Genomic DNA, 174,756 nt, shown 5'->3' with positions numbered 1-174,756 from the left:
GCAATCATTGTTGCCAATTTATGTGGCAGCTTATTCGTAATGTGAAAATTTTTTTGAAAAGGGCTTCGTTAACGGATTGGAAAGAAATGAGAAATATAAGAGTCTCACCATTATGACAAACTATTTAGATGCCAGGAGTGATTAGGATGTCCTAACATGATTCCATCAAAATTATCGTGATCTTTAAATTCGATTAGTATAGTGAAATCTAAGCCTTTACAGTACATATCTGAAATTTCAACAAGATTGTCTGTTGGTCTGGCAATTCTAAGTATAGTTGATTTTTTCATTTTTTTATTAAGTAAGCTAAATTGGTAAACGTATCCTATATAAAATTATTTTTGTTTTATTAGGAAAAAGTGCTGGTACTCTATCAGCACTTTTCATGTTTATTACTTTTAATGTGACTAATTAATTATGGATAAAAATATGAATGCCACTAAAAAACATTATTTAATATCAGCATCAATAACTTGATAGAAAGCATTATTGGTGTCTGCAATTGTCCATGTACCGAGAATGACATGGTATCCTGAACGTTCTGGTACATCACAAGTTAAAGAGACATTCTGAGATGGTTTTTTTCCATCATCAAAACGTTCACAGAAAGGATTTAAATCAAATTGTGCACGGGTGAGAGGCTTATTTGGATCCCAATCAGGTTTGGTAATAAAAAATTGCCATGAAGTAGTGCTATGCAGGGCTGTTAATGTCCATGAAAAAGTGTTAGTGCCTTTATTAATTGCAACATGATGCCAGCGATCTGCGCTCTGTTCGTTGAGTTGATTGAATTGACTAACTCCACCACTGGCAATGTTCCCATCAGGTGGCCCACTTTGTGGAAAACCTTTAGAGCCTTCAACAGATTGTGGCTCATACATAACAGGCCCACAATTTTTGTTAGTAAGCTTAGCACATAAAAGTGCTCTGCTTGGTGGGGAATCGATATATCCGTGGAGAGTAGTTGCTTCAGCAGTACCAGATAGTGGGATTGAACCAAAAGTAGTCAATCCCACTAAAAGTAATGACTTTTTAATGTTCATGATGAATTTCCTATTTTCCATGCTTGACTGTAAAATAAGTAAAGTTACTTATTTTTATTATATTAGTTGGTATATATGAAATTTAATTCATTTTTTATGGAAGTGCATAGAGATATTTATAACAAAATTAGCCAATTATAAATGCTTAATTTATGATAGGGGTATGCTAGGAAGATTTGCTTAAGTTAAATGATTCTTGTTTAAGATAATTAATAAAATTTGATATTATTCGGAGTTGATATTGCTTCTACATAAGAAAAATCCCTCCCTGAGTATAGGGAGGGGAAGAGCGAAATAAGAAGCAAATGAGGGTGTACTAAAAGTAGAGCATTCGAGTACACATAGATAAAATAGACCAAAATGGCAGATTATACAATTAACTAATCTTAAACAAAAATTTTATAATGAAAAAATGTAAGTTATTTATTAAAAATCAATACACTATGCTTTTGTTGGACTTTTTAATAAAAAAAATTAAAAAGATCAGGTGGATTCGAGCCAGTAAACAATGGTTTTTTCGTCGATTTATAATTTATTATCCTTTCTAAGGAGGTATTCAAAAAATTATAGATGGTGTATATATAATAGAGCTAGTAGTTTTAACCCTTTTAACCCACTTGAATAGTTTATTGCATACTCTTAATCGTATCAAGATACAGATTTGTTTTACTTGAGTCACATAGTTTTATGCTCTTGGCTTAGAGAACTATTTTCTTGCTGCCATGCTGTATCTCGAAATCAATTGGATATATACAATAAAGATAAAAATTTATTTATTAAAAGTTATGACAAGAATAAATGTTATTCCTCCGAATGAACTATGTGATCAGCATTTGCTTGCAGAACATAGAGAGCTGACTAGAATCCCCAATGATATAATCAAAAGAAACGGTAAAGTTACACTGACAACACTGGAGGCATATACATTAGGCAACGGTCATGTGATCTTTTTTAGAGATAAGCTCTTATTTTTAAAGAAAAGATACGAGGTTATTTATCAGGAATGTTTGAATAGGGGGTTTTCTGTAGTAAATAGATGGTCTGATGAAGTTAGTATTTATACCAATCTAACTTGAAGATGCAGGTTTTAAAATCTGAAAGTTGTCAGTCAGTCGAGTCGTGAGTTCTTTCGCTTTTTCTGGCAAAGTGGTATGAAAAAAGTGGCGAAGGGTTTCACGGAATGTCTTCGCATCCGGAAAATAAACATTGTTACGTACTGTGATTGGTCAGAGTTACATGTGTGTTCACGCCGACTAACTGACCAAAAGGTTTAAACTTATCATGCTAAAACATGAAGATATGACAACAACAACCGCCTGTGTTCTGGAAACTGTTCCTCTGTATGACTGAGCATCTATTTCCGATATATCTACCCTGACGGGGCTATCCGCGCTACGTTGCCAATTACTGTTAACTCAATTTTGTCTGGCTGGATTGATGAAAAGCCGGGACAGCGACACGTTTTTTAAACGTTACCCTTAACACATACGTCAGCTTACTGAACATTAGAGGGTGGGCTGATCCAACGGGGGTACATTCATGCAGCCGCTGGTTTGTTACACCTGATGGTAACGCTGGTATTAGCTACGCCTTATATCATGGTGAGGATGAATATTATTATAACAATGTTGATTTATGGGGCACGAGAAATACCACCGTGGTTGATGGTTATCTCAAATCTGCATCCCCCATTATCAAAATTTGGAGTAATGGAACATTCGAAACCAACGAGGAATCAGTGGGCGCAACGGTTGAGCGTCTGTTTGAGGGCGTATACTTCATTAAAAACGTTTTAGGATTTAACGCCGATGTTGCATGGGGCGGAGTCGATGGTGGGGTTGAAATTCTGATGTGCAAAAATAAATTACCGCTGATTTGGGTCAACTATGAAGTATTGCCTGATGGCGCGATAAAAATCATGACCTATCACAGAGAACACCCAAACGCACCGGAGTTCGCTAAAAATATACGTCAGGGTTATTCTGACGGGGATTTGATTGATATTCCGGCTGGCAGGTCTATTTCGGTCCGTGTCCAGATGCCGGCAGATTCGGTGTGGAATGTGAGGCAGGCAACTCAGGATTCAGGTTAGTTTAAACCCGCAGAAAGTTGCGGGTTATTAATGGGCTATCAATTTCACTGAGAAGCAGCAAAAGGCTAATGTATACTAAAGTGATGCATGAAAATTAACTCTCCTAAATTTGTTATCAGGGAGTAGTACGTGCCTAATATAAGGTTCCAATGAGTATCTTTGCTCAGGTGGAGGGAGGTAATGCCCGCTAGCATTTGTCCAACTCATTAGCTCACCTTTACAAAACGTTAACACTCCCGCAAAAATCACTGGCTCCCTGTAACTTATTGAGGTATGCCCTTGAACTACATCATTCCCATGATAACTGGAATCACGAACAGTTTTAGCGCAGCGTACATTACAAGGATCTTCCCGAGTAATAACAAAAAGATAGATTCCATTCGCTTCATTCGTTTTATACGCATCATTCGTTTTATCCGCGTAGTGTTTTTCAATTGCATTATTGAGTAAGTAATATTTACCATCTAATTTTATCAAAAAATAAACAGAACCATTTCCAGCAGGAGCTTGTGGTTTTTTATTTTCCCGGACTGAAAGTGAGTTTTCTATCATTCTTAATCTATTAAATAGAAGAGTATTAAGTTTCTTATGAGGATCGTTTTCTTCCTCGCGTTCTTTAAATCCTTTTAGTTTGTCAGCCACCCATTGATCACCATATAGCCTCCCTTCACTCTCCCTTTTTCTAGTCCGCTCTACCCTTTTAGCTAGCCATTCATCAAGCTTCATAATAAGTCACCCCTTATGGTTAGGCTGTGTAGTGGTCTCACATTCATAACAGAAAATAAAATAACACTGGTAATATTTTCATTTTGTGATTAGGTTCAACTAGTGGTAATTCCAAAGTGATGGAGATGGCTCAAATTTGAGTTATCATAAAATTCAAATAGATAAAGCGGAGTATCACATAACGCTTTGATTTTATTAATCTCTGGCACAGTGATGGAATTACGTAAAATCAACTGTGGTGGAAATCCCCATGGTTGCATTGGTCACGGATAGACTGACCTATGGTAAGTGGTACAGATGGTACAGTTATTTTGCGATTTTTTCGTTAAGGCGTGATTTTTTGGATAAATACATCAAGTCTCTATTGTGGAAATCACAACATAGGACGGCTTGAAATTACGCGCTCATCCAAAGTGTGATATCCCACTTTGGGCGTGATGATTTCTATCTCAATAAAGATGGCGTTTTGGGATAGGGATTTACACCCATTTTACACCAGTTTTACACCAAGCAAATTTCAGGCATAAAAAAACCAACCTTAACAGGTTGGTTTTTCTGGGGAAATTTGGTCGGCATGATAGGATTTGAACCTACGACCCCCGACACCCCATGACGGTGCGCTACCAGGCTGCGCTACATGCCGATGACTTTTCTTATACTACCGTTTTTTATTTTCAAAGCAAGCCCCTAACTTAATGAGTGCTTGATTTTTAAACGATTAATTCGCTAAAAAACGTTTTACTTCAGTTAATATCTGTAATAGTTGAGCTAGGTTTGGTTTGGTAGACTGAATTTCATTGCCATCCAAATCATATAAATGATATTCCCCATCCTTAGAAAGATAGATTGTGTTTGTAGCGGTTGTAACTATTAATGAGCCGTCATTACCAGTAATCAGCCATGGATTTTCTCTCTGAGCGTTGAAGAGATCTTCGCCTTGTGAATAATCTTCTGGAGAATTACTTACGTGCAGTAAGCGCTGCATTAGCGTTGTCATGATGTCCTGATGATTGGTTAGTTTATTTACTACTTGCGCTGGTGTGTTTGGCCAGTGAATTATCAGGGGAACATGGATTTTTTCGCGGTTGAATTTATCACCGGTAAACCATGATGCTGAGTGGTTTGTTGTTTCTTTGTTCTGCTTGGCTGTAATCACGATGATAGTTTTATCCAGGATGCCTTTATTGACCAAAGTTTCTAAAACAGTATTGATTTCAGCATCCAACGCTTTTTTATCAAAGTTACTTGATGGATATGTGAGACCATTAATATCCAGGAATGAGAACCACGGTGTTGAATTATTACGTAGATCCAACCAATTACGCCATTGGGTCACAGTTAAGTTATCGTTCTGTTTATTGGTATTTGGCAATGAGTAATCGGTTAAAATAGCTTGACGGTAAAGTGGGGTTTCAAATCCATCTGAAGAAAAAAGACCAAATTGATACCTCTGATGCGTCAGTGCATCAATAAGTGCGGATGATTTTCTTGCATTGAGTATACCGTCCAGATAACCCGATGATATGCCATAGAATAAACCAAATAATGCAGTATCGTTCTTAACACCAGTACTGAAGTGTTGAGTAAACTGGATATTTTTCTTCGCAAAGTGTTTCAAAGTTGGCATATCCGTGAGGATATCTTGATTATCCAGCCCATCTACGACGAGCAAGAGCAAGTTATAGCCGCGTCCGGTATCATGGTAGGAGAGGTTATTCAGTGGATAATTGACGCTTAGTGCCGCCGGATTTCCTTGTTGGTTAATACGGCGTTGATATTCTTGTTGATCCAGTAGGCCATGCTTTTCAAGGAACTTACGGGCAGTCATTGGATAAGAAAGCGGTAAGTTTGAGCGCTGCATGGTAATTGGACGATAGAAATTAGCATCTGCCCAAATATACATAAGATGGGAAGCTACAAAAGTGGTAATAAATACGGCTGCCAATGGCTTGCCAAATCGTTGTCGGCTCAGGCTGCGTAGTTTTTGCCAGCTCCATGTACCAAAGAGCATCTGTATCAGAAAAATAATAGGTATACAGATGAACATTAGTTGCCATTCCCTTGCTAATTCGCCTTGTTCTGGATTAATCACTAAATCCCAAACCAGTGGGGTTAAGTGTAAATGAAAGCGAACATAGATGGAGGAATCGAAGATTAACAGCGTTAATCCTGCTGTTGCGAATGCAGCTGAAAGAAACCTTAATAACCGCTGAGACATAACGATAAATGTTAGCGGGAATAAGAGAAGTAAGTAAATGGCAAAGACGATAAAGCTGAAGTGGCCGAGCCAACTGACCAGCGCATAGACGCGCCCAAACAGTGAACCCGGCCAGTCAGATGCAAATAAATAGCGACTGCCCAGCACAAGACTGAACACGATGTTGAACAGTGCGAACCAGTGCCCCCAACTGATCATTTGAGAAACTTTTTCGCGATAATGCTGACGGCTAGTCACCATATTTTCTTTACGTCAAGGTTTTAAGTAAATTAATGCGCTTTGTCTTCGTTAACTGAAGACTGTAACGCGCGTGCAAATGAGTCTGCGATGTGCTTGCGCTGCGCAGGAGCAATGCTCGTATTAATTAAATTCGTTACCATATTGCCCAAAACCATCAAGGTGAGGTCAGTCGGCGTATGGTTTTTCTCGAAAACATTTACTAATTCAGTTAATAAATGTTCAACTTTTTCATCGCTATAGCGAGATGACTGTGGCATAAATCAAATATCCTGAATGTACAAAGCCCCATATCTTACCGTATAGAAGGGTGATTTTCTGCTTTTTTATAACAAATTAATTTCCTATTGTGGAAGTTGTTGCCATTCTTGAATCTGTTGCATCATTTTAGTCTTTGATATGTTGAATGTTGATAATTAATTTGTGAACGTTTTTCCATCATTTGGGTTTTTGGTTGCAGCAGAAAGATAACGATGTTTGAATACGTCGCTAATCGCAAGAGCCTATACGGTCAAAGCTGCAAAAGGAGTATAAATAATGAGTCTGGAAATTACCCAGATCGCGTTACACCGGTTGATTAAACGTGACGAACAAACGTTAGAAGTAATTTTGCGCGATTCTCTTCTGGATGCCAATCAAGTTGTCGAAGAGATGATGGCGGAATTACATCGTGTATATAGCGCGAAAAGCAAAGCTTACGGTTTGTTCAATGAAGAGAGTGAACTGGCAGAATCCCTTCGTCATTTGCGTAAAGGAGATGAGGATTTTCTTGGTTTTAGCCGAGCAGCAACCGTGCGTCTGAAAGATGAGTTGGCAAAGTATCCGTTTGCAGAAGGTGGAACGGTGTTGTTTTGTCAATATAGATACCTGACGGTGGAATATTTGCTCATAGCAACCCTTAATAGCTGTAACAGTATGTCCGTTAATGATGAACTTGATGTGAACACGACGCAGTATCTTGATATTCCTCATGCTGACATTGTTGCGAGAATCGATTTGACTGAGTGGGAAACTAATCCTGAATCCAGCCGTTATTTGACTTTCCTCAAAGGTAGGGTAGGGCGAAAAGTTTCTGATTTTTTTATGGACTTTCTGGCTGCCAGTGAAGGAATGAATGCGAAAGTACAGAATAAGGGACTGTTGCAGGCTGTGGATGATTATTGTGAATCGGTACAGTTGGATAAAAATGAACGTCAGGCTTATCGCCAGCAAGTTTATGGTTACTGTAATGAGCAATTGCAGGCAGGCGAAGAGATTAAGTTACAAGAACTATCCCAAGAATTACCAGCTCTGGGTGAGCAAAGTTTCCAGCAGTTTTCACAGGAACAGGGATATGAATTGGAAGAAAGTTTCCCTGCTGATCGTGGGACATTGCGCCAATTGACGAAATTCGCAGGGAGCGGCGGAGGGCTGACCATAAATTTTGATGCAATGTTAATGGGAGAACGGATTTTTTGGGACCCGGTCACGGATACGTTGACAATTAAAGGTACTCCACCGAATCTACGTGACCAATTACAACGTCGTGGCAGTGGTAATCGCTAATTTTGATAGTCAATGCGAATAATTAAATATTTTAAGCTGTAGAAATAAATAACGCCGCAAATGCGGCGTTATTTACTCGGCGTCCCGATAAAAGCTCGACTGTGGCTAATTAAGCACGCAGGAAATCGATGTGCGTCAGTTTAGGTTTAAACGGATGACGCTGTACTGCCTGCACTTTAACTTTAGTTTCTTTACCATCAACAACCAGAGTCATAACTTCGTAGAATTCTGGTTTGCTTTCGTGGTTGATAACTGCATCGTGATCCAGTTCGATAGAAACTGGCTCTTGGTTACCGCCATAGATGATCGCTGGAAACTTGTTAGCTCTACGCAGGCGGCGGCTCGCACCCTTACCCTGCTCTTGACGTACTTTCGCATTAATAGTTAACATCATTTTTCTCTATAAAAGAAGAAAATAAATCCTGCTACAGGCGACCCAGCAGCAGGCTCGATACTTGGCTTAACATTATGTATTACGCTAAGCGGACGGCATTCTAACGAAAATCCGATATGACAGCAAATAGAAATGTATTTTACGGCGGGTATTGGATGTCCTTAATACAGAGCATCAGCTCGTCTAAATCGTCCTTTATAGTCAAAAATTTTTTCCCGAATTTGCCAAAACTGGCCTTTTTTGCGGGCGACAATAAAATCAGGATGACGTAATAAAGAGAGTTGATGAATGATATCTGTCGCTGTTTTCCACAGAAACGTTGTACCGGGTGCGCGTTGATGCTGGCGGAGGAACTGGAGTTCAAATACCTTCTTTTGGGCTGGAGTGGATAAACGGAACAGTTCTGATACATTTGCACCATCTTCGTCGTAATACGTAATTTTCAGCCATTCTCCTTTATTATCATGGCCCGGTGTCAATTGCATTCCACCACAGCGAAGAACCAGAGCATCTTTGAGTTTCAGGGCGGCTTTGAGCATATCATCAGGATCGACCAGTACTTCTTCGCAGCGGTGGCAACGTCGGGCCGCTATATCGTTTTCTTCGCCACAATGTGGACATGATTTGAAACGAAAACGGAAGTCACATTGCAGTCGTTTTCCATTTTCATCTTCTTCCCATCCTTGGCAGCGCCGTCCAAAGTGTTCAATGATCTTTCCCTCTACGGTATAAGTTCCCCAAAAAGTATTGGCGAACTGACAGATGGGGCAAAAAACCTGTACCGGTTGACTTTGTGAGTTAGGCTTACTGCTGCCAACTTCTGGCGTATAAAGATCATGGGGATTACCTGCGTAGTCCAGAATTAAACACTCTTTTTTATCAGGAGACAGACGTAATCCACGCCCGATGATCTGTTGGTAGAGGCTGACAGATTCTGTTGGCCGTAATATGGCAATTAAATCTACATGGGGAGCATCAAAACCGGTTGTGAGTACGGCAACATTGACCATATAGCGTAGTCGTTGTTCCTTGAACGCAGTAATTAAAAGATCTCGTTCTGATGCAGGAGTATCTGCGCTCACCAAAGCGGCTTGATCGGCAGGTAATAATTGGGAAATTTCTTTGGCGTGTTCGACCGTAGCAGCAAAAATCATCACTCCTTTCCGGTCTTGGGCATATTCAATGATCTGTTTGATGATATGCGGTGTAATACGTTTTTGGCGTTTTAACTCACGGTTTAGCTCAGCTTCGTTGAAAATACCTTGTTGACGGGTACGAACCTGACTGAAGTCATATTGTATTACCGGCATATCTAGTCTTTCTGGAGGAACCAGAAAGTGGTGTTTAATCATATAGCGCAGGGGAAGTTCATAAATACAATCACGGAAAAAACATCGTTCATCACCGCGCATCATGCCATGATAATGGTATTGGTATATCCAGCCAGAACCCAGACGGTAAGGTGTTGCAGTTAAACCTAAGATACGTATTTGAGGATTGTTTTTTTGTAGCTGCTGAATAATTTGTTGATATTGGCTATTTTCATCACCACTAATACGATGGCATTCATCAATGATTAGTAATGAAAAGTGGTGGTCAAAACAACCCAGATTGCGGACAATGGACTGAATACTGCCAAAAACCACTTTTCCCGCGCTTTGTTTTTGATTGAGTCCGGCTGAAAAAATATCTGCATTTAATCCATAAGTACAATATTTACTGTGATTCTGGGCCACAAGTTCTTTGACATGTGCCAGTACTAAAACACGGCCGTGAGCGAGTTTTGCCAATTCAGCGATGACAAGGCTTTTACCTGCTCCTGTTGGCAAAACAATAACAGCAGGATCTTCATGTTGGCGAAAATAACGGATGGTAGCATCTACCGCTTCTTGTTGATAAGGGCGTAAAGTAAAAGCCATTTTGTGTTACTGTCATGGTATCAGGTGAAAGATTATTGATGCAGATAATAACATTTTTCATTTAGCCTTGCTGACGAGAAAGCATTTGTTACTTCGTTTTCGTAGGGATTAGACGAGTGATGGCAATTGATTTATTATTGTTATAGTTTTATGGGTTATGATTATTCTAAAAATTATCTATGTAATCTAATATCCTAATAGTAGCCTTGAAGTTATTTGTAGTATCAAAGGCGTGTTCATGTTTTTATCAGGTAGATCTATTTCATGCGATTGGATAAATTTTTATCACAACAGTTAGGTATTAGTCGTAATGATGTGGGACGTGAGTTACGGGCAGAATTAGTTACCGTCGATAATGAAGTTATCAAGACAGGTGCCTATAAATTGAAGCCCGATCAGCAAGTTGCTTATGATGGAACGATATTGCAACAATTAAATGGCCCCCGTTATTTTATGTTGAATAAACCTCAGGGATATGTGTGTTCAACAGATGATCCCTCAAACCCGACTATTTTATATTTTATTGATGAACCCATTGCACATAAATTACATTCCGCAGGACGATTGGATATTGATACCACAGGGTTAGTTCTACTGACTGATGATGGCCAGTGGTCACACCGTATTACATCTCCCAAACATCATTGTGAAAAAACGTACCTTGTTACATTGGAACAGCCGATATCGGGAGATATTGAGGAGAAATTCTTTGCCGGAATCCAGTTGAATGGTGAAAAAACACTAACAAAACCAGCAAAATTAGAAATTATTGAACCTCAGATTGTACGTTTAACTATCAGTGAAGGGCGCTATCACCAAGTAAAACGCATGTTTGCGGCAGTAGGTAATTATGTTGTTGAACTCCATAGGGAACGAATTGGGGAAATTAATCTCGATCCAGCATTGGGAACGGGGGAATACCGAGCGCTGACTGATAGTGAAATAAATAGCATACAGATGCCAAGATTATAATTTTTTAACCTTCAATTTTTAGGAGTACCTACGTGCAACAACAGAGATTATCCTATTTGGGATTAGTCTTGATCCTTGGCTTGCTCTCTATGTTAATGCCATTGGCGATTGATATGTATTTACCGAGTATGCCAACGATCGCTGAAGATTTTGGTGTTAGTGATGGCTTGGTGCAAATGACGCAGAATAGCTATATTCTGGGGTTCGCCATTGGGCAAATAATATATGGGCCAATGTCAGATAGCTTAGGACGCAAACCTGTTATCTTAGGCGGTGTCATTGTTTTTGCCATATCTTCTGCGGCATGTGCTTTGGCACAAGATATTCATACTTTTATCTCTATGCGTTTCTTGCATGGTTTTTCTGCTGCTGCGGCTGGTGTTGTAATTAACGCATTGATGCGTGATATGTTCACGAAAGAGGAATTTTCCCGCAGTATGTCTTTTGTGACATTGGTGATGGTCATCGCACCACTATTGGCTCCCATGTTGGGTGGAATAGTGATGATATGGTTTAATTGGCATGCTATTTTCTGGTCAATCGCTATTGTTGCGGTAATTGCTGTTGCTTTGGTCGCTTTTTTCATCAGGGAAACGCTACCAAAAGAGAAAAGGCAGAGATTCCACTTAAGAACCACATTGAAACAGTTTGTTATGCTGTTTAGGCAGCGTCAGGTATTGTGCTATATATTAGCCAGCGGTTTTTCCTTTGCAGGAATGTTTTCTTTCCTTACAGTCGGCGCCTTTGTTTACATCAAATTAAATGGCGTGTCTGCGCAGGATTTTGGTTACTATTTTGGATTGAACATTATTTTCCTAACCATCATGGCGACTATTAATAGCCAGTGTGTTCGCAAATATGGCCCATTGAAAATGCTGCACGTGGGGCTATTTGTGCAGTTCATTATGGGATTATGGTTATTTTTTAGCACAATGTTCGATTTAGGGTTTATTTCGCTGGTAATTGGTGTTGCCATTTATATCAGCGGGATCTCCATGATCACATCGAATACCATGGCTGTTATATTGGATGATTATCCCCATATGGCGGGAACTGTTTCTTCATTAGCTGGGACTATCCGCTTTAGTATTGCTGCTTTAGTGGGAGCTATTTTGTCTTTATTGCCAGAGGAAAATGCTTGGCCAATGGTAGGATCAATGGTGTTATGTGTGATATTAGCGGTATCACTTATTATCTATGCACGTAAGGTGCAAAAATAAAATTCTCTGAAGGCTATCCTTTAATATTGGATAGCCTTGTTGTTTGCTCTATATCCTCCGTTGTTTTTGGGATTCGTTCCCTTTGCCACCCTACTGCATCTTGAAATCCATTGAGTATAGTTTTTAAAAATCCTCTTCTCAGCCCGATAGTGGTTAAGTGAGTATTGCTTCCTAAAGTATCTTGAATACGCAAAGAAGCGATTAATTGTCTTAATAGACAGGAAATAGCGAATGATCATTGGACAAATGTGGAAATTTGTTAACTTATTTGTACTGGAAAGTACCGTATTATTTGTTTTTTTGTTAACTTCTTGTTGCTCTTTAAGTGGGTGTAGATAATAATGGAACCATTATTGACTAATTGGTTGTAACTAAAGAAGATTATTCTTTTATTTGTATATGATAAAGCTTGAAAAAAACAAATATGTAAATAAGTATTGAATGAAAGGTTATTGCCTTGCATAAAAATAAGTTGAATTTTCTACCTAAACAGTATAAACATATATAAAATGCGAGGTTGATCGCATTTTTTTAAGGTGGAAAATGAAAGTAAGGGCGATAGTTTTATTTTTATTTTAACTTTTTATTTACTTTTTTGTTGGGTAGTTATTCGGTTTTGACGAATCGATAACTTACAGCTGGTGGTTAGATGTATTAATGTTATTTCTAATAGGAATGATACGTGGATAATATCCAACTTTCGGTAGTACACAGACTGCCGCAAAGTTATCGGTGGTCATCTGGTTTTGTTGGTTCGAAAGTTGAAATTTTGCCAACAGAAGGTACAGATATGAAAAATAGCCTGACAGGGCTGAAATTGTTAAGCCATGAAGGCGAAAAAGCACGGGATATAATGCATGTTATAAATCAGTCTATTGCTGATATGCAGATATTAAGTGCTGTGATTGAGTGGGAAGAAGAACCATGTTTATTTTTTGCGAAAGAAGATGAGAGCGCTGTGATGTGTCGTCTCAAGACATTAGGTGCTGCAATAGCCGAAAATATAACTGCTTTGTACCCGCTATAATTTTTACTCATCAATAAAAAACGCTTCCATTCAGTAAGCGTTTTTTATTGTCTGCAAGGGAGTGTTCTGAGTAATGAGTGACTGTATTCGTTGGTAGTGGTTATATTGAAACTTTCGTATTCTTTGCTAATACTCGCCTTGCTCCATAGTAACGTTTACTCCAATAAGCATCTGTCAGCTTGGATACAATCACGCCACTACTGGTTGAAGCGTGCACGAACTGATTATTACCAAGGTAAATGCCGACATGACGCATCCGAATCCCTGTTTTGAACAGCACCAAGTCACCTACGCGTAATTTAGAACGACTAACGGTTTGACCAATATTTTGTTGTTCTAACGTGGAACGAGGCAATGCCATGCCAAACTGATCATGAAATGTACGCTGGACAAAAGCTGAACAGTCAATACCACGCTTTGTGTTTCCACCAAGACGATAGGCAACACCTTTCCAGTCTGCATATTGGTTAAGTAGCTTAGATTTGGTATCTAAATTATTAACCAAAGTTTCAAATTCATCCTGAGATGATTGCAGTAAGAAATGCTTTTGAGAGTTTACTGCATGCATCTCAGTTTGTTTATTGCGGAGCTTGGAATCTGGTGAACTACATGCAGTTAGTACTACTGCCGCTAGAATTGCGGGGATCAGCCGCAATATGTATCTCAGTATTGATTGAGACTTGACCATCGTATTGATTTTCCCCTGCAGTCCTTAACGTGACTTATCGTCATCATAAAAAGCCAAACATTCTAAAGCCTAGTCATAATATGGCGAATTAACAAATTTTCTGTTCCTAAAGTGTGCGAAACAACACATTTTATTATTATCTTTACAAAACGTATTATTTTAATAAAAAGGACGTAGAAAAGAGTACTGAAATCATTAATAAAAAGCGAGATATGAATGGAGTTATTTACAAAAAATTAGATTAGTAACTAAGGAGTTAGAGAGGATTATTGTGGTTTTATACTGATTTGATAAATACTTTATAATATCGGGCAGATATCTGCTATCTGCCCGATATTGCAGTATCAACTAGCTCGTCTAATGTGCGGTAATTTCTTATCTAGCCATTTTGCTATAATGTCACTTAATGGAGTCAATAATACCCAGCTCATGCCAATCAGTGTCAGGGATAAGGAGCCGACAGCAATGTCTGTAAACCAGTGAGCACCGGCCATAATGCGGGGGAGGGCGAAGGCAACCATAATCAACAGAGCAACAAAGAATGCGCTGCGAGAGACATAACGAAGGATAAAGCTACTGAAAATTAAAAGCATTAACCCGTGATCGCCAGGGAAGCTATCTTTGGAGGCATCTTTAGTATGCCAACTTGTCATTTCTCCTATGCGATTAACATTTTCAAATGTCAATGTTGGACTAGGGCGGCTGACAGGAATTTGGTGACCAATTTGGTTAATGATTACAGCTGAGATCAGCATCACTAGGCCAAGCATGAAAAGCCCACGCTTACCCGCATAATCCTGTTTGCGAAACGCGCTGTAATAAAGCAGTCCCATACATAAAAGTGAGATAACATCAAATGCTCTTACATTAGCGATAGCTACAAATAGGGAAAATTTAGAATTTGGCAGCAGTTTCTCATTAAAAAAATAAAAAATGCTGGAATCAATATGAAACCAAAAACCGTGGTTCTCTGGTAGGTACCATGAGAGAAACAAGGCGATACCAAGGATATTAAGCACAAGTATGGCTAGTGGGTGACTGCGAGTCATGGAATACCTATTTTAACGCGAAAATGGACTTTGGTAGTCAAATTAACAGGGATGGCACTATAACAAAATTTATAGGAAAGCGTAATAACTAAGGAGAGAGTATCGTTAAGGTGTGATTATATCAGTATATTTGGACATTTCATCGATGAATTATTTTATTGTTAATATAAAAATGATTTCCTGATATCAGAAAAATAGCTCAATCCACATGTCAGTACCGATAATATATATTTAGCGTAACATTGATGTCTGACTATTATTAAATAACTATATATGAATAACCTTATATCCAGATTTATTAGAATATTATGTTGAGTTGTGGTCGGGATAAATAAAAAGTATAAAGAAATTGTTTCATTTTCCGTTATATAGATAGAAGAGCGTTATACCATTATCTGATTTTCAGATTAGTGCGGTGCCAAAATAGATAATAGTGCTTGTTTTGGAGATTGAATACTTATGTTACGAAAAATGGCGATTTTTTTGTTTATGTCTTTCTCTTACCTGCAATGGCGTATTCTTCGCCCAATCTTATGTTCTGTTATGTTCACTTTTATGATGCTATTGTTGACCTTCTATGACTATTTAATTGGGATGCCGGATATGCTGATGAGGGTGGGGGAAAGTAAAAATTTAGGTGTAATTACTATAAATTATCACTAGGTTTTATGGAGGGATTTGCCTAATTATTCTGTTTTTTTTATTTAATATACATAAATTATAATTATAACTTTCATTTGTGATTTGGTTCAAACAATGAGTGTTAATGGCAATGATTAAAATTATTTAATAAAAGTATTGTCATTATTTTTAGAAAAAAATCCACATTTGATATTTATCAATAAAAAGTGTTGCTGTCGTATTTTTTCTACATGAAATAGTTATTATGGAAATGAAGGATAAAAGGTAACTGAGTTTTAGTTAATGGAAAAACGAAAGTGAGGTGACCATGCAAAATTATCTTAAATTATTCATTGGCGGTTTATTGATTTCATGGCTTTCTTATGGATATGCCGAATCAACAGGAGGAATAATTCGGTTTTCAGGTGCTATTGTTGACCCAGGATGTCAGGTTATCATATCAAACACTCAGGCCAATATTTCTTGCTATCGGTTGGGAAAAAATCTCACAGTTAGGCAAATCATTTCAATTCATAAAACAACAGGTAGAGTCATACTTCCTGGTAACATAGGTGTTTCCAGTGTGAAGTGGACAGATAACCAGAAACGTGTGGCAATTGTTAATGTTGATTATTTTTGACTTAATAGATAATGGGTTGCTCTTTTGATTGGATTTTATTTTCGTCAAAAGAGCAACCCATATTCAAGAATACGGAATTAATCACAACGTCCCATATAGCGACGCTCTGTAATATGAATGCGGATTTTTTCGCCGGAACTGAGATATTCGGGAACTTGGATAGTTAATCCTGTACTCATTTTAGCGGGTTTAGTGCGCGCGCTGGCAGAGGCTCCTTTAATGCCCGGTGATGTTTCGTCAATGACCATATCAACAGTCTGTGGCAATTCAAGAGCCAGTAATTGACCATCCATTGTCAGAACCTGCATTCCTGGTAAACCCTCTTCTGGAATAAACAGCAGTTCTTCTTCAATTTGATCTTTTTTGAAATGATAAGGGGTGAAGTCTTCATCATCCATGAAAATATATTCATCACCGTCAATATAAGAAAAACTGACACTTCGGCGAGTCAATGTAATGGTTTCGATAATATCATCACCTTTGAAGCGCTCTTCCACCTTTTGGCCGGTACGAATATCAGTAAAACGCATTTTGTACAGAGTGCTGGCACCACGAGCGCTGGGTGACTGAATATCAATATCTTTCACTAACAGTAACTTTCCATTATGGTTGATTGCAGCACCGCGTTTAATTTCATTGGCTTTAGCCATAGATACCTTCCGTAAGAACAAGAAAATAGTGGAATGAAGATTCAAGTGGCGACAAAATTACTCGCAGTCAACTTATTAGGCAAGAAATGAATGAATACCCCAGTTAAAAGACTGGGGCGAAGGGAAAACATTAACGATAAGTTGGTAACAAATTAAACAAGGAGAGGATATGCGCTATTGCATTTACCAAACCGAACAGGATAACAAAGGCTATCAAGAAATTCCCTCCCGGAGCACGGTAGTTAGATTCCGGATAACGCTGACGGCTGGCACGAACCATTAGTGCAGGAATAATAACTGCCCACATTGTTGCGGCAAGACCCGCAAAACCAATTGCATACAGGAAGCCGTTTGGAAAGAGCAATGCCAGTACAGTAGGTGGAGCAAATGTTATCAGTGCGGTTTTAAAACGTCCTTTTCCGCTGTCATCGAATTTAAAAAAGTCTGCCAGATAATCAAATAATCCCAGTGATACCCCTAAAAATGAACTTGATAATGCCATATATGAAAAGGCATTTAAAAAGCGGGCCACGGCTGGATTGTCGGATGTATTATCCATCTGTTGCAGTAAGTTACCAATATTACCCCCATCGGCAATAATTTGCTTGAAAGCTTCACGGGGAATATTTCCCTGAATCGCGTACTGCCACAAAATATAGATGACCAAAGTTATTAATGCACCGTATAGCAAACTGCGAGTAACAGCTTTACTGTCTTTGTGATAATACTTAACCAGCCCAGGGACATTGCCGTGATAGCCAAATGATGTCAGCAGGTAAGGTAAAGCACCCAAAGCGTAAGGTAAATAACTTGTATCGGTGTTGTTCAAATCGAACAAAATGGTTGTTTTGACATCCGTAAACATACCCCCGACAGACATGATAAAGGTGATTACCATCCCGCCGATTAATATTGTGCTTAAACGATCGACTGCTTTAGTGGATATCCAAACAATAAAGGCAACGATAAAGGCGAATATCAAGCCAGCTACTGACTGTTTTATCGGAAGAATATGCTCAATATTGTGGAGGATGATTGAGCTTCCCGCTGAGATATAAGCATAGGTCAGGATATACAAAACGAAGGTGATGGATAAACCGGTCAGAATGCTCCAACCTTTACCTAGTAAGTCTTTGGTAACAGTATGGAAGCTGGAACCAATAGGATAATTCAGATTAGATTCAAGAATCATCAGACTGGAAAAATAAAGGCATACGCAGGTATACACCAGTAAAATAATTGATCCTGTAAACCATACGCCTGAGGTGACAATCGGAATGGAAAACATACCAGCGCCGATAGCAGTACCGGCAATGATCATAGCGCCACCGAATATGGAGGGGCGTTTCAAATTCTGCGTTACCTCAATGGTCATATAGACTCCCTGATGAATGGTGTTACCTTGTACTAGCGCAACGATACAGTAATGAGTAATATGTGTAAATAAATATTTATGGAAGTTAATTAAGTAGTTTTTGTCGTATTGTTCATACAAGGACAGGGGAGGAAAATTCTTTCGTGGAATATTTTTTACTTTCAGATAGTGATAATACAATGATCAATCTAGTAGTAATTTTAACTGAAACGATTCAATTTTGATGTTATAAATAACGGAGAAATCTTATATTTTACTTATGACTGTTTATTCAGGAGAAACTGGGCAAGATGAGCCGTCGAGTTGCCACAATTACTTTAAATCCAGCTTATGATTTAGTTGGCTTATGTCCAGATATTGTCAAGGGAACCGTTAACCGTGTACAGACAGCAGGGCTGCATGCTGCTGGTAAAGGGAATAATGTTGCGAAGGTTTTGTGTGACTTGGGTATCGATGTCACCGTCAGTGGTTTTCTGGGGCAGGATAATCAGGAAGGGTTTCAGCAATTTTTCAGCGAAAATAACATGATGAATCGTTTCCATTTGGTCTCAGGACGAACGCGTATTAATGTGAAACTGACGGAAAAGTACGGTGAAGTGACGGATTTTAATTTTTCCGGTTTTTACGTGACAGAGGATGAGTGGAACAAATTTGTCAGTGATTCTCTTATGTGGATGAATCAATTTGATATGGTTGTGGTCAGTGGCAGTTTGCCAGAGGGGATCTCGCCAGAATTATTTGCGGATTGGATGATTCAATTACGCCACCATTGTCCTTGTATTATTTTTGATAGCAGCCGAGAAGCACTTGTTGCTGGCCTCAGGGCATCACCGTGGCTGGTAAAACCTAACCGTCATGAATTGGAAATTTGGGCGGGTAAGCCACTACCGGATTTAGACAGCATTATTGATGTAGCTCATGAATTGCGCAATAGGGGGATTGCCCATGTTGTTATTTCATTAGCGGAACAGGGTGCATTGTGGGTTAATGCCTCTGGTACATGGTTGGCAAAACCGCCACATTGTGAGGTTATCAGTACAGTTGGTGCAGGGGATTCCATGGTCGGTGGATTGGTTTATGGTTTGCTGATGCGTGAATCCAGCGAACATACATTACGTCTGGCAACCGCAGTTTCCGCACTTACGGTTAGCCAGCCGAATGTTGGGATTAGAAGCCGTACTGAACTTGCTTCAATGATGTCAAGGATCGAACTGACTGCGGTTAGATGATTAATTTTGCTGAGATTTCAGCCAAGCAATTTCTTGATCCCAAATATCTGGATTGATCGTTTCAAGAACCAAAGGAATACCATTGAAGCGATCATCTTTCATAATATAACTGAAAGGTGTTTTACCGATATTACCTTCACCAAGGCTATGGTGTCGGTCAACTCGACTTGAGAATTCGCTTTTGGCATCGTTTAGGTGCATAGCTTTCAAGTAATTGAATCCAACAATTTCATCGAAAACTTTGAAGGTTTCGTCGCAGTCTTTTACAGTCCGTAAGTCGTAACCTGCTGCGAAAGCGTGACAGGTATCAATACAGACACCAACGCGAGTTTTGTCTTCAACACCGTCAATAATCGCAGCCAGCTGTTCAAATTTAAAACCTAGGTTAGTTCCTTGTCCAGCCGTATTTTCGATGACTGCGATGACATTCTGTGTCTTATCCAAAGTCATATTAATGGATTCTGCGATACGGGCTAGGCACTTATCAATATCGATTTTATTGAGATGACTTCCGGGATGAAAATTCAGTAAATCAATGCCTAACTGCTCACAACGCTGCATTTCATCAATAAACGCAGCGCGAGATTTTTCCAGGGCTTCTGTTTCAGGGTGACCAAGATTAATCAGATAGCTGTCATGGGGAAGAATTTGTCGACTGCCATAGCCGTAACGCTCACAATTCGCCTTGAATTTATCGATGACTTCTGTCGATAATGGTGGGGCATGCCACTGTCGTTGATTTTTTGTGAACAGGGCAAATGCCGTTGCATTTAATTCATGGGCGCGGATCACTGCCTGATCTACACCACCTGAAGCGCTTACATGTGCTCCTACAAGTTTCATATTTTTTCTCCTGTTTTTTATTATTATGGCATTGTTCGCCTCGCCAATAAAATTCAGCTAAAAACAGTCAATTCAATTCAGTGTTAAATTTTCTAGCCTAATAAATGTTGAATAACTTGATTGACGATTAATCCTCCTGCCATCAACCAGATAAACACAATAAGTGCCAATAGTATCGGTTTAACACCAGCTTGGCGAATGGCGCTAACGTGGGTGTTTAAACCTAAAGCAACCATTGCCATTGCTAACATGACAGTATCAGTGGTAATGATAAAGTGAACAAAGGATTCCGGTAATAGATGAAAGGAATTGAAGCCTGCCGTGATAATGAAAAATACGGCAAACCAGGGAATAGTTATCTGAGATTTTGCTTGGTTGTTACTGCTATTTTTTGCTTCCATGCGGTTAATATAACCTGAAAGCAAGAGCAAAAATGGTGCCAGCATCATAACACGGAGCATCTTGCTGATAACGGCTGCATTTTCTGCATCACTGCCTAATGTATGTCCAATGGCGACGACTTGAGCAACTTCATGAACGGTTGAACCAGAGAAAATACCAAATGTTTCTTGGGAGAAATTTAGCCATTGGTAATGGGTATTGAGTTGATAAAACCAAGGATAGATAAAGATTGAGATCGTGCCAAAAATCACCACCGTGGAAATAGCAATAGCAACTTTATTGGCTGGTGCTTTAACCACGGGTTCTGTTGCCATAACCGCAGCCGCTCCACAAATGCTGCTTCCTGCTCCGATTAAGATGACAGTTTGGCTATCTAGCTTAAAAAAAGTGCGCCCTACCCATAATGTAATAAAAAAAGTTGAAGAAAGCATAATGGCATCAATCAACATCCCAGTAGCGCCAATATCTGTAATTTGCTGAAATGTTAGCCGAAAACCATAAAAAATGATACCAGCTCTCAGTAAGTAGTGTTTGGAAAAATGGATACCCTTATCACAAATGGTTTTTAAAAAAGGATACAGCGTGTTACCTACAATGATCCCTAATAAAATGGCCAATGTCAGAACACCCAATCCCATATCAATAAACCACTGAATACTGCTGATATAAATAGCTAGTGTTGTCAGGAGAACGACTAAAATAAAACCAGGCACTAATTTTAAGGCGCTATTTGTGGTGGTTTTTGTCAATTCTTCCAGTTGATTTTCAGACATTACGGCGACTCTACACTTATACATTTTAGGAATAAGCATATAGAAGATTTTAAAATCAATAAAATTGATAAAATAAATATATATAACCAGAAAAACAAATCAAAAAAGTGTGACTTTTGTTAAGTTGCATAATACTGTCTAAAATCAAGACTACCTTTCTCTTTTATTTTGCTTCCCGTGAGGCCATATGCGTATCACTCTGAGACAACTGGAGATTTTTGCAGAAGTTCTGAAAAGTGGTTCAACGACACAGGCTTCCCTACAGCTGGCGTTATCACAGTCCGCAGTAAGTGCTTCTCTGACAGACCTTGAAGGGCAATTAGGTGTACAGCTGTTCGATAGGGTCGGAAAACGACTCGTGACCAACGAACATGGGCGTTTGCTTTATCCCAAGGCATTGGCATTGCTTGAGCAGGCTGGTGAAGTCGAGCAACTTTTCAAACTTGAGTTGGGGGCATTGCGATTGGCAGCCAGCAGTACGATTGGCAATTATATGTTGCCTGGAATGTTATCTAAATATCGTCAGGATTATCCTGACACACCCTTAGAATTAAATATCAGTAACACTGAAGATGTAATAAAGGCAGTTGTGGAATTTCGCGTCGATTTGGGGTTGATTGAAGGCTTGTGTCATAACCCTGAATTGATCACGCAACCATGGATGAAAGATGAATTGATTGTTTTTTCCTCTCCAGAAAGCACACTATTGCAGCGCAAGCTTACTATAGAAGATTTGATTAATGGACCTTGGATATTAAGAGAAAAAGGTTCAGGAACAAGGGAGGTACTGGATCATCTACTGTTTTCGCAAATGCCACGATTCAATATTGCTATGGAATTAGGCAATTCGGAGGCTATCAAACATGCTGTTCAATATGGAATGGGAATCAGTTGCCTTTCACGGCGGGTTGTCCAAGAACAGTTGAATAATGGGACATTAACTGAACTGGTGCTCCCCGGATTGCATCTCAACCGAACTTTGTACCTGATTTATCATCGTCAGAAACATATGTCCAATGCATTAAAAAAATTACTAAGTTATTGTAACTAGTATCTAAGTATCTAGTATTAAAGAGCTAATCGTATAGCTAATAATTGGCCGTAGATTATGAAGGTATCTTATAACCACGAATTCGCCGCTATTCTAGGGACGAGGATTTGTTACAATTCCGTATTAAGGTTATTTTCATAATATAGGAATAGAATGTCTCAAGAACAATGTACGTCACGGGATCAGGCTCCTAAAACTCTACGCCGGGAATTAAAAGCACGGCATATGGCAATGATTGCTATTGGTGGATCGATTGGTACGGGGTTATTTGTTGCTTCTGGTGCAACGATTTCCCAAGCGGGTCCCGGTGGAGCCTTACTTTCCTATGCACTAATTGGCTTAATGGTGTATTTCTTGATGACCAGTTTAGGCGAATTGGCGGCGTACATGCCGGTTTCGGGATCATTTTCAACCTATGGTTCTAAATATGTTGATGATGGCTTCGGTTTCGCATTGGGATGGAACTACTGGTATAACTGGGCTGTGACCATTGCCGTTGATCTCGTGGCTGCACAGTTAGTCATGGGGTATTGGTTTAATGATGTTCCAGGTTGGGTATGGAGTGCATTGTTTCTTGGTCTGATCTTTTTGCTGAATTTTATCTCAGTTAAAGGCTTTGGCGAAGCAGAATATTGGTTTTCCTTGATCAAGGTTTCTACGGTAATCGTCTTCATTATTATCGGTATTCTAATGATAGCCGGTATTATGAAAGGTGCTGAAGGCGCAGGCTGGCATAACTGGGAAATTGGTGATGCGCCATTTGCCGGAGGCTTCGCTGCAATGATTGGGGTGGCAATGATTGTTGGTTTCTCTTTTCAGGGAACAGAACTGATCGGTATTACTGCTGGGGAATCTAAAGATCCGGCAAAAAATATCCCTCGCGCCGTGCGTAAGGTGTTTTGGCGGATTCTGTTGTTCTATGTGTTTGCAATTTTGATTATCAGCCTGATTATTCCGTATACTGATCCTAGCTTGTTGCGTAATGATGTGAAGGATATCAGTGTTAGCCCATTTACTCTGGTATTTGAAAATGCAGGGCTGTTATCCGCGGCTGCGATAATGAATGCAGTGATATTGACCGCTGTGCTATCAGCCGGAAATTCGGGAATGTATGCTTCTACTCGTATGCTATTCACCTTGGCAAGGGAAGGTAAAGCTCCGAAAATTTTTGGTCACTTGTCGAAAGGCGGCGTTCCACGCAATGCACTTTATGTGACAACTGTGGTAGCGGGATTGTGTTTCCTCAGTTCCATGTTTGGAAATCAAACAGTATATCTGTGGTTATTGAACACGTCTGGTATGACTGGTTTTATCGCATGGCTGGGGATTGCAATTAGCCACTATCGCTTCCGTAAGGGTTATATTGCGCAAGGCTTGGATCTGAATAATCTTCCATATCGTTCAGGTTTCTTCCCAATCGGGCCTATTTTTGCCTTTATTTTGTGTTTGGTGATCACATTGGGGCAAAATTATCAGGCCTTTTTACAAGATACAATCGACTGGTACGGCGTTATCGCAACTTATATTGGTATTCCGTTATTCCTAATTATCTGGTTTGGTTACAAACTGAAAAAGAAAACCCACTTTGTGAGATACCATGAGATGGAATTCCCAGCATTTAAATATACTGATAAAGAATAACTTGTTAATAAATGCCCAATGAAATGATGCCTATTGAGTAACGTATTACTACTTTTATATAACAAGAAACTGCCCGTTTTGTGATGGAATTGGCAGTTTTTATTTTTTATAAAGATTAAAGAAAAAATATAGGTCGTAAATTTCGGATATACTCAACTAATCGCATTGATAATTATTCTTATTTGCTTTATTGTTATCGCCACAATTGTTGCATTAAGAGGCTAACTAAAGTGAAGTTTGTATTTCGAGCAGTCGTGAAAAGTATGAGTATCGGTCTAATGGCAGGCTCCGCCCTGATGGTGAGTTTTGCTTCCTGGGCTGAAACAGTCACTGATGTTGCTGGACGTACTGTTGAGGTGCCTGAGAAAGTCAATCGTATTTTGTTAGGTGAAGGTCGTCTGTTCCACTCTATAGCATTATTAGAAGGGGACAAACCTCTGGCTCGTATCGCCGGCTGGCAGGGTGACTTCCGTAAACTGGATCCACAAACTTACTCTATCTATAAAGCTAAATTTCCTGAAATTGATGATATTCCCCTGATTGGTAATACGAGTGCTGATAGTGTCAGTTCTGAAAAAGTGCTTACATTAAATCCTGATATTGCTATTTTTGGCCTGTCTGGGCACGGCCCGGGAAAAAATAGTGAGCTGGTGAAGCAGTTGGAAAAAGCTGGTGTTCCTGTTGTTTTTGTCGATTTCCGCAACGACCCTTTGAAAAACACATTACCTAGCATTCGTATGCTGGGTAAAGTCCTGCACCGCGAAGAGCAGGCTAATGCTTATGCTGATTTTTATGAAAAAAATCAGAAAGTAGTGACTGACATTACTGACCGTATACCAGATGCACAGAAACCTTCCGTGTTTATTGAGCTAAAAGCCGGCTCCATCGAAGATTGCTGTGGTACTGCGGGTAACGGCAACATGGGGAATTTTATTGACTTGGCTGGAGGCAAAAACATCGCCAAAGATGTGCTTCCTTCTCCGTTGGGAACAATGAATCTGGAAAAAGTCATTGCTGACGATCCTTATATCTACATTGCAAGTGGTGCACAAGATCCGGGTGATAAAGGTATGGGGATTCAGATGGGAGCCAAAACTTCAGCTGATATTTCCCGCACTGGTTTGAAAGCTATCACTGAGCGTAAAGGTATCAATAACTTAACTGCTGTGAAGGAAGGGCGCAGCCACGCTATTTGGCATCACTACTACAATTCGCCTTACAACGTTGTTGTTACGCAAGTTTTCGCAAAATGGTTCTACCCTGAAAAATTTGCTGATTTAGATCCGCAACAAACATTGAAAGAGCTCCACAATAAATTCTTGGCTGTTGGAACAGCAGGTACGTATTGGGTCAGTGAGAAATAAGCAGTAACGGGTAATAAGAATGAGTGTCACTACCGAGCCTATGCCAATGGCGAAACAACAATTGAATGAGTGTGATATAAAAGCACATTATCGTCAGATCCTGCGCCGACGTATTGCATGGATATTGTTCATCGTTTTGGTGATTGGCACCTCTGTTGTACTGGATTTTACAATGGGACCATCAGGGTTATCGCTACAAACCCTCTGGCAAACACTGGTTTCACCAGAAAGCGTTAATGTAGCAACAAGGGTGATTGTTTGGGATATTCGATTGCCCTATGCCTTGATGGCGGTAGTGATCGGCCTGTCACTTGGGCTGGCCGGCGCTGAAATGCAGACAATCCTGAATAACCCGCTAGCCAGCCCATTTACTTTGGGTGTATCTAATGCCGCTTCTTTTGGTGCGGCATTGGCGATTGTGCTGGGAATCGGTATTCCAGGAATCCCAGAACAATGGTTTATTTCGGCAAACGCTTTTCTTTTTGCATTTCTAACCGCTTTGATGCTTGATGGCATCACCCGTTGGACAAGAGTGGCAACCACTGGTGTTGTGTTATTCGGTATTGCGATGGTGTTTACCTTCGAAGCTCTGGTTTCTATGATGCAATTTATCGCCACGGAAGACACCTTACAGGGGCTGGTTTTCTGGACGATGGGTAGCCTCTCCAGAGCGACATGGGAAAAACTGGGCATTATGATGTCAGTTTTTTCCATTATTATGCCTATCTCAATGAGCAACTCCTGGAAACTGACCGCATTGCGTCTGGGGGAAGATCGTGCAACTAGTTTTGGAATTAATATCGGTCGTCTTCGTTTGGGGACATTGCTGCGTATTAGTATCCTGACAGCATTAGCGGTTGCATTTGTTGGCCCAATTGCCTTTATTGGATTGATGGCTCCTCATATCGCCAGAATGATTTTTGGTGAAGATCACCGTTTCTATTTGCCAGCGAGTGCGTTGATTGGCGCATTGGTTTTATCAATGGCTTCCATTGCCTCCAAAAATTTAATTCCAGGTGTCATCATACCGGTGGGGATTGTGACATCCTTGGTCGGTGTGCCTTTCTTCCTTAGCATAGTTTTACGCCATAGGGGGAACATATGAGTCAGGGATTAAAAATAAATCGTTTAACGACGGGATATCCGAAGTGTCCTGTGATTCAAAATTTGGATGTAAAGGCATTGCCGTGTGGTCAAATCACCGTATTGCTGGGGCCGAATGGTTGCGGAAAATCCACACTTCTGCGTTCGCTGGCGGGTTTGAATAAAGCCAGTGGTGAAGTCCTGTTGGATGGACTGGATTTGATGCAAATGAATTTTGTCCAGCGCGCTCAGAACGTGGTTTATTTGCCTCAGTCATTACCGGCAGGTGTTCATCTTCATGTACTGGAGTCTGTGATTGTTGCTCAGCGAGCATCAGGCGACGTGAATAGTAGACAGTGTGAGCAAGAAGTCATGGAGCTGTTGCGTCAGCTTGGTATTGATCATTTGGCTCTCAGCTATCTGGATCAATTATCAGGTGGACAAAAACAGTTAGTTGGGTTGGCTCAATCATTAATCAGGCATCCAACTTTATTATTATTAGATGAACCATTAAGTGCATTGGATTTAAATTACCAGTACCACGTCATGGATTTGGTTGCACGTGAAACGCGCCGTCGTAATATTATTACGATTGTTGTTGTTCACGATATTAATATTGCATTGCGTCATGGCAATCATGTATTAATGCTCAAAAAAGGTGAGTTAATCTCCGAAGGTACACCAGAACAGGTGATTACGTCGGACAGTTTGGCTAAAGTTTATGGTATTAAAGGCCGAATTGAGCGTTGTTCTCAGGGTATACCGCAATTATTGATCGATGGTTTAGTGACGGAATTAGCGAGTTAGAATAATAAAATTAAAGTGTAATTTAATAAAAATAATATTAGCAGGGGTAAATCATTATCCCTGCATTATGAGCATATGTCGATTATCCATATTAATTTAAGTTATTTTATTTTTTGGAGAATCGGGAATGGTTGTTTTTGCAAAGAAAAAAATTGTATTAGGTATTATTGCTGCTGTTTCAGCCAGTGCTGTTTTGTCTGCTAACGCTGCCAATAATCGCGAAGATAAAATTATCGTGACTACCGCCGCGGGCTTTCAGCAAAAGATTGAAGACGCGCCTGCGTCTATTTCGGTTATCAGCCGTGAACAGTTAGAAACTAAAGCTTACCGTGATGTCACTGATGCCTTGAAAGATGTGCCGGGCGTGGTCGTTACGGGTGGTGGTAGTAGCAGTGATATCAGTATTCGTGGTATGTCTTCAAAATATACCATGATTCTAGTTGATGGCAGACGTATTGATACGCGTAACACTCGCCCGAATAGTGATGGTTCAGGAATTGAGCAAGGGTGGTTACCGCCGTTGGCTGCAATTGAGCGTATTGAAGTAGTAAGGGGACCAATGTCTTCTCTATATGGCTCCGATGCTATGGGCGGCGTGATTAATGTCATTACCCGTAAGGCTCAGAAAAACTGGCATGTAAGCGTGAGTGCAGATGCTACTCTGATTGAAAGTAAAAAGTCTGGTAATAGCCACCAGAACAGTATTTATGCGGCAGGGCCGATAATTGATGGATTATTGGGATTGAGGATAAATGGCCTATATTCGCATCGTAATGAGGATAAATTCTTTGGTGGATTTAGAAAACAGGAAATGCGCAATGGTGCGATGGCTCTTTCTTTAACTCCAGATGAGAAAAATGCTTTTATTTTCGAAGCCGGTCGCTATGAGCAAGATCGTGACTCAACTATCGGTAAGAGTCGAGATTGTCAGCCAAAATCTTGTAAAGATGATATAAGTCGTTATAAACGTAATAATTATGCTATTACGCATCAAGGTGTCTATGATTTTGGCACGATGACTTCATATATTCAAAGAGATGAAGCTCGTAACCCAGAACGTGAAATGACAAACAATGATACGGTATTTAATAATCATACAACGCTTGTATTTGATGACCATACCGTAAGTTTCGGTGGTCAATATCGTTATGAAGATTTACGAGATAATGGCAATAAACTACCTTCAGCTAAAGATGTGAATAAATTAACTCGCTGGAGTTGGGCATTGGTTATGGAAGATGAATGGCAACTGACTAATGATTTTGCCCTGACCAGTGGAGTTCGGTTAGATAAAGATCAAAATTTTGGAATGCATTGGACACCTCGTTTATATGGGGTTTGGCATGCGGATGAACAATGGACTGTTAAGGGTGGTGTTTCTACTGGTTATCGTTCTCCTGATATAAGACAAGCGTCTCCTAATTGGGGACAAGCAACAGGTGGACGGTTCAGTAGTGGTATGATTTTAGGAAGTCCAGATCTTAAGCCAGAGAAAAGTATTAACGAAGAAATTAGTATTATCTGGAATAATCAAGATAACTTGAATATCGGTGTAACTATTTTTAATACTAATTTTAAAGATAAAATCACAGAATTTAGAGATTGTGACAAAAATTGCTCACTCGGTGGTAAAATTTATGACTTTATCAGCAAGCGAATGAATGTTGATAAAGCTAATATTCGAGGTATCGAAACCACCATGAATTGGAATATTGTTGAAAGCTTATCATTGGCAGCAAACTATACTTATACCGATTCTGAACAAAAAAGTGGTAAATTTAAAGGTCAACCATTGAATAAAATGCCAACACATATGGCAAATGCAACTTTGAACTGGCAGGCGTTATCTGAATTGGATACATGGACTCGTATCAACTTCCGTGGTAAAACAAAAAATTATCAGTATCGCACTAGTATGAGGGACGGAACTCCTTCTTATACTTTTGTCGATCTAGGAATGAGTTATAATTTGACTAAAGATTTACGTCTATTAGGTGGTATTTATAACATTTTTGACAAACGAGTAACTGAGGAGTCTCATGACGCAGTTCTCGATGGTCGCCGTTACAATATCGGCCTTAATTATGATTTTTAATTAATATTTTGCTTTCTTATTAATATTAACGATTATCTTTAACATTTAAATACATATAAAACCATCTCTCTACCCATTTTATGATGAAGAGATGGTTTTTTTGATACCAAAGTGATCATAATTAAATGGCAAATAGTTTCCCTCTCTGCTAAAAATTTATACAGGCCAATCAATGGATATGAGGGCGTCAGGTTTCAGTACTGACTCAGTAAGAAAGCCTATTTTATAAGGCTTTATAGTGCCGTAAAAAATAATAAATTTTTTGATGTTATAGCACTTGCTATTTCAAAACTTGAAAGGCAAAATGCGTGCACTAAAAATAACTGGTGCGTAAATATGCACCAGTTATTTTTTTGCGTTGAGTTATTTTTTACAACACCAAGAGGCCGGATTTTGTTCCGGATCGATACTGACCATAAGCAACCATAATTGAGACGGGGTTGCTGTACTGAGGAATGCAAATATGGAGCAATTATTCTCTTTTGCACTTGTGCCAATTGGCGCTCGTTGCTGCAATGATGACTATGGGGCATGGTCCTCTGTCAATTCACTATCCTCTAAGTTTTCTTTCTTTTCTGTCTATAGACAGATGCGAAGTCTGCCCAGTAACTATCGATTAAGTAGTTGTATCAGTACTCAGATCGAAGTTACGGGAGATTTCGCTCATGTCGCATAATACTACTACAACCACACTTGGTATTAATCAAGCCACTGCTGACAAGCGTGTTCAACTGAGAAGAACACTGACTCTATTTCAAGTAGTCATGATGGGGCTTGCCTACATGCAGCCAATGACTATTTTTGATACGTTTGGTATTGTCTCTGGTTTGACCGGTGGACATGTTGCGACCTCTTATGCTATTGCGCTGACCGCAATTTTATTTACGGCTTTGAGCTACGGAAAACTGATAAAACGATTTCCATCGGCGGGTTCTGCCTATACCTACGTACAAAAATCAATGAATCCCCACCTTGGATTTATGGTCGGCTGGTCGTCTCTACTGGACTATATGTTGATGCCGATGATCAATGTTTTATTGGCAAAGATTTATCTACAGGCCCTGTTCCCTGGTATTGATCCGTGGATCTTTGTGGTCATGTTGGCTGTAATTACGACAGTCATCAATTTGTGTGGCATCAATGTTGTTGCAAATATCAATAGCATCGTTGTGATTGTTCAGATTGCTGTGATGGTGATACTCGTTGGACTGATGATCCATGGCGTCTATAATGGAGAAGGTGCAGGAACATTACTGAGTATTCAGCCATTTACCTCGGAAGAAGCGCAATTAATTCCTATGATTACTGGCGCTACGATACTTTGCTTCTCATTTCTTGGGTTTGATGGCATTAGCTCTCTGGCTGAAGAAACACCAAATGCAGGTAAGGTTGTCCCTAAAGCGATTTTTCTGACTGCATTAATTGGTGGTGTTATCTTCATTGCAGTATCGTATTTTTTACAACTCTATTTCCCAGATATTTCTCGGTTTAAAAACCCGGATGCTTCTCAGCCAGAAATTATGTTGTATGTTGCTGGCGCGTTATTCCAGTACGTTATTCTCATATTTTCTAGTGTCACGGTAATGGCTTCCGGTATGGCAGCACATGCAGGGGTATCCCGTCTGCTTTATGTGATGGGGCGCGATGGCGTACTACCTGAGAAAGTATTTGCTTATGTTCACCCAAAATGGCGTACTCCGGCAATCAACGTCATATTGGTTGGGATTATTGTTCTTTTGGCGGGTTGGTTGAACCTGGTGACAGCAACCGCATTGATCAATTTTGGTGCGTTAGTTGCGTTTACTTTCGTTAACTTGTCGGTAATCTCGCAATTCTATATTCGTGAACGTCGCAACACTACACTGAAAGACACTTTGAATTTCTTGCTCCTGCCACTTCTTGGAGCGGCGACAGTAGGTGTATTGTGGATTAATTTGGAAGCAGAATCCATGGAATTAGGTCTATTTTGGGGAGGAATTGGTCTTATTTACATGTTTTTCCTGACTCGTAGCTTCCGTCAACCAATGCCACAGTTCAGTGAGTCATAATAAAAGATAAATTTCACGTTGTGGCTAATAAAGCCGCCATATGAAAATAAAAAATGCACTGATACTTTTTTCGAAACAGCACCTTCGGGTGCTGTTTTTATGTATATCCCTTTGATGGAAAGGTTTTTACTTGAAGTGAAAAAAGTGTAGAAATCATACAAAAATCATTAAAAAGCATCATATAATAAACAGTCATTTTGCTATACCTGATTTCATTAAGAGCACGTTTGCTTGGCTCTCATAAGGTAAGAAAATTATTATGAATGATGCTAAAAACCCTCAAAATCAGCAATTTATTGCTATTCTCACGAATATCGTTGGGTCTTCTCATATTCTCACCGAACCCAAAAAAACAGAATGTCATCGCAAAGGTTTTCGTTCTGGGCAAGGAGATGCCCTTGCTGTTGTATTTCCGGGTTCATTACTGGAACAGTGGAAAGTGTTCAAGGCCTGTGTTGATGCCGGCAAAATTATTTTGATGCAGGCCGCCAATACTGGACTAACGGAAGGTTCTACGCCGAATGGGAATGACTATGACCGTGATATTGTCATTATCAATACCTTACGAATGGATAAAATTCAATTTCTTCAATCAACCAATCAGGTTATTGCATTTCCCGGCAGTACATTATGGAAATTGGAAAAAACCTTGAAGCCACTGGGACGTGAACCTCATTCAGTCATTGGTTCATCCTGTATTGGTGCATCTGTTATTGGCGGGATCTGCAATAATTCCGGTGGTTCTTTAGTTCAGCGGGGACCGGCTTATAGTGAAATGGCACTATATGGCCGAGTTAATGAAAAAGGTGAAGCTGAACTTATTAACCATCTGGGGATCTTGTTGGGTGAAACCCCCGAAGATATTCTGGTCTGTTTGGAAGAACAGCGTTATCGTGCTGAAGATATTCAACATGGAGAGAGAGTTGCTTCTGATCATGAGTATTCACAGCGCATCCGGGATGTTGATGCAGGTACTCCATCACGGTTTAATGCTGATGAACGCAGGTTGTTTGAAGCCTCTGGCTGTGCAGGAAAATTGGTCGTTTTTGCAGTCCGCCTCGATACTTTTCCGGCAGAACTTTCTTCGCAGGTTTTTTATATTGGCACTAACCAACCCCACGTACTGACAAATTTACGTCGCCACATTCTGTCTACTTTCCAGCAATTGCCTGTTGCGGGTGAATATATGCATCGGGATATTTTTGATATCGCTGAAATATATGGAAAAGATACTTTTGTTATGATTGATAAACTGGGCACGGATAAAATGCCGATGTTTTTCAATCTGAAAGGGCGGATGGATGCCATTTTTAGCAAAGTGCCATTTTTGCCATCGCATCTGACAGACTGTGTTATGCAAGGTTTAAGTCGTCTATTACCCTCCCATTTACCTCCTCGTATGAAAGAGTATCGAAATCGTTTCGAACATCACTTAATGTTGAAAATGTCCGGTGAAGGCATACATGAGGCGAGTAAGTGGCTGGCTAGTTATTTTAAACCAGCAGATGGAGAATATTTTGTTTGTACGCCAGAAGAGGGGGCAAAAGCATTCTTGCACCGTTTTGCAGCAGCAGGGGCAGCGATTCGTTATCAGGCTGTTCATAGTAATGAAGTAGAAGATATTCTGGCACTGGATATTGCTTTACGACGCAATGACCGTGAATGGTTTGAATCCTTGCCTACGGAAATTAATGAAACACTGGTACACCGTTTATATTACGGGCATTTTATGTGTCATGTATTCCATCAGGACTATATTGTCAAAAAAGGCACAGACATTCATTTACTGAAAGCAAAAATGCTGGAAATTTTGAACCAGCGAGGAGCGGAATATCCGGCAGAACATAACGTTGGTCATTTATATCAAGCTAAACCACAGCTTAAGCAATTTTACCAAATGACAGATCCTACTAATACCTTAAATCCGGGAATAGGTAAAACTTCCAAACTGAAAAACTGGGGCAGGAAATGTGGTTGTCAAGATACAGACTATTAGTATGATGAGTCTGTTTTCATGGCAAGATAAAAAAGGAAAAGACAAAACATGGGTGTTTGTCCTTTCTTTTTTAACATAGCGGATATTATACGTAAAGTTTATCCGGCTAGTTGAATTGCATATTCAATTAATGCTTTTAATTGACGACATTTTTCTTCATCGGACTGATATTCAACAAAAAGATTTTCAATAGTCGCAAGATATTGACTGATACGCTCCTGAGTTAAAATATCCTGACGATGGCGCAACCAACGTTGTTGTTCGTCATAATTCAGTGTTGCAGGATAGTTTCTGGCACGATAGCGGAATAGTAGAGCTTTAATGCGTGCATCCTGAAATGTTAAATCCAAGGCAGGCAAGTTCTGGGGTGCTGTTTCTCGAATAATCTCCATGGCGGTTTTATCGGCGTCGCTGAAAAAGCCGCTATACAGTTTGGCATCAACGTTATCAGATTCTGGAAACTCTTCGGAATTAGAAAATAACTCAACGATTTTTTCCCTGATTTGCGGATTATTGCGCAAAATAGCCAGATTATGTTCACATTGTTTGAGATCCAATCCGACTCTCTCTGCATCTTCTGGCCGTAATGTATTTTCTGGTGCAATGATTGGACATTTATTGATATGTACTAATTTAATCGGCACCGGACTTTGATCTGGCTGCAATTTATCTCGTCGGGTATACAGGCGTTCACGTAATTCATCCACAGTAAGTTCCAGCAGTGGAGAGATATCTCCTGCCAAATCACACATGATGACAGCATTTCGGTTTGTCGAATGCCATGCCAAGGGTGCAATAAGGCTGATATTACTGCGCAGAGTTCCAAACATACCAGATACATGAACCAGCGGTTTCATTTGTGGGATGTCTATCTGATGACTGATTTTCTGCTTATTTCTTAATTGGAAAAAGTAATCAAACAAGCGGGGTTGGGCTTTTTTCACCAATTTTGCCATTGCTATAGTGGCATAAACATCAGACATAGCATCATGGGCATGGGTGTGTTCAATACCATTGGCCTTAGTCAGATGTTCTAGTTTGAAGCTAGGTAATCCATTATTATTTTCTGGCCAAATAATGCCTTCTGGGCGTAAGGCATAGCAGGCACGTAATACATCAAGCAAATCCCAGCGGGAATTACCTTTTTGCCAACTGTAGGCGTAAGGATCGTAAAAATTACGATAAAAAATGTTACGGCTTACTTCGTCATCGAAACGAATATTATTATATCCAAGAATACATGTGTTGGGTTTACTGAATGCTTTATGGATTTGGCGAGCAAATTCAGCTTCATTGACCCCTTTTTTTAAGGCCAATTGTGGTGTGATTCCCGTGATCATAACAGCTTCAGGTTCTGGAAGGTAATCGTCAGCAGGAGTGCAATACACCACTAAAGGTTCTTCAATGATATTGAAATCGCTATCGGTGCGAACTCCTGCAAACTGGGCAGGGCGATCTAAAGCTGGGTGCTTACCAAAAGTTTCATAATCATGAAAGTAGAAACTTTGTTGTTCTTTACTGGTGTTCAAAATTATGAGTTCTCCATCATAGCCAGTTAAATTTATCTCTAAAGTGCATCCCAAAAACGATGATTCTTAGTGACACTAGAATCTGTTGTACATGGTAAACCATATTCTGGTTAATCTGAATTAACAGATTTGAGTGATTGTGGTGCGGAATAAGTGAATTGCTACAATAAAAGTAGGGAAATAACTCTTTGCCTGCTAAGAAAGGATGACCTCACTCACTGTTTGTAAATCCTAAAAATTGTCAAAACTAACTTGTCTATGTATTGCTTGAAATTGTATTGTGTAGTTAGCATAAGAAATTATCAGTCTGATTAAAAAGGTGTAAAAAATGGACAACACAAATAAACCAACATTCCACAATGTACTGGAGTTTGTGCGTATATTTCGTCGTAAAAACAAATTACAGCGTGAAATCGTAGACAACGAGAAAAAGATCCGGGATAACCAAAAACGTGTATTACTGCTCGACAACTTGAGTGATTACATTAAGCCGGGAATGTCGGTTGATGATATTCAAGGAATTATTGCTCATATGCGCAGTGATTATGAAGAACGTGTTGATGAATATATCATCAAAAATGCTGAGCTATCTAAAGAACGTCGTGAATTATCTAAAAAACTGAAAGCGATGGATGGCGGAGTCAAATAAATTTTCGATTGCCAGGATTTGAATTGGCAAAGTTAAACCACGCCATTGTGCGTGGTTATCTTTTCATCTATACACTTCGTCTTTCAAACTGCCTCTTTGTTGGCTGTGCTCGCTCACCCCGGTCACATAGTTATCTATGCTCCCGGGGATTTGCTCTCTTGCCGTCGCGATGCAACTTGAAATCCATTGTGTATATGGAAAAATCAGTTCCAATTAGGTTTGAGTTCAGGATCGACCAAGGCATAAAATTGATTTGTTTTTATGGTATGCCGGATAAAAAAGGCTCCTAATGAGAAGGAGCCTTCGGATTTTGCAAGAAATTACAGCATTTGATTATTCAAATAATTGTGGTTTAGACATAGCTGAGGTTGCGATACTCGTTGCAGAGTGTCCACCTGCACCACCTTTTCCTTTGAATGGGGGAGTAGGACGCTGCCATTCACTGATAACGACAGATTTTGTTACCATATCTGGTGCTGGTGCTTTTGTCATTGGGGAATAAGCGTGGTGATTTTTTTCCACAACAATCGAAGACTCAGTAACTTTTGTCTCTTCCGTTTTAACTTCCTCTGCCTTAGTGCATGTTTCCGCTGCGGCAGTTGGTTGTTCTTCATGATGTTCCTGTTCAACGATAGGTGCCACAATGATAGGTTCTGCCGCGTGACGTGTTTCTTCAGAATCATGTGATACTGCTTCATGTAGTACTTTATCACCCAAATTGTCATTTAAAACTTCTGACTGATGTTTTTCATCATGATTGATAGCAGATTCCACTTCTACATTTTCTCGCTCTGTAGGTGCCGTAATGGAAGAGTTATCGGTAGCAGATATAGCATTATCAGCGGATTTAGTATCGTTATGGATGGTAATATTTTGTTGTTCTGCAATTTCAATCTCTTTCACCGATAAGGTAGGTGCAGATTCAGTCGTTGTTGGTATCAAAAACACATCTTTTTTCAGTGTTGAGGCTGTCTCTGCAACGGTATCAACAACAGCCGGAATTTCAAGTTCAATTGTTGTCGGTGGTGTAACAGGATAACTAACCCAGACTTTTCCTGATGCCAACTCCGGCGAGACTACTGCCATTGTCAGCGGTACTGGTGATTGAGTGAGATTACGCTCATCACGATAACGACGACGACGCTGACCACTGACACGTAAATGACGTGGTGAACGACGAGAGCGGCGTGGCATTGTACCATCTTGCTGCTCAGTGTTTTGTATGTTCTGTGAAACAGCACTTTGTACAGCAACACTTTGTGCAACAGCATGCTGCGGCATTTCTTGTTGGCTGGCTGTTTCAACATTTGTGTCAATAATGGCAGGTACGGAGATTTTTTTCTCTTCTTCTGCATTGGTTGGCACAGTATCAGGCAACACCACTGGCAAGGCTGTAATACTAGCTTCTTTTTTCACTTCATCAGTTATGCGAACTTTTTGCCCAAGCTGGCGACGTTGACGACGAGGCATGACAGGTTGACGCTCTTCAGCTTCTTCCTCGATAAGATCTGGTTTATTCGCAGTCTGCTGGGCTTTAACTTCCAGTTGTTGCTGGCGCTTTTCTTCCTGACGGCGACGCTGACGCTCGGCTCTTTGTTCGCGACGTTGCTGTTGTTGCGCTTCACGAGCTTCATTATCTATCGCAATATTGTCTTGGACATTAGCATTACTTTTCTGCTGAGCGTTACGTCCCTTACGTTGTTCATCACGTTCACGATTATTGCGAACTTCATTTTCGCTGCGTTCACGGCGCTGATTTTGGCGACGTGGGTTGCGACGTTCTGATGAACGGCGATTATCATTGCCAGACGATTTTTTGTTCTTTTCTTGTGTTTGTTTTTCTTCTTCGCTACTGAACATTTTTTTCAGGGCACTGAAGAAACGGCTGAACATCCCAGGTTTTACAGTTTGTTTTTGATTATTGACTACTACTTTTTTCTCTTTCTCTTTTGCTGACACAGAAGATTCAACAGGGAGATCAAAAGTGGAAATAGCCGGTTGTTCTGGACGTTTGCGCTCATGCTGGCTGTCATCCTGAACATTTGCCATTTCTGCTTCATGTAATTGTGGAAGCTGATAACTCAAAGCAGAAATTTCTTCACCTTTACGTACGCGTAAGACAGAGAAATGAGGGGTCTGCATTTGATCATTTGGAACGATAACAACACCCACACCGCCTTGGCGGTGTTCAATGGCACTAACGGCCTTACGTTTTTCGTTCAGGAGATAAGAAGCAATCTGTACAGGCACAATGGCATGAACTTGATATGTGTTTTCTTTCAGTGCTTCTTCTTCGATAAGGCGCAGAATTGATAAAGAAAGTGATTCATTGTCACGGATAGTCCCTGTACCACTGCAACGAGGGCAGACATGATGACTGGATTCACCCAGAGACGGACTTAAACGCTGACGTGACATCTCCAGCAAACCAAAACGAGAGATACGACCGATTTGAATACGGGCACGATCTTGGCGCACGGAATCACGCAAGCGGTTTTCAACTTCGCGCTGATGGCGTACCGGTGTCATATCAATAAAATCGATGACAATAAGACCACCAAGGTCACGCAGACGCAATTGGCGCGCAATTTCATCAGCAGCTTCTAAATTTGTATTAAAGGCTGTTTCCTCAATATCACCACCACGGGTTGAACGGGATGAGTTGATATCGATCGCAGTTAAGGCTTCAGTGGTATCAATAACCACTGAACCACCAGAAGGTAATCTAACTTCACGTTGGAAAGCTGATTCAATCTGTGATTCTATTTGATAATGGCTGAATAGGGGGACTTCGCCGCTGTACAATTTGATTTTACTGGCAAAATCAGGACGTCCCAGCGCAGTAATGTGCTGGCGTGCTAAATCAAGAATCTTCGGGTTGTCAATCAAGATTTCCCCAATGTCAGGGCGCAGGTAATCACGGAAAGCGCGCACAATAACATTACTTTCCTGATGAATCAGGAATGGTGCTGGGTGACTGTCTGCAGCTTTCTTGATTGCTTCCCAATGCCTCAGACGGAAATTTAAATCCCCCTGCAAAGCTTCTGCTGACTTGCCTACACCTGCTGTACGAACGATAAGTCCCATGCCTTCAGGGACTTCAAGAGAGGAGAGCGCTTCTTTTAATTCGATGCGGTCATCACCTTCAATGCGACGAGAAATACCACCTGCTCTTGGGTTATTTGGCATCAGAACCAGATAGCTGCCAGCCAGACTAATAAAGGTTGTTAAAGCTGCACCTTTATTGCCTCGTTCTTCTTTATCAACCTGAACGATGACTTCTTGGCCTTCTTTAAGGATATCCTTGATATTAGGGCGGCCATGAGGATGATAATTACTTGGAAAGTATTCGCGAGCAATTTCTTTAATGGGCAGGAAACCATGCCGTTCTGCACCATAATCAACAAAAGCAGCTTCCAGGCTAGGTTCAACCCGTGTAATTTTACCTTTATATATATTTGCCTTTTTCTGCTCGTGTCCTGGGCTTTCAATATCCAAATCATAAAGACGTTGCCCATCAACAAGGGCGACACGCAACTCTTCCTGTTGAGTTGCGTTGATTAGCATTCTTTTCATTCTAACTTACTCATTATTTTTTACATTGGTATAGAGCTACGAGTAAAAAAGAGGTGAGCTACTGGTTACCGATGACCTCGTGTCTTTTACAAAGCCGTCAGCCTCACGGCTATCGTTTGTATAGAGGTGCCTATTTTGTCGGCGAGTCTGAATTTCATTTAAATACAGCACTCTTTATTGGAGAATTCTGTAATAAATCTGTACAGATTTTACCCAATCCAGTAAGCTGCAACTCGCAGCCCATAAATTGTTTGATTAAACATTGCGTCTTACGCCATTGCTGCACTTTTGTTTGATCAAACAGATAACAAACAATTTCAATCTTGCCATTCATAGTTTAGTGAACTGTGGCCAGAAAGCATTATTCCATTGCTATTGGGGTGATAGCAAGGTGACTTTATCGCTTTAGGGGTTTTTTATCAGGAAATAGTGATAACTTGTTAATCTTGGGTCTTTATCCTAGGGCATTTATAATAATAAAGCAGGAAAGCATGGATATTATTTAGACATATTTAAAAATGTGTAGCGCTCTGTTTGTTGGATAATTAGAATCTCGTCCATGAAAACAAATAATCAAATTGTACAATTTGTCACGATTGATGACGATGAGGCTGGTCAGCGAATTGATAATTTTTTGTTGGCTCGTTTAAAAGGTGTGCCTAAAAGCATGATCTACCGGATCTTGCGCAAAGGTGAAGTTCGCGTTAATAAGGGAAGAGTCAAGCCCGAATATAAATTGGCGGCAGGTGATACAGTCAGAATTCCACCGGTTAGAGTGTCAGAAAAACAGGAAACTCCTGTATCTGCAAAATTGGATAAGGTCGCAGCTCTGGCTGAATGTATTTTATATGAAGATGACCATATTCTGGTCATTAATAAACCATCAGGAACGGCAGTACACGGTGGAAGCGGACTGAGTTTTGGTGTTATTGAAGGATTACGTGCATTACGTCCTGAAGCACGTTTTCTTGAATTGGTTCATCGTCTCGACCGTGATACATCGGGTATTCTGTTAATTGCGAAAAAGCGTTCTGCGTTACGGGCATTGCATGAACAGTTACGCCTGAAGCAAATGCAAAAAGACTATCTGGCGTTAGTGCGCGGACAATGGCAATCGCATTGTAAAGTAGTAGAAGCTCCCCTATTGAAAAATATCCAGCAAAGCGGGGAAAGGATGGTAAAAGTCAGCAGTGATGGCAAACCATCAGAAACGCGTTTTAAAGTTGAAGAACGATATGCGTTTGCCACGTTGGTACGGGCAAGCCCAGTTACAGGGCGAACCCATCAGATCCGTGTGCACACCTTACATGCAGGTCATCCTATTGCTTTTGATGATCGCTATGGTGATCGGGCATTTGATGCACAGCTTGCAGAAACGAATCTTAACCGATTGTTCCTGCATGCCAGTTCATTAAAGTTCACCCATCCATCGACGGGAGAAACTCTGCGTTTCGAAGCTCCAATCGATGATAGGTTACAAAGTTGTTTAAAAATTCTCCGGCAAAATAAACATTAAGAACATACCGTCAGAGGGTTTATCCCCTGGCGGATCAGCATTTCTGTCAGAGTAATTAATGGTAAGCCTACTAGTGTGTTTGGGTCTCTGCCATTAAGCTTTTTGAATAACGTAATTCCCAATCCTTCACTTTTAAAACTACCCGCACAATTAAAAGGTTTTTCTTTGTTTAAGTAGCTGATGATTTCTGTTTCAGAGAGATCTCTAAAGTAGACATCAAATAGCTCACAACGGGTATCTATGTTTCCAGTTTTGCTATTGAATAATGTAATTCCAGTATAAAAAGTGACACATTTTCCACTCGCTTTTTTAAGTTGTGAGAAAGCATTCTCAAAACTATGTGGTTTACCGGTAATTTTGCTATCTAAAACACAAACTTGATCTGAACCTATAATTAGGTGATTGGAGTAATCCCTATGCAATGCGGTAGCTTTGGCATGTGATAACCGCGTTACTAATTTTTCTGGATTCTCATTCTCTCGTGGTCTTTCATCAATATCGGGGGAAGCACAAGTAAAAGGTAATCCTATTTTTTCCAATAATTGGCGTCGATATACAGAAGTTGACGATAAAACAATCGGAAGCATCATTTTTTCCATAAAATACGTAGAGAAATATTTGCAGGCATTTTAAACTAGGCAGCGCTTAATAAGCGAATATTTGGCGGAAAGGTGCAGATGTGTGGCCTTTTTCTTTGACTATATCTCATTACAAAGATAATATGCGCGCCTTATGCAGAAGGTAAAATTACCCCTGACCATTGATGCGCTTCGAGCGGCTCAGAAAAGATTGGACTACTATGGTAGCTATTCTGCTGAGCAAGTTTCTCGTATTGCAGAATCCGTGGTCAGTGTGGATGGTGATGTAGATAGCTCACTATCATTTGAAATTGATAATCAGCGTCTGACAGTTGTAAAAGGGCATTCTGATGTGGATGTCACGCTTGCCTGTCAGCGTTGTGGCAGTAATTTCAGTCATCATGTTCACACAACGTATTGTTTTAGTCCAGTCATCAATGATGAACGGGCTGAGGCATTACCGGAAGAGTATGAGCCAATTTACGTTAATGAATTTGGCGAAATAGATTTGCTGGCAATGATTGAAGATGAAATAATTCTGTCTCTGCCAGTGGTTCCGGTACATGATTCTGAACACTGTGAAGTGTCCGACGCGGACATGGTATTTGGTGTACTGCCTCCTGAAGCAGAAAAACCAAACCCATTTGCCGTATTAGCCAGTTTAAAGAAAAGTACTTAAGGAGTAAGGTCAATGGCCGTACAACAGAATAAACCAACTCGTTCTAAACGTGGTATGCGTCGTTCCCATGACGCACTGACTGCAACCCATGTCTCTGTAGACAAAACTTCTGGTGAAACTCACCTGCGTCACCATGTGACTGCTGATGGCTACTACCGTGGCCGCAAGGTAATCAACAAGTAATTTAAGCTAATTATTAGCAAGTTGATATCTTGACTAATCTAACCTTAGCGTTAGATGCTATGGGCGGGGACTTTGGTCCTCGCGTCACGGTGCCTGCTGCATTGCAGGCACTGGCATCTAATCCGCAATTAAAGCTATTGTTGGTCGGCAATCCCGAAACCATCTCTCCATTGCTTGCAAATAAAAATGCTGAGCTGCTCAGCCGTCTGCAAATTATCACTGCGGAACATGTTGTTTCCAACGACGTAAGGCCTTCTCAGGCTATTCGTTCCAGTCATGGTACCTCAATGCGTGTTGCTCTAAACCTGGTTAAATCAGGTGAAGCACAGGCGTGTGTCAGTGCGGGAAATACTGGAGCTTTGATGGGGCTAGCCAAAGTGATGTTAAAATCCATAAAAGGAATTGAGCGGCCTGCGCTGATGACAGTGATACCTAATCTAAAGCAACAGAAGACCGTTGTATTAGATTTAGGCGCTAATATTAATTGTAATAGCGATATGTTAGTTCAGTTTGCGATTATGGGTGCCGTAATGGCGGAGCATGTTGTAGGTGTGGATAACCCACGTGTCGCATTACTCAATATCGGGGAAGAGGAATCCAAAGGGCTGGATAATATCCGCGAAGCTGCTATGACCCTACGAAATACTGGATTAATCAATTACATAGGGTATTTGGAAGGAAATGAGTTACTGACGGGAAAAACAGATGTACTCGTATGTGACGGCTTCGCAGGTAATGTTACGCTGAAGACGATGGAAGGTGCGATCAGAGTCATTCTATCTCTGGTAAAATCGCCGGATGGTCAGCAGAAAAAATCATCTTGGTTAATGAAAATATTCAAGATGAAGATATTCAAGAAATGGTTGCTAAAACAGGTAACGAAGCGGTTTGGTCATCTAAACCCTGACCAGTATAACGGAGCAACGTTATTAGGGCTGCGCGGTATCGTCATTAAAAGCCATGGTGCCGCTAATGAACATGCGTTCAAGGCTGCTATTGATCAAGCTGTTCAGGCTGTAGAGAAGCAGGTTCCTGACAGAATTGCTGCCCGGCTGGATGCAGTATTACCCAAGAGTGAACAAGCATAAATGTATACAAAAATCTTAGGTACGGGCAGTTACTTGCCTGCACAGGTGCGTACTAACGCAGATTTGGAAAAATTGGTGGATACATCTGACGAGTGGATTGTGACTCGCACAGGCATTCGCGAACGCCGCATTGCTGCTGAAGATGAAAATGTTGCAGTTTTGGGTTTCAAGGCGGCTGAAAAAGCCATTGAGATGGCTGGCATCGACAAAACTCAAATTGATTTAATTGTTGTTGCAACCACAAGTTCAACTCACGCTTTTCCAAGCGCAGCTTGTCAGATTCAGCAATTATTAGGAATTCCGGGGATTGCAGCTTTTGATGTGGCTGCAGCATGTGCTGGTTTTACTTACGCGTTAAGTGTTGTAGATAAATTTATTAAAACTGGTGCGGCTAAACATGCATTGGTGATTGGTTCTGACATTATTTCAAGAGTTGTGGATCCTGAAGATCGCGGTACAATTATTCTCTTTGGTGATGCTGCGGGAGCAATGATAGTCGGAGCTTCTGAGGAACCAGGCATCCTGTCTACCCATCTGCATGCCGATGGCCGTTATGGTGATCTGTTATCCCTACCTCATCAAAGCCGAGTAAAGCTTGATACACCAGAATATGTCACGATGGCTGGCAATGAAGTCTTTAAGGTTGCCGTGCGTGAATTAGCCAATATCGTTGATGAAACTTTGGAAGCTAATAATTTGGCTCATTCCCAGCTAGATTGGCTGGTACCTCATCAGGCGAATTTGCGTATTATTGCGGCGACAGCCAAGAAATTGGATATGACAATGGATAAAGTTGTCGTGACGCTGGATCGTCATGGCAACACCTCGGCAGCATCTGTTCCGACAGCGTTTGATGAAGCGGTTCGTGATGGAAGAATCCAACGCGGTCAACTTGTCTTACTTGAAGCATTCGGCGGTGGCTTTACCTGGGGCTCAGCGCTAGTACGTTTTTAATTTAACAGGAAAATAGACATGTCTGATTTTGCAATGGTGTTTCCCGGTCAGGGTTCTCAATCGCTGGGAATGTTGGCCGATTTAGCCACAGAATTTCCTCTGGTTGAACAGACTTTCGCAGAGGCTTCTGCGGTTTTGGGATATGATTTATGGACATTAGTTCAGCAGGGGCCTCTAGAAGAACTGAACAAAACGTGGAAAACCCAACCTGCTTTACTGGCAGCTTCAGTCGCTATTTGGCGTATATGGCAAGAAAAAGGTGGTAAAGCACCTTCCATGATGGCTGGTCATAGTCTTGGTGAATACTCGGCACTGGTTTGTGCTGGAGTGATTGAATACCAAGAGGCCATCAAGCTTGTTGAGTTGCGTGGTAAGTTGATGCAGGATGCTGTACCAGAGGGGCAAGGAGCGATGTATGCCATTATCGGCTTAGATAATGAATCCATTGCAAAGGCATGTGAAGAATCCGCACAGGGTCAGGTTGTTTCACCAGTTAATTTTAACTCACCTGGACAAGTTGTCATCGCAGGTGAAAAAGATGCTGTAGAACGTGCAGGGGCAGCATGTAAGGCTGCTGGAGCAAAGCGTGCGTTACCTTTGGCTGTCAGTGTACCATCGCACTGTGCACTTATGAAATCTGCTGCTGAGCAACTGGCGGCAGCGTTGCAAGAAGTTGCCTTTAATCAGCCGCAGTTCCCTGTCATCAATAATGCTGATGTCAAAGTAGAAATATCTGCTGATGCTATTCGCGATGCTTTGGTTCGTCAGTTGTATAATCCTGTGCGCTGGGCAGAATCAGTTGAGTTTATTGCTGGGCAGGGTATAGAACAGCTGTTAGAAATTGGGCCAGGTAAGGTATTAACTGGGTTAACTAAGCGAATTGTTGATACTTTAAGTGCTACAGCAGTAAATGATGTATCATCACTCACAGTTGCTCTGAACAAATGACTGAGGAAAACATGAGTTTTGATGGAAAAATTGCACTAGTCACAGGCGCTAGCCGTGGCATAGGTCGCGCGATTGCAAAATTATTGGCTGAACGTGGTGCATGTGTTGTTGGTACTGCAACCAGCGAAAAAGGAGCCGAAGCAATCAGTGCCTATCTTGGTGATAAAGGCAAAGGTTTTGTACTTAATGTCACAGATTCAGAATCCATTGAAAATGTACTATCGAATATTCGGGCTGAATTTGGTGAAATAGACATTCTGGTTAATAATGCAGGCATCACTCGTGATAACTTGTTGATGCGCATGAAAGATGATGAGTGGCAAGACATTGTTGACACTAATCTTTCTTCGATTTTTCGTCTGTCAAAAGCAGTTATGCGCTCTATGATGAAAAAACGTTATGGACGTATTATTTCCATTGGTTCTGTTGTTGGAACGATGGGAAATGCAGGGCAGGCGAATTATACGGCTGCGAAAGCAGGAGTTATTGGTTTTAGTAAATCACTGGCTCGTGAAGTCGCTTCTCGTGGCATCACCGTCAACGTTGTTGCACCTGGTTTTATCGAAACAGATATGACCAAAGCGTTGACTGACGAACAACGTGCAAGTATTTCCGCTGGAATTCCTGCCAATCGTCTTGGTGATGTAAAAGAAATTGCCAGTGCTGTAGCGTTTCTTGCTTCTGACGAGGCCGCTTACATTACGGGTGAAACATTGCATGTCAATGGTGGCATGTACATGATCTAAAAATGAGCGAACCCTCTGTTTTTGATGTATTTTTTGTACAAAAGAAGCAGATTGTGGTTCGACCAGCCGGGATTTGGTTGCATCTTTTCCTGTATTTTATAAACTACGAAAACCATCGCAAAAGCGAGTTTTGATAGGAAATTTAATAGTATGAGCACTATCGACGAACGCGTTAAGAAAATCATCGTTGAACAACTGGGTGTTAAAGAGGAAGAAGTTGTAAATTCAGCTTCATTTGTTGATGACTTGGGCGCTGATTCTCTTGACACAGTTGAACTGGTAATGGCTCTGGAAGAAGAGTTCGATATCGAGATCCCAGACGAAGAAGCTGAGAAAATCACTACAGTTCAGGCTGCTATTGACTACGTTGAAAACGCAGGTAAATAAGCACACATACCTAGGCGGTCATTCGACCGCCTATGTTTCTAGTCCTAAATTTTTTCCCTCCCTGGAGGATAACCGTGTCTAAGCGTCGAGTAGTCGTGACCGGACTAGGCATGTTATCTCCTGTCGGCAATACAGTAGAATCATCTTGGAATGCTGTTTGTGCCGGACAGAGTGGTATCGGCCTTATCGAACATTTTGACACCGCTAACCATGCAACTAAGTTTGCTGGTGTGGTGAAAAATTTTAATCATGAAGATGTCAATATTTCGCGCAAAGAAGCACGGAAAATGGATCTCTTCATTCAGTATGGAATTGCTGCAGGCATACAAGCCTTTAAAGATGCAGGAATCGAAGTAACAGAAGCCAATGCTAGCCGCTTTGGTACTGCTATTGGTTCTGGTATTGGTGGTTTGGGCCTGATTGAAGAAAACCACAGTACATTGCTTTCGGCAGGGCCTCGCAAGGTCAGCCCATTCTTTGTACCTTCAACCATCATCAATATGGCGGCAGGCCATTTAAGTATCCTGTATGGTCTTCGTGGGCCCAGTATTTCGATTGCAACTGCTTGTACTTCTGGCGTACATAATATAGGTCATGCCGCGCGCATTATTGCTTATAATGATGCTGATATTATGTTGGCCGGTGGTGCAGAGAAAGCTAGCACAGAATTTGGTGTTGCCGGATTTGGTGCTGCACGTGCATTGTCAACCCGTAACGATGATCCTAAGAAGGCAAGCCGCCCTTGGGATAAAGATCGTGATGGTTTTGTTCTGGGTGATGGGGCGGGTGTTGTCGTTCTTGAAGAATATGAACATGCCAAAAAGCGTGGTGCAAAAATCTATGCTGAAATTGTTGGTTTTGGCATGAGTAGCGATGCTTATCACATGACATCTCCTCCTGAAGATGGAACGGGTGCTGCTTTGGCAATGGAAAATGCCCTGAAAGATGCAGGTATTTCACCAGAGCAAGTGGGCTACATTAATGCTCATGGCACCTCAACATCAGTGGGTGATCTTGCAGAAGTTCGTGCAGTTGAGTCTGTTTTTGGTAAAGGCACTAAGGTATTAGTGAGTTCAACTAAATCAATGACAGGCCACTTGTTGGGTGCAGCAGGGGCAGTTGAATCTATTTTCACTATCCTTTCTCTGCGTGATCAGCTGGTTCCTCCAACTATTAACCTGGAAAACCAGGATGAAAACTGTCACTTGGATTTTGTTCCAGGTGAAGCACGTAAAGTTGAAGGAATGGAGTACGCATTGTGTAACTCTTTCGGTTTTGGTGGCACAAACGGGTCATTGATTTTCCGTAAGATCTAAAACGCTCTGTGTTTATAAAGAGCCTCAACATTTGTTGGGGCTTTTTATCGAAGTGAAGAAATTAAAATGACGTATTGGATTAATGGTAAGCAGTGTAACCACTTACCTGTAGGCGATCGTGCGGTGCAATTTGGAGATGGTTGTTTTACCACAATCAGAATCGAACAAGGGCAACCAGCCTTATTGCCTTTACACATAAAACGGCTGCAAAAAGGTGTTGAAAAACTGTTTATGCCAGCACTGGATTGGGCGCAACTTGAGAACCATATTAAGCAGGCAGTGCAAGGATGCAAGTCAGGTGTTTTGAAAGTTATTCTCTCCAGAGGGATGGGAGGCCGAGGTTATAGCTTTGATGACGCTATTGAACCCACTAAGATCCTCTCTTTGAATCCATATCCTGAACACTATATCACTCAGCGCCAGAAAGGAGTCTCATTGACCCTTAGTCCTATTTCTATGGGAATTAATCCTTACTTGGCCGGTATCAAACACTTGAACCGCTTGGAACAAGTTTTGATTAAGCAATTTATTGATAAATCCACATCGGATGAGGCATTGGTGCTTGATAGTGATGGTTTATTGGTCGAATGTTGTGCCGCCAATATATTTTGGCGAAAAGGAAAAAATGTTTATACACCTGATCTCAACCAGTGTGGTGTGGAAGGGATAATGAGGCAAAAAATAATCGAATTGTTGACGGAAAGTGATTATACCCTGTCATGTGTTATCCGCTATCCTGAGGCATTAGCCTATGCTGATGAAGTGATTATCTGCAATTCCCTGATGCCAGTTATTCCGGTAACGCAAATACAAGCACACAAAAATCAGCCATCGTGGAAGTATCAATCAAGAGAATTGCATGAGTATTTATTACCCGAATGCTTAGTGCTTTAATACTTTATTATTTAAGGCATTAGCCGTTTAGTGTTCATCATTGAAGCACAAATAAAAGTGATTACAGAATGAAACTAAAAAAGTGCATTCTTGTTCTGCCCGGATTGATTATTGTGGTTGCAGCGATCATCTTTTTTTTCTTTGTAAAGAAAATAGAAAACTTTGCTGATCAGGATATTAATCTCAATCAAGAACTCATCTTTACTGTACCGGCAGGGACTGGGCGTGTCGGATTGGAAACCTTACTGATTCGGCATAAATTAATTGAAGATAATCAACTATTGCAGTGGTTATTCCGATTAAAACCCGAACTCGCCAAGTTTAAGGCCGGCACTTATCGCTTGCAAACAGGAATATCTTTGAAAGCTGTTTTGCAATTGTTCGCCAGTGGTAAAGAAACTCAATTTGCCATCCGCTTTGTGGAAGGAAGCCGCCTCTCTGATTGGTCAAAAACATTACAGAATGCGCCATACTTAAAGCACGAATCGGAGAATAAAACACCGCAAGAGCTGACTGAAATCTTGGATATAAAAACGGGAGAATCCTTGGAGGGCTGGTTTTATCCTGATACCTATCTCTATAATGCTGGCACGAGTGATGTGGAATTACTCAAGCGTGCCCATAATAAAATGAAAATGATTCTTGAGCAGGAATGGAAAACGCGCAAAAAAAACCTTCCGTATAAGGATGTGTATGAGATGTTGATCATGGCATCTATCATTGAGAAAGAGACCGCGATTGAATCTGAACGTACCAAAGTTGCCTCTGTATTCGTAAATCGTCTGCGGTTAAAGATGCGGTTGCAAACAGATCCGACAATCATTTACGGATTGGGAGATAAATACACGGGGACAATTTTTCGCAGTAATCTCACCACATTTACACCCTATAATACTTATATGATTGATGGGTTACCGCCAACCCCCATTGCCATGCCAGGTCAGGCTTCGATTAAGGCAGCAGCACATCCAGCCGCCACAGAATACTTATATTTTGTAGCGAATGGCGATGGCGGTCATACATTCACCACTAATTTAGTCGCACATAATAAAGCAGTAAGTCTTTATCGTCAGAGGTTGAAGCAGTATAAATGAACAGCAAATTTATTGTTATTGAAGGTCTTGAGGGCGCAGGAAAAACGACAGCAATCCAAACAGTGTCTGAAACATTGAAACAGTATGGTATTTCTGATCTGATTTTTACCCGTGAACCGGGTGGAACACCATTGGCAGAAAAGTTACGCGAGCTGATTAAACAGGGTGTTAAAGGAGAAGTACTGACAGATAAAGCAGAAGTATTGATGATATATGCTGCCAGAGTTCAATTGGTGGAAAATGTTATAAAACCTGCTTTATTAAAAGGGACATGGGTGGTCGGAGATCGTCATGATCTCTCTTCTCAGGCATATCAGGGCGGGGGCCGTGGCATTGATCAAAATCTGATGGAGTCACTAAGTAATGCAGCATTGGGTGAGTTCTGCCCAGATTTGACCCTCTATCTTGATTTACCTCCCGACGTGGGCTTAGAACGTGCTCGTGAGCGTGGTGAATTGGATCGCATTGAAAAAGAATCTTTGGATTTCTTTCATCGTACTCGCGCAAGATATCTTGAATTGGTGGCGGAAAATGACAACATCAGAAAGATTGACGCGACACAATCACTAGAAAAAGTTCAGGCGGCTATTCGTCATACTTTGCTACAGTGGCTGCAAGAACAATAGGAAACACAAGTATGAATTGGTATCCGTGGCTCAATCATGCGTATCGCCAGTTAGTTGAAACCCATCAACAAGGGCGCGGGCATCACGCTGTTTTATTTCATGCCCATGAAGGGACTGGTGCCGGAGCCTTACTATACGGATTGAGTCGCTGGTTGATGTGTCAGGATAAACAGGGTATAAAAAGCTGTGGTAAATGCCATGGTTGCCACTTGATGCTGGCAGAAACCCACTCTGATTGGCATGTCCTTGCCCCTGAAAAAGGAAAAAATACCATTGGCGTGGATGCTGTTCGCCAGCTCAGCGAAAAACTCTATGAATACTCTCAGCAAGGAGGGGCTAAAATTGTCTGGCTGCCATCAACTGAGTTGCTGACTGATGCCGCTTCCAATGCCTTGTTGAAAACATTAGAAGAACCGCCTAAAAACACTTATTTTTTGCTGCAATGTCAACAAACTGCAAATTTGCTGGCAACATTACGTAGCCGTTGTTTCTACTATTTTCTCCCTGTACCTGAAAATGCCATCGGGCTGTATTGGTTGCAAAGCCAGCTTCCGGCCATATCATCATTGGATGCACAGACTGCATTAAAACTTTCTCAGGGAGCGCCATTGGCAGCAGAGCGATTGCTTCAGACTGAGAAATGGCAACAAAGAAACCTGCTTTGTCAGGCGATCGCACAGGTATTGGATAAATGTGATACCCTGTCGCTTTTACCATTGTTAAACCGTGATGATGTACAACAGTCTTTGCATTGGTTGATAAGTTTATTATCCGATGCGGTGAAATGGCAACAACAGGCACAAAATTACTGTGTTAACCAAGATCAGAAGGCTTTGATTCATCGCCTTGCCTCCACACAAAATGTGGGGAACTTATTAAGTACAGTTGATGATTGGATACACTGTCGTCATCAATTATTATCTGTGGTGGCTATCAATCGAGAATTGTTGCTGACAGCGCAATTACTCAATTGGGAAAAACAACTTTGTTCCACACAGTAACTTATTCAGATATGAGAATATTATGTTTTTAGTTGATTCGCATTGTCATCTTGATTGCCTGGATTATGAAGCACTGCACAAAAGTGTAGATGATGTTGTAGCAAAAGCGGCAGAACGAGATGTGAAGTATATGTTGGCTGTTGCTACAACATTGCCTGGCTTCCAACAAATGAAAAACCTGATTGGTAAACGGGAAAATGTAGCATATTCTTGTGGGATTCATCCGTTGAATCTTGATGAAGGTTACAATTTTGAAGAATTAGCCCGGTTGGCTGCTGATGAGGATGTAGTCGCAATGGGTGAAACAGGACTGGATTATTATTATCAGAAAGAAAATGCTGAACTCCAGCGAACTTCATTTCGTGAACATATCCGAATTGGTCGTGAATTAAATAAACCAGTGATCGTACATACCCGCGATGCAAGGGATGACACGCTGTTGGTTTTGCGGGAAGAAAAAGTGCAAGAGTGTGGTGGAGTTTTGCACTGTTTCACAGAAGATAAAGAAACAGCAAGAGCTTTGTTAGATTTGGGTTTTTATATTTCTTTTTCTGGTATCGTCACCTTCCGCAATGCGGAGCAAATTCGTGAAGCGGCCAGGTTTGTACCACTCGATCGAATTTTAGTAGAAACTGATTCACCGTATTTGGCACCTGTGCCTCATCGTGGCAAACAGAATCAGCCTGCTTATGTTCGTGATGTTGCTGAATATATGGCAGTCTTGAAAGGTGTTAGTATTGAAGAATTAGCAGCAGTGACCACAAAAAACTTTTGTGAACTGTTTCATATCAATATTTAATAACATTAAAAGGAAAATTGAGATGGCAGAAGAAACTATTTTTAGCAAAATCGTTCGTCGGGAAATCCCTACTGATATTATTTATCAGGATGATTTGGTAACGGCATTCCGTGATATTTCTCCTCAAGCACCGACTCATATTCTGATTATACCTAATGTACTGATTCCAACTGTTAACGATGTCACTACTGAGCATGAGCTTGCATTGGGTCGTTTGTTCACTGTTGCCGCAAAAATTGCAAAAGAAGAAGGTATTGCAGAAGATGGCTACCGTTTAATTGTGAACTGTAATCGTAATTCAGGGCAAGTCGTGTTCCATATCCATATGCATTTGGTGGGTGGACGTCCATTGGGCCCCTTGCTGGCAAAGTAAAAATTGATAAAAGGTAACGATGTAACTGGAGTAGATTAATGAAAAGAATTCTCTTTGTTATATTATCAACGATGCTGCTGGCAAGTTGTGTATTACCAGAAGCAACGCAACAGCCTGCTCCTGTTACGCCAATAGAACCAAAGAAAAAAGAGGAAACGCCGGTAGAACCATCGGAAAAAGTTCCTCAGCCTCCCAGGATACAATCTATTAGTTGGAATAGTATCGTTCAGCCATTGGTTGAAGAAATGGTTAAGGTTCATGGAGTGGAAGCGGGAAAAGTATTACTTGTTGACTCTGTAAAAAATAACACTAACGGTTCATTGCGAACCTTGAAAGCAACAGATGCGATTATTGATGCAGTCAGTAATAAGCAGGTTTTTCAGGTGGTACCCAAATCCCAAGTACATATTGCTCAGCAAGCTCTGGGATTATCATCAGAAGATAGTTTAGGCTTGCGCAGTAAATCCATTGGATTGGCACGTTATTTGAATGCTGACTATGTTCTCTATTCCTCGGTCTCTGGCAATAATGGTCAGCGCGATTTAGAGATGCAGCTGATGCTGGTTAAAACGGGTGAGATACTCTGGTCGGGTCGTGGCGACATTAACGAAAGATAACTCTTTATTGGATATGCTGTGTCAGCAATGGCCTGACATTCCAAAGGAGTCTTGGGAAATTAGGTCATTAACAGGGCTGACTCAGGGAAGTTACTATGTTACGGACGGTGTGCGCCAGATGGTTGGGCGCGCACAAACATCACACAAAGAAATACTGGGAGTAGATCGCCAGCGAGAAAATCATATTTTACGCAGGTTATCTTCTACAAATATTGCGCCTAAAGTGATCGCGGTGAATGAAGATTGGCTACTGTTGGAGTGGCTGGCGGGTACAAACATAGCATCCGATGCATTTAACCGACCATCATTACAGCGTTCATTGGCTAAGACACTTGCTATTCTTCACCAACATCCTCCATTGGGATATCCTCTAAAACTCAAACAGCAAATTGCGTCTCAGTGGCAGCAGATTGACCGAAAACGTCTCTCTCCCCGTTGGTTACGGTTACATAAATTTTTTATGGCGACCAGAATGCCGACAGCTTTGAAAATTGCCCCTGACCACATGGATATTCATTCTGATAATCTACTGATGACCGAAGAGGGGTTAAAATTGATTGATTGGGAATATGCTGCTGATGTTGATATTGGTTTTTCATTGGCTGTACTGCTTAAGGGGAATCAATGGAATGAGATACAGCAGCAAACTTTTTTGGATTATTATTGTATGCAGGCACCGGGGTACTCAAATATCTCATTATTACGGCAACAGATTAAGCGCTGGGAGCCGTGTGTCAGCTATATGATGTTAATGTGGTATGAAGTACGCTGGCAGCAGACAAAAGAGCAACAATTTTTATCACTGGCGTATCCTCTGCGTCGGGCTTTTGCACTGACGTAATGTGCTGATGATAACGAATTTCAATTAATGATAATTAAATTATATACCCAATGGATTTCAAGATGCAGTGCGACGGCAAGGGAATGAACCCCCAGAAGCATAGCTAACTATGTGACTGGGGTGAGTGAGCGCAGCCAACAAAGCTGCAACTCGAAAGACGACGGGTATAGATGACAACCAATAAAAAGAAGTAAGGAATACTATGGGTCCAGTAATGTTAGATGTTGTTGGCTATGAATTGGATAGTGAAGAACGAGAAATTCTGCAACATCCATTAGTGGGCGGTTTAATTCTGTTTACCCTCAATTTCAACGATACAAAACAATTACGTGAGTTAGTTCGCCAAATTCGTGAAGCTTCCCGCCATCGTCTTGTTATTGCTGTTGATCAGGAAGGAGGACGTGTTCAGCGTTTTCACGAAGGTTTTACTCGTTTACCTGCTGCACAATCTTTTGCTTACGTGAATGACCAGCTTTTGGGAGCACATCTGGCAGAAGAATCGGGTTGGTTGATGGCATCAGAAATGATTGCAATGGACATTGATATCAGTTTTGCACCAGTGCTGGATTTGGGACATAAATGTACGGCTATTGGTGAACGCTCATTTCATGAAGAGCCTGAGCCAGCGATGATCATGGCTGAAAAGTTTATCAATGGCATGCATTCTGCGGGAATGAGATCAACAGGTAAACATTTTCCGGGTCATGGTGCAGTGACGGCCGATTCCCATAAAGAAACACCTCAGGATGACCGCCCAATGGATACTATCAATTGCCATGATATGGTTATTTTCCGTGATTTTATCCAGCGTAATTTATTGGATGCGATTATGCCTGCCCATGTTATTTATCCTCAGGTAGATCATCGTCCTGCCAGTGGCTCACCATATTGGCTGAAATCTATATTGCGTGAACAATTGGGTTTTGAAGGCGTCATTTTTTCTGATGATTTATCAATGGAAGGGGCTGCTGTAATGGGAAGTTATGCCGAACGTGCAAAATCTTCACTGGACGCTGGTTGTGACATGATTTTGGTGTGCAATAATCGAGAAGGGGCTATCAGTGTGCTGGATAAGCTTCCAATGATCAATTCTGGTAAAGTTTCTCGCTTATATCATCAGGGTAAACAATTCAGTCTGGAAGAATTGCATAAATCTGAACGTTGGCGGCAGGCTAATAAGGCTTTGCATGGTTTGTGTGAAAAATGGTTAAGGTGTGAATAACTATTCTGTAATGTAAATTTTTTTCGATAAAAGTAAGGAATAAGTTCATGATGATCGATCCTATTCCTTTTTTATTTCAACATATTTCCTTGCCGTATTTATCCTGATTGTGTGATCTATCAATTCTCCAAAACTCCATATTCACATTATATTTACACTGTAAACAGTAATTATTTATAAACCTGATTAAACTCCAATTAATTGAAAATAGGCCTGCAAATTCTGTGATTGATGTCTAAATAATCAAAAGAATTTGAATGTGATTATTTTTGGTATGACCAACTGACCTACCATGATATTCTGAATATATTTTCAGTATGAAATTTATCTAGCCTGATGTTATTTAAGGTTTTCATTCAAAAAATCAGTCTGGCACTTTACATAACATTAGTTGTATTTTCAGTGGGGTAGTCATGACAACGCCAAAGACAAGAATTGTCATCATTGGTGGGGGCGCTGGTGGTTTAGAGCTGGCAACGCGTTTGGGACATAAATTAGGGCGTAAGCAAAAAGCCGAAATTACTTTGGTGGATCGCAATAATAGCCATTTATGGAAGCCATTATTACATGAAGTAGCAACGGGTTCTCTTGATGATGGTGTTGATGCGCTGAGTTACTTAGCGCATGCCAGCAACCATTGTTTTAATTTTCAGCTGGGTTCCCTCACGAATATTAATCGTGAGGATAAGAAAATTACTTTGGCTGAGATCCGTGATGAAGGCAGTGATTTGTTAGTACCAGAACGTGAGCTGGCTTACGATATTCTTGTCATGGCATTGGGTAGTCAATCCAATGATTTTGGTACGCCTGGCGTGAAGGAAAACTGCATTTTCCTTGATAATCCACATCAGGCACATCGTTTTCATAATGAAATGCTGAATCTGTTCCTGAAATATTCTGCAAATCAGTGTACAGAAGAAAAGGTGAATATTGCGATTGTTGGCGGTGGAGCGACGGGTGTAGAGCTTTCAGCAGAGCTGTATAACGCAGTTAAGCAGTTTAACAGATATGGCTTTGAAAGTTTGAATTCAGACGTTTTGAATGTGACTTTGGTTGAAGCAGGTGAGCGTATCCTGCCTGCATTGCCAACGCGTATTTCCAGCGCGGCTCATCAAGAATTAACTAAACTTGGTGTTAAGGTATTAACTAAGACCATGGTAACCAGCGCCGATGAGCATGGCTTGAATACCAAAGATGGAGAGCAGATTAAAGCTTCTCTGATGGTTTGGGCAGCAGGGATTAAAGCTCCTGACTTTATGAAAGACATCGGTGGGCTGGAAACAAATCGTATTAACCAGTTAGTTGTGAAGCCAACGTTGCAGACCACATTGGATGATCAGATATTTGCTATTGGTGATTGTGCATCATGCCCGAAAAAAGAGGGTGGTTTTGTTCCTCCTCGAGCTCAGTCTGCTCACCAAATGGCAAGTCGCTGTTATGACAATATTCTGGCATTGCTGAATGAAAAACCATTGAAAGAATATGTCTATAAAGATCATGGTTCATTGGTATCATTATCTAAATTCAGTACAGTTGGTAGCCTGATGGGGAACTTGATGCGTGGTTCAATGATGGTAGAAGGCCGTATTGCACGTATAGTTTATATTTCCTTGTATCGTATGCATCAGGTAGCCCTGCATGGATATATTAAGACAGGTTTGATGATGTTAGTTGGTGGAATTAACCGTGTGATTCGACCACGTTTGAAATTACATTAATTAGCTGAGAAACCTAGTTTTAAAATGGCTTATCTTGAATAGAAACTGACTCAGATAGGCCATGGATTCCTTCCATTATATTAATTGTTATGCATGTCATAATTATTCTTATCTAAATTTATCGAGCTTATTTATTATAATTAATAAGCTGTATTTGGATTAAATTCAACTATCCAATTGAATTAACTCATTATTGTTATTTGTGAGGATTGTTAAATAATGGAGGGGTATTATATTTATATGATGGAAAAGATAAACTTGAATGCCTCTATCGTGTATAAATACCTTATAGGCAAACGACATGATTTATTAATACATTTAATTAATCGTTGTAATAAAGACAGTTTTAGTTAGGTTACTGTAGTATTACAAACTTGATCTAATTGTTAGGATTAGCGATTATCTTACGATGCTTTTTTATTTTCCATTTTGAATCAGGGCGTATTCAGATAAAAGTAATAGATATTGAACGCACTAAACCTCTACTAGGATGATTAATCAATGGTTTTATTATATTAGGTTAATGGAATAGGACTTTTCTTAAATAATTAATTGAGCGCATTTTTGGCCCCCATCTAATATAGGGGAAATATTTTCTAATTAAAATGTGTAGAAAGTTATTAATATATCAAGGTGCTATGTGGTTAAACTAAAGATAAGACAGTATGTAATTGGTTTTATAATTACTATTATTGCCACCATTGGTGCAGCAACGTTTTTTCTGAAATCTCCATATCCTAACGTCGCACAAGTATTATCTTCAAACCCGATCAGATCAAAGATTTCTGTTCATCAATCTTATTGCCATATCACGGTATTCCCTATTCCTAATATGGTTAAAGACATTGCAGCTAATCATTTTCTTGAGTATGAATATCGTGTATTAACTCTTCTTGATCATCTTAAAGTAAAGAAAGAATACCCTGCTTTGAACCATTCAACATTAAAAAACTGCACATCAATTGTTTTTAATCAGGTACGTATTGTTGGATATGATGTAAGGTATTTGATTGGTGAAAAGCCCGGATTACCGGGAAAAATTAGAATGCCATATGATCCGGAGAAAACGATTCCTTTAAATGAAAAAGGTCAATTAATCATTGAACCACTCTTAGACCAGTAATTTTTCGTCGTTCAAAGGTAAAAATTTGGGTACTGATTTCCTTGGTTTTTTGCATGCAGTTCGCATAAGGCAACAGTTACGAACTGCATTAGCACAGGAGTAAATTAACCTTTCATTTTTTTATCATAGCGTTAAGTCCATTAGCTATCCTTTTGATTTTGTTCAAAAGTTTCCAATAGTTGCTGGATAAAAGATAATCGAGCAGCCCGTTCAGTTAATTCAGTAATGAATTTCAGTTTAGAAGGTCCATCCAGTCGGTAAACATTGGGCTGTGTCTGTAATAATCCAATCAGATAATGAGTATCGATTTTATTATTATTACCAAATTCGATGAAACCACCTTTTTCATGAGCCTCAATACGCTTGATACCCAATTCCTGAGCTAACAGGCGAATGGAAGCTGATTGTAACAAGTGACGCCCGGGATCGGGTAGTAGACCAAATCGGTCAATGAGTTCTATCTTTAGTTCATCTAGTTGATTATTATCCTGCGCACTGGCAATACGCTTATAGAAAGACAGTCGCATGTTCACATCGGGGATATAGTCATCAGGTAGTAGAACCGGCATGCGCAGCTCTATATCAGTCTGATTGTTGTTTAAATCTTCAAGTGAAGGCTCACGGCCATTCTTGAGCGCGTCTACAGCACTTTCCAGTAATTCCATGTAGAGGGTGAAGCCGATACTGGCCATTTGTCCACTTTGGTCTTCACCCAATAATTCACCTGCTCCCCTGATTTCCAGATCGTGAGTAGCCAGTGCAAAACCGGCACCTAAATCTTCAAGGGATGCAATAGCTTCCAGCCGTTTTTGGGCATCTTTGGTCATCGCTTTTGGATGAGGGGTCAGTAAATAAGCATAGGCTTGATGGTGTGAACGCCCGACCCGCCCTCGTAGCTGATGCAACTGAGCTAGTCCAAAATGGTCAGCTCGTTCAATAATAATCGTGTTGGCGCTGGGAATATCGATCCCTGTTTCAATAATGGTAGTACACACCAGCACATTAAAACGTTGGTGATGGAAATCCGTCATAACGCGTTCCAAGTCACGTTCACGCATCTGTCCATGACCTACAACGATTCTGGCTTCAGGAACTAACTCTTCCAGCCGGGATTTGGCTTTCTCAATATTTTCGACATCGTTATACAGATAATAAACCTGCCCACCACGCAAGATTTCCCGCAGAATAGATTCACGTACGACGAGGCTGTCATATTCACGCACAAAAGTTTTTACTGCCAGCCGACGTGCCGGGGGCGTGGCAATAATCGACAAGTCACGCATACCACTCATTGCCATATTGAGAGTACGAGGGATCGGGGTTGCGGTCAGGGTCAGGACATCAACATCCGCACGCATGGCTTTAATACGTTCTTTATGGCGAACCCCGAAGCGATGTTCCTCATCAACGATTAACAAACCAAGATCTTTCCAATGCAGGTCGCTTTGCAGAAGTTTATGGGTGCCGATAACGATATCTACTTTTCCTTCAGCAGCCATATCAATGACCTGTTGCTGCTCTTTTGCACTGCGGAAACGCGACATCACTTCAATATGTACTGGCCAATTAGCAAAGCGATCCCGGAAATTATCGTAATGCTGCTGTGCCAATAGCGTTGTCGGCACAAGCACCGCAACTTGTTTGTTATTGGTAATAGATAAAAATGCAGCACGCATTGCGACTTCTGTTTTGCCAAACCCGACATCTCCACATACCAGTCTATCCATAGCAATAGGTTGACACATATCATCAAGTACAGCTTCAATGGTTTGTTCTTGATCGGGGGTCGTTTCGAATGGGAAACTTTGACAGAACTGTTGATATTGTTCACGATCGTTCGTGAAAGCAAAACCCGACCTGACAGCACGCTGTGCGTAAACATCCAGTAATTCCGCCGCAACATCCCGCACTTTCTCAGCCGCTTTTTGGCGAGCTTTACTCCATGCTTCTCCACCCAGTTTATGCAGTGGCGCACTTTCTTCCGACCCACCAGCGTAACGACTGATGAGATGAAGGGAGGAGACTGGTACATAAAGTTTATCTTCTCCGGCATAAGTCAGGATAAGATATTCCGCTTTAATACCACCTGCTTCCAGCGTTGTTAATCCTTGATAGCGACCAACACCATGATCAAGATGAACAACAGGTTGACCGTGCCGTAGTTCAGCAAGATTACGAATGAGCGTATCGGTATTGATGGTACGTCGATTATCCTGACGGCGACGACTGATACGTTCTCCAAGCATGTCACTTTCACAGATAAGGGCGAGTTTGTTGTCTTCATCAACGAAACCGTGTTCTGCGGCCCCAATCATTAAGAAATAGCCAGGTTTATCGGCATTTATCAACTGACTTATCTTTACCGGACTGATTTTAATGCGTGACAGTAACTCTTGCACGGATTCTCGGCGTCCTTCACTTTCCACCGAGAATACAATTTTGCCGCTAAATTGCTCCATGAAATGGCGTAGTTTATCCAATGACGCTTTTTGCTGCGCCGAAATAGATAAATCAGGCAGAACCTGATAAGCAAGATTAGTTGTTCCTGCTTTTTGGGAAAATGTTTCGCTGCTGACTAGAATACGAGGCCAGTTTTTCAACTCTGAAAATAGCTTATTGACAGGTAGCCAGATTTGTTCGGGAGCCAACAATGGGCGCATAGGATCAACTTTGCGATTGTCAAAGCGTTGTTCCGTATCCTGCCAGAAGCGTTCTGCGGCGCTGAGTAAATCCTGCGTAATAAACAGGGTATTTTCAGGGATATAATTAAAGATCGAAGGCAAGGGTTGTTCAAAGAATAACGGTTGCCAATATTCGATTCCCGCCGGAAGTATTTTTTTGCTGACTTGTTGATAAATATGCTCAGCATCGCGACGCACTTCAAACTGCTCGCGCCATTGGCTGCGAAATAGCTCAATGGCATCTTGGTCGGTTGGAAATTCATGAGCTGGCAATAAGCTGATTTTTTCCACTTCTGCCAATGTTCGTTGTGTATCTACATCAAAGGTACGCAGGCTATCTATCTCGTCGTCAAAAAAATCAATGCGATAAGGATGTTCGCTACCCATTGGAAATAAATCAAACAAGGCCCCCCGTGTTGCAAATTCGCCATGTTCAAGTACCTGTTCAACACTACGGTAACCGGCCTGCTCCAGTTCTGTCCGCAGTTTGTCGCGGGAAAGACGCTGTCCTTTGTGCATGACCAAAGCATGGCTTTTAAGATACTCATGCGGACAGACACGCTGCATCAACGTATTGACGGGCAGGATTAACGCGCCTTTTACCATTGATGGTAAGTGATAGAGGGTGGATAAACGGTTGGAAATAATTTCTTGATGCGGTGAAAAACTATCGTAAGGCAATGTCTCCCAGTCTGACATCATATTTATTGGGGAGTGGGTGAATTGTTGAATTTCATCGCGTAATCGCAGGGCATTCTGCATATCTCTTGTCACCAGCACTATTGGCCCTGAGTGACGTTCAATGATTTCGGCGCATTCAACAGCACAAGCGGCACCTGTTAAGTGACCTAATTTGCGGATATCACCGCGACGTTCAGGAAGTTGATAACGATATTTTGCTGACATAAGCGTTTGATGTGTTCTCTAAGATTCAGTCCATTCCCAACACATTTTTTACCCAGTAGCCTTACAATAAATACGCTGGCAGGTTGAGAGAAAGTAAAAAAAACCGCAGAACCGGGATTCGGGTGGTTCCATAAAGTATTGCTACCCTTTATTATCCTCGAACACTTTGCTTTGGCAACAGGGGCGTAACAGATTTCATGTTCCAATCTGTCTCATTATTTATAGGATTGCGCTATATGCGCGGGCGGGCGGTCGATAAATTTGGCCGTTTTGTTTCATGGCTGTCGGCTATTGGCATCACGCTGGGCGTGGCGGCATTGATTACTGTATTGTCAGTGATGAATGGCTTTGAACGCACACTGGAAGGTAGCATTTTAGGTTTTATGCCTCAGGCTATCATCACATCGGAAAAAGGCTCTATCAACCCGATTGAACATCCGGTCGGACAACTTTCGGGATTAAAAGGTGTTAACCGCATAACTCCGCTTGTGCAAGGAGATGTGGTGTTACAGAGTCCCAGCAATGTTGGCGTTGGTGTCATGTTGGGTACTACGGCGAATGAATATGCGCCACTGGCGGAATATATTGTCGATGTTGATCGCAGCCAGCTACAACCCGGACGCTATTTTGTCATCTTGGGAGAAAAGCTGGCCGCAAAATTGGGTGTTAAACGTGGTGATCAAATTCGCGTTATCGTGCCGAGTGCAAGCCAATTGACACCGATGGGGAGAATTCCCAGCCAGCGATTATTCACCGTAGCGGGCACATTTTTCGCCAATAGTGAGGTTGATGACACAGAAATGTTGGTTAATCAGCAGGATGCAGCACGATTGTTACGTTATCCCCTCGGTAACATTACGGGATGGCGCTTGTATCTCAATAAACCACTATCGGTTGATGTACTGAGTCAGCAAAAATTACCGGAAGGGCTGGTTTGGAAAGACTGGCGCGAGCGCAAGGGGGAATTTTTTCAGGCGGTTCGCATGGAGAAAAATATGATGGGATTGTTGCTTAGCCTGATTATCGCTGTAGCTGCCTTTAACATTATTACCTCTCTTTCTTTGTTGGTAATGGAAAAACAGGGTGAAATTGCCATCTTGCAAACGCAGGGGCTAACTCGTCGCCAAATACTGGCAATTTTCATGATCCAAGGTGCAGGAGCGGGCATCATTGGTGCGTTACTGGGAACGGGATTAGGTCTGCTCCTTTCCAGTCAATTAAATAGTTTAATGCCATTGATCGGTTTGCTGACTGAGGGTATTCAATTACCTGTTGCGATTGATACTCCGCAAGTGGTGGTGATTGCCATCAGCACTATGCTAATTTCCCTGTTATCAACTTTATATCCTTCTTGGCGCGCGGCTGCCACTCAACCTGCTGAGGCTTTACGTTATGAGTAATCAACCCTTATTGCTGTGCCATCACTTGTGTAAAAAATACCAGGAAGGAAAAATTTCCACAGAAGTGTTGAAAAATGTCACTTTTTCCATGCAACAAAGAGAAATGATGGCGATTGTCGGCAGTTCGGGGTCGGGTAAAAGTACGCTTTTGCACTTGCTTGGTGGTTTGGATTCACCCAGCGTAGGTGAAGTAATTTTTAAAGGGCAGTCCCTTAATCAGATGTCTTCTTCTGCCCGGGCAAAATTACGTAATAATGAAATTGGTTTTATTTATCAGTTTCACCATCTATTGCCTGATTTTAATGCTTTGGAAAATGTTGCCATGCCGCTACTGATTGGAGGTAAAAAGCGTCAACAGGCTCAGGAAAAGGCACGGCAGATGCTGGCCGCCGTTGGCTTGGAAAATCGGGCACAACATAGGCCCTCTGAGCTGTCAGGAGGAGAACGTCAGCGTGTTGCAATTGCCCGGGCACTGGTAAATGAACCTTCATTGGTATTGGCGGATGAACCGACAGGTAATCTTGACCAGCGTAATGCAGACAGTGTATTTCTGCTTTTGCAAGAATTGAATCAACAGCATGGCACGGCATTTCTGGTTGTGACACATGATTTAAAATTAGCCAGCCGGCTGGCTCGTCAGGTAGAAATGCGAGATGGGTACCTACAGGAAGAATTAGCCCTGACGGGGGAGATGTGATGGCGAATCTGCCTCTTGCATTATTTACTGCATTGCGATTCAGCAGAGGTCGCCGCCGTTCTGGCATGGTTTCTTTGATTTCTGTTATTTCAACACTGGGAATTATGCTGGGTGTTGCGGTATTGATTATCGGCCTGAGTGCCATGAACGGGTTTGAACGGGAACTGAATAACCGGATACTTTCTGTCGTGCCACATGGACAAATTTATGCGGTGAATCAGCCTTTTCAGGATTGGGAACCAGCAATTGAACGGGTAAGGAAGACTCCGGGTATTGTGGGAGCTTCTCCTTATATTGAGTTTACGGGCTTGATGGAACGGGGCGAGAAACTTCATGCTGTACAGGTGCGTGGTGTGGATCTCAACTCAGAATCCACTGTTAGTGCTCTGCCTCTGTTTGTGCGTGACGGGGCATGGAAAAGATTCAGTGCAGGAAAAAATGAGGTAATTTTAGGGCAGGGTGTGGCCCATTCGCTGCATGTAAAACAAGGTGATTGGCTGACTGTCATGATCCCGAACAGTGATCTGAACTTGAAGTTGTTGCAGCCAAAACGCATTCGTTTACAAGTAGCAGGCATTTTCCAGTTGAGTGGTATGTTGGATCACAGTTTAGCTCTGGTTCCTCTACCTGATGCTCAAAAATATATGGAGTATGGAAATGCCATTACCGGTATTGCTATCAAAACGGATGATGTTTTTGCAGCAGAACAGCGTGTTTGGGATGCAGGTAATGCCACAGGGAAATATGTGTACATCAGCACATGGATAAAAGATTATGGCTATATGTACAATGATATTCAAATGGTGCGCAGTATCATGTACCTGGCTATGGTTCTGGTGATTGGTGTTGCCTGCTTTAATATTATTTCAACGTTAATTATGGCGGTGAAAGATAAAAGCAGTGATATCGCGATCTTACGTACCTTAGGTGCCAAAGATGGCCATATCAGAGCGATTTTTTTATGGTATGGATCTTTGACAGGGATGACTGGTAGCATCATTGGTGTTGTTGTCGGAATTTTCATATCATTAAATTTGACAACTATCATTAAAGGGGTGGAAAGGATGGTCGGGCATCAATTTCTTTCTGGGGATATCTATTTTATTGATTTCCTGCCATCAGAATTACATGCCATGGATGTTTTTTATGTTCTGCTAACAGCATTGATATTAAGTTTGTTAGCCAGTTGGTATCCTGCTCGTCGGGCCAGTAAACTTGATCCAGCACGTATTTTGAGTGGTCAATAGTATGCCAGAATATCAACATCTCTTTAAGCGGGCTATCGTATCACCTTGAATTGGCGAAAGTGAATCGATAAAAATGAATCAGCAGAAACAGCGCTCTTAGGTAGTGTCCTGAGTGGAGCAGATATCCGACGAAGGGTATTTAAAGGAAACCTTCTTTTTAAGGAAACAACCATATGCGGGTTCGTTATCGGCACATCAAATTCTGCCGGATTAAACGGCTACGGCGTCAACGATTACATAGACTAAATTTTTACAGGGATATTCGATTGGCAAATAAAATAGAAAAACCTCATGTGGTGGTGCTGACAGGTGCGGGGATCTCTGCTGAGTCAGGTATTCGAACATTTCGCTCTTCCGATGGTCTTTGGGAAGAACATCGAGTCGAAGATGTCGCTACACCGGAAGGTTTCCAGCGTGATCCTGATATGGTTCAGGCATTTTACAATGCGCGTCGAAAACAGCTCCAGCAACCCGAAATCAAACCTAATGCCGCGCATTATGCTCTGGCAGAACTCGAACAGATACTTGGTGACAATTTTCTGTTAGTGACACAGAATATTGATAATTTGCATGAACGAGCAGGGAGTCAACGTATTTTGCATATGCACGGTGAGCTGTTGAAAGTTCGTTGTTGCCAGTCTGATCAAGTGATTGAATGGGGAATAGAATTAACAACGGAAGATCGTTGCCATTGTTGCCAGTTTCCGTCTCAATTACGTCCGCATGTCGTATGGTTTGGGGAAATGCCATTGGGTATGGAGCAGATTTATTCTGCTTTGAGTGAGGCTGATATATTTATTGCTATCGGAACTTCTGGTCATGTGTATCCCGCAGCTGGTTTCGTGCGTGAAGCCAAATTATCAGGGGCGCATACGGTTGAGCTGAATTTAGAACCTAGCCAAGTCGAAAGCTTATTTGATGAGAAACACTATGGTCACGCCAGTAAAATTGTGACTGAATATGTTCAGTCCTTAATTCATCAATTCAAGGCAGATAAAAGCTGATTTGACGCAATATTTGCTCTATTTATCTTCTCCATAAAAAGCACCCAAAAGTTGAAGTATAGCGTCCAACTTTTGGGGTGCAGATCAGTGTTGCCCCTTTCCCTTTACGCGTGAATCCTCACGAATCAATCATTAAAATACCAGTATCCGCTATTGACTAAGGCTGTAAGCAGACTGATAAAACGAACATCGTCAATGGCATCACCCAGAAGTTGGGCATCGACCTTATTGTGCTGACAAAGTGCATCAGTGGCGTGGATATGAGAAGTATCCATCAACTCGCCGTTGACGAAACATTGGTCACCGATGCGCAGGACGCGCAATCCATTCAATCGATTGAGTTCTTCACCTTGTTTCAGTAACTCATAAATTTCGTCGCTTTCATAAGGTGGTTCAGGTGGAGCAAGATCCAGCTCATGGCGAGATTGAGAAATGAATTCACCAAACCAATCCTGAAAAGTTTCTGGTTGCTCCAGTAATTCACGCATCATTGAACGCAATGTGGTTAATTCATTTGCCTGAATCAAAGCCGGGTTATCACGAAAAGTCAGTTCGGGATCGCTGTAGCGATAACTTCCTAACTCATTAGCCAGAACGTAATCAGCAAACCCGCTGAATAATTCACGGGCATTGGGGGCCCGAAATCCGACAGAGTAGTTCAGTGAATCTTCAAGAGCGTAGCCTTCATGTGGAAAACCCGGTGGAATATAAAGGATATCGCCCGGCATCATTTCCTCATCAATGATTGCCTCGAAAGGATCAACCTGTAATAAATCAGGATGTGGGCAATGTTGTTTCATCGGCATTTTTTCGCCTACACGCCAGTGCCGACGACCTTTCCCTTGAATGATAAAGACATCGTATTGATCAAGATGAGGGCCGACACCGCCGCCGGGTACAGAAAACGAGATCATCAAGTCATCCATGCGCCAATCAGACAGCACACGAAATGGTTTCATTAGTGCGGAGGAGGGAAGGTGCCAATGGTCAACGGCCTGTACGAGTAATGACCAATCTTTCGCACCTAAATGGTCGTAGGTTTCAAATGGCCCATGAGAAACTTCCCAGCGCCCATTTTTCTGACTGACCAAACGACTATCAATTTCATTTTCCATTGCCAGTCCCGCCAGCTCATCAGGAGATAGGGGGTCAATAAACTGACGAAAACCTTGTTTAATCAGCAATGGTCGTTTTTGCCAGTGGTTTTGCAAAAACGCCTGCCAGTCCAGATTTAGCTGATAATCCATGGTGACATCCTGAAGTGAGAAGTGAATTTCGCGCTATTATAACGAATAGTCAATGACGATATCAGATTTGGTTGAAATATTTCGCGATTGAGCTAGCAATCATCTTATTATCATGTTGTTGAATTATTGTTCTCGAAATACCACTTTCACTTGTGCTCCTCCCAATGGGCTATCCCCAATACTGATATTGCCATTGTATTGCTCGACAATTTCAGCCGCTATCGACAGACCCAGCCCTTGTCCTGACCGCAATGTATCAGCCCGTAAACCGCGTTGAAAAATTATTTCGCGTTTATCTGGAGGCACGCTCGGCCCATCATCATCGACAATGATAGTGACAGAATTTTCTCCCATTGTGGCGGTGACTTCAACAAACTCCAGACAATATTTACAAGCGTTATCCAGAACGTTTCCCATGACTTCCAAGAAATCATTTTTTTCACCCAACCACGTAACTTCGGGAGATACATCCAACATCACATTAATGCCCTTATGTTGATATACCTTTATCAGGGCACTGATTAGGCTATCGAGTAAGGTTGGAACGGAAGAAATTTGCCTTAACAGCAGATTATGATCGCTGCGCATATTGGCCCGATGCAGGTAGTAGCCAATTTGCTGGGAAATGCGATCAATTTGCTCAAGCATGATAGGTTCAGCTTGTTCAATGGTTGTTTTTTGAGGAGGTCGCAATGAGCGTAGGGTTGATTGTAACACGGCTAAAGGTGTTTTTAGGCTATGTGTTAAATCAGAAAGTGTCGTATGATATTTTGCATAACGTTCTCGCTCATTGTTTAATAAGGCATTTAAGTTTCTGACCAGCGCTTTTAATTCTGAAGGAGGATTTTCATCAAGTTTTTTCCTCTCTCCTTTTTCCAAAGAACTTATTTGGGTAATTAACGATTTAATCGGCCTGAGGCTCCAATCAGCAGCCAGCCAAATTAATGGGATAACCAGAAGTAAATTGGCTATCAATAAATATCCAAACCACTTCCAAACCTTTGCTGATTCCTGCACGTCCTGTGGAATAATATCAATAATAACGATTGTCATTGCAGGAAGAGTTTCAGTTGCAGAATAAATATTTACGGCGACAGAATATGTTAACAGTATATTATCATCATCGCCTGTCTTTTTCGTATCATTTTGATTTGATGTTTGATTATAAATAATCCCCTTTCTCTCTGTGATATAGGTTTCTAATTCATATAAGCCATTTCTTTTCAGCCAGTTAGGATTAAGTTTTGTTTCCAATTCAGGAATATTATTTTGGCGCCAAAGAACATTTCCTTGATGATCATAAATTAGTACTAAGGAGCGGGACTTCATGAGAATTTTTTTTGGAATAATAACTTCCAGTTTATTATTGTCCCACTTAGAAAGCATAAAAAATAAATCACTTTGGCTACGGAGTATAGAATAGTTAGTTTTATCAAAACTGACTAAATACCCAGCAATCGCGACAATTCCATATGATAGGGTCAAGGCAAGGATAATAGCCGCCGTTGCCATAAGGAACCGAGTTCTCAGAGAAAAATGGTTTTTTAAAAATTTAAACATTATTCTCTTTCACATCAAAGCGATATCCTTGGCCACGAACAGTGACAATGACCTCTTCAGGCCATTCATGTAATATTTTTTTTCTCAATCGCCCCATCAACACATCAATTGTATGACTTTCGCGTAATTCAGCATCTGGGTATAACTGGCGCATTAGTGATTCTTTACTGACAACTTTACCGTTATTGCGCATCAAGGTTTCGATAATGGTATATTCAAAAGCAGTCAATTTGATATTGGTGTTATTGATTGAAAACTCTTTCCGAGAAAGATCAATGAGAAAAGGAGAAAGGGCAACAACTTGTGAAGCCAATCCACTATTACGCCGCATTAATGCTTGTATACGAGCGTTAATCTCTTCTAAATGAAAAGGTTTGGTTACATAGTCATCTGCTCCTGCATTTAGCACAGTGACTTTCTCTTGCCAGCTTTCACGTGCAGTAAGTACAAGGATAGGTAAATTAATCTGTTCATTACGCCAGCGACGTAACATACTAAGGCCATCTTCTCCCGGCAACCCTAAATCGACGATAGCAATATCAGGATGACTTTCTTTAAGATAATAATCAGCCTCTTTGGCATTCTCCGCAGCATCAACTTGATGCCCTATATCCCGTAATTGTACGGTTAAGTGATGGCGAAGTAATGCGTTATCTTCAACGATCAATATCCGCATAGTGATTCCTTATGCTAATCAATAATGTTTACTAAATAAATTTAAAATAGCTAATTAGTCAGTTTCGTCAATAAAGATTAAATGAGATCATAAATATATTATTGGCTAGACTAAGTATAGTCACAATTTGCCCTTTATTGGTATGTTAATGAACGGAGCATTTAAAAACAAACATTTAGATTAAAATAGCCAATGCATTTACAATTTATTTATATTTTATATAGAATTGCATTCTTGCCAGGTTAGAGCTTTACTATCTTTCAGACCTCAGTTTTATTGGCTTTGTAGACAAGTTTTCACTATATATATCCAATAGAATTTCGAATTGTATTACGACGATAAGGGAGTGAGTACAACACAGTTAAAACTTGAAAAACGACGGGTATAGTTATCAATGTCTTAACTAACATTGCGAGTTATCTGTTTGAATAAATGATTGAGTGATATTTAAAACAGTAAGCTGAAGAGGTTATTGACTTATCGTTGAACGGTAAATTGAAGTGTGCCTGTAAATGAAAATTCTTGTGTTGGGTATGAACGAAACAGATTTCGCCCATACCCAGAAGGATAATTTTCTAGCTTCAAGTTACAGCTTGGTTGCGACTTGAAATCTATTGAATAGCAACATTATTTTAATTTGTCGACCAATAAGGCCGCATAACCAATGTAGTTTGCTGGCGTCATAGCTTTAAGGCGTTCTTTTTCCTCTTCAGGAAGTTCAAGACCTTCAATGAAGGTTTTCATGCCTTCTGAGTCAACACGCTTACCACGAGTCAGTTCTTTCAATTTTTCATATGGTTTTTCAATACCATAACGACGCATGACGGTTTGAATGGGTTCTGCCAATACTTCCCAGTTGTTATCGAGCTCGTCTAGCAAACGCTGTTCATTCACTTCTAATTTATTCAATCCCTTCATGGTGGATTGATAAGCAATCAACGCATAGCCCAGACCTACACCCAGATTACGTAGCACAGTAGAATCTGTCAGATCACGCTGCCAGCGTGAAACAGGGAGTTTGCTGGCAAGATGTCCCAGAACAGCATTTGCTAACCCTAGATTTCCTTCAGAGTTTTCGAAATCGATTGGATTAACTTTATGTGGCATGGTGGAAGAACCAATTTCACCTGCAACGGTTTTCTGTTTGAAGTGATTCAGTGCAATATAACCCCATATATCGCGATCAAAATCGAGCAGAATGGTATTGAAACGAGCTAAGCAATCAAACAGCTCTGCAATGTAATCATGGGGTTCAATCTGAGTAGTATATGGGTTCCATTGGATGCCCAGAGATGTTACAAATGACTCGCTGAACTGATGCCACTCAACCTGTGGATAGGCAGAAAGATGAGCATTGTAGTTACCGACTGCACCATTGATTTTACCCAGAATTTCTACCTGCCCAAGCTGGCGGAATTGGCGTTCCATACGATAAACTACATTAGCCAGCTCCTTCCCAATGGTGGAAGGTGTGGCGGGCTGCCCGTGTGTACGTGACAACAGAGGCAGATCACGGTAGTCATGTGCCATGCGCGTGATAGTGTCGATTATTTGTCGCCATTGAGGCAGCAAAATTTCTTCACGGGCAGTTTTGAGCATCAGAGCATATGACAGGTTATTGATATCTTCTGATGTGCAGGCGAAGTGAATAAATTCAGCAACTTGATGAAGAGCAGGAACATGCTCGACCTTTTCTTTCAGAAAATATTCAACTGCCTTAACATCATGATTAGTTGTACGCTCAATTTCTTTGATGCGTAATGCGTCTTGTTCATTGAAATTTGTAATAATTTCATCAAGGTAAGCGTTTGCGTCTGCACCAAAAGCAGGAACTTCTTTGATCTCTGCTGTAGCGGCCAGTTTTTGCAGCCAACGTACTTCAACCTGCACACGAAATTTCAGTAAGCCAAACTCACTAAAAATAGCGCGTAGTGCGCTGACTTTATCGCCGTAACGGCCATCAATCGGAGAAACAGCGGTCAGTGAGGATAATTCCATTGGTAGCAACTCCCGGATTTTAATTAACAGTTTTTGTTTAACAATCTTTACTTAACAATGAGCAAGAATATCTTTTGCCTGTCGGCTCAGGCGTTGACGAGAAAACATAATTTGTAAGCGGCTGCCGCCGACTTGTTTCCATAAAACAACACAGCGAATACCCGCCAATAAAGCGGTTCTGACTTTTGCCTGAATTAATGGATTACGCAATACGTCAGGTGAGCCTGTAACCTGGATGCGAGGTCCTAATGGGCTGATAACATCAACATAAATTCCAGCAAGGGCGTTGAATATACCCTCTGACATAGGTTCGAAGTAGGTTTGCTGACGTTCTAACTGGCTGATGCGATTTGCCAGTTCATTGGCGGCAGACTGATTTTTGCTTAGATAGCGTTCCAGCGCCATCAAGCTCAGTACATAACGAGTCAGATCAGCTGAAACACCACTGTGCGATGTGTTGAACATGCCCAGCATGGCATCAAGACCAATTCGCAGATTACAGGCACTGTTGCCAAAAACATCCTGAGTAGATGTAGGGTTCATATTCAAGATACTGTTGACCATCATTTCAAAAGAATCAGTATCACACTGACCTTCATGGGCAAGTGTTTGTACCAGACGGCCTGATTGGCAGATCCCTGCCAATGCCAGTGTAATATCATAATAATTTTTAGCCACAATTACTCCTGTATACGTTGTTCGATCACACCACCGCCAAGACAGGTTTCACCTTGATAAAATACGGCTGATTGGCCGGGGGTGACAGCGGCAACAGGGCTATCAAAACGAACTTCAATTTTATCTTCGCTCAGGGGAACGACAGTGCAGGGGATATCATGCTGACGATAACGTGTTTTCACTACACAACGAATCTCTGTTTTTAGTGGTTGACGATCAATCCAATGAAGTTGTTGAGCAATCAGACCGATAGACATCAGGCTAGGATGTTCATGGCCTTGGGCGACAATTAGCGTATTGTTTTCGACATTCTTATCAACAACATACCATGGTTCTTCACCACCATCTTTGGTTCCTCCGATCCCCAGCCCTTTACGTTGACCAAGTGTATGATACATCAAGCCAGAATGCTGACCGATAGTCTCTCCATCCACTGTAACAATTGAACCCGGCTGGGCGGGGAGATAGCGCCCAAGAAAATCACGGAATTTACGCTCACCAATAAAGCAGATACCGGTTGAATCTTTTTTCTTTGCTGTGATCAGACCGATTTCTTCGGCAATGCGGCGTACTTCGGGTTTTTCCAATTCTCCAATTGGAAATAGACTCTTGGCAACTTGCTGATGACTTAAAGTATATAGAAAATAACTTTGATCTTTATTGCCATCCAGGCCACGGAGCAATTGACTAATGCCCTTTACATCCCGACGGCGGACATAATGACCTGTTGCGATGTAGTCAGCCCCCAAATCTTCAGCCGCGAATTCTAGAAATGCTTTGAATTTAATTTCTTTATTGCAAAGAATGTCTGGGTTTGGCGTTCTGCCTGCTTTATATTCAGCAAGAAAATGTTCGAATACATTGTCCCAATATTCGGCTGCAAAATTGATGGTATGCAGTTCAATGCCCAATTTGTCACAAACTGCTTGGGCATCAGCAAGATCGACAGCAGCCGAGCAATACTCTTCACCATCGTCTTCTTCCCAGTTTTTCATGAACAGCCCAGCTACCTGATAGCCCTGCTGTTGCAGAAGGTAGGCGGAAACTGATGAATCAACACCGCCGGACATTCCGACAATGACTTTTTTCTGGCTGTTATCTGACATGGATATATCTCACTGCGGAAAAAAACAAACGCAATACTCTAACACGTTGGCAGTTTAGGTGCATCAAACGTCTTCATGCTCTTTTCAATCGATTCTTATTCATACCAATTATCTGGCAAAAGGTGAGCCATAACTGTCCAGTATTGATAGCGGGTAAATACAGTGTTCTGAGTGGCAGCGGATACTTTCCGCAACCAGTGGTGAGCGTAACTTCGGACTATGAAGAATTTCTTCTGCACTTAACCAGTGGCAACAATGGATATCCTGATCTTGTGGATTTGTTTCCAGGATAGTTTCCATTTCAATCAAGAACAGGAAACGGATAAAGGGTGTCCCATCAGGCGCGATCCATTGGTGTAGTTTCAAAAATGCCTGCGGTTTGGCACGAATGCCGGTTTCTTCCCACAATTCCCGCTCAGCGGCTTCCAACAGCGTTTCATTAGCCTCAAGATGACCAGCAGGCTGATTCCATAGCGGCTTATTATTGATTATTTCTTCTACAATCAAGAATTTGTTTTCTGCATATACAATACAGGCAACGGTAACGTGTGGACTAAACAAAATTAATTTCTCTCCATTCTCCTGGGGATAATGTTCCCAATTGTATTGAATCCATACTGAAACGAATTAAGCGTAATGTAGGAAAGCCGACATGGGCTGTCATTCTGCGCACTTGACGGTTACGTCCTTCATGCAGGGTGATTTTGAGCCAGCTTACAGGGATGCTTTTCCGTTCCCTGATGGGAGGTGTTCGCTCCCAGAGCCATTCTGGTTCTTCTACCAACTCAGCACCGGCAGGCAGAGTCGGGCCATCTTTTAACGTGATGCCACAGCGTAATTTATTCAGGGCAGATTCATCAGGAATACCTTCAACCTGAACATAATAAATTTTAGCTGTTTTTTTATGTGGTTGCGTCAATTTAGCCTGTAATTTGCCATCATTGGTCAATACTAGCAGCCCTTCACTATCACGATCCAGACGACCTGCGGCATAAACATCAGTAAACGGAATAAAATCTTTTAATGTTGTTCTTCCCATTTCATCGGTGAATTGGGGCAAAACATCATAAGGTTTGTTAAATACTAACACCCGTTTAGGGACTATTAATTTTTTTGCAGTATTGTTATTTTTTCTTTGGCTGAATCGGTTAAGTTGTCGTTTTTTAAAAGAGATATTTGTCATGATAAGCCATCGCGAAAAATTAGGGTGCGTATTATACCTTAAAACTGTGACCATTGGCGTTTGCAGAATATTCAAGTAGTATTGACACGTCCCTTACAAAAATTTAACAAGGCATTGCGCTTATTTGAAAGGAGAGGTTAATGGAAAGCAAAGTAGTTGTTCCGGCGGAAGGTAAAAAAATTACTATTGATGCCAAAGGTAAATTAAATGTTCCGAATAACCCTGTAATCCCTTATATCGAGGGGGATGGCATTGGTGTTGATGTTACGCCGGTCATGCTTAAAGTTGTTGATGCTGCAGTTCAGAAAGCTTATAGCGATGAGCGCAAAATTTCTTGGATGGAAATCTACACGGGTGAAAAATCCACCCATGTATATGGCAAAGATGTCTGGTTACCGGATGAAACTTTGGATCTGATCCGTGAATATCGCGTTGCCATCAAAGGTCCGCTGACAACGCCAGTTGGTGGCGGTATCCGCTCACTGAACGTTGCACTGCGTCAGCAATTGGATCTATATGTCTGCCTGCGCCCAGTCCGTTACTATCAAGGCACGCCAAGCCCTGTTAAGCAGCCTGAATTGACTGATATGGTCATTTTCCGCGAAAATGCGGAAGATATTTATGCGGGTATTGAGTGGAAAGCAGGTTCAGCAGAAGCGGATAAAGTTATTAAATTCTTACAGGATGAAATGGGTGTTAATAAGATCCGTTTCCCTCAACAATGTGGTATTGGCGTGAAACCTTGTTCAGAAGAAGGTACTAAGCGTTTGGTACGTGCAGCGATTGAATACGCCATTGATAATGATCGTGAGTCGGTGACTTTGGTTCACAAAGGCAATATCATGAAATTTACTGAAGGTGCCTTTAAAGACTGGGGTTATGAGCTGGCTCGCACTGATTTCGGTGGAGAGCTGCTGGATGGTGGTCCATGGGTTAAAATCAAGAATCCTAAGAACGGTAAAGACATTATCATTAAAGATGTCATTGCAGATGCTTTCTTGCAGCAAATTCTCCTGCGTCCAGCGGAATATGATGTTATCGCATGTATGAACCTGAACGGTGATTACATTTCTGACGCATTAGCAGCTCAAGTTGGTGGTATCGGTATTGCTCCAGGCGCAAACATTGGTGATGAGTGTGCATTGTTCGAAGCAACACATGGTACTGCGCCTAAGTATGCTGGTCAGGATAAAGTAAACCCTGGCTCAGTTATCCTTTCCGCAGAAATGATGCTGCGCCATATGGGATGGTTCGAAGCCGCAGACTTAATCGTTAAGGGAATGGAAGGATCAATTGCTGCCAAGACCGTGACTTACGATTTTGAACGCCTGATGGATGACGCTAAGCTACTGAAATGTAGCGAGTTCGGTGATGCAATCATTTCTCATATGTAATTGATTTCTTAACTGAATTGATAACGGGGGCTTAATGGTTCCCGTTGTTTTTAACAATGTAAAAATTCTTCTGCAAAGCTGGTCATAATTTGACCGTCACTTCATCGCCAAAACAGTCCAATCTTTACCTCTATCATCATGGTATTTATCTGTCATTGACTGGTTCTTATGGCCTAGCAATGTTTGATGTGGCAGACTAATTTTGGTCACCGCCATAGAGGTGATATTCTCACTTCAACAATCAAACAGGTGACATAATGCAAAGACGTTTCAGCTCCAAATTCAAATTGGAATCAGCCCAGCTCGTCCTTGACCAAAATTACTCCGTTAGTCAAGCGACTAAGGCTATGAATGTCAGTAAATCTGCGATGGATAGCTGGGTTCGCTAGTTAAGGCTGGAGCGGCAAGGAAAAAGGCCGGTGGCTGGCCGGCAAGTTAATGGCTGAGCTAGGGCTAGTCAGTCGCCAACAACTGAAACATCGCTATTCACGAAAAAAACAGGAACATGTAGATATTCCAAACCACCTTGACCGTCAATTTGCGGTTACCGCGCCTAATCTGGTTTGGTGCGGTGATGTGACCTATATCTGGACAGGCAAATGTTGGGCCTATCTGGCCGTGGTACTCGACCTTTTTGCGCGTAAACCTATTGGTTGGGTAATGTCTTTGTCCCCCGATGCTGAATTGACGCAAAAAGCGCTGGTAATGGCTTTTGAATCAAGAGGAAAGCCACAAGGTGTGATGTTTCATAGTGATCAAGGCAGTCACTATACCAGCAAGGTATTCAGGCAGTTGCTATGGCGTTATCGTATCAAGTAAAGCCTGAGCCGCCGAGGAAATTGTTGGGATAATAGCCCAATGGAGCGTTTTTTCAGGCGGTTAAAAAGTGAATGGGTTCCTCGGAAAGGATATTCGAATTTTAGGGAGGCGTTTCACTCGGTAATCCCCCCTAAATACCACAAAGCTGGTCTCCCAAATTTTTTATGGGAGATCCAGCTTATCCAAATGAGAAACTAAATTAGGATTCGGATTCGGCAGTTAATGAGGATACAGATGCAGAATAGAGAAAAGCAGCCCAATCACTATACCGACAAACAAATATAGAAACAGGTTTTGAGGATAATGGGCTTGCTAACTTTTTAACTTTGTCCCTGATCTCTGCCGCAGAATTTGACGAGAGTCCAACGTAAGATCCGGTAGGTAAGGCCATTAATTCTCCGGTGTTGTATCTAATTGTGTTCCTAAAATCAATTATTCCCATTGATTCATTCAGGTAACTGTATTCTTTTAAAGTTGCACCAAAGATTTCAACACGAACCATGTAATTAAACATATATAGCCCTCTCTTTTATTTAAGAAAAATTAGATTATGTATTTTGTCGACTACAGAAATTAGAAGCACATTTCCATCTGTTTTTTGGAGTGCGTAATGAATATAGCAGATGTTAATTTTATCATGCTATATCAATAAACCACAGTAATTTGAGGAAACAGGAATTAAAATGAGAATTAATAGTAACTGATAATATAAAAAAGACGACAGGTTAAGAGTAAATAAATATAATTTCAAGGTTTTGTATTCATAAAATATTTTGATTTAAAATTCATTATTTTTTAATGACCTAAATAAATATATGGACGCCGACTAAATTATAGTTGGTATCCATATAAGACATTTAGATATTCTTTATATGCCCATCTTCTAGCTTAACTACCCTGTCTGCCATTCCAAAGTAAGAGTCATCATGAGTAATAACAATAACGGTTTTACCACACGCCTTTAATTCAGGTAATAATTCCGTATAAAATACTCTTTTAAAAACTGGATCTTGATCTGCCGCCCATTCATCAAAAATATAAATAGGACGATCCTCTAGATAAGCAGAGACTAAAGCTAGTCTTTTACGTTGGCCAGTAGATATATTTATGGTAGAGAATTTTCCATCTACTATTTTTACTTTATTATCCATGTCTAATTTCTGAATGTAGTGAGTAGCTTTATCAGTAATATTTGAATCTACAGTGAGCAGTTCTTCAAACAAGTGAAAATCAGAAAAAACAGCGGAGAAAAACTGCCGATAATACTCATTGTTAGAAGCGTTCATTTCTACACCATTTAGCACAATGGATCCAGAATCACATTGAAACAAACCAACCAATAACATTGCCAAAGTGGTTTTACCACTGCCATTACCTCCTATAATAAAAACAATCTCTTCATGGTGTATTTTAAGATTTAATGGCCCAAGAACGAATTGGCTATCTTCCTTATCGCTTGAGTAATGATGGACAACATCTTGTAACTCAAGTAATACTTTGTTTTTCTTCTCTTCTAAGAAAGGGTTAGGCTTATCAGAGTATACAAGCTGAGATTCCTGCAATTCCTTATCCAGTTGCCGCATTTTTTTCAAGGATACACCCGCCGTACGCAATTCGGGTATAGCTCCCATAACTTCACCAATAGGGCCAACTAAAAAGAGCATAATCAAGACTACTGTAACAAGAACACCTGGTTCAGGTTGCCACCAGTTTGGTACCACAAAAACCATAAAACCAATTATTATGTAAAACATGGTATCTGCTGAATTTACTACCCATGCGAATCTTACATGGCCCTTGATAAATATTTTTCTCAAATGTTCGGCACCATGCATAATAACTTGATTAATAAATAATTCCCCACGATTAGAATTTAACTGCAGTTCCTTGCTACCATTTATAAGATTTTGAAAATTAAGATAAATGCTATCAACCTGATCTCTAATCTTGTCCAGCATTTGGGAGGGTTTTTTCTCTAAGATGTGGAATCCATACATCAGTGTGCCAAAACAAACAGTCAGGATTAAAAATAGCACCCAAGATACCCACGCCAAATAACTAAGACAAGCCACAATAAGAATGGTATTACCAAATACCATTGGCGCTAACGTACATGAATTTGAAAACACATCAACATCTTTGGTTAAAACAGCTAACAATCTATGACGTCCAAGCTCTTGCTGCTTTTTAAATGGTGTTCGCAGTAGTTTATTACTAAGATTGATACGTAGTGACAATATTGCAGATTGAGTTAAATGTAGCAACGCAATCTCTGCGGCTGCTTTACTAAAAAAATAGACTAAACATAATATAAAGAAAATATATGAAACAGAGTAACCAGGAGACTCTATTGCTTTGCTCACTATACCAACTAGTGAAGCAGCAGAACCTCCAGCTACTAATGCGTTTATCATAGAAAAACATAGCAACTTCCAAGAGTGAGCATAAAGATATCTAATTAAATTCATAATAATCCATTTTTATTTTTAGCACGTTATCAATAATTACATTTGGATTCGAACTAATAAGAACCACAAGTAATCATGATGCGATATGACTATTTTAAATAGACAGTCTAATATTTCAATGAAAATAACATTTAACAAAATAACTGACAATAAGCATTAGAGAAAATTCATCAATGAAATTATCTTACATATAAAACTAATTCATGAAAAATAGTCACTCATTTAACTTCATGGAAAATAAAAAATTCAAAATATAATTTCAAAAAAAGAACAACTGCTAGACTGGTTCTTTCTCCATTAAGTCGTTATCTAAGATCAATGTGAAGGTTTCGGCATGACAACCCGCTTTCGCTGCCATGATTTTAGCCATTTTTTCATCATATTTAGGGTCAGGCTGTTTTACCGTTGTGCCGCTATGCTCGAGACAATATCTACCTGAGAAAGGTAATTATATAGAGCACATAATAGGCATCACTCAGCCCGTATTGGGATTTTTGATGATTGATCAGATCGCAAAAATCGGACTGAGTTTCCTCTAAGTAATCTACTATTTTGAAAAGTTATCTAGCCGAGTCAATTTGAAGTTAATATGTAATTATAGGTTATACTATTTGTTAATAACTCATCTAACTATGGTGTGCTTATGTGGAATAGCTATCCTCAAAGAGGAAATATGCAGTTACTGGAAAATTTTCTGTCACCGATCGATGCTCACATTATCCTAGGTAGAATGTTATCAGAAGGTATCTATGCGGTCGTGATAGATGAAGACATTATATGGAATAACTATATGTGTTCTCAGGCGCTTGGAGGAGTTAAGCTTCTTGTTCATCAAGCCGATATAGAACGTGCGAAATCGATACTTCGCCAAATTGAAGATAACAAGTTTATGTTGGATAACCCTGAGCCTAATTTAGAGAATGCGAAATCATCAACATTTCAATGTTGTTCTAATTCGTTGATGAATACTTTTTTAGTTATTTTATTGTTTTTAACAATAGGAATAGCATTGCCGTTAAAAACTAACTTTCATTCTTCTCCTTAATGCCATAAAAAATAAGCTAACATTTAAATTAATAACAAAATGTAATTAAAAATTTCAAATAAAATACTGGCAATGGTCATGAAACTTGAAGTATACGTGCCCTGCACTGCAAAGTGCAGCTATTCATAAAACCGCACTAATGACTGAAAAGGAAGAATTCATGATGACGGCAATAAATATTATTCTTTTCAGGCCAGCTTATAGCTAATTACTAACTCACATTAGAGTTGATTATATTCAATGGATTTAGAGATGCAGTCAACAAAGTTGCAGTTTGCAAGACGGAAGAAATAGCTCAACAAAATAGAGCGACGATGTGAGTCAGTCGCTCTATAAGCATTTATTTGATATTTTGGGATAAAGCATGTCTTGTTTGTTCTTTACATGCTTTGACGGATTTATCCAGTGATTCGTCAAAATTCTGGTTGTTTGGAAATGTCCGTTTATTTTTTCTGACTTCTGTGACAGTTTGTTTGATAGAAGCAATAAACTCATCCTTGTTGCTATGGATTTCTTTAAGATCAAATCCCTTATGATTCAACTTACTGAAAACTCTCTGGGCTATTACATCTGGTGAATCGTTAGTTTTGAATGCATCTACGGAGGCTTTTCCAAATAAATCACAGTAAGTTTCTGCTGTTTTATTGATATTCGCATGAGCGGCATAAGAGAAAAATGGGATAAGGAAAAGTGGCAGTAAAAGACGTTTCATAATTTCCTCTTGATCGACTATGACCATGATAGTGTTGACAATATAAACAATAGTACATTATTAACTGTTTGTGCTGGATCTCAGTGAAAAATTGAACTTATTGAGAATACGTTTATTAGTTTTCCTTTTCCACACATTCGCCTCTTTTACATAGGGCACGGAGTGATTTTATAGGATCATTTTTACCATTGATGTTAATGCGGACGAGAAGTTTGACATTTTTGTCAGTAATTTTGAGAGCATCAACTTCAAGATAATTTCCAGAACCCGCTGAGAGTTTGGATACAACCAATTCTTTGGAACCATCTCCGTCAATATCAGCAAAGGTAATTCTTGGCTTATTGCTGTCATCGAACACTGAACCATCCCGGGAAAAGATCCCTCCGGTTTCAAAATCTATAAGTTCTTTATCTCTGAAAACGGCGATGGAATAGCTACCAACTGAGGCATTTTCCAGATCACCCACTGACAGGACTGCAAATCGTGTATCAGGCAAGTGAATCAATGTTCCATTTTTTGCGATTACTGGTGTTGATAACGATAGGGTGATTAGAGAGAAAATGGCAATGTTTTTCATGATGTTACTTATACGCATAAGCAATACTCCATTGTCTACCCATATTCATGGGCTAAGATTTATATCGTAGCACGAATTTTGGAAAACTATATTCCTCATGAAAAATGCCACTCAAAATCTATTTGATATCGGTGGTATTTTGTTCAGTTACGAAACAATTATTAATTAATTTTATGATTTATGTGTGTTTTATAATAGTGTTCTTGACGATAACGAGATAAATAATAGAGAAATATTTTGTAATGGAGGAGGTTTTTGGTGTGATGATTGAATTTTATTTCATTGAGAAGATATCAGTAGAATCAGCGGGAGTGGTGACTCCCGCTCCTTTTGTTAACTTCAACATATATTAAGCTCTATGTGCTGTTTTTTTCTATTTTTTCGACAATTTTATTGTACTCTTTCCAAACAACCGATACTGGTGAGCTTAAACAACAGATAGAGATTGAACCACCTGTGGCAGGATGGTACTCATACTTTGATTTTCCTCTATAAACTCTTTTTGGCAGTATGTTGTCTGCGGGATTTTTTCTTTTTCGCTCTAACATCAACTATAACCTCGCTTGCAGATTATCTGATAGCCAGATAGTGGAATATTAACATGCTATTAACTTGTTATTGTTGTTTCCTGCTGCAAAAATAACAATCAAAAATTTTAATACGGTATGGTGGCTTTTTCCAATTATCACAGTATTAAAATTTAATAATCTCATTTTGAGAAAAATATTGCTATATGTTTTCAGAAATATCAGAGAGTTCAACATTAAATTTTGTAATTATTTTTATGTTTTTAATTGATGAGGTTATTACAACTCAGGTGATTTAATAGTACATAACTATCTAAATTTGTTTAATGCACTCATATGATATAGCGCTAATAACTTTAGATTAATACCTATTTTTTATAGGGTTATTGTATTGGGATTGTTTTGCATTGGTTGTATTTCGGTTATCAGTTAGTTTCCACTTTAAGTTTGGTTGTTAATTGATTCATATTGTTTTCTTATATTTAGCAGAGGAATGGGTTCGTGCTAATTACTCATAATATACGATTAATAGGCTTGAAATAGGGAATGATGCATTTATGAGTATTAATGTAAATGTTCACGAACGCTAAACTAAATGTAAAAATTTCATTAAAAGTTACCCATTGAAATAGATATTGTGTTACATTCTTTCCGTTTTACTGACTTAGTATCTCTGTGTTTCTTGTATACAGCCTTATGTTACTTGTTAATTATAAAGGAAATTAAACACAATAAAATTTCGGCGGATACTGCATTATGGTCAGCTAATGTTTGCTAATTAGTAAGGGGAAAATATCTTGACGGATCTGATTAACTTCATTAACAACGTTCTTTGGGACTACGTACTAATATACTTGCTCCTCGGGGTTGGCCTTTACTTCACATTGCGTTCTGGTTTTATACAGCTTCGTCATTTTGGTCACATGTTTTCAGTTCTGAAAAATAGTAATAAATCAGATAGTTCTGGTATTTCATCTTTTCAGGCTTTATGTACCAGCCTTGCTGCTCGTGTAGGAACCGGTAACTTAGCAGGAGTCGCTATTGCAATTACTGCTGGTGGGCCAGGGGCTATTTTTTGGATGTGGGTAGTGGCATTTATTGGTATGGCGACTGCCTTTGTTGAAAGCACGCTTGCTCAGTTGTACAAGACGAAAGACGATCAAGGAAATTATCGCGGTGGCCCTGCTTACTATATGGAAAAAGGGTTGAAGAAGCGATGGATGGGGATTCTGTTTTCATTCTTTCTTATTATCGCGTTTGGTCTTGTATTTAATGCTGTTCAGGCAAGTTCAATTGCGGAAGCGGCTTCTTTTGCTTTTAATATCAAACCATTTTATGTTGGTATTGTATTAGTCATTTCTAGCGGTGTAATTATATTCGGCGGGTTGCGTTCCATCGCCAGAGTTGCGGAATTTGTTGTACCGTTTATGGCGATTGCCTATTTCATACTGGCACTTTGGGTTGTTGGCCACAATATTGAACGTATTCCAGAAGTATTTGCATTAATTATTAAGAGTGCTTTTGGTCTTCAGGAAGCAATAGCCGGAACATTAGGTTATGGCATTTCTCAGGCAATGTTGCAGGGTGTTCAACGTGGATTGTTTTCGAATGAAGCGGGAATGGGTTCTGCTCCAAACGCTGCGGCATCGGCTTCTCCATACCCACCGCATCCGGCTTCGCAGGGCTATGTGCAGATGTTAGGGGTGTTTATGGATACCATCGTTATCTGTAGCGCCACCGCAGTCATCATCCTCTCTTCTGGTGTTCTTAACGAAAATGTTACTGCCATCAGCGGAATCGAATTGACTCAGCGGGCACTGTCATCGGCTGTTGGACATTGGGGAACGACATTCATTGCTATTGCTATTTTCTTCTTCGCCTTTACATCTATCATTGCTAATTACGCTTATGCTGAAAGTAATATGATATTCCTTGAGCGTAACCACACTGCAGGCTTATTTATCCTGCGCTTGGCATCACTGGGAATGGTTATGTTCGGCACATTAGCGGATGTTCCTTTGGTTTGGAATATGGCTAATGTATCAATGGCATGTATGGCTATTGTTAACTTGATTGCCATACTCTTGTTGTCAGGTATCGCAATGAAGCTTGTCAAAGATTATAACCAGCAGAGAAAATCGGGACAATTACCAACATTCAATATCAAGGATTATCCAGAAATTCAGCAGCAAGTTGAAAAGGGTATTTGGGATAATGATATGTTGAATAATAATCAGAAGACGTAATTGCTGGATATTGGAATTTAGAGGTTTATATCCAACAGATTTCAGATTATCGCGTAACCAATAAAGCAATCATTTGAAAGGCAATTGGAATATGAATAACAGAATGTTATTCATATAAGATAACCATAAAAGCTGGACATTCGACTATTCCTTGAATGTCCGGCTTTTATTTGTACGTTAGATCCTGTTTGAAACTAAAAAAACATCATATCTGCTTTAGTTTTATCTATTATATAGATATCCGAACATAGTTATTTTAACGTTATCTTTTCTTTTTAAATAGCAGCTAGAACATGATAAAAAAATTAATGGCATGTGCATTTATTACTCTGTTAGTTGGTTGTTCTTATTCTCCTGAGCGAGAAGAGAGAAATGGTTATATTGTCGACTATTCTTATCCTTATTCGACCAATCAGGATATTGATTCGATTAGATTCCTTGTTTTGCATTATACTGTTTTGAATGATAGAAAATCTTTACAGGCATTAACGGGAGGTAATGTTAGTACGCATTACCTCATTCCATCTCAGACAACGTATGAAAATAAAGAGCCGATTATTTTTCAATTAGTTCCAGAAAAGCAAAGAGCATGGCATGCAGGAAAAAGTGAATGGAATGGATATCAAAGTCTAAACCGTTACTCTATTGGTATTGAAATTGTTAATTGTGGTTTTAAGCAACAGTTTATTAAAAAAGAGTGGTGTTTATATCATTTATCACAAATCGATGCAGTGATTAGATTGGCCAAAGATATTATTCAGCGATATCAAATTAAGGCGGTCAATGTTGTTGGCCACAGTGATATAGCTCCACTTAGAAAAAAAGATCCCGGTCCGGTTTTCCCATGGCAGTTACTTTATGAGCAAGGGGTTGGTGCTTGGCCTGATCACGGGACTGTTAATAAATATTTGGCTGGAAGAAGTCCTGATATGCCTGCATCAGTGATTTCAATACAGAAGGCACTGTTTCGGTATGGTTATAAAATTCCTCAAACAGGGGTATTGGATGATGAAACGCATAAAACGATTCAGGCATTTCAGATGCATTTTCGTCCATCCGATATTAATGGTACACCTGATGCTGAAACTGAAGCGATTGCTTTGGCTTTGGTCGAAAAATATCAAGAATAATTTATGCTTAATTCTATTGAAATAGATGCATGAATTTCAAAATGCAGCACTTATCTCTTGAGAAGGCCTCTGAGGAACATAGGTAACCGTATGTTTATAAAAAACGGAGGGATGAGTTAGATAGCCAACAAAGCTGCAACTTGAAAAATGATGGGTATAGAGCGCAACCATTTGTTGGGGTAGAAGAGATATTAACAGTGGAAAGTAAGTAGGGCGGCCGAGATAAGTGGCCGCTGATGATACTTACCTCATGATTCACAGTCACAGGTCAGATGCAATGGGAGCTTCACTTCAAGTTCCATATCTATGCTCTGACGAAAATCATAAGGTGTAATGCCATATTCTTTACGGAACATATATGTGAAATGAGATTGAGATCCGAAGCCGAAATCCAAGGCTATATCAAAAATAGGTAAAGAACTGTTTCTCAGCAGAGAAACTGCGCCAGCCAAGCGCCGTTGTCTTATGTACTTTCCAAGCGATATCCCTGTGACTTCTTTGAATATTTTCTGCATGTGCCAAAGGGAATAGCCAGAGTAAGCAGCAAGCTCTTCAAGATGAATGACACGGCCAAGATGGTTTTCTATCCATTTACTCAGTGCGTATACAAGTGCTAAGTGATTATCTTGTGTCATTACAATTTTAAATTGGTTAAAGGTGGGGAGAAGTATACACAACTTCTTTTCAAGATGACAAAACCCATCATTGTGGGCAGTGGCAATAATAAAACCAAGTGCTTCCGCGAGTAAAAACTTTTTATCCTATTTCACTAGGATGTTAACTACAATGAAATTAATCCAAGGTGGTTGAATTGAAAAATAAAAAAGTGGTTTTAACATTGTGCCTAATAGTAGTGTGTCTGTTTTTGTATTTGTTGGCATTGGATGTACCTTGTGAACGAGGCAAAGGAGAATTTGAATTAGGTGTTTGTTCTATTACCCGCTACATACCTTTTTGATCTCTATCTCAATCATTATCCTGAATGTATGTGTGTTAACATACATACATGGTATTCATTCTTTGTAAATGATGTTTTAATACCTATCTGATTCTAATTATAGACTAAATATCGAGTTAAATCAGCACATAACTAAAATCCATGATAGTTGAGACAATTTAAGCTCGACAAATTTTATGAAAATTGGGAGAGTGAGGTGATTCCTTGCTCTTTTCAGACTCAAAAAATACTCAGGTTCAAAAAAACAAATAGAATAGCTTTCAATGAGACGGATTCTAAGCACCGCAAAAAGAGGACTAAATGGCAGGACAACAAGAACAAACCACGCTTAAGCGTGGCTTAAAGAACAGGCATATTCAACTTATTGCTCTCGGTGGTGCAGTAGGTACAGGGTTATTTTTAGGTATAGCTCAAACCATCAAAATGGCAGGGCCTTCAGTACTACTTGGGTATGCAATTGGCGGATTTATTGCATTCTTGATTATGCGCCAATTGGGTGAGATGGTCGTAGAGGAGCCAGTTGCAGGGTCATTTAGCCACTTTGCTTATAAATACTGGGGCGATTTTGCGGGTTTTTTATCGGGTTGGAATTATTGGGCAATGTTCATTCTGGTCGGAATGGCAGAACTGACGGCCGTAGGCATTTATATCCAATATTGGTGGCCGGAAATTCCGACATGGGTTTCCGCAGCAATATTTTTTGTGCTGATAAATCTTATTAATTTGATTAATGTTCGATTATACGGTGAAACTGAATTCTGGTTCTCTATCATTAAAGTTACTGCGATTATCGGCATGATTTTCTTTGGAAGCTATTTGCTGATCAGCGGTAGTGGTGGCCCACAGGCAAGTGTCACCAATTTATGGCAGCAGGGCGGTTTTATGCCTAATGGGGTTTCCGGCTTGATCATGGCGATGGCGGTAATCATGTTTTCGTTTGGTGGATTAGAAACGGTAGGGATCACTGCGGCAGAGGCGGAAAATCCTGAGGAAAATATTCCAAAAGCAACCAATCAAGTCGTTTATCGAATCCTACTGTTTTACATCGGCTCACTGGCTATTCTGCTTTCACTTTATCCTTGGGGGAATGTAGTCGAAGGTGGTAGCCCATTTGTTTTGATTTTCCATGATCTGGATAGCTTTTGGGTGGCGAATGTCCTGAATATAGTTGTATTAACGGCAGCATTATCTGTTTATAACAGTGGCGTATATTGTAATAGTCGGATGCTTTATGGTTTGGCTAAACAAGGCAACGCGCCTCGCATTCTGACAAAAGTGAATAAACGTAGTGTACCTGTTTTATCTATTGGGTTATCAGCGTTGGCAACATCAATGGGTGTACTGATTAACTATGTTATACCGGGTAAAGCGTTTGAGTTGTTGATGGCATTGGTGGTAACAACGCTGGTTATTAACTGGATTATGATTTGTCTTGCCCATCTGAAATTCCGCGCAGCTAAGAATAAGGAAGGCACTAAGACAAAATTCCGGGCATTGTGGTACCCGTTTGGAAACTACCTGTGTTTAGCGTTTCTGGCGTTCATTCTTGTTATTATTCTGATGATGCCATCAATTAGTATTTCAGTTATTTTAATGCCATTCTGGATTGGTGTATTATGGCTGGGTTACTTAGTAGCCAAAGCAAAGAAAAAGGCTGCTTAATTCTTAATCTATTTCAGCGTATTTTCAGCCGGGTATTATGCCCGGCTGATTATTCTTATCAGTATTCCTCCATTTTTAACCTAATCCTAAAGGTATTATACGTTTTATCATAGCTTAGTGACTCATAAGTAAGAGATTTGTCATATTATTAAGGATAAATTAAAACCACTTGATATGAATTATTTCATAGAAATAGTGTCATTAGTAGAACATATGGAGTGGCCAAATGACAAACTTCAGACTTTATAAATCTTATAAAGTCGTTTATCCATATATAGAGTAAAGACAAAAACATTATTATTTAATAATATTTAATAAATGATAAACAAAAAAGTAGTCTGGTTATATGCAAGATGATTATATTTTATGTTAATCAAGAGTTGAATAGAATTAGTGATAACTTTATAGTTATCGAAAATGGATTCTGGACCGTGATAACTCTCTGTTCTACTCTGCAATAGGCGCAAAAAACAGCATTATATATTAGGTTAATTAAAGTTGTTTCTTTAGGTTAAAATTTTATTTTTGTATATATTCATATGGTTAGGTTGATTAAAAATTGTTGGATAATTTCAAATAAGAATAGATGTTAATATTTTCAAATATGTGCGTTGGCTCCAGCACCTGAAAAAAATGGCTTGCGATTATATAAAGAGTATGTGATAAAACACATGGGTAAACGGAGTACAGTTCTGTTAATAAATAACAGCAACGAATACTAGTTTGTTTATTTTCATGTCAATCGGCGAATTAAGTGATTCAAAGGAAATTTTTGAAATGGCAAAAATCACTGGTACTGTGAAGTGGTTCAACGAGTCTAAAGGTTTTGGTTTTATTACTCCAGCTGATGGTAGCAAAGATGTATTTGTACATTTTTCTGCAATTATGAAAGATGGATTTAAAACTTTATCTGAAGGCCAGCAAGTTGAGTTTGAAATACAGGATGGTCCTAAAGGCCCTGCTGCCGCAAACGTCACAACTTTATAGTAATAAATTTATTTTGGTTGGTGTTTAACTTCTGACTAAATATATTTATCGTTATTTTAGTTTCATTATCTGACGATAATCTATTGCAAATATCACTCTATTGGGATACTAATAGAGTGATTTTTATTTTGGCTCGGGGCGTTCTTGATTGAACTGAGAAGTACCCGTATTACCTGATCTGGATAATGCCAGCGTAGGGAAGTCATGGTATCTTTTATTTTGATACCCACTTTTCTTTTGCTGGTGAATAGGAGTCACCATCATGAGAATTAACTCACTAACTATCGCAGGGACTGATCCCAGCGGTGGTGCCGGCATTCAAGCTGATTTAAAAACCTTTTCCGCACTTGGCGCTTACGGTACAACGGTCATAACCGCATTGGTTGCCCAAAATACAAGAGGAGTCCAATCGGTTTATGATATTGATCCTCTCTTTGTTTCTGCCCAGTTAGAATCCGTATTTTCAGATGTTAAAATAGACAGTGCTAAAATTGGCATGTTATCCAATGCGGCCAATATCGCTGTAGTTGCAGAATCATTACGCCGTTACCCAGTTTCCCATATTGTATTGGATACTGTCATGGTGGCAAAGAGTGGTGATCCTTTGCTATTACCAGAAGCCATTGCGGCAATGATAGAGCAACTACTACCAATCGTTTCTTTGATCACTCCTAATTTGCCCGAAGCAGCAGCCATACTGAAATGCAATCCTGCGGAGACAGAAAAGGAGATGCTACAGCAGGGAAGAGAATTACTTTCAATGGGATGTCAAGCGGTTTTACTGAAAGGCGGCCATTTGAACAATGAAGAAAGCCCGGATTGGCTTTTTACCCGTGAAGGAGAGTGGCGTTTTACCGCGCCCAGAGTGAATACCCGACATACTCATGGTACCGGTTGTACACTTTCTGCGGCACTTGCTGCATTACGCCCACGTTATTCCGATTGGCAAAGCACTTTACCTTCTGCAAAAGCATACTTGCAAAATGCGCTGGCACAAGCAGATACTCTTGACGTTGGTCAGGGGATTGGTCCTGTGCATCATTTTCATCAATGGTGGTGAATTAGAGAGATAGGATTGTCATTGAATAATGGGGATACTGGTATCCCCATTGTGAAATATACCTATCTCCTGAAATCCATTGGGTACCAAAAGTTTGATTAGGCGATAGTAATATTCGTATCGAGATAGACATCCTGAACGGAGTGAATTAACTCAACACCTTCTTTCATTGATTTCTTGAACGCTTTGCGGCCAAGGATCAATCCCATTCCTCCAGCCCGTTTATTGATAACTGCTGTGCGAACTGAATCACTCAGATCGTTATCTCCGGAAGCACCACCAGAGTTGATTAATCCAGCACGCCCCATGTAACAGTTAGCCAGTTGATAGCGAACCAGATCAATCGGATGCTCAGTAGTCAAATTGCTATAGACACGTTTATCAGTATGCCCAAACCCAATGGCTGTATAACCACCGTTGGTTTCTGCCATTTTTTGTTTAACGATATCGGCACCTATTGTTGCTGCCAGATGATTCGCCTGACCCGTTAAATCGGCACTGGTATGATAATCAACGCCATCCTTCTTGAACGCTGAATTACGTAGATAGGCCCATAACACGGTAACCATGCCTAACTCGTGAGCACGTTCGAAAGCAGCTGAAATTTCTTCTATTTGGCGACGTGATTCGGGAGAGCCATAATAAATAGTTGCCCCGACTGCGACTGCACCCATGTTAAATGCTTGCTCGACACTGGCATATAAAGTTTGGTCATATTGGGTTGGATAGGTCAATGCCTCGTTATGATTGAGCTTTACCAGAAACGGGATTTTATGGGCATAACGTCGAGAAACAGATGCGAGGACACCATAAGTTGAAGCAACACAGTTACAACCTGCCTCAATTGCCAATTCAACAATATTTTTAGGATCAAAATAAAGTGGATTGGCGGCAAAAGATGCACTGGCAGAATGCTCGACTCCTTGATCTACCGGTAAAATTGAGAGATAGCCTGTTCCGGCCAGACGACCATGATTTAGCAAGGTTTGCATGGAACGCAGGACAGTATTAGGTCGATTATTTTCAATCATTACTCGATCGACGAAATCTGTGCCCGGGAGATAGAGATTTTCTTGTGGAATGGTATTGCATTTGTGTTGCAATAAACTCTCTGCGTCTTTTCCTAATAACTTAGCGATATCAGTCATGATTAACTCCAGTTTGCAAAAGGCGCTACTGATTGTTGTTGATATTCAGATTAATAACAAGGCAAGTAGAAAGGGAAACAGCAGTGGATCGCTTCAGTTAATATAATAATTGCTAAAATCTGACCATTTTGCATCAAGGGAAAGTGAAATAATTTTTATCTGACAGAGTGAAAAATAAACCTTAACCTATTCTATAACTGAATAATTTGAGAGGTGCTTTCTTAAAATTTCCTTCATTAAACTGAATAAATATTAATGATATTTATTGTGATATGATTCCTTTGTTTATAATAAATAACGTTACTAAAAAATAATCAAAAAATAGCCAATGGCAGAGAGGATAATCATTAAATTAATTTATTTTTATGGGGCAGTGTTGGATTTTAACTTTTTGAAAGTTAAATATTTTATTTTTTATCGAATAAAAGAAAAGGCCAGCCCAAGGGAGATTGAGCTAGCCAAGGAGGTGGTTCCTAGTCTTACAGTAACACTTTTTTAGTTCTTCATTTTTCAGGGCTGATAATACGAGAAATAAAATAACATTGATGTGATCTGTTTCTAAAAAAGCAGAACAATTTCTTTAAAATCTTATTTCGAATTATTTCACTTGTAATTCTTATGAATAAGGTGTTCTGGTATTGCCACTTATCAATTTTCGAATAAGTAAGGCATATTTCAGTTCGATTTCTTCAGGAAAAGGGAGATAAACGATATGTCCGTCACCTGGAGCAATGTCTATTACCTGACCTTTCTTATTTATCATGGATTTTAACGTAAAGTTAATATTGCCCGATGGTGTCATAAGCTCCAGAGAATCGCCAACCAGAAACTTATTTTTCACGATAACTTCAGCTAATCCATTGACGCGGTTGCCAGTAAATTCTCCGACAAATTGCTGGGTGTCTGACACAGAATAACCGTATTCATAAGTTTGGTACGCATCGTGAGTATGGCGGCGTAGAAAACCTTCTGTATAGCCACGGTGTGCCAGACCTTCTAATGTGGTCATCAACGTTGGATCGAAAGGTTTTCCGGCAACGGCATCATCAATGGCCCGACGATATACCTGAGCAGTTCGGGCACAATAATAGAAAGATTTTGTGCGACCTTCGATTTTCAGTGAATGGACACCCATTTCTGTCAATCTTTCTACATGCTCAATAGCGCGTAAATCCTTGGAGTTCATGATGTAAGTACCATGTTCATCTTCAAAGGCAGACATATATTCACCAGGGCGTTTGGCTTCTTCGATCATGAATACTTTGTCAGTTGGTGCACCCTGACCTAATGTTGGCCCGATATTTTTGACAGGAACAGGGTCGTGCACATGTACAATGTTACCGACTGTATCTTCCTTACCTTCCTGCACATTGTATTCCCAGCGGCAGGCATTAGTGCATGTTCCCTGATTGGGATCGCGTTTGTTGATGTAACCTGATAACAAACAGCGACCAGAATAAGCCATACAAAGTGCGCCGTGGACAAAAACCTCAAGTTCCATATCAGGCACTTGTTGGCGAATTTCTGTAATTTCTTCCAGAGAAAGCTCGCGGGAGAGAATGACACGAGTCAGTCCCATTTGCTTCCAGAATTTGACGGTGGCCCAGTTAACCGCATTGGCTTGAACGGAAAGATGAATATCTATTTCAGGAAACGCTTCGCGCACCATCATAATCAGACCGGGATCGGACATAATTAGGGCATCTGGTTCCATTTCTACGACCGGTTTCAAATCACGGATAAATGTTTTTAATTTTGCATTGTGTGGTGCAATATTAACAACCACATAAAAACGTTTGCCCAATGAATGCGCTTCTTTAATGCCTTGAGCCAGCGTTTCATGGTTAAATTCATTGTTACGGACACGCAGACTATAGCGGGGCTGCCCGGCATAAATAGCATCTGCGCCGTAGGCGAACGCGTAACGCATGTTTTTCAAGGAGCCGGCAGGAGAAAGTAATTCTGGAGTAAACATAATATTAACGTTCTCGGTCTGAGTTCAAGTCAGTCCTTACCCTGTTATTATCATTACTAAGGATAAGGTTAAAGGGACAGGGATTTTAGCGCCTATTCCTGCATTAGCACAAATATATTCTTGTCACCTGATGGGAGAGGAAAGGTGTTTTCTTTTTGTATTGAATGTCCTTTTTCAGACTGGTTTCATTGGCATAAGATGCACTGACACCAATAACCTGATGATTATGTGCTTATATTTTGCAAAATGCGCTTGCTATTTTTTGAATCCTCTTTAATTACAATCGCCGGAATTGGATTCTATACGGTGTTATTGCAATGACGTATTATTCAGAAATAAATGCACGTTGTTTCAATCTCATAATAATCTGACCCATATTTTCTTCATTAGGAGTTCCATCATGCCAGCAGCCATTTGGGTTTTAGCCATAGCAACTTTTGGAATTGCAACAACGGAATTTATTGTTGCTGGCTTACTGCCTGAAATTGCAACTGAATTTAGTATTACCATACCAACCGCGGGATATATGGTGACCAGTTATGCGCTTGGCGTATTTGTTGGCGCGCCTGTTTTGATTATCTTGGGAGGGCATATAGAAAGAAAAAAAATGCTTTCTCTGCTAATGGTATTGTTCATTATCGGAAATGCACTGACCACGTTATCCCCGACATTTTATCTGGCAATTGTTGGTCGTATAGTTGCTTCTCTTACCCATGGGGCTTTTATGGGGATAGGCGCTATTATTGCTTCGGAACTGGTAGCAAAAAATAAAAAAACAATGGCAATCGCATTTATGTTCAGTGGCATGACTCTGGCCAATTTAGTCGGAGTACCTCTTGGAACATGGATAGGGAAGGTGGTTTCTTGGCGTGTGACTTTTGCAATCATTACGGCTATTGGTGTTATCTCATTACTGGGTATTTTAACGTTATTACCTAAGTTTAATCAGGAAAAACCCGCCAGTATCAAAAAGGAATTACTGGCTTTTACTCATATCCGCGTCTTGCTCGCCATGGGGATCACTATTCTGGGCCCAGCTGCATTTTTTACCACGGTGACTTATATCGCCCCTTTGATGGTCAATATTGCTGGATTCTCTGAAGGTGCAATTACATGGCTTCTTGTGGTATTAGGGTCAGGGTTCTTCGTTGGCAACATTGTTGGTGGCAGACTTGCTGATAAGGCAATGATGCCTTTGTTGTATTGGACTTTGGGATTACAAGCCCTCGTCTTGTTTATTTTTTGGTTGTATGGTGATAGTCAGTTCATTGCTTGTTTGAGTCTGTTTCTCATGGCTGCATTTGGCTTTGCCACAGTATCTCCTATTCAGCGTTTGGTGATGGAAAAAGCACAGGAAGTCAGCGCTGCTAATCTTGTTTCCTCAGTTAATATTGGCTTTTTTAATTTGGGGAATGCCGTCGGCGCATGGTTGGGAGGTGTCATTATTGCATCCAATTATGGTTATACCACCCTCAATTTGGCGGGTGGGCTGTTAGCTTCCATGGCGCTGATACTGGCTGTTATTTCTGGCTTCCTTGAGCGTAGGTGAAACTGAACCCGCGTGCTAAAGAAGGTGTGAATATTGTCACATCAAACGGCATATCTCGGCTTCCCAACGATAACCCAGTCCATAAATTGATCGGATAAAAGATTTATCCTCATCTAATTGTTCTAGTTTTCGTCGTAAGTTCTTAATATGGCTATCAATAGTTCGGTCATTCACGATACGGTGGTCATTATAAAGATTATTCAGCAACTGATCGCGGGAAAAAACACGCCCTGGTTGGCTGGACATTATCTTGAGCAAACGAAATTCGACGGGTGTCAGTTCAAGAACCCGTTCAAGATAGCGTGCCTGAAAGTGGCTTTCATCAATAGTCAAAGCCCCTTGTTCGCTAATAATATCCTGTGGACGGTAGCAACGCCGCAAAATGGCCTTTACTCTGGCTACCATTTCCCGTGGGCTATAAGGCTTACAAATATAATCATCCGCACCAATTTCCAAACCGAGCAGCCGATCAATTTCTTCTGTTTTGGCAGTCATTATCACAATCGGAACATCAGAAAATTTACGAATTTCCCGACAGACCGATAATCCATCAAGACCGGGTAGCATTAGGTCAAGTAAGATAATATCGGGCTGGTTTTTTTGAACATAGTCAATAACTTCATCACCACGTTTAAGCCATTGGGTTTGATAATCAGCTGATTGCAGATAATCGACCAGTAGTCGCCCTAACTTTGGTTCATCTTCAACTATTAGAACGGTATATTGCGTGAAATACGTGCTCATGGTGTTTCAATTTTAGAGGATTTAATCAGTGGTAATTCTACGCGGATTTGAATACCACCTAAAGGCGATCTGGCCGCGCGGATAGTACCATCATGCGCTTCAACGATATTGTAACAGATCGCCAACCCGAGCCCCGAACCGCCGCTTGAACGATTACGGGAGGATTCGCAGCGGTAAAAACGCTCAAAAACATGGTGGCATTGCTCAGTAGTCAGGCCGGGAGCGCTATCCTGCAAATCGAGTATCCATTTTTGTTGATCTGAATAACTTTGAATCATCACTTTTCCCTGCTCAGCGGTATAGCATAGGCTATTTTCCAATAAATTTTGGAATAGTTGTGCTAATCGATCGGGATCTGCAAACAGTGTCACATTTTCTTTGCAGCTCAATGCCAATGTGATTTGCTTATCAGCAAAACGGCTCTGATAATTTGCGATGGAGATTTGCAATAATTGATTGATGTTTATCGGCTCTTTCCGATAAGACAGAGAACCTCTATCGGAAAGGGACAGTAAATGTAGATCGTTTACCAATTTTGTCAGGATGGTGACTTCCGCGAGTAAAGAATGGATGGTTTCCTGTGTCGGATGGCGTACACCATCCTGCAAGGCTTCTAACTCACCACGCAGAACAGAAAGTGGGGTGCGTAGTTCATGGGAGATATCCGCCATGTAGTCACGGCGCATTTGTTCATTTTTTTCCAGTGTACTTGCAAGCTGATTAAAGTCTGACGCTAATTTACCGATCTCATCTTTGCTGGATGGAATGACCCGAACACTAAAGTCACCCGCTGCGAGTTTATGTGTTCCTTCTACCAGCCGTTTAACAGGGCGCAAGAGACTCCGGGAAAGGATAAAAGTAGCAATCAGTGCCAGTAAAGTTGAAAAACAGACGATAACCCAACTTGTAAATTGCTGCTGGTGGGCAAAACTGATATCAGCCTGACTGGTAATTTTGTCAGATTCGCTGACAATCACCCAACCGACAACCTTATCCTGATAAGTGACGGGCTTGCGATAGCTTTCTGCGGGGATATTTCCAGAGTGACCCACCAGACGGTTCATCTGAGCATCTACAACCCAGAATTGGGTACGCCAGCCCCGAGGCTGAGGCCCCTGATGGCTGCCGCTATTTTGTTCAATGGTACGAATAATTTGAAAAATTACTCGATTGTTTTGAGTCAGAAAATCCCAAGTACCGTATTGCTGATATTGTTCTGTTAGCGCTTCTGCCAGCGTTCCTGCCCGCATTTGACTATTTTGTTTTATATAGCCGATAAAACCGTGCTGGAAACTGAGGCGAATGCCCCAGTGCATTGTCACTAATACCAGCATACAGGTGGCAAAAATTGCCAGAAACAACTTACTGCTAATACCTATTTTCATCATAAATTTCATGATGTCTTAGTGAGTTGAGTTTTTGCTGCCCGATGATTGCGCTTTTTTTCACGTAACTTATCAAAGAATAAATACACAACAGGAGTGGTATATAGCGTGAGAAGTTGACTCATTACCAATCCTCCGACAATAGTAATACCCAATGGGAAGCGTAACTCAGCACCATCCCCATTACTCAATACCAAAGGCAAGGCACCAAACAAAGCAGAAAGAGTCGTCATCATTATCGGCCGGAAACGCAATAAACAGGCCTGAAATATTGCCTCTTGAGCACTGAGTTTACCGTTTCTCTGTGCTTGAAGGGCAAAATCTACCATAATAATGGCGTTTTTCTTGACAATACCTATCAGCAGCATAATTCCAATCATCGCAATTAGGCTAAATGGTGTATTGAACAACTCCAGTGCCACTAAAGCTCCCACCCCGGCAGAAGGTAAGGTGGAAAGGATTGTCAGCGGATGAATATAACTCTCATACAGTACTCCCAAAACCAGATAAACCGTCACGATAGTTGCGAGGATCACCAGCAATTGGGAACGTTCACTATCCTGAAAATCTTGTGCAGTACCTGCAAAAGAGCTGCGCACTGCTGAAGGTACACTCAATTCTGTCATTGTTCTTTCTATCGCACTGATTGCATCGGACAGCGTGTACCCTGGTGCAACATCAAAAGCAATGGTAGAGGAAGCTGAAAGCCCTTGGTGGTATACGTCCAGCGGTGCATTGTCAGGACGCCAGCTAGCAAAGTAGGAAAGCGGAATACGTTCTCCTTTAGCATTGATAATAAACATTTTTTCCAGTGTGCTGGGATCTTGGGTATATTGCGGAGCAACTTCCATTACCACCTTGTACTGATTTAATGGTTGATAAATTGTGGAGATAGGTTGCTGCCCAAAAGCATTACTGAGTAACTTATTGGCATCAGAGACATTGATCCCCAAACGCGCCATGACATCACGATCATAAGTAATCGCTATCTCAGCACCTTTATCATCTTCGTCTTCGTCTGAGTTAACGTCCACCAACTGAGGCAGTTTTTCCAACGCTCTCTTGATTATAGGACTCCATTTACGTAATTCACCAAAATCATCGGACAACAAACTAAATTGATAAGTAGATTTAGCCCCGCGTCCCCCGGATCTGAGATCTTGAACAGGAACTAAATATAAACGGACTCCAGCCTCATTGGTGAGTTTGCCTCTTAAACGAGTGATGACTTGTTGGATGCTTTCAGTGCGCTCTTCAAGCGGTTTCAGAGCAATAAACATAAAACCTGTGTTGATACTGTCACCTCCGGTAAATCCCACAACATTGTCCACGGTCGGATCGGCATCGACTATCTGCATAAAGCTTTTTACTTTTTCGCGCATAGATTGGAATGAAATGCTTTGATCAGCAACGATAAAACCCAGCATCCTCCCGGTATCCTGTTGAGGAAAAAAGGTTTTGGGAATACTGATATAAAGCCAGATATTCAGGGCGATAATGCCGACCAGTGTCAGTAGTACCCAACGCGTATGATTGAGTACCCATTTCAGTGAGCGTCCATAAGCTTGTTGAAGTTTCAACAAGACCTTACCGAATCCCTGCTTCTGTTTCTGCGATTTTATTGGTGATGATTTGAGTAAATGAGCACACATCATTGGGGTTAACGTCAGAGAAACCAACAATGAAATGCCAATCGCGGTGGCGAGTGTAACCGCGAAATCCCGAAACAATCGACCAAGCAGTTCATCGATCAATACAAGAGGTATGAACACGGCAATGAGAGACAGACTCATGGCAAGTACTGTAAATCCGACTTCTCTGACCCCTTTGAGGGCGGCTTGCATTGGTTTTAGTCCGGCATCGAGATGACGGGATATATTCTCCAGTACAACAATGGCGTCATCAACGACAAATCCTGTGGCGATGGTCAATGCCATCAATGAAAGATTATTCAGGCTAAAACCGCACAAATACATGGCGGTAAAGGTGCCAATAAGTGATACCGGAACCGCAATCGCGGGGATCAGGGTAGCGCGGCCTGAACGTAAGAACAGGAATACCACCAGAATGACCAAAGCAACGGCAATGGCAAGAGCGCGCTCGACTTCTTGCAGGGAAGCACGAATAGTTGGCGAGCGATCTTGCGCAATATTCAACTGAATACTGGCAGGCAGAGATTCTTTCAGGATGGGAAGTTGCTCTCGGATACGCTGAATAGTTGCGATGATGTTCGCACCTGCTTCACGGCGGATAACAATGGCAATCGCAGATTTATTGCCGGACATACCGGCTGCCCGAATATCCTCAACGGAGTTCTTAACATTTGCGACATCCTGCAAACGAACAGGAGCGCCATTATTATAATGCACAATAATGGAGCGATAGCTGTCTGCTGTTTTCAGCTCGTCATTGGTGTGCAATTGCCAGCTTTGTTTATCTGAATCAATATAACCCGTCGGACTCCTGACATTGGCATTGCTGATAGCGTTGCTGACATCGTTAAGAGAAACGCCTTGATTGAAGAGGGCATTGGGGTTCAATTCAACACGTATTGCCGGTAATGAACTTCCACTGACTCTGACTTTACTGACGCCTTCTACTTGGGAAAGCTTCTGTGCCAGTCTGGTGGTAGCAAGATCATATAACTGCCCTTCGCTATAGCTGTCCGAAGTGAGGGTCAGGAGCATGATCGGAGCATCTGACAGGTTAGCTTTATAATATCTCGGTTTGTCTCGCATACCAGAAGGTAACAAACTTTGCGCCGCATTAATGGCTGCCTGAACATCCCGAGCAGCACCATTAATATCCCGGTTCAGTTCAAATTCCAGATAAATGAAAGAGGTTCCCAGCGAACTGGTGGACGACATCTCTTTTACCCCTGCAATTCTACCTAATGCTTGTTCTAACGGCATTGTTACAGAAGATGCCATAGTTTCGGGTGATGCACCGGGCAGAGAGGCGTTAACTGTAATTACAGGAAAATCGACTTTCGGCAGTGGTGATACGGGCAACAAGATAAAGCTGAGTGCACCACACAGGGTGATGGCTAAACTCAGCAATGTTGTAGCAACCGGTCGCTGGATAAATAGTGCAAAAAATTTCACAGCGACTCCCGATGATTGGCAGAGGATTTATCCAGACTTATTGGATTGGACGGAGTTTCCTGATCATTTTGCTTATTTTTTCGGAAATGGTTCGCTAACTGATCAAACAGCAGATAAATAACGGGAGTTGTGAATAACGTTAAGATCTGGCTCATGATCAGACCTCCCACCATACTGGCCCCTAATGGACGGCGCAATTCTGCGCCAATACCGGTACTGAGCATCAGCGGCAAAGCACCCAATAGTGCAGCCATGGTTGTCATCAGTATGGGTCTGAAACGTAACAAGCAAGCTTGATAAATGGCCTCATAAGGAGGCATACCTTGCTCACGTTCTGCTGCCAATGCGAAATCTATCATCATGATGGCATTTTTCTTCACAATACCGATCAGAAGAATAATCCCTATGATGGCGATAATATCTAATTCATATCCGCCAATCATTAAGGTCAGTAAGGCACCAACACCCGCTGTAGGTAAAGTAGACAATATTGTGACGGGATGAATAAAACTTTCATACAATATGCCAAGGACGATATACATCGCAACGACAGCAGCCAAAATCAGCCAAAGAGTATTACTGAGCGCATCTTGGAATGCCAGTGTTGCCCCTTGGAATTGTGTGATTATGCTTTTTGGCATCTTAATCGCCCGTTCTGTTTCCTGAACTGCATTAACCGCTTGTTCAAGGGACGAATTCTTCGCAACATTGAACGAAAAAGTGACAGAAGGGAACTGTTGCAGATGGTTGATAGACAAATGTCCCAGTCGCTGTTCGATGGTGGCAATGGTATTAAATGGTACCATTTTGCCATCACTTCCCGTCAGATAGAGATTATTGAGTGCGTCCAGCCCTGAATTTTTTTTCGTATCCTGCTCAAGAATGATTCGATACTGATTTGATTGAGTATAAATGGTTGAAATCAAACGCTGACCGAATGCGTTATACAACGCACTATCCACTGTTGCCATGGAGATCCCAAACCGACTGGCCAAATCACGATTCACATTAAGATAAGCCACTAACCCCTGATCCTGCCAATTATTGCCGATATCTGCCAGTTCAGATCGCTGTTTCAGGGCGTTTTGCAATCTAGGTACCCAGACACTGAGTTCATCAAGGGAGGTTGCCTGCAATGTAAATTGGTATTGCGTGCGGGATACTTGTGTATCAATAGTTAAATCCTGTGTCGGTTGCAAATACAATGTAACGTTAGGTACGTTGGTAACGCGGGCCTGTAAACGTGGAATAACTTCATTAATGCGCTCATCACGTTGACTGAGAGGCTTCAGCGTAATTTGGATACGAGTGTTATTCAGGGTTGGGTTGTTACCGTCAACACCGATAAATGTTGTAACATTATCCACGGCAGGATCTTGCAATAGCAGGCTTGTAACCTGCCTCTGCTTATCCGTTATTGCGTTGAATGAAATAGACTGCGGTGCTTCCAGTGTCCCCTGAATCAGCCCATTGTCTTGCAAGGGAAAAAATCCTTTGGGGATCATGACATAGAGCAGAGCGGTCAAAACCATCGTCCCGAATGCGACACCGAGCGTCATCCAAGGATGATTCAGCACACGTTTCAGAAAAACGGCATATATCTCGATCATGCGTTCAAAGAAACGTTCACAGGCTTGTTCGAAGCGATTATGTTTAATTTCAGCTTCGGCTTTTAACATTCTTGCGCACATCATTGGTGTTAACGTTAGTGACACAACGGCAGAAATTAAAATTGCCACAGCCAGAGTGATAGCGAATTCCCGGAATAGACGACCGACAATATCCCCCATAAACAGTAATGGAATCAGTACAGCGATTAATGAAAAAGTCAGAGAGATAATCGTAAAGCCAATTTCTCCCGCCCCTTTTAGCGCAGCCGCAAGAGGTTTTTCTCCCCGTTCAATATAGCGGGAGATATTTTCTATAACGACGATGGCATCATCCACCACAAAGCCTGTTGCGATAGTCAATGCCATTAGTGTGAGGTTATTGACGGAAAAACCGAAAAAATACATAACAGCGAAAGTACCCATCAAAGAAAGGGGTACAGCAACACTCGGGATTAAAGTTGCAGTGGTATTGCGCAAAAACAGGTAAATCACCATGATAACCAGCGCGATGGCCAGCAACAGTTCAAATTGAACATCCTTGACCGAATTACGGATTGTGACAGTGCGGTCGGTCAGTACTTCAACATTGACTGATTTGGGCAGGCTGCTGATCAATTCTGGCAGCATGTTACGGATATTATCTGTTGTCTCAATAACATTTGCGCCGGGCTGGCGTTGAACGTTGATGACAATGGCGGGTTTTTCATTGGCCCATGCGCCCAATTTGTTATTTTCAGCACCCAGCTCGATAGTGGCAACATCACGCAAACGAATCGGGGCATCATTCTTATATGCCACAATTAAATTTCGGTAATCATCAATAGATTTCATCTGATCGTTGGATGAAATGGTAATTGAGCGTGTCGGCCCATCAAAACTACCTTTTGCTGAATTCACATTGGCCTTCATGATGGCGGAGCGAATCATATCACTGTCTAAGCCTTGAGAAGCGATGGCCTGAGCATTCAATTTCACGCGCACAGCGGGGCGTTGCCCTCCAGCCAGTGTCACCAAACCAACACCACTGACCTGAGAAATACGCTGGGCTACGCGGGTTTCCACCATATCTTGCACCTGCGTCATGGACAGGGCATCAGAGGTTACGGCCAGCGTCAAGATAGGGGGATCAGCCGGGTTAACCTTGCTGTAGATTGGCGGATAGGGTAAATCGTCAGGCAATAGATTACTGGCGGAGTTAATCGCCGCCTGTACATCCTGCTCTGCGACATCCAATGGCAATGAAAGCTGGAATACCAATGTAATAACCGAAGCACCACCAGAACTTCGGGATGACATTTGTTTTAAGCCGGACATTTGCCCGAACTGGCGCTCCAGCGGAGCTGTAACGATAGACGTCATTACATCTGGGTTAGCGCCGGGATAGAGTGTTACCACCTGAATGGTCGGATAATCCACCTCTGGCAAAGCAGAAACGGGCAGCATCCGATACCCGATGAACCCTGCCAATAATATCGCAATCATAAATAGCGTCGTGGCGACGGGCCGCAGTATAAACAGGCGGGATGGCCCCCCGCCTGTTATCGGAGAATCAGGTTGCATTACGGATTCTCCACTTCGTCGTTTTGTTGATTATTTGATTTTGCTGAATTGGTCTTATCGTTTGTGGCCTCAAGTGAGTTAGCTGCCAGCGGTTTTACAATCTCGACCTTTGCACCTTCGGTCAATTGGTCAATCCCGTCGGTGACAACACGGTCACCTGCCGACAAACCGCCGCTGATAACTACAAATTGACTATTTTGCAACCCGGGAACGACCTTGTGTTTGCTGACTTTATTTTCTTTATCGACTTTCCAGACAAAATGACCAATACTCCCGATTTGCAACCCAGCACTGGGGATCACAACAGCATTTTCAAGTGTGTTAATTTTCATCTGAATATTGACGAATTGATTAGGAAATAGCACGTTTTCTTGATTATTGAACTGCGCTTTCATCTTGATTGTGCCAGTGGTGACATCAATTTGGTTATCAATACTGAGCAACTTACCTTGTGCCAATTGTAGTTGATTATTGCGATCCCACGCGATGACATTGACATTTTCACAGTCTTTCTGAGCCTTCAGGACAGCGCTGATATCATTTTCAGGCAGGGAAAATATCACATCAATGGGATCGACTTGCGTAATGACTACAATCGGAGTTCCGCCAGCAGCAGATACATAATTACCGATATCAATGCGTTTTAATCCGACACGACCAGAAATAGGCGCAGTGATGCGGCTGTAAGCCAATTGCAATTCTGCTTCGTCCTGATCTGACTGGCTAGCTTTCAGACTGGCTTCGCTCTGACGAACCAACGAAATTTGTTTATCCAGATCTTGCTGAGATATCAGTTTACTTTTTGCTAATTGCTGATAGCGAATTAAATCCTGTTTAGCATTGGTCAATGTTGCCTGATCTTTAGCATATTGCCCCTGTGCCCTCGTCAACTTAACTTGAAAAGGGCGAGGATCGATCTCCGCCAGCAAATTCCCTTTTTTGACGTATTGCCCTTCATTAAAATGCAGGCTTATTAACTGGCCTTCTACAAGACTGGTCACAGTCACTGTATTTGTCGCTTGAACTGTTCCCAATCCTCCCAAGTAATGGGGCACAGATTTTATTTCAGTTGTTGCTACTTGTACGGGGGGCAGTGCTGGATTGTGTGCACTCTGTTGTGATTCTGAATCCTCGTTTTTATCTGATGTTGTAGGCGTGTTGAAATGTTTCCACGCAAAGAAAACTGCCACGACGATCACGGCTAACGCCGCAGCGAGTCGGAAAAAATAGGAACGGCTTTTGTTATTCATTTGCTCGACATTCTCTCAATGTTGTGGCGGTAATCGGTCATGCCGCATCTTATGCCAAAATAGATGCAAGAATATATTATTAGTGTAACTAGAGAGATTTAGTCAATAATGAAGAAAATATGGAGGTTATGTCAAAAAGGTTATGTTTCTGGTAGGAGTTTTTCATGAATTTTGTGATAGGGAGTGCGATGAGTTATGAAAAAGTGTGTTATGGGGAATCTGGGGGGTTATGGTGTTGTGTTTTAACTGAGCGTAAAATGTACTATGTTTATAATCCTGTTTGAGGTTTTGAACGTGGATATATCAATCAGATATGCTGATATAAATGAGAGAGAATAAAAGCATCTTAAAGTACGCTGGGTATAGCGTCTGGGACGATAGAGTGTATTGATAATTGAAAAAATGCCGATGATTGAATCGACATTTTCTTCCATTGATTGCTTCATGCCACATTACGGTATCTATCCACTCGTTATCTGTAATAAACCATCAGATAAGCTAGTTAGGTTAAAAGTAGTTAGACCAAAAACAGTTAGCAATTTCGCCGTAAACCCTCGCCCGATGAGGGCGGGGATATAAGGCGTAAGACGCGATAGCGGCTTAATCTGGGGTAGCCTGACTCTCCACATAAGCCTTTAACGTTTCAATTGTTGCACCGCCAGCAGTGCAAGCGAAGTATGAACGTGACCACAAGGCGGAGCTTTTACTCTGTCTTGTAAGGTGTGTGTTTTGTAGTCGCAACATGCGAGATGAAACAGCTTTCAAATTATTAACTATTACGCTGATTGAAAGTTTGGGTGGATATGAGATCAGCAAATGAACATGATCTTGTTCGCCGTCCATTTCAATAAGCTGACACTCCAATTTTACGCAAGCAGATTCAAACGCCTCTTTCAACTGCTCAATCATTACACCCGTAAAAATCTTTCTTCGATATTTCGTTGTGAACACCAGATGTACAACTAGTTTGCTCACACTATGCCTTTTTCTGAGGTAGTCTTGAAGCAGTTCTTTATTGTGCGCGCTCACTTTACAAAACCTGTTTAAGTCAATAATATAAATCCATTATACAGGTGAGCACTGAAATGTTAAGAGCAACAAAAGTACGCATTTATCCAACACAAGAACAAGCTGACTTTTTAATGGCTCAGTTTGGTGCTGTGCGTTTTGCGTATAACAAAGCTTTACATTTAAAGTCCCATATGTACCGCAAGCATGGTGTCACACTGAACCCTAAGAAAGACATAAAACCACTACTTGCGGCTGCCAAGAAATCACGGAAATATCAATGGTTGAAGCAATACGATTCAATTGCTTTACAACAGTCCGTAATCAATCTTCACCAAGCTTTTGATAACTTTTTTAACCCAAAGTTGAAAGCCAAGTACCCACAATTCAAACGTAGACACGGCAAGCAATCGAGTTACCACTGTGTGGGCATAAAGGTGTTTGATAGTGCAATCAAACTCCCGAAGATGCAGCCTGTTAAGGCAAATATTCACCGTGAGATCAGTGGCGTAGTAAAAAGCATCACAGTCAGTTTGAGTAAAACAGGTAAATTTTACGCATCAATTCTTGTTGATGATGGAGTAGAAGCGCCTGATTTACCTCACACTGTAAGCAAGGTAACAGGTATCGATCTCGGTCTGTCCCACTTTGCCATTGAATCTAATGGCAGAAAGACAGCCAATCCAAGATTTGTAAAACGTGCTGAGAAAAACCTCAGACGTAAGCAGCGTCAGCTATCTAGAAAAGCAAAAGGCAGTGCTAATCGGGCGAAAGCTAGATTGCTGGTCGCCAAATGCCATGAAAAAGTAGCGAACGCTCGCGCTGATTTTCAGCACAAACTCTCTCGAACTCTCGTTGACGAAAACCAAGCGGTGATAGTCGAGACACTGAAATCAGCCAATATGATGAAAAACCGCAAACTGGCTAAACACATAGCAGATGCCTCATGGCATGGCTTTGTTGTAAAGCTGGAGTACAAAGCCAAAGAGCAAGGTAAGCACCTAGTAAAACTCGATCAGTGGTACGCCAGCTCTAAAACTTGTCATTGTTGCGGTCATAAAACGGAAGATATGCCTTTGTCGGTTCGTCAGTGGGATTGTCCATCTTGTGGCACTACGGATATAGACCGCGACTTAAACGCGGCTCTCAATATCCGTGATAAAGGCATTCTGGAATTAAAGGCGGCTGGACGGTCGTCTCTGCTTATGGAAGCTGCGTAAGTCTCGATACTATCGAGCAACGGCTAACGAAATAAGAAGCATCGCCCGATAGGGCGGTGAGAAGTCACACCAAAAACAGTGTTGCCAGTCCCAAAAAGATAAAGAATCCGCCAGTATCCGTAATGGCAGTAATCATCACGCTAGAACCAATCGCAGGATCTCTCCCCAGTTTCATCATAATAAACGGGATAAACACCCCCATCAGCGCTGCCATCAGCAGGTTCAGTATCATCGCCATTGTCATAACACACCCCATAGCAAAATCACTATAAAGCAGATAGGTAACAACACCCATTATTCCACCCCAAATGATGCCGTTAATCAGGGCGACCCCAAACTCTCTCAATATCAGATAAGAAAAGCTGCCTGTTTGAATCTGGTGAAGCGCCAGTGCACGAACGATCATAGTGATGGTCTGGTTGCCAGTATTACCACCGATGCCTGCTACGATAGGCATCAAAGTTGCAAGGGCGACAAGCTGAGAAATAGTATGTTCAAACAGGCCGATGACTCTGGAAGCCACAAAAGCGGTACACAAGTTTATTGCGAGCCATGTCCAGCGGGTTTTGACTGCTTGCCCAACGGGAGCGAAAACATCTTCTTCGCGGCTTAATCCCCCCATCCGGCGTATATTGTTGTCGGTTTCTTCATTTAAGGTATCAACAATGTCTTCAACTGTCAGGCGTCCCATCAAACGCCCGTTGTTATCCACCACAGCGGCAGAGATTAAGTCGTAACGTTCGAATGCACTGGCGGCATCTTCGCCTTTTTGCTCCGGCGAAAAAGTCACGGTATCCGTATGCATGACTTCGGCAACTAATTTATCCGGCACGTTGATCAGCAATGTGGTGAGGGGGAGTTCTCCCTGAAGACGATTTTTACGATCAATAACAAAGATCTTATCTGTTGTTTCGGGGATGGAGCCACGTGAGCGTAAAAAACGTTGAACTGTACTGAGTGTAACGTTTCCCCGTACTGTCACGAACTCAAAATCCATCATCTGCCCGATACTGTCTTTGTGGTATTGCAATACTTCGCGGATGCGGTTGCGCTGGCTCGGCTCCAGATAGGTCAGTAAGCGGCGTGAAGTCTCTCTGGGAAGATGTTCCGCTATGTACGCTTGTTCATCCACATGCAAAGTGCCGATGGCGCGCAATAATTCAACATCAGACATGTCTTTGATCAGGTTGTCCCAGATAGGAATGGAGGCTTCCACCAAAACTTCACCGCGCTGATTGTTATCGATAAGCTTCCATAAAGCGAGACGTTCGTCATAGGGCAAGGCTTCCAGAATATCCGCAATATCAGCAGTATGCAGGTCGAGCAGTAATGTACTGACTTCCTCTATTTTCTCTAATAACTGTTCATCGCTGATGGCGGAAGATTCATCAGCTTGGCCTAATAACGTGTCAACAAATAGCTCATCATTAATGAACAGTGAGAACAGGTGTTGGCGAGCATATGCCAATTTTTGCGAATGTTGATTGGCAACAGTCGCATTATTATTAGGTGTAAAGGTCGGTTGTAACATAGTGTACCTTTAAAACAGAAAATAGGCTAAAACAAGGGCGTTCACAATAACATAACCATAACATAATCTGGTATATTGCTCTTGAAAGCCCCTGTAACAACTATTCTGTTTTCGGGCTACTGAGTAATTCCACCGATTGCTGTTGGGTTTGCTGGTGATGCTCTAAAGCTGCCATGAATGAATAGATAAGACGCCCAAATAAAATCAGAAAGCTGATAAGCAAGATCAATTTTGTAATTTGAACAGATTTCTTTTTCTTCTTCATAACGTGAGATCGTTAAGTCGATTCCTCTTTAATGTGTAAGTTCCAGCCAGTTACGTCACTCCAGTAATCCTGTTCTTTCTCCAGATCAAGTTGCACCAGAGCATTTTGCGTTAAGTAATTTTTGGGCAGGTAGAGTGTCCAATGACTATGATCAGTTCCTAACCTTAGTGTATCTGGCGTTGTGGTAGATTGGCGTTGGTTATTCAATAATGTTGCCAGCCGCAATATCTTAAGTATAGGAAGATACTGCTTTTTCTTGAACAGATAGAAACGGGGATGCTCATGCACTTTCACTGCCTTGCGGTGATAGCGTACCAGTGTTGCCAGCAATGATTGTTGTTCTTGGTTAAATCCCGGCAGATCAGTATGTTGCAGTATATAAGCGGAATGGCGTTGTAACCCGCTGAGATTAATGCTTAAACCGACTTCGTGTAGCATGGCTGCCCACAATAGAATAGATTCCAGTTGTGGTTGCACCCGTTTGGGGTTTTGTCCTGCCCATTGCCCATAAAGATTTTTGGCGGTACTCCAAACTCGGTCGGCTTGTTCACGATCGATATTATAGTGTTCAGCAAGACTTTTGGCGGTTCTTTGGCGAATATCCTGATGACGGAATCGATCTTCCATTTCGTAAAGTACACCTTCCCTTAAAGCACCTTGAGACAGGTGTAATTCCTCAATATGCAGGGCATCGAAAATACCACACAAGATTGAAAGGCCGGGAACAAAAGTCTGCTTGCGGTCATCAGAAATTCCCGGCAGATCCAGCGCCTTGAAATTTTTATATTTCAGGACTCGTTTCACCAGCATATTGAGTCGTTCTGGCGTGATCAGGCCATCTTTCTCGCCCAATTCCACTAATAGCTCATGGACAGCTTTAATTGTTCCCGATGCACCTAAAGCAAAATCCCAGCCTTTCGTGCGAAATTGCCAGACAAGATTTTCTAGCTTTTGGGCTGCCTGAAGGCGTGCTTTACGGAAATTATGTTCATTGATCACATTATCAGGAAAGAATTGGCGGGCAAAACTGACACAACCCATGCGGCGACTCTCGATTAAGAGTGGTTCGAAATCTTCACCGATAACCAGTTCCGTAGAGCCACCACCAATATCAATTACTAATTTTCGGCCTTTTTCCGGTTGGGTATGTTCAACGCCCATAAAAATCAGGCGGGCTTCTTCATGGCCTGAGATGATTTCAATCGGATAGGGGATAACTTCTTTTGCACGTTTTAAAAATTCTTGCGCATTGGTGGCTTCACGTAAACTATGGGTTCCGACCAGACAAACATTATCAGCAGAAAACCCCTGTAATCGTTCCGCAAATAGGGAAAGACAAGCCAAGCCACGGTTTATGGCTTTTTCGCTTAATTCGTTTTTACTGTTTAAACCATCCGCAAGGAAAACCCGTTTTTTTAAACGTCCAATAACCTGTAGTGCACCGTTAACGATACGGGCGATTACCATATGAAAACTATTAGAACCCAGATCAATAGTGGCAATTTCTTGAGGTTTGGGCATAGGGGTGTCGTGTTTCAACGGCATAAATCAGGCTCTTGGTTCCGGTTGTTCACGATTTTTCAGATAATCATAAATCGCAATTTGAGCGCGGATTTTACGCTTATTTCCCCGTGGAACATAGCGATTGCTTAATTCTTTATCGATATAGCGTGCTTTGACGGTATCATTGAACTGCAATTCAAGGATGTCCATAACTTGTTGTTTTAACATAGGATCAAGCAGGCAAACCGCAACTTCAATACGGTAATCGATATTACGGGTCATCCAGTCAGCCGATGAAAGGAAGATGTTTTCATCGCCTTTATTGGTGAAAACGTAAACTCGATCGTGTTCCAGAAACCGATCCACAATGCTGGTGACGTGGATGTTTTCACTAAAACCTGATTGATTCGGAATCAGAGAGCACATGCCCCGCACCAGAATACGAACTTTGACGCCAGCTTCTGAGGCGTCATAAAGTCGATCTACCAACTCTTTGTCAACAAGGTTATTGATTTTTAAAGTAATACCGGCCACTTCTCCTGCCTGTGCATTTTCGATTTCTTGAGTAATCAATCGATTGAGCATGGCCCGTGAATTTTGGGGTGATACCATTAAATTTTCAAATGTGACCGGGCGATAAGGGTTTTCAATAAAGTTAAATACTCGGCGCACTTCATTGGTGATTTCGGGCTTTGCGGTCAACAGAGAATAATCGGTATATAAACGCGCAGTTTTTTCATTGAAATTTCCCGTGCCGATATGGGCGTAACGGATAATTTTGTCCCCTTCAAGACGGGAAATAATGAATAGCTTAGCGTGAATTTTCAGGCCGGGAGCAGAAAAAATAACATGCACGCCCGCTTCGGTTAATCGCTTCGCCCAATGGATATTGGCTTCTTCATCAAAACGTGCCTGTAATTCCACCACAACCGTGACTTTCTTACCGTTATGCGCTGCATGGATCATAGAGTCAATAATGCGTGAATCTTTTGCAACGCGATAAATATTAATCTTGATAGAGATTACACTAGGGTCGAAAGAGGCCTGACGTAGCAATTCCAGCACATGTTCGAAAGTGTGGTAAGGGTAATAAAGCAGGACATCCTTCTCCCGTATGGCATCAAAACCGTTACGGAAATGATCAAACCAAGTATGGCGCAATCGTGGCATGGGTTTGTTCAGGAGATTCCGGTTTCCTTCATTGGGGAATTTAATGAAGTCTTTAAAATTATGATAGCGGCCACCTGCAATTACCGAGTCATCATTGGACAGTCCCAGTTTACTGCGCAGAAGCTCTACCATTTCGTCAGGCATATCACGCTGATAGACAAACCGCACCGGCTCTGCCGTCAGTCTTTGTTTCAGTGTGGAAGACATCAGTTCCATCAAACTGGACTCCATTTCTGTTGCCAGATCGTATTCGGCATCACGGGTCATTTTCATAGAGTAAATGTTTAAAGCATCGTAATCGAAGAATCCTTTGAAAATTTCATCCAGTGTATAACGCAGAATATTATCAAGTAATATCATTGATTTGCGTCTGCGGGGCATTTCTGGTGGCAGGTTGACGAAACGAGGGACTTTATCCGATGGGATCTCCAGTAAAGCATATTGTGTTTCTTGCCCACGGATAATTTCAACAGCCAAATAGGTATAATCGTCCTTCAAAAACTCAACCAGGTTGGTTTCTGAATTAATGACAATTGGCGTAATGTGCGGTCGCAAATGTTGGCGAAAATATTGCCGTAACCAGATTTGTTGATTCGGGGATATTTGCCGTTCATTAATCAGAAAAATTTGATTACGGGCCATTTCCAGCAGCAGATCGTTATAGAGATCATCAAATTCCTGATCAGTTTTGGCGACTTTGGACTGAATTTTTCTCAATAGCTGGCGAGCGCTGGTCGCTGAACCCTGTTCTTCACTGATAAGAATGCGCCGTTTTACATCGACAAAGCGAACCTTGTAAAACTCATCAAGGTTATTGGAGTAGATCCCTAAAAACCTCATTCTTTCAATCAGCGGGTTACTTTTATCAGCCGCTTCCTGAAGTACACGTTCGTTGAAAGAGAGCCAACTGAGTTCTTTTTCGGTATAGAGACGATCGTGGGACATTACTACTCCGTTTGGTTTTCCATTCAATTTGATGGGCCAGCACGCTGGTCTAGAATTCACGGGTCTTATTGGCAAAATAATGGTGTTGGAAAGTACACATCCGAATGGCCGTATGATAGGAGCCGTGCACAAAAAATTCATCGATTAATTCACCTTCGGTATAGAACCCCAATTTACTGTATATGTGGATTGCTTTTAAATTTTCTTTATCAACAATCAGATACAGTTTGTAGAGATTCAGGACAGCAAAGGCATATTCCATCGCCAGTTTAACGGCTACTGTAGCATAGCCTTGTCCTTGATAGGCCGGAGCTATGATAATTTGAAACTCTGCCCGGCGATGGACATAATCAATTTCGACTATCTCTACTAACCCAACTTTGGAATTTACGCTTTCGATGATAAAGCGACGTTCACTTTGATCATGGATATGCTTGTCATAGAGATCGCATAATTCAACAAAAGCCTCATAAGGCTCTTCAAACCAATAACGCATGACACTGGCGTTATTATCAATTTGGTGAACAAAACGGAGGTCTTCCCGTTCAAGAGGGCGTAAGTTAACAGATGGACTTTCTGAACCATTGGACATTGGGTACCTCAGCTTCAATATTTTTAAGTGATGGTATCAATATATACCCTTGGTATTTCAAACGACTGTTTTGTTGGCTACGTTTACTCATTCCAGCCAGCCTGGTCTAGTTAGCTATGCTTCTGGGGATGTGTTCCCAAAACATAAAAACTGCATCTCGAAATCCATAGGGTATAAATAATTATTGCTAGATTTATATTTTTAGATAGCTAATCAGATTATTTGATCACAGAAAATAAAGTAATCCGAGATGACAACTTACAGCAAGGTATAATCCTAATACAATGTTACCTTAACACAATATATTAATTAAATTTCTTATCAAGATACGTTAACACAGGAGGTTAATCCGGTTTTTATGCCTGACAGATTTCAAGTTGCAGCCAGTAAAACCGCAACTTAAAAGAGGAAAGAAGTTAGCTCTGGATTATTCTGATGCGTAACCTTGCGGCGGTAGAACATATCCATCCATTACGACTGTATTTCCTTTCAGCGTCAAACGCTCATCCAGAAACCAGCGAATAACCAAAGGATAGAAATTATGTTCTTGGATTTGGACTCGCTCGACAATATCTTCCTCTATGTCATCCTCAAAAATAGGCACTTTGGCTTGTAAAATAATAGGGCCACCATCTAACTCTTCAGTAACAAAATGAATGGAAGTACCATGTTCCCTATCACCATTTTCGATGGCTTTTTGATGGGTGTGCAGGCCGGGATACTTTGGTAACAGGGATGGATGGATATTAAGCAAGCGACCATGATAGTGCTGTACGAAATCAGGGGATAGAATTCTCATATAACCCGCCAGAACCACTAAATCTGGTTGATATTGATCAATAGCCTTGAGTAAGGCGAGATCATGGCTTGTACGATCTATGTATGCTTTAGGATTGAGAAAGTTGGTGGGAATATTTGCCTGTTCAGCACGTTGCAGCCCATAAGCATCCGCATTATTACTGAAAACTGCTGCAATATGCCCATTAATCCGGTTTTGCTGACAAGCATCAATGATAGATTGCAGATTGCTACCATTGCCAGATATTAGAACGACAATTTTTTTCATGGATTATCTTCGTTGAAGGAATTCATTTACCGACATACCCTTCATGTTTCAAGTTGCAGTTGGTAAAACTGCAACTTGAATTTATCGGGCATAAAACTTATTCATTGATAACGACAGGTTGCTCATCAGCGTTGAGTTCGGCAATTGTACCAATCTGCCATGCATTTTCTCCCGCTGCTTTCAAATATGAAATGGCCGATTCCGCTTGTGATTGAGGCAGAGCGATTATCATACCTACCCCACAGTTAAATGTGCGATACATTTCGTGAGTGCTAACATTGCCAGCTTGTTGCAACCATGTAAAGACTGCTGGCCACTCCCAGCTCGCAGAATTGATCCTTGCCTGCGTATTGTCTGGCAAAACGCGAGGAATATTTTCCCAGAAACCACCACCTGTGAGATGTACAATGGCATGCACTTCAACTTTTTCAATTAATTCCAGAATGGATTTGACATAAATTTGAGTAGGAACAAGCAGATGATCAGCGAGAGATTTTCCTTCAAGTTCGGTCGTTTCAGGGGTTGTCTGGCTTACTTCGAGAATTTTGCGGATCAGGGAATAACCATTGGAGTGTGGCCCACTGGATGCCAGCGCAATCAGTGCATCACCAGCTTGAACCTGACTGCCATCAATAATTTCTGATTTTTCAACGACACCGACACAAAAGCCAGCAACGTCATAATCTTCACCATGATACATACCCGGCATTTCCGCCGTTTCACCTCCGACCAGCGCACAACCTGCTTGTTTGCAGCCTTCCGCTATTCCCGTGATGACACTGGCGGCAGTATCAACATCCAGTTTGCCCGTGGCATAGTAATCAAGGAAGAAAAGTGGTTCAGCTCCTTGGACAATCAGATCATTGACACACATGGCAACCAAATCAATCCCGATGGTGTCATGGCGTTTCAGATCCATGGCCAGACGCAGTTTAGTGCCAACACCATCTGTACCGGAAACCAACACAGGTTCACGATATTTTTGAGGCAGGGCACATAACGCGCCGAAACCACCCAATCCCCCCATCACTTCAGGGCGGCGGGTCTGCTTTACGACACTTTTGATACGATTGACTAAGGTATTACCAGCATCAATATCGACACCAGCATCTTTATAGCTAAGAGAGGTTTTGTTGGTCACTGCATAGCTCCCAGGCGGTTGCACTTGAATGAATAAAACAGAACGGAAATAATTCTAACAGTCTAAGCAAACGTTTGCGATAGCTTTATATGGGTTTTCTGTAAGATAAAAATCGCAGAAAAATATTTATGATTGATAAAAATGAATAGATTGGTAGTGGCTAGATACTAAAAAGGAGGTATAATCCCGCGATTTTTTGTCTGCCGGCTTATATTAGGAGAAACTCATGAAGATCGTTGAGGTTAGACATCCACTGGTTAAACATAAACTTGGTCTGATGCGAGATCATGATATAAGCACCAAACGCTTTCGTGAACTGGCCTCAGAAGTGGGGAGTCTTCTGACATATGAAGCAACTGCTGATTTAGAAATTGAAAAAGTGACCATTGAAGGATGGTGTGGTCCGGTAGAAATAGACCAGATTAAAGGGAAGAAAATTACGGTAGTACCTATCCTGCGTGCCGGATTGGGCATGATGGACGGTGTACTGGAAAATATTCCAAGTGCACGGATTAGTGTCGTTGGTGTATATCGTGATGAAGAGACACTGGAACCTGTACCTTACTTCCAAAAATTGGTTTCTGATATTAGTGAACGTATGGCATTGATTGTCGATCCAATGTTGGCGACAGGCGGTTCCATGATTGCCACCATTGATCTTTTGAAGAAAGCAGAGTGTCCTGTGATTAAGGTGTTGGTTTTGGTTGCGGCTCCAGAAGGTATCGCTGCACTGGAAAAAGCACATCCAGATGTCGAATTGTATACTGCTTCGATTGATGAACGACTTAATGAGCATGGATATATTGTCCCTGGTTTGGGAGATGCAGGCGACAAACTATTTGGCACTAAATAATATTCTGAGCCGACTGAAAAGTCGGCTTTTTTTTGTTTCCAGTAAAATGATATATACCCAATAAATTTCAGATAGCAGCCAACAAAGATGAAGTCTGAAACATAAAAGGGAATTAAGAGGATTTTAATAATGACCCGCCGGACCATTGGAGTAGATGAAAGGCCATCTTTAGTGCAGACTATTCCATTAAGTTTACAACATCTATTCGCCATGTTTGGTGCAACTGTTTTGGTTCCCATTTTATTTAACGTTAATCCCGCCACGGTTTTATTATTCAACGGTATTGGAACCTTATTGTATCTGGTGATTTGCAAAGGGAAAATTCCCGCTTATTTGGGTTCTAGTTTTGCATTTATTTCTCCGGTGTTGTTGTTATTGCCTTTGGGATATGAATTAGCATTGGGTGGATTTATTGTCTGCGGTTTTCTGTTTTGTCTGGTTGCCCTGATTATCAAAGTCGCAGGAAGGGGATGGATTAACGTGATATTCCCACCTGCGGCGATGGGTGCCATTGTTGCAGTAATTGGTCTTGAGTTGGCTGGCGTTGCTGCCGATATGGCAGGTTTACGCCCCGCAGCAAATACAGCTGTTAATATGACCAATCTGACGATCTCCATGGTGACATTAGCTGTGACGATTTTGGGTTCGGTGGTATTCCGTGGTTTTATGGCGATTATCCCGATTCTGATTGGTGTGCTGGTCGGTTATGCATTGTCATTTTTTATGGGCATTGTTGATTTTACACCAGTACAAGAAGCCCCGTGGTTTACTCTGCCAACTTTCTATACACCACGTTTTGAATGGTTTGCCATCATGACTATCTTACCTGCGGCGCTGGTGGTAATTGCGGAACATGTGGGTCACTTGGTGGTTACCGCCAATATTGTGCAGAAGGATTTGCTGAAAGATCCCGGTCTACATCGTTCAATGTTTGCAAATGGCTTCTCAACAATGTTTTCGGGATTCTTTGGTTCAACACCTAACACAACTTACGGTGAGAATATCGGTGTTATGGCTCTTACCCGTGTGTATAGCACATGGGTAATTGGAGGCGCAGCGATCATTGCGATATTGCTTTCTTGTGTCGGAAAATTGGCAGCAGCGATTCAGTTAATTCCAGTCCCAGTCATGGGCGGCGTTTCTCTGTTACTATATGGTGTAATCGGTGCATCAGGCATTCGAGTTTTAATTGATTCAAAAGTAGATTACAGCAAAGCTCAAAACTTGATCCTGACTTCTGTTATTTTAATTATTGGTGTCAGTGGTGCGAAAATCCAGATTGGTGCAGCGGAATTGAAGGGTATGGCGTTGGCAACTGTCGTAGGTATCGGTCTGAGTTTGATTTTCAAGTTAATTCACATTATTCGTCCAGATGAATCTTATATCACTTCGTCCATGGAATCGTTCAGTATTGATAAAAAAGCGAATGAAAGTGTAAAATAATTTACATTATCTTCTTTATGAGAAAGAATTCATTGCAGAACTCTTTCTCATATTTTTTATATAATAATAAGTTAATTAATATTCTTCCCTCAGGCTACTTAGGTTTATTTTCTAAATTTATATGTGTTTTTTCTATTAGTTTTTCGGTAGTTATATCAGATAGGTCAATAGGCTTAGAAAGCTACTTTTTTTCATTGTAATAGTCAGAGAGTTCCATATAACTCATATTATTCATCTCAGATATATTGTAATCAATCGCTTGGTTTTCATGTGTTATCTGAAGAAGGTTACCTGTACTATCAATAAATGCTACTTGATAAATTTGTATTATTGAATCAGACTTAAGAAGTATAGGGATAGCATTATTTATTTGTTCTCTTAACGGGTTCTCTTAACGGAGAAAAAAATTGTTTGTATATATTTTTCTCGCTATTTACATAACCTTGACTGTCTTTTGAAATCACACAGTGATTATTATCATCCCAAATTCTCATTTTTTTATTCCATTCTTCAGGGTATTGTGAGCCTTTGCAGACAATATCGGCCCAAGGATCGCATATCCAAGAATCTGGTTGAAGTTTTCGTAATTCACGAATAGGATAAGGCATTTGATTTAGAGGATGATATAGGACAATAAAACCATGATCATAGGGTTCAGGCGGCCCACATAGGGCAATATAAATTGGATGTTTATCTATTTTTCTGTAAAAATTAAAAATTTCAAGTGAATGAAATTTCATTAATTCATGGAAAGCATGATAACTAAGTTCTTGACAATTTCCGGCAAGATTTTTTTTGAATTTATTAACGGTGTAATAGGAGTGACAATAGCTGATTCCTTTATTACCAAGTCTATAACGCATATCTTCAATACTATCATCAATTATATCATAATCATGTTTTAATTTTATCATATTAGGGTTCTGTTTGTTACTTCTTCCAATCATATCAATATCTTTTGTGTGGAAAGGAAAATGGGTTGATGAACCGGCTAAGAATGCATTTTTTGCTCGCTTGGTTACATGTTTAAGAATATCTTCAATTGTCATAGTGTACTCCAGAATTATAACGGCAGTATAGTAATAGATAATATATATTCTTTATACTTCAAGTTTAAGTCTTATTTTTAAATTAAATGTTTTTAATTGGTCATTTATTCTATTACAGGTTATATTAATTTTTAGGTGGTTTAGCATTTTTTACCTAAAGCTATTTTATTTTTTAATTTGCTCTCATTAAGATATTGGTATGTTCCAGGAATTTTACTATTGTTGCGCAAAAAAATCTATTTGATGCGCCATGCATAAAAGCATATTGTGTCTTTTTCATTACTTCTTCTAGTATGTTTTGCATTGTTATCATCATGGTCTCCAATTAACTGGTTGAAAATACAGAAGATATAGTGATTATGTTATTTTCTCTACCACATATCATCATGATTTTTTCCAGACTAATAACTATCCGAAATAAAAAACGCTTATTAGCTTATCCTGATGATAAAAATATTTTTTTAAATTCTTATATAAAATATATTCAAGTAACATATTTTACTTCTAATTAAATGATATTCTAATTTAACATTAATTTCTTAATTTGATGTTTTATATAGGGCTTTTTCGGAGTTAATTTCATTAAATATATTAATTTTGTTTATTTTTATGAGTCAATAAGGATTTTTATTTCTGGAATTACAATGTGATATTCTGGTTTTTTGTGATTTTTAATCCTGTAATTGAAGCTATCCTATCGTTTGGTAAAATACTGTGACTTGAGTTCATTTTTTAGTAAAAAACAGATCCCAGATAGAGAATAAGATACGCATAAAGAATGACTAATTTAAAAGTAAATTTGTTTTATTTGAATGGTCGTAATTTATCCACTTGATGGGAGGATGGGCATCGGCAATAACCTCTCATTTTAAGTAAAGCATTCGTTTCATTTATAGAGACTTTTTGTGGTAGACTTAGCTCTGTTCGTTCTCCATTCTGTTTGAGGTGCTTCTGAATACACCGTCGCAGCTTTCGTTACCATTATATTTGCCCGATGATGAAACTTTTGCCAGTTTCTTTGCAGGTGAGAATATTTCCTTATTAGCTGCAATAAAATTGGCCATTAGTCAGTCACATGGCAGTTATATCTATTTTTGGTCCCGTGATGGCGGGGGCAAGAGTCATTTGCTTCACGCAGCCTGTACTGAATTGTCCCAGCAGGAAGAAGCTGTGGGATATGTACCGCTGGATAAACGTGCCTATTTTGTTCCCGAAGTCCTTGATGGTATGGAACATTTATCATTGGTGTGCATTGATAATATTGAATGTATTGCTGGTGATCAGGAATGGGAGATGGCTATTTTCAATCTGTATAACCGCATCGTCGAAATTGGGCAAACTTGTCTGTTGATTACTGGTGATCGCCCTCCACGGCAGATTAACCTAACGTTACCAGATCTGGCATCCCGTCTGGATTGGGGACAGATTTATAAATTACAGCCTTTGTCTGATGATGAAAAAATGCAGGCATTGCAGTTGCGGGCAAAATTACGGGGTTTTGAATTACCTGAAGATGTCGGGCGTTTTGTGTTGAAACGGCTTGATAGGGAAATGCAAACGCTGTTTAAAACGTTGGATGAGCTTGATCGTGCATCTATCGTAGCGCAACGCAAACTGACTATCCCGTTTGTGAAAGATATCCTTGAGCTTTGACTTAATAAGTCAAACATAAAAACGGAGTCGGATAAAAAAGTGATAGAGGATATACCCTATCACTTTTTTGTTTAGTTTTTATAGAAAAATGAATTTTTATCAAAAAAGATCAACCCAGAATTTCTTTAACTTGCTCTGGCGGGCGGCCTAAACGCGCTTTATCACCTGCAACAACAATCGGACGTTCTATTAGTTTTGGATTCTCAGTCATTGCCTTGAGTAACTCTTCTTGAGATAGCGTTTTATCGCCAAGATTTAATTCCTTGTAGAGATCTTCTTTGGTTCTCATCAATTGCCGGATATCTTCGAAACCGAGTTGTTTCAAAAGTAAAGCAAGCTGTTCTACTGTTGGTGGAGTATCAAGATAGTGAATGATTTCAGGTACAATGCCGAGATCTTCAACTAGTTTGAGTGTCTCACGGCTCTTTGAGCAGCGGGGATTGTGGTAAAAAATAACTGGTTGCATGTAAAAAACCTCATTTCTTATATTGGCTATAACTTTCTTGTAGTTGGCGTAATTGATCAATACGGGCATCATACCGTTCTTGATCATAACTCCCCAATTTTGCTAACGCGCTGGCCTTACCGAGGTATTCAATGGCCATGTCAAATTTACCTTGCAATGCCATGGTTTCAGCATAGGCAGCCAATTTTTCAGCCTGTTTACCTTGTTTTTCGGCAACGTCAATCAATAATGACCAACCATTGAAATCATTGGGATTATTGAACGTATAACGAAACAGGAGTTGTGATGCCTGCGGGTACTGTTTGGCCTGAAGGTAAGCATTTGCAAGATTGATTTGCAGCACCGGATTATTTTTTTGTTTCTTGAGGGCATCCTGCAAGCGATTAATCGCGCTAGTATATTGCTTTTTTTCGAGATCGATATCTGTCATGGTATCAATAAACCAAGTATTATTCGGCTGTTTATTCAATAATGGTGATAATACTGTTCCGGCCTCATTAAATTTTTTATCTTGGGAAAGCAAAATAGCTCGTCCATAGGCAGCAGCAATCTGTTCTTTGGCAGTGCCTTGGCTATATTTATTGAATAATTGCTCAATATAGGGACGCTGTTCTGTTGAATACATTGTCAGAATGCGGACGCGGGCGAACAGAAAATCCTGGGACTCAGGGACAGCCTTGGTTGGATATTGATTTGCACGGTTACGGGCGTCAGCTAAACGGCTGTCAGGTAATGGGTGAGTATATAGTATCTCAGGTAGCTTTGAGCTGTAGCGGGATTGATCTGCCAGAATTTGCATAAAGTCAGGCATACCATTCGGATTAAATCCTGCCTGGCTGAGGGTTCGCATTCCAATACGGTCGGCTTCTTGCTCATTTGATTGAGTAAAACTGATCATACCTTGCTGGAAACCTGCAAGTGTGCCACTGAGTGCCGCTATCCCTGCCTGTGGATTGGCCATCATAAGCAGGATAGAGCCAAGAGTTCCGGCCCAGGCAAAGGGACTTTTGCGCTGCTGCTCTTCCATTAAACGCGCTAAATGCCGTTGCGTCACATGAGAAATTTCATGGGCCATGACAGACGCTAGTTCACTCTCATTGCGGCTATAGCGGAGTAGTGCTGAGTGGAGTACTACATTACCGCCGAAAAAAGCGTAAGCGTTAATATTAGGATGGTTGATCAGATAGAAGTGGAAAGGGGTTTTTACTGAATCGGCGTGGCTGACTAATTTTTGGCCCAGTTTGTTAATATATTGAGTCAATAAAGGATCATAAATCAGTGGTGCCTGAGCACGTATCGAACGTATATACAAATCACCCATTACCATCTCTTGGTTGATACTGAGGATTTCCCCAGCCGTGGTACCGATATCGGGCAGTGAATCTTCAGTTGGTGCGGAGAAAACCGAAGTATTTCCCAATAGTGACAAGCTGATGAATACGGCTATCAGAGTTTTTTGCAGCGTGTTTTTTTTCATAAGGCGATTCTCATAAAATGATCCTCGTAAAACAAAGCGCTCTAATTAGCTATTAATTTCATGAATACGTGTATGATAGCAAAGGGTAACTTAAAAACCGTTAACCTTAACAATTTTTGATAAAAAATAGTCATTGAATGCAGTTTTCAAGGAGTTGTATTTATGCTGGGTATGATCATGCAATAGTATTATCGCCGTTTTACTGATCCACAAGTTATTGCATTATCAATTATTTTATTGGTTGGATTTGGGATAATCTATTTTTTCAATGGAATTCTGGCACCAGTTCTTGCTGCTATTGTTTTGGCCTATTTGCTGGAATGGCCAACTGTTAAATTAGCGAAATTAGGTTGTAGTCGTGCGCTTTCTGTTTCTATTGTATTAACAATATTTATGGGAGTTAGTGCATTGGTCATCCTGATTGTTGCTCCAACTGTTTGGCAACAGGGATTAAACTTATTTTCTGATTTGCCTAATATGCTCAATCGATTTAATGATTATGCCCATACTTTGCCAGCCCGTTATCCCGAGCTGGTTGATGCGGGAATTATCGACATGATAGCTGATAATCTGCGCAGCAAAATTTCTCTCGCGGGTGAATCTGTTTTTAAGTTTTCAGTCGCATCTTTGATTGGTTTATTGACGCTTGCGATTTATCTGATCCTTGTACCTTTAATGGTATTTTTCTTGTTAAAAGATAAAAAACAAATGGTAGCGGCATTACAGCGGGTATTGCCACGTAACTACGGTTTGGCAGGAAAATTATGGAACGAAATGAATCAGCAGATTACGAATTATATTCGTGGCAAAGTAACAGAAATGATTATTCTAAATATCTGTACATATGCAGTATTTGCCTTTTTTGGACTGAATTATTCTCTTCTGCTTGCAGTTTTGGTCGGTTTATCAGTGTTAATTCCTTATATTGGTACGGTTATCGTCACTATTCCCCGTCATTATCGTCGCGTTGTTTCAGTGGGGGCTTGAAACTGATTTCTGGACATTGTTCATTGCATATTTGGTTGTGCAAGGATTAGATGGCAATCTCCTTGTGTCAATTCTATTTTCAGAAGTGGTCAACCTTCATCCGCTTGTTATCATTCTTTCTGTCATTATTTTTGGTGGATTATGGGGGTTTTGGGGTGTCTTCTTTGCTATTCCTCTGGCTACGTTAATCAAAGCTGTTATTCATGTCTGGCCGGAAGAAAAAGTCGAAGGGGAAAAATTATAATAGTCGATGACAATATTGCAGCTGGGTATTGAGAACGCATGTTGTTGCTTCATGCCATTACAGCGATAATATTAGCTTTTCTAGAACGTCTCAGGCGGAATTGAATTTCACTCCCTCAGTGACATTGGACTGCGGGAGTGAATTATGTCATTTGATTATTACTGGTTTACGATGAGTGTTGTTTCAGGTAGTCGAGTACAACTTGGTGATGGGCATTGGTTTTGAATTTATCAAAAGTGTGTTCAATATCGCCTTGTGGATTAATCAAGAAACTGATGCGGTGAATTCCGTCATAAGTTTTCCCCATAAACTGTTTCTTTCCCCAAACGCCAAATTGTTCTGCAACTTTATGTTCAACGTCAGAAAGTAATGTGAAATTCAGCCGCTCTTTTTCTGCAAAGCGGGATAGCCTTTCAGATGCATCTATACTTATGCCCAGCACTTCAACATTGAGACTCTTCAGTTCATTCATCGTATCACGCAAACCGCACGCCTGAACGGTACAGCCTGGTGTCATTGCTTTAGGGTAAAAATAAACTAAAACCCGCTGACCTTTGAAATCAGATAAATTGATGGTTTTTCCATCTTGATCTGGAAGGCTGAATTGAGGTGCCTTATCACCGGCTTTCAATGGACTCATCACGCATTCTCCGTTTGATCGTTTTGATTTGAATGATTTTGTACGCTAATACTACTATAAATAGCCATATGGATGAAATATTATAAAAACAGCCACCAGCTTTATGAAGTTACTTCATTCTGAGAGCTATTCAAATTAGGGACTGTTTTTAAATTCCTTTCTATGATTCTAAATGGTTTTGTACGTTAATACTGCCCTGCGCATTTAATTCTGAACATAGCTGGTGAAAGGTTTCTTTAAATATTGTACCGTTATCATCCAATGGATGATGGCCCGTAATTTGAATTTGCAGGCGGGCTGGTTTTTTTCTTTCGGCGGGATGAGTTTTTGATACCAGCTCAGCAATATTAAGATTCTGAGTTGTGAATAGGCTGGTAAAACGTTCAACAATTCTCGGAGAATCATCAACATCAACTTTGACAGTAATAGTTGAAGGAAATTTTTTCTGAACACCACATCGGGTCCGTTTCATCACAATGAGTAACTCAAGTTCTGCGCCTTTCTGTGGCAAAATAGATTCGATCAGGGTAATCGCATTCCAGCTGCCGGATAGCAACATGATAAAGGTAAATTCTTCGCCAAACATTGCTAAACGGCTATCTTCAATATTACAGCCGCATGTACTGACAAGGCGAGTAATGGTATTGACGATGCCGGGACGATCTGTACCGAGAGCAGTGATCACTAAAAAGTGTTGTTCTGATGTTGGCAAAGCAATTTTCCTTTAATTGTGTTAGGTGCTTGCTGTGTATGTGTTCTGTTTAAACATAAAAAATGATCAAGAGAAGGTCAATCGTATTTGTCTTGAGAACACAATTATAATTTTTGTTTAATCGGCTACACTTGGTATTAACAAAATTCATCGAAATCGCGTGTCTAAAGAGTTTTCTTCTGTATAACAAGAAAGTACCATGAACCTCTCATGTGTGGTTTAAGGTTTAATTAAGAGGAAATGGCAATGGTGAGCGAACATTCTGGTTTTACAGGCAGTATAGTTGCATTGATAACTCCAATGGATTCCGCCGGTCAGATTGATAAGGCCAGTTTGAAAAAATTGGTTGATTATCATATCGCCAATGGTACATCTGCGATTGTGTCTGTTGGAACAACAGGCGAATGTGCAACACTTAGCCACGATGAACATGTTGATGTCGTACTGGCAACACTGGAAATGGCCGATGGGCGCATTCCTGTGATTGCTGGTACAGGGGCGAATGCCACGGCTGAAGCTATTTCTCTGACTAACCGTTTCGAAAATACGGGCGTTGTGGGTTGCCTGACAGTGACACCTTATTATAATAGACCATCACAGGAAGGATTATATCTACACTATAAGGCAATAGCTGAAAATACTGACTTACCACAAATTCTGTATAATGTGCCATCTCGAACTGGATGTGATTTACTGCCGCCGACAGTCGCTCGCCTGGCGAAATTGAGAAATATTATTGCAATTAAGGAAGCGACGGGGAACTTAAGCCGTGTTAGTCAGATCCAAGAATTGGTTAATGATGAAAATTTCATTTTGCTAAGTGGTGATGATCCAACTTTTGTCGATTTCATGCAGCTTGGCGGCAAAGGGGTTATTTCTGTGACGGCGAATGTTGCAGCAGCGGAAATGGCACAGATGTGTGAATTGGCTGGGCAGGGCGAATTTTTGAAGGCTCGTAGCTTGAACAGCCGATTAATGGAATTGCATCATAAATTATTTGTTGAACCTAGCCCGACGCCAGTCAAGTGGGCTTGTCGTCAACTGGGATTGATTGCCGATGACACACTGCGTCTGCCAATGATTCCACTGACGCAAGAAGGGCAAATTCCAGTTGGCAATGCCTTGAAAGTGACTGGACTACTGTAAAATTTAGGGAATTTTAATGGCAACATTATTGCAAAAATCGAAGGTCATGAAGATTGCTGGCCTGTCATTGGTGGTTTTTTTGGCAGCTTGCTCCAGCGATCAGCGCTATAAACGTCAGGTAAGCGGAGATGAATCCTATCTTGAAACACTTCCCCTGAAAATATTGAGCATCCCTGAGGGAATGACTTTACCATTACAAAACGGTGAATATGATATTCCATCAGCGACTTCAACAGGCGCAGTGGGTAAAGAATTGGATATTCGTCCACCCTTGCAGGCTCTTGCGTTATTGACCGGCTCCCGTGTTGAGAATAGCGCACAAAGCAGTAAATTGTTGCTTGAAAATACCTCGGAATACAGCAAATTGTGGTCACAGGTAAATGATCTTTTGGCGAAGAAAAATTATCATATCAGTCAAAAAGATGATGCAGCCAGAACATTGACGACTGATTGGATCACATGGCAACGTTCGGATGAAAATATTCCTTATCAGGGGCGTTATCACATCTCGGTTGCTGAACAGGATTACCAAACAACGCTGTCTGTTTCGAATGATGGATTGAAACAGGGTGGAAAAAATATCACAGATCCGGCAGAAATCCAGCGTTACAATGCCTTGATGCTTAACGAATTGGCTGGTGGTTTGAGGCAGCAGCAAGAAGAAGCAGGTCAGAGCAATGCAAAAGATTCTGGTGCGTTAACTGTACAAAGCGGTAGCGATAACACAGGACTGCCACAAATTATCGTTCGTGCGCCATACAACGTAGTTTGGAACAGGTTGCCATATGCGTTGGAAAGCGTAGGAATGCAAGTTACGGATCGTACTCGCTCAACAGGAGCGATAGCCGTGACTTACAAAGGGCGCAGCTCTTCAGATTGGAAAGCTTTGGGTGTAGAAGAACCCTCTATCAGCGAAGGTAGTTACAAATTACAGGTAGGTGATTTGGATAACCGAAGCAGCCTGCAATTTATCAGCGAGAAAGGTAAACCGCTGACTCAGGCTGAAAATGATCAAATGGTGGCTATGCTGGAAGCCGCATTCAGCAAATCCACAGACAAGTAATATATAAAGGGGCCTGAGGCCCCTTTATATATTGAGTTAAATTTTTTGTTTGATTTTTTACGTTTAAAGATGTCACACATTTCTGGAGTATAAAATGCAGAAAAAAGCTGAGTTGTATCGTGGAAAGGCAAAAACGGTGTACGCCACTGATAACCCTGACCTGCTTGTACTGGAATTCCGTAATGATACATCAGCATTGGATGGTGAACGCATTGAACAGTTTGATCGCAAGGGGATGGTGAATAATAAATTCAACCATTTCATCATGAGCAAACTGGAAGAAGCGGGCATCCCGACGCAAATGGAACAGCTATTGTCAGATAATGAATCTTTGGTTAAAAAACTCGATATGGTGCCAGTGGAATGCGTTATTCGTAACCGTGCTGCGGGTTCCCTCGTGAAGCGATTGGGCGTTGAAGAGGGCATGGTGCTTAATCCACCCTTGTTTGATCTATTCCTGAAAGATGATGCTAAACATGATCCAATGGTCAATGAATCTTATTGTGAAACCTTCGGCTGGGTTAGCAAAGCGCATCTGTCTGAGATGAAACGCCTCAGCTACAAAGCCAATGACGTATTGAGTAAATTGTTTGATGATGCGGGTTTGATTTTGGTGGATTTCAAATTGGAATTTGGCCTGTTCAAAGGTCAGGTTGTATTGGGAGATGAATTCTCACCGGATGGTAGTCGCTTATGGGATCAGCAGACAATGGACAAAATGGACAAAGATCGTTTCCGCCAGAGTCTTGGTGGTTTGATTGAAGCGTATGAAGAGGTTGCTCGCCGTATTGGTGTTATTTTGGATTAATGACGCAAACGATTACTTAGCGTTTATTGCTTGAAATAAAAGGATGCCCTGAGTCAGACAGGGCATTTTGCTGGTCTGGTGAAGATTAGAGAAGGTATTTAATTTTTTGTTTCCAGCCTTTTTGTTTCATACAATGATTATAATATTGGTTTCTGGAACTCTGATTAACATCCATAACGTAGCTTTCAGTGACAGGAACGCTCTGATTGTAATAACCATCTTTTCCGCATTCGACACCATTCACACAAGATTGTCGTACTGTTTTGAGTACTGATCTTTGTGCAACCTCATTTTTTACAGGAAATAGACTTAATGAGGCGTCGTTACATATTTGGGTTGCTTCATTAAAAGGAATCGGGTTACCTGTTGCGGGTACCCATTGGGTAGTGCAGGCTGTTAATGAAACACAGATCATGATGGAGAATATTAGTTTTCTCATATTGATTATACGAACGCATCCTGTTTGCAAGGCATTTTCTTACAACCTTTCCGCATTCACCTTGGTCATTGTATTGATATTTATCAGTAAAGCGCGATTAATTCGATTTTTTACTGATGTTATAAGTAAATTATTCCTGCCGTGATACTTCTATGATTAAGAGCTAAGATTATATCATGCTCAGGTTTTGTAATTATTTATCATTGTTACTATTTAAAGCAAGGATATTAAAAAACACGAATTGCTACATGATTAATCCATTTGATTAGATTTTTATCAATTTAACTCAATTGAGGTATGTGATTTTATCGTTCAGGTTGCTGATTTTTTGTTGAGTTGTAGCTTGAAATGATTGGGCATGGCGTATCGGTCATTGAAAATCTGTTGAATATGATTTTTATTACCGGATGTTTTATCTGTGAATATAGTCCTTAATAATCATTCTTCCAATGAATGTAAATATTTTTGATTAACTGCATAAATTTTAAGTTATGATTCTTCACCATGTCAGAATCTATGTTGTCTGCTGTACTGGTGCAGTGAAGACATCAAATTTTGTCTTGTAAGACTTGTTTTGTAGGAAATTAAAAATCCATGAGCCATATTGATCCGACGTTACTTATTTTACTCGTACTGGCAGGGCTTGGTATTATCAGTCATAACATGACCGTCACTCTCGCTATGCTATTTTTGCTGGTGGTTCGCATCACACCATTAAATCAGTTTTTCCCCTGGGTGGAAAAGTATGGCTTGACGATAGGCATTCTGGTTCTGACCGTAGGAGTCATGGCACCTATTGCAAGTGGAAAAATCTCTGCACAAGAAATTTTTAGTTCCTTCCTGAATTGGAAATCCCTGCTCGCTATTGCTGTTGGCGTAATTGTGTCATGGCTGGGAAGCCGTGGCGTAGCTTTAATGTCCAATCAACCGTCCACAGTGGCGGGACTATTGGTCGGCACAATATTGGGTGTGGCTCTATTTAGGGGAGTTCCCGTTGGCCCACTGATTGCTGCCGGTATTTTATCAATGTTGATTGGTAAGTCATGATTGTGTTGGAAAATGTGCTGGATAGTGAATGGGAAGGGTTGCAAGCACAGATGCAACAACAGGGTCATCGCCGTTTAGTTGTGTTGAGTGGTGATCCTCAATGGAGTGAATTGATTGTTACTCATCTGAAAAAACAGTTCCATGGGGATTGGCTAACGGTTTCATCTTATACCCCTGAGGCTATTGAACCGACAAAAGCTGTCAGTTTGCTGGGGCGTGAATTTTTGCATGGTATTTTTGATGCGACTCATGGTCTTAATGCTGAGGCGTTGGCAATATTGGCTGGTACCCTGAAAGCAGGGAGTTGGTTGGTTATGCGTATACCCACTTGGTTACAGTGGACTGAACAACCGGACGAAGATAGCTCGCGCTGGAATGAGTCAGGCGGGATTATTCCGACACCTTATTTTATTCGCCATATTCAGCAGCAGATCCTCGCATTTCCTAATGTCTTATTATGGCGACAGGAAATACCTTTCAGAGCGCAGCCCTTGCCTCAGGCTCAGTTGTGGCAGATGCCTGACGGGAATCCAACAGTTAGTCAGCAAGCTATTTTGGACGAACTGTCACAGGTTTCGCGAGGTGTTTGGGTAATCACTGCTCCGAGAGGGCGTGGAAAATCCGCATTGGCGGGAATGTTGGTGCGGCATTGGCATGGTCAATGCTGGTTATGTGCGCCTGCAAAAATTACCACAGAGGTGATCTTACGTTACTCTGGGTTTTCAGAACAAGAATCTCCAGAGCAAGAAACGCCATTTTGGTCGGTAGATAATTTACTGAAATATTGCCGATTGAAAAAAAATGGTCAGGAAAATAAAAATAACGTTGACTGGTTACTGATTGATGAAGCTGCGGCGATCCCAACACCACAGCTATCTGAATTGATACAATATTTCCCACGGGTACTGCTGACTTCAACAGTTCAGGGCTATGAAGGTACAGGGCGTGGCTTTTTGTTGAAACTTTGTGCTGAATTACCTGAATGCCAAATTCGGGAATTGAAGACACCAATGCGTTGGGCTGAAAATGATCCACTGGAAACTTGGCTGGATAGCGTCCTATTATTCGATGATAAAAAGCTCTTTGATAATAAGTTGCGGTTTGATGAACAATCAGAATATTTCAATTTTGAAAAAGCACTGAATTTTTATCCCATTAAACAACCCATGTGGTCAGAACAACCTGCATTATTGCGCCAATTTTATGGATTATTAACCAGTGCACATTACCGTACATCCCCCCTCGATTTGCGTCGATTGCTGGATGGTAACGGAATGACATTTCTTGCTGCCATGTCTTGTTTCCCTGAGGATAAGCAACAATTGATAGGGGCGCTGTGGATGGTAGATGAAGGTGGTTTATCTCCATCATTGGCACATGAAATATGGGCAGGTCGCCGCCGTCCAAGGGGAAATCTGGTGGCTCAATCCTTGGCGGCACATGGTGGTTTTCCACTTGCCGCCACACTGAAATCACAGCGAGTTAGCCGAATCGCAGTGCAAGCACAGTATCGCCGCCGTGGGATCGCCCAACATTTGATAACCCAACAATGTCAGGAAGCCAATAAGCACCGGTTGGATTTTCTTTCTGTCAGTTTTGGCTATACCGATGAACTTTTAGCCCTTTGGCAAAAATGTGGTTTTCAATTGGTGAGAATGGGAACACATCGGGAAGCAAGCAGTGGTTGTTATTCCGCGATGGCTATCTTGCCGTTGAGTGAGCAAGGGCATCGGCTTGCTCAATCTGCACAGCAACAATTATCCCGCGATGCTCAGAAATTGGGGATGTTGCTTGGGTTTTCCCTACCCATTAAGTGTGATGATGACGAACGACTCAATGCGTGTGATTGGCAGGAGTTATCTGGGTTTGCGTTTGCTCACCGCCCCTTGTCTGCCTCTTATTTTGCACTACAGAGGCTATTGCTGATGAGTAATCTGGCATTGCCTGCTTTGCGAAAACATCTTCAGCAGCGGATAGATATTGAACAGTGCGCGCGTGATTTATCGTTGAGTGGACGTAAGGCGTTATTGAAACATTGGCGAGCCGAAGTTGCCCACGCATTGGCAAGCATAGATAAAATACTTGCCAACCAGTGGAAAAATTGGGTTATTTCTTACGATCCTGTTGAGGCCAATCGTCCTCATCATCCCATTGAGCATTAAGATCCCGATGTGGAGGTAATTCTGGTTTATTATCTAAAAAATGTTTTTGATCGACACGACTTAATGCTTTTACCGCATTAATGACAATACCGATCAGAACCAACAGAACAATCCACCAATAATCTTTTATCAACCAATGCATGGTATTTTCCTCGGAATGTTAAGAGTCTCCTCCATAAGGCTCTTAGTGTTTATACCCGTCGTCTTTCAAGTTGCAGCTTTGTTGGCTGCGCTCACTCACCCCAGTCACAGAGTTAGCTATGCTCCTGGGGATTTGTTCCCTTGCCGTCGCGCTGCATCTTGAAATCCATTGGGTATAGCAGGCCATTACACTAATCTACAACTCTGATGTATCTTTCAAATATATAGGATAGATTGATTTTTAACCAATCAATGCCGGCAATATCACGATCTTGCCAAGCACTTAGTAACACTTGTTCATTGAATAAATTTTCGGCTTTATGAGATGTAGGCCAATAACTGATATGCCACGGTTCATAAGCTACACCAGCATCGTGTCGGGTAAATGGACGATAGAAATCATAATTAGGCATGTTTTCTGTTAGCCAATCGGTCAATGGCTCAAAATACCCTCCATTTTCATATTCCCACGGTTCCAGCAGCAGTTTTTTACCCTGCGGTAGCAAAAATGGATCATATATATCCAGTTCGGTGCCCCAATGATGGCGGCTTGCTCCTGGCAGGGCAGACCAGCGGAGAATGGCTTCACATACTTTACTTTCACTCATTTTTGAAATATCAAGCGGTTGGCTATTATCATCCAGAACTGGACGCTGACCGCGAAACTTCTCATTCCAGATAGTTTGCTGGCGTGTGAAATCACGAAACGAGCTGGCGGGTTGTAACTTAAAACCTGCTTTGGTGGCATCTTTCTGCATGGCAAGAAATGCTTTGGTGGCATTGAACTGCAAACGATGGCTACCCGCAAGTGTTACCAGATGCTCTGTGGACAGGCCAGTTAACATTTCAGGTGTCATCATTTTATTAATTGTTCCATGATACGTTGATAAATAAGGCTTAATTTTTGTAAATCAGATACGTTCACGCACTCATTGACTTTATGGATTGTGGCATTAATTGGCCCTAATTCTACGATTTGGGCACCCATCTTGGCAATAAAACGCCCATCTGATGTACCGCCACTGGTTGATAGCTCTGGCTGATATCCACAAAAATGCTGGATGGACTCAACCGTCGCGTCAACAAGTACACCTTCACAGGTCAGGAAAGGTTCGCCTGATAGCCACCAATCAAGTTCATATTTCAGGTTATGCTTTTTCAGCATATCTTCAACCTGCTGCTTGATCTCGGTATCTGTCAATTCAGTGCTAAAACGGAAATTAAATTGAATCCATAATTTACCCGGAATCACATTATTGCTGCCGGTTCCCGCTTGAATATTGGCGATTTGCATACTCGTTGCAGGGAAGAATTCATTTCCGTTGTCCCATTTGGTATTGACCAACTCTTGTAGAAAAGGCAGGGAATGGTGGATAGGATTATCTGCCAGTTGAGGGTAGGCAACATGTCCTTGGGTTCCCAAAATAGTCAGACTGGCGGTTAACGAACCTCGGCGCCCATTTTTGATAATATCGCCAAGACGCTGTTGGCTGGAAGGTTCGCCCACCAAACAATAATCCAGACGCTCATGGCGTGACATTAAGGTTTCAATAACTTTGACCGTTCCGTTTACTGCTTTAGCCTCTTCATCTGACGTGATCAAAAAAGCAAGGCGGCCTTGATGATCCGGATTTTCCATTACAAAACGTTCAGCGGCTACAACCATTGCAGCCAAGGAGCCTTTCATGTCAGCTGCACCACGACCATACAGCATTCCGTCGCGGATAGCGGGTTCAAAAGGAGGTGTTTGCCACTGTGGAATATCACCAGCAGGAACCACATCGGTATGTCCAGCAAGGGCAAACGTTATTCCCGTTCCACGATAAGCCCAAAAATTCAGGGTATCCCCGAAAGGCATTCGTTCTATCGTGAAGCCGATATTTTGCAAACGTTGAATGATAAGCTCCTGACAGCCTTGATCATCGGGGCTAACGGAAGGACGATTGATTAACTGTTGAGCAAGATCAATTACTGGACAAATCATGATGGAGTCCTTATCTATTCATGCGAAAGAATTGTTGATATTGTTCGGCCTTGAAGCCGAGCAAATACTTTTCTATTGCTGATTCTGCTGCTCTTGTTTCCTCTGTGGTTGAGACTAAGAGAGGGCGTTTTATTATTGCAGGTTTTTCCAACATGAGTACTTTAGCAGCCTCCGCATTATTGATGGTTGCTTTTTGTTCATCAGACAACTGACGCCAAGTTGTACCTCGGGTATTCAAAAGAGATTCCCAGCCTATTTGCTCAATAAATGATTGAAGTAATTCAGAAGATAAACCCTCAACACGATAGTCATGAAATTGATAAGGGATCTCTTGATCTTCTAACCAATGCCGTGCTTTTTTTATGGTATCGCAGTTTTTGATACCGTAAAGGATGAATGCTTTATGAGTAGTGGTATCTGACATGGTGAGATCCTTGATCTTGTTTTACATACTCAACATAATGCGTGAAATTTGGTAATTTATCCAGGTAACACGTTTCTATGCACGCGCTTTGCCCGTTTTTTCTTCTGACCCTTATGTTATGAAACCACAGCTGTGGGTAACCATAAAAAATGGTAGAGCAGGGATAAATAAATTCCATTCGAAATAATAAATTAAATAAATAGTGTATTAATTTACTATATTTGAAATTAATTTATTGTAAATTAATTTGTAATTCTTCATAACTCACAATTTCCCCATCGGAAGAATTTAGGGAAATTGTGTTGCAATTTAGAATGTTAAGAAATAACTCAATGTTAGATCAATACTGTTTTTCTATGTTTTAGATAGATGATAGTGGCTTCTAGACGGGAGCGGGATTTAAGTTTTTTCAATAGGTTACGTGTGTGGACTTTCACGGTCTCTTCTGAAATAAAAAGGAAGTCAGCTATTTCTTTATTTGTCATGCCTTCTGAAATTTCTTTTAAGACATCCAATTCACGTTTGGTTAATTTTGATAACGGATCAATATAGAGATGGCGAGTGGATAAATATTGATGGACTTTTTCACTGAACACAGACTGACCATCTATGGCTTTTTTTATGTTGCTCAACAGAGGGACAAGTTCAATATCCTTTAATAAATAACCATTCGCACCTGCGTCAACTGCATCATAAATATCACTGCGATTATCTGAATCAGAGAGTACCAGAATATAGGTGTTCAGCCCTTTTCGGCGGAGAGATTTAATCGTATCAACTCCAGAAATGCCATGAATATTCAGATCTATCAAAATAATGTCAGGCTTTATTTGGCAAGCGATATTAATCGCATCTTCCCCATTGTCAGTTTCGGCAGTCACAATGAGTTCTCGTTCTAATTCAATCAAACCTTTTAGGCCGTGACGAATGATAGGATGATCATCGACTATCATGACTGAATGATTATGCATGTTCTTTCTCCCATATAGAAATGCAGATTTTATGTTTTATAAAACATAAAAGACAGGTTTCTGCTTTATGTTAAATTGCTGTGTGATTTTTATAGAGTATATTGAATCATAGCTAATGATATTCTGAAAATATATCCTGATATAAAAATAGAAATATCGCAAACAGGTTTATCCATACAGATGAAATGAAATTCACATTCATAAGAAAATGCGTTTCCTTAATTGCTAATAATTTTCTAAATAAATTTCAGGAATATTTTATAGATTAATTTTTGTTATTGTAAACTTATTTTAAATGCTAATTTAAAAATACTTCCTTAATTAATTTATCAGGTTATTAATTGATAAATTGATACCCCCAATTAGGTATTGTTGGGATAATGTCTATATAATATTGGTTAACATCAAATCATTCATTGATTATTTTTTGCCCTTTTATTTTATTTTGGTGATTATGAACAAAATGTTGTTAACATCATGATTTAACTTTCCGTAACTATTATACTGGGCAAATTTTTACTTCGACAGACGCGTAAAGGATCAGATGATGGACGAAAAATTAAAACAAAGTGCTCTTGATTTTCACGAATTTCCACAGCCAGGAAAAATCACAATTACCCCGACTAAGCCACTGACAACACAACGTGATCTGGCACTGGCATATTCTCCGGGAGTGGCGGCTCCTTGCCTTGAGATAGCAAAAGATCCTTTGGCGGCCTATAAATATACTGCCCGTGGCAACCTTGTTGCGGTGATCTCCAACGGCAGTGCTGTCTTGGGGCTGGGTAATATCGGTGCATTGGCTGGTAAACCTGTTATGGAAGGTAAGGGCGTTCTGTTCAAAAAATTCTCGGGCATTGATGTTTTTGATATTGAGGTGGATGAATCCAACCCAGATAAATTGATTGATATCATTGCTGCATTGGAACCGACTTTTGGCGGTATCAACCTCGAAGATATCAAAGCACCGGAATGTTTCTATATTGAGCAGAAGCTTCGTGAGCGCATGAAAATTCCTGTATTCCATGATGATCAGCACGGTACAGCCATTATCTGTACTGCCGCAGTTTTAAATGGATTACGGGTCGTTGAGAAAGACATCAGCAATGTGCGCATGGTTGTATCGGGTGCCGGAGCAGCTTCGATCGCCTGCATGAACCTGCTGGTGGCACTGGGTCTGAAACGTGAAAATATTGTCGTCTGTGACTCGAAAGGAGTTATCTATCGTGGCCGCGAAGAAAATATGGAAAAGACCAAAGCGGATTATGCGATTGAAGATAACGGCAGCCGTACATTGACGGATGTGATCCCGGATGCTGATATTTTCCTCGGTTGTTCAGGGCCGGGCGTGCTGACACAGGACATGGTGAAGACCATGGCAAAAGCACCCCTTATCATGGCATTAGCCAACCCAGAACCAGAAATACTGCCTCCACTGGCAAAAGCAGTGCGTCCTGATGCGATTATTTGTACCGGTCGTTCTGATTTTCCTAATCAGGTAAATAATGTTCTGTGTTTTCCATTTATTTTCCGCGGAGCACTGGATGTTGGTGCGACGACCATTAATGAAGAAATGAAGCTTGCCTGTGTTCGCGCCATTGCAGATTTGGCACTGGCTGAACAAAGTCAGGAAGTGGCTTCCGCTTATGGTGATCAAGATCTATTCTTTGGCCCTGAATATATCATTCCTAAACCGTTTGATCCTCGCCTGATTGTAAAAATTGCGCCTGCTGTGGCGAAGGCTGCAATGGAATCAGGCGTTGCAACACGTCCAATTACTGATTTCGGGGCGTATATTGAGAAACTCAATGAATTTGTCTATAAAACCAACTTGTTCATGAAACCCATTTTCTCCCAAGCGAAAAAAGAGAAAAAACGTATTGTGTTGGCAGAAGGGGAAGACATTCGCGTACTGCACGCTACACAGGAACTCGTTTCTCTTGGGTTGGCATTTCCTATCCTGATTGGTCGTCCTAGCGTTATTGATATGCGGATCAAGAAGCAGGGCCTGCATATTGAAGCCGGTAAAGATTTTGAAGTAGTCAACAACGAAAATGACCCGCGTTTCAAAGAATATTGGCAAGAATATTATCAAATGATGAAGCGTCGCGGCGTTTCTCAAGAACAGGCACGTCGTGCCGTGATTGGCAATCCAACGCTGATCGGGGCCATCATGGTACATCGTGGTGAAGCAGATGGCCTGATCTGTGGCACTGTTGGCAGCTATAGTGAGCATTACCAAGTTGTGAAAGATGTTTTTGGTTTCCGTCAGGGAGTACATACTGCGGGTGCCATGAATGCCTTGATGTTGCCAATGGGGAATACTTTTATTGCTGATACATATGTCAATGAAGACCCAAGCCCGGAAGAATTGGCGGAAATAACACTCATGGCAGCTGAAACAGTTCGTCGTTTCGGTATTGAACCTAAAGTGGCTCTATTGTCACGCTCAAGTTTCGGTTCTTCAGAGTGTGATTCAGCACAAAAAATGCGTAAGACATTGGAATTGGTTCAGCAAGTGGCTCCGTCACTTGAAATTGATGGTGAAATGCACGGGGATGCAGCGTTGGTGGAAAGTATCCGCCGTGACATCATGCCGGACAGTCCTCTGAAAGGCTCTGCGAATTTATTGATCATGCCAAGCATGGAAGCGGCTCGTATCAGCTATAACTTACTGCGGGTTACTAGCTCGGATGGGGTAACCGTTGGGCCAGTTTTGATGGGGGTATCGAAGCCTGTCCATATTCTGACACCGATTGCTTCTGTGCGTCGTATCGTGAATATGGTGGCATTGGCTGCTGTTGAAGCACAAACCAATCCTCTATAAATAATATGTGTGACTGTCCTGACTTCAGCAATGAAATCGGGCACAGAGCAACGAGTAAGCTACCTTGTTAAGTTACTGCTTAATAGGGTAGTTTTATTTGTAAATAATTCTCATTATCTATAATATGCGGGCAATTTTTCTTTTGATAATGAATAAATATGAAAACATCTACCCGTATAAAATCAACTTTTTTAGCCTGTTCTCTCCTGTTTGGCACTGGTGTACTCAGTGGTTGTGCTGTAGCTCCCAATAGTGCTGAAAGTACCTCTAAAACGTCATTTCAAATTCTCCCTGATGAGTTAATGCAATCGGGAGCAGTGATTGATGCGAAAACAGGGAAGGCTATCACTCCTGATGAGTTGCTTGAACAATTGGCTGGCTACTCTCGCGTTGTTGTTGGTGAGAAACACGATAATCCCTACCATCACCAAATCGAGTTATGGCTGATTCAGCAGCTTGATAAAAAACGCCCCCACGGTTCCGTATTACTCGAAATGATTAACCCGAATCAGCAAGAAAAAGTGAATAAAGTCAAAAATTGGCTGCAAGGTAACCCGATTGTCAGGAATGAACGCGTTGAAAAACTATTGGCATGGCAGCAGGGCTGGCCGTGGGAGTGGTACGGAAATTTGGTTATGGAGCTGATGAAAGCACCTTATCCGCTGTTAGCTGCAAATCTGGATCGCAGTGAAATTGATCAGGCATATAAAAGCCATAAAGCGGGCAATAGAACATCATTAGTCTCTGATGAAGCCAAAAAACTCATTGAAATAACGATTAAAAATTCCCACGGTGAAAAGATCGATGAGCAACATCTCTCCGCTATGTCTCAGATCCAGCAAATGCGTGATCAACGTATGGCTGAGCAATTGGTTAAAGCACCATCACCGGCTGTATTATTTGCGGGTGGATATCACGCGGCAAAAGCGATGGGCGTTCCCCAGCATGTGAAAGAAATAGCACCAAATGAAAAAATTGTTGTATTCATGATTGCCGAAGAAGGCGTCGTCTTGAACAATGAATATGCTGATTTTATCTGGTTTACGCCAAAAAAGAGTGAAAAAATAACCAAATAATAGTAGTTATCACAAGGAAGTGAATAACTAATAAATAAAAATAGTTTTCATTTATATATATAATTGATTATCATTCATACCCATTTATTATTGACATAATGTGCTATTAAAGAGATGTTGACGTACAACACGTATCAAAATGCTCACACAAGCCATGTGACAAAATCCTTTCTTGCAGCGATTACACTTCACGCTTTGGTTGTAGGCTGGCTAGTCTACAAACCCGCAGATGTTGATATTGAAGAATTACTGCCTCCTCCTGCGGTTATGGTTGAACTATCAACGCAAACAGAAGCAATAAATAAAGTACAGAATCAGCCGGTTGGCGTTGAACAACAGTTATCTGTTGCCAGTAAACAGAAGGAAAGTAAGGTTGATGAAATTCACATGCCGAAACTGGATGTCAATGAGAATGCCCAGCTCTTAGTGAATAATCAAAAGAAAAAACAGAAAGAGCAAGATGCGCCGAAAAAAACACAGCCTGTGAAGAGAGTGAAAGCAAAAGAACAGGAAAGTGAAAAATCACACAGTAGCGTGGCGCCCACGACCAGTAGCGCCGCAGCAAATAATGTGACCGTCCGCACTGCGGCATCTTATGACAGTAATTCAGATACTATTGCTGATGCCACGGCGGTCTGGCAGGCAGAAGTTACCGGGCATCTTAATCGCTATAAAAGATACCCAGTAGATGCGCAGAGAAGAAAACGAACAGGACGTCCGATGGTGAGATTTACGGTTAATCGATTAGGAAGCGTGATTGACAGTGAATTGACCCGGCATTCAGGGACTAATTCACTCAACAGGGAAGCAAAAATGGTATTGGAAAGAGCACAGCCTTTGCCTGCTCCGCCTGATGTTATTTTAACTAATGGCAGGATTACGGTTGAACTGCCGATAGATTTTTCTTTGTCTCAATAAAAATACAGGATTGATGGCATGTCACAGTATGAAACGGTATTTTCATCACCTATAAAAAAGATAATGCGCAGTAGCAGTAAAAGAGCCATGATCGGCTTTTTGCTGGGAGGAAGTTTGTTGAGCAATAGTTTTGCCACTATCGCAACGGAGGAAAATATGGTGCCACCTATGGCGACAAAACAGCCGCATAAGATGGAGATCCACGGAGATACCCGCATCGATAATTACTATTGGCTGCGCGATGACAACCGTCAGGACAAAAATGTCATTAATTACTTAACGTCTGAAAATCAGTATACCAAGCAAATGCTGAAATCAGGTCAGGAGTTGCGTGAAACCCTGTATAAAGAAATGACTGACAGAATGAGTAAAGAAGATCAATCTGTTCCTTATACCTATAATGGGTATATTTATCGTACCGTTTACGAAGCCGGGAAGGATTTCCCGATTTATCAGCGTAAGCCTGCCGATAACTCATCTGACTGGCAGGTTATGGTTGATGGCAACGAGCGGGCAAAAGGCCATAAGTTTTATCAAATAGGCGGATTTGCTGTTACGTTGGATAACAAGCGCATTGCGGTGGCAGAAGATACCCAAGGGCGCCGTAATTTCCAAATCTCATTTAAGAATTTTGCCGATGCTGACTGGCAGAATAATGCCATAGAAAATACGTCCGGTAATATTTTGTGGGCCAATGATGGCAACACCCTGTTTTATGTGCGCAGAGATGTACAAACTTTATTGCCTTATCAGTTATTCCGCCATCAATATGGCACGGATACCAAGCAGGATAAAAAGGTTTATCAGGAAGAAGATGATCGTTTTTATCTGTCAATTTCGGAAAGTACTTCGCTTGATTATATTTTGATTTCGAGTTCAAGTTACTCAACTTCAGAATATCGCCTGATTGATGCTAACAATCCGCAAACAGAGCCACAAGTTTTCTCTGCCCGTCAGGCGGGACGTGAGTACGATCTCGATCATTTTCGTGGACAGTTTTATATCCGTTCTAACCATGAAAACCCACTATTTGGTTTATATCGGACAGAGGCTATCAATAGATCTTGGGAAACCGTTATTGCGCCTCAGGAAAATACGGATCTGGAAAACTTTGCGTTGTTCAACAACTGGCTGGTTTTACAAGAACGTACCAAAGGATTATCGTCAATCCGTCAGATTGATTGGAAAACTCAGCAGGAAAAACGCGTACAATTTGATGATCCGGCCTATATGGCCTCATTGAGTTATAATCCTGAGCCGGACACTAACTTATTACGTTACAGCTATTCATCCATGACAACGCCAAGTTCTGTATTCCAGTGGGATATGCAGACAGGTGAGCGTGAGCTATTGAAACAGCAGGAAGTTAAAGGCTTCAACAAAGAGAATTATGAAAGCCAGCGCATTTGGGTAAAAGCGCGTGATGGTGTGGAAGTACCTGTTTCACTGGTGTACCGCAAATCCCTGTTCAAAAAAGGTGAGAACCCGATCCTGATTTACGGTTATGGTGCTTATGGCATCAGCATGGATCCCTATTTTAGTTCTGCATTGCTGAGTTTGTTGGATCGCGGTTTTGTCTATGCGCTGGTGCATGTGCGTGGTGGTGGTGATTTAGGCAAGAATTGGTATCTGCAAGGTAAAATCGAAAACAAGATGAACAGTTTTCATGATTTTATTGATGCGACCAAGACGCTGATTGCTGATGGCTATGGTGATAGCAAGCGTGTTTATGCAGAAGGCGGCAGTGCGGGTGGTTTATTAATGGGGGCAGTCATTAATCAGGCACCAGAATTATATCGTGGCGTCATTGCGAAAGTGCCTTTTGTGGATGCACTGACAACCATGCTTGACTCATCCATTCCTCTGACTACGGGGGAATATGAAGAGTGGGGTAATCCGAATAATAAAGAAGATTACCTTCGTATTAAATCTTATAGCCCTTATGACAATATTAAACATCAGCGTTATCCACACTTGCTGGTTACAACAGGTTTGCATGATTCTCAGGTGCAATATTGGGAGCCTGCAAAATGGATAGCGAAATTAAGGGAAATGAAACAGGGTAATAGTCTTTTATTATTGGAGACGAATATGGATACCGGGCATGGTGGAAAGACTGGACGTTTTAATCGTATAAATGACATCGCTTTTGATTACAGTTTCTTATTGATGTTAGATAACGCTAAAACATATTTTCCAGAATTAAAAGATTAAAAAAAATATATTTATAACCTATGGGACTGGTAATTATTTATCAGTGCCATAGCGTTCTATTACGTAAATTTACGAAGCAATGTGAACAACAATAAATATTCTCTTATTTAGGGTAAGGTTAATGAAAATTGTAGCAAAAATAGCTGGAGCCAGCGCAGTTTTGATCGGGCTTCAGGGGATCGCTTATGCCGAAAATACGGATGACAATAAAAAAGAAAAAGTTACCCGATTCAGCAGTCTGAAAGTTTCTGGCGCTCAGGATAATAAAAATTCTCCGCATATTGAAGCAATGGAAAAACCCGGCGCTTATAGTTCTGTGGGTGAAGATAATAAACTCGAATCTATGGATAGCGTACTGCGCAGTTTGCCGGGAACTTATACTCAGATGGATGCCAGCCAAGGAACAGTAAGTGTTAATATCCGTGGGTTAAGTGGTTTTGGCCGCGTTAATATGATGGTGGATGGTGTTAGCCAGAGTTTTTATGGTATAGCACCGACTGAGTATGGACATGGGACTCAGTATAATCAGTTTGGTACTTTGATTGATCCTAATTTTATTATACGAACAGATATTGACCGTGGACAGGCTAACGATGACGGTTCAGTCAATGCGCTGGCCGGAAGTGCGAATTTCCGTACTATTGGGATTGATGATGTTATTTTCGAAGGCAATAATCTGGGCATCCGGACTAAATCAAACTATGGTACTAATGGCATCGGCAAAAATGGCATGATTGCAATTGCGGGAAAAACGCAGGCATTCAGTCCAGAAGGTTCTATTGGGGCTATGCTGGCTGTGAGTGGCCACAGTATTGATGCTCATTATAAAAATGGTATGGGTATCAGCAGTGAAGAGTTTGGTACGGATAAGACATTTAAACAGAAACCAAATTCACAACTGATGAAAGTAAATATTAAACCCAATGATTTTCATGATTTGGAGTTCTCCGGGCGTTTCTATCATAATAAATTTACTAAACGCCATATTGATAGCTATGATTATTATCTGAAATATCATTACACACCATTTAGTGAATTAATTGATACTGAGGTGCTGCTTAGTACGGGACGTGGCGATCAGATGTTGCAGATGGATTCTATACCCGGTTTAGGTAGGACTGAGTCGCATAATAAATCTAATGCTATTAATGTTAAAAACACCAGCCGATTTAATTATGCTGATACTGATTTTGCATTTACTCTTGGCAGTAAATTGATGCGCACTGAATATAAAAAGAAAACGCTCATCGGTGTTGGTGCTGATAATACAGTAAAAGAAGAAAACAATGTGTTTTCACCAGCCGGAACTCAGGATATTACCAGCATTTATAGCCGGCTCAAAATAGAACATGGTATTTATACTGCTGATTTGGGACTTAATTATTTAGATTACAGTCTTAAAGGAGTTAAGCCAGCCTGTGATCCGCGAATTTCCTGTTTCCCTCAAGGAGCTGCTCAGGTAGATTTAAAAAATCATGCTTTTAATCCGAGCATTTTATTATCAGCAGAAATTATACCTGAATTTCAGCCATTTGTGAGCTACACGCATTCAATGAGAGCGCCAAATATTCAGGAAGTATTTTATCCTGGTGGAGAAGGTAATTCTGTCAATCCTTTCCTCAAAGGCGAAATAGCAGATACTTATCAAATTGGTTTTAATAGTTATCGCCCAAATTTAATTGTTGATGGAGATACATTCCGTCTGAAAGCAACACTATTCCACACAAAGATTAAAAATTATATTAGTAGTGATCATTATATGCTCTGCGGTGAGAAGAAAATGTGTAAAATGGATGGAAACTTAACCACAGAAGAATTTGATGAGTTAAATCCGAGTGTCAGTACATATATTTATACGAATAGTTTGACTCCAGTTACGATGAAAGGTTATGAAATTGCAGCTAATTATGATGCAGGTGTATTTTATAGTTCATTAGCTTATAGTCAGCAAAAAACACGACAGCCTACCACACAGGCGGCAACTTTTATGGGAACAAGCTCTGCATCTCAGTTACCAGAAAGCTATATGACATTAGATACAGGTGTTCGTTTACTGGATGAAAAAATTCGTATTGGTGCAATTGTGAAATATACAGGTCAGTCTTACCATCAAGATCTTGAAACAGATGGTGATTCGAGTATCAGTGAGAAAATGGTAAAAGATAATAAAATACCGACCATTGTTGATTTATATACGGATTATCAAATCAATAAAAATATCTTTATTAAATTCTCAGTACAGAACGTAGCTAACAAAAACTATGCTGATGCCTTGAATCGCATGAATTCTTCAGCGAATATATCGAGTGGGGATGCTGTGGCTCAAACAGCTCGTGGCAGAACTTACGTTATGGGGGCTGAAGTTCGTTTCTAATCGAATCTAAATGGCCATATAGAAGAAATAGTGGTGAAAACTCACCGCTATTTTCCTACATCTATTGTGATGTTTTTCTCTTTCTTACTTTTGTCACCTGCGTCACCTGACTCTCAACCCAACCATCCTGTAACCGGGTTTTCAGTATCTCTCCAACTTTGATCTGCTTAACCTTTTTTAACAACTTCCCATCAGGCGCTTCACTGATACTATAGCCACGGATCAACGTCGCCAGAGGACTAACGGCTTCCATCCGTGAACAGGAAACAGCAAACTTTTCCCGATAACGCCCTAATTGCCGCTCAACAGCTTGTTTTAAACGAAAATCAAGTTGTTGGATAGATTGACTGTAATATTGGATTTCCCGTTCAGGATGAATGTGTAACAGCCGTTGATTCCACTTTTCATATGAAATTGAATTCTGTTTCAGACAACGTAATAAATTATCAATTAACTTTTGGCGTAACTCAGCCAAATGATTTTTCTGGCGTGCCAAGCGCAAATCAGGCCGTTGTTGTTGTAGCCGATGCTGCAATCCATTAAACACGCGTTGCTTTTGAGCAAAAAAGTAATCCATCGTCATTTCAAGGCGTTGTTGCAGAGATTGAATTTGCCGTAATAATTCTATCTGATTACGGCTGACTAACTCTGCTGCTGCGGAAGGTGTCGGTGCGCGTAGATCAGCGACAAAATCAGCAATGGTCACATCAGTTTCATGCCCGACAGCACTGACAATGGGAATACGGCTTTGAAATATTGCCCGTGCTACGTGCTCATCATTAAAGCACCATAAATCTTCCAGCGAACCACCGCCACGTCCAACAATCAATACATCACACTCTTGCCGGGTATTCGCCAGTTCAATTGCCCGAATAATCTGCAATGGTGCTTCTGCACCCTGAACAGCGGTAGGGTAAATGATAATCGGCAAGGAAGGATCACGGCGCTTCAAGATATTCAGAATGTCGTGCAATGCTGCGCCGCTGGCAGAAGTAATCACACCAAGGCGTTTTGCAGGTGAGGGCAGAGTTTTTTTATGGAACTGTTCAAATAATCCCTCTGCGGAGAGTTTCTGTTTCAATGCTTCAAATTGTTGTTGTAGCAGCCCATCACCGGCAGGTTGGATACTTTCCACAATCAGTTGATAATCACCCCGGGGTTCATACAGGGTGATTTGTGCCCGAACCAACACTTGTTGACCATTTTGTGGGCGAAAAGTTGCCCTCAGATTTTGATTTCGGAACATGGCAGCACGAATTTGTGCACGTTCATCCTTTAATGTGAAGTACCAGTGTCCTGATGATGGCTGAGAAAAATTGGACATTTCGGCAGAAATCCAGATTCTGCCCATTTCCATCTCCAATAGTTGACGAACCGTCTGATTCAGGCGGCTAACAGAAAAGATCCCGGTATTGGTTGGTAGCGACATGTGATCCAGATCAAATTTTAAAGCAAGGGCTTAATTAAACGATATTAATCACCTCTCAGGACTAATCAAGAATTTTTTTCAAAAAATGCTGGAGGCAACCGATTTCGGCCTGTATAATGCCGCGGCAATATTTTATCCCTCTTATTGCCCATTGCTTGGTGAGATATTGCCCATGTTACGAATTAAAAAAGAAGCATTAACTTTCGACGATGTTTTGTTGGTACCTGCCCATTCTACAGTCCTGCCTAACACAGCAGATCTGTCCACTCAATTAACTTCTGTTATTCGCCTAAACGTTCCTATGCTTTCTGCTGCTATGGATACCGTAACGGAATCTTCACTAGCAATCGCACTGGCACAGGAAGGGGGCATTGGCTTCATTCATAAAAATATGTCAATCGAGCGTCAGGCTGAAGAAGTCAGCCGCGTGAAGAAGCACGAAAGTGGTGTTGTTACCGATCCTGTTACTGTAACGCTACAAACGACTCTGCGTGAAGTCCACGAACTGACTGAACGAAATGGTTTTGCTGGTTATCCGGTTGTGACCGAAGCGAATGAGCTGGTCGGTATTATTACTGGTCGTGATGTGCGTTTCGTGACCGATCTGGATCAGCCGGTCACTGCGGTAATGACCCCGAAGGAACGTCTGGTAACGGTAAAAGAAGGCGAAGCCCGTGAAGTTGTTTTGCAAAAAATGCATGAACAACGTGTTGAGAAAGCGCTGGTTGTTGATGATAATTTCCATCTGCTTGGCATGATTACGGTAAAAGATTTCCAAAAAGCAGAACGTAAGCCAAATGCATGTAAAGATGAGCAAGGTCGTTTGCGTGTTGGTGCTGCGGTTGGAGCAGGTGCTGGCAACGAAGAGCGTGTTGATGCATTGGTTGCTGCGGGTGTAGATGTACTGCTGATCGATTCTTCTCACGGTCATTCTGAAGGTGTTTTGCAGCGTATTCGTGAAACCCGTGCTAAGTACCCTGATTTACAAATCATCGGTGGTAACGTAGCGACCGGCGAAGGTGCTAAGGCACTGATGGAAGCGGGCGTTAACGCAGTAAAAGTAGGTATTGGTCCAGGTTCTATCTGTACAACCCGTATCGTAACTGGTGTAGGTGTTCCTCAAATCACTGCGATTGCAGATGCGGTTGAAGCACTGGAAGGTACGGGTATTCCAGTGATTGCGGATGGTGGCATCCGTTTCTCCGGTGATATCGCCAAAGCGATTGCTGCGGGTGCGGCGTGTGTCATGGTCGGTTCAATGCTGGCAGGCACAGAAGAATCTCCGGGTGAAATCGAATTGTACCAAGGCCGTTCGTTCAAATCTTATCGCGGTATGGGTTCTCTGGGTGCGATGTCCAAAGGCTCATCTGACCGTTATTTCCAGACCGATAACGCAGCAGACAAACTGGTTCCAGAAGGTATCGAAGGTCGTGTTGCTTACAAGGGTCTACTGAAAAGCATCGTTCACCAACAAATGGGTGGATTGCGTTCCTGTATGGGACTGACTGGTTGTGCAACCATTGATGAACTGAGAACTAAAGCAGAATTTGTTCGTATCAGTGGTGCTGGGATTCAGGAAAGCCACGTTCATGACGTGACTATTACCAAAGAATCACCAAACTATCGTCTGGGACTGTAATTTATTTAGAGTGGCTCGCAAGTCGGGCCACTGACTTTTTTATCTTTTAATTGCCACTTGTTTTGGGAATTCACCTCAAATGACAACTAATATCCATCAGCATCGTATTCTGATCCTTGACTTTGGTTCGCAATATACACAGCTTATTGCCCGCCGTATTCGTGAAATTGGTGTTTATTGTGAACTTTGGACATGGAATGTCACTGAAGAGCAAATCCGCGAATTTAATCCGAACGGTATTATCCTTTCTGGTGGCCCTGAGAGTACAACTGAAAACAATAGTCCTCGTGCACCGGAATATGTTTTCAACGCAGGTGTACCAGTATTAGGTATCTGTTATGGCATGCAAACTATGTCCATGCAATTGGGTGGCCAAGTTTTCTGTTCTAATGAGCGTGAATTCGGTTATGCTCAAGTTGAGATCAGAAATAACTGTGAATTATTCCGCGATATTCAAGATACGCTGAGCGAAGATGGCAAGCCTTTGTTAGATGTATGGATGAGTCATGGTGATAAAGTGACAGCTATCCCTGCTGATTTTACAACAATTGCCAGCACTGAAACTTGCCCATTCGCTATAATGGCCAACGATGAAAAACGTTTTTACGGTGTTCAATTCCACCCAGAAGTGACACACACTCATCAGGGACAAAATATTCTTAAACGCTTCGTGCTGGATATCTGTCAATGTGAAGCGCTGTGGACCCCCGCTTCTATTATTGATGATGTCGTAGAGCGTCTGCGTGCGCAGATTGGTGATGACCAAGTTATTCTGGCGCTGTCTGGTGGTGTCGATTCCTCTGTTACTGCATTGTTGCTGAACCGTGCGATTGGTAAGCGCTTGACCTGTGTCTTCGTGGATAACGGTTTATTGCGTCTGAATGAAGCAGATCAGGTCATGGAGATGTTTGAAGGTAAATTTGACCTGAATATCATCCATGTTAAAGCGGAAGATCGCTTCCTGTCCGCACTGGCGGGCATTGATGAGCCAGAAGCTAAACGTAAAGCTATCGGCCACGTCTTTATTGATGTATTTGATGAAGAAGCATCAAAACAAACTCAGGTTAATTGGCTGGCACAGGGCACGATTTATCCAGACGTGATCGAATCTGCTGCATCTGCAACCGGTAATGCTCATGTCATTAAATCTCACCACAATGTGGGCGGACTGCCGAAAGATATGAAACTGGGTCTGGTTGAACCGCTGAAAGAGCTGTTCAAAGACGAAGTTCGTCGTATCGGTCTGGAGCTGGGTCTGCCATATGACATGCTGTATCGTCATCCATTCCCGGGACCGGGTCTTGGTGTTCGCGTATTGGGCGAAGTGAAGAAAGAGTATTGTGACCTGCTGCGCCGTGCGGATGCTATCTTCATTGAAGAACTGCATAAAGCGGATTTATACAATAAAGTCAGCCAAGCATTTACGGTATTCCTGCCAGTCCGTTCTGTAGGTGTTATGGGCGATGGCCGTAAATACGACTGGGTTGTTTCCCTGCGTGCGGTAGAAACAATCGACTTTATGACTGCTCATTGGGCACATCTGCCATATGATTTCTTGGGCCGTGTATCGAACAGAATTATCAATGAAGTCGATGGTATTTCGCGGGTGGTCTATGACATCAGCGGTAAACCGCCGGCAACAATTGAGTGGGAATGATCTAAAGCCTTCCCAAGCCTCACCAAATCATCATGACTTTCTAATTAAGGCCCTGTATTCAGGGTCTTTTCATCTCCATACCGTTATTTTGAACGAGTTTGTCAGCAGCCTGAGTCCCTTCATTCGGGGTTATTTTCATTGAGGCAACGCAATAAACCCTGCTTCCAGTCCGTGGATCTCCACGCCTTCCGGCATAGCCTCTCCGACAGTTACCAGCCGGTACACTGCCTGATGTTTTAAATTTGGGCGCCAGATTACTGATAACTGCCCGTCGCTATCACGAGTTATTGTTTTTTCTGGTACAACAAACCCTTGTTCATTGCAATAAATAACAATATTGACTTTGGCACTCATACCGGACCTGATGGGATAATTCCGATTCATGGATGAAGTCACTTTAATCACAACATCATAATAAATCGCCGATCCGGGTTTATCGTTATTGGCGCTTTGCATGGCAATGGTTTCAATTTCTCCATCCAGAGGGTGATCAGAAAAGCCCTCTCCGCTGATTTTGACTGACTGCCTCTCTTTGAGTTTGGCAAGATCTGCTTCTTCAACTTGTGCCAATACCTGATACTGTGTTGTATCCATAATTTCCAGTAAAGGTGTTCCTTCGGTAACCCGAACACCGGTCTGAATCGTTAAGGACTTCCCTTTTTCTCCCTGCGTTGCCCTGAGTACGACACCTGAAAATGGGGCTTTGATTTCTTTGTGAGAGTATTGTTCCTGTAGTGCCTGGTAACGGCTTGTCGCATTCTGAAGTTCCATCTCTGCAACACGTACGTTATTAACACTCCCTTTTTGTCGGGTAGAGACCAGATCGTCCTGTGCTGATGCGAACTCTGTGAGCTGCCGACGAAGTTGTTGCTCAAGGGTTTCCACTTCCATTCGCGGAACGATGCCCCGTGAAAAAAGTGCCTGTGTTTTGGCGAGATTATTTTTTAATTCCATCACCATATGGTTCGCATTTTCGACGTTCCTTCTGGCTCGGATAACTTCCTGACTGTTTTCCCAGTCATGTAATTGGTCAACAACTGATGATGCCTTAATCATATCGGCCTGCGCCTGCCGAAGTTCGATATCAATTTTTCGGGTATCAAGCATTACTAATGTCTGACCCGCATTCACCCGCTGCCCTTCTTTAACCAGAACCTGCTTGATAATACCCTCAAATGGCGCAGGTATGGTTTCAAGGCGTCTGGATTGCAGTTTGCCGACTAAGCCCAGTTGTTTTTCTATAAGTCCGGGGTTGACTTCAATCCATTGCACTGATTGTTGATCTGAGGATTTTCCTGAGAACACTTGCCCTGCGGAAAAAAAGGCTAAAAAACAAATTGTCATAACAAATATGCCAGCTATAACCCATCGATAACGTTTAATCATTGAACATGTCAGTATTAAATGTTTATTCATTAATCGTTATTTCCCAGCTTTCCAGCGTTGTGCCCAGAATTTGATCCAGCTCAGCCTGCGCATTGAGATACTGGATAAGTGTATTCAAGCGGGCATTTTCGGCATTTCTTAGGTCGGTTTCAAAACTCAGTACCTGAAAGTTGCTGGATCGTCCTGCCTGTAATTTTTCCTGTTCAATGTCGAGTTTCTTTTGAGAAAGTGAACTGGCTTTTATCGCTAACTGATATTCCTGCCAGCGGGATTCGGTATCTCGGATGGCATTAATGACTTTCTGTTCCAGATGTATTCTGGCCTCTTCCAGATGTAATGCCTGCTTCTGAACATCAACTCTGGCCTGAACTTCCGCTTGTTTCTGTATCATATCCCCGATTGGGATCTCCAGCTGCATACCCACATAATTTTCCCAGTTGCGGGTGTCAGAAGAGGATGAACGATAATGGGACGTTCCTCCAACCAGTGACAAATCCCAGAGTCGGTTATCCCGGGCCTGCAATAGTTGAATATCTTCGGTTTTTGCGGAAAGTAGCTGGATAAGATAAACCGGTTGTTGAGCCTGCGCTTTTTTTATGGATTGTTCAACGTTCAGACTGACATGAGTGCCTTTAAGCGTATCGGCTGCATGGATAGGCGTTTTGAGATTCAGGGCGAGTAACTTAAGTAATGCCAGTTTTGTGGTATGCACATTATTTTCAGCCTCTTTCGCTGAAAGTTCTTGCATGGCGAGATCAGCTAGAGTTTGTATGATATCTGTTTGGGCCATTCTGCCGGCATCAATCAGTTCCTTATTTGTCTCCACTAATTTTTGCATACGTTTAAGGGAAGCGACAGACAATGCCTGTTGTTCCTGAGCGCGGAGTAACGAATGATAGGCCAGAATGATTTGTGTGATTGAATCGGAAATCGTTGCTTTTAGATTCAGTCGGTTGGTCTGTTCCCGGAGTTTTGCCAATAAGGCCGGGGCATTATTAACATCGGTTCCAGCTCCCCGCAAAAGAGGCTGGATTACCGTAATACTTGCACCATCATTGTGAAAATTGTTTATCCCCGATTTATTGTTTTCACGTGCCCATGAAAGCGTGAAACGTGTTCCCAACGGAGTCAGTAATGTGGCCTTAGGGGAAAGGTTGGCTTTCCTGAAACTCGCATCCTGATTTTTACCCGTAATATAACGTCCGCTTAGCTGTAGTTTGGGTGTAAACCTGTCTTTTGCCACCCGCAAATCGAATTTCTGTGCAATGCGATCCAGATAAACACTGCGAATTGCATAGTTGTTTCTTAAACCCAACGAGATCGCGTCACTTAATGACAGGTCTATTACTTTTCCTGAGGTTTCCCGATGCAGGCTATGATCAGATTCTGATGAAGTTGATTGTTTCTGTTCAGGCGCAGAAATTCCTGTTTGGGGAAAACAGAAGAACAGAGTCAGGAAACTATAAAAGAAATATTTTTTAATCATCACGTAATGCCTGTACGGGTTCCATTTGTGAGGCTTTATGTGCGGGATAAACGCCGGAGATAAGTCCCGCCACAATTGAACTCCCGATCCCTAAAGGAATAGATAAGGGAGCCAGAGAAAATGACCAGCCGGAATACAGAACAAAAAGGAAAGAAACGATGACACCAACCAATGCCCCAATAATTGCGCCTGCAAAAGTCAGTGCAGCAGTTTCATACAAAAACAGATGTCGTATATCCTGAATTCTTGCGCCTAAGGCCATACGCAATCCGATTTCTTTGCGTCGGGCTGTGATGTTCATCAGCATGACATTGGAAATGGCAATGCCGCCGGTAAGTAATGAAATGCCTGCTAATCCTATCAACATAAAAGAAAAGGTTCTGCTTTGCTCTGTCTGTCCTTGCAGTAGCTGCTGAGCAATCCGAACTTCAATTTCAACCGTTGGGAACTTATTCTTAAAAAATGCCAATAAGTTCTTTGCATCGGTTTCTGTAGTGGAGGTTGTTATCGTGCGGGAAATAATGCCATTCAGATTAGTACTGGATGATATTTTACGCATAGTATCAATAGGAACAACAATTACCGAATCCAGAGAAAAAGGAAAAATAGGGTTTTGCCCTTTTACGTCGAAAATACCAATCACTGTGTATAAATAATTACCAAGCTGAATCTGCCTGCCAAGTATTCGGGATGCATCCCCTTTACCGAGGGTAACGGCTATTTCATTGCCAATAACCAGATAAGGAGAGCGCTGGTCATAATCAGAAATAAATCGGCCATGACGAATTTGCAATCGCATGACTTCTTCAAGTTCTGCGGAAGAACCTATCACGATAAATGTTTTTGTTTCCCCGTTATAGCGCACAGGAGAAGAGTAATAGATCCACGGGGCTGCTGAAGACAAACCGGGAACAGCCGTTTTCAAGTCATTCACTTTAATTGATTCAGCATCAACCCCATTATGATAGGAATAAAAATTTGTTGTAATGACATTGATATCAAGCCCGCTGAACATCTTTAATGCAGCAAGAGTGGCGTTATGCCCGGTATTCACAAAAGCCACAACAGATGCACAGCCAATAGCAATACCTGATAAAGCAAGCAGAGTATTTCTCCCTGTTGCCATTAAATTACGCCAGGCTTCTCTCCACATCATTAATGCCGACATGCCATAGCTGCCGAACTGACTCTTATCATACATGAACTGCCACACCTCTGGTTTCATGCAACTGACCGTCAACCATGAGTAATTCACGCTGCATATGGTTTGCAACCATAGAATCATGGGTTATTACGACCAGCGTCATCGAATTGTCTGTGTGAAGGGATGAAAGCAGCCACAAAATTTCTTCTGCCGTTTGTTGATCAAGATTTCCGGTGGGTTCATCCGCCAGCAGTAATGAAGGTTCTCCGACTAATGCCCTGGCGAGTGCCACCCGCTGCCGCTGACCGCCGGATAGATCTGCCGGAAAATGCATGGCACGGTGTGAAAGCCCCACCAAATGTAGTTTTTCTCTGGCAATTTTATGGGCAAGTGAGGCCGAAATACCGCGGTAAAGAAGCGGCAGAGCGACATTTTCTGTTGCTGTCATTCCGGCCAATAAATGAAAACTTTGAAAAACAAAACCAATTTCTTTATTGCGCATTCTGGCCCGAAGTTCAGCATTGGCTGTTGACATATCAACGCCGCAAAGAAAATATTCCCCGGAAGTGGGTTTATCCAGCAGACCGAGAATATTCAGTAATGTACTTTTACCCGAACCCGATGTGCCAACAATCGCGCAACTCTGGCCGGCGAAAATCTGTGCTGTGATACCGTTCAGAATTGGTATTGGGTTCTTTGCACCATGTTGATAAATCCGGGTCAGTTGCTGCATATTGATAACAGGTGATATCAATGATGTTGGCTGAATAGAATTTACAGGAGCCATTATGTTTTATAGTATCCTACACTTTAATATCTATACCCTTCATCTTTCAAATTGCCTCTTTGTTGGCTACGCTTACTCACCCCAGTCACATAGTTATCTATACCCGTCGTCTTTCAAGTTGCAGCTTTGTTGGCTGCGCTCACTCACCCCAGTCACATAGTTAGCTATGCTCCTGGGGGTTCATTCCTTTGCCGTCGTGCTGCATCTTGAAATCCATTGGGTATATGCTCCTGAGGATTTTCTCCGTTGCCGCCGCGATGCGCCTTGAAATCCATTGGGTATACATTGATATTTATCAAAATAACAGAATTCTGATAACAATAAGAAATTAGCAGTTAGATAATAATTAATGCACTTGACTGTATATTATTTAATTCAATAAGGTCTTAATTATAAATAAATTATTTTCACTATGTGAATAATAGAAATGTCACTACCTATTATAAATTATAATAATCTAAATTAGTTTTCTAATCCAGAATGAGTGTATGATCGGTTTCTAAATTTTAAAATTGCAACATCGATAGATGATAATTTATATTTACGTGCGTTATCAAAAATAACTTTATAAGTAATATATTTAAGTTTTAAATTCTAAAATTATGACAGGAGAATGTTTATGTTCAATAAATTATTGACAGTTGGAGCATTGGCCGCGGGTGTTTTATTTGCAGGGACTGCATCGGCAAACGTAGATATTCCCTGGAATAACTGCTATTCTTCTTCTATAGAATATCACAATGATTTATATACTAAATATCTTGTTAAAGATGGTATTGTTTTTCTCGATGTGCGTAATGAAGATGGCATCAAATGGCATTTAAAAGGCTTTAAAAAATTATATTCCTGTGGAATGAGTGTTTATGTTGGTAAATATGAAGGCATAAAGTCATAGGAAAATCACACCGAAAGCTACATTATCCCTGGCTTTCAGTAAGTTAATAAACCTCGTTAAAACAACGGGGTTTTTAGCTTTATGATGCGAATCCAAGATGGATAATAATATTTAATTATTGTTCTGTCCTGTCATTATTTTATAATTCCAGCCAAACTTTCAATATATAAAATATATACCTTTTACAAATTTTGAAATGGTAAAAATATCTTGGGATGATTTACATTTAGCGCATCTTATCAAATATGCTTTGATAAGTGATAATTTTAAATAGAAAGTTTAGATAATGTTAAGGGGAATTTTTTTATGTTTAAGAAATTATTCGTAGGCGGAGCATTGGCAACAGGAATTGCATTAACTGGAGCCGTTGCAACTGCATCAGTAAATACAGATTCTAACTACTGTTATAGTTCTGGGCGAACCCACACCGGACTAAATGGTACGGTGTGGGTTGTATACGAAGTTCGCCCTAATTACATTTTTGATAGTGTATTCACTGACGGAAATATTCAATATCACTTACAGGGTGTTAAACCGGTAGCTCGTCATTGTGGTAAAGGATATATCGCTTACTACGAAGGTAATAAAATATAAAATCCTATGATGAGCCTCTTTTTAAAGGCTTTAATATCAAGAAATAGGTAGTTTTCTGTTCTGTCAGTGGCACCTCTTTTGCTGTAGTAACTTTTGAATTTTATTTAACATGGAATATCAATCCGTTAAAATCAGAAGACTATAATTTGGATCTGAGACAATTTCTGATTCTGTAAAGGGTAAATGTAACCATTGTTTAGTCTTATAGAAACGGGTGGAGTCACTATAATGCGGCGAAGCAGGATCATCTGACAATGAGGTTAATAATAAAGTATAAGCCTCTACTTTATTATTTGGAAAACCAACAAGCTGTAAGTAGCTGTTGCCAAAGGTATTGAGTTTTGTATCGTCGATCTTTTTTACACAGGCAATGGTGAAATACCCGATTTCATCACAGCCACCATATAAAGGAACACGATTCTTTCCTCGTGATAAATATAAATAGTCACCCCGTTGTGCATTCAGTGATAATCCGTGCTGATTTAAATCCAGCACAGTCGCTCCCAGTGCTTGTCGAAGTGTTTCTGTTACATCATCATGGAGTTTACGCGGTGTATTTAATGGATCGTTTTTGTCAAAGGGAATGGCAAATAAAATGTGATCCGGTAAATCCAGCAGACGATCCCAAACACCATCCCAAATATGTGATCCTCGCGCGGTGATATGACCACTATTATCCCAAGCCTTTAGAATATGGCAGGCTGTGGTTACATTAACCCGTTTCGGAGAGGAATAGGTTATGTCATTCAGAGGATCATGTTGTACATCAACCAGTGGTGAATGACAGGCTTTTTCTAACAGTTGGGCTTTGAATAATTCAGCAGTCAAAACACGGCTGTTTAAAACCATTTTCTGAAGTATCTCAGTGTTGATGAATTTCCCCGGGTACTGATCACGGCCTTGCAAACGTTCCTGTACCATTATATGACCTAAACGTGTACGCATACTGACAGGGGTATTACCATCGGAACCAAAGATGGCCGGGTAACCTGTCAAGGGAGATTGAGGATTGGTAAGCCAATAACTGTCGTTCATATTGGCAACATAATCAGTGCGCAATAAGTTGGGCATTCGCGCCGGCCCTACAGCACCGATTTGGGCTGAATCAGGGTCACTCTGCCAATCACAGAAACTGCGTGAACCGTCAAAAAATGGGATAGCTGGATCCAATTGCGCAGCTAAGATTTGGCGTGATTTAGTGGTACACATTTTCACTTGTTCTGGAGAAACATTAGGGACAGCCCCCATATCTGCATACCAGACCTGATCATTGCCACGACCAACAGCGACGGTATTCACCCAAGGCATAGCCACTTCTTGTTGTTGGATAGCAATAAATTCGTCAAGAGAACGGGCTTGACCCCAGCGTACCCAATTTCGCCATGAGCGAAAATTTTCTTGATTGATATCGCGGACTGCAAATGCTTTTTCTGTGTCCCAACTTAGTGGGGAAAGATTCACCAGTGGCCCATATTCTGATTTATACAATGTGCGAGTAACCGGAGTCAAAGAGCCAGAATCTTGTTTAACCTGAACTGTGATGGTGTTGGCTTGCATTTTTATTTTTTTGCCATCACGGAGATAACTTAATGGATCATCAGGTGCCAGACTGAGTTCATAAAACCCCGTGTGGGCAGCTACCGAATTGGTGTGGCTCCATGCAATATTATCGTTAAAACCAATCTGGATAATGGGAATACCTAAAAACGATGCTCCACTGACATTAATTTCACCCGGGATTGTGAATTGAGCCTGATAAAAACGGTCTGGGCCAAACCAAAACCAATGTGGATTGCCAAACAATAGAGGGGAATCTGAATGGGTGGCTTGTGTTCCAAATCCATAAGCATTACTGCCAACGCCTTTGCTTGCCAAACTGTTCAAACTAAATGTAGCTATTGATAGGGGTGATTCAGCGGTTGAACTATCTGTATTTGATAATGCCGCAGGAGGTTGGGCACTGACAATGTTAGTTAACATACGGGTATACCCCTCCGCGAATAAGACCGCATACATACGCCGGTAAATATCCTGCTCACTGATTGGCTGGATCCAGATCTGATTGCGGCAAGCCTGATGTGCCGTGTTATGAAGGGATAATTCGTGCAGGTATCGGTTATAACCCGCCGTGAAGCCGGAAACAAGTTGTTTGACTTTTTCAGGTTGGGCTTGAATCATACGTTGTAACATATCTTCTGAAAGAATATGGCGGTGATAAAAATCAGAATCCAGATTTTTCACTCTATCTGTTACCCCTTCATAAACCAGTGTGGCTTGTCCGCCAAAATAGCGGGAGCGTTCGCCACGATAAGTCAGAAAGGAATCTGCCATAGTACAGAGGTTGTCCTGTGCCTGAACATAACCATAGCCGTAACCTAATCCAAGCCAATTTTTAGCTTTAATATGTGGAATGCCTAAACTAGTGCGGCGTATTTCTGCATATTTATCCAAATGACCTTGAGCTTGTGTCGTAGGAGCATGATGAAGACAGCCCACCAATAAACTCGAGCTAAAAATGAAGGTAAACATTTTAAGGTAGGATTTTATTTTTATCTTTCCAAGTATCATGTTTTTTTCTCAGTAATAGTAAAAACATCTCTTCATAGAAGGGGATAAGAGCCAGCGTGTTGTTAACCACCTCCTATGGAGGTGGTTATATCAGTTAATCATTCTCTTTTGCCGCCATAATCGCTTTCAATAAAGCCTGAGCGACATGTTTGATATGCGGCAACTTCATAATAGATTCATGAGAACCCGTAACAGGGACAATAGAAAGCTGTTCTTGTGGAATAACATCCTCCCACCCAAGGGCATAGCTATACGGCTTATTTTGCTCTGTTGCTCTGAATAAGACGACATGAGGAAGTATTTCTGAAGCTATGTTTGTTGGGGCAATCATGTTTGCTGGTGCAATATAGTGATAAGCCGCAACCGCAATATTATGATAAAGGCTCAGATAGTAGAGAATATTATCTGAAGGAATATGAGGTGATAGCAAATTGTTCTGCTGAGCAAAAGCCAGCAGCGCACTGAAATCATGTTTATCTGCAACCCTTTGTAATTTCTCAACCACATGAAGGGAGGTATCTGCTTCTTCCACCAGTAGATCATACAAAGTATTTTTTGCATTAAACAACAATCCAGCCTGTTTATCTTCCTGAGTGAATGTATCTTGATAGCTGGCAACCGAATCAATTAATCCTATGAAATCGACAGTTTCTCCTTCGGCTATCAATTGATTCGCTATTTCATATGCAAGAGTTCCGCCTATTGACCATCCGGCAATCGTATAAGGTCCCGATATTTGTGCCTGACGAATAGAGGTAATGTACTCTTTAGCCATTTCGCTAAACGTTAATTGACGATTTTCATCGCCGAATCTATCACTGGCGGCGATTCCATAAATTGTCATGTCTTGATCATGAATATATGCGGCAAGATCATAGGCATAGTGGATGCCACCTCCTGCTGGATGGACAAGAATCAGTGACGATTCACCTTTGCCCTGACGGACAATAGCTACATTTTTTTGCTGTTCCTGATGGCTACCGGATAAAAGCTGTTGGAGGTGACAGGTAAGCTTACTGATTGTTGGGTGAAGGAATAGATCTCGTATTACTATATTGACGTTTAAAGCTCGACGTAAGCGGGTAACAATTTGTAATGTCAGTAGAGAGTGTCCACCGAGTTCGAAGAAATGATCATGCCGTCCGATACGGTCTAATCCGAGGTTTTCCTGCCAAATTTCAGCAATAATATTCTCTATTTCACCGATAGGCGCTTCATAGTCTTGAGTAATTACAGCAAACGCATCTGGTGAAGGTAAAGACTGACGATCCAGCTTACCATTTGGCGTTAATGGAAATGAATCTAATGTGACAAAAGCATTGGGGATCATATAGTGGGGCAAACTGGTATGTAAGGTTTCCCGCAATTGCTCCAAACTCAGGGGCATTTCTGGTTGTAAAATCAGATAAGCCACCAGACGCTTATCATGAGTAATATCTTCACGCACCATCACAATCGCCTCCTGGATTCCAGGATAGGCAAGTAGTTTGGCTTCAATTTCGCCCAGTTCAATCCGAAAACCACGGATCTTAACTTGAAAATCATTACGTCCGAGATAATCGATAGTACCATCAGAAAGCCAACGGCCTAAATCTCCTGTTTTATACATTCGCGCATCAACTTGCTCGCTGAAAGGATTGTGAACGAAGCGTTCATTAGTAAGTTCAGGACGATTCAGATAACCACGAGCCACTCCGATGCCTCCGATGTGAATTTCACCGATAACGCCAATGGGGACAGGCTGGTTGTGTTTATCAAGTAAATAAATTTGAGTATTGGCTATTGGACGACCAATCGTCATTTGAGATTTAGTGTGATGGTTGATTTGCTCCGTCAAAATGTTAGTGGATGCGGTTGACCAGATAGTTGTTTCTGTTGGTCCATACAGATTCCATAAGCCACTGACTTTTTGTTTTAAACGTTGTGCCAGTTCGTGAGATAACGGCTCTCCCCCGCTTAATGCCTTGATATTTGCGCCTTCCCATCCAGAATCAAGCAACATTCTCCAGGCAGTAGGTGTTGCCTGTACAATTTTGATGCTATGCGATGCAATTAATGCGCCCAATTGTTCAGGATCTTTAGCTATTTGTGATGGCGCTAAGACAATACGGCTGCCTCTGAATAAAGGTAAATAAAGCTCCAGCCCGGCTATATCAAAACCAATGGTCGTGGAGAAAAGCATTGTGTCGTCAGTCGTAATTTGCAGTATCTCTTGCATTGAGAGTAGCAGGTTAACCACACTGGCATGTTCTATCATTACCCCTTTGGGTAGCCCTGTTGAGCCGGATGTATACAGTACATATGCCAGATTACGTGATGTAACACCTAAATCAGAAGCTGGCAAATTACAATCTGGCTGATTTCTGATCTTTGTTTGGTATTCACTATCATCCAGTACCAATAAGGGAATGTCTGTATCGGGGAAACGAGTTTGCAGGGCAAGCTGGGTCAGTAATACTACCGGTCGGCTGTCTGACAACATATAGGACAGCCGTTCAGTAGGATAATCTGGATCAAAAGGAACATAACCTGCGCCTGCTTTTAATATACCTAATAAGCCGATGACCATATCTAGACTGCGCTCAACACAAATTGCCACCCTATCATCTGGACGTATACCAAGTTCAATTAAATAGTGCGCTAGCTGATTCGCTTTTCGGTTCAGTTCGTCGTAGCACCATTGTTGATCGCCGTAAATTAAGGCGATGGCCGCCGGAGAATACTCCACTTGTTGCTCAAAACGTTGGTAGATTAAATCATCCTGCGAATATTCAATATGAGTATTGTTGAATGTTTGTAAGAGTTGAATACGCTCTTCCTGTGGCAGGATGTTCAATTGCTGGCAGGTATATTCTGGTGAGTTTTGCAAAACCTCGACTAAGTCATATAGCACAGTGTGCATGAAGGCATTAATCCGTTTGGGATCAAGGAATGATACACACTGCGTGGTCAGTGTGAATCCCTGTCCGGTATCATCAACTGCCAGACTCAGTGGGTAGTTGGTACGTTCATTAGAACTTAACAGCTCGATACCTTCCTGAGCAGATCGCGTATTCTGGTCGTTATCATTATCCGGGCTGTGGCGATAATTCAACAGGCTGTTAAACAGAGGTAAAGGTGCCTTGACGCCGCTGCATTGTTGAGCCAGTGAGAGTGGCGCTTGTTCGTGTTCCAATAATTCACTCAGTACCTGATAAGTTTGCTGAACAACTTGCTGCACAGTGAAACTACCTAATTTAATACGGATGGGAAGTGTATTCATAAACATACCGAGGGTTTTGTCTGAATTGACGACTCCCTGTAAACGTCCCAACAGCACTGTGCCAAAAACAACATCATCTCGTCCGCTGCATTGTGCCAGTACTTGTGCCCAGCCGACGTGGAACAGTACTGCTGCACTGACGCCTTGTTGTTGAGCACAATTTCTCAGTGCGTGTGCCAGTGATATGTCTAATTCGCATTCAGCTTCTGCGAACTGTTCACTGTTTTCGCCATGAACTTCCAACAAATCAAAAAGCAAAGTTGGTTCATCGACATCAGCTAAAAGCTGGCGGAAGTAAGCCTGATGTTGCTCAAGAGGCACCATGCGGAGTTGAGCGATAAAGTTACGGTAAGGCAGAGGAGAAGGCAGTTGATTTTCTTGCCCCAGGAGTATTGCCTGAATTTCATTGAAGATAATTTCCAGTGAATGATGATCACAAACCAGATGGTGATGTAGCAAGGCCAGCCACCATTTTCCGCTATGGGGATCTTTGGCAATGGTGGCTGATAATAATGGAGCCTGTGTAATATTCAGACGTATCAAATGTGGATCAGTATGATGGCGTAATTGCTGCTCAGCCTCTCCTTCGGGTGACAATGTCAGTTCAGTAATAGGAAGCTGTGCCTGACGATAAATAACTTGCACGGGTTCAGGAAGATCATGCCAATGAACTGCACTGCGTAAGATATCGTGACGGTTAATTATCTGCTGTAGTGCCCGCAAAAATGTCTCCAACCTCGCATGACAGTCAAAGGTTATCATCATATTGTCCAGATAAATGTCACCTTTTGTTTCCAGTAAATGGTGAAACAGGATCCCTTCCTGTAATGGTCCCAATGGATAAATATCTTGAATATTACTAACACCGCCAGCCACGTTGGCAACGATTTGATCAATCTGCTCTTGGGTTAGTGATACCAATGGCAACATATCTGGTGTGATAATTTGACTATCATTTGTGATCAGATTAGGTGGAATAATTTGTGCTGTGGAATCATCAGTGGCCTTATTAACTAGCTGTTTTGCCATATCTGCCAGGACGGGAAATGAAAATACGGCACCAACCTGCAATGTAAAGCCGTGCTGGCGCAACTGTTCTATTAGGCTAACGACCCGTAAAGAGTGTCCTCCTAATTCAAAAAAGTGATCATGACGCCCTACTTGTTCCAGTTGCAGCAGATTTTGCCAGATAGTGGCTAATTTCCGTTCAGTGGTGTTGGCAGGAGCTTGATATTCACGGCTGATGACATCTGTGTACTTAGGTGTTGGCAATGCCTTGCGATCTATTTTTCCATTTGGGGTAAATGGAAAAGCATCCAATGTTACAAATATACTGGGCAGCATATACTCCATTAAATGTGTACCTAATTGCTCACGCAACTGAATAGCATCCAGTGAGCTATCTGGCTGTGGAATAATATAAGCGACCAGATTGGTATTACCGTCCTTTTCTTCACGCGCTATAACCACCGCATCTTTAACCCCCGGGCAGGCCGCCAGCTGCGTTTCAATTTCCCCCAGTTCAATGCGGAATCCGCGGAGCTTGACCTGAAAATCATTGCGTCCGAGATAGAGGATATTGCCCTCCGGCAGCCATTGACCGAGATCCCCGGTCCGGTACATACGCGCCTCTGAGGCAGTTGAGAATGGATCGGGAATAAAGCGCGCTGTGTTCAGTTCCGGACGATTCAGATAACCCCGCGCCACCCCGGTACCACCAATGTAAATTTCCCCCGTGACCCCGACAGGCACGGGTTGACCATGCATATCCAGAATATAGATTTTACTGTTGGACAATGGGCGGCCAATCGGGATGGTAGCTGGATCGGTGTTATCCCCAGCCCAGACCGTGGCCGTGACAGTGGTCTCTGTCGGCCCATAGGCGTTAAGCCAGCGGCAGGGGTGGGTTTCAGGTAAAGCCTGCCATGCCTGCCAGTGACGGGCCTCCACTTTTTCACCGCCCACCGTCACCGTGCGTAAATACCGGCTGAAAGAGCAACGGCCGGCCGCCAGTTCCTGCACCCACAGATGCCAGAACGCCGTCGGCACATCAAGGACCGTAATGCGCTGTTCCTGCAGAAAAGCGTTAAATGCAGTATCGGGGATTTGCAGATGGGTTGGCCGTAGAATTAATGTCGCCCCCGCCGCCAAGGTTGGAAAAATTTCCGATACAGCGGTATCAAATGCCACCGCCGTAAATTGCAACACCCGGTCGCGGGCGCTGAGCGGGCTGGCTTGCAATTGTGCCTCGACAAAGCTCATCACATTGCGATGTTCTATCATCACGCCTTTGGGTAACCCGGTGGAGCCGGAAGTATAAATCACATAGGCCAGATGGTGCGGCTGTAATCCCGACAGGGCCGGAACCGGGTTCTCTGTCGCATACGCCGCAAGGCTGGCTTGTTGGCGGGTCTCATCCAGACACCAGATGGGCACGTCAATCTCCGGCAGGCGCGGGGATAGATGGGTTTGCGTCAGCAGCAAGACCGGCGCACTGTCTGACAAGATATAAGACAGCCGTTCGCGGGGATATTCCGTTGAAAGCGGAACATAACCAGCCCCTGCTTTTAGTATGCCCAATAAACCCAGGATGAGCTCTAAACTGCGTTCGGCATAAATGGCTACCCGGTCATCGGGTTGCACCCCGGCGGCTATCAGGGCGTGAGCCAGCTGATTAGCCCGCTGATTGAGGGCGGCGTAACTGAGGGACGTCTCGCCCCAGACCAGAGCCGTGGCCTGGGGGGTCCGGGCGGCCTGCTGCTCAACCGCCTGATGTAACAGGCTGGCCGAGGGTGCCGTGACCGGGGGCGGATTAAAGGTTTCCAGTAACTGGATACGTTCCCCGTCCGGTAAGATAGCCAGCGTGTGGATAGCGCGGGTCGGGGCGGTGTGCAGGGCGCTCACCAGCTGGCTTAAGGCCGACACCATATACTGGTTAATGCGGGCCGGATTCAGGTGCTGCGGACACTGGGCGGTTAACGCAAACCCGTCCTCAAAGGCATCGACATCCAGTGATAACGGATAGTTGCTGTGTTCTTTACCGGCCAGAATCTGGATCCCGGCCCAGGCCGGTGAGAGGGCGGTGTCGGGATCCCGCTGGCTGTGGCGAAAATTCAGTAAGCTGCTGAAGAGCGGGTGGGGCGCCGGAATGCCGCTGCACCGCTGCGCCAGCGCCAGCGGGGTCTGCTCGTGTGCCAGCAGGGCACTGAGCTGCTGATGGGTAGCCTGTACCGTTTGCAGCACCGTGCTGCCCTGCAGTGCTATACGGACCGGCAGGGTATTGATCAGCATCCCGAATATCTGCGCCGTCCCGGCCCCGCCCTGCAGGCGCCCGAGTAACACGGTGCCAAACACAACATCATCCTGCCCGCTGCACAGCGCCAGCACCTGAGCCCAGGCGACATGGAACAGGACGGCGGCACTGACTCCCTGCTGCCGGGCACACGCGGTTATCTGCTGACTGAGCCCGTCCTCCAGCGGCATAACCGCTTCGGTGATATCGGCAGCGAGGTGTTGGGTGTCGGACAGGCCGAACGGCAGGGTCGGCTCTGTCACGTCTGCCAGCAGTTGCCGGAAGTAAGCCTGGTGGGTTTCAGCCGGTACCGACCGGATCTGGGCAATAAAGTGCCGGTAAGGCAGTGACGGGGGCAGCGTGTCGCCCTGACCGGCGAGCAGCGCCTGCATCTCGTTGAAGATGATGTCCAAAGACAGGTGATCACACACCAGATGGTGGTGTTGTAACGCCAGAAGCCAGTGTTCACGGCCGGGCTCCTGCGCGAAGGTGGCGGCTAATAACGGGGCCTGCGTGATATCCAGCCGGGCAGGCATCTGGCGGCGTAACTGCCGTTCGGTCTCCTCGCCGGGGGTCAGTACGGTTTCGGTCTGCGGCAGTGAAGCCTGACGGTACACTACCTGCACGGGCGCCGGTAAGCCCTGCCAGTGAACCGCACTGCGCAGAATATCATGGCGCGCGATCACCTGTTGCAGGGCCTGTAAGAACCTGTCCAGCCGCGGGCGGTTATCAAAGCGGATAAACTGGCTGTCCAGGTAAGTGTCACCGTGCGTGTCCAGCAAATAATGGAATAAAATCCCTTCCTGCAGGGGCCCCAGTGGGTACATATCCTGAACATTGCTCACGCCCCCGGCCACACCGGCCACAACGTGGTTAATCTGCGCCTGCGTTAAGGAGACCAATGGCAGCATATCCGGCGTAATAACACGGCAGTCTTTTGCGATCCCCGGTGGGGCAATGCCCGGTGTTATGGCGCTATCCGCCGGCTCATCAGCCAGATGGTTTGCCATATCCGCTAACGCCGGGGATGAAAAAACCTCCCTGACGGTCAGTGTCAGCCTGTGCTGGCTCAATTGCTCAATCAGACTCACAATGAGCAACGAATGGCCGCCCAGTTCAAAGAAATTGTCATACCGCCCCACCTGTTCCAGATTCAACAGCTTCTGCCAGATAGCCGCCAGTTGCTGCTCGAAATACCCCTGGGGGGCGGCGTATTCCCGGCTGGCACTGGCGGTGCGATCCGGTGCAGGCAGGGCAGATCGGTCTATCTTGCCATTTTGATTTAACGGAAAGGCTGCCAGGATGACAAATGCACTGGGGATCATGTAGCCCGCCAAACGGCTTTGGAGCTGCTCCCGCACGTGGTCAACCTTCAGCGTCCTATTGAGGTGAGGAATCAAATAAGCGACCAGCCGTTTATCCCCGCCATCGTCTTCTCTGGCGATCACGACAGCCTCCTTAACCCCCGCACACCCCGCCAGCTGCGTTTCTATCTCGCCCAGTTCAATGCGGAATCCGCGGATTTTGACCTGAAAGTCATTACGCCCCAGATATTCGAGAGTGCCGTCTGGCAGCCAGTGACCGAGATCGCCCGTTTTGTACATACGGGCATTCTGTTCCGCGGAGAAGGGATCAGGAATAAAGCGCTCGGCCGTCAGTGCCGGGCGATTAAGGTAGCCCTGGGTCACACCGGCACCCGCAATATGGATTTCTCCGGTGACCCCTATCGGCACCGGCTGACCGTGAATATCGAGGATATAAATCTGGGTATTGGCAATCGGGTGACCAATGGGCACACTGTCAACAAAACGCCGCAAACCATGGCGGCTCGGGTGACGGCGGTCAAAGACAACACACCCCACCGCCGTTTCGGTTGGCCCATACTCGTTAATCATCCGGGATTCTGGCGATAATTCGTGCCAGAGGGCGGCTGTCGCGTCGGGAAGTACCTCTCCGCCGACGACAAAACAATGTGCCGGGCATTTTTGCCCCCTCGACTGCAATGCCTGGCCGATTGCCAGAAGATGCCGGGGCGTAATTTTCACCAATGTACCGCGTTCACTCGACAACAGGGCCGGCAGTAGTTCGGTCAGTTCCTGCCGGTCATGCAGCAGACGGAGCTGGCCGCCACACAGTAAAGGCAGATAGAGGCTGGTCACTGTGGCATCAAAAGCCAGGGGCGATGAAATAAGGCTGTCCAGTTGCCCTTCTGCCAGATAATAACGTTGCGCCCACTGTAAGTAGTTGCTGACATTCGCATGCCCGACCATAACCCCCTTGGGTTGACCGGTGGAACCGGAAGTGTAAATCACATAGGCCAGGTGATGCGGGGTCAGACCGGATACCTGAGGATTGGCATCCTGTCTCGAGGCTGAAGTGAACAGCGGTGGCACGGAATCATTGAGAAACTCATTGAGAAACACGGTAGGCACAGTGCAATGGGGGATATCAGGCAGACCGGTCTGAGCAAGTAAAACAACGGGCGCGGCATCATTGAGCATATACGCCCGCCGTTCAGCCGGATAAGCCGGGTCAAGTGGCACATATCCTCCCCCGGCTTTCAGAATGGCAAGGACCCCGATCACCATGTCCAGGCTGCGCTCAGTATAAATAGCCACCAAAGAACCGGGATGTACCCCCAGCGTAATCAGATGATGGGCTAAACGATTGGCGCGGCGATTCAGTTCGTGGTAATTCAGCGATTGGCCGGCAAACACCGCGGCAATGGCCGCCGGCGTCCGCTGTACCTGCTGTTCAACCAGTTGATGGATAAGGATATCTTGCCGGTAGTCTTGCGCCGTGTCGTTAAAATTGCGCAATAACTGGGTACGTTGCGGTGATGTCAGTAATGGCAGAACGGCGACCCGCTGGCTGTCATCATTGATCATTGCCTGCAAGACATTCGTGAAATAGCCGCTAATGCGTTCAACGGTCGCCCGTTCGAACAGGTCGGTGGCATATTCCAGATCCCCGGTAATCCCGGCGGCGGTCTCGTTCAGGGATAATGTCAGGTCAAACGGGGCCTTGTTGCGGACGGCAGGCACTTCGGACAGCGTTAACCCGGGTAAGTCGGACCGGTAATTTTTGGGGGTGTTATCCAGCGCAAACATCACCTGAAAGATCGGACTGTGGCTCAGGCTTCGCGGCGGTTGCAGGGCTTCGACCAGTTGTTCAAACGGCAGATCCTGATGGGAATAGGCCGCCATCGTGTGATTTTTTACCCGGGCAAGCAAGGCCTGCACGGTGGGGTTATCGTCCACCGTGACCCTTAAAGCCAGGGTATTGACAAAGAAGCCGATCAACGGCTCTAACGCACTGTGCTGCCGGTTAGCCACGGGCGTGCCAATGATGATATCCGTCTGGCCGCTTAACCGGGCCAGTAAAATTCCCCAACCGGTCAGCAGGGTCATAAACAGCGTAGTGCCATGCCGCTGGCTCAAGGCTTTTAAGCTGGCCACGAGAGACGGGGACAAGATAAAGGGAACCTGATCGCCCCGGTAACTTTGCACCGCGGGCCGGGCGTGATCCGCAGGTAATTCCAGTAAGGCCGGAATACCGTGTAACGTCTGGCGCCAGAAGGCCAGCTGGGTAGCCAGCACCGCCCCCTGCAACCATTGCCGCTGCCAGAGCGCATAATCGGCATACTGCACGGGCAACGGCGGCAGCGGATCGGGCTGCCCCTGAGTAAAGGCCCGGTAAAGGGCGGACAGTTCATGCAGCAGAACATTCAGGGACCAGCCATCGGTAATAATGTGGTGCTGGGTTAACAGCAGGTGGTGTTGATGGTCGGCGAGCTTCAGTAATTGCGCGCGTATCAGCGGCCCGGTGCTAAAATCGAAGGGCTGGCTGGCTTCCCAGTCCGCGGCGGTTTCGATGGCCACGTGCTGGTCGGCGGCGGATAATTGACTGAAATCGTGGATCGTCAGGGCGAAACCGCTGTCCGGCTTACCGATGATTTGCCGGGTTTGTCCGTCGACCAGCCGGAAGGTGGTGCGTAAGATCTCATGCCGGGCGACAATGCGATCTAATGTGGCGGTGAGGGCCGGCAGATCTAGGGTACCGTGCAGCTCTACACTATCTGATACGTAATAGGCGGTTTGTGCCGCAGGGTCCAGTTGTGCCAAAAACCATAAGCGTTGCTGAGCCCAGGAGAGTGGCAATTCTTGTTTGGGATTGGTTCTACTAGTTAGTTGATATTTTTCCTCAAGTTGCTTATCTGGGATTCTTCCCTTCAATTTTTTCTGAAGTACTGCCTGCTTTAACTGATTTAGTCTCTGTTCGTTATTATTCATGTTGTTTATTTTGCCCATTTTATTCACTGTTAATCTTCACGTAGCATGGCTAGCAACTCATCCTCAGACAAATCATCCAGTTCTTGTTGTATGGAACTGATATCTTGTTGTATTGATGTAATAAGTTCAGCAAGTTGAGAGAGAGTTGAATGACGGAAGATATCTGCCACCGATATATCGAGATCAAATGTATTACGCAGGCTTCTGGATAATTGCATGATAGAAAGCGAATTGCCTCCCAATGAAAAGAAATCATCATGGCGTCCAGTCTGATCCAGACCTAACAAATCCTGCCAAATTGTAGCGAGCTGCTGCTCAATGTATCCTTGAGGAATCTCATATGTATGGGCAGCAATAGAGGAACGATCAGGCACTGGCAGTGCTTGGCGATCCAGCTTTCCATTTGCGGTGAGAGGTAAGGTATCCAATATCATATAGGCCTGAGGAAGCATGTATTCCATCAAGTGACGGCTGAGCTGTTCACGCAGTTCATTGGGGTCTAAAGAGATATCGGGTTGTGGTATCAGATAAGCGACCAGATATTGATCCCCTGTTGTATTTTCACGTGCAATGACCACCGCGTCTTTAACCCCCGGGCAGGCCGCCAGCTGCGTTTCAATTTCCCCCAGTTCAATGCGGAATCCGCGGAGCTTGACCTGAAAATCATTGCGTCCGAGATAGAGGATATTGCCCTCCGGCAGCCATTGACCGAGATCCCCGGTCCGGTACATACGCGCCTCTGAGGCAGTTGAGAATGGATCGGGAATAAAGCGCGCTGTGTTCAGTTCCGGACGATTCAGATAACCCCGCGCCACCCCGGTACCACCAATGTAAATTTCCCCCGTGACCCCGACAGGCACGGGTTGACCATGCATATCCAGAATATAGATTTTACTGTTGGACAATGGGCGGCCAATCGGGATGGTAGCTGGATCGGTGTTATCCCCAGCCCAGACCGTGGCCGTGACAGTGGTCTCTGTCGGCCCATAGGCGTTAAGCCAGCGGCAGGGGTGGGTTTCAGGTAAAGCCTGCCATGCCTGCCAGTGACGGGCCTCCACTTTTTCACCGCCCACCGTCACCGTGCGTAAATACCGGCTGAAAGAGCAACGGCCGGCCGCCAGTTCCTGCACCCACAGATGCCAGAACGCCGTCGGCACATCAAGGACCGTAATGCGCTGTTCCTGCAGAAAAGCGTTAAATGCAGTATCGGGGATTTGCAGATGGGTTGGCCGTAGAATTAATGTCGCCCCCGCCGCCAAGGTTGGAAAAATTTCCGATACAGCGGTATCAAATGCCACCGCCGTAAATTGCAACACCCGGTCGCGGGCGCTGAGCGGGCTGGCTTGCAATTGTGCCTCGACAAAGCTCATCACATTGCGATGTTCTATCATCACGCCTTTGGGTAACCCGGTGGAGCCGGAAGTATAAATCACATAGGCCAGATGGTGCGGCTGTAATCCCGACAGGGCCGGAACCGGGTTCTCTGTCGCATACGCCGCAAGGCTGGCTTGTTGGCGGGTCTCATCCAGACACCAGATGGGCACGTCAATCTCCGGCAGGCGCGGGGATAGATGGGTTTGCGTCAGCAGCAAGACCGGCGCACTGTCTGACAAGATATAAGACAGCCGTTCGCGGGGATATTCCGTTGAAAGCGGAACATAACCAGCCCCTGCTTTTAGTATGCCCAATAAACCCAGGATGAGCTCTAAACTGCGTTCGGCATAAATGGCTACCCGGTCATCGGGTTGCACCCCGGCGGCTATCAGGGCGTGAGCCAGCTGATTAGCCCGCTGATTGAGGGCGGCGTAACTGAGGGACGTCTCGCCCCAGACCAGAGCCGTGGCCTGGGGGGTCCGGGCGGCCTGCTGCTCAACCGCCTGATGTAACAGGCTGGCCGAGGGTGCCGTGACCGGGGGCGGATTAAAGGTTTCCAGTAACTGGATACGTTCCCCGTCCGGTAAGATAGCCAGCGTGTGGATAGCGCGGGTCGGGGCGGTGTGCAGGGCGCTCACCAGCTGGCTTAAGGCCGACACCATATACTGGTTAATGCGGGCCGGATTCAGGTGCTGCGGACACTGGGCGGTTAACGCAAACCCGTCCTCAAAGGCATCGACATCCAGTGATAACGGATAGTTGCTGTGTTCTTTACCGGCCAGAATCTGGATCCCGGCCCAGGCCGGTGAGAGGGCGGTGTCGGGATCCCGCTGGCTGTGGCGAAAATTCAGTAAGCTGCTGAAGAGCGGGTGGGGCGCCGGAATGCCGCTGCACCGCTGCGCCAGCGCCAGCGGGGTCTGCTCGTGTGCCAGCAGGGCACTGAGCTGCTGATGGGTAGCCTGTACCGTTTGCAGCACCGTGCTGCCCTGCAGTGCTATACGGACCGGCAGGGTATTGATCAGCATCCCGAATATCTGCGCCGTCCCGGCCCCGCCCTGCAGGCGCCCGAGTAACACGGTGCCAAACACAACATCATCCTGCCCGCTGCACAGCGCCAGCACCTGAGCCCAGGCGACATGGAACAGGACGGCGGCACTGACTCCCTGCTGCCGGGCACACGCGGTTATCTGCTGACTGAGCCCGTCCTCCAGCGGCATAACCGCTTCGGTGATATCGGCAGCGAGGTGTTGGGTGTCGGACAGGCCGAACGGCAGGGTCGGCTCTGTCACGTCTGCCAGCAGTTGCCGGAAGTAAGCCTGGTGGGTTTCAGCCGGTACCGACCGGATCTGGGCAATAAAGTGCCGGTAAGGCAGTGACGGGGGCAGCGTGTCGCCCTGACCGGCGAGCAGCGCCTGCATCTCGTTGAAGATGATGTCCAAAGACAGGTGATCACACACCAGATGGTGGTGTTGTAACGCCAGAAGCCAGTGTTCACGGCCGGGCTCCTGCGCGAAGGTGGCGGCTAATAACGGGGCCTGCGTGATATCCAGCCGGGCAGGCATCTGGCGGCGTAACTGCCGTTCGGTCTCCTCGCCGGGGGTCAGTACGGTTTCGGTCTGCGGCAGTGAAGCCTGACGGTACACTACCTGCACGGGCGCCGGTAAGCCCTGCCAGTGAACCGCACTGCGCAGAATATCATGGCGCGCGATCACCTGTTGCAGGGCCTGTAAGAACCTGTCCAGCCGCGGGCGGTTATCAAAGCGGATAAACTGGCTGTCCAGGTAAGTGTCACCGTGCGTGTCCAGCAAATAATGGAATAAAATCCCTTCCTGCAGGGGCCCCAGTGGGTACATATCCTGAACATTGCTCACGCCCCCGGCCACACCGGCCACAACGTGGTTAATCTGCGCCTGCGTTAAGGAGACCAATGGCAGCATATCCGGCGTAATAACACGGCAGTCTTTTGCGATCCCCGGTGGGGCAATGCCCGGTGTTATGGCGCTATCCGCCGGCTCATCAGCCAGATGGTTTGCCATATCCGCTAACGCCGGGGATGAAAAAACCTCCCTGACGGTCAGTGTCAGCCTGTGCTGGCTCAATTGCTCAATCAGACTCACAATGAGCAACGAATGGCCGCCCAGTTCAAAGAAATTGTCATACCGCCCCACCTGTTCCAGATTCAACAGCTTCTGCCAGATAGCCGCCAGTTGCTGCTCGAAATACCCCTGGGGGGCGGCGTATTCCCGGCTGGCACTGGCGGTGCGATCCGGTGCAGGCAGGGCAGATCGGTCTATCTTGCCATTTTGATTTAACGGAAAGGCTGCCAGGATGACAAATGCACTGGGGATCATGTAGCCCGCCAAACGGCTTTGGAGCTGCTCCCGCACGTGGTCAACCTTCAGCGTCCTATTGAGGTGAGGAATCAAATAAGCGACCAGCCGTTTATCCCCGCCATCGTCTTCTCTGGCGATCACGACAGCCTCCTTAACCCCCGCACACCCCGCCAGCTGCGTTTCTATCTCGCCCAGTTCAATGCGGAATCCGCGGATTTTGACCTGAAAGTCATTACGCCCCAGATATTCGAGAGTGCCGTCTGGCAGCCAGTGACCGAGATCGCCCGTTTTGTACATACGGGCATTCTGTTCCGCGGAGAAGGGATCAGGAATAAAGCGCTCGGCCGTCAGTGCCGGGCGATTAAGGTAGCCCTGGGTCACACCGGCACCCGCAATATGGATTTCTCCGGTGACCCCTATCGGCACCGGCTGACCGTGAATATCGAGGATATAAATCTGGGTATTGGCAATCGGGTGACCAATGGGCACACTGTCAACAAAACGCCGCAAACCATGGCGGCTCGGGTGACGGCGGTCAAAGACAACACACCCCACCGCCGTTTCGGTTGGCCCATACTCGTTAATCATCCGGGATTCTGGCGATAATTCGTGCCAGAGGGCGGCTGTCGCGTCGGGAAGTACCTCTCCGCCGACGACAAAACAATGTGCCGGGCATTTTTGCCCCCTCGACTGCAATGCCTGGCCGATTGCCAGAAGATGCCGGGGCGTAATTTTCACCAATGTACCGCGTTCACTCGACAACAGGGCCGGCAGTAGTTCGGTCAGTTCCTGCCGGTCATGCAGCAGACGGAGCTGGCCGCCACACAGTAAAGGCAGATAGAGGCTGGTCACTGTGGCATCAAAAGCCAGGGGCGATGAAATAAGGCTGTCCAGTTGCCCTTCTGCCAGATAATAACGTTGCGCCCACTGTAAGTAGTTGCTGACATTCGCATGCCCGACCATAACCCCCTTGGGTTGACCGGTGGAACCGGAAGTGTAAATCACATAGGCCAGGTGATGCGGGGTCAGACCGGATACCTGAGGATTGGCATCCTGTCTCGAGGCTGAAGTGAACAGCGGTGGCACGGAATCATTGAGAAACTCATTGAGAAACACGGTAGGCACAGTGCAATGGGGGATATCAGGCAGACCGGTCTGAGCAAGTAAAACAACGGGCGCGGCATCATTGAGCATATACGCCCGCCGTTCAGCCGGATAAGCCGGGTCAAGTGGCACATATCCTCCCCCGGCTTTCAGAATGGCAAGGACCCCGATCACCATGTCCAGGCTGCGCTCAGTATAAATAGCCACCAAAGAACCGGGATGTACCCCCAGCGTAATCAGATGATGGGCTAAACGATTGGCGCGGCGATTCAGTTCGTGGTAATTCAGCGATTGGCCGGCAAACACCGCGGCAATGGCCGCCGGCGTCCGCTGTACCTGCTGTTCAACCAGTTGATGGATAAGGATATCTTGCCGGTAGTCTTGCGCCGTGTCGTTAAAATTGCGCAATAACTGGGTACGTTGCGGTGATGTCAGTAATGGCAGAACGGCGACCCGCTGGCTGTCATCATTGATCATTGCCTGCAAGACATTCGTGAAATAGCCGCTAATGCGTTCAACGGTCGCCCGTTCGAACAGGTCGGTGGCATATTCCAGATCCCCGGTAATCCCGGCGGCGGTCTCGTTCAGGGATAATGTCAGGTCAAACGGGGCCTTGTTGCGGACGGCAGGCACTTCGGACAGCGTTAACCCGGGTAAGTCGGACCGGTAATTTTTGGGGGTGTTATCCAGCGCAAACATCACCTGAAAGATCGGACTGTGGCTCAGGCTTCGCGGCGGTTGCAGGGCTTCGACCAGTTGTTCAAACGGCAGATCCTGATGGGAATAGGCCGCCATCGTGTGATTTTTTACCCGGGCAAGCAAGGCCTGCACGGTGGGGTTATCGTCCACCGTGACCCTTAAAGCCAGGGTATTGACAAAGAAGCCGATCAACGGCTCTAACGCACTGTGCTGCCGGTTAGCCACGGGCGTGCCAATGATGATATCCGTCTGGCCGCTTAACCGGGCCAGTAAAATTCCCCAACCGGTCAGCAGGGTCATAAACAGCGTAGTGCCATGCCGCTGGCTCAAGGCTTTTAAGCTGGCCACGAGAGACGGGGACAAGATAAAGGGAACCTGATCGCCCCGGTAACTTTGCACCGCGGGCCGGGCGTGATCCGCAGGTAATTCCAGTAAGGCCGGAATACCGTGTAACGTCTGGCGCCAGAAGGCCAGCTGGGTAGCCAGCACCGCCCCCTGCAACCATTGCCGCTGCCAGAGCGCATAATCGGCATACTGCACGGGCAACGGCGGCAGCGGATCGGGCTGCCCCTGAGTAAAGGCCCGGTAAAGGGCGGACAGTTCATGCAGCAGAACATTCAGGGACCAGCCATCGGTAATAATGTGGTGCTGGGTTAACAGCAGGTGGTGTTGATGGTCGGCGAGCTTCAGTAATTGCGCGCGTATCAGCGGCCCGGTGCTAAAATCGAAGGGCTGGCTGGCTTCCCAGTCCGCGGCGG

General features: G+C 42.3%; 132 protein-coding genes, 1 tRNA gene, 5 pseudogenes and 1 riboswitch. Of the genes and pseudogenes, 71 read left to right on the top strand and 67 right to left on the bottom strand.

What is annotated here, in order from left to right; translation table 11 throughout:
• Nucleotides 1-125: 125 nt before the first annotated feature.
• Nucleotides 126-290, bottom strand: a pseudogene (locus AACQ81_RS05785) (VOC family protein); the annotation flags it as partial.
• A gap of 159 nt (nucleotides 291-449) precedes the next feature.
• Entirely contained in the window at nucleotides 450-1,043 is a 594-nt protein-coding gene (locus tag AACQ81_RS05780) for a lytic polysaccharide monooxygenase (protein ID WP_237385213.1), read from the bottom strand.
• A 722-nt stretch (nucleotides 1,044-1,765) separates the two neighbouring features.
• On the opposite strand from AACQ81_RS05780, the gene AACQ81_RS19670 reads away from it, so the two are divergent.
• Complete coding sequence (locus AACQ81_RS19670; RefSeq protein ID WP_443089508.1) at nucleotides 1,766-2,119, top strand: pyrimidine dimer DNA glycosylase/endonuclease V; 354 nt, start codon at nucleotides 1,766-1,768, stop codon at nucleotides 2,117-2,119.
• Here the strand turns inward: AACQ81_RS19670 and AACQ81_RS05775 are convergent.
• A pseudogene (locus AACQ81_RS05775) lies at nucleotides 2,111-2,260 on the bottom strand (IS630 family transposase); the annotation flags it as partial. The gene AACQ81_RS19670 and the pseudogene AACQ81_RS05775 sit on opposite strands and share 9 nt — an antisense overlap.
• A 440-nt stretch (nucleotides 2,261-2,700) precedes the next feature.
• Between AACQ81_RS05775 and AACQ81_RS05770 the strand changes: the two are divergent.
• The gene (locus AACQ81_RS05770; protein WP_237385212.1) at nucleotides 2,701-3,135 is read left to right on the top strand and encodes a phage tail fiber protein; all 435 of its coding nucleotides are present in this window, start codon (nucleotides 2,701-2,703) and stop codon (nucleotides 3,133-3,135) included.
• Between the two features lie 75 nt (nucleotides 3,136-3,210).
• Here the strand turns inward: AACQ81_RS05770 and AACQ81_RS05765 are convergent, their stop codons facing one another.
• The 4 genes from AACQ81_RS05765 to AACQ81_RS05750 form a co-directional block, all read right to left on the bottom strand.
• Nucleotides 3,211-3,861, bottom strand: coding sequence for a hypothetical protein (locus AACQ81_RS05765; protein ID WP_237385211.1), 651 nt, complete (start codon nucleotides 3,859-3,861; stop codon nucleotides 3,211-3,213).
• A gap of 566 nt (nucleotides 3,862-4,427) precedes the next feature.
• Nucleotides 4,428-4,504 (bottom strand) — tRNA-Pro (locus tag AACQ81_RS05760).
• Nucleotides 4,505-4,579: 75 nt separating this feature from the next.
• Nucleotides 4,580-6,319 carry an LPS biosynthesis-modulating metalloenzyme YejM gene (gene yejM, locus AACQ81_RS05755; RefSeq protein WP_237385210.1) on the bottom strand — a complete coding sequence of 580 codons (1,740 nt, stop codon included), beginning with the start codon at nucleotides 6,317-6,319 and terminating at the stop codon, nucleotides 4,580-4,582.
• 29 nt (nucleotides 6,320-6,348) lie between these two features.
• Entirely contained in the window at nucleotides 6,349-6,576 is a 228-nt protein-coding gene (locus AACQ81_RS05750) for a YejL family protein (protein WP_237385209.1), read from the bottom strand.
• Between the two features lie 277 nt (nucleotides 6,577-6,853).
• On the opposite strand from AACQ81_RS05750, the gene yejK reads away from it, so the two are divergent.
• Nucleotides 6,854-7,861: a nucleoid-associated protein YejK gene (yejK, locus tag AACQ81_RS05745; RefSeq protein WP_237385208.1), complete on the top strand. Its 1,008-nt coding sequence runs from the start codon at nucleotides 6,854-6,856 to the stop codon at nucleotides 7,859-7,861.
• 109 nt (nucleotides 7,862-7,970) lie between these two features.
• Here yejK and rplY read toward each other — a convergent pair whose 3' ends face one another.
• The gene (rplY, locus tag AACQ81_RS05740) at nucleotides 7,971-8,252 is read right to left on the bottom strand and encodes a 50S ribosomal protein L25 (RefSeq protein ID WP_092548947.1); all 282 of its coding nucleotides are present in this window, start codon (nucleotides 8,250-8,252) and stop codon (nucleotides 7,971-7,973) included.
• 164 nt (nucleotides 8,253-8,416) lie between these two features.
• Nucleotides 8,417-10,174 carry a DEAD/DEAH box helicase gene (locus AACQ81_RS05735; RefSeq protein WP_237385207.1) on the bottom strand — a complete coding sequence of 586 codons (1,758 nt, stop codon included), beginning with the start codon at nucleotides 10,172-10,174 and terminating at the stop codon, nucleotides 8,417-8,419.
• Nucleotides 10,175-10,438: 264 nt separating this feature from the next.
• On the opposite strand from AACQ81_RS05735, the gene rsuA reads away from it, so the two are divergent.
• The 3 genes from rsuA (at nucleotide 10,439) to AACQ81_RS05720 (ending at nucleotide 13,393) form a co-directional block, all read left to right on the top strand.
• Nucleotides 10,439-11,146, top strand: coding sequence for a 16S rRNA pseudouridine(516) synthase RsuA (gene rsuA, locus AACQ81_RS05730; RefSeq protein ID WP_237385206.1), 708 nt, complete (start codon nucleotides 10,439-10,441; stop codon nucleotides 11,144-11,146).
• Nucleotides 11,147-11,178: 32 nt separating this feature from the next.
• On the top strand, nucleotides 11,179-12,366 hold the full coding sequence (locus AACQ81_RS05725; protein ID WP_336885660.1) for a Bcr/CflA family multidrug efflux MFS transporter: 1,188 nt from the start codon (nucleotides 11,179-11,181) through the stop codon (nucleotides 12,364-12,366).
• A 682-nt stretch (nucleotides 12,367-13,048) separates the two neighbouring features.
• On the top strand, nucleotides 13,049-13,393 hold the full coding sequence (locus tag AACQ81_RS05720; RefSeq protein WP_237385205.1) for a YejG family protein: 345 nt from the start codon (nucleotides 13,049-13,051) through the stop codon (nucleotides 13,391-13,393).
• A 100-nt stretch (nucleotides 13,394-13,493) separates the two neighbouring features.
• On the opposite strand, the gene mepS is transcribed toward AACQ81_RS05720, so the two are convergent.
• Together mepS and AACQ81_RS05710 are read right to left on the bottom strand one after the other, a co-directional pair.
• Complete coding sequence (gene mepS / locus AACQ81_RS05715; RefSeq protein WP_237385204.1) at nucleotides 13,494-14,081, bottom strand: bifunctional murein DD-endopeptidase/murein LD-carboxypeptidase; 588 nt, start codon at nucleotides 14,079-14,081, stop codon at nucleotides 13,494-13,496.
• Between the two features lie 344 nt (nucleotides 14,082-14,425).
• Nucleotides 14,426-15,130 carry a phosphatase PAP2 family protein gene (locus AACQ81_RS05710; RefSeq protein WP_237385203.1) on the bottom strand — a complete coding sequence of 235 codons (705 nt, stop codon included), beginning with the start codon at nucleotides 15,128-15,130 and terminating at the stop codon, nucleotides 14,426-14,428.
• A 949-nt stretch (nucleotides 15,131-16,079) separates the two neighbouring features.
• On the opposite strand from AACQ81_RS05710, the gene AACQ81_RS05705 reads away from it, so the two are divergent.
• Nucleotides 16,080-16,391 (top strand): type 1 fimbrial protein, encoded by a 312-nt coding sequence (locus AACQ81_RS05705; RefSeq protein WP_237385202.1) that lies wholly within the window; start codon nucleotides 16,080-16,082, stop codon nucleotides 16,389-16,391.
• A gap of 77 nt (nucleotides 16,392-16,468) precedes the next feature.
• Here the strand turns inward: AACQ81_RS05705 and yeiP are convergent, their stop codons facing one another.
• Complete coding sequence (gene yeiP, locus AACQ81_RS05700; protein WP_237385201.1) at nucleotides 16,469-17,041, bottom strand: elongation factor P-like protein YeiP; 573 nt, start codon at nucleotides 17,039-17,041, stop codon at nucleotides 16,469-16,471.
• 130 nt (nucleotides 17,042-17,171) lie between these two features.
• Nucleotides 17,172-18,416: a tryptophan permease gene (gene mtr / locus AACQ81_RS05695; protein WP_237385200.1), complete on the bottom strand. Its 1,245-nt coding sequence runs from the start codon at nucleotides 18,414-18,416 to the stop codon at nucleotides 17,172-17,174.
• 290 nt (nucleotides 18,417-18,706) lie between these two features.
• Here mtr and fruK point away from each other — a divergent pair, with 290 nt between their 5' ends.
• Entirely contained in the window at nucleotides 18,707-19,645 is a 939-nt protein-coding gene (fruK, locus tag AACQ81_RS05690) for a 1-phosphofructokinase (protein ID WP_237385199.1), read from the top strand.
• On the opposite strand, the gene nfo is transcribed toward fruK, so the two are convergent.
• Nucleotides 19,646-20,488 carry a deoxyribonuclease IV gene (gene nfo, locus AACQ81_RS05685; RefSeq protein WP_237385198.1) on the bottom strand — a complete coding sequence of 281 codons (843 nt, stop codon included), beginning with the start codon at nucleotides 20,486-20,488 and terminating at the stop codon, nucleotides 19,646-19,648. It lies immediately after the preceding gene.
• Between the two features lie 92 nt (nucleotides 20,489-20,580).
• Complete coding sequence (locus AACQ81_RS05680; RefSeq protein WP_237385197.1) at nucleotides 20,581-21,663, bottom strand: YeiH family protein; 1,083 nt, start codon at nucleotides 21,661-21,663, stop codon at nucleotides 20,581-20,583.
• Nucleotides 21,664-21,850: 187 nt separating this feature from the next.
• Here AACQ81_RS05680 and yieE point away from each other — a divergent pair, with 187 nt between their 5' ends.
• The 8 genes from yieE (at nucleotide 21,851) to dld (ending at nucleotide 33,748) form a co-directional block, all read left to right on the top strand.
• Nucleotides 21,851-22,714, top strand: coding sequence for a DNA-binding transcriptional regulator YeiE (yieE, locus tag AACQ81_RS05675; RefSeq protein ID WP_237385196.1), 864 nt, complete (start codon nucleotides 21,851-21,853; stop codon nucleotides 22,712-22,714).
• 153 nt (nucleotides 22,715-22,867) lie between these two features.
• Nucleotides 22,868-24,355, top strand: coding sequence for an amino acid permease (locus AACQ81_RS05670; RefSeq protein WP_237385195.1), 1,488 nt, complete (start codon nucleotides 22,868-22,870; stop codon nucleotides 24,353-24,355).
• 263 nt (nucleotides 24,356-24,618) lie between these two features.
• Nucleotides 24,619-25,719 (top strand): ABC transporter substrate-binding protein, encoded by a 1,101-nt coding sequence (locus AACQ81_RS05665; protein ID WP_237385194.1) that lies wholly within the window; start codon nucleotides 24,619-24,621, stop codon nucleotides 25,717-25,719.
• Nucleotides 25,720-25,738: 19 nt separating this feature from the next.
• Nucleotides 25,739-26,824 (top strand): FecCD family ABC transporter permease, encoded by a 1,086-nt coding sequence (locus tag AACQ81_RS05660; protein WP_237385193.1) that lies wholly within the window; start codon nucleotides 25,739-25,741, stop codon nucleotides 26,822-26,824.
• Nucleotides 26,821-27,609 (top strand): ABC transporter ATP-binding protein, encoded by a 789-nt coding sequence (locus AACQ81_RS05655; protein WP_237385192.1) that lies wholly within the window; start codon nucleotides 26,821-26,823, stop codon nucleotides 27,607-27,609. Before AACQ81_RS05660 ends, AACQ81_RS05655 begins: the two co-directional genes overlap by 4 nt.
• Before the next feature lie 127 nt (nucleotides 27,610-27,736).
• Nucleotides 27,737-29,704 (top strand): ligand-gated channel protein, encoded by a 1,968-nt coding sequence (locus AACQ81_RS05650; protein WP_237385191.1) that lies wholly within the window; start codon nucleotides 27,737-27,739, stop codon nucleotides 29,702-29,704.
• Nucleotides 29,705-30,369: 665 nt separating this feature from the next.
• Complete coding sequence (locus AACQ81_RS05645) at nucleotides 30,370-31,752, top strand: APC family permease (RefSeq protein WP_237385190.1); 1,383 nt, start codon at nucleotides 30,370-30,372, stop codon at nucleotides 31,750-31,752.
• Nucleotides 31,753-32,011: 259 nt separating this feature from the next.
• Nucleotides 32,012-33,748 carry a D-lactate dehydrogenase gene (gene dld / locus AACQ81_RS05640; protein WP_237385189.1) on the top strand — a complete coding sequence of 579 codons (1,737 nt, stop codon included), beginning with the start codon at nucleotides 32,012-32,014 and terminating at the stop codon, nucleotides 33,746-33,748.
• A gap of 98 nt (nucleotides 33,749-33,846) precedes the next feature.
• Here the strand turns inward: dld and sbcB are convergent, their stop codons facing one another.
• On the bottom strand, nucleotides 33,847-35,277 hold the full coding sequence (gene sbcB, locus AACQ81_RS05635; RefSeq protein WP_237385188.1) for an exodeoxyribonuclease I: 1,431 nt from the start codon (nucleotides 35,275-35,277) through the stop codon (nucleotides 33,847-33,849).
• A 328-nt stretch (nucleotides 35,278-35,605) separates the two neighbouring features.
• Here sbcB and tmaR point away from each other — a divergent pair, with 328 nt between their 5' ends.
• Entirely contained in the window at nucleotides 35,606-35,926 is a 321-nt protein-coding gene (tmaR, locus tag AACQ81_RS05630) for a PTS system regulator TmaR (RefSeq protein ID WP_237385187.1), read from the top strand.
• 333 nt (nucleotides 35,927-36,259) lie between these two features.
• Here the strand turns inward: tmaR and rne are convergent, their stop codons facing one another.
• Entirely contained in the window at nucleotides 36,260-39,502 is a 3,243-nt protein-coding gene (gene rne, locus AACQ81_RS05625) for a ribonuclease E (RefSeq protein ID WP_237385186.1), read from the bottom strand.
• Between the two features lie 559 nt (nucleotides 39,503-40,061).
• On the opposite strand from rne, the gene rluC reads away from it, so the two are divergent.
• Nucleotides 40,062-41,018, top strand: coding sequence for a 23S rRNA pseudouridine(955/2504/2580) synthase RluC (gene rluC, locus AACQ81_RS05620; RefSeq protein WP_237385185.1), 957 nt, complete (start codon nucleotides 40,062-40,064; stop codon nucleotides 41,016-41,018).
• Here the strand turns inward: rluC and AACQ81_RS05615 are convergent.
• Complete coding sequence (locus AACQ81_RS05615) at nucleotides 41,015-41,605, bottom strand: Maf family protein (protein WP_237385184.1); 591 nt, start codon at nucleotides 41,603-41,605, stop codon at nucleotides 41,015-41,017. The two genes, rluC and AACQ81_RS05615, sit on opposite strands and share 4 nt — an antisense overlap.
• 145 nt (nucleotides 41,606-41,750) lie before the next feature.
• On the opposite strand from AACQ81_RS05615, the gene yceD reads away from it, so the two are divergent.
• The 19 genes from yceD to umoD all read left to right on the top strand — a co-directional run bounded on the left by yceD (nucleotide 41,751) and on the right by umoD (nucleotide 58,205).
• Nucleotides 41,751-42,275 (top strand): 23S rRNA accumulation protein YceD, encoded by a 525-nt coding sequence (gene yceD, locus AACQ81_RS05610; protein WP_237385183.1) that lies wholly within the window; start codon nucleotides 41,751-41,753, stop codon nucleotides 42,273-42,275.
• A 12-nt stretch (nucleotides 42,276-42,287) separates the two neighbouring features.
• On the top strand, nucleotides 42,288-42,458 hold the full coding sequence (rpmF, locus tag AACQ81_RS05605) for a 50S ribosomal protein L32 (RefSeq protein WP_004247080.1): 171 nt from the start codon (nucleotides 42,288-42,290) through the stop codon (nucleotides 42,456-42,458).
• Between the two features lie 29 nt (nucleotides 42,459-42,487).
• The gene (gene plsX / locus AACQ81_RS05600; RefSeq protein WP_237385182.1) at nucleotides 42,488-43,546 is read left to right on the top strand and encodes a phosphate acyltransferase PlsX; all 1,059 of its coding nucleotides are present in this window, start codon (nucleotides 42,488-42,490) and stop codon (nucleotides 43,544-43,546) included.
• Nucleotides 43,547-44,500, top strand: a complete 954-nt coding sequence (locus AACQ81_RS05595) for a beta-ketoacyl-ACP synthase III (protein WP_237385181.1) — start codon at nucleotides 43,547-43,549, stop codon at nucleotides 44,498-44,500.
• Nucleotides 44,501-44,518: 18 nt separating this feature from the next.
• Complete coding sequence (gene fabD, locus AACQ81_RS05590; protein WP_237385180.1) at nucleotides 44,519-45,448, top strand: ACP S-malonyltransferase; 930 nt, start codon at nucleotides 44,519-44,521, stop codon at nucleotides 45,446-45,448.
• Nucleotides 45,449-45,459: 11 nt separating this feature from the next.
• A complete protein-coding gene (gene fabG / locus AACQ81_RS05585) occupies nucleotides 45,460-46,194 on the top strand; it encodes a 3-oxoacyl-ACP reductase FabG (RefSeq protein WP_237385179.1) in 735 nt (244 codons plus the stop codon).
• A 150-nt stretch (nucleotides 46,195-46,344) separates the two neighbouring features.
• Nucleotides 46,345-46,581: an acyl carrier protein gene (gene acpP, locus AACQ81_RS05580; protein ID WP_004247087.1), complete on the top strand. Its 237-nt coding sequence runs from the start codon at nucleotides 46,345-46,347 to the stop codon at nucleotides 46,579-46,581.
• Nucleotides 46,582-46,655: 74 nt separating this feature from the next.
• Entirely contained in the window at nucleotides 46,656-47,897 is a 1,242-nt protein-coding gene (gene fabF, locus AACQ81_RS05575; RefSeq protein WP_237385178.1) for a beta-ketoacyl-ACP synthase II, read from the top strand.
• 66 nt (nucleotides 47,898-47,963) lie between these two features.
• A complete protein-coding gene (gene pabC / locus AACQ81_RS05570; RefSeq protein ID WP_237385177.1) occupies nucleotides 47,964-48,791 on the top strand; it encodes an aminodeoxychorismate lyase in 828 nt (275 codons plus the stop codon).
• Nucleotides 48,792-48,859: 68 nt separating this feature from the next.
• Complete coding sequence (mltG, locus tag AACQ81_RS05565) at nucleotides 48,860-49,885, top strand: endolytic transglycosylase MltG (protein ID WP_237385176.1); 1,026 nt, start codon at nucleotides 48,860-48,862, stop codon at nucleotides 49,883-49,885.
• Entirely contained in the window at nucleotides 49,882-50,511 is a 630-nt protein-coding gene (gene tmk, locus AACQ81_RS05560; protein ID WP_237385175.1) for a dTMP kinase, read from the top strand. Before mltG ends, tmk begins: the two co-directional genes overlap by 4 nt.
• Nucleotides 50,512-50,522: 11 nt before the next feature.
• Nucleotides 50,523-51,512: a DNA polymerase III subunit delta' gene (gene holB, locus AACQ81_RS05555; RefSeq protein ID WP_237385174.1), complete on the top strand. Its 990-nt coding sequence runs from the start codon at nucleotides 50,523-50,525 to the stop codon at nucleotides 51,510-51,512.
• A 22-nt stretch (nucleotides 51,513-51,534) separates the two neighbouring features.
• The gene (locus tag AACQ81_RS05550) at nucleotides 51,535-52,311 is read left to right on the top strand and encodes a metal-dependent hydrolase (RefSeq protein WP_237385173.1); all 777 of its coding nucleotides are present in this window, start codon (nucleotides 51,535-51,537) and stop codon (nucleotides 52,309-52,311) included.
• 22 nt (nucleotides 52,312-52,333) lie between these two features.
• Nucleotides 52,334-52,684 carry a purine nucleoside phosphoramidase gene (gene hinT, locus AACQ81_RS05545; protein ID WP_237385172.1) on the top strand — a complete coding sequence of 117 codons (351 nt, stop codon included), beginning with the start codon at nucleotides 52,334-52,336 and terminating at the stop codon, nucleotides 52,682-52,684.
• Between the two features lie 38 nt (nucleotides 52,685-52,722).
• Complete coding sequence (gene lpoB, locus AACQ81_RS05540; protein ID WP_237385171.1) at nucleotides 52,723-53,301, top strand: penicillin-binding protein activator LpoB; 579 nt, start codon at nucleotides 52,723-52,725, stop codon at nucleotides 53,299-53,301.
• Complete coding sequence (locus AACQ81_RS05535) at nucleotides 53,279-54,142, top strand: phosphotransferase (protein WP_339353407.1); 864 nt, start codon at nucleotides 53,279-53,281, stop codon at nucleotides 54,140-54,142. The genes lpoB and AACQ81_RS05535 overlap by 23 nt, the downstream gene beginning before the upstream one ends.
• 202 nt (nucleotides 54,143-54,344) lie before the next feature.
• Nucleotides 54,345-55,364, top strand: a complete 1,020-nt coding sequence (nagZ, locus tag AACQ81_RS05530) for a beta-N-acetylhexosaminidase (protein WP_237385169.1) — start codon at nucleotides 54,345-54,347, stop codon at nucleotides 55,362-55,364.
• Between the two features lie 413 nt (nucleotides 55,365-55,777).
• Nucleotides 55,778-57,082: an NAD(P)/FAD-dependent oxidoreductase gene (locus AACQ81_RS05525; protein WP_237385168.1), complete on the top strand. Its 1,305-nt coding sequence runs from the start codon at nucleotides 55,778-55,780 to the stop codon at nucleotides 57,080-57,082.
• 640 nt (nucleotides 57,083-57,722) lie between these two features.
• On the top strand, nucleotides 57,723-58,205 hold the full coding sequence (gene umoD / locus AACQ81_RS05520) for a UmoD family flagellar biogenesis regulator (protein ID WP_237385167.1): 483 nt from the start codon (nucleotides 57,723-57,725) through the stop codon (nucleotides 58,203-58,205).
• Nucleotides 58,206-58,345: 140 nt separating this feature from the next.
• Here the strand turns inward: umoD and mfd are convergent, their stop codons facing one another.
• Nucleotides 58,346-61,792, bottom strand: coding sequence for a transcription-repair coupling factor (mfd, locus tag AACQ81_RS05515; RefSeq protein ID WP_237385166.1), 3,447 nt, complete (start codon nucleotides 61,790-61,792; stop codon nucleotides 58,346-58,348).
• A gap of 197 nt (nucleotides 61,793-61,989) precedes the next feature.
• Here mfd and lolC point away from each other — a divergent pair, with 197 nt between their 5' ends.
• The 4 genes from lolC (at nucleotide 61,990) to cobB (ending at nucleotide 66,140) form a co-directional block, all read left to right on the top strand.
• The gene (gene lolC / locus AACQ81_RS05510; protein ID WP_237385165.1) at nucleotides 61,990-63,192 is read left to right on the top strand and encodes a lipoprotein-releasing ABC transporter permease subunit LolC; all 1,203 of its coding nucleotides are present in this window, start codon (nucleotides 61,990-61,992) and stop codon (nucleotides 63,190-63,192) included.
• Entirely contained in the window at nucleotides 63,185-63,889 is a 705-nt protein-coding gene (lolD, locus tag AACQ81_RS05505) for a lipoprotein-releasing ABC transporter ATP-binding protein LolD (protein ID WP_237385164.1), read from the top strand. The genes lolC and lolD overlap by 8 nt, the downstream gene beginning before the upstream one ends.
• Nucleotides 63,889-65,136 carry a lipoprotein-releasing ABC transporter permease subunit LolE gene (gene lolE / locus AACQ81_RS05500; protein ID WP_237385163.1) on the top strand — a complete coding sequence of 416 codons (1,248 nt, stop codon included), beginning with the start codon at nucleotides 63,889-63,891 and terminating at the stop codon, nucleotides 65,134-65,136. Before lolD ends, lolE begins: the two co-directional genes overlap by 1 nt.
• A 173-nt stretch (nucleotides 65,137-65,309) precedes the next feature.
• Nucleotides 65,310-66,140, top strand: a complete 831-nt coding sequence (gene cobB, locus AACQ81_RS05495; protein ID WP_237385162.1) for a Sir2 family NAD+-dependent deacetylase — start codon at nucleotides 65,310-65,312, stop codon at nucleotides 66,138-66,140.
• A gap of 125 nt (nucleotides 66,141-66,265) precedes the next feature.
• Here the strand turns inward: cobB and AACQ81_RS05490 are convergent, their stop codons facing one another.
• The 8 genes from AACQ81_RS05490 to rluE all read right to left on the bottom strand — a co-directional run bounded on the left by AACQ81_RS05490 (nucleotide 66,266) and on the right by rluE (nucleotide 74,588).
• The gene (locus tag AACQ81_RS05490; RefSeq protein WP_237385161.1) at nucleotides 66,266-67,387 is read right to left on the bottom strand and encodes a ribosomal protein uL16 3-hydroxylase; all 1,122 of its coding nucleotides are present in this window, start codon (nucleotides 67,385-67,387) and stop codon (nucleotides 66,266-66,268) included.
• A gap of 123 nt (nucleotides 67,388-67,510) precedes the next feature.
• A complete protein-coding gene (gene phoQ / locus AACQ81_RS05485; RefSeq protein WP_237385160.1) occupies nucleotides 67,511-68,947 on the bottom strand; it encodes a two-component system sensor histidine kinase PhoQ in 1,437 nt (478 codons plus the stop codon).
• Nucleotides 68,940-69,623: a two-component system response regulator PhoP gene (phoP, locus tag AACQ81_RS05480; protein WP_237385159.1), complete on the bottom strand. Its 684-nt coding sequence runs from the start codon at nucleotides 69,621-69,623 to the stop codon at nucleotides 68,940-68,942. The genes phoQ and phoP overlap by 8 nt, the downstream gene beginning before the upstream one ends.
• Before the next feature lie 627 nt (nucleotides 69,624-70,250).
• The gene (gene purB / locus AACQ81_RS05475; RefSeq protein WP_237385158.1) at nucleotides 70,251-71,621 is read right to left on the bottom strand and encodes an adenylosuccinate lyase; all 1,371 of its coding nucleotides are present in this window, start codon (nucleotides 71,619-71,621) and stop codon (nucleotides 70,251-70,253) included.
• A gap of 51 nt (nucleotides 71,622-71,672) precedes the next feature.
• Nucleotides 71,673-72,299 carry a high frequency lysogenization protein HflD gene (gene hflD, locus AACQ81_RS05470; RefSeq protein ID WP_237385157.1) on the bottom strand — a complete coding sequence of 209 codons (627 nt, stop codon included), beginning with the start codon at nucleotides 72,297-72,299 and terminating at the stop codon, nucleotides 71,673-71,675.
• 2 nt (nucleotides 72,300-72,301) lie between these two features.
• Nucleotides 72,302-73,405: a tRNA 2-thiouridine(34) synthase MnmA gene (gene mnmA, locus AACQ81_RS05465; protein ID WP_237385156.1), complete on the bottom strand. Its 1,104-nt coding sequence runs from the start codon at nucleotides 73,403-73,405 to the stop codon at nucleotides 72,302-72,304.
• A gap of 108 nt (nucleotides 73,406-73,513) precedes the next feature.
• A complete protein-coding gene (locus AACQ81_RS05460) occupies nucleotides 73,514-73,966 on the bottom strand; it encodes an NUDIX domain-containing protein (protein WP_237385155.1) in 453 nt (150 codons plus the stop codon).
• The gene (gene rluE, locus AACQ81_RS05455) at nucleotides 73,959-74,588 is read right to left on the bottom strand and encodes a 23S rRNA pseudouridine(2457) synthase RluE (RefSeq protein ID WP_237385154.1); all 630 of its coding nucleotides are present in this window, start codon (nucleotides 74,586-74,588) and stop codon (nucleotides 73,959-73,961) included. Before rluE ends, AACQ81_RS05460 begins: the two co-directional genes overlap by 8 nt.
• 140 nt (nucleotides 74,589-74,728) lie before the next feature.
• Between rluE and icd the strand changes: the two genes are divergently transcribed.
• The 3 genes and pseudogenes from icd to AACQ81_RS05445 all read left to right on the top strand — a co-directional run.
• The gene (icd, locus tag AACQ81_RS05450; RefSeq protein ID WP_237385153.1) at nucleotides 74,729-75,982 is read left to right on the top strand and encodes an NADP-dependent isocitrate dehydrogenase; all 1,254 of its coding nucleotides are present in this window, start codon (nucleotides 74,729-74,731) and stop codon (nucleotides 75,980-75,982) included.
• Nucleotides 75,983-76,239: 257 nt separating this feature from the next.
• The gene (locus AACQ81_RS19665; protein ID WP_443089507.1) at nucleotides 76,240-76,371 is read left to right on the top strand and encodes a transposase; all 132 of its coding nucleotides are present in this window, start codon (nucleotides 76,240-76,242) and stop codon (nucleotides 76,369-76,371) included.
• Nucleotides 76,372-76,384: 13 nt separating this feature from the next.
• Nucleotides 76,385-76,999 (top strand): annotated as a pseudogene (locus tag AACQ81_RS05445) (IS3 family transposase); the annotation flags it as partial.
• A 1-nt stretch (nucleotide 77,000) separates the two neighbouring features.
• Here the strand turns inward: AACQ81_RS05445 and ghoS are convergent.
• The 3 genes and pseudogenes from ghoS to AACQ81_RS19660 form a co-directional block, all read right to left on the bottom strand.
• Entirely contained in the window at nucleotides 77,001-77,315 is a 315-nt protein-coding gene (gene ghoS, locus AACQ81_RS05440; protein WP_237385152.1) for a type V toxin-antitoxin system endoribonuclease antitoxin GhoS, read from the bottom strand.
• A gap of 343 nt (nucleotides 77,316-77,658) precedes the next feature.
• Entirely contained in the window at nucleotides 77,659-79,269 is a 1,611-nt protein-coding gene (locus AACQ81_RS05435) for a cyclic peptide export ABC transporter (protein WP_272902945.1), read from the bottom strand.
• 343 nt (nucleotides 79,270-79,612) lie between these two features.
• Nucleotides 79,613-79,725, bottom strand: a pseudogene (locus AACQ81_RS19660) (IS630 family transposase); the annotation flags it as partial.
• Nucleotides 79,726-79,912: 187 nt separating this feature from the next.
• Here AACQ81_RS19660 and AACQ81_RS05430 point away from each other — a divergent pair.
• Nucleotides 79,913-80,314, top strand: coding sequence for a putative signal transducing protein (locus AACQ81_RS05430; RefSeq protein ID WP_237385150.1), 402 nt, complete (start codon nucleotides 79,913-79,915; stop codon nucleotides 80,312-80,314).
• A gap of 340 nt (nucleotides 80,315-80,654) precedes the next feature.
• Here the strand turns inward: AACQ81_RS05430 and AACQ81_RS05425 are convergent, their stop codons facing one another.
• The 3 genes from AACQ81_RS05425 to AACQ81_RS05415 form a co-directional block, all read right to left on the bottom strand.
• Nucleotides 80,655-81,026: a hypothetical protein gene (locus AACQ81_RS05425; RefSeq protein WP_237385149.1), complete on the bottom strand. Its 372-nt coding sequence runs from the start codon at nucleotides 81,024-81,026 to the stop codon at nucleotides 80,655-80,657.
• A gap of 115 nt (nucleotides 81,027-81,141) precedes the next feature.
• A complete protein-coding gene (locus tag AACQ81_RS05420) occupies nucleotides 81,142-81,603 on the bottom strand; it encodes a PliI family lysozyme inhibitor of I-type lysozyme (RefSeq protein ID WP_237385148.1) in 462 nt (153 codons plus the stop codon).
• 356 nt (nucleotides 81,604-81,959) lie between these two features.
• Nucleotides 81,960-82,151 (bottom strand): hypothetical protein, encoded by a 192-nt coding sequence (locus tag AACQ81_RS05415; RefSeq protein ID WP_167366747.1) that lies wholly within the window; start codon nucleotides 82,149-82,151, stop codon nucleotides 81,960-81,962.
• Between the two features lie 776 nt (nucleotides 82,152-82,927).
• On the opposite strand from AACQ81_RS05415, the gene AACQ81_RS05410 reads away from it, so the two are divergent.
• Both AACQ81_RS05410 and AACQ81_RS05405 read left to right on the top strand, forming a co-directional pair.
• Nucleotides 82,928-84,376, top strand: a complete 1,449-nt coding sequence (locus AACQ81_RS05410; protein WP_237385147.1) for an alanine/glycine:cation symporter family protein — start codon at nucleotides 82,928-82,930, stop codon at nucleotides 84,374-84,376.
• 296 nt (nucleotides 84,377-84,672) lie between these two features.
• A complete protein-coding gene (locus AACQ81_RS05405; protein ID WP_237385217.1) occupies nucleotides 84,673-85,506 on the top strand; it encodes an N-acetylmuramoyl-L-alanine amidase in 834 nt (277 codons plus the stop codon).
• Nucleotides 85,507-85,754: 248 nt separating this feature from the next.
• Here the strand turns inward: AACQ81_RS05405 and AACQ81_RS05400 are convergent, their stop codons facing one another.
• Nucleotides 85,755-86,141: a helix-turn-helix domain-containing protein gene (locus AACQ81_RS05400; protein WP_237385146.1), complete on the bottom strand. Its 387-nt coding sequence runs from the start codon at nucleotides 86,139-86,141 to the stop codon at nucleotides 85,755-85,757.
• 167 nt (nucleotides 86,142-86,308) lie between these two features.
• On the opposite strand from AACQ81_RS05400, the gene mgrB reads away from it, so the two are divergent.
• The 4 genes from mgrB (at nucleotide 86,309) to thiD (ending at nucleotide 90,173) form a co-directional block, all read left to right on the top strand.
• On the top strand, nucleotides 86,309-86,464 hold the full coding sequence (mgrB, locus tag AACQ81_RS05395) for a PhoP/PhoQ regulator MgrB (protein ID WP_336885659.1): 156 nt from the start codon (nucleotides 86,309-86,311) through the stop codon (nucleotides 86,462-86,464).
• Between the two features lie 300 nt (nucleotides 86,465-86,764).
• Nucleotides 86,765-88,126 carry an amino acid permease gene (locus AACQ81_RS05390; RefSeq protein ID WP_237385145.1) on the top strand — a complete coding sequence of 454 codons (1,362 nt, stop codon included), beginning with the start codon at nucleotides 86,765-86,767 and terminating at the stop codon, nucleotides 88,124-88,126.
• 777 nt (nucleotides 88,127-88,903) lie between these two features.
• Nucleotides 88,904-89,113: a transcription antiterminator/RNA stability regulator CspE gene (gene cspE, locus AACQ81_RS05385; RefSeq protein WP_038269841.1), complete on the top strand. Its 210-nt coding sequence runs from the start codon at nucleotides 88,904-88,906 to the stop codon at nucleotides 89,111-89,113.
• Between the two features lie 124 nt (nucleotides 89,114-89,237).
• Nucleotides 89,238-89,330: riboswitch (TPP riboswitch) on the top strand.
• Between the two features lie 42 nt (nucleotides 89,331-89,372).
• Nucleotides 89,373-90,173: a bifunctional hydroxymethylpyrimidine kinase/phosphomethylpyrimidine kinase gene (gene thiD, locus AACQ81_RS05380; RefSeq protein WP_237385215.1), complete on the top strand. Its 801-nt coding sequence runs from the start codon at nucleotides 89,373-89,375 to the stop codon at nucleotides 90,171-90,173.
• 98 nt (nucleotides 90,174-90,271) lie between these two features.
• Here thiD and fbaB read toward each other — a convergent pair whose 3' ends face one another.
• Entirely contained in the window at nucleotides 90,272-91,321 is a 1,050-nt protein-coding gene (fbaB, locus tag AACQ81_RS05375) for a class I fructose-bisphosphate aldolase (RefSeq protein ID WP_237385144.1), read from the bottom strand.
• 616 nt (nucleotides 91,322-91,937) lie between these two features.
• Nucleotides 91,938-93,296: a prephenate-dependent tRNA uridine(34) hydroxylase TrhP gene (gene trhP, locus AACQ81_RS05370; protein ID WP_237385143.1), complete on the bottom strand. Its 1,359-nt coding sequence runs from the start codon at nucleotides 93,294-93,296 to the stop codon at nucleotides 91,938-91,940.
• Nucleotides 93,297-93,696: 400 nt separating this feature from the next.
• On the opposite strand from trhP, the gene AACQ81_RS05365 reads away from it, so the two are divergent.
• Nucleotides 93,697-94,845, top strand: a complete 1,149-nt coding sequence (locus AACQ81_RS05365) for an MFS transporter (protein WP_237385142.1) — start codon at nucleotides 93,697-93,699, stop codon at nucleotides 94,843-94,845.
• A 36-nt stretch (nucleotides 94,846-94,881) separates the two neighbouring features.
• On the opposite strand, the gene baeR is transcribed toward AACQ81_RS05365, so the two are convergent.
• From baeR to tnpA, 6 genes are all read right to left on the bottom strand, one after another.
• Nucleotides 94,882-95,589 (bottom strand): two-component system response regulator BaeR, encoded by a 708-nt coding sequence (gene baeR, locus AACQ81_RS05360; protein WP_237385141.1) that lies wholly within the window; start codon nucleotides 95,587-95,589, stop codon nucleotides 94,882-94,884.
• A complete protein-coding gene (baeS, locus tag AACQ81_RS05355; protein WP_237385140.1) occupies nucleotides 95,586-96,974 on the bottom strand; it encodes a two-component system sensor histidine kinase BaeS in 1,389 nt (462 codons plus the stop codon). Before baeS ends, baeR begins: the two co-directional genes overlap by 4 nt.
• An 8-nt stretch (nucleotides 96,975-96,982) precedes the next feature.
• The gene (mdtC, locus tag AACQ81_RS05350) at nucleotides 96,983-100,078 is read right to left on the bottom strand and encodes a multidrug efflux RND transporter permease subunit MdtC (protein ID WP_237385139.1); all 3,096 of its coding nucleotides are present in this window, start codon (nucleotides 100,076-100,078) and stop codon (nucleotides 96,983-96,985) included.
• On the bottom strand, nucleotides 100,075-103,248 hold the full coding sequence (locus AACQ81_RS05345; RefSeq protein ID WP_237385138.1) for an MdtB/MuxB family multidrug efflux RND transporter permease subunit: 3,174 nt from the start codon (nucleotides 103,246-103,248) through the stop codon (nucleotides 100,075-100,077). The genes mdtC and AACQ81_RS05345 overlap by 4 nt, the downstream gene beginning before the upstream one ends.
• On the bottom strand, nucleotides 103,248-104,498 hold the full coding sequence (locus AACQ81_RS05340; protein ID WP_237385137.1) for an MdtA/MuxA family multidrug efflux RND transporter periplasmic adaptor subunit: 1,251 nt from the start codon (nucleotides 104,496-104,498) through the stop codon (nucleotides 103,248-103,250). Before AACQ81_RS05340 ends, AACQ81_RS05345 begins: the two co-directional genes overlap by 1 nt.
• A gap of 600 nt (nucleotides 104,499-105,098) precedes the next feature.
• Nucleotides 105,099-105,527 (bottom strand): IS200/IS605 family transposase, encoded by a 429-nt coding sequence (gene tnpA / locus AACQ81_RS05335; protein ID WP_237385136.1) that lies wholly within the window; start codon nucleotides 105,525-105,527, stop codon nucleotides 105,099-105,101.
• Between the two features lie 56 nt (nucleotides 105,528-105,583).
• Between tnpA and AACQ81_RS05330 the strand changes: the two genes are divergently transcribed.
• Nucleotides 105,584-106,726, top strand: coding sequence for a transposase (locus AACQ81_RS05330; RefSeq protein ID WP_237385135.1), 1,143 nt, complete (start codon nucleotides 105,584-105,586; stop codon nucleotides 106,724-106,726).
• A gap of 64 nt (nucleotides 106,727-106,790) precedes the next feature.
• On the opposite strand, the gene mgtE is transcribed toward AACQ81_RS05330, so the two are convergent.
• The 7 genes from mgtE to purM all read right to left on the bottom strand — a co-directional run bounded on the left by mgtE (nucleotide 106,791) and on the right by purM (nucleotide 114,939).
• Nucleotides 106,791-108,257: a magnesium transporter gene (gene mgtE / locus AACQ81_RS05325; RefSeq protein WP_237385134.1), complete on the bottom strand. Its 1,467-nt coding sequence runs from the start codon at nucleotides 108,255-108,257 to the stop codon at nucleotides 106,791-106,793.
• A 100-nt stretch (nucleotides 108,258-108,357) separates the two neighbouring features.
• Nucleotides 108,358-108,522, bottom strand: a complete 165-nt coding sequence (locus AACQ81_RS05320; RefSeq protein WP_237385133.1) for a YfgG family protein — start codon at nucleotides 108,520-108,522, stop codon at nucleotides 108,358-108,360.
• A 12-nt stretch (nucleotides 108,523-108,534) separates the two neighbouring features.
• Nucleotides 108,535-110,067, bottom strand: coding sequence for an exopolyphosphatase (ppx, locus tag AACQ81_RS05315; RefSeq protein ID WP_237385132.1), 1,533 nt, complete (start codon nucleotides 110,065-110,067; stop codon nucleotides 108,535-108,537).
• Between the two features lie 3 nt (nucleotides 110,068-110,070).
• Complete coding sequence (gene ppk1 / locus AACQ81_RS05310; RefSeq protein WP_237385131.1) at nucleotides 110,071-112,140, bottom strand: polyphosphate kinase 1; 2,070 nt, start codon at nucleotides 112,138-112,140, stop codon at nucleotides 110,071-110,073.
• A 49-nt stretch (nucleotides 112,141-112,189) separates the two neighbouring features.
• Nucleotides 112,190-112,732, bottom strand: coding sequence for a spermidine N1-acetyltransferase (speG, locus tag AACQ81_RS05305; protein WP_237385130.1), 543 nt, complete (start codon nucleotides 112,730-112,732; stop codon nucleotides 112,190-112,192).
• Between the two features lie 427 nt (nucleotides 112,733-113,159).
• Nucleotides 113,160-113,798, bottom strand: a complete 639-nt coding sequence (gene purN, locus AACQ81_RS05300; protein ID WP_237385129.1) for a phosphoribosylglycinamide formyltransferase — start codon at nucleotides 113,796-113,798, stop codon at nucleotides 113,160-113,162.
• 97 nt (nucleotides 113,799-113,895) lie between these two features.
• Complete coding sequence (gene purM, locus AACQ81_RS05295; RefSeq protein WP_237385128.1) at nucleotides 113,896-114,939, bottom strand: phosphoribosylformylglycinamidine cyclo-ligase; 1,044 nt, start codon at nucleotides 114,937-114,939, stop codon at nucleotides 113,896-113,898.
• Nucleotides 114,940-115,165: 226 nt separating this feature from the next.
• Here purM and upp point away from each other — a divergent pair, with 226 nt between their 5' ends.
• Together upp and uraA are read left to right on the top strand one after the other, a co-directional pair.
• Nucleotides 115,166-115,792, top strand: a complete 627-nt coding sequence (upp, locus tag AACQ81_RS05290; protein ID WP_237385127.1) for a uracil phosphoribosyltransferase — start codon at nucleotides 115,166-115,168, stop codon at nucleotides 115,790-115,792.
• A gap of 129 nt (nucleotides 115,793-115,921) precedes the next feature.
• Nucleotides 115,922-117,235 carry a uracil permease gene (gene uraA / locus AACQ81_RS05285; protein ID WP_237385126.1) on the top strand — a complete coding sequence of 438 codons (1,314 nt, stop codon included), beginning with the start codon at nucleotides 115,922-115,924 and terminating at the stop codon, nucleotides 117,233-117,235.
• A gap of 362 nt (nucleotides 117,236-117,597) precedes the next feature.
• Here the strand turns inward: uraA and AACQ81_RS05280 are convergent, their stop codons facing one another.
• Nucleotides 117,598-118,284: a hypothetical protein gene (locus tag AACQ81_RS05280; RefSeq protein ID WP_237385125.1), complete on the bottom strand. Its 687-nt coding sequence runs from the start codon at nucleotides 118,282-118,284 to the stop codon at nucleotides 117,598-117,600.
• A gap of 945 nt (nucleotides 118,285-119,229) precedes the next feature.
• On the opposite strand from AACQ81_RS05280, the gene hda reads away from it, so the two are divergent.
• Nucleotides 119,230-119,937, top strand: a complete 708-nt coding sequence (gene hda, locus AACQ81_RS05275; protein WP_237385124.1) for a DnaA inactivator Hda — start codon at nucleotides 119,230-119,232, stop codon at nucleotides 119,935-119,937.
• Nucleotides 119,938-120,046: 109 nt separating this feature from the next.
• On the opposite strand, the gene arsC is transcribed toward hda, so the two are convergent.
• Together arsC and AACQ81_RS05265 are read right to left on the bottom strand one after the other, a co-directional pair.
• Nucleotides 120,047-120,403, bottom strand: a complete 357-nt coding sequence (arsC, locus tag AACQ81_RS05270) for an arsenate reductase (glutaredoxin) (protein ID WP_237385123.1) — start codon at nucleotides 120,401-120,403, stop codon at nucleotides 120,047-120,049.
• A 10-nt stretch (nucleotides 120,404-120,413) separates the two neighbouring features.
• Nucleotides 120,414-121,880 (bottom strand): beta-barrel assembly-enhancing protease, encoded by a 1,467-nt coding sequence (locus tag AACQ81_RS05265; protein WP_237385122.1) that lies wholly within the window; start codon nucleotides 121,878-121,880, stop codon nucleotides 120,414-120,416.
• Between the two features lie 216 nt (nucleotides 121,881-122,096).
• Here AACQ81_RS05265 and AACQ81_RS05260 point away from each other — a divergent pair.
• A pseudogene (locus AACQ81_RS05260) lies at nucleotides 122,097-123,111 on the top strand (AI-2E family transporter).
• 166 nt (nucleotides 123,112-123,277) lie between these two features.
• Here the strand turns inward: AACQ81_RS05260 and bcp are convergent.
• Together bcp and AACQ81_RS05250 are read right to left on the bottom strand one after the other, a co-directional pair.
• Nucleotides 123,278-123,751 carry a thioredoxin-dependent thiol peroxidase gene (gene bcp, locus AACQ81_RS05255; RefSeq protein ID WP_237385121.1) on the bottom strand — a complete coding sequence of 158 codons (474 nt, stop codon included), beginning with the start codon at nucleotides 123,749-123,751 and terminating at the stop codon, nucleotides 123,278-123,280.
• Between the two features lie 160 nt (nucleotides 123,752-123,911).
• The gene (locus AACQ81_RS05250; protein WP_237385120.1) at nucleotides 123,912-124,463 is read right to left on the bottom strand and encodes a glycine cleavage system transcriptional repressor; all 552 of its coding nucleotides are present in this window, start codon (nucleotides 124,461-124,463) and stop codon (nucleotides 123,912-123,914) included.
• Between the two features lie 246 nt (nucleotides 124,464-124,709).
• Between AACQ81_RS05250 and dapA the strand changes: the two genes are divergently transcribed.
• The 5 genes from dapA to AACQ81_RS05225 all read left to right on the top strand — a co-directional run bounded on the left by dapA (nucleotide 124,710) and on the right by AACQ81_RS05225 (nucleotide 131,128).
• Nucleotides 124,710-125,609 (top strand): 4-hydroxy-tetrahydrodipicolinate synthase, encoded by a 900-nt coding sequence (dapA, locus tag AACQ81_RS05245; RefSeq protein ID WP_237385119.1) that lies wholly within the window; start codon nucleotides 124,710-124,712, stop codon nucleotides 125,607-125,609.
• 16 nt (nucleotides 125,610-125,625) lie between these two features.
• A complete protein-coding gene (gene bamC / locus AACQ81_RS05240) occupies nucleotides 125,626-126,672 on the top strand; it encodes an outer membrane protein assembly factor BamC (protein ID WP_237385118.1) in 1,047 nt (348 codons plus the stop codon).
• A gap of 94 nt (nucleotides 126,673-126,766) precedes the next feature.
• Complete coding sequence (purC, locus tag AACQ81_RS05235) at nucleotides 126,767-127,480, top strand: phosphoribosylaminoimidazolesuccinocarboxamide synthase (RefSeq protein WP_237385117.1); 714 nt, start codon at nucleotides 126,767-126,769, stop codon at nucleotides 127,478-127,480.
• Between the two features lie 1,033 nt (nucleotides 127,481-128,513).
• The gene (locus AACQ81_RS05230) at nucleotides 128,514-128,966 is read left to right on the top strand and encodes a DUF441 domain-containing protein (protein WP_237385116.1); all 453 of its coding nucleotides are present in this window, start codon (nucleotides 128,514-128,516) and stop codon (nucleotides 128,964-128,966) included.
• Complete coding sequence (locus AACQ81_RS05225) at nucleotides 128,963-131,128, top strand: tRNA(Met) cytidine acetyltransferase TmcA (RefSeq protein WP_237385115.1); 2,166 nt, start codon at nucleotides 128,963-128,965, stop codon at nucleotides 131,126-131,128. Before AACQ81_RS05230 ends, AACQ81_RS05225 begins: the two co-directional genes overlap by 4 nt.
• Here AACQ81_RS05225 and AACQ81_RS05220 read toward each other — a convergent pair.
• From AACQ81_RS05220 to AACQ81_RS05200, 5 genes are all read right to left on the bottom strand, one after another.
• Nucleotides 131,073-131,270, bottom strand: a complete 198-nt coding sequence (locus AACQ81_RS05220; protein WP_237385114.1) for a YpfN family protein — start codon at nucleotides 131,268-131,270, stop codon at nucleotides 131,073-131,075. The two genes, AACQ81_RS05225 and AACQ81_RS05220, sit on opposite strands and share 56 nt — an antisense overlap.
• A gap of 190 nt (nucleotides 131,271-131,460) precedes the next feature.
• On the bottom strand, nucleotides 131,461-132,129 hold the full coding sequence (locus AACQ81_RS05215) for a M15 family metallopeptidase (RefSeq protein ID WP_237385113.1): 669 nt from the start codon (nucleotides 132,127-132,129) through the stop codon (nucleotides 131,461-131,463).
• A complete protein-coding gene (gene dapE / locus AACQ81_RS05210; RefSeq protein ID WP_237385112.1) occupies nucleotides 132,126-133,253 on the bottom strand; it encodes a succinyl-diaminopimelate desuccinylase in 1,128 nt (375 codons plus the stop codon). The genes AACQ81_RS05215 and dapE overlap by 4 nt, the downstream gene beginning before the upstream one ends.
• 10 nt (nucleotides 133,254-133,263) lie before the next feature.
• Complete coding sequence (locus AACQ81_RS05205; RefSeq protein WP_237385111.1) at nucleotides 133,264-133,677, bottom strand: ArsC family reductase; 414 nt, start codon at nucleotides 133,675-133,677, stop codon at nucleotides 133,264-133,266.
• Nucleotides 133,678-134,012: 335 nt separating this feature from the next.
• Entirely contained in the window at nucleotides 134,013-134,648 is a 636-nt protein-coding gene (locus AACQ81_RS05200; protein WP_237385110.1) for a response regulator, read from the bottom strand.
• Between the two features lie 547 nt (nucleotides 134,649-135,195).
• Here AACQ81_RS05200 and maeB point away from each other — a divergent pair.
• The 5 genes from maeB to AACQ81_RS05175 all read left to right on the top strand — a co-directional run bounded on the left by maeB (nucleotide 135,196) and on the right by AACQ81_RS05175 (nucleotide 144,057).
• On the top strand, nucleotides 135,196-137,475 hold the full coding sequence (gene maeB / locus AACQ81_RS05195) for an NADP-dependent oxaloacetate-decarboxylating malate dehydrogenase (RefSeq protein WP_237385109.1): 2,280 nt from the start codon (nucleotides 135,196-135,198) through the stop codon (nucleotides 137,473-137,475).
• 158 nt (nucleotides 137,476-137,633) lie between these two features.
• Nucleotides 137,634-138,551 carry a ChaN family lipoprotein gene (locus AACQ81_RS05190; protein ID WP_237385108.1) on the top strand — a complete coding sequence of 306 codons (918 nt, stop codon included), beginning with the start codon at nucleotides 137,634-137,636 and terminating at the stop codon, nucleotides 138,549-138,551.
• A gap of 114 nt (nucleotides 138,552-138,665) precedes the next feature.
• A complete protein-coding gene (locus tag AACQ81_RS05185) occupies nucleotides 138,666-139,469 on the top strand; it encodes a cell envelope integrity protein TolA (RefSeq protein WP_237385107.1) in 804 nt (267 codons plus the stop codon).
• 63 nt (nucleotides 139,470-139,532) lie between these two features.
• Nucleotides 139,533-141,683: a S9 family peptidase gene (locus AACQ81_RS05180; protein WP_443089509.1), complete on the top strand. Its 2,151-nt coding sequence runs from the start codon at nucleotides 139,533-139,535 to the stop codon at nucleotides 141,681-141,683.
• A gap of 121 nt (nucleotides 141,684-141,804) precedes the next feature.
• Entirely contained in the window at nucleotides 141,805-144,057 is a 2,253-nt protein-coding gene (locus tag AACQ81_RS05175; protein WP_237385105.1) for a TonB-dependent receptor domain-containing protein, read from the top strand.
• 61 nt (nucleotides 144,058-144,118) lie between these two features.
• Here the strand turns inward: AACQ81_RS05175 and xseA are convergent, their stop codons facing one another.
• Nucleotides 144,119-145,486, bottom strand: coding sequence for an exodeoxyribonuclease VII large subunit (gene xseA / locus AACQ81_RS05170; protein ID WP_237385104.1), 1,368 nt, complete (start codon nucleotides 145,484-145,486; stop codon nucleotides 144,119-144,121).
• A gap of 172 nt (nucleotides 145,487-145,658) precedes the next feature.
• Here xseA and guaB point away from each other — a divergent pair, with 172 nt between their 5' ends.
• Both guaB and guaA read left to right on the top strand, forming a co-directional pair.
• Nucleotides 145,659-147,125 (top strand): IMP dehydrogenase, encoded by a 1,467-nt coding sequence (gene guaB / locus AACQ81_RS05165; protein WP_237385103.1) that lies wholly within the window; start codon nucleotides 145,659-145,661, stop codon nucleotides 147,123-147,125.
• A 79-nt stretch (nucleotides 147,126-147,204) separates the two neighbouring features.
• Entirely contained in the window at nucleotides 147,205-148,782 is a 1,578-nt protein-coding gene (guaA, locus tag AACQ81_RS05160; RefSeq protein ID WP_237385102.1) for a glutamine-hydrolyzing GMP synthase, read from the top strand.
• Nucleotides 148,783-148,917: 135 nt separating this feature from the next.
• Here the strand turns inward: guaA and AACQ81_RS05155 are convergent, their stop codons facing one another.
• The 4 genes from AACQ81_RS05155 to AACQ81_RS05140 all read right to left on the bottom strand — a co-directional run bounded on the left by AACQ81_RS05155 (nucleotide 148,918) and on the right by AACQ81_RS05140 (nucleotide 153,585).
• Complete coding sequence (locus AACQ81_RS05155) at nucleotides 148,918-150,126, bottom strand: efflux RND transporter periplasmic adaptor subunit (RefSeq protein ID WP_237385101.1); 1,209 nt, start codon at nucleotides 150,124-150,126, stop codon at nucleotides 148,918-148,920.
• Between the two features lie 64 nt (nucleotides 150,127-150,190).
• Entirely contained in the window at nucleotides 150,191-151,654 is a 1,464-nt protein-coding gene (locus AACQ81_RS05150; RefSeq protein WP_237385100.1) for a TolC family protein, read from the bottom strand.
• A complete protein-coding gene (locus AACQ81_RS05145; RefSeq protein ID WP_237385099.1) occupies nucleotides 151,647-152,855 on the bottom strand; it encodes an ABC transporter permease in 1,209 nt (402 codons plus the stop codon). Before AACQ81_RS05145 ends, AACQ81_RS05150 begins: the two co-directional genes overlap by 8 nt.
• Complete coding sequence (locus AACQ81_RS05140; protein WP_237385098.1) at nucleotides 152,848-153,585, bottom strand: ABC transporter ATP-binding protein; 738 nt, start codon at nucleotides 153,583-153,585, stop codon at nucleotides 152,848-152,850. The genes AACQ81_RS05145 and AACQ81_RS05140 overlap by 8 nt, the downstream gene beginning before the upstream one ends.
• Nucleotides 153,586-154,204: 619 nt before the next feature.
• Between AACQ81_RS05140 and AACQ81_RS05135 the strand changes: the two genes are divergently transcribed.
• Nucleotides 154,205-154,480, top strand: coding sequence for a hypothetical protein (locus tag AACQ81_RS05135; protein ID WP_237385097.1), 276 nt, complete (start codon nucleotides 154,205-154,207; stop codon nucleotides 154,478-154,480).
• 306 nt (nucleotides 154,481-154,786) lie between these two features.
• Complete coding sequence (locus AACQ81_RS05130; RefSeq protein WP_237385096.1) at nucleotides 154,787-155,074, top strand: hypothetical protein; 288 nt, start codon at nucleotides 154,787-154,789, stop codon at nucleotides 155,072-155,074.
• A gap of 117 nt (nucleotides 155,075-155,191) precedes the next feature.
• Here the strand turns inward: AACQ81_RS05130 and AACQ81_RS05125 are convergent, their stop codons facing one another.
• The 3 genes from AACQ81_RS05125 to AACQ81_RS05115 all read right to left on the bottom strand — a co-directional run.
• On the bottom strand, nucleotides 155,192-157,570 hold the full coding sequence (locus AACQ81_RS05125) for a penicillin acylase family protein (RefSeq protein ID WP_339353396.1): 2,379 nt from the start codon (nucleotides 157,568-157,570) through the stop codon (nucleotides 155,192-155,194).
• A 166-nt stretch (nucleotides 157,571-157,736) separates the two neighbouring features.
• On the bottom strand, nucleotides 157,737-168,488 hold the full coding sequence (locus tag AACQ81_RS05120) for a non-ribosomal peptide synthetase (RefSeq protein ID WP_237385094.1): 10,752 nt from the start codon (nucleotides 168,486-168,488) through the stop codon (nucleotides 157,737-157,739).
• 29 nt (nucleotides 168,489-168,517) lie between these two features.
• The coding region (locus tag AACQ81_RS05115) for a non-ribosomal peptide synthetase (protein ID WP_272902942.1) at nucleotides 168,518-174,756 on the bottom strand (6,239 nt) is incomplete at its 5' end.

It is taken from the genome of Xenorhabdus sp. Sc-CR9, from assembly GCF_963897815.1.
GTDB lineage: Bacteria > Pseudomonadota > Gammaproteobacteria > Enterobacterales > Enterobacteriaceae > Xenorhabdus.
The sequence above is the reverse complement of the archived record's forward strand: the minus strand, read 5'-3'. Positions and strand labels throughout refer to the sequence as shown.

Coding starts and splice junctions, on each gene's coding strand:
- AACQ81_RS05340 (WP_237385137.1), bottom strand. CDS start 104,498: ATGAATAACAAAAGCCGTTCCTATTTTTTCCGACTCGCTGCGGCGTTA.
- fabD (WP_237385180.1), top strand. CDS start 44,519: ATGTCTGATTTTGCAATGGTGTTTCCCGGTCAGGGTTCTCAATCGCTG.
- yejK (WP_237385208.1), top strand. CDS start 6,854: ATGAGTCTGGAAATTACCCAGATCGCGTTACACCGGTTGATTAAACGT.
- AACQ81_RS05185 (WP_237385107.1), top strand. CDS start 138,666: ATGTTGACGTACAACACGTATCAAAATGCTCACACAAGCCATGTGACA.
- yeiP (WP_237385201.1), bottom strand. CDS start 17,041: ATGGCTAAAGCCAATGAAATTAAACGCGGTGCTGCAATCAACCATAAT.
- phoP (WP_237385159.1), bottom strand. CDS start 69,623: ATGCGGATATTGATCGTTGAAGATAACGCATTACTTCGCCATCACTTA.
- AACQ81_RS05280 (WP_237385125.1), bottom strand. CDS start 118,284: ATGACAATTGAAGATATTCTTAAACATGTAACCAAGCGAGCAAAAAAT.
- AACQ81_RS05595 (WP_237385181.1), top strand. CDS start 43,547: ATGTATACAAAAATCTTAGGTACGGGCAGTTACTTGCCTGCACAGGTG.
- AACQ81_RS05145 (WP_237385099.1), bottom strand. CDS start 152,855: ATGTATGATAAGAGTCAGTTCGGCAGCTATGGCATGTCGGCATTAATG.
- baeR (WP_237385141.1), bottom strand. CDS start 95,589: ATGAGCACGTATTTCACGCAATATACCGTTCTAATAGTTGAAGATGAA.
- AACQ81_RS05190 (WP_237385108.1), top strand. CDS start 137,634: ATGAAAACATCTACCCGTATAAAATCAACTTTTTTAGCCTGTTCTCTC.
- AACQ81_RS05180 (WP_443089509.1), top strand. CDS start 139,533: ATGCGCAGTAGCAGTAAAAGAGCCATGATCGGCTTTTTGCTGGGAGGA.
- AACQ81_RS05550 (WP_237385173.1), top strand. CDS start 51,535: ATGTTTTTAGTTGATTCGCATTGTCATCTTGATTGCCTGGATTATGAA.
- AACQ81_RS05670 (WP_237385195.1), top strand. CDS start 22,868: ATGTCTCAAGAACAATGTACGTCACGGGATCAGGCTCCTAAAACTCTA.
- AACQ81_RS05365 (WP_237385142.1), top strand. CDS start 93,697: ATGCCAGCAGCCATTTGGGTTTTAGCCATAGCAACTTTTGGAATTGCA.
- trhP (WP_237385143.1), bottom strand. CDS start 93,296: ATGTTTACTCCAGAATTACTTTCTCCTGCCGGCTCCTTGAAAAACATG.
- dapE (WP_237385112.1), bottom strand. CDS start 133,253: ATGATTTGTCCAGTAATTGATCTTGCTCAACAGTTAATCAATCGTCCT.
- guaB (WP_237385103.1), top strand. CDS start 145,659: ATGTTACGAATTAAAAAAGAAGCATTAACTTTCGACGATGTTTTGTTG.
- AACQ81_RS05205 (WP_237385111.1), bottom strand. CDS start 133,677: ATGTCAGATACCACTACTCATAAAGCATTCATCCTTTACGGTATCAAA.
- AACQ81_RS05330 (WP_237385135.1), top strand. CDS start 105,584: ATGTTAAGAGCAACAAAAGTACGCATTTATCCAACACAAGAACAAGCT.
- hinT (WP_237385172.1), top strand. CDS start 52,334: ATGGCAGAAGAAACTATTTTTAGCAAAATCGTTCGTCGGGAAATCCCT.
- rluC (WP_237385185.1), top strand. CDS start 40,062: ATGAAAACAAATAATCAAATTGTACAATTTGTCACGATTGATGACGAT.
- fbaB (WP_237385144.1), bottom strand. CDS start 91,321: ATGACTGATATCGCTAAGTTATTAGGAAAAGACGCAGAGAGTTTATTG.
- maeB (WP_237385109.1), top strand. CDS start 135,196: ATGGACGAAAAATTAAAACAAAGTGCTCTTGATTTTCACGAATTTCCA.
- rpmF (WP_004247080.1), top strand. CDS start 42,288: ATGGCCGTACAACAGAATAAACCAACTCGTTCTAAACGTGGTATGCGT.
- AACQ81_RS05650 (WP_237385191.1), top strand. CDS start 27,737: ATGGTTGTTTTTGCAAAGAAAAAAATTGTATTAGGTATTATTGCTGCT.
- arsC (WP_237385123.1), bottom strand. CDS start 120,403: ATGCAACCAGTTATTTTTTACCACAATCCCCGCTGCTCAAAGAGCCGT.
- ppx (WP_237385132.1), bottom strand. CDS start 110,067: ATGCCGTTGAAACACGACACCCCTATGCCCAAACCTCAAGAAATTGCC.
- AACQ81_RS05175 (WP_237385105.1), top strand. CDS start 141,805: ATGAAAATTGTAGCAAAAATAGCTGGAGCCAGCGCAGTTTTGATCGGG.
- AACQ81_RS05645 (WP_237385190.1), top strand. CDS start 30,370: ATGTCGCATAATACTACTACAACCACACTTGGTATTAATCAAGCCACT.
- AACQ81_RS05140 (WP_237385098.1), bottom strand. CDS start 153,585: ATGGCTCCTGTAAATTCTATTCAGCCAACATCATTGATATCACCTGTT.
- xseA (WP_237385104.1), bottom strand. CDS start 145,486: ATGTCGCTACCAACCAATACCGGGATCTTTTCTGTTAGCCGCCTGAAT.
- rplY (WP_092548947.1), bottom strand. CDS start 8,252: ATGTTAACTATTAATGCGAAAGTACGTCAAGAGCAGGGTAAGGGTGCG.
- AACQ81_RS05265 (WP_237385122.1), bottom strand. CDS start 121,880: ATGAAAAAAAACACGCTGCAAAAAACTCTGATAGCCGTATTCATCAGC.
- dapA (WP_237385119.1), top strand. CDS start 124,710: ATGGTGAGCGAACATTCTGGTTTTACAGGCAGTATAGTTGCATTGATA.
- AACQ81_RS05435 (WP_272902945.1), bottom strand. CDS start 79,269: ATGAATTTAATTAGATATCTTTATGCTCACTCTTGGAAGTTGCTATGT.
- AACQ81_RS05765 (WP_237385211.1), bottom strand. CDS start 3,861: ATGAAGCTTGATGAATGGCTAGCTAAAAGGGTAGAGCGGACTAGAAAA.
- bamC (WP_237385118.1), top strand. CDS start 125,626: ATGGCAACATTATTGCAAAAATCGAAGGTCATGAAGATTGCTGGCCTG.
- AACQ81_RS05665 (WP_237385194.1), top strand. CDS start 24,619: ATGAGTATCGGTCTAATGGCAGGCTCCGCCCTGATGGTGAGTTTTGCT.
- AACQ81_RS05230 (WP_237385116.1), top strand. CDS start 128,514: ATGAGCCATATTGATCCGACGTTACTTATTTTACTCGTACTGGCAGGG.
- holB (WP_237385174.1), top strand. CDS start 50,523: ATGAATTGGTATCCGTGGCTCAATCATGCGTATCGCCAGTTAGTTGAA.
- fabG (WP_237385179.1), top strand. CDS start 45,460: ATGAGTTTTGATGGAAAAATTGCACTAGTCACAGGCGCTAGCCGTGGC.
- mnmA (WP_237385156.1), bottom strand. CDS start 73,405: ATGTCAGATAACAGCCAGAAAAAAGTCATTGTCGGAATGTCCGGCGGT.
- AACQ81_RS05200 (WP_237385110.1), bottom strand. CDS start 134,648: ATGCATAATCATTCAGTCATGATAGTCGATGATCATCCTATCATTCGT.
- AACQ81_RS05225 (WP_237385115.1), top strand. CDS start 128,963: ATGATTGTGTTGGAAAATGTGCTGGATAGTGAATGGGAAGGGTTGCAA.
- mtr (WP_237385200.1), bottom strand. CDS start 18,416: ATGACCATTGAGGTAACGCAGAATTTGAAACGCCCCTCCATATTCGGT.
- mfd (WP_237385166.1), bottom strand. CDS start 61,792: ATGTCAGCAAAATATCGTTATCAACTTCCTGAACGTCGCGGTGATATC.
- lolC (WP_237385165.1), top strand. CDS start 61,990: ATGTTCCAATCTGTCTCATTATTTATAGGATTGCGCTATATGCGCGGG.
- acpP (WP_004247087.1), top strand. CDS start 46,345: ATGAGCACTATCGACGAACGCGTTAAGAAAATCATCGTTGAACAACTG.
- AACQ81_RS05420 (WP_237385148.1), bottom strand. CDS start 81,603: ATGAAAAACATTGCCATTTTCTCTCTAATCACCCTATCGTTATCAACA.
- AACQ81_RS05320 (WP_237385133.1), bottom strand. CDS start 108,522: ATGAAGAAGAAAAAGAAATCTGTTCAAATTACAAAATTGATCTTGCTT.
- AACQ81_RS05220 (WP_237385114.1), bottom strand. CDS start 131,270: ATGCATTGGTTGATAAAAGATTATTGGTGGATTGTTCTGTTGGTTCTG.
- nagZ (WP_237385169.1), top strand. CDS start 54,345: ATGGGTCCAGTAATGTTAGATGTTGTTGGCTATGAATTGGATAGTGAA.
- icd (WP_237385153.1), top strand. CDS start 74,729: ATGGAAAGCAAAGTAGTTGTTCCGGCGGAAGGTAAAAAAATTACTATT.
- mltG (WP_237385176.1), top strand. CDS start 48,860: ATGAAACTAAAAAAGTGCATTCTTGTTCTGCCCGGATTGATTATTGTG.
- phoQ (WP_237385160.1), bottom strand. CDS start 68,947: ATGTTTAAATTTTTAAAAAACCATTTTTCTCTGAGAACTCGGTTCCTT.
- uraA (WP_237385126.1), top strand. CDS start 115,922: ATGACCCGCCGGACCATTGGAGTAGATGAAAGGCCATCTTTAGTGCAG.
- purN (WP_237385129.1), bottom strand. CDS start 113,798: ATGAAAAAAATTGTCGTTCTAATATCTGGCAATGGTAGCAATCTGCAA.
- ghoS (WP_237385152.1), bottom strand. CDS start 77,315: ATGTTTAATTACATGGTTCGTGTTGAAATCTTTGGTGCAACTTTAAAA.
- AACQ81_RS05400 (WP_237385146.1), bottom strand. CDS start 86,141: ATGACACAAGATAATCACTTAGCACTTGTATACGCACTGAGTAAATGG.
- speG (WP_237385130.1), bottom strand. CDS start 112,732: ATGTCCAATGGTTCAGAAAGTCCATCTGTTAACTTACGCCCTCTTGAA.
- AACQ81_RS05430 (WP_237385150.1), top strand. CDS start 79,913: ATGTGGAATAGCTATCCTCAAAGAGGAAATATGCAGTTACTGGAAAAT.
- AACQ81_RS05345 (WP_237385138.1), bottom strand. CDS start 103,248: ATGCAACCTGATTCTCCGATAACAGGCGGGGGGCCATCCCGCCTGTTT.
- AACQ81_RS19665 (WP_443089507.1), top strand. CDS start 76,240: ATGCAAAGACGTTTCAGCTCCAAATTCAAATTGGAATCAGCCCAGCTC.
- rluE (WP_237385154.1), bottom strand. CDS start 74,588: ATGACAAATATCTCTTTTAAAAAACGACAACTTAACCGATTCAGCCAA.
- lolE (WP_237385163.1), top strand. CDS start 63,889: ATGGCGAATCTGCCTCTTGCATTATTTACTGCATTGCGATTCAGCAGA.
- AACQ81_RS19670 (WP_443089508.1), top strand. CDS start 1,766: ATGCTGTATCTCGAAATCAATTGGATATATACAATAAAGATAAAAATT.
- cspE (WP_038269841.1), top strand. CDS start 88,904: ATGGCAAAAATCACTGGTACTGTGAAGTGGTTCAACGAGTCTAAAGGT.
- AACQ81_RS05415 (WP_167366747.1), bottom strand. CDS start 82,151: ATGTTAGAGCGAAAAAGAAAAAATCCCGCAGACAACATACTGCCAAAA.
- guaA (WP_237385102.1), top strand. CDS start 147,205: ATGACAACTAATATCCATCAGCATCGTATTCTGATCCTTGACTTTGGT.
- AACQ81_RS05655 (WP_237385192.1), top strand. CDS start 26,821: ATGAGTCAGGGATTAAAAATAAATCGTTTAACGACGGGATATCCGAAG.
- baeS (WP_237385140.1), bottom strand. CDS start 96,974: ATGAAAATAGGTATTAGCAGTAAGTTGTTTCTGGCAATTTTTGCCACC.
- rsuA (WP_237385206.1), top strand. CDS start 10,439: ATGCGATTGGATAAATTTTTATCACAACAGTTAGGTATTAGTCGTAAT.
- AACQ81_RS05150 (WP_237385100.1), bottom strand. CDS start 151,654: ATGATTAAAAAATATTTCTTTTATAGTTTCCTGACTCTGTTCTTCTGT.
- AACQ81_RS05615 (WP_237385184.1), bottom strand. CDS start 41,605: ATGCTTCCGATTGTTTTATCGTCAACTTCTGTATATCGACGCCAATTA.
- bcp (WP_237385121.1), bottom strand. CDS start 123,751: ATGAGTCCATTGAAAGCCGGTGATAAGGCACCTCAATTCAGCCTTCCA.
- cobB (WP_237385162.1), top strand. CDS start 65,310: ATGCGGGTTCGTTATCGGCACATCAAATTCTGCCGGATTAAACGGCTA.
- fruK (WP_237385199.1), top strand. CDS start 18,707: ATGAGCCGTCGAGTTGCCACAATTACTTTAAATCCAGCTTATGATTTA.
- mgtE (WP_237385134.1), bottom strand. CDS start 108,257: ATGTTACAACCGACCTTTACACCTAATAATAATGCGACTGTTGCCAAT.
- AACQ81_RS05735 (WP_237385207.1), bottom strand. CDS start 10,174: ATGGCTTTTACTTTACGCCCTTATCAACAAGAAGCGGTAGATGCTACC.
- tmaR (WP_237385187.1), top strand. CDS start 35,606: ATGGACAACACAAATAAACCAACATTCCACAATGTACTGGAGTTTGTG.
- purC (WP_237385117.1), top strand. CDS start 126,767: ATGCAGAAAAAAGCTGAGTTGTATCGTGGAAAGGCAAAAACGGTGTAC.
- ppk1 (WP_237385131.1), bottom strand. CDS start 112,140: ATGTCCCACGATCGTCTCTATACCGAAAAAGAACTCAGTTGGCTCTCT.
- lpoB (WP_237385171.1), top strand. CDS start 52,723: ATGAAAAGAATTCTCTTTGTTATATTATCAACGATGCTGCTGGCAAGT.
- purB (WP_237385158.1), bottom strand. CDS start 71,621: ATGGAATTATCCTCACTGACCGCTGTTTCTCCGATTGATGGCCGTTAC.
- AACQ81_RS05490 (WP_237385161.1), bottom strand. CDS start 67,387: ATGGATTATCAGCTAAATCTGGACTGGCAGGCGTTTTTGCAAAACCAC.
- AACQ81_RS05705 (WP_237385202.1), top strand. CDS start 16,080: ATGCAAAATTATCTTAAATTATTCATTGGCGGTTTATTGATTTCATGG.
- AACQ81_RS05120 (WP_237385094.1), bottom strand. CDS start 168,488: ATGAATAATAACGAACAGAGACTAAATCAGTTAAAGCAGGCAGTACTT.
- AACQ81_RS05710 (WP_237385203.1), bottom strand. CDS start 15,130: ATGACTCGCAGTCACCCACTAGCCATACTTGTGCTTAATATCCTTGGT.
- yejM (WP_237385210.1), bottom strand. CDS start 6,319: ATGGTGACTAGCCGTCAGCATTATCGCGAAAAAGTTTCTCAAATGATC.
- AACQ81_RS05425 (WP_237385149.1), bottom strand. CDS start 81,026: ATGAAACGTCTTTTACTGCCACTTTTCCTTATCCCATTTTTCTCTTAT.
- rne (WP_237385186.1), bottom strand. CDS start 39,502: ATGAAAAGAATGCTAATCAACGCAACTCAACAGGAAGAGTTGCGTGTC.
- AACQ81_RS05525 (WP_237385168.1), top strand. CDS start 55,778: ATGACAACGCCAAAGACAAGAATTGTCATCATTGGTGGGGGCGCTGGT.
- AACQ81_RS05130 (WP_237385096.1), top strand. CDS start 154,787: ATGTTTAAGAAATTATTCGTAGGCGGAGCATTGGCAACAGGAATTGCA.
- yieE (WP_237385196.1), top strand. CDS start 21,851: ATGCGTATCACTCTGAGACAACTGGAGATTTTTGCAGAAGTTCTGAAA.
- AACQ81_RS05660 (WP_237385193.1), top strand. CDS start 25,739: ATGAGTGTCACTACCGAGCCTATGCCAATGGCGAAACAACAATTGAAT.
- mepS (WP_237385204.1), bottom strand. CDS start 14,081: ATGGTCAAGTCTCAATCAATACTGAGATACATATTGCGGCTGATCCCC.
- AACQ81_RS05750 (WP_237385209.1), bottom strand. CDS start 6,576: ATGCCACAGTCATCTCGCTATAGCGATGAAAAAGTTGAACATTTATTA.
- AACQ81_RS05780 (WP_237385213.1), bottom strand. CDS start 1,043: ATGAACATTAAAAAGTCATTACTTTTAGTGGGATTGACTACTTTTGGT.
- tmk (WP_237385175.1), top strand. CDS start 49,882: ATGAACAGCAAATTTATTGTTATTGAAGGTCTTGAGGGCGCAGGAAAA.
- AACQ81_RS05155 (WP_237385101.1), bottom strand. CDS start 150,126: ATGACAATTTGTTTTTTAGCCTTTTTTTCCGCAGGGCAAGTGTTCTCA.
- AACQ81_RS05215 (WP_237385113.1), bottom strand. CDS start 132,129: ATGATGACACCTGAAATGTTAACTGGCCTGTCCACAGAGCATCTGGTA.
- upp (WP_237385127.1), top strand. CDS start 115,166: ATGAAGATCGTTGAGGTTAGACATCCACTGGTTAAACATAAACTTGGT.
- AACQ81_RS05390 (WP_237385145.1), top strand. CDS start 86,765: ATGGCAGGACAACAAGAACAAACCACGCTTAAGCGTGGCTTAAAGAAC.
- pabC (WP_237385177.1), top strand. CDS start 47,964: ATGACGTATTGGATTAATGGTAAGCAGTGTAACCACTTACCTGTAGGC.
- dld (WP_237385189.1), top strand. CDS start 32,012: ATGAATGATGCTAAAAACCCTCAAAATCAGCAATTTATTGCTATTCTC.
- yceD (WP_237385183.1), top strand. CDS start 41,751: ATGCAGAAGGTAAAATTACCCCTGACCATTGATGCGCTTCGAGCGGCT.
- AACQ81_RS05135 (WP_237385097.1), top strand. CDS start 154,205: ATGTTCAATAAATTATTGACAGTTGGAGCATTGGCCGCGGGTGTTTTA.
- AACQ81_RS05680 (WP_237385197.1), bottom strand. CDS start 21,663: ATGTCTGAAAATCAACTGGAAGAATTGACAAAAACCACCACAAATAGC.
- lolD (WP_237385164.1), top strand. CDS start 63,185: ATGAGTAATCAACCCTTATTGCTGTGCCATCACTTGTGTAAAAAATAC.
- nfo (WP_237385198.1), bottom strand. CDS start 20,488: ATGAAACTTGTAGGAGCACATGTAAGCGCTTCAGGTGGTGTAGATCAG.